Here is a 230,686-nt window from a genome sequence, read left to right on the forward strand (position 1 = left end):
CTTTACCATCACAAGCTCTGCCCTCGGTTCTGCGTTTTACACGCTTGTCGGTACACACGGCGCCCACGTGGCATTTGGGCTTATGTGGATCAGCACGCTTATGATCCGCAATGCCAAGAGAGGGCTGAACCTGTATACGGCGCCTAAGTTTTACGTTGCCAGCCTTTATTGGCACTTTATTGATGTCGTGTGGGTCTTCATCTTTACCGTTGTATATTTAATGGGGATGGTGGGATAAACATGGTCGATAAAAAAAGCAGAGGGCATATCAATAGCGACCTTGAATTTAAGAAAAAAAAGCATGCCCGGGAGATGAAATATCAAGTCCTGTCTTTTGGTTTAATGATCGGTCTTACGATTGTTGCATTTCTGACTGTGGCCACGGACGGTGTCGGCAGCTGGTTTACGATTCCTTTCATTATTTTGCTAGCTGCAATTCAAGTCATCTTTCAGCTGTATTATTTCATGCATATGAATCAGAAAGGGCATGAGGCGCCGGCACTGTTTTTGTATTCAGGGGTGTTTGTCGCGTTTATCACTGTGCTTGCGTTTGTGACAATTATATGGTGGTAATTTGAACAGCCGCCGGAGGTGAAGAAATGAATCAGTTGGAGATATTTGGGTTTCGCGCGATGTGGAGCCCTTATCTTTTTTGTATCCTGTTAGGCATTACGGCGCTTTATCTCTATTTTTACAGGCGAATGTCTTCAAAGCCGAATCGAATAACTGGTAAAGAGATGGTGTGCTTTCTGTCGGCGATGCTGTTTTTATATGCAGCCGAGGGAAGCCCGGTTGATCTGCTCGGACATATTATGTTCAGCGCGCATATGGTGCAGATGGCCGTCCTGTATTTGGTTGTCCCGCCGCTTTTGATCGCGGGAATTCCTGCATGGCTCTGGGAAAAAATCATTTTCAGGCCTTCAATCAAACCGGTTTTTTCCTTTTTTTCGACGCCTTTAATTGCTTTGCTTTTGTTTAACGGCATTTTTTCTTTATATCATGTACCGCTTATATTTGATACTGTCAAAACGGATCCATTTTACCATACATTAATCACTTGGCTTATCTTTGTGCTTTCGTTCTTCATGTGGTGGCCGCTTGTTCATAAGGTTGAGCGTCTACGGCAGCTCAGCGGCTTGATGAAGCTGGGTTATATTATGGCGGACGGTATGCTGCTCACACCTGCTTGCGCCTTGATCATGTTCAGCGGTGCACCGTTATACGCCACCTATACAGATCCGGCTGTATGGGCTGAGGCAATGAGGCTTTGTGTGCCAGCGGATATGATGGGGCAGGTCCCATTAACAGGGCCAGAGATGTTGAATACACTGCCTTTGTTAGAGGATCAGCAGCTCGGAGCCGTCATGATGAAAATCATTCAGGAAATTGTGTACGGTACTTTTTTGGCCATTATTTTTTTCCAATGGGTGAAGAAAGAAAGGGAAAAGGACGGGCAGGAGGAGCCGCCGTATATTCAGCAGACGATATCATAAAAGGTACAGCGAAATATGCTGTACCTTTTCGTTACATTTGAACTGTTTTTAACATGTTGGCTATGTCCTGAATCAGTGCCTTGCTTTTTGTCACAACCTGTACGGGAAACTCTTCCGTTTCTCCATATTCTACTCCATGAGGGTAGTAATGCTTTCCTAGGAGAGGGGACATTAATTGAATCACGGCGCGCCCGCTTCCGACATCGCCTTCTGCCGCAATACCTTGTATCCGCAGGTAAAACGTACCCTCAATCGTCGAAAACTTCTTGTCATAGGTGACTCTCTCGTAATCCCATTGACCCGCTCTGATGAGACCTTTGCTTTCCATTAAGTCGTCTAGCCAACTGAGCTCAGCCTTAACCCCTTCAAGTCCGCTTTCAGTAAACTTCAACACTGACCCCTCCTTATAAAAATTACCTTTCCTGACAATCATAGTATGAAAGCGTTAAACTTTCAATGAATCTTCTTCTTTTGAAAGTATGCAAAAATTAAATTTTGACGACAATAGCACTAGACTAAAGGAGGTTAAACGGATGACAAAAATAAAAGATCTGATGACAGCCGACTTGCAATATTGCACGGTATTAGATAATGTATATGAAGCTGCAGTAAAGATGAAGGACGCAAATGTAGGAGCGATTCCGGTAGTTGATGAGGACGGGGAAACATTGGTCGGCATCGTAACCGACCGCGATCTCGTATTAAGAGGAATCGCCATCAAAAAACCGAACTCGCAAAAAATCACTGACGCGATGACCGAAAAACCTGTCAGTGTGGAGGAAGATGCTTCAGTCGATGAGGTTCTTCATTTGATGGCATCGCATCAGCTCAGAAGGATACCAGTTACAAAAAATAAAAAACTGACTGGAATTGTCACGCTTGGTGATCTTTCTTTATCTGAGCAAACGAATGAACGTGCCGGCAGCGCCTTATCGGATATTTCCGAGGGTGATAATAGAGAAGAAGGCTTTTTTCATTAACACATAAATCTTTGACATGTTAAATAGGCTGTATTGTAATGGGATGTAAACAAGAGATTGTGAATCGCCACGGGGGTGATAGATTGAAAAATATATTGAGAGCAATGGTTATCCTTTTGATTATCTGCGGAACCTATGTTCTGTTTATTCAATATGGATCTGTTCCTGAAAAGAAATCAAATGACAGCGAGCCTCAGGTGTCGAATGAGGAAGCGCAAAGCGGCAAACGAATACATATGCCGACTTCAGGGTTATTGTCCTTCATGGGCAAGCCCGCCGATGAAGTAACGAAAAAGCTCGGGGAACCTGAACGTATTGACCCTTCGGCTTATGATTACGATTGGTGGGTATACAATCAAGGTAAGGATCAATATATCCAAATCGGGGTATTGAACAATAAAGTGGTCACATTATTCGCGGCTGGGAATGATATTAACGCCAAGCCTTTCAAAATTGGAGAATCAACTGGCGAAGTATTCAAGACCACCCAGGTGGCACCATTTGTGAATGTAGAGTATAAAGGAAATTCCTATCGGTTTGAATTTTCTGAAGAGGATATCAATACAAGACCGACTGTAAAGGTAGGAAAGATGTATGTCCAGCTGTATATGGACAAATTTGAGGGGAAGCTATCCAGCATCAGGGCGTTTGATGCGCAGACCTTTGTAAAACAAAGACCTTATGAGGTAGTGTACCGCGGGGAATTAATTAAACCGAAAGCCGTTTCAGATGAGAAATGGAAAAAGATCCAAACAACGAGCGAAAAGCAAATCCTTGATTTGACGAATGTCATACGCGTTAAACACGGACTTGCGAAGCTTGAGTGGGATCAGCCAACGGCGGAAGTGGCATTTGGACATAGTGAGGATATGAAGGAAAATAATTATTTCTCCCATGTCTCTAAAAAATACGGCTCGCTGAAAGACCGCCTAGAAGAAGGGCATGTTGACTTTCAGCAAGCGGGAGAAAATATCGCATACAATTATGTGGACGGTCCGGCCGCTGTAGAAGGCTGGCTGAATAGCGAAGGCCATCGAAAAGCGCTTCTGAATTCAGATTATACGCATCTTGGTGTCGGAGTAGACCGGAAATATTACACCCAAAATTTTATTAAGCGATGGTAATGAAAGCCGCGGAAGAATGGTTCCCGGCTTTTTCTATTTCCATACAAGCTGGTCTGAATGAATGTGCTGGTAGCTTACAGATAAGGCCGTTTCCCATCCCTTCAGTCAGGCTTTTTCACCAGTGTATAGGGATATCGCTAAAAATTCATTTGGGAATGAATATAGGCGAACACAATGCCCGACAAAACGATACATTGTAGTAGGTAACGATTTTCGGAGGGGGTGAGGATTGTGGCGAATCAACATGCCAATCATTCAATCAATGACTTTAAACAATTCGTCAAAAAGCATCCCAAGCTGATAAAAGAAGTGCGCAAAGAACAAAGAAGCTGGCAGGACGTATATGAAAATTGGGTCCTCTTCGGGGAGAGCGATCCGATTTGGGATCCGTATCGGGAACCGGAAGAAGCTGCTGAAGCTGTGCCTGAAACACCGCAAAAAAATGATTTTGTCTCGAAAATGGTGACAGCGGTGAAAAAGATGGATGTCAATCAAATGAACGAACAAATCAATAAAATGAGCCAGTCGATCTCATCGTTGCAAAGCCTTCTTAATACATTTTCCGGAAGCGGACAGAAGCATTCTCAGCCAGGCTCTGGACAGCATCCTTTTTCTTTTCGAAAGGATTAAAAAAGGGGAGCTCATATGCGCAAAGAGGTTCAGGAATATATTTTAGGAAACGAAGAACGGAAACGATTCATCAGAGAACAGCCGATATGGTACCGCAGGCTTTCAAGAAAACCGGATGATCTGTCCTCCTTTCAGCTTGAAATGATGAATTTTTATGAAAAAACCATTCCGCATCGGGTGAATCAGTTTACGAACGGGATTCAAATGGCGCAAATGATGATGCAAATGTTTCAAGCGATGCGGACAAAAGATTAAAAGGCCCCGAAAAAGGGTCTTTTTTTATGAGGACATAAGGTTTTGTATACGGCTGCGGTTAAGCATTTTCCAATTGGCTGGTTTCATGGTAAACTAACAACTGGAGGTGCATGTTATGTATGCGACGATGGAATCCGTGCGGCTTCAAAGTGAAGCTCAGCAGCTTGCCGAGATGATTCTGCAGTCGGAGACGGCTGAGAACTACCGCAATTGTTACAAGCGTCTCCAGGAAGATGAAGAGGCAGGTCGGATTATTCGTTCTTTTATCAAAATAAAAGAGCAGTATGAGGATGTACAGCGTTTTGGCAAATATCATCCTGACTATAGAGAAATATCCCGGAAAATGAGGGAGATCAAACGTGAGCTGGACCTGAACGACAAGGTGGCTGACTTCAAGAGAGCTGAAAATGAGCTCCAGTCCATTCTTGATGAGGTCAGCGTCGAGATTGGGACAGCTGTTTCGGAGCATGTGAAAGTTCCGACTGGGAACCCTTATTTTGACGGTTTGTCTTCATGCGGAGGCGGCTGCGGTTCAGGCGGAAGCTGCGGATGTAAAGTGTCCTGACGAGACTGGCCGTCTCGTCTTTTACATATAAGAGAAAACAGGCAGGTGATTGTATTGGAGAATAGGCGCCAGGGCATGGTTGTGTATCTGCACTCCCTGAAGCAAAGCAAAATGCTGAGGAAGTTCGGGAATGTGCACTATGTATCAAAACGATTAAAATATGTCGTACTGTACTGTGATATGGACCAAATTGAAAAAACAATGGACAAGATTGCGTCCTACTCATTTGTGAAAAAAGTGGAGCCTTCTTATAAACCGTTTTTAAAATTGGAATTCGAGTCAAAGCTTGATAAGGCAAAAGAATACGATTATAAAATCGGCATATAGCTATAAAAAAATCCCCGCAGGCATCTGCGGGGTCCTTCTATTCCTTAATATGTTAAGGAGAAGGCAAAGGGAGAGGAGAAACCGGAGGAAGAACTTATGGGGAAACGTAAGTCTTCTCCGCGGTTGGCAACAACATCCTCTAGATGCTGTTGCTTATAGTATGGACAAGGATCATGCTGCCTATACACCTATTTATCAAGATTAGCGTTCATTGTTTGGAAGAATGCTTTATGTTAAGATAGGATTGATTTTTTTCTATGTACATAGCGGCGTCCGGCCGAATAAAGAAACAAAATAGCTTTTAGAAAAAGTGGTGTGGAACATGAGAGTAATTTCTGGATCAAAAAAAGGCCGTTCACTAAAGGCTGTACCCGGAACATCAACAAGACCGACAACCGACAAAGTGAAGGAATCCATTTTCAATATGATCGGCCCTTATTTTGACGGGGGCAGGGGACTTGACTTATTCGCAGGGAGCGGAGGTCTTGGAATCGAAGCGCTTTCACGCGGGTTTGAGCATTGTATATTCGTTGACCGTGATTTTAAAGCGATTCAAACGGTAAAATCTAATTTGAAAACGCTGGAGCTTACAAAACAAGCACAGGTATACCGCAATGATGCGGAACGTGCTTTGCACGCTGCTGCTAAAAGAGAAACCGGCTTTCGCGGAATTTTTCTCGATCCGCCGTATAAGGAACAAAAGCTGAAAGCACTTTTAACGATGATTGATGAATATCAAATGCTGGAAGAAGACGGCTTTATCGTCGCTGAGCATGACAGAGAGGTCGAGCTTCCCGAAACCGTAGGAGATCTTGTGATGACAAGAAAAGAAACCTATGGGTTAACAGGTGTGGCGATTTATAAAAAGAGGGGGTAGTGAGGTGGCGAGTATAGCTGTCTGTCCCGGCAGTTTTGATCCGGTGACCTACGGGCATCTGGACATCATCAAACGCGGGGCGCATATTTTTGAACAAGTGTATGTATGTGTGCTGAATAATTCTTCAAAAAAGCCTTTGTTCAGTGTGGAAGAACGGTGTGAGCTTCTGAGAGAAGTGACAAAAGACATTCCGAACATAACAGTTGAAACATCGCAAGGCCTGTTAATTGATTATGCAAAAAGAAAAAATGCGAAAGCCATTTTAAGAGGCTTGAGAGCTGTATCTGATTTTGAATACGAGATGCAGGGGACATCAGTAAACCGGGTGCTTGATGAATCTATTGAGACGTTTTTTATGATGACAAACAATCAATATTCATTTCTAAGTTCAAGCATCGTAAAAGAAGTGGCGAGATACAACGGCTCGGTATCAGAGTTTGTACCGCCGGAAGTAGAGCTGGCGCTTCAGCAAAAATTCAGACAAGGATGAGGGTTTTGACTCATCCTTTTTTTGTTCCGTTTGTCAGTCTGTAAGAAAAAATGATAATGTACGTAAACAGCGCGCATAGTGTGACAGCAGGTCCGATCTGCACAAGCAGATTCCAGCCGTTTATAAAGGCAGTTGGCATGTCACTGCTGTTAAGAGATTTAAATACATACTGATACGGATCATGCCATGCCGTGTAAAGAGGTTTCCATAAAAGCATGACGAAGACAGCGGCATAAACGCCCTGCAGCAAACGTGCGATAAAGAATGGTTTAAATCTAATGTCGGTTTCCGATAAAATACCTGCCACCTGAGCTTGTACGGAAAAGCCGCTAAACCCGAGAATAAAGCTGACGATAATGGCTTTTTGCAGAAGAGAAACATCTGTCTCGCTGACAAGCTTGCTGCCTAATGTAATTTCAAACATCCCTGATAAAAGCGGAATGTCCAATTGAGTCGGAAGCTGAAACAAAGTCAGTGCTCCTTTTGTGAAAACAGACAAAACATCAGTCAGCTGGACCACTGACAACAGCCGATTGAAGACAGAAAATAAAATAATAAAGCCGCCTACCATAAGAAGCGTTTGAACAGAAGACGTTACGGCGTCGCCTAAAATTTTACCCAAGGGCCGTTTTTCTGCAAGTCTGGCGGTATGAAGAGCGTGTAAAGCATCTTTGACTGAAGGGAAAGGTATCGTTTTCTTTCTTCTGAGATGCTGCTCTTCCTTGCGGCCATAGGAACGCATTGTTAAACCGACAGCCAGATTCCCCAAATAGTGTGCAGAAGCTAATAAAATGCCTAGTGACGCGTTTTGAAAGAAACCGACGGCAACAGCGCCGAAAATAAAGAGCGGGTTTGAAGAATTGGTAAACGACGCGAGCCGTTCTGCCTCTACTCTTGAAATCTGATTTTCCTGCCGCAGACGGGCAGTGAGTTTTGCTCCTGCTGGGTTTCCTGATGCCATTCCCATAGCAAGAACGAAGCCGCCGACACCCGGCACGCGAAAGATCGGCCGCATAAAAGGCTCAAGCAAAACACCGACAAATCGCACAATGCCAAAGCCGATTAAGAGTTCAGACAGAATAAAAAATGGCAGCAATGACGGAAACACAACCTCCCACCACATAGACAGCCCGGTTTTAGAGGCTTCGAATGAGGCCTGTGGATGTGAGATGACAGTCGCTGTTAAAAAAAGAAAAAACGAGGCAATCAAAAGTGTATTAATCTTCGACAAGTTCATTCTTACCTCCCCGATGCTAAAAATGCCCAATGACATGTATATCATGATAAAATAATGTATGATGTAAAACGGCCAAGCAGTACCTGTCCTCTTGATTCTTTGTACTAATATACGAGCATAGGGGTTCAGTTTAGACCATAGAATTCGGTATACAGGGAATTCAGGCAGGAGGTTAACGCTTTGGCCAAACCTAAAATCGGGTTAGCGTTAGGATCGGGAGGGGCCAGAGGGCTTGCTCATCTCGGTGTGCTTTCCAGTTTACATAAGCACCAAATTGAAGTGGATATGATTGCAGGAAGCAGCATGGGCGCTTTGGTGGGCAGTTTTTATGCCGCCGGACATGACGTGGCAACGATGAAAAAAGTAGCCAAAGCCTTTAAACGAAGGCTTTATGCTGATTATACGGTGCCGAAGCTCGGTTTTTTAAAAGGTGACCGCGTCAGACAGCTTGTGCATGCTTATACATTCGGAAAACCGATTGAAGAGCTCCAAATCCCGCTGGGCATTGTTGCGTGTGATCTACAGACGGGAGAAAAGATTGTGTTCCGAAAAGGATCAGTGTCAGATGCAGTGAGGGCCAGCATCAGCATCCCGGGTATCTTTATTCCGCAGCGGCTGGACGGACGCCTTCTTGTAGACGGCGCGGTCGTCGATCGAATTCCGGTTTCTGTTGTGAAAGACATGGGAGCTGATATTATCATCGCTTCGGATGTTTCCAGGGTTCGAAAAACTGAAACAGCAGTGCATATTTTTGATGTGATTATGCAAAGTATGGATATACTGCAAAATGAATTAGTGCGGCATCAAACAATTGCCGCAGATATCATGATTCGCCCTTCCCTTGAAACATACAGCTCAAGCTCGTTTGCCAATATTGAAGAAATGATATCGGCAGGCGAAGAGGCGACAAACCGAATGATCAGCAAGATAAGAAAAGAAATAGAGAATTGGGAGGGCTCATAATTTGCTACGTAAAAAACATTTTAGCTGGATGCTCGTCATCCTCATACTGATCGCCGTTTTATCATTTATAAAACTTCCATACTATATTACAAAACCGGGAGAAGCGACAGAGCTTGCTTCATTGATAAAAGTGGAGGGAGGCTACCCGGAAAAAGGAAGCCTGTCCTTAATGACTGTTAAAGTGGGACCGGCTAATCCGTTTACATATGTGTGGGCAAAGATGCACCCTTATTATGAAATTGTTCCTGATGAGAGCATTAAGGAGGAAGGCGAGTCAGATAAGGAGTATATGAAAAGACAGCTCCAAATGATGAAAAGCTCGCAAGAAAATGCGGTTATAGCCGCCTATCAAAAGGCAGGAAAAAAAGTCAGCTATTCCTTTAACGGCATATACGCAAGCTCAGTTGTAGAAAACATGCCGGCAAAAGGGAAAATAGAAGTCGGTGATAAAATCATCAGCGCAGACGGCAAAAACTATCAGTCTGCTGAAAAGCTGATTGATTATATCAGCAGCAAAAAAGCGGGAGATAAAGTCACGTTAAAGATCGAAAGAGAAGAAAAAGAAAAGCGTGTCACCCTTACGTTAAAACAATTTCCTGATGAGCCGGATCGGGCAGGAATCGGAGTTTCGCTTTATACAGACAGAAACGTGAAGGTAGAGCCTGATATTGATTTTGAAATCGAAAATATTGGCGGCCCGTCAGCAGGGTTAATGATGTCCCTTGAAATTTATAATCAGCTGACAAAACCAGACGAAACAAAAGGCTACGATATTGCGGGAACAGGTACCATTGATGTTGATGGAAAAGTAGGCCCGATCGGCGGCATTGATCAAAAAGTCGTCGCCGCAGACAAAGCCGGAAAAGACATTTTCTTCGCGCCAAATCAAAACGGCGCCAGCAATTCTGATTATAAGAACGCAGTAAAAACAGCAAAAGATATTGATTCAGATATGAAGATTGTGCCTGTAGATACCATGCAGGATGCGATTGATTATTTGAATAAGCTGAAAGCGAAAAGCACCTGATTCTCAGGTGCTTTTTCTATACATTTAAAAAGTGTTGTTCATCTTCGTCATATCGAATCGGTGCATGTCCGTATTCCTTCAGGTCAAACTCAGTTCTCAGCGGCTCTTCTATCGGCAGGCTGTAAATCCTGCTTGCTTTTACGTCTAGATCGAGAGCTGGATGGGAGAAAGAGGACAGTTTGCTGACAAGCGGAACAGACAGTGCTTTTTTCTTTTCGGATAAATAAGCCTGTCCTTTTTTCGTCATGCCGAGAAGCCTGATATACGGCACCTTATCGTTGTCAAGCAGCTTTTGCATATCCAGTTTTTTTGTTCTGGTTAAAATGTGTGTATTCATCCGCTGGAGCCTTGTCCACGTATAGCGTTTTGTTTTCAGCAGCTCCATAAATTCCTGATAGGAGCTGGATTTTCTGATCGAACGAAGAATTCTGTGCTCTAAACCTTCCTCCACCTCGTATACTTGTTGTAATTCCTGTGCTGTTACAGTTGAAAGGCTGTATTTTAAGTAAGAAAAGTAGCTCTCAGGTGTATGCCACAATCCGAAAGATTTGCGGTAAGCTGCTAATTCACGTGCAGATGCAGCAGGGAGAAAACGAAGGCAAGCTTCGAGATTCTGGCCAGTCATCGCTTTTCTAATGCTTGTGGCGCTTGCGATATGGTTTTCGCCTTCAGGGAGATCGGCATCATGATAGTCCGAAGAGATTCGTGCCGTAGTATAAGGTTTCATAGGATATCCCCCGGTTAGAATCGAGGTCACATACTGGCATCCCAAAATGTTATTTGGTTTTGACAAGTCAAGTGCACTTTCAGTATGCAAAATGGAGCTGAAGGCGCTAGCCGCCGCTGCTGGGTAACTGGCCCCCTTTTTAAGTTCTTCTTTAATTCGGTCATTCAATATATGTTTATGCTCATCAATAAGCTGTGCTGTTTCTAAAAAAGGCTTGATATCCCCATTTTCACTCCCGAAAAACAGCGCCTCACATTCAAGTTCGTTCAGGATTGAAACACTGCCGCGTGCAAAAATGTCTGCTTTTTGCACGGCATAAAGATAAGGCAGCTCAATGACAAGATCAACTCCGCTTTGCAGCGCCATTTTTGTTCGGGCCCATTTTGATACAACAGCGGGCTCCCCGCGCTGTAAAAAATGCCCGCTCATGACCGCCACAGCCGTGTCACATCCGGTTTGCCGCTTTGCTGTTTGGGCATGATAAAGGTGACCGTTATGAAAGGGATTATATTCAACCACCAATCCGACAGCTTTCATATTTTTTCCGCCTTTCTTGCTATGTTTAAAAACGTATGGTACATTTGCAAATGAAAACTCTTACGCCTTATTTTTGTTTTAAGTGTATGCATAGCATATTCCGCTGTCAACGATACTTCAATGGCAGCATTATGCTGTAAAGAAAAAATATTGACAAAAACAATCTTAAAAGCTATAATCATGTTTGTTGCTTTCCTGAGGTGATACAAATGAAATGGACGATTTATCAGTTGCATCAAATGCCAAAACAAAGTTTTGAGTTTGATGAAACAGTTGAGTTAAATGAGCTGACAAAGCTGAATTCTGACATTCGCCGCATTTCTCCCGTCCGGGTGAAGGGCAGAGCGGATATCAAATCCAAACAGGTTTCGTTTGATTTTACAATTTCAGGCGAAATGATTTTGCCATGCTCAAGAACACTCGTTGATGTCCCGTATCCATTTGAAATTTCAACAAAAGAACTGTTTATATTTCATCACACGGATGATATAGAAGATGATGACGTTCACATTGTTGAGGACGATACTATCGACTTAACTCCGATCGTGAAAGAAGAAATTCTTTTAGAAATCCCTATGCAAATCTTTTGTGAATCTGAACAAGAAAAAGGAGCTGCTCCTCAAGAAGGAAAGGATTGGCAAGTTATTTCGGAAGAAGACAAGAAGAATCAAGTTGATCCGAGACTTGCAGCCCTTGAAAAGCTCTTAAAACAAGATGATGAATCTTAACTCTTTAAGGAGGTGGGAATAATGGCTGTACCTTTTAGAAGAACTTCTAAAATGAAGAAAAGATTGCGCCGTACACATTTCAAACTTAATGTACCTGGTATGACAGAATGTCCGTCATGCGGAGAGATGAAGTTGTCTCACCGTGTATGCAAAGCATGCGGATCATACAACGGCAAAGACATAAATGTAAAAAGTAACTAATGAGAAAAGCGCAGGGTGAAAGCCCTGCGCTTTTTCTTTTTCTCTTCCTGTCAGCTTGCGGAAAATTTGTGAGTGCAAATAGTCTATCTAATCTATTACCGGCATATGTATGAGATAAATAAGCTGACATGGAGGGAGATTGAATTTGACCATTACAAGACAAGATGCTTGGACTCAGGATGAGGATTTGCTGCTGGCAGAAGTGGTGCTTCGTCATATTCGAGAGGGAGGAACACAGCTTTCAGCCTTTGAGGAGGTTGGAAGGGCGCTGACCAGAACCGCGGCAGCCTGTGGGTTCAGGTGGAACTCGTATGTGAGAAAACAATACCAGTCAGGTATAGAGCTTGCAAAAAAGCAAAGGAAAGAACTGAGAAAGCAAATCGGCGTTCATTCGGTCAATATGCCGAATTCCATGAAGCAGACTGCCTCGGCATCGTCAGAAGGAAAACGAGATTTGTCCATTCAGGATGTCATTCAATTTCTCGAACAATTCAAAGAAGCACCGTCTGCACAAGAATTTCAGCTTGAAAGGGAAAAATTGAAGGAGCAAATCCAATCGCTGCAAAAAGAGCTTGAGGATTTGCGGAGTGAAAATCAGACATTGCGGAATCAGCTAGAGATGACAGAAGAGGATTACAAGGCACTGATCGATATCATGGATCGGGCCAGAAAAATGGTTGTTTCGAAGGAAGACGGAAGAATGAAAAAAGCGGCTCAAGAAACATAAAGAAACGCCTGAAATGAACCGGCCCTATAGTAAGAATAGGCCGGTTGTTTTTATTTCTATGCAGACTCTCCCGGTGTCATTTCGTGATCCATATCAGGATGCCAGATGAGCGGGTTTTCCCCTTTGTCCCGCGCCATATCATACTTAACAGTTTTAAAGTTCATTTTGTTCCAAAATTCCGCTGATTTCATTCTCGGATTTGTCCGGATCGGCATTTTGAATGATTTTGCAAATTCAACCAAGGCTCTCCCGTATCCCCTGTTCTGGTAGCCCGGAAGAACCTCAAGCTTCCACAGCTCCAAATAATCCTGGCGGTTGTCAAAATAGGGATTCGATTTGCCGTTAACTTGATACAGACTCATTCGTGCTACAAGTTTATCGCCAAAATAAATCCCGTAAAAAGGCGAAGTGCTGTCATTTTCAATAATATTATCCTGAAGTTCTTCAAGCATTGAAAGCTCCTGAATGCCGTATTCTTTGAATTTCTTGAATTCTTCCAGCGTTTTATAGTTGATAAGCAGACGTTCTACCTTTGTCAAACAAATCTCCCCCTTTGTTGTTTCTACATATATTGTAAACGCTTTATTTAAAAAATCCAAATATTTAAACTTTAATTTTAAGCACATGGGATCTTTGAGAAGTAATTTCTTCTTACTTCTGCTATGATAATACGTAAATGCTAAATTGGGTGTGACATCATGAAAATTGGAATTATCGGCGGAGGCTCCGTCGGTCTTTTATGCGCCTATTATTTGTCACTTTATCACGACGTGACTGTTGTGACGAGGCGGCAAGAACAGGCTGCGGCCATTCAGTCTGAAGGAATCCGGCTGTATAAAGGCGGGGAGGAATTCAGGGCTGATTGCAGTGCGGACACGAGTATCAATTCGGACTTTGACCTGCTTGTCGTGACAGTGAAGCAGCATCAGCTTCAGTCTGTTTATTCGTCGCTTGAACGGATCGGGAAGACGAATATATTATTTTTGCAAAATGGCATGGGGCATATCCACGACCTAAAAGACTGGCACGTTGGCCATTCCATTTATGTAGGAATTGTTGAGCACGGAGCTGTAAGAAAATCGGATACAGCTGTTGATCATACAGGCCTAGGTGCGATAAAATGGAGCGCGTTCGACGATGCTGAACCAGACCGGCTGAACATCTTGTTTCAGCATAACCATTCGGATTTTCCGATTTATTATGAGACGGATTGGTACCGTCTGCTGACGGGCAAGCTGATTGTAAATGCGTGTATTAATCCTTTAACTGCGTTATTGCAGGTGAAAAATGGAGAACTGCTGACAACGCCAGCTTATCTGGCTTTTATGAAGCTGGTATTTCAGGAGGCATGCCGCATTTTAAAACTTGAAAATGAAGAAAAGGCTTGGGAGCGGGTTCAGGCCGTTTGTGGGCAAACGAAAGAGAATCGTTCATCAATGCTGGTTGACGTCATTGGAGGCCGGCAGACGGAAGCTGACGCCATTATCGGATACTTATTGAAGGAAGCAAGTCTTCAAGGTCTTGATGCCGTCCACCTAGAGTTTTTATATGGCAGCATCAAAGCATTGGAGCGAAATACAAACAAAGTCTTTTGAGCTTTTTCGGTAACATGCTATACTCATTTCGGATCACTAACTATTTATTGGAGAAAGGAAGTTCTAGAAGATGCAGCTAACTGAACTTTCCATCAAAAATCAGAATGTGTTTGTACAGCACTATATAGATGGCAAAGAAGAAATGTCTTCTTTTTTTGATTACAGTATTCATCATAAGGACATGTGGCGCGAAAGACTGGAAGACTTATCTTCCCGGTTTTTCGCAAGAGAGGAATTGGCGGCGTACTTAACCTCTTACCATAATAAATTCGGTTCAAGTGCGATGCAGTCTGCTATTGAGAAGCTGAAGGACCCGTCAAGTGCCGCTGTAGTCGGCGGACAGCAGGCAGGACTTTTAACAGGACCGCTTTACACCATACATAAAATCATTTCAATCATTGTTTTAGCAAAGCAACAAGAAAAGGAACTGCAAGTGCCTGTCATACCAATCTTCTGGGTGGCTGGAGAAGACCACGATTTGGATGAGATTAATTTTGTTCACACATCTGAAGAGAATGGGCCTGTGAAAAAAAAGCTGCCTCAGTCTTATTGGAAGAAATCATCAGCAGCGAGTACATCGCTTGATCAGGAAAAGTGTGCCGCGTGGATAGATGATGTTTTTGCCGCTTTTGAAGAAACAGACCATACGAATACACTTCTCGACAATGTGAAACGATGTTTAAGGGAATCTGTTACGTTTACTGACTTCTTTGAACTGCTGATCGCGGATTTGTTCCAAGAAGAGGGCTTAGTTTTATTAAATTCTGGAGATCCGGGGATTAAAAAGCTGGAAACGGCCATGTTCCAAAAGATTCTTCGAGAAAATGATGAACTCGCCCGGGCTGTATCAGATCAGCAGGCCTTCATGCGTCAAGCAGGCTACAAACCGATTATCGAGTCCGGAAAAGAGCAGGCGAATCTGTTTTATGAATACGAAGATGAGCGTTTTTTAATTGAAAAAGATAACGGCCGATTTGTCATCAAAGAGCTTGATCTAGGATGGACGATGGATGAACTTCATACACATATGGAAGAACATCCAGAGCGTTTCAGCAACAATGTTGTAACGAGACCGTTAATGCAGGAATTTCTCATTCCGACTTTAGCATTTATTGCAGGGCCTGGAGAAATCAACTATTGGGGCGAGCTCAAACAGGCTTTTGCGGTGATGGGCTTCAAAATGCCTCCTGTCATGCCAAGGCTGAACATTACGATACTTGAGCGGCATATTGAGAAAAAACTGGCTGAACGGAATATCTCGTTACAAGACGCGATTGAGCGCGGAACGGAGAATCAAAGAGAGACATACTTCGAGCGCCAGATTCCGGAAGAGTTTACGGCGGTGATGGATCAGGCGAAAAGCCAAATTGAAGCGATTCACAAAACGGTCCGGCAGGAGGCGTTAAAGGTTGATCAAAGCATGGAACCTTTACTCCTGAAAAATGCCGCTTTTATTCAGGATCAGCTTCAATTCTTAGAGCGCACGGTGACGAAGCGAATTGAAGAAAAAGAAGGCTACGTTTTGAAGGATTATGAAAGAATTCAAAATAGCATTAAGCCGCTTCTTGCGCCGCAGGAACGGATTTGGAATATTATGTATTATTTGAACAGGTACGGTCCAAAATTCTTCACGACATTCAAGAATCTGCCATTTTCTTTTCAAAATCAACATCAAGTTGTCAAACTTTGAAATAAAGTTTTAAAGAACCCTGAATAGTTCAGGGTTTTTTTTTATGGGTAAACAGTGTAAAATGAAGTTGTGGAGCGAAGTGGTGAATAGTGGTGAGTTAAGGAGAGAAAGTGGGGCAAGAGATCATGTTTATGGGTGAATATCAGCATACCATCGATGCGAAAGGCCGCATGATCGTACCCGCTAAATTTAGAGAAGGCCTGGGTGAGCAATTTGTGCTGACTAGAGGACTTGACCAATGTCTCTTCGGCTACCCTATGCACGAATGGAAACAAATTGAAGAAAAACTAAAAGCTCTTCCTCTCACAAAGAAAGATGCCCGCGCGTTTACCCGTTTCTTCTTTTCAGGGGCGACTGAATGCGAACTGGACAAGCAAGGCAGGGTAAATATCGCATCATCTCTATTGAATTACGCCAAACTGGAAAAAGAATGTGTTGTTATCGGGGTTTCTAATCGAATTGAATTGTGGAGTAAAGTAATTTGGGAACAATACACAGAAGAGCAAGAAGATTCATTTGCTGAAATTGCTGAAAACATGATTGGGTTTGATATATAATGATTCTTCGTGTATAACACTCTAAAAACAATTTCAATTCATCCTGATAAAAGGTGGGACCAACACAATATGTTTCAACACAAGACAGTACTTCTTCGTGAAACCGTAGACGGACTTAATATTAAACCGGACGGTACATATGTAGACTGCACACTCGGCGGAGCTGGGCACAGTACATACTTATTGCAGCAGTTATCCGAGAAGGGGCGTTTAATCGCTTTTGACCAAGATGATACGGCATTACAGCATGCTAAAGAAGTGTTGTCCGATTATAAAGGACAGCTCATTCTGATTAAAAGCAATTTCAGGTATTTAAAAGAATGTTTGAATGAACAAGGCGTTACAGAAGTAGACGGCATTTTATTTGATTTAGGGGTGTCCTCTCCGCAGCTGGATACACCGGAGCGCGGATTCAGTTACCATCATGACGCACCGTTGGACATGAGGATGGACCAGTCGGCTACGCTTTCGGCGAAAGAAGTCGTTAATGAGTGGCGCTATGAGGATCTCGTCCGTATTTTCTTTAAATACGGAGAAGAGAAGTTCAGTAAACAGATCGCCAGAAAAATTGAGGAGGCAAGAATGAAGTCTCCTATTCAAACTACGGGCCAACTGGTCGATCTAATAAAAGACGCGATTCCCGCTCCAGCGAGAAGGAGCGGGGGACATCCCGCTAAACGCGTGTTTCAGGCAATCAGAATTGCCGTAAACGATGAACTTAGGGTGTTTGAAGAAGCTTTGGAGCAGGCAATTGAGGTTCTGAAGCCAGGGGGCAGGGTATCAGTCATTACCTTCCACTCGCTAGAAGACAGAATTTGCAAAACCACTTTTAAAGAAAAGTCGTCGCTTCCGGAACTTCCTCCGGGACTTCCTGTTATACCGGAAGAGTTTGAACCGGAGCTGAAGCTCATCACACGAAAACCGATTACGGCATCTCAAGAAGAGCTTGAAGAGAACAACCGGGCTCGTTCTGCCAAGCTTCGGATTGCTGAAAAAAGAAAATAACGAAACGCGAACGCAAAATTAAAAGGAGGTCATCAGCCTATGAGCAATTTAGCTTACCAACCAGAGAAACAGCAGCGGCATGCGATCAGTCCTGAGAAAAAAGTGATTGTCAAGAAAAGGGCTTCCATTACTCTCGGAGAAAAAGTGCTTCTTGTCCTCTTTGCTGCGGCGGTGCTCAGCGTATCGCTTTTGATCGTATCGAAGGCGTATGCGGCATATCAAACCAATATTGAGGTGCAAAAGCTTGAGGAGCAAATTTCATCCGAAAATAAGCAAATTGGTGACCTCGAAAAAAGCGTTGCTGATTTAAGCAAACCGCAGCGCATTATGGACATTGCGAAAAAGAACGGCTTGAATTTAAAAGATAAAAAAGTGAAAAACATACAGGAATGATTCAAATGCCAAAAAAGAATAAATTTATGAATAGAGGAGCAGCGATTCTAAGTATTTGTTTCGCTCTCTTTTTCTTTGTCATCCTGGGGAGAATGGCATATATTCAAATAACCGGAAAAGCGAACGGCGAAGTGCTTGCGACAAAAGCGACAGAGCAGCATGAAAAGAAACGGACCATCGAAGCGAGCCGAGGCTCGATTTTAGACCGAAAAGGAAAAGTCATTGCAGAGGACACAGCGACGTATAAACTGATTGCGATTCTCGATAAAAAAATGACCACTGATGTCAAGCATCCTCAGCATGTTGTAAACAAAGAAAAAACGGCGGAAGCATTGTCTAAAGTGATAAACTTGGACAAGGCCGACATCCTTGATATCTTAAATAAAGATGCAAAACAAGTCGAGTTTGGCTCAGCTGGCCGGGATATTACGTATTCACAAAAGCAAAAAATCGAAAAAATGAAACTCCCGGGCATTTCATTTTTACGGGATACAAAACGCTACTATCCAAACGGAGTATTTGCATCTAATCTAATCGGCTATGCCGAGGTTGATGAAGAAACAAATGAAATTTCCGGCGCGATGGGATTAGAAAAAGTGCTGGATAAGTATTTGAAGGAGCGCGACGGATATGTGACATATGAAAGCGATAAATCCGGCTGGGAGCTCCCGAACAGCAAAAATAAAATTACAGCGCCAAAAAATGGTGACAATGTATATTTAACCATTGACCAGAAAATTCAAACCTTTTTGGAAGACAGCATGACAAAAGTGGCGCAAAAGTATAATCCGAAAAAAATCATGGCCGCAGTCGTTGATCCGAAAACGGGCAAAGTCCTTGCCATGGGACAGCGCCCAAGCTTTGATCCGAACAAGCGCGATGTGACAAACTACTATAATGATTTGATTTCATATGCGTATGAGCCCGGATCCACGATGAAGATCTTTACACTTGCTGCTGCGATGCAGGAAAACGTGTTTAATGCGAATGAACAATATAAATCAGGGACCTATAAAGTTGGCGGCGGAAAAGTATATGACCATAACGGGGGTGTGGGCTGGGGTCCCATATCTTTCAAAGACGGGGTGCTTAGATCCTCTAACGTTGCTTTTGCCAAATTAGCAAATGAAAAATTAGGTTTTGATCGTTATAATGAGTATTTGCATAAATTTGGTTTTTATCAAAAGACAGGAATCGATCTGCCGGGAGAAGCATCAAGTAAAATGAACTTTAAGTATGATTACGATAAAGCTTCAACTGCATACGGCCAAGCATCTGCAGTCACCCCGATTCAGCAACTAGAAGCAGCGACTGCCGTCGCAAATGATGGCAAAATGATGAAGCCTTATGTCATTGATCATATTGTTGATCCTGATACGAAGAAAACCGTTTATCAAAATAAACCGGAATCTGCAGGAACACCGATCTCTGCCAGTACAGCTAAAAATGTGCGTGATATCCTGGGAGACGTCGTTTCATCAGACATTGGAACCGGACGCCCTTATAAAATTGAGGGCTTTGACGTGGCTGGGAAAACAGGTACAGCACAAATTGCAGGAACGAATGGTTATTTAAAGGGACGGGATAACTATATTTTCTCATTTATGGGAATGGCTCCTAAAGATAATCCTGAGTTGTTGATTTATGTTGCGGTACAGCAACCGCAATTAGAGGATGATGAAACTGGCTCTGATCCAGTATCTGAAATCTTCAACCCAACAATGAAAAACAGCCTGCACTACCTGAACATTGAACCAACTGAAAAATCTGACTCAGATAAGGAAGAAACAAAAGCGCAGACAATGCCTGATTTAACAGATCAAACGGTAGCTGCTGCTCAAAAGAAAGCAAAAGAGGAGAATCTCACACCAATTGTCATCGGCAGTGATGTCGCTGTAAAAGAACAGTATCCGAAAGCGGATGAGGAAGTTCTCACCAATCAAAAGGTCTTCCTGAAAACGGGCGGCAAAATCAAAATGCCTGATATGACAGGGTGGTCGAGAAGAGAGGTTCTTCAGTACGGCGAGCTCGCGGGAATTCATATTGAAGTAAACGGGCAAGGCTACGCGGTCAGCCAAAGTGTTAAGAAAGACAAAGAAATCAAAGACAAAACCGTAATCAAGGTTAAGTTTAAAAATCCTGATTAAAAAGAAAGCCTGCGTTATGCAGGCTTTCTTTTTTTATGCCTTCAGGGGAGCATCGTTCTACCTGTCCAATTTCAGGCATAAAATGAAACAAGCCTAAATAAGGAGTGAACGGTCTCTTGCGCGTCTCGAATGTAACGGTTAGAAAACGTTTATTATTTGTTTTGCTTTTTGGCGTGATCGTGTTTCTGATCATTGATACAAGGCTGGGGTATGTTCAGTTTGTGATGGGCGAAAAACTGACTTCGCTAGCGAAAGATTCCTGGAGCCGGAACTTGCCGTTTGAGCCGGAGAGAGGCGAGATTCTGGATCGGAATGGTGTGAAGCTCGCAACAAATAAAAGTGCGCCGACCGTATTCGTCGTGCCGCGCCAAGTTCAGAATCCGATGAAAACGAGCAAGCAGCTTGCGGCGGTGCTCAATATGTCAGAAGAAAAAGTATATAAACATGTGACAAAAAAAGCGTCAATCGAAAAGATCACTCCTGAAGGGAGAAAAATTTCAAATGAGAAGGCGAAAGAAATCAAAGCGCTTGATTTAAAAGGTGTGTATGTTGCGGAGGACAGTATCCGTCATTACCCGTTCGGCAGCTTTTTATCTCATGTGCTTGGATTTGCAGGAATTGACAACCAAGGGCTCCTTGGACTTGAAGCCTATTACGACGATGATTTAAAAGGGGAAAAAGGTTCTGTTAAGTTTTATACAGATGCCAAGGGGAAGAAGATGCCTGATGAAGCGGATGACTATACGCCGCCTAAGGATGGGCTTGACATGAAGCTGACGGTTGATTCAAAGGTCCAGACGATAATGGAAAGAGAGCTTGATAACGCTGAGGCCAAATATCATCCGGACGGCATGATTGCCGTAGCCATGAATCCGAAAAACGGAGAAATTTTGGGGATGTCTAGCAGGCCTGACTTCGATCCTGCTGATTACCAATCTGTTGATCCGTCCGTCTACAATCGAAATCTGCCAGTATGGAGCACGTATGAACCGGGATCTACCTTTAAAATTATTACACTTGCAGCAGCCCTTGAAGAGCAAAAAGTAAATTTGAAACGGGATCAATTTTATGATAAAGGGCATGCGGAAGTGGACGGAGCGAGACTGCGGTGCTGGAAAAGAGGCGGGCACGGGCTGCAGACGTATCTGGAAGTTGTGCAGAACTCCTGCAACCCGGGGTTTGTTGAATTAGGCGAGCGCTTAGGAAAGAAAAAGCTTTTCAAATATATCAAAGACTTTGGTTTTGGACAAAAAACGGGGATTGATCTCCAAGGCGAGGGAACAGGCATCTTATTCCCGCTTGAGAGAGTGGGCCCGGTGGAGCAAGCAACTACGGCTTTCGGACAGGGAGTATCCGTCACGCCGATTCAGCAGGTTGCAGCAGTATCCGCCGCTGTAAACGGAGGAACGCTCTACACACCTTATATTGCAAAGGAATGGATCGATCCTGTTACGAAGAAAACGGTCAAAAAACAATCACCAATCGCAAAGAAACAAGTCATTTCTGAGGAAACATCCAAACAAATCCGCTATGCTCTAGAAAGCGTCGTCGCAGAAGGCACTGGCCGCAATGCATTTGTAGAAGGATATCGTGTCGGAGGAAAAACGGGAACTGCACAAAAGGTTAAAGATGGAAAATATCTTGAAAACAACCATATTGTATCATTTATTGGTTTCGCGCCCGCCGATGATCCGAGTCTAGTCGTCTACGTTGCGGTGGATAACCCGAAAGGCACGATTCAGTTTGGCGGAACGGTTGCAGCGCCTATTGTCGGAAATATTATGAGAGACAGTCTGCCGGAACTTGGTGTGAAGCCCCGGAAAAATCAAATCGAGAAAAAATACCAATGGAACGACACAAAAACAATAGAAGTTCCGAATGTTGTAGGGATGTCTGTCTCAGATCTTGAGTCACTATTGGTGAATCTCAATGTGGATGCTTCCGGGAAAGGGAGCAAAATCGTTAAACAATCGCCAGCTGCCGGAACGAAAGTAAAAGAAGGCTCAAAGATACGCGTGTATTTGACTGAAGAAGATGAAAAGGAGGCAGCCGATTGATTCGGACTGCCTATTCTTTTATTGCAGAAAAAATGCTGATATCTTTCAAGATTAGCTGGATGTATCCTTTTATTTACGCTAAAATATGAACTGTATGCTTAAAATCATTACCACATCATTTGATGTGACTTCAATGATAAAAAGAACGAATTAGAATGTTGAGAGGTTTGATACGATGAAACTTACAAAGCTGCTTACATACTTAACAACCGAACCTTCTGTAAACGACTCACAAGACCCTGAAATAACTTCAATTGAGATGGACTCCAGGGAAGTAAAGAAAGGGAGTCTTTTTGTATGTGTAAAAGGGTATACGGTGGATGGCCACGATTTTGCGCAAAAAGCAGTAGAAAACGGTGCAGCGGCTATTGTGGCAGAAAGAGAGGTCGATGTGAATGTTCCTGTTATTATTGTCCGGCAGTCACTTCGCGCGCTCAGCGTTTTGTCTGATGCGTTTTACGGACAGCCGACGAAGAAGCTTCAGCTGATTGGGATAACAGGGACAAACGGCAAAACATCAACGACCCACATGGTCGATGAGATTCTGAAAAAAGCGGGAAAACGCACAGGCTTGATCGGTACAATGTACATGAAAATCGGAGACGAAACACTTCCTGTTAAAAACACGACTCCGGAAAGCGTCACGCTGCAGAAAACGTTTAAGAAAATGAATGACAAGCACGTTGACACTGCTATCATGGAGGTTTCTTCCCACGCTTTGTCTTTAGGACGCGTCCATGGCTGTGATTATGATATTGCCGTGTTTACGAATTTAACACAGGACCATCTGGACTATCATAAAACGATGGATGAGTACCGGCATGCAAAAAGCTTGCTCTTTTCCCAACTTGGCGGGGCTTTCAACCATGAACATCCAAAGCGTGCCGTACTGAATGCTGACGATGAGGCGAGCGCTTATTTTGAAAAGGTAACAGCTGCGCATATCTCTACATACGGAATTAAAAACGATGCTGATGTGATGGCGAAGAACATCAGTATCACTGCACAGGGCACAAGCTTTGATCTCGTGACAAACAAAGGCACGAAGCACATCACGATGTCTCTCGTCGGACAATTTAATGTGTATAACGTGCTGGCCGCTGTTGCAACATGTATTGCAGCAGGCATACCGTTTGAAATCATCACTGAGGCTGTTGAAGAATTGCATGGTGTAAGAGGACGTTTTGAATTGGTCAATCAGCAGCAGGAGTTTCCTGTCATTGTAGACTACGCGCACACACCGGACAGCCTTGAAAATGTGCTGGAGACATGCAGAGATATGACGGAAGGAAAGCTATTTGTCGTTGTCGGCTGCGGAGGAGACAGAGATAAGACGAAGCGCCCGAAAATGGCTCAAATTGCTGTGGAGCTGGCTGACGAGCCGATTTTCACGTCAGATAACCCGAGAAGCGAAGATCCTCGCGCGATTTTAAGAGATATGGAAGCCGGAGTAGAGAACGCATACTATCACAGTATTGCAAACCGCGAGCAGGCGATCTTTTTCGCAATTGCCAATGCCAAAAAAGGCGACGTTGTCCTCATTGCCGGAAAAGGACATGAAACCTATCAGCAGATCGGAAATGAAACTTTCGATTTTGATGATGCTGAAGTAGCGGCGAGAGCCATTGTTGAACTCAATAAGAATAAGACGAATTCATAGGAAAGAGATGTTACTGAATAATGGAGCTTGAAAAGATTTTTCATATGGAAAAAAATCATGAATATGATAACTACGTATGTCGTTTGAAAGAAACAGGAGGAGAAAAGGACAATGCTTGAGCAAGTCATTCTGTTTACAATTTTAATGGGGTTTTTAATTAGTGTTCTGCTCTCTCCGATTCTTATTCCGTTTTTAAGAAGATTAAAATTCGGCCAGAGTATTAGAGAAGAAGGACCGAAATCACATCAGAAAAAATCAGGGACACCGACAATGGGCGGGGTCATGATCATACTTTCTATCATAGTGACAACAATTGTGATGACACAGAAGTTTTCAGAAATAAGCCCCGAAATGGTGCTGCTTCTGTTTGTTACGCTAGGCTACGGTTTGCTTGGCTTTTTAGATGATTACATCAAGGTTGTCATGAAGCGCAATCTTGGGTTGACATCAAAGCAAAAGCTGATCGGACAAATTATTATTGCAGTTGTATTTTACGCTGTGTATCATTACTACAATTTTGCGACGGATATTCGCATTCCTGGAACTGACTTATCATTTGATCTTGGCTGGGCTTACTTTATCCTTGTGCTCTTTATGCTAGTCGGCGGATCAAACGCAGTTAACCTGACTGACGGCCTTGACGGGTTATTATCCGGTACTGCGGCGATTGCCTTTGGCGCCTTTGCCATTCTGGCATGGAATCAGTCTCAATATGACGTAGCGATTTTCTCAGTTGCCGTTGTCGGTGCAGTTCTGGGCTTCCTTGTATTTAATGCTCATCCGGCCAAAGTTTTTATGGGAGATACGGGATCGCTTGCATTGGGAGGAGCCATCGTTACCATTGCCATTTTAACGAAATTAGAGATCCTGCTGGTTATCATCGGCGGTGTATTCGTTATCGAGACATTATCCGTTATTTTGCAGGTCATCAGCTTTAAAACGACAGGTAAACGAATCTTTAAAATGAGTCCGCTTCATCACCATTATGAGCTTGTCGGCTGGTCTGAATGGAGAGTAGTCGTGACGTTTTGGGCTGCGGGACTTTTGCTTGCCGTTTTAGGAATTTACATCGAGGTGTGGTTATAAGTGGAAAATGATCAATTTTTACAGAAACAGCATTTTTTAATCCTTGGGCTTGCGAAAAGCGGATATGCGGCGGCCTCCATTCTTCATGAAAAAGGCATTTATGTTGCAGTCAATGATCAAAAGCCTTTTGAAGAAAATGAACCGGCACAAAAGCTTTCTGAAAATGGAATCGAAGTTGTTTGCGGAGAGCATCCAGTTTCTCTGTTCGATCAGCATCAAATCACGATTCTGATCAAAAACCCGGGAATTCCTTATGAAAATATTATGGTTCAGGAAGCGGAGAAACGAGGCATTCCGGTATGGACGGAAATTGAGCTCGCTTACTACCTGACCAGCGCCAAGTTTATCGGGATTACCGGATCGAACGGTAAAACGACCACGACAACGCTAATTTACGAAATGCTCAAAGCTGACTCGCAAAAAGCACTGATTGCCGGAAACATCGGCACAGTCGCAAGTGAGGTTGCCTATCATGCTGATGGAGATGAATGGATCGTTACCGAACTGTCTTCGTTTCAGCTGATGGGAACACACGCTTTCAGACCGGAAATCAGCTTGATTTTAAATGTATTTGACGCCCATCTGGATTATCACCATACGCGCGAAAACTATGAAAAAGCGAAACAGAAAGTGTACCTTCATCAGACTGCTTCAGATAAAGCCATTGTCAACCAGGATGATGAAACCGTCGTGCGTCTTGCTGAAGCCGGAAAAGCCGAAATCGTCCCATTTTCAGTCAGCAAAACGCTTGAACAGGGCGCATATGTAAAAGACAGTATGATTATGTTTAACGGCGAAGCCATTCTTCCTCTGGAAGAGGTTGTACTGCCCGGTGCTCATAACCTGGAGAACATTTTAGCAGCTATTGCAGTTGTGAAAACGGCAGGAGCATCCAATGAGGCGGTTAAAAAGGTGCTGACAAGCTTTACTGGTGTGAAGCACCGCCTCCAATATGTCACAACTGTGAATGGCCGCAAATTTTATAACGACAGTAAAGCAACAAACATTCTGGCGACAAGCAAGGCGCTTTCAGCTTTTGATAAGCCGGTCATTCTGCTTGCGGGCGGACTGGATCGCGGAAATGGTTTTGATGACTTGAAACCTTATATGAAGCATGTCAAAGCAGTGCTTACATTTGGCCAGACGGCGCCAAAACTCGAGAAACTCGGCAATGAACTGGGAATACAACATGTCAAACGTGTCGATAATGTTGAACAAGCAGTATCTGCGGCGTTTGCGCTCTCAAATGAAGGAGATGTCATCCTGCTGTCACCCGCGTGTGCGAGCTGGGATCAATTCAAAACATTTGAAGAACGCGGTGACATGTTTATAGATGCCGTGCATATGCTTAAGTAAGGGCTTGTCTTGAAGTAAATCGGCAGCCCTAATGACTTTAAGCTTGGGGTGTCGATTGCTTTGACTACTAAAAAAACATCGCCTGATTTGTTATTGGTCATCATTACGTTATTATTATTAACAATCGGATTAATTATGGTGTACAGTGCGAGTGCGGTATGGGCGGATTATAAATTTGACGACTCATTCTTTTTCGCGAAACGGCAGCTTTTGTTTGCGGGAATCGGCGTCATTGCTATGTTTTTTATCATGAATGTTGATTATTGGACTTGGAGGACATGGTCCAAATTGCTGATGGTTATCTGCTTTTTCCTTCTGGTGCTTGTTTTGATACCGGGCGTCGGAATGGTGCGGAACGGTTCAAGAAGCTGGATCGGAGTCGGAGCATTCAGCATACAGCCTTCAGAGTTTATGAAGCTTGCGATGATTGCATTCCTTGCTAAATTTCTCTCTGAAAAACAAAAAAACATCACATCGTTCAGACGGGGGTTCGCCCCTGCACTTGGCATCGTGTTTTCAGCATTTTTGATTATCATGTGCCAGCCTGACCTCGGAACGGGGACAGTTATGGTCGGAACTTGTATTGTCATGATTTTTGTAGCCGGCGCACGGATCGCCCATTTCGTCTTTCTCGGGCTGATCGGCCTCAGCGGATTTGTTGGGCTCGTACTATCGGCTCCATATCGGATTAAGCGGATTACCTCTTACTTAAATCCATGGGAAGATCCGCTCGGAAGCGGATTTCAGATCATTCAATCGCTTTATGCAGTGGGACCCGGCGGGTTGTTCGGAATGGGGCTCGGACAAAGCAGACAGAAATTCTTTTATCTGCCTGAGCCGCAAACAGACTTTATTTTCGCCATCTTGTCAGAGGAGCTGGGCTTTATCGGGGGAACACTTATTTTGCTCCTCTTCAGCGTCCTGCTGTGGAGAGGAATCAGAATTGCGCTTGGTGCCCCTGATCTGTACGGAAGCTTTGTCGCAGTCGGCATTATTTCAATGATTGCCATTCAAGTCATGATAAATATCGGCGTAGTCACGGGCCTGATTCCTGTAACAGGCATCACGCTCCCGTTTCTGAGCTACGGAGGCTCTTCATTGACTCTAATGCTGATGGCAGTTGGTGTGCTGCTGAATGTAAGCCGCTACTCGAGGTATTAACGAATGTATGTCCAAGCTTCCTGTCTAACATGAAGCTTGGAAACAATTGATGCGATAACCCTGTCCAACAAAACAGGGTTATCGTTATGTTATAGAGAAACTTAGACTGGGGGAAAAGAAATGCGAATTGCAATAAGCGGAGGCGGTACAGGGGGACATATTTATCCTGCGCTTGCTTTTATTAAAGAAGTGCAAAGACGTCATCCTAATGTGGAATTTTTATATATCGGAACAGAAAACGGGCTGGAGAAAAAAATTGTTGAGCGGGAGAATATACCGTTTCGTTCAATTGAAATTACAGGATTTAAAAGAAAATTGTCATTTGAAAATGTCAAGACTGTGATGCGTTTTCTGAAGGGCGTCAAAAAAAGTAAATCGTATTTAGCGGAATTTAAGCCCGATGCCGTAATTGGAACGGGCGGTTATGTATGCGGGCCGGTTGTTTATGCCGCTGCGAAAATGGGAATTCCGACTATTGTCCATGAACAAAACAGCCTTCCGGGCATCACGAATAAGTTTCTTTCAAAATATGTTAATAAAGTAGCGATTTGTTTTGAAGAAGCGAAATCACATTTTCCTAGCGAGAAAGTTGTATTTACGGGAAACCCGAGAGCCTCTGAAGTCGTCTCAATAAAGACGGGACGATCAATGGCTGAATTTGGGCTTTCTGAAGAGAAGAAAACGGTCTTAATTTTCGGCGGAAGCCGAGGCGCTGCACCGATTAACCGCGCTGTCATTGACATGCAGGATGCGCTGAAAACAAGAGACTATCAAGTGCTGTATATCACCGGTGAAGTTCACTATGAAAAAGTAATGAATGAGCTGAAAAGCAAAGGTGCCGCTGATAATATGGTCACAAAGCCGTTTCTTCATCAAATGCCTGAGTATTTAAAGGCCATTGATGTCATTGTGGCCAGAGCCGGTGCGACAACGATTGCCGAAATTACTGCTCTCGGAATCCCAAGTGTTCTGATCCCGAGTCCATATGTGACAGCGAATCACCAGGAGGTCAATGCGAGATCTCTCGGCCAGCATGATGCGGCGATTGTACTGAAAGAAACAGAGCTCAGCGGGGAGAAGCTGATTGAAGCGCTAGACCGGATTGTACTGAATGAGCAAACGTTAAAGGAAATGAGCGAACGAACAAAGTCACTTGGTGTTCCTGACGCGGCTGCCCGTTTATACAGCGTACTCGAGGAATTAAAAAAATAGTAGAAAAGCAAATGGAATGCGGAGGTTTACGATGGAGAAAGTGATACAGGAATTAAAAGAACGCGAAGTCGGCAAGGTTCTTGCAAATGAACCGCTCGCGAATCATACAACGATGAAAATCGGCGGACCTGCGGATGTATTGGTCATTCCAAGCAGTGTAGATGCTGTTAAAGACATCATGGACGTGATTAAAAAATATGATGTGAAGTGGACAGTCATCGGCCGCGGATCAAATCTTCTTGTTTTAGATGAAGGAATTAGAGGCGTAGTGATCAAGCTGGGTGCGGGTCTTGACCATTTGGAGCTTGAAGGGGAGCAAGTAACAGTCGGAGGCGGTTATTCAGTGGTCCGCCTTGCTACATCATTGAGCAAAAAAGGTCTGTCCGGTTTGGAATTTGCTGCCGGCATTCCAGGATCAGTCGGCGGAGCGGTTTATATGAATGCCGGCGCTCACGGTTCTGATATGAGCGAGATCCTCGTCAAAGCGCATATTTTATTTGAAGACGGAACGATTGAGTGGCTGACAAATGAGCAGATGGATTTCAGCTATAGGACATCTGTACTGCAAAAGAAACGCCCGGGCGTTTGCCTTGAAGCTGTTTTGCAGCTGGAGCAGAAGGATAAGGAATCAATCGTTCAGCAAATGCAAAGCAATAAAGACTATAGAAAAAATACACAGCCGTATTCAAGCCCTTGTGCGGGAAGCATATTCAGAAATCCGCTTCCGAATCATGCCGGGAACCTTGTAGAAAAAGCAGGCTTGAAAGGATATCAAATCGGCGGTGCAAAGATATCGGAGATGCACGGAAACTTCATCGTCAATGCGGGGGGAGCATCAGCAAAAGATGTGCTTGATCTCATTGACCATGTGAAAAAGACAATCCGTGAAAAATACGAGATTGATATGCACACAGAGGTTGAAATCATCGGTGGAAATCGCTGATTCAAGTTCTGACTGAAGCTGTTCATATGATATACTGTAAGCAAACGACAAACGGCATCATAGTATGCCGTTTGTTTTGGAATAGACAGACTTTTAACAGCTGTTTCATTTGAATGAGGTGAACAGGCAATGAACCCGGGTCAAGACCGAGAAAAAATCGTTAACATTGAAGAGCGTATCCCTAAAATTAAAGAGCAGAGGAAACAAAAGGCAAACCGCCGTCTCATTTCATTTATTATGCTCTTTTTTATTATGGTGCTGATCATTGTGTACCTGCAAACACCAATCAGTAAAGTGTCAACAATCTCTGTTACAGGGAATGAAAATGTATCAAAAAAGGAAATTATCGACCTTTCCGATATTAATAGCGGAGATACTGAGTTTTGGAGTTTGGACAAGCAAAAAACAGAAAAGAAGATTCAGCAAAATAAATTAGTGAAAAAAGCGGAGATCAGCAAATCGCTTCCTAATAAAATCAACATTGCAATCGAAGAATATAAAGCGATTGCTTATTTAGAAAAAGACGATGTGTACTATGAAGTGCTTGAAAACGGCTCAGTTCTGCCAAACGAAGTAACGCCGGATGATGCCGGACCGATTTTAGTGAATTGGACAAACGCGAAGAAGCGGTCTCAAATGGCCAAGCAGCTCGATGCGTTGTCAAATTCGTTAAAACAGTCGATTTCAGAAATTTATTATACGCCTGTAAAAATGGATGAAAACCGTATTAAGTTGTACATGAATGACGGTTATGTTGTTACTGCATCTATTAAAACGTTTGCAGACCGAATGAAGACGTATCCTTCTATCATTTCTCAGCTAAGCAGCAATAAAAAAGGAATCATTCATTTAGAAGTTGCCACCTATTTTGAAGAGTTTGGAAAAAATGATAAAGCTGCTAAAAAGGAAGATGAAAATTGAGAGGCAAATCAGCAGTCCTTCTTTCCTTGATTATGCTTATCGCAGGCTTTTTGATTTCATTTTCTTTTCAAATGACAAAAGAAAACAACAAAAGCGCGGCTGAGACGGAAGAGTGGAAAAAAGAATATGCGCTGAGAGATGAACTTCTGAAACAAGAGAAAGAAAATAAGAAGCTTGAAAAAGAATTATATCAAAAGCAAAACAAAGTCCGCCAGGCGGAAAATAAGCTGAAGAATGAGAAGACGGAATACTATAATGTCCTCGAAGATACAGAAAAATACAGGATGTATATTGGGGAAGTCGGTGTGCAGGGAGAAGGCGTTGAGGTGACATTGGAAGATGCGTCATACATACCGGAAGGGGAGAATGTGAATAGTTACATCGTTCACGAAAGCCATATCTTCCAAGTAGTAAACGAACTGTATATCTCAGGAGCGGCGGCTGTCGCCGTTAATGGCCAGCGTTTGACGCATGATTCGTATATCAAATGCAATGGTCCTGTGGTAACGGTAGACGGGGTGCAGCATCCCGCTCCGTTTACGGTATCCGCTATTGGAGATCCAGATGTCCTGCTGCCCTCGTTAAATATCGCAGGAGGCCTGATTGATCAGTTGTCAATGGATCATATTTCTGTTTCGGCAGAAAAAGAGAAAAACGTACAAATGAAACCGATTCTGAAAACGAAGGAATGACTGAAAAAGCGGGTGAAACAGATTGAAAATAAAGCGTTCCTTCATAAGCATCAGTGTGCTTATGGTCATCTTCGGCCTGATGATATCTGTTCAGTTTAATTCGTTAAAGCACCCTCAAGTCCGGGATACAAGAGATATGTGGGATATTAGGGAAGAGCTGACATCAGAGCAGAAGAAGCAGGAAAAGCTGCTGGCTGAAATAAACAAATATGACAAACTGCTGAATAGCTATTCGCAAACGAAAGAAATGACAAAAGAAACCGCGCTAAATAATACCTTGCAATCCTTAAAAAAAACAGCCGGCATGACCGATATAACAGGTAGCGGAATTGTCATTACGATTTCCCCGCTTTTTTCTGAAAGCTTAACAGGAGAGCCGATCGAAAATCCGCCTCCGGATTTGCTGAAAAAGCTGATTAATGAACTCAACTCCTACGGTGCAGAGCATATCTCAATTAACGAGCGAAGAGTTGTGAATCATACAGTCATCAGAGATATAAACGGCACTACAAAAATAGACGGATACGCCCTTGACGATTATCCTTTAACAGTAAAAGTGCTTGCCAAAGATCCGGACATGTTACACAGCAGAGTGAAGGGGTCAGGCCTTGAGGATCTTTTTGCATCTGAAAATTTAGCATTAAAAGCCGGTAAATCTGAAAGCAAACTAACATTAAAAGCATATGACAGACCACTGGACGTACAACAGCTGAAACTGCTTAAAGACTGAAAAGGAGGAGAATTGTCATGTGGCTGCCCGTGTTGGGACTGGTGCTCGGAATAGCGATTGGACTAATGACAAACTTAACGATACCGAGTGAATACTCAAACTATTTATCGCTTGCGGTGCTTGCCGCACTTGATACATTAATCGGCGGAATCAGAGCGCATTTACAAGGTACATATGATGAAATGGTATTTGTTTCCGGTTTCTTTTTTAATATTATATTGGCAATAAGTTTAGCTTTTCTGGGAGTCCATCTTGGTGTAGACTTGTATTTAGCAGGTATATTCGCATTTGGAGTCAGATTATTTCAGAATATAGCCGTTATCAGAAGAAATCTACTAACAAAGTGGACTCTTTCTAAAAAAAATAAAAAAAATGTGATATAAAAGAGGATATACATAGGATATAACGAATATTTTCAATAAACATAAAATGTGAATAGCACATAAAAATATTCTGTTGTTATTTTTTGTTACACACTTGTAAAGCCACATTCATTGTATTGTTGTTCCGCAAATAATAGAATAGAAATGATCGAAATGTGAGGAGGTGCCATAGAATGAACAACAATGAACTTTACGTCAGTCTTGACATCGGTACGTCCAATACAAAAGTGATCGTCGGAGAAATGACAGATGATTCCCTTAATATTATCGGTGTGGGAAATGTACCGTCTGAAGGGTTGAAAAAAGGCTCAATCGTTGATATAGATGAGACCGTTCATTCTATAAGAAAAGCGTTTGACCAAGCTGAAAGAATGGTAGGTTTTCCGCTTAGAAAAGCTATTGTCGGCGTTAATGGAAATTATATCAATATTCAAGATACAAACGGTGTTGTAGCAGTTTCCAGTGAAAATAAAGAAATTCAGGTTGAAGATGTACGCCGTGTCATGGAAGCGGCACAGGTTGTTTCAGTACCGCACGAACAGCTGATTGTTGACGTCATTCCTAAACAGTTTATCGTAGATGGAAGAGATGAAATCACCGACCCGAAAAAAATGCTGGGTGTGCGTTTAGAAGTAGAGGGCACCTTGATCACCGGTTCAAAAACAATCTTACATAACTTACTCCGCTGCGTTGAAAGAGCTGGTATTGAAATAACTGATATTTGCCTTCAGCCGCTGGCAGCCGGTTCTGCTGCATTATCAAGGGACGAGAAAAACCTTGGTGTGGCTCTCATTGATATAGGGGGAGGGTCAACAACCATTGCCGTATTCCAGAACGGACATCTCACTTCTACCCGTGTCATTCCTCTCGGAGGCGAAAATATCACCAAAGATATCTCCATCGGATTGAGAACGTCAACAGAAGAAGCAGAACGCGTGAAAAAGCAATTTGGACATGCCTACTATGACGAAGCCTCGGAAGATGAAATATTTGAGGTAACCGTTATAGGCACCAATCAAAAACAAACATTTACACAGCAAGAAGCAGCGAATATCATTGAAGCGAGAGTAGAAGAAATTCTTGAAATTGTTTCAGAAGAGCTTCGCAGTATGGGAATTACCGATCTGCCGGGAGGCTTCGTGCTGACAGGAGGACAAGCAGCTATGCCGGGTGTCATGTCTTTGGCACAGGATGTGCTGCAAAACAATGTCAGAGTGGCAAGCCCGAATTATATCGGTGTAAGAGATCCTCAATATATGACGGGAGTGGGCCTGATCCAATTCGCCTGCCGGAATGCAAGAATCCAAGGCAGAAAAATAGGCTTTAAGATGCCTGAAGAAGCGATACAGGAAATCGCAGTCTCATCATCTGAGGAACAAGAGCAGCATCATCACCAAAATGAGGTGCAGCAGCGGCCAAAAGGAAAACAAAAAACACAAGCCGAACATAATAAACAGAGCAAAATGAAAAAACTATTAAGCATGTTTTGGGAATAGATAGATAGTCATTCGGCAGATTAGGAGGATTTAGCATGTTGGAGTTCGAAACAAACATAGACGGCTTAGCATCAATTAAAGTAATCGGAGTAGGAGGCGGCGGAAACAACGCCGTTAACCGGATGATTGAAAATGAAGTGCAAGGAGTAGAGTATATCGCGGTAAACACGGACGCTCAAGCTCTTAACCTGTCAAAAGCAGAAGTGAAAATGCAAATCGGCGCAAAGCTGACTAGAGGATTGGGAGCAGGTGCGAATCCGGAAGTTGGGAAAAAAGCCGCTGAAGAAAGCAAAGAGCAGATTGAAGAAGCACTTAAAGGTGCTGACATGGTATTCGTGACAGCTGGTATGGGCGGCGGAACAGGAACAGGTGCCGCACCGGTTATCGCACAAATCGCGAAAGACTTAGGCGCATTAACAGTCGGCGTTGTGACAAGACCGTTTACCTTCGAAGGACGCAAAAGACAGCTTCAGGCTGCAGGCGGAATCTCGGCAATGAAAGAAGCGGTGGATACATTGATCGTGATCCCGAACGACCGTATCCTTGAAATTGTTGATAAAAACACACCGATGCTTGAAGCATTCCGTGAAGCGGATAACGTACTTCGCCAAGGGGTTCAAGGTATTTCTGACTTGATTGCTACACCTGGTCTTATCAACCTTGACTTTGCTGATGTGAAAACAATCATGTCAAACAAAGGATCTGCTTTGATGGGTATCGGTATTGCTACTGGGGAAAATCGCGCGGCAGAGGCAGCAAAAAAAGCAATTTCCAGCCCGCTTCTTGAAGCGGCCATTGACGGTGCGCAAGGTGTCCTCATGAACATCACTGGGGGAACTAACCTCAGCCTATATGAGGTTCAGGAAGCAGCAGACATTGTCGCTTCGGCATCTGATCAAGACGTAAACATGATTTTCGGTTCTGTTATTAATGAAAATCTAAAAGATGAGATTGTGGTGACAGTGATTGCAACCGGCTTTATCGAACAAGAGAAGGACGTGACGAAGCCTCAGCGTCCAAGCTTAAATCAAAGCATCAAAACACACAACCAAAGTGTTCCGAAGCGTGAGCCAAAACGTGAGGAGCCTCAGCAGCAGAACACAGTAAGCCGTCATACTTCACAGCCGGCTGATGATACGCTTGACATCCCGACATTCTTAAGAAACCGTAATAAACGCGGCTAATGTAAAGGACAAAATCGTTTTCGATTTTGTCCTTTTTTGTTTTTCTCTTCACACTTTCCTTCTTATAAAGTCTTTTTCCCTATTGCTTCCTTCGCTTAGTAACAAAACAGATAATTAGACCTATTTATTTTTGTGACATTTTTATCATTTTCATATATATGGAAATTGAATGACATGAAACGACAATATCTGTAATTCAGATTGTCTACAGTTAATATACAGCGATGTTCTGACAAACCATTCATTATTAAAAGGAGGGACGACACTTTTTTTAAAAAGCATGTTGAAAAAGGGGGATGAAAATGAAGAAAAAAACGAAAAACAGACTCATCAGCTCTGTTTTAAGTACAGTTGTCATCAGTTCACTGCTGTTTCCGGGAGCAGCCGGGGCAAGCAGTAAAGTCACCTCACCTTCTGTTAAAAAGGAGCTTCAATCTGCGGAATCCATTCAAAACAAGATTTCGAGTTCATTAAAGAAAAGCTTTAAAAAGAAAGAAAAAACGACTTTTCTGATTAAATTTAAAGATCAGGCTAACACAGAAAAAGCGGCAAAAGCGGCTGTTAAAAAAGCGAAATCGAAGAAGCTGTCTGCCGCTAAGGCGGAATATCAAAAGCGTTCTGCTGTTGTGTCATCTTTAAAAGTCACAGCCGATGAATCCCAGCAAGATGTCCTAAAATACTTGAACACCCAGAAAGATAAAGGAAATGCAGACCAAATTCATTCTTATTATGTGGTGAACGGGATTGCTGTTCATGCCTCAAAAGAGGTTATGGAAAAAGTGGCGCAGTTTCCCGAAGTGGAAAAGGTGCTTCCTAATGAGAAACGGCAGCTTTTTAAGTCATCCTCCCCATTTAATATGAAAAAAGCACAGAAAGCTGTTAAAGCAACTGACGGTGTGGAATGGAATGTAGACCAAATCGATGCCCCAAAAGCTTGGGCACTTGGATATGATGGAACTGGCACGGTTGTTGCGTCCATTGATACCGGGGTGGAATGGAATCATCCGGCATTAAAAGAGAAATATCGCGGATATAATCCGGAAAATCCTAATGAGCCTGAAAATGAAATGAACTGGTATGATGCCGTAGCAGGAGAGGCAAGCCCTTATGATGATTTGGCTCATGGAACCCATGTGACAGGCACGATGGTGGGCTCTGAACCTGATGGAACAAATCAAATCGGTGTAGCGCCTGGCGCAAAATGGATTGCTGTTAAAGCGTTCTCTGAAGATGGCGGCACTGATGCTGACATTTTGGAAGCTGGTGAATGGGTTTTAGCACCAAAGGACGCGGAAGGAAATCCCCACCCGGAAATGGCTCCTGATGTTGTCAATAACTCATGGGGAGGGGGCTCTGGACTTGATGAATGGTACAGAGACATGGTCAATGCCTGGCGTGCGGCCGATATTTTCCCAGAGTTTTCAGCGGGGAATACGGATCTCTTTATTCCCGGCGGGCCTGGTTCTATCGCAAATCCGGCAAACTATCCGGAATCGTTTGCAACTGGAGCGACTGATATCAATAAAAAGCTCGCTGACTTTTCTCTTCAAGGGCCATCTCCATATGATGAAATAAAGCCGGAAATATCTGCACCGGGCGTTAATATTCGTTCATCTGTTCCCGGTCAGACATATGAGGATGGTTGGGACGGCACATCAATGGCAGGGCCGCATGTATCCGCTGTTGCTGCACTGCTGAAACAGGCGAATGCCTCACTTTCTGTTGATGAGATGGAGGATATATTAACCAGCACGGCTGAACCGCTCACGGATTCAACATTTCCTGATTCACCGAATAACGGATATGGCCATGGTCTGGTGAATGCTTTTGATGCTGTATCCGCTGTTACAGATGGTTTAGGGAAAGCGGAAGGACAAGTTTCTGTAGAGGGGGATGACCAAGAGCCTCCTGTCTATCAGCATGAGAAAGTAACTGAAGCCTATGAAGGTGGCAGCCTGCCATTGACTTTGACAGCTGAAGACAATGTGAGTGTGACATCTGTAAAGCTGTCCTACAAGCTTGATCAAGGTGAATGGACAGAAATAACGGCTAAACGAATCAGCGGTGATCATCTAAAAGGAACGTATCAGACAGAGATCCCAGATATAAAAGGAACTAAACTAAGCTATAAGTGGATGATTCACGATTTTGGCGGTCATGTCGTTTCGTCTGACATATACGATGTAACAGTGAAACCAAGCATCACGGCGGGATATAAGCAGGACTTTGAAACTGCACCCGGCGGCTGGGTTGCGAGCGGAACAAATAATAACTGGGAATGGGGAGTTCCGTCAACTGGCCCAAATACAGCAGCATCCGGAGAAAAAGTATATGGAACGAATTTGACAGGAAATTATGCCAACTCAGCAAACATGAACCTTGTTATGCCTCCTGTTAAAGTACCTGATTCAGGAAGTTTGTTCCTTCAATTTAAAAGCTGGCACAATTTAGAGGATGATTTTGATTACGGCTACGTTTTTGTTCTTCCGGAAGGTGAAAAGAATTGGGAGCAGGCTGGTGTCTATAACGGAAAGACATCAAGCTGGACGGACGAAGAAATTGATTTATCGGCTTATAAAGGTCAAAACATTCAAGTGATGTTTAACCTTCAATCAGATGAAAGCATTGCAAAAGAGGGCTGGTACATTGATGATGTAGTGCTTTCTGACAAATCAGCCGGAAAAACAGTCAAAAAGAATAAGCTGGGCGTCGAAAAGCCGTCTGGAAAGCAAAAGAAAAAGCCAGTAAATCCGAAAAAGGCTAAGCCATCTGCAAACACAGCGGTAAAACATCAGAACAAGGCTATACAGCCTCAAGTTTTGCCGCTCAGGGCACAAGTCAGTGTAGTGGAAACAGGAAAATCAACATATTCAGATCAATCCACAGGGCAGTACACGCTGAAGCACAAAGCGGGAGACTATACGCTTATGGCAGAAGCATATGGTTATCAGTCGAAAACACAAAAAGTATCTTTAAAGACGGATCAGACGACACAAGCTAATTTTACGTTAGAAGAGATGAAGAAGGGCACATTAAAAGGCACGGTCATCAATAAAACGACAGGAGAGCCGGTAAAAGGCGCTTCCGTTTATGTTGTAGAGGATGCTGCGGTGGAACCGGCTATGACAAACGATAAAGGTGAATATACGCTGGAGGCCTATGAAGGCGCTTATACGATTAAAGTCGCTGCACCGGGTTATTACAGTGATGAATTTTCCGTTGAGTTAAAAGGTGATGTTACAAAAGAAACTGCATTGAAGCCTTTCGTCGGTTATCCGGGTGAAATTGCATATGATGACGGAACAGCGGAGAATGCCAATTCCTATTTTGCTGCCGGTAACGGATGGGCGGTAAAAATGACGCTCGCTGACGGCAAGGACAAAGGCATGCTTACAGGAGGGCTGTTCAGATTCTGGGATACAGAGTTCCCTGATCCCGGCGGCACAGAGTTTAAGGTTGAGGTATACGATGCCACAGGAAAAGACGGAGCACCGGGCAAGAAAATTGCCGGGCCATTTAACGCGGAAGCTCTTCGCAATGGCGAGTGGACTAAGGTAGATCTCAGTTCAAAAGGGATTATGGTCGATAAAGACTTTTATCTCGTATATATCCAGTCGAAACCTGACCCGTATTCACCTGGACTGGCAATGGATGAAACCGGCAAGAATTCCGGCCGCAACTGGCAGTATATAGGTGGACAATGGGAGCCGGGTGACGAAGCAGACGGCAACTATATGATTCGCGCATTAGTTAATTATGAAGCTGCTGTACCTGAGATTACTTCACCGACAGACAAATCATACACAAATAAGGATAGCGTCACTGTAAAAGGAAACGCTTCTCCTGGTACAACGGTACACATTTATAATGGAGAGAAAGAGGCAGGAGAAACGAAAGCTGCTGCGGATGGCACGTTCCATGCAGGCATCACACTCAACAAGGGTGAAAATGAGCTGACGGCAACTGCATCAACTGACAACGGAACAACAGATGCCTCCAGCCCAATCACGGTCACGCTTGATCAAGAAAAGCCTGAGTTAACGCTGGACACTCCAAAGGATGGCGGGAAAACAAATAAAGAAACGCTGACTGTCAAAGGGGCTGTATCCGATGACAATCTGAAAGACGTCAAGGTGAATGGCAAAAAAGCAACAATAACCGATGGTTCATACTCAGCCCGGATTCTTTTGGAGAATGGAAGCAATGAAATCAAGGTGATAGCTACAGACTTAGCAGGCAACAAAACGACGAAAAAGGCTGTCATTGATGTCAATTTTGACAAGCCTGTCATTTCCGGCTTAATTCCGGGAGAGGATAAAAACTTAAAAGCCGGTGAATCTGTGAAAATCGCTTTCTCAAGCGCTGAGGATTTAGATGCAACGTTTATCATTCGTATGCCGCTGACAAATGCAAGAGCGAGTGTGCAAAACGCCACCGAACTCCCGTTAAGAGAAATTTCTCCGGGAAGATATGAAGGCTATTGGACAGCCACTTCTTCTATTAAAGCAAAAGGAGCAAAAGTAGAAGTGATCGTACGAGATGATTATGGAAATGAAACAAGAAAAACTGCAAATGGAAAACTTAATATCAACACAGAAAATTAAGTGGAAAAAAGCTGCCGTCATTGGCAGCTTTTTTATATATCCTCTCATTACACTTCCTCGACAAATTAAGCAGATTTCCCTGAAAAATTGTATTTTCCTCTCAACATTAATTGACAGACTTTCCCACAGAGCTTGCTTTATACTTATGAAGCAAGCAGGGAACAGCGTGAGGCAAGAAAGAAAGGAGTCAGATGTGAAAATCTATTTAGATGTCATTTGGCTGTTAAACTTTTGTTTTGATGCACTTTTGCTTTTGCTCACGGCATTTATTTTAAAAAGGCATGTAAAAAAAAGAAGACTGGTAGGCGGAGCGTTCATCGGTTCCAGTATTGTCCTTTTGATGTTTACTCCTTTTTCGCCGATTGTTGAACATCCGGCTGGGAAGCTAGCTTTTTCAGTTGTGATTGTGGTGGTGACATTTGGCTTTAAAAGATTTCGGTTTTTCTTTCAAAATTTGTTTTCCTTTTATTTTGCCACTTTTTTAATGGGGGGAGGAATTATAGGAGCCCATTCTTTGCTGCAGTCAAATTCTATTGTTCAAAACGGTGTCATGATTACCAATCAAACAGGGTTTGGAGACCCAATCAGCTGGTTGTTTATTGTTGGTGGTTTTCCAGCATTATGGTTTTTTTCTAAAAGAAGAATTGAAGATATTGAAACAAAAAACATTCAATATGAGGAACGAGTCAGCGTGCAGGCAGATTTGGGCAGCCAAACACTTCATGTCAGAGGCCTGATTGATTCCGGTAATCAGCTGTACGATCCTCTTACAAAAACACCGGTAATGATCATTTACATTGATAAACTGGAGCCGATTTTCGGAACAGCCGAAACGATGATCATTCGAAACACAGACCCATTGGAAGCCATCGAACAGCTCGATGATTCCTTTCGCTTTTTAGATAAAATGAGGTTGATTCCATACAGGGGAGTTGGTCAGCAAAATCAATTTTTATTATGCGTTAAACCGGATCATGTAACGATTATGACAAAAGAAGAAATGATCTCTGCAGATAAATGTTTAATCGGCATCAGCACAACAAAGCTGTCGGCAGATGGAGAGTTTGACGCGATTATTCATCCGAAAATGCTTTCGGGCAAGGCTGTCAAACACGTTTCATAATGTTCGCAAATGTCCGTTACTTATCATACTCAAACGGCGTGACATTTAGAAGGGAGAGGAAGATGAAAAAACTGAAATTACGGTTGACGCACCTCTGGTATAAGCTGCTGATGAAACTTGGGCTGAAAAGTGATGAAGTCTATTACATAGGCGGGAGTGAAGCCCTGCCGCCTCCATTATCTAAAGATGAGGAGCAGGTTTTGTTAATGAAGCTCCCAAACGGCGATCAGGCGGCGCGCGCCATTCTAATTGAACGCAATTTGCGTCTGGTCGTATATATCGCCCGTAAATTTGAAAATACGGGAATTAATATAGAGGATTTAATCAGCATCGGTACCATCGGTCTAATCAAAGCTGTGAATACATTCAATCCAGAAAAGAAAATCAAGCTTGCTACCTATGCCTCCCGGTGTATAGAAAATGAAATCCTGATGTATTTAAGAAGAAATAACAAAATCCGTTCAGAGGTTTCCTTTGATGAACCGCTTAATATTGATTGGGACGGCAATGAGCTTTTGCTTTCTGATGTGCTCGGCACTGACGATGACATCATCACTAAAGACATAGAAGCTAACGTCGATAAAAAGCTTTTGAAAAAAGCGCTTGAACAGCTTAATGAGAGAGAAAAGCAAATCATGGAGCTGCGGTTTGGGCTTGTCGGTGAAGAAGAAAAAACCCAAAAGGATGTAGCGGATATGATGGGGATTTCTCAGTCTTATATTTCGCGGCTTGAGAAAAGAATTATAAAAAGATTGAGAAAAGAGTTCAACAAAATGGTGTAAAAAATTTTATGGTTAGAACCCCTTGATTTTACAGGGATTTCCTGATTTCGACAGTTTTTCGGTCTGAGTGCAGTGCATATTTTTCCCACCCAAGGAGATACTTAACGTTGTACAGCAGCTCCTGTAGGGAGGGAAAAAAGTGTCGAGAAATAAAGTCGAAATCTGCGGGGTGGATACCTCCAAATTACCAGTACTCAAGAATGAAGAGATGAGAAAGCTGTTTAGGCAGCTGCAGGATGAAGGCGATGATTCAGCAAGAGAAAAGCTTGTAAACGGGAACTTGCGTCTTGTCTTAAGTGTCATTCAACGATTTAATAACAGAGGGGAGTATGTTGATGACTTATTTCAAGTCGGCTGCATCGGACTAATGAAATCCATTGATAATTTTGACCTAAGCCACAATGTTAAGTTTTCAACATACGCTGTACCTATGATTATCGGAGAGATCCGCAGGTATTTACGCGATAATAACCCGATTCGTGTCTCAAGATCACTCCGGGACATCGCTTACAAGGCGCTTCAGGTAAGAGAGCGGTTAATCAGTGAGACAAGCAAGGAGCCGACTGCAGAAGACATCGCAAAAGTTCTTGAAGTACCGCATGAGGAAATTGTATTTGCGCTTGATGCCATCCAGGATCCGGTTTCTCTATTTGAACCGATCTATAACGACGGCGGAGATCCGATCTATGTGATGGACCAAATCAGTGATGAGCGTAATACAGATTCACAATGGATTGAAGAGCTGGCTTTAAAAGAGGGCATGAGAAGGCTGAACGATCGGGAAAAAATGATTTTGAGAAAGCGATTCTTCCAAGGGAAAACCCAAATGGAAGTCGCCGAGGAAATCGGAATTTCCCAGGCGCAGGTGTCCAGACTTGAAAAAGCGGCTATCAAACAAATGAATAAAAATATTCATCAATAATGAAAAGCCTTTAAAACGATGTTGTTTTAAAGGCTTTTCTATTGATTACGGATGGTTTACGTTTTGGAAAAAGTAAGGTATCCTAGTTCGTACAAAGTTTTATGAAAATTAAAACAATTATAAAAGGCAATAAAGAGGAGGACCACGATGATTTTGCAGCTTGACAATGTCTCACTAAAACGGAATGGGAAATGGATACTGAGAGATATTCATTGGAAGGTGGAAGAAAAGGAAAATTGGGTGCTTTACGGCCTAAATGGCGCCGGGAAGACAGCGCTGTTAAATATGCTTTGCTCTTATTATTTTCCAACATCAGGCGAGATGCAGGTGCTTGGCCATGAATTTGGCAAAACAGAGCTTGGGGAAAAGCTCAGACGTAAAATTGGCCTCGTCTCAGCAGCTCTTCAGCAAAAATTGTATCCGGCAGATTCAGCCTTTGAAATTGCTTTGAGCGGAGCTTACGCTTCGATTGGGTTATATGAAACGCCAAGTAAGGAAACCAGGGAAAAAGCGATTGGTTTGTTAGAGGACTTGGGAGCAATTGAATATGCCGATCGCCGCTATGAAACCCTTTCTCAAGGGGAAAAACAAAGAGCGTTGATTGCTAGAGCACTAATGGCCGATCCGGAGTTGCTGATACTGGATGAACCAGTCACAGGGCTGGATTTTATTGCCCGGGAAAAGTTGTTAGATACGATTACATACATTGCAAACAAAGAAAATGCACCATCTATCCTTTATGTGACTCATCATGCTGAAGAAATTTTGCCTGTCTTTGATAAAGCCCTTTTATTAAAACAGGGAGAGGTCTTTGGATCCGGAGAAATAAAGGAAATGCTTACTGATCAAGTACTTTCCGCTTTTTTTGATACGCCAATCCATGTATTATGGAATCAGGATCGGCCGTTTTTAACAAGAGCTGAGCCGATAACGAATGCCTGACAAACATATATAGATTCATCCTAGGGGTGCTTTGCGAAGCTGAGAGAGACTTTGTCTCAACCCTTTTGACCTGATCTGGATCATGCCAGCGGAGGGAAGCGGTGAAAAGCGGAGTACATCGGACTTCGTTTGTTTTTATTAAGCCGTTTCATCACATTTGAAACGGCTTTTTTGATTTTAAAGAATAGGAGCGGATTTACATTGGATCAACAAATAGACTCTTTGCAAAAAAAAGTGGAAGAACAAAAGGAGGAGCTTATTCAGCTTGCTAAAACACTGATTTCTTATCAAACACCCGCTCCGCCTGCAAGAAATACAGAGGGCATTCAGTCATGGATTGCGGGATTTTTAAATGAATTGGGATTCTCGATCGACAAATGGGATGTGTACCCTGGAGATCCCAATGTTGTCGGCAAGCTAAAGGGAACAGATTCAGCAGATTATTATAGCCTGATTATCAATGGTCATGTAGATGTGGCAGAGGTAAAAGAGGATGAAGAATGGAAGCACGATCCGTTTCATCCCATTGAAAAAAACGGTCTCTTAATCGGGCGAGGCGCTTCCGATATGAAGGGCGGAATGGCTTGTGTGCTGTTTGCTGTCAAATTAATTCGTGAAGCCGGCATTGAGCTTCCAGGTGATCTGATTCTGCAATCGGTTATTGGGGAGGAAGTTGGAGAGGCCGGCACACTTGAATGCTGCAAGAGGGGCTACCACGCTGATTTTGCAATTGTCGCGGATACGAGCGATATGCATATTCAAGGCCAAGGCGGTGTCATTACAGGCTGGATCGAAATCAAAAGCAGTCAAACATTTCATGATGGAACGAGACGGAATATGATTCATGCAGGCGGAGGAACATTCGGAGCAAGCGCAATTGAAAAAATGGCAAAAATCATTGCGGGGCTCGGTGAACTTGAGCGCCACTGGTCTATTATGAAAAGTTATCCCGGTTTTAAACCCGGCACAAATACGATTAACCCGGCAGTTATAGAAGGCGGCAGACATGCGGCTTTTATAGCGGACGAATGCCGGCTGTGGATCACAGTCCATTTTTATCCGAATGAAACCCATGACCAAGTGGCAGAGGAAATAGAAGATTACGTCAATCGGCTGAGTGACAGTGATATTTGGCTTAGGGAAAACCGCCCTGTATTCAAGTGGGGAGGCTCATCTATGATAGAAGACAGAGGAGAAATTTTTCCGGCATTGGAAGTTGACCCTGGCCACCCAGGCGTCTTAGCGCTAACTGCCTCTCATGAGAAAGTGAAACGGGAGTGTCCAATTATTGACGTTTCTCAATCAGTTACAGATGGCGGATGGCTGTATGATGCCGGTATTCCATGCGTAATATACGGTCCTGGAGATCTGCACAATGCACACTCTGTGAACGAGAAGGTATCGATTGAGCAGCTAGTAGAGTATACAAAAATTATACTCGATTTTATCATCAGCTGGTGCAGCCGGAAAAAAGAACAATGACATGAAAATTTCTTCTTGCTGACAAGGTTCAGCCTGCCCATTCATATACTTGAACAAAAGGACGGAAAAAGGACGTGATGGAATGATCAGCATTTCAGAATTTCAGGTAAAGGATGTCGTCAATGTCTCAAACGGAAAAAAGCTGGGGAGTATTGGTGATATTGATATCAATGTGACCACTGGAAAAATTCAGGCGATCATACTCGGAGGAAATGGGAAAGTTCTCGGATTTTTTGGAAAAGAAGAGGAATTGGTCATTCCATGGCGAAATATAGTAAAAATCGGGGAAGATGTAATCTTAGTCCGATTAAGTGAACCACATGCATAAACCTGCTTGTCTGCCGCAGATTGGCAAATGCCGGAAGTCTCGATTCTTCCGGCACATTTCATTTAGAAATATGCAAATCGGCGCTCAACGAATGCAGTAAGATGTGGTAAAATAAGTGGGAAATTCCGCTTTTTTAAATGTTTGTCGAAAGGTTGGATCATCATGAATACATATCACCCATTCAGTCTTACCACACCCTCGACACTCATGATACAAGACTGGGCTCAAACGAATCAAAACAACAAAGAGGTCATTGCCGGATTTACGACAAAAAACGGCGGTGTCAGCCAAAAGCCTTTTGAATCGTTAAATACAGGATTGCACGTTCATGACAAAGATGCAGATGTAGTTAAAAATCGTGAATATATTGCCGATATGTTTAATACTGATTTGCAGTCTTGGGTATTCGCTGATCAGACACATGATAATCGCGTTCAGAAAGTGACGCAGAGGGATAGGGGAAAAGGCGCCCGTGAGTATCACACGGCTCTAAAAGCAACGGACGGGCTCTATACAAATGAAAAAAATGTATTTTTAGCATTATGCTTTGCTGATTGTGTGCCTCTTTTCCTTTATGATCCGGTTAAGTCGCTTGTCGGAGTCGCCCATGCCGGGTGGAAAGGCACCGTCAAACAGATTGGCAGAGAAATGGTGAAGCAATGGACTGAGAAGGAAGGTTCAAATCCCTCAGATATTTACGCTGTTATTGGCCCGTCTATCAGCGGAGCATGCTATACGGTAGACGACCGCGTCATGGATGCTGTTCGTGCATTGCCGGTTTCAGCAGACCTTGCCGCCAATCAGACGGCAAAGGCACAATATCAGCTTGATCTGAAAGAGCTGAACCGTCTTATACTGATGGACAGCGGTTTGGCAAGTGAACAAATTTCTGTCAGCGGTTTATGCACGGAAAGCGAGCCGTCTCTTTTCTATTCTCATCGCCGCGATCAGGGGAAAACTGGACGGATGATGTCCTTTATCGGAATGAAGGAGGCATAAAAGATCTTGCGTGTTGTTGATAATTTACGACATATAAACGAACGAATAAACGAAGCATGTAACAGATCGGGCCGCAGCTCCGATGAAGTTACGGTTATTGCAGTCACAAAATATGTATCACCTGAAAGAGCACAGGAGGCAGTAGATGCTGGCATCACCTGCCTCGGAGAGAATCGGGATGCGGAACTGCTCCGCAAACAGGAATTGATGAAAGGTAATCCGGAATGGCATTTTATCGGCAGTTTGCAATCAAGAAAAGCAAAATCTGTCGTCAATGCGGTTTCCTATATCCATTCCCTAGACCGGCTCTCATTAGCGAAAGAAATTGAAAAACGGGCTGAAGGTACTGTACGATGCTTTGTGCAGGTCAATACCTCTCTTGAGCCTTCTAAACACGGCATGAAAAAAGAAGAAGTCATTCCATTCATACAGGAGCTTTCCGGTTTCGAACATATCCTTGTTGCCGGGCTGATGACAATGGCTCCGCTGACTGATGATCAAGATCAGATCAGAAGCTGTTTCAGGTCGCTGAGAGAACTCCGTGACCAGGTTCAGAAACTGAACCAGCCGAACGCTCCGTGTACTGAACTGTCGATGGGCATGTCAAATGATTTTGAAATTGCAATTGAAGAAGGAGCTACTTATATTAGAATCGGCTCATCGTTAGTCGGAAATGAAACAGGGGGTGTACAGCAATGAGTATGAAAAATAAACTGAAAAACTTTTTCTCAATGGAAGATGAAGAATACGAATATGAATATATTGAGACAGAGCGGGAATCTCATGAGGAGCATGAGCAAAAAGAAAAGCCGGCTTATACGGGGAATAAACCTGCAGGCAAACAGAATGTAGTGAGCTTGCAAAGTGTTCAGAAATCCTCTAAAGTGGTGTTGAGTGAGCCGCGCGTTTATGCGGAGGCGCAGGAAATAGCCGACCATTTGAAGAACCGGCGGGCAGTTGTCGTCAATCTTCAGCGGATACAGCATGACCAGGCGAAGCGGATTGTTGACTTTTTAAGCGGAACCGTTTATGCCATCGGCGGCGATATTCAAAGAATCGGCTCAGATATTTTCCTCTGCACGCCTGACAACGTAGATGTATCAGGCACAATTTCTGAGCTCATATCTGAAGACGAACATCAGAGGTGGTAAAGCGAGATGATCCTTTATCAAGTTTTTTCGGTTTTAAGCTTATTAATCACAATATACTCATTTGCCCTGATCATATATATTTTTATGTCATGGGTGCCGAGTACGAGGGAAACAGGAGTCGGGCGGTTTTTGGCTTCGATTTGTGAACCATATCTCGAACCATTCAGAAAAATCATCCCTCCGATTGCAATGCTGGATATTTCACCAATCGTAGCAATACTTGTGCTTCGGTTTGCGACAACCGGCTTGTGGGGACTTTATCGCATGATTGCGTTTTAATGTGACAGTTTGATAGGGGCTTGGCAGCAGCCAAGCCTCTTTACATAGAAGGGAAAGACGATGAGCGATATATATCAGCACTTCAGAAAAGACGAGCGGGCCTTTATTGATCAGGCGCTCGAATGGAAAAGAATTGTCCAGGAGCAGTACCGGATGAAGCTGACCGACTTTTTAGATCCCCGAGAGCAGGTCATCCTCTCTGCTGTTACGGGACAGGCTGACGTCGGGCTTGCTTTTTCCGGCGGCTATGACAGAGCGGAGCGAAAACGGGCGATTCTGTATCCAGAGTACATTACTCCGGAAGAATCGGATTTTGAATTGCAGGCGTTTAACGTCCGTTATGCTGACAAGTTTGTCTCAGTAGATCATCGTTCTCTGCTTGGTGCATTAATGGGCATAGGATTAAAGCGGCAAAAATTCGGTGACATCGTGTTTTCTGAGACAGCAGTGCAATTGATTGTCTCAGCCGATACCGCTGATTTTGTGGCTGCACAGCTGACCCAAGCAGGCAAAGCGGCGGTCAGCCTAGAGAAAATTGACTTGTCAGACCTTAACATTCCAGCAGTTGATGTCGAAATAAGAGATGACACGGTTTCTTCTTTAAGGCTTGACGCCGTCTGCGCCTCTATGAGCAGGCAATCCCGCCAGAAATCACAGACGCTTGTGAAAAACGGCCTTGTGAAAGTGAACTGGAAGGTGGTTGAAGATCCTTCATACATAGTCGCGGAAGGGGACATGCTGTCAATCAGAGGTTTTGGCCGGTGCAGCTTAACAAAAATCGAAGGAAAAACCAAAAAAGACAAATGGAGAGTTACGTTTGAACGACAAAAATAGTCGGTTTTTCAGTTTTTTTCTCCATCTGTGCGAAATTTGTTTTATAATGTGAACTAGATAACCGTACTGAAATGTAAAAATGGAGGTGGCATCATGCCATTAACGCCAAATGATATTCACAACAAGACGTTTACAAAAAGTTTTCGCGGATATGATGAAGATGAAGTAAATGAATTCCTAGCCCAAGTCAGAAAAGATTACGAAATTGTTCTCCGCAAGAAAACTGAGCTTGAAGCGAAAGTCAATGAGCTTGATGAAAGAATCGGACACTTTGCCAATATTGAGGAAACATTGAATAAATCAATTTTAGTTGCTCAAGAAGCGGCTGAAGACGTAAAACGCAATTCTCAAAAAGAGGCAAAGCTGATCGTTCGGGAAGCGGAGAAAAACGCTGATCGCATTATCAACGAATCGTTATCAAAATCAAGAAAAATTGCAATGGAAATTGAAGAGCTGAAAAAACAGTCTAAAGTGTTCAGAACACGTTTCCAAATGCTGATTGAAGCTCAGCTTGATCTTCTGAAAAATGACGATTGGGATCATCTCCTTGAGTATGAAGTCGACGCTGTATTTGAGGAAAAGGAATAAATTCTCTGATTATCTTGACATTTTCTTAGCTTGTCGAATATAATACGTTCATAAATTCAGATGAAAAAACGGTTGAAAGGGACAGTCATGTTTCCTTCAGGCCTTCATAGCGACCCGGAGATGGTGAGAGTCCGGGATGGCCGGAATCATGTAGATCAGCCCTTTAGTTTCCTTGCTGAACTCACAGTAGGTTAGGACGTTCATCACGTTACGATGCTCAAGAGGAAAAAGTGTATGCTTGCTTTTTCTAAAAGGGTGGTACCGCGAGATAAGCTTTCTCGTCCCTTATGGGATGAGAGGGCTTTTTTTATTTTCTGAAAAAATGCAGTGGAGGAATGAAAATGGATTTTAAAGACACGCTCTTAATGCCGAAAACAGATTTCCCGATGCGTGGAAATTTGCCAAACCGTGAGCCTGACATTCAAAAAAAATGGGAGGAAGAAGATATCTACCGTCTTGTTCAGGAACGGACGAAAGACCGCCCAAAATTTGTTTTACATGACGGACCTCCGTATGCAAACGGCGACATCCATATGGGCCATGCACTTAACAAGATTTTGAAAGACTTCATTGTCCGCTATAAATCAATGAGCGGCTACAACGCACCGTATGTGCCGGGCTGGGATACACACGGATTGCCAATTGAAACAGCTCTGACAAAAAACAAAAAGGTCAACCGTAAAGAAATGTCAGTAGCGGAATTCCGCAAACTATGCGAAGAGTACGCTTGGAAGCAAATCGAGGGACAGCGTGAGCAATTCAAACGTCTTGGTGTCCGCGGTGACTGGGAAAACCCATACGTGACATTAAAACCGGAATACGAAGCGCAGCAAATCCGCGTATTTGGTGAAATGGCAAAACGAGGCTACATTTACAAAGGCCTTAAACCGGTTAACTGGTCACCTTCAAGTGAGTCTGCTCTGGCTGAAGCCGAGATCGAATATCAAGACAAACGTTCAGCATCTATTTACGTCGCTTTTGGTGTAAAAGACGGAAAAGGCGTTCTTGAAAACGGCGAGCGCATCATTATTTGGACAACAACGCCTTGGACAATTCCGGCGAACCTCGGAATTTCAGTGCACCCTGATCTTGAGTACAGCGTGATTGCAGTAGGTGAAGACCGCTTTGTCGTAGCAAGTGCCTTAGTCGAAAATGTTGCATCGGCATGCGGATTTGATCAGTATGAAGTGACAAGAACGGTCAAAGGGAAAGACCTTGAGAACATTATCGCTGAACACCCGCTATATGGCAGAGACTCTCTCGTTATGCTTGGTGAACACGTAACAACTGATGCCGGAACAGGCTGTGTTCATACAGCGCCAGGACATGGGGAAGATGACTTTATCATCGGCCAAAAATACGGTTTAGATGTGCTTTGCCCGGTCGATGAAAAAGGTGTAATGACAAGCGAAGCCCCTGGCTTTGAAGGCATGTTCTATGATGATGCAAACAAAGCGATCACACAGCAGCTTGATGAAAAAGGCGCACTTGTGAAGCTTGAATTCATTACTCACTCTTATCCGCATGATTGGAGAACAAAAAAACCAACCATTTTCAGAGCGACAGCGCAATGGTTTGCGTCTATTAAAGATTTCAGATCAGACCTGCTGGATGCCATTAAAGAAACCAAATGGGTTCCTGAATGGGGCGAGCAGCGTTTGCACAACATGGTTCGGGACCGCGGAGACTGGTGTATTTCCAGACAGCGTGCGTGGGGTGTGCCGATTCCGGTATTTTATGCTGAAAACGGAGAACCGATTATTACAGATGAAACCATTGAACATGTTTCTGAATTGTTCAGACAGCACGGATCAAACATTTGGTTTGAAAAAGAAGCAAAGGATCTTCTTCCGGAAGGCTTTACGCATCCTGGCAGCCCGAACGGCACATTTACAAAAGAACAGGATATCATGGATGTTTGGTTTGATTCAGGCTCTTCACATCAAGCAGTGCTTGAAGAACGTGATGACCTCGTTCGCCCGGCTGATTTATACCTAGAGGGATCTGACCAATATCGCGGCTGGTTTAACTCTTCTCTTTCTACAGCAGTAGCCGTAACAGGGAAAGCGCCGTATAAAGGTGTGCTCAGCCATGGGTTCGCACTGGATGGAGAAGGACGCAAGATGAGTAAATCAATCGGTAACGTTGTTGTTCCGGCTAAAGTCATGAAACAGCTTGGTGCCGACATCTTAAGATTATGGGTATCTTCAGTGGATTATCAGGCGGACGTTCGCGTGTCTGACGCCATTCTGAAGCAGGTTGCGGAAGTATATCGTAAAATCCGCAACACGTTCCGTTTCCTTCACGGCAACCTTTTCGATTTTGATCCAAAAACAAATGCGGTGGCTGTCGAAGATCTTCGCGAAGTGGATCAGTATATGCTGATTAAGCTGAACAAGCTGATTGATAAAGTGAAAAAAGCGTATGATGAGTACGAATTTGCGGTTGTGTATCACAGCATTCATAATTTCTGCACAATCGAATTGAGCTCATTCTACCTTGATTTTGCAAAAGATATTGTCTACATCGAGCATGCGGATCATCCGGATAGACGCAGCATGCAGACAGTATTCTACGAAACGCTTCTTGCATTAGTGAAGCTTTCAGCGCCTATCCTTCCACATACGGCAGACGAATTGTGGTCTCATTTAACATTTGTTGAAGAGCAGAGCGTTCAGCTGACCGATATGCCGGAAACAATCGCGGTTCCAAACAGTGAAGCGACTGAAGAAAAATTTGACCGCTTTATGGCTCTTCGTGATGACGTGTTAAAAGCATTAGAAACTGCGCGAAATGAAAAAATTATCGGTAAATCTTTGGAAGCAAACCTGAAATTGTATCCAAACAAAGAAAACAAGGAGCTCTTGGCTTCCATAAAAGAAAACCTTTCTCAGCTGTTTATTGTGTCTGAACTGACAATCAGCGAAGAAAATGAAGCGCCGAACGATGCGCAAAGCTTTGCGACAGGTAAAATCGCTGTCGAGAAAGCTGAAGGCGAAATGTGTGAGAGATCTCGTGTGATTTCAAAAGATGTAGGGGCAAATCCGAAATATCCTACACTTTCATTACGCAACGCTGAAATCGTTGAAAAATACTATCAAAAATAATGCAAAAGAGCCCGGCTTAAAAGCCGGGCTTTTTTTGTGCCAAGAGTGACATCCTTTAGAACGACAGGAAAAATCTTATGGGCTTTAGATCATCATTCACAGGCAACAATAAAGATACTACGTTAAGAGCAGGAGTTGTGAAGAATGAATGATCAACTGACCGCAATTTATACGGAACTTCTTCTGATGAAAGAAGAATTACAGTCCAGATTATTTGAGTATTCTTGCTTTCAGGTTTCTACAAGCCCGCAAGCAGCAATCAATCAAAAACAAAAAGCAACTCTGATCTATCATATTAAAGAAGAACTTCAAGACGTTCTCCTTGCATTGTCCAAAATCGAAAACGGCACATTCGGATACTGTGAAGAAACCGGGGCTCCCATTCCTCTTGCAAAGCTGGCAGTGCTGCCGACGGCCCGAACAGCAAACGATTTTCTTTATTCTGTCCAATTTGAGAAAAAAACGCTTCCGATATGGAAATCAACGGATATCGAATATGGTCAGGCACTGTATGAATAACAGTGTCTGGCCGGTTAATATGCCTGATATTTCTTTACTCCAGTGCTTTTTATTGATAAAATGCATAATGGATTAAAGTAACCGTAAACTGGAGGAACGTTTGTGCTGTATTATATGATTGCACTACTTATTATTGCAGCCGATCAATTGACAAAATGGCTAGTTGTTAAGAACATGGAACTTGGCCAAAGCATTCCGATCATTGATCAGGTATTCTATATCACCTCCCATCGCAATACGGGTGCTGCATGGGGGATATTAGCGGGTCAGATGTGGTTTTTCTACCTCATAACAACCGCTGTTATTATTGGTATTGTTTATTACATACAGCGTTATACAAAAGGACAAAGGCTTCTTGGCGTTGCCCTCGGACTTATGCTTGGCGGTGCCATCGGCAACTTTATCGATCGGGCTGTCAGACAGGAAGTTGTGGATTTTATCCATGTTATTATTGTCAATTACAATTACCCGATATTTAACATCGCGGACTCTTCACTATGTGTCGGCGTAATGCTTTTATTTATACAAATGCTGTTGGACAGCGGGAAAAAGAAAAAGGAGCAATAGCATGAATCAAATTGATATAACCGCTTCAGAAGAACAAAAAAGTGAGCGGATTGATAAATTTTTGGCATCGACTGAGAATGATTGGTCAAGAACCCAGGTTCAGCAATGGGTAAAAGACGGACAGGTTGTCGTGAATGGAAGCGCGGTGAAAGCGAATTATAAAATTCAGCCGGGTGATCAGGTGACCGTCACTGTACCCGAACCGGAAGCGCTCGACGTCCTAGCAGAGCCTATGGATCTGGATATTTATTATGAGGACCAGGATGTGCTGGTCGTCAACAAACCTCGCGGAATGGTTGTTCACCCAGCACCCGGGCATCTTACGGGCACACTTGTAAACGGCCTTATGGCTCATTGCACAGACCTTTCCGGTATAAATGGCGTGATGCGTCCGGGTATTGTTCACAGAATCGATAAGGACACGTCCGGTTTATTAATGGTGGCGAAAAATGATATGGCGCACGAGTCACTCGTAAACCAATTGGTCAACAAAACGGTCACGCGGAAATATACGGCAGTTGTCCACGGGCTTATTTCTCACGATGATGGCACAATTGACGCGCCGATCGGACGAGATAAGAAAGACCGTCAAAGCATGACTGTGACACGTGATGGCAAAAACGCTGTCACTCATTTTCATGTACTAGAGCGTTTTCAGAATTTTACGTTAGTGGAATGCCAGCTTGAAACAGGGAGAACCCATCAAATTCGTGTTCATATGAAATATATCGGATTCCCATTAGCAGGCGATCCGAAATACGGCCCAAGAAAAACAATCGACTTTAATGGCCAAGCGCTTCACGCGGGAGTTTTAGGTTTTGACCATCCACGAACAGGAGAATATGTCGAATTTGAAGCGCCGCTTCCCGAGGATATGGCAGAATTAATCGAAAACCTCAGAAAAAACGGTTGACAGAGGGTTTCTTTTCTGAAATAATAAACGAAGCTGAATAGATTCTTTAAAACAGTCCAGAGAGGCTGAGAAGGATAACGGATAGACGGGATGCGTGTATAGGCGCGCACCTTGTCCTAAAACCCCTCTATGCTCTGGCAGGAGGGGTTTTTTCTTCTATATGAACTGTGAGGTGTCACACATTGAATCAAAAAGCTGTCATTCTCGACGAACAGGCAATCAGACGGGCGCTGACCAGGATTGCTCACGAAATGATCGAACGCAATAAAGGAATGAATAACTGCATTCTTGTCGGCATTAAGACAAGAGGGATTTACCTGGCAAAACGCCTTGCGGAACGCATTGAACAGATTGAGGGAAATCCTGTTACAGTCGGTGAAATTGATATTACTCTTTACAGAGATGATCTTTCTAAAAAAACAAGCAACGATGAACCGCTTGTAAAAGGTGCAGATATTCCGGTAGATATTACAGATCAAAAAGTCATTCTCGTTGATGATGTTCTGTATACCGGAAGAACAGTCAGAGCAGGAATGGATGCGCTTGTTGATGTAGGCAGACCTTCCTCTATTCAGCTTGCAGTGCTTGTGGACAGAGGACACCGGGAGCTGCCGATCCGAGCGGATTATATCGGGAAAAACATCCCGACATCAAAGTCTGAAAAGGTTATGGTTCAGCTTGATGAGGTAGACCAAAACGATCTCGTCGCCATTTATGAAAACGAATAATAGATCACCTTTTTAAGGGCAATCCAGAGAGGTTGCAAAGAGGTGCACAACAAAGGCCCAAAAAGTATTCGGCAGGTCTTTGTATGCCTCTTTGCGTAAAAAAGCAAAGAGGTTTTTTTATACAGTCATTGAGTCATCCTAAAATGAAAGTCAACAATCAGGGGGAAATCATCATGAGTAAGAAAAAAGTAAATTTAGGGGTCAGGGATGTCCCGACACCTTTCTCTTGGGTTTCATTCAGCCTTCAGCATTTGTTTGCCATGTTTGGCTCAACCATTTTGGTTCCGAAGCTCGTCGGAATGAGTCCTGCTGTGGCGTTGGTGACAAGCGGCATCGGAACACTGGCGTACCTTCTTATTACGAAAGGGCAAATTCCGGCGTATCTCGGTTCGTCCTTCGCCTTTATTTCTCCGATCATTCTGGTAAAAGCGACCGGCGGGCCAGGAGCGGCAATGGTTGGAGCGTTTCTTGCAGGGCTGGTGTACGGGCTGATTGCCTTATTGATCAGGCAGCTTGGAACAGGATGGCTGATGAAGATTCTCCCGCCTGTAGTCGTAGGGCCTGTTATTATCGTCATCGGGCTGGGACTGGCAAGCACTGCGGTAAACATGGCGATGTATGCTGATCCAAACGCGAGTGAGTTGGTCTACAGCTTAAAGCACTTTGGTGTCGCAGGAGTTACGCTGGCAATTACGATTATTTGTGCGATTTTCTTACGAGGATTTTTAAGCCTGATTCCGGTTCTGATCGGAATCATCGGCGGATACTTGTTCGCCCTTACTCAAGGGATTGTCAACTTCCAGCCGGTGCTTGACGCGAAATGGTTTGCAGTGCCTGAATTTATCATTCCGTTCAAAGATTATTCACCGTCAGTTACACTCGGCATCGCAGCCGCAATGGTTCCTGTCGCATTTGTCACCATGTCAGAGCATATCGGCCACCAAATGGTGCTGAGCAAGGTTGTCGGACAAGATTTCATTAAAAAGCCAGGTCTTCATCGCTCTATTATGGGTGACAGTGTGGCGACAATCCTCGCTTCCCTGATCGGCGGTCCGCCGACAACGACTTACGGAGAAAACATTGGCGTGCTGGCCATCACAAGAGTATTCAGCGTCTTTGTCATCGGAGGAGCGGCAGTGATTGCTTGTTGCTTCGGCTTTATCGGCAAAATTTCAGCGCTGATCAGTTCAGTGCCGTCAGCGGTCATGGGAGGCGTCTCCTTCCTGCTGTTCGGAATCATTGCTTCAAGCGGCCTGAGAATGCTGATTGACAACAAAATTGATTATGAAAACAACAGAAACCTCATTATTACATCAGTTATCCTTGTCATCGGTGTAGGAGGAGCTTTTATCCAAGTGTCTCAAGGCGGATTCCAAGTGTCAGGAATGGCGCTTGCCGCAATTGTCGGTGTCATCTTAAACCTGATTCTTCCGCAGGCGAAGGAAGAACAGACAGACACATCTGAACATCATATCTAAAACCTTTTAATGAAAGTCCAGAGAGGCTTGGAAGGGTTATGAAGAGAAGGAAGCTTCAATGCTGCCCTCTATTTAACCATACCCCGAGTCTATCTTAGACCGGGGTTTTTTTCAGCCTTAAGTTGAAAAGAGAGGGGAAAGAACATGAAGCATTTAACGACGATGAGTGAACTCAGCACTGAGGAAATCAAAGATTTGCTTCAAAAAGCACAAGATCTCAAAAGCGGAAAAACAGACAATCAGCTTACAGGAAAGTTTGCCGCAAACCTGTTTTTCGAACCGAGCACGAGAACGCGGTTCAGCTTTGAGGTCGCAGAAAAAAAGCTGGGCATGAATGTGCTCAACCTTGATGGAACAAGCACAAGCGTGCAAAAAGGCGAAACCTTATATGACACGATCCGGACGCTCGAATCAATCGGTGTGGACGTCTGCGTCATCAGGCACAGTGAGGATGAGTATTATGAAGAGCTTGTCAGCCAGGTGAATATTCCGATTCTGAATGCGGGAGACGGATGCGGCCAGCATCCAACACAATCACTGCTTGATTTAATGACGATTTATGAAGAGTTCAATACGTTCAAAGGGCTTACTGTCTCCATTCACGGCGACATCAAGCATAGCAGAGTGGCAAGGTCAAATGCGGAAGTGTTGACAAGATTGGGTGCCCGGGTCCTATTTTCCGGCCCTTCGGAATGGCAGGATGAAGAAAATACATTCGGCACGTATGTCTCAATGGATGAAGCAGTTGAGTCTTCCGATGTCGTCATGCTGCTGCGCATTCAAAATGAACGACATCAGTCCGCTGTCAGCCAGGAAGGCTATTTAAACAAATACGGCTTGACCGTAGAACGGGCTGAGCGTATGAAGCGGCATGCGATCATCATGCATCCTGCTCCGGTAAACAGAGGAGTGGAGATTGATGACAGCTTAGTAGAAAGCGAAAAATCAAGAATCTTCAAGCAAATGCAAAATGGCGTATTTATCAGAATGGCAGTGATACAGCGTGCCTTACAAACCAATGTGAAAAGAGGAGAAGCAGCGTATGTCATATCTCATTAAAAACGGCTGGATACTAAACGAAAATGGTGAAAAAACAGAAGCGGATATCCGAGTGACTGGAGAAACCATCACCGCAATCGGCAAGCTTGATGCAACGGATAATGAAACGGTAATTGATGCAAAAGGTTTGCTCGTTTCACCTGGGTTTGTTGATCTCCACGTGCATTTCAGAGAGCCGGGCGGAGAGAAAAAAGAAACTATTGAAACCGGGGCCAAAGCGGCGGCACGCGGCGGCTATACTACAGTAGCAGCAATGCCGAATACGCGGCCGGTTCCTGATACAAAGGAGCAGATGGAATGGGTGCAAAACAGAATTAAAGAAACATCATGCGTCAGAGTTCTTCCATATGCATCCATTACGATCAGACAAATCGGCGATGAAATGACAAACTTTGAAGCGTTAAAAGAAGCCGGGGCATTTGCTTTTACAGATGACGGTGTTGGTATACAGACAGCAGGAATGATGTATGAAGCGATGAAACGGGCAGCCGCAATTGACAAAGCGATTGTTGCACATTGCGAGGACAATTCCTTAATTTACGGAGGAAGCGTACATGAGGGGACATTCTCCAAAGCGAACGGGCTCAATGGCATACCTTCTGTGTGTGAATCAGTTCATATTGCCCGCGATGTGCTGCTGGCTGAGGCGGCAAACTGCCATTATCATGTATGCCATATCAGCACGAAAGAATCTGTCAGAGTTGTACGCGATGCGAAAAAAGCGGGAATCAGAGTGACAGCAGAAGTGTCGCCGCATCATTTGCTGCTTTGTGATGAGGACATCCCGGGGCTGGACACAAACTATAAAATGAATCCTCCGCTCCGCAGCGCAGAAGACAGAGCTGCTTTAATTGAAGGTCTTTTAGACGGAACAATTGATTTTATCGCAACAGACCATGCACCGCATACGGAAGAAGAGAAAAACACAGAAATGAAACTGGCGCCATTCGGAATTGTCGGCTTAGAAACAGCATTTCCGCTTCTTTACACACACTTTGTCAAAAATGGCAGCTGGTCGCTGAAGCAGCTGATTGACTACATGACAATCAAGCCATGCGAAGCGTTCGGTCTCCCATATGGAACATTACAAACGGGGCAAGCTGCGGACATTACGTTAATCGATTTAGAAAAAGAAGCAGTTATAGACAAAGACACATTTTTATCAAAAGGAAAAAATACACCATTCAACGGCATCAGCTGCACCGGCTGGCCGGTCGCTACAATTGCGGCAGGGAAGCTTGCTTATGAAGAGGGGAGACTTGTCAAATGAAGAGACGATTAGTACTGGAAAACGGAGCGGTATTCGAGGGAGAAGCCTTCGGAAGCTTAGAACACAACATGGGAGAAGTCGTTTTTAATACTGGGATGACAGGCTATCAGGAAATTTTATCTGACCCTTCTTACTGCGGACAGATCGTAACATTAACATACCCGCTTATCGGAAATTACGGCATTAACCGTGATGATTTTGAATCCATTACCCCTTTTGTGAAAGGGCTGATCATCAAAGAATTATGTGAGCTGCCTTCCAACTGGCGTTCAGCATACACCTTAGACGAGTATTTAAAAATGAAAAACATTCCCGGACTCCAGGGGATTGATACAAGGAAGCTGACAAGAATGATCCGCACGGCAGGCGCGCTAAAAGGAACATTCGCTTCATCTGATGAAGATATCGAAGCAGTGCTGAAAAGACTGAACGAAACGGAATTGCCAAGAAATCAAGTATCCCAAGTATCAGCAAAAACAGCATATCCGAGCCCGGGAAGAGGCAAACGCATCGTCTTGGTTGACTTCGGCATGAAACACGGGATTCTAAGAGAGCTGAACAAACGGAAATGTGACGTCATCGTTGTGCCTTACAACATTACAGCGGAAGAGGTGCTTCAGCTGAAACCGGACGGTATCATGCTTTCTAACGGACCTGGAGACCCGAAGGATGTGCCTGAAGCGATTGAAATGATTAAAGGTGTTCTTGGAAAAGTGCCATTATTCGGAATATGTCTTGGCCACCAATTATTCGCGCTGGCGTGCGGGGCGAATACTGAAAAAATGAAATTCGGCCACAGGGGCTCAAACCACCCGGTAAAAGAGCTGGCTACAGGAAAAGTTGCCTTAACATCTCAAAACCATGGATATACAGTTTCGTCTATCAGTAAAACAGAACTGGAAGTGACGCATATCGCAATTAACGACGATACGATTGAAGGGCTGAAGCATAAAACATTGCCGGCATTTACGGTTCAATATCATCCCGAAGCCTCACCTGGTCCTGAGGATGCCAACCATCTATTTGACAGATTCATCGAATTGATCGAAACAACAGAGAAAGAAGGGGAAGCGGTATGCCAAAACGCGTAGACATTAACAAAATTTTAGTAATCGGATCTGGACCGATCATCATCGGCCAAGCAGCAGAATTTGACTATGCGGGAACACAAGCCTGTCTTGCTTTGAAAGAAGAAGGTTATGAAGTCATCCTTGTCAACTCAAACCCTGCCACGATCATGACAGATACAGAAATGGCTGACCGGGTTTATATCGAACCGCTCACACCTGAATTCCTGACAAGAATCATCAGAAAAGAGCGACCAGATGCCATTCTTCCTACACTCGGAGGCCAAACCGGTTTGAATCTTGCGGTTGAGCTTTCTGAAAGAGGTGTTCTGGCAGAATGCGGCGTCGAAGTGCTTGGCACAAAACTGTCTGCGATTCAGCAAGCTGAAGACCGTGACTTGTTCAGAACATTAATGAATGAACTGAATGAACCGGTGCCTGAAAGTGAGATTATTCACTCCCTCGAAGAAGCGGAAAAATTCGTCAGTCACATTGGATTCCCTGTCATTGTCCGCCCGGCATATACATTAGGCGGAACAGGCGGAGGCATCTGCTCGAATGAGACAGAGTTAAAAGAAATCGTTGAGAACGGCTTGAAATTAAGCCCGGTACACCAATGTCTGCTTGAAAAAAGCATCGCCGGCTATAAAGAAATCGAGTATGAAGTCATGAGAGACAGCCAGGATCACGCCATTGTCGTTTGTAACATGGAAAACATTGATCCAGTTGGAATCCATACTGGAGACAGTATTGTTGTCGCGCCGAGCCAAACGCTCAGCGATCGCGAATATCAGCTCTTGCGGAATGTATCGTTAAAACTGATTCGCGCGCTTGGGATCGAAGGCGGATGTAACGTGCAGCTCGCTTTAGACCCAGACAGCTTCCAATATTACATTATTGAAGTAAATCCGCGTGTCAGCCGTTCATCTGCCCTTGCATCAAAAGCAACGGGGTACCCGATTGCAAAGCTCGCTGCTAAAATTGCAGTCGGACTTTCATTAGATGAAATGATGAATCCGGTGACAGGAAAAACATATGCAGCATTTGAACCTGCTCTTGACTATGTCGTATCCAAAATTCCGCGCTGGCCGTTTGATAAGTTTGAATCAGCAAACAGAAAGCTTGGCACGCAAATGAAAGCGACAGGTGAGGTCATGGCGATCGGCCGCACGCTTGAAGAGTCATTGCTGAAGGCAGTGCGATCACTGGAAGCGGATGTGTATCATCTTGAATTGAAGGATGCCGCTGACATTTCAGATGAGCTTCTTGAAAAGCGAATTAAAAAGGCCGGTGATGAACGCTTATTCTACTTAGCTGAAGCGTATAGAAGAGGCTACACGGTAGAAGACCTCCATGAATTTTCCGCTATCGATGTCTTCTTCTTGCATAAGCTGTTCGGAATCGTACAGTTTGAAAAAGAATTGAAGGCGAATGCGGGCGATACAGATGTGCTGAGACAGGCAAAAGAACTCGGCTTCTCTGATCAGTACATCAGCCGCGAGTGGAAAATGAAAGAATCTGAGCTTTACAGCTTGAGAAAACAAGCGGGGATTGCGCCGGTATTCAAAATGGTAGATACATGTGCGGCGGAATTTGAGTCAGAAACGCCATACTTCTATAGCACATATGAAGAAGAAAATGAATCTGTCGTTACAGATAAGAAAAGTGTGATGGTGCTTGGTTCGGGTCCGATTCGAATCGGTCAGGGTGTCGAGTTCGACTATGCGACGGTTCACTCTGTATGGGCAATTAAACAAGCAGGCTATGAAGCCATTATTGTCAATAACAACCCGGAAACCGTTTCAACAGACTTCAGCATCTCAGACAAGCTGTATTTTGAACCGCTTACGATTGAAGATGTTATGCACATCATTGACCTCGAACAGCCAATGGGCGTTGTCGTACAATTTGGCGGACAAACTGCGATTAACCTTGCTGACGAGCTTTCTGCACGCGGAGTGAAAATCCTTGGAACTTCATTAGAAGATTTAGACCGTGCGGAAGACCGGGATAAATTTGAACAAGCGCTTGGAGAACTTGGTGTTCCTCAGCCGCTTGGCAAAACAGCGACATCAGTTGATCAGGCGGTAAGCATCGCGAGTGATATCGGTTATCCGGTACTGGTGCGTCCTTCCTATGTACTTGGCGGCCGGGCGATGGAGATTGTGTACCATGAAGAGGAGCTGCTTCATTACATGAAAAATGCAGTCAAAATCAATCCGCAGCACCCTGTATTAATTGATAGATACTTGACTGGAAAAGAAATTGAAGTCGATGCAGTATCCGACGGTGAAACAGTCGTCATTCCGGGAATTATGGAGCACATTGAACGTGCGGGCGTTCACTCCGGAGACTCAATCGCTGTTTATCCGCCTCAGTCTCTCACAGAGGACATTAAGAAAAAAATTGAACAATACACGATCGCATTGGCTAAAGGGCTGAATATTGTCGGTTTGCTCAATATTCAATTCGTCTTGTCGCAAGGTGAGGTGTACGTGCTAGAAGTGAATCCGAGATCAAGCAGAACCGTACCGTTTTTAAGCAAAATTACGGGTATCCCAATGGCGAATCTCGCAACAAAAATCATTCTTGGTCAAAAGCTGGCTGCGTTTGGCTATACAGAGGGCCTTCAGCCTGAACAGCAAGGTGTATTTGTAAAAGCGCCGGTCTTCTCCTTTGCCAAGCTGAGAAGAGTGGACATTACGTTAGGGCCTGAAATGAAATCAACAGGTGAAGTCATGGGGAAAGATTCGACACTTGAAAAGGCGCTCTACAAAGCCTTGATTGCTTCAGGTATTCAAATCCCGAACTACGGTTCCGTGCTTTTAACAGTAGCTGATAAGGACAAAGAAGAAGGGCTTGCCATTGCTAAGCGGTTCCACGCGATCGGCTACAACATTTTAGCGACGGAAGGAACGGCAGGCTACCTGAAAGAAGCTTCCATTCCAGCGAAGGTCGTCGGAAAAATCGGTCAGGATGGCCCGAACTTGCTTGACGTCATCAGAAACGGAGAAGCGCAGTTTGTCATCAATACGCTGACAAAAGGAAAGCAGCCGGCAAGAGACGGTTTTAGAATCAGACGTGAATCAGTAGAAAATGGTGTTGCCTGCCTAACATCTTTAGATACGGCAGAGGCGATATTACGAGTGCTGGAAAGCATGACATTCCGTGCTGATCAAATGCCGGCAGTCAACACAAATCAGGAGGCGGCAGTCACTATATGAAAAAAGCGTATTTGACAGTATGTTCTAACCAGCAAATTGCAGACCGGGTGTATCAAATGGTTCTGAAAGGGGAGCTTGTCCAAGGGTTTACAACCCCGGGACAGTTCCTTCATCTTAAAGTGAGCGAAGCGGTTACGCCTCTTTTGAGAAGGCCGATCAGCATCGCAGATGTCAACCTTGAAAAAAATGAAGTCACCATCATTTATCGGGTAGATGGGGAAGGGACAAGACTCTTGTCACTGAAGCAGCAGGGAGAACTTGTGGATGTCCTCGGGCCTTTGGGAAATGGCTTTCCTGTTAATGAAGTTCAACCCGGAAAGACGGCTTTGCTGGTAGGAGGCGGAGTAGGTGTGCCGCCTCTCCAAGAGCTGTCGAAACGCTTGAATGAAAAAGGGGTTAATGTCATCCACGTTTTAGGATTCCAATCGGCAAAGGATGTTTTTTACGAGGAAGAATGCAGGCAGTACGGAGACACGTATGTGGCAACAGCTGACGGAAGCTACGGGGAAACCGGATTTGTCACAGATGTGATTAAACGGAAAAATCTAGAGTTTGATATCCTCCTCAGCTGCGGGCCGACACCGATGCTCAAGGCGTTAAAACAGGAATATGCCCATAAAGAAGTATATCTGTCCATGGAGGAACGAATGGGCTGCGGAATCGGCGCATGCTTCGCGTGTGTGTGCCATACAAACGAAAGTGAGACATCCTATGTAAAAGTATGTCTCGACGGGCCTGTATTTAAAGCTCAGGAGGTGGCGCTGTAATGCTAGAGGTGAAATTGCCGGGACTTGATTTGAAAAATCCAATCATTCCTGCATCAGGCTGCTTCGGGTTTGGAAAAGAGTTTTCACGTTTTTATGATTTGTCTTGTCTTGGAGCTATCATGATTAAGGCTACGACAAAGGAGCCGCGCTTCGGGAATCCGACGCCGCGGGTAGCTGAGACTGGTGCTGGAATGCTCAATGCGATCGGTCTCCAAAATCCGGGGCTGGATAGCGTGTTGCATAATGAGCTGCCGTGGCTTGAGCAGTTTGATACGCCGATCATTGCCAATGTCGCAGGTTCTCAAGTCGAGGATTATGTTGAAGTCGCAGAGCATATCAGCAAAGCGCCTAATGTTCATGCTCTTGAATTGAATATTTCCTGCCCGAATGTGAAAACAGGCGGAATCGCTTTTGGCACGAATCCTGAAATGGCTGCCGATTTGACAAAAGCGGTGAAAGAGGTTTCGGATGTACCCGTTTATGTGAAGCTTTCCCCGAACGTGGCTAATATCACAGAAATTGCCTTAGCGATCGAGGAAGCGGGAGCGGACGGTCTTACGATGATCAACACACTAATCGGCATGAGACTCGATTTAAAAACCGGCAAACCGATATTAGCGAATAAAACAGGGGGACTTTCAGGCCCTGCTGTGAAGCCGGTTGCCATTCGCATGGTGTATGAAGTCAGCCAGGCGGTCAACATCCCGATTATCGGAATGGGAGGCGTGCAAACGGCTGAAGATGCCCTGGAATTTCTTCTCGCGGGAGCAAGCGCAGTCGCTGTCGGAACAGCAAACTTTGTGAATCCTTTTGCATGTCCAGAGATTATTGAACAGCTCCCATCTGTTTTGCTCCAATACGGCTATCAATCAATTGAAGAATGCATCGGAAGGAGCTGGAATCATGAAAAACAACCTGCCCATCATCGCGCTTGATTTTGCGTCAGCTGAAGAAACACTTGCGTTCTTAGCGCCTTTTCAGCAAGAACCGTTATTTGTAAAGGTTGGGATGGAGCTTTTTTATCAAGAAGGGCCATCTATCGTGAAACAACTAAAAGAAAGAAACTGCGAGCTATTTTTAGATCTAAAGCTTCATGACATCCCGACTACTGTAAACAAAGCGATGAAGCGCCTTGCCAGTCTTGGAGTAGACCTCGTCAATGTTCATGCTGCCGGGGGCAAAAAAATGATGCAGGCAGCTCTCGAAGGCTTAGAAGAAGGTACGCCGGCTGGAAAAAAACGTCCGTCACTTATCGCGGTAACCCAGCTGACAAGCACATCTGAACAAATCATGAAAGATGAACTGCTGATCGAAAAGTCTCTGATTGATACGGTTGTGCACTACAGCAAACAGGCGGAAGAAAGCGGACTGGATGGAGTGGTGTGCTCTGTTCATGAAGCAAAAGCCATTTACCAAGCGGTGTCGCCTTCATTTCTGACTGTCACTCCGGGGATCAGAATGTCAGAGGACGCTGCGAATGACCAAGTCCGCGTAGCGACGCCTGCCATTGCAAGAGAGAAAGGTTCATCAGCGATTGTAGTAGGACGCTCGATTACAAAAGCGGAAGACCCGGTAAAAGCCTATAAGGCTGTCAGACTTGAATGGGAGGGAATCAAATCTTGAAACAAATCATCGCAAAACATCTATTAGACATCCAAGCTGTATTTTTACGCCCGAACGAGCCGTTCACATGGGCAAGCGGCATTTTATCACCGATCTACTGTGACAACCGCCTTACGCTATCTTTCCCAGAGGTCAGAAACGATGTTGCTTCAGGTATCAGCAAGCTTGTCAAAGAGCATTTTCCTGAAGCTGAAATGATTGGGGGAACAGCAACTGCCGGTATTCCTCATGCTGCTCTTGCGGCTGACCGTTTGAATCTTCCGATGTGTTATGTGAGGAGCAAGCCGAAGGCGCACGGAAAAGGCAATCAGATTGAGGGAGCTGTGCAAGAGGGGCAAAAAACAGTTGTCATTGAAGACTTAATTTCCACAGGAGGCAGTGTGCTTGAAGCTTGTGCAGCTTTACAAGCGGCCGGCTGTGAAGTGCTTGGTGTCGTCTCAATCTTTACGTACGGACTTCCTAAAGCGGAGGAAGCCTTCGCAAAGGCAGAACTGCCATACTACTCATTAACTGATTATGATACGCTCACAGAGGTCGCGCTTGAAAACGGAAATATTCATTCAGATGATCTAAAAAAGCTGCAAACATGGAAACGAAATCCCGAGTCAAAAGATTGGTTTAAAAAATAAAAAATAAATTCAAATGATGTAAAGAGGCTTCAAAGCCTTGATGTACTTGAAAACAGGCTGTGAGGCCTGTTTTTTTATTAATCCTATAAAAAAAGTCGGGTTGACTTATGTTAGAATTGTGCTAAAATTTACTACAAATCTAAAAACTTATCAAGAGCGGCTGAGGGACTGGACCTATGAAGCCCGGCAACCTGCATAGTTTGTAAGGTGCTACTTCCAGCAAAATGAATTCCATTTTGAAAGATAAGGGCTACATGCTGTTCCTGTCTTTCTTTCCGCCGGATTGAAAGTTTTTTATTTTAAGAGGTAAAAAGGCTATCTGTATATCAGCAGCCGCGAATCACATTACATGGGAAAAGACAACCGGCAGAAAGCTACTGTTTGTTTGTCTCCGAAAGGAGGAAAGAAGAAATGTTAACGTATGATAATTGGGAAGAACCAACGATTACATTTCCGGAAGACGATCCTTATAAAGGAGCGCTGTCAGTTTTAAAATGGGCATACGGCCATTACGGCGATCAGCTTGTTTATGCTTGCAGTTTCGGAATTGAGGGAATCGTTCTGATTGACTTAATTTATAAAGTGAAAAAAGACGCAGAGATTGTGTTTCTTGATACAGGACTTCATTTTAAAGAAACCTATGAAACAATTGAACGAGTGAAAGAGCGTTATCCGGGTCTTAATATCATCCTGAAAAAACCAGATCTCACCCTTGAGGAACAAGCCGAAGAACATGGTGACAAACTGTGGGAAAGAGAGCCGAATCAGTGCTGCTATCTTAGAAAGGTTGTTCCTTTAAGAGAGACGCTTTCAGGACATCCAGCCTGGCTTTCCGGCCTGCGCCGTGATCAAGGGCCAAGCCGTGCCAATACGAATTTCTTAAACAAAGATGAAAAATTCAAGTCAGTAAAAGTTTGCCCGCTTATCCATTGGACTTGGAAAGACATTTGGAGATACACATCCCGGAATGAACTGGACTACAATCCGCTTCATGACCAAGGATATCCAAGTATTGGCTGTGCGCCTTGCACTGCTCCCGCTTTTACGGCAGAGGATTTGCGCTCAGGCAGATGGAATGGTATGGCGAAAACAGAATGCGGACTGCATGAATAAGGAGCTGCAAAATGGAATTAGCCGCTATTTTATTTAGCTTGTTTTTCGCGATGAATATTGGTGCAAGCGGCGCTGCAGCTTCGATGGGAGTTGCTTACGGCTCCGGAGCCATCAAAAAGAAAACCTACGCTTTGACCCTATGCGCAGTCGGTGTCTTTGCCGGGGCGGTCATTGGCGGAGGCGAGGTTGTAAAAACAATCAGCTCCGGCATTATTCCTGAGCAGACGATTACACTGACGATTGTTTGCATCATTATTGGAGCTGCTGCCCTGTCGCTCTTTACTGCTAATCTGCTCGGCATTCCTTTGTCGACAAGTGAAGTAACAGTCGGCGCGGTTGTCGGCGTGGGAGTGGCTTATAAAGTATTGTTTGTGAACAATCTTCTGATCATTGTGTCATTTTGGGTTTTTGTCCCGCTGTTTGCTTTCGGCTTCACCTATTTCGTATCTAAGCTGTTTCGTTATTTTAAGATTGAAGTAAAATCTTCTAAAAAGCAAAAAATCCTCGGCATTGTTTTGTTAGTTGCCGGATTTTTCGAAGCATTCTCTGCCGGCATGAATAACGTGGCGAATGCTGTTGGCCCGTTAGTAGCTGCCGGTGTGCTTGATGTCGGAAAAGGAACCTTGTATGGAGGAGCTTTTGTTGCTCTTGGCGCACTGTTATTAGGCCGGCGAGTGCTAGAAACAAACGGGAAGAAAATTACGAGATTCTCCAAAGGGGAAGGCATTCTCTTATCCGGTACAGGAGCGGGACTGGTGATCATCAGTTCTGTATTTGGGATGCCGGTGCCCTTGGCGCAAGTCACGTCATCGTCTATTATCGGAATAGGCATGGCAAAAAACGGTCCGAACGTGTTCCATAAACAAGTTGTTCAAACGATGCTGAAGGTATGGATCGTATCGCCGTTTTTATCTTTATCGATTTCTTATCTGCTTGTATCCTTGTTTTTAAAAGCAGATTATTATTCGATCTTTATCATGGTAAGTGTGCTTTTAGCGGCGGGCGGTGCCATCAGCCTGACAAAGGCCATTCGTAAAGAGAGACGCTCAGTCCACGAACAAGGCGGGGGAATCTGATCATTAATCTGAGTAATTTTATAAGTTAACTAGGAGGAGATGGATATTATGAGCTTAGCACCACACGGAGGAACATTAGTAAACAGAGTAGATGAATCATATGATGTGAGCGGCATTCAAAAAGAAATTGAACTTGATTTAATTTCTTTCGCGGATTTGGAATTGATCGGTATCGGTGCATACAGCCCGATTGAAGGTTTCTTTAATGAAAAAGATTACGTATCTGTGGTCGAAAACATGCGTCTTTCTTCCGGCGTTGTCTGGTCTCTTCCAATCACGCTTCCGGTCGATGCGCAAAAAGCAGCGGAACTGTCACTTGGTGAAACGGTAAAGTTAACGTATGAAGGAGAAACATACGGCGTTATCCAAATCGAAGACCTGTACGTGCCTGACAAACAAAAAGAAGCTGTCAATGTGTACAAAACAGATGAACAGGAGCATCCTGGTGTTAAAAAGCTGTTCAGCCGCGGCAATACATATGTCGGCGGGCCGATTACGTTGATTAAAAAAGCTTCAAAACAGTTCCCTGAATTTACATTTGAACCGTTAGAAACGAGACGCCAGTTTGCGGAAAAAGGCTGGGAAACCATTGTCGGTTTCCAAACAAGAAACCCTGTTCACAGAGCGCATGAATACATTCAAAAAACGGCTCTTGAAACAGTAGACGGCTTGTTCTTGAATCCGTTAGTAGGTGAAACAAAATCTGATGACATTCCAGCTGATGTACGGATGGAAAGCTACCAAGTGCTTCTTGATCATTATTACCCGAAAGATCGCGTTTTCCTTGGTGTCTTTTTAGCGGCGATGCGTTATGCAGGCCCGAGAGAAGCAATTTTCCACGCGCTTGTCAGAAAGAACTACGGCTGCACACATTTCATCGTCGGCCGTGATCATGCAGGTGTAGGTGACTATTACGGAACATACGAAGCACAGGAGCTGTTTGACACATTTAAACCTGAAGAACTCGGGATTACGCCGCTGAAATTTGAGCACAGCTTCTTCTGTAAAAAATGCGGAAATATGGGAACAGCGAAAACATGCCCTCATGGCAGAGAGCATCACGTCATTTTATCAGGCACTAAGGTAAGAGGTATGCTGAGAGACGGTGTGCTGCCGCCTGCTGAATTCAGTCGAAAAGAAGTCGTAGAAGTGTTAATCAAAGGGATGAAGAAAAAAGAAGAAGTAGGCGTATCTTAAGGAGGACTGGCAGTGACAAATCGCGATATTGTATGGCATGAAGCCTCTATCACAAAAGAAGAGTACCAGCAAAAAAACAAGCATAAAAGCTCCATTCTCTGGCTGACAGGGTTAAGCGGCTCAGGCAAATCAACCATTGCCAACGCCGCTGCGAGAGAATTGTTTGAGCAAGGCTACCAAGTGATTGTGCTGGACGGGGATAATATCCGTCACGGCTTAAATAAGGATCTTGGTTTTTCTGATGAAGACCGAAAAGAAAACATCCGCCGAATCGGAGAGGTGGCAAAGCTTTTTGTTCAGCAGGGAACCATTGTGATTACTGCTTTTATCTCTCCTTTCCGCGAGGACAGACAACAGGTTCGCGAGCTTGTGGAAGCGGGCGAATTTAATGAAGTCTACATTAAATGCGACCTTGATATTTGTGAACAAAGAGATCCGAAAGGGCTTTACAAAAAAGCAAGAAACGGCGAGATTCCGTTTTTTACAGGAATTGATTCTCCTTATGAAGAACCGGAAGCTCCAGAGCTCGTTCTTGATTCAGGACAACATGACCGTGAAGCGTGTAAAAATCAGCTGATCGAGTTTGTTAAACAAAAATTGAGCTGAATATGATCTGCTGCGTTCTTCTCAGGTGCCGGAATGCGAGCGAGAACATCATCACAGCGAATGCTCTGGAAGAACTCGAATAGATCGGGGGAAATACGATGGGGAAAGTATATATTGTAGGAGCGGGTCCCGGTGACCCTGATCTGCTGACAATTAAAGCGCTGAAAGCCATTGAAAAAGCTGATGTCATCTTATATGACAGATTAGTAAATAAAGAGATTTTACAATATGCCAAAGAGCAAGCAGACCTGATCTACTGCGGGAAGCTTCCGGATTTTCATACGATGAAGCAGGAAACCATCAATCGATTTCTTGTGAAGTATGCGCAAAAAGGGAAAATGGTTGTCAGACTGAAAGGCGGAGACCCTTTTGTGTTCGGCAGAGGAGGGGAAGAAGCGGAATGCCTCTCTGAAAATGGAATTCCGTTTGAAATCATTCCCGGCATTACGTCTGGAATCGCGGCAGCCGCTTATGCCGGGATTCCTGTTACTCATCGGGAGGCGGGCTCTAACGTCGCTTTTGTAACGGGTCATTATAAAAAAGAAGAAGATTTTGAGGAAAAGTGGAAAGCGCTGGCTACAGGAATTGATACACTTGTCATCTATATGGGTATCAAAAACGTGCAGCAGATTGAAAGAAAACTCCTTGAAAACGGCAGGGACGGTTCTACGCCGGCAGCCTTTATTCATTGGGGAACAACGGACAAGCAAAAATCTGTTTTTTGTACAGTTGACACCCTTTCAGAAACGGTGATAAAAGAAAACATTACAAATCCGAGTTTAATTGTCATTGGAAATGTTGTAAATTATCACTATAAGCTGGAATGGTTTGAATCTGAACTGAAAAAACAAGATTTAAGCGAGGCGTTGTAAAAATGAAACAAGCAATTTTATATGTCGGCCACGGCAGCCGGGTCAAAAAAGCGCAGCAAGAAGCCGCAGCCTTTTTGGAAGGATGCAAGGCCCACATCTCTGTGCCAGTACAAGAAATCAGCTTTTTAGAGCTTCAGGAGCCGACAATTGAGACAGGATTTGAAGCATGTGTGAAGCAAGGCGCCACTCATATCGCAGTGGTGCCTCTGCTTCTTTTAACAGCTGCGCATGCAAAACATGATATTCCGGAAGAAATTGCCCGTGCTGCATCTCGATATCCGTCAGTCCGCATTTCATACGGAAAGCCGATCGGGATTGACGAAGAAGTAGTCAAGGCTGTATATCACCGAATGAAAGACATAGGTGTTCCATATGAAAATGCCAGAGTGGTACTCATCGGAAGGGGAAGTTCAGATCCAGATGTCAAAAGAGACGTAACCGGTATTGCTAATCTTCTTCAGGAAATGATTCCAGTCAAGGAAGTCATTCCGTGCTTTTTGACAGCATGCGGCCCTAATTACAAAGAGGTTTTTTCAGAACTTAAAAAAGATGACGGCATAACAACCTTTATCGTTCCATATTTGCTCTTTACGGGTATGCTGATGAATGAAATCGAACGAGAGGTTCAGAAATTAAAAGCTCATAATCCGAACGTCTACCTCTCTTCCTATATCGGTTTTCATCCTCATGTAAAAAACGCGTTTTTGAACCGTGTGAGAGAAACTGCGGCAAATCCTGAGGGACAATTTGATTTTGATGGAGGTTCATATGCTTCCGCTGCACATTAGCCTGGAAAAGAAGAATGTTGTCATTGCGGGGGGCGGAAGCATCGCTCTCAGAAGGCTGAAAACGGTGATTTCTGAGGGAGCTGATATAACGCTCGTCAGTCCGGATGTTGAACCGGAAATCAAGCAAATGGCAGAAGAGCGATGTATCAAATGGGAAAAACGGACAATTGAAAAAGAAGATTATCTCAATGCTTTCTTAATTATTGCCGCGACGGATAATGCGGCAGTGAACAAAGAAATTGCCCAATCCGCTTCGCCTTTTCAGCTTGTCAATTGTGTCAGTGACGCTGAGCTTGGCAATGTATATATGCCGAAAATCGTAAAAAGAGGGCATGTCACTGTGTCTGTTTCTACAAGCGGAGCCAGTCCAAAGCACACGAAAGAGCTTGCTGAAAACGTGGATAAGCTGATTGACGGCGATTTTATTGCTGAAGTGAACAGGCTTTATCAGGTGAGAAGAAAGAAATAAGCCAGAGCATACAAATGCTCTGGCTTTTCTTTATGCGGCTCAGCTTTTTTTGAGCTTGATGACAGTATCAGCATCAGGCGTGACAAAGACGGTATGCTGGCTGTCATAGGTGACGAAACCGGGTTTCGCGCCGTTTGGTTTTTTGACATGTCTGATTTTTGTATAATCTACAGGCACTGAACTTGAATCTTTAGCTTTTGAAAAATAAGCTGCAATTGTCGCGGCTTCCATGATTGTTTGCTCATCCGGTTCGCTGCTTCTGATCACAACGTGGGAGCCTGGAATGTCCTTCGTGTGAAGCCAGATATCGTCTCTGGCCGCCACTCTTGTCGTTAAATATTCATTTTGACGATTGTTCTTACCCACTAAAATTGTCAGCCCTGAGGTGGATTCATATGTTTCTAACACCGGATTGTGCGGTTTTTGCTTTTTCTGGCCTTTTTGCTGCTTAGGGCGTAAATATTTGCCCTCTACAAGCTCTTCCCTGATTTCGCTGATATCCCGGGGAGAAGCGGACGAAAGCTGCTGAATCAGCTGATCAAAATATTCGATCTCTTCCTGTGCCAGCCTGATTTGCTCCTCGACAACTGCGACCGAATTTTTCGCTTTCTGATACTTCGTGAAATAGGCCTGTGCGTTTTCAGAAGGCGTTTTGTTCGGGTTTAAAGGAATCGTGATTGTCGGGCTTTCTTCATCATAATAATTGATGACCTCAGCCTGTTTATCACCTTTTTTCAGCATATATAAATTAGCGGTTAAAAGCTCCCCGTAAAGCTGAAATTCCTTCGCGTTTTCCGAATACTCCAAGGTTTTCTCTAATTTTTTAATTTTGTTGGCATTCTTCTTCCGTTCGTTCACAACAAAACGCTCAAGATCCTGAGCCTGCTGTTTGACCCGGTCTCGTTCAGCTTTTCCGAAATAAAAACGGTCGAGCAGTTCGCTTAATGAATCAAAACGGCGCGCTTCGCCCTTTAGATGAGTCAGCTCCAGCAGATAAAAATATTCCTTTCCGTTTACAGTCGTAATGTTGGGAATGAAACGGTGCTCTTTCACTTCGGCAAACAGTGCCAGCAACGCTTTTGGCAGTGTGACTTTGTTGGCAAGGCCTGCTCTGTGAACTGCTTCTTTGGCGAAAAGCGGAGACACGCCTGAAAAGTGGTCGACAATTTGTTTATCAAGCCTTCCTTCTTGAAAGCTGAGGTGACGCAAAATATCATCTTCTGACACCTCAAGAGGCGATATTTTGTCCTGAGCAGGCGGAAGCTTATAATCTTGGCCGGGCAGTACTGTACGGTAGCTGTTCATTGACGGTGATAAATGCTTAAGTCCGTCGATAATCACATTTTCTGCTGCGTCAGTCAAAATGATATTGCTGTGGCGGCCCATAATTTCTACATAAAGCTTTCGTACGGTTTCATCGCCAATTTCGTTTCGGCTTTTGATATGAAAAATCATAATGCGGTCTAAGTCCGCTTGTTCAATTTTCTCAATGAATCCGCCTTCGATATGCTTTCTCAGCAACATGCAAAACATTGGCGGTTCGCTTGGATTTTCATAAGCTTGTGCCGTGATATGCACCCGTGAATAGCTCGGATGTGCCGATAATAATAGTTTTTGGTTTTTTCCCTTGGCACGGATGTGGAAAATCACATCGTGCTTATATGGCTGATGGACTTTTGTAATTCGTCCGCCCATTATTTTCTCGTTAAGTTCGTGTGTCATTCCGTATGTAAACATGCCATCAAACGACATATGCAATACACCCTCTCATTCTTCCTGCATTCGATAATTATAGCATGAAATGGGACGAGTCAGAATAAGCATGCTTATAGAGTGATATCTCTATAAGAGAGCAGGGGAGTGGACGAGCGGAATGAAGTTTCATGAAATGGGACAAACAGATTTACTAGAGGCAACCAATACGTCCATGAAACAAGGATTAACTGAAAAAGAGGTAAAAAAACGTCTTGACAAGCATGGACCAAACGAGCTGCAAGAAGGGAAAAAAACTTCAGCGCTTCTCTTGTTTTTCGCGCAGTTCAAAGATTTTATGGTGCTTGTGCTTCTGGCGGCAACGTTAATCTCAGGATTTCTTGGTGAATATGTAGATGCGGTTGCGATTATTGCGATTGTGTTTGTGAATGGCATACTCGGTTTCTTTCAAGAAAGGCGTGCTGAGCAATCTCTTCAGGCTTTAAAAGAGCTTTCAACACCGCATGTCATGGCACTCAGGGAAGGAAGCTGGACAAAGATTCCTTCTAAGGAACTTGTGCCGGGGGATATTGTGAAATTTACGAGCGGGGACAGAATTGGCGCAGACGTTCGAATTGTTGAAGCGAGAAGCCTTGAAATAGAAGAATCAGCGCTGACCGGGGAATCAATCCCGGTTGTGAAGCATGCTGATAAATTGAAAAAACCTGATGTTTCACTTGGCGATATTACCAATATGGCATTTATGGGAACGATTGTGACCCGCGGCAGCGGTGTCGGGGTTGTCGTCGGGACAGGAATGAATACGGCTATGGGGAAAATTGCCGACATGCTTGAATCGGCAGGGACATTGTCAACCCCGCTGCAAAGAAGACTGGAGCAGCTCGGGAAGATTTTGATTGTTGTTGCATTGCTTCTGACCGTACTTGTCGTTGCTGTCGGTGTTATTCAGGGTCATGATCTATACAGTATGTTTTTAGCAGGTGTCTCGTTAGCGGTAGCCGCTATTCCGGAGGGGCTGCCGGCGATTGTGACAGTGGCGCTTTCGCTTGGTGTACAGAGGATGATTAAACAAAAATCCATTGTTAGAAAGCTTCCTGCTGTTGAAACGCTTGGGTGTGCGTCTATCATTTGCTCAGATAAAACAGGGACAATGACCCAAAACAAAATGACAGTGACGCATGTCTGGTCCGGAGGGAAAACATGGAGAGTGGCAGGGGCCGGCTATGAACCGAAAGGAAGCTTCACACTAAACGAAAAAGAGATCAGTGTCAATGAACATAAGCCGCTTCAGCAGATGCTTCTGTTCGGAGCGCTTTGTAACAACTCCAATATTGAGAAAAGAGACGGCGAATATGTGCTTGACGGAGATCCGACAGAGGGAGCGCTGCTCACCGCGGCAAGAAAAGGCGGTTTTTCAAAGGAGTTTGTTGAATCAAACTACCGGGTGATCGAAGAATTTCCGTTTGATTCTGCACGGAAAATGATGACTGTCATCGTAGAGGATCAAGACAGAAAGCGTTATATCATTACAAAAGGTGCACCGGATGTACTGATGCAGCGATCTTCCCGTATTTATTATGACGGCTCAGCGGCTCTTTTTTCAAATGAAAGAAAAGCAGAAACAGAGGCGGTATTAAGACATTTGGCATCACAGGCGCTCAGAACGATAGCGGTCGCCTACAGGCCAATAAAAGCAGGCGAAACACCGTCAATGGAACAGGCGGAAAAAGATCTGACCATGCTTGGCCTTTCAGGTATCATTGATCCCCCGCGGCCGGAAGTCAGACAGGCGATAAAAGAATGCCGTGAAGCAGGAATTAAGACCGTTATGATAACAGGTGATCATGTAGAAACCGCTAAAGCGATAGCGAAAGACTTGCGCCTCCTTCCGAAAAGCGGCAAAATCATGGACGGCAAGATGCTGAATGAACTTTCTCAAGAAGAGCTTTCTCATGTGGTGGAGGATGTATATGTATTTGCCCGCGTTTCCCCTGAACATAAACTAAAAATCGTAAAAGCCTATCAGGAGAACGGGCATATTGTGGCGATGACGGGAGACGGCGTCAATGATGCTCCTGCCATTAAACAAGCTGATATCGGCGTCTCTATGGGTATTACCGGGACAGATGTGGCCAAAGAAGCATCATCTCTTGTTCTCGTAGATGATAATTTTGCGACGATTAAATCAGCGATAAAAGAAGGCAGGAACATCTACGAAAATATCAGGAAGTTTATCAGATACCTGTTGGCGTCTAACGTCGGAGAAATCCTTGTCATGCTGTTTGCGATGCTGCTTGCCCTTCCTTTACCGCTGGTTCCGATTCAGATTTTGTGGGTCAACTTGGTGACGGACGGATTGCCGGCAATGGCGCTCGGCATGGATCAGCCGGAAGGAGACGTCATGAAGCGCAAGCCCCGTCATCCGAAAGAAGGGGTATTTGCCCGCAAGCTAGGATGGAAGGTCGTTTCCAGAGGATTTTTAATCGGAGTTGCCACTATTTTAGCGTTTATCATTGTGTACCACCGCAATCCGGAAAACTTGGCTTATGCCCAGACGATCGCGTTTGCCACATTGGTGCTCGCTCAGCTTATTCACGTGTTTGACTGCCGCAGCGAAACTTCTGTTTTCTCTAGAAATCCGTTTCAAAACCTGTATTTAATCGGCGCGGTATTGTCATCCATTTTGCTGATGCTTGTAGTAATCTACTATCCGCCGCTTCAGCCGATTTTCCATACTGTAGCCATCACGCCGGGGGACTGGATGCTCGTCATCGGTATGTCCGCCATCCCTACTTTTTTGCTGGCGGGGTCACTTTTAACAAGAAAAAAATAAATTCATATGATATAATCTTAGGGGTAATAGCGTGTCTATTGCCCTTTTATTATGAGAACAGGGAAGAATTGGGTGTTTTAAAATGATACGAAGTATGACAGGCTTCGGCAGTGCAAGCAAAACACAAGACGATCTCTCTGTAAGCGTTGAACTTAAATCTGTGAACTACAGATTTAAAGAAGTGAACGCTCGTTTGCCAAGGCCTTTGCTATATTTTGAAGATAAGCTGAAACAGACCATTCTGCAGCATATTCAGCGCGGAAGAATTGAGCTTTTCGTATCCGTTGACAGCGATATGCTTGTTGAGAAAAGGCTTGAAATTGATTGGCCGCTGCTCGATGAGTTTGTCGCAGCCGCGAGAGATATGAAGAAGCGGTATCAATTGTCTGCAGAGCCCGATGTAATGGATTTCTTTAAGCTTGATCATGTCGTCCAGGTTCATGAAGAACAGACGCAAAATGACAAGCTGGAGGCGTTGATCATCGATGCTGCAGAAGAAGCGGTAAAAGGTCTCTGTGAAATGCGTGAAAAAGAGGGGCTGCTCTTAGCGAAAGACTGCCTGATGCATATTGATCAGCTTGAAGAGCTGGTGAGAGAAACTGAATTGCTGGCTGCAGATGTCGTATCTCGTTACCGGGAACGGCTGTACGCCAGAATCAAAGAATGGACTGAAGACGTATTAGACGAGAGCCGGCTTGTAACAGAATGCGCTATTTTTGCAGACCGCTCTGATATCACTGAAGAGATTACAAGACTGAAGAGCCACTTCGCCCAGTTTCGTGATATATTAGCTAGTGGCGGAGCTGTCGGGCGCAAACTCGACTTTCTTGTTCAGGAGCTCAATCGGGAAGCAAATACGATCGGCTCAAAAGCAAATGATCATCAGATCACAAAGCTTGTCGTTGAAATGAAAAGTTCTATTGAAAAAATAAAAGAACAAGTGCAAAATATAGAATAGTGACTGTGCGTATTGTTTACAGACGGTCTTACTAGGCTAAACTAGAGACGTCTATTTTACAGGGGGAACGTAGAAGATGACGATTAAACTGATTAATATCGGATTTGGCAATATCATCTCCGCCAATCGGATGATTTCGATTGTCAGCCCGGAGTCTGCGCCAATCAAACGGATGATTCAGGATGCAAGAGACCGCGGAATGCTAATTGACGCTACATACGGACGAAGAACCCGTGCAGTTGTCGTCATGGATAGTGATCACATTATCTTATCTGCCGTCCAGCCTGAGACAGTTGCACACAGACTTTCTGTTAAAGAAGAAATTATGGATGAAGGGCAGGGGTAATTGCCGCATGAAAGAAAGAGGGTTATTAATCGTTCTCTCAGGTCCCTCAGGAGTTGGTAAAGGAACGGTTCGACAAGCGATCTTTTCGCAGGAAGACACAAAATTTGAATATTCGATTTCAGTAACCACAAGAAGTCCAAGAGAGGGCGAAGTGAACGGAGTCGATTATTTTTTCAAAACAAGAGACGAATTCGAGCAAATGATTGCGGACAACAAGCTGCTTGAATGGGCAGAGTATGTCGGCAATTATTACGGCACGCCAGTCGATTATGTTGAACAGACGCTTCAAGATGGAAAAGACGTCTTTTTAGAAATTGAAGTTCAAGGGGCTCTTCAAGTGAGAAATGCTTTCCCGGAAGGCCTGTTTATTTTCCTTGCGCCTCCAAGCCTTTCTGAACTGAAAAACAGAATCGTGACACGAGGCACAGAAACAGACGCTCTGATTGAAAATCGAATGAAAGCTGCAAAAGCTGAGATCGAAATGATGGATGCTTATGACTATGTCGTTGAAAACGATAATGTCGAAACGGCTTGCGATAAAATCAAAGCAATCGTTCTTGCTGAACATTTGAAGCGTGAACGCGTTGCACCAAGATATAAGAAAATGCTGGAGGTTGAATAATCAATGTTAGATCCGTCAATTGATTCTTTAATGAATAAATTAGATTCAAAATATACGCTCGTGACTGTTTCTGCGAGACGCGCCCGTGAAATGCAAATCAAAAAAGACCAAATGATTGAACATACGATTTCACACAAATATGTAGGCAAAGCTTTAGAAGAAATTGATGCAGGCCTGCTTTCGTTTGAAAAGGAAGACCGCGAATAGTAGCACAAGTAGCAACCTATATCATGTAGGTTGTTATTTTTTTCCGTGCGGTTTTGTAAAGTGCAGAGGGGGAGAATTCATTGCTAAACAATCGAAATGTGTTACTTTGCGTGAGCGGAGGCATCGCTGTTTATAAAGCCTGTGCGTTAACGAGCAAGCTGGTTCAGGCAGGAGCAAATGTCAAAGTGATTATGACTGAATCCGCTTGCCGATTCGTTTCACCGCTGACATTTCAGGCATTGAGCCGCCACGAAGTCTATACAGATACATTTAAAGAACAAAATCCAAGCGTTATTTCTCATATTGATGCCGCAGACTGGGCCGACTTGATTATCGTAGCGCCGGCTACGGCTAATGTGATTGGAAAACTGGCAAACGGCATCGCTGATGATATGCTGACGACAACATTGTTGGCAGCAACGGCTCCCGTTTGGATCGCGCCGGCAATGAACGTTCATATGTATGACCACCCGGCAGTCAAACGAAACATTTCTGTTCTTTATCAGGACGGTTATCGTTTTATTGAGCCAAGTGAGGGCTATTTAGCATGCGGTTACGTAGGAAAAGGCAGATTGGAAGAGCCGGAAAACATCGTAAAGCTGGCCGAAAAACATTTTGCTAAAGAAACATCCGCTCCTTTAGAAGGCAAGCATGTGGTCATTACAGCCGGCCCAACGCGGGAAGCGGTTGATCCTGTCCGGTTTTTTACCAATAAATCGACGGGCAAAATGGGCTACGCATTAGCGGAGGCTGCTGTTCAGCTCGGCGCACGGGTAACCTTAATTTCTGGGCCTGTTTCACTTGATCAGCCTAAAGGCCTTGCTGAGTTTATCCCTGTTCAATCGGCTGCGGATATGCGCGAAGCTGTGCTCTCTGTGTATGACGCAAGCGATATAGTCATTAAAACAGCTGCGGTAGCCGATTTTACGCCGAAAACAGTATTTGACCATAAAATGAAAAAACAAGACGGCGGCATGACCTTAGAACTGAAAAGAACAGTCGATATTTTGAAAGAATTGGGCGAGAAAAAGAAAGAGCAGATTTTGGTCGGATTTGCCGCCGAAACACAAGACATTGAACACTATGCACGTAAAAAGCTCGCCGCTAAAAACCTTGATTTGATTGTGGCAAATGATGTGAAAGCAAATGGGGCCGGTTTTGGTGCTGATACGAATATCGTGACAATCTTTTTCAAAGACGGGCATAAACGCGAACTCCCGATCATGTCTAAGCTCGATGTTTCTTTTGAAATCCTTCAGGAGATCGCAGCCCTCTCAAAACAAACCGGAGAGCGCTCATGAATTTTGCAGAAGTCATCGTTGATGTCAGCACCAAAAATATAGACAGGCCTTTTGATTATAAAATCCCAGACCATCTCAAGGGCATGATCAAAACGGGGATGCGGGTCATTGTTCCATTTGGCCCCCGTAAGATTCAAGGGTTTGTGACAGCAGTCAAAGAAACATCTGACCTATCGGGGAAATCTGTCAAGGAAGTAGAGGATTTATTAGATCTTACACCTGTTCTGACAGAAGAGCTTATGGATCTGTCATCATGGCTGTCAGACAAAACGCTGTCTTTTAAAATAACGGCGCTTCAAGCAATGCTGCCTGCCGCCTTAAAGGCGAAATATGAAAAAGAATTAAAAATTGCACACGGCGCCGATCTTCCGCCGCAAGTGGAACGGCTGTTTTCTGAAACAAAGACGCTGCTGTATTCAGATATACCCGATCATGATACGCTGAAACTGATTCAAAGGCATGTTCAAAAAGGGGACATTGACGTGACGTATAAAGTCGCGCAAAAAACCAATAAAAAAATGGTCAGGCATATTCAGGCAAATGCGAGTAAAGAAGAGCTTGCTAAGCAGGCTGAGGGATTGTCCCGCCAAGCAGCAAAACAGCAGGCGATTCTTCACTTTCTCATCTCTGAGCCGGAAGGTGTGAAAATTCCTGCGGCGCAATTGTGCAAAAAAACGGACACGAGCTCTGCAACCATCAAAACCCTTATCCAAAAAGGGCTTTTGAAGGAAAGCTATGAAGAGGTTTATAGAGATCCCTATCAGGACAAAATGTTCAAAAAAACAGAGCCCCTGCCGCTGACAGACGAACAGAGGGCTGCCTTCGAGCCCATACGCGAGACATTGGACAGCGATGAGCATAAAGTGTTCCTCCTTCACGGCGTGACAGGAAGCGGAAAAACGGAAATTTATCTGCAATCAATTGAAAAAGTACTGGCGAAAGGAAAAGAAGCCATCGTCCTCGTACCCGAAATATCGCTGACGCCGCAAATGGTCAACCGCTTCAAGGGCCGCTTCGGCTCCCAGGTGGCAGTCATGCACAGCGGTTTATCCACAGGAGAAAAATATGACGAGTGGCGTAAAATCCACCGGAAGGAAGTACGGCTTGTCGTCGGTGCCAGATCCGCCATTTTTGCTCCGTTTGAAAATCTCGGAATGATAATCATCGATGAAGAACACGAGTCTTCCTATAAACAGGAAGAAATGCCGCGCTATCATGCGAAAGAGGTGGCAATCAAGCGGGCTGAGCATCACAGCTGCCCGGTTGTATTAGGGAGTGCTACGCCGACATTAGAATCATATGCAAGAGCGCAAAAGGGCGTATACGAGCTTCTTTCACTGAAGCACCGTGTTAACCATCGGGTGATGCCCGAGGTTTCGCTTGTCGATATGAGAGAGGAGCTTAGAAACGGCAATCGCTCGATGTTTTCGGTTGAATTGATGGAAAAGCTTGAAGAAACGATTGCAAAGGGTGAGCAGGCGGTGCTGTTTTTAAATAAGAGGGGCTATTCTTCCTTTGTGATGTGCAGGGATTGCGGCTATGTCCCGCAATGCCCGCACTGCGACATTTCCATGACGTATCATCGTTACGGCCAAAGGCTGAAATGCCATTATTGCGGACATGAAGAGCCTGTTCCGCACACTTGTCCTGAATGCGCAAGCGAGCATATCCGCTTTTTCGGAACGGGAACACAGCGAGTGGAGGAAGAGCTGACAAAAGTGCTGCCAAGTGCGAGAGTGATTCGGATGGATGTTGACACGACATCACGGAAAGGCGCCCATGAAAAATTACTGTCAGCTTTCGGAGAAGGAAAAGCGGATATTCTTCTCGGAACGCAAATGATCGCGAAAGGGCTTGATTTTCCGAATGTCACGCTTGTCGGAGTGTTAAGTGCTGATACAACACTTCATATTCCTGATTTCAGATCGGCTGAAAAAACATTTCAGCTGTTAACGCAAGTCAGCGGCCGGGCAGGCAGGCATGAAAAGCCCGGCCATGTCATCATTCAAACGTATACACCGTCTCATTACAGTATCCAGCTGACGAAAACACACGATTATGAAACGTTCTATCAGCATGAAATGGCGCACAGGAGAGAGCAATCCTATCCGCCATACTACTATTTGGCTCTTGTGACTGTTTCTCATGAGGAAGTGGCGAAAGCAGCGGTTACAGCTGAAAAAATCGCTCATTTTTTGAAAGCAAACTGCGGAGCTGACACGAAAATTCTCGGACCAAGCGCGTCGCCGATAGCCAGGATCAAAGATAGATATCGCTATCAATGCGTGATAAAATACAAACAGGAAACCCAGTTATCCGCTCTATTGAAGAAGATACTGGAACATTATAAACGCGAAATTGAACAAAAACATGTAATGATTTCAATTGATATGAATCCTTATATGATGATGTAAGATCTCACGTCTTGGAGGGTAACAAATTGGCAGTAAAAAAGGTCGTCACACATCCTGCGGAGGTTTTGGAAACACCTGCGGAAACCGTGACTGTTTTTGATAAAAAGCTAAAAAAGCTGCTTGATGATATGTACGACACCATGCTTGAAATGGATGGTGTCGGACTGGCAGCGCCGCAAATCGGCATTTTAAAAAGAGCGGCCGTTGTAGACATCGGGGATGACAGAGGGAGAATTGATCTGGTTAATCCTGAAATTTTAGAAAAAAGCGGCGAGCAAACCGGAATTGAAGGATGCTTGAGCTTTCCTGGCGTCTATGGTGATGTCACACGTGCCGATTATGTCAAAGTGCGTGCGTTTAACCGTCAGGGAAAACCGTTCATTCTGGAAGCGCGAGGCTTTTTAGCAAGAGCCGTGCAGCATGAAATGGACCACTTAGACGGTGTGTTGTTTACATCTAAAATAAGTAAATACTATACAGAAGATGAACTAGCGGATATGGAAGGATGATTTGATGACGAGAATCATATTTATGGGAACGCCGGATTTTTCAGTTCCTGTTTTAAGAACCCTGATTGAGGACGGGTATGAAGTAGTGGGGGTCGTCACACAGCCGGACCGTCCGAAGGGCAGAAAAAAAGTACTGACACCTCCTCCGGTCAAGGAAGAGGCATTGCGCCACGGCATCCCGGTTCTTCAGCCGGAAAAAGTCAGATTGACAGAAGAAATTGAGAAAGTGCTGGCATTAAAGCCTGACCTGATTGTAACGGCGGCATTCGGACAAATTTTGCCTAAAGAGCTTCTCGACAGTCCAAAATACGGCTGCATTAACGTTCACGCATCCCTTTTGCCGGAACTGCGTGGCGGTGCTCCGATCCATTATTCCATTCTGCAGGGAAAGAAGAAAACCGGGGTTACCATTATGTATATGGTAGAAAAATTGGATGCGGGCGATATGATCTCAAAAGTGGAAGTGGACATTGAAGAAACCGACAATGTCGGAACACTGCACGATAAATTAAGCGTTGCTGGCGCGAAGCTATTGTCTGAAACGGTTCCAAACGTTATTGCCGGCAGCATTTCACCTGAAAAGCAGGATGAAGAGAAAGCGACATACGCGCCTAATATCAAAAGAGAGCAAGAGCTTCTCGACTGGTCCAGAACGGGCGAAGAGCTTTACAACCAGATCCGCGGCTTAAATCCTTGGCCTGTTGCTTATACGACTCTAAACGGACAAAACTTGAAAGTATGGGCGTCGAAAAAAACACCCGCACCAACCAAAGCTGAGCCCGGCACAGTCGTTGCGGTGGAAAAGGAAGGGATTATCGTTGCCACAGGTAACGAGACGGCTCTGTTATTAACCGAACTTCAGCCGGCCGGCAAAAAACGCATGAAAGGCGAGGACTTTGTGCGAGGCGCTCATGTTGAAGCCGGTGATGTGTTAGGAGTAAACAATGAAAAAAACTAGTGTTCGTGACATCGCCCTTGAGGCGCTGATCAAATTAGAACAAAACCAGGCATACAGCAACCTGCTGCTGAAATCGGTCATTAAATCAAATGAACTGAGTGATCAGGACAGAGGGCTTTTGACTGAACTTGTCTATGGTACATTACAAAATAAGATCGCGCTTGATTATATGCTTAAACTGTTTATCAATAAGCCTCAAAAGGTAAAGGCGTGGGTGATTCAGCTACTTCGCCTATCCTTATATCAAATGGAGTATTTAGAGAAGATTCCAGACAGGGCAGCCATCCATGAAGCGGTTGAGATTGCTAAAATCCGCGGACACAAAGGCATTGCTTCATTTGTCAACGGCGTGCTCCGTTCTATTCAGCGCGAGGGTGTTCCATCCTTTGACGCGATCGAAGATCCTGTACGCCGGCTGGCGACAGAAACAAGCCATCCGGAATGGCTTGTGAAAGAGTGGGCGGATGCGTATGGATTTGAAGCTGCGGAAAAGATTTGCCGCATCCATCTCATTCCGCCGAAGCAGACGCTGCGTGTCAATCAAATGAAAGCAGACAGAGCTGAGCTGCTTGACCAAATGGCTGCTGAGGGAATCGAAGTTGAAAAAGGCGACCTCGCTGAAGATGCTGTGAAGCTCTTAAAGGGAACAATTGCCGGAACTCATTTCTTCCAAAACGGCGAAGTTTCCATCCAGGATGAGAGCTCCATGCTCGTCGCCCGCGCCCTTGACCCTAAGCCTGATGAAACAGTGCTTGACGCGTGTGCGGCGCCTGGCGGAAAGTCGGCTCATATCGCAGAATTAATGAAGAACAAGGGGAGCGTTACGTCGCTTGATCTTCACAAACATAAAGTGAAGCTAATCAAAGAAGCGGCAGATCGGCTTGGCCTGACAATCATTCATGCGGAAACAATGGATGCAAGAAAAGCAGGGGAAACGTTTGAAAACGAACAGTTTGACCGAATATTGGTCGATGCCCCGTGCTCAGGTTTCGGTGTTATCAGAAGAAAGCCGGACATGAAATACACGAAAAAGCCTGACGACAGCGCTCGTCTAGCTGAAATCCAGCTGTCGATCTTGAGGGAAATCGCACCATTAGTAAAAAAAGGTGGCACTCTTGTCTACAGTACGTGTACAATGGACCGGACAGAAAATGATGAAGTAATACATGCGTTTATACAAGAACATCCTGATTTTGAACCCGATTTGTCTCTTGAAAAGCGGCTGCCTGAAAAGGTGAGACCCTTTGTTCGGGATGGAAGGCTTCAAATCCTTCCTCATTATTTCGGAACAGATGGTTTCTTTATTTGCAGCATGAGAAAGAAGGGATAAGCAATGGCAGAACTTAATAAAACAAAAGTAAGAAAAGAATTGCGGACAGAGCGTCCGTCTATTTATTCTTTTGAATTAGATGAAATTAAACAATGGCTGACAGACAACGGAGAGAAACCGTTCCGTGCGGCTCAGATCTTTGAATGGCTATATGAAAAACGCGTATCTTCTTTTGAAGAAATGACAAACCTCTCAAAGGATCTGCGTGAGAAATTAAACACTCACTTTGTGTTAACAACACTGAAAACGGCTGTTAAACAAACCTCTCAAGACGGTACGATGAAATTTTTGTTTGAGCTTCATGACGGTTATACCATCGAAACCGTTTTAATGAGACACGAGTATGGCAATTCTGTATGTGTAACGACACAAGTCGGCTGCCGTATTGGCTGCACATTCTGCGCGTCAACGCTTGGAGGCTTAAAACGAAACCTTGAAGCAGGGGAAATTGTCGCTCAAGTAGTCAAAGTGCAAAAAGCTCTTGATGAAACGGATGAACGTGTCAGCTCTGTAGTGATCATGGGAATCGGCGAACCTTTTGATAACTTTAACGAAATGCTCGCTTTCTTGAAAATCATTAACCATGACAAGGGCCTGAATATCGGTGCTCGCCATATTACGGTCTCTACGAGTGGAATCATCCCGAAAATTTACGAATTTGCTGATCAGCAAATGCAGATTAACTTTGCAATTTCTCTGCACGCGCCGAACACAGAAATCAGAAGCCGTTTGATGCCGATTAACAGAGCATATAAACTGCCTGATCTAATGGAAGCCGTTAAATATTATATTAATAAAACAGGACGCCGTATCAGCTTTGAATACGGGCTGTTCGGAGGCGTAAACGACCAGGTGGAACACGCCGAAGAGCTTGCCGACTTGCTGGAAGGAGTCAAATGCCACGTGAACTTGATTCCGGTAAACTACGTGCCTGAACGGGACTATGTGCGCACACCGCGTGATCAGATTTTTGCTTTTGAAAAAACGCTGAAATCCCGCGGAGTAAATGTCACAATCCGAAGAGAGCAAGGACATGACATTGACGCAGCCTGCGGTCAGCTTCGCGCGAAGGAGCGTCAAGACGAGACGAGGTGATGAGGGTTGTTAACAGCCTTAAAAACAGATACAGGAAAAATCCGCCAGCATAATGAAGATGATGCGGGGATATTCAAGGGGAAAGATGAATTTATATTAGCGGTTGTCGCTGATGGCATGGGCGGCCATCTTGCTGGAGATGTTGCGAGCAAGATGGCTGTGAAAGCCATGGGGGAGAAATGGAATGAAGCAGAGACGATTCCAACTGCGCCCTCGGAATGTGAAAAATGGCTCATTGAACAGATTCTTTCGGTAAACAGCAAAATATACGATCACGCTCAAGCCCACGAAGAATGCCAAGGCATGGGGACGACGATTGTATGTGCACTTTTTACGGGGAAAACGGTTTCTGTTGCCCATATCGGAGACAGCAGATGCTATTTGCTTCAGGACGATGATTTCGTTCAAGTGACAGAAGACCATTCGCTTGTAAATGAACTGGTTCGCACTGGAGAGATCTCCAGAGAAGACGCTGAACATCATCCTCGAAAAAATGTGTTGACGAAGGCGCTTGGAACAGACCAGTCAGTCAGCATTGACACCCGTTCCTTTGATATAGAACCCGGAGACAAACTGCTTCTATGTTCTGACGGACTGACGAATAAAGTGGAAGGCACTGAATTAAAAGACATCCTGCAAAGCGATTCAGCTCCTCAGGAAAAAGTAAACCTGCTTGTGGACAAAGCCAATCAGAATGGCGGGGAAGACAACATTACAGCAGTTTTGCTTGAGCTTGCTTTACAAGTTGAAGAGGGTGAAGATCAGTGCTAATCGGCAAGCGGATCAGCGGGCGTTACCAAATTCTCCGCGTTATAGGCGGCGGGGGAATGGCCAACGTGTATTTAGCTGAGGATATCATTCTAGACCGTGAAGTCGCAATTAAAATCCTGCGGTTTGACTATGCAAATGACAATGAATTTATCAGGCGTTTCCGCAGAGAAGCCCAATCCGCATCAAGCCTCGATCACCCGAATATTGTCAGCATTTATGATTTGGGCGAGGAAGATGATATTTATTATATTGTCATGGAATACGTTGAAGGCATGACGCTTAAAGAATACATAACAGCAAATGGGCCGCTTCACCCTAAAGAAGCGCTGAACATCATGGAGCAAATTGTCTCAGCCATCGCTCATGCCCATCAAAACCAGATTGTTCACAGAGACATCAAGCCGCATAACATTTTGATTGATCATATGGGAAATATCAAAGTAACGGATTTTGGAATTGCGACGGCACTAAGTTCGACCACAATCACCCATACCAATTCAGTTCTGGGCTCGGTCCATTACTTATCACCTGAACAGGCCCGGGGCGGCTTAGCCACAAAGAAATCGGATATTTATGCGCTTGGAATCGTTCTATTTGAGCTTTTAACCGGCCGTATTCCGTTTGATGGAGAGTCAGCAGTCAGCATCGCCTTGAAGCATCTTCAAGCGGAAACTCCTTCGGCAAAAAGGTGGAATCCATCGGTCCCCCAAAGCGTTGAAAACATCATACTCAAGGCAACTGCCAAAGATCCTTTTCATCGCTACGAAACGGCTGAAGACATGGAAGCAGACATAAAAACAGCTTTTGATGCCGACAGACTCAATGAAAAGAGATTTACGATTCAAGAAGATGAAGAAATGACAAAAGCGATACCTATCATTAAAGATGAAGAACTCGCTAAAGCTGCTGGCGAAAAAGAAGCTGAAGTGACAACCGCACAAGAAAACAAAACAAAGAAGAACGGCAAAAGAAAAAAGTGGCCGTGGGTTTTGCTCACGATATGCCTCGTTTTTATCACAGCTGGAATTCTTGCTGTCACTGTTTTTCCGTCGCTTTTCATGCCTAAGGATGTCAAATTACCTGATGTCTCCGGAATGGAATACGAAAAAGCCGCAGGGCTCTTGGAAAAAGAAGGTTTACAGGTTGATTCCGAGGTGTTGGAAATCTCAGATGAAAAAATTGAAGAGGGCCTGATGGTAAAAACGGATCCTAAAGCGGATACCACAGTCAAAGAAGGCGCCACGGTCACCCTTTATAAGAGCACCGGAAAAGCAAAAACGGAGATCGGTGATGTGACAGGCCAAACGGTCGACCAGGCAAAAAAAGCGTTGAAGGACCAAGGGTTTAAACATGTAACGGTAAATGAAGTGAATGACGAGAAAAACGCGGGCACTGTCATTGACCAAAATCCTTCAGCAGGGACTGAGCTTGTCCCAAGTGAAGATCAAGTCAAACTTACAGTCAGTATCGGACCCGAAGACATTACGCTTAGAGACTTGAAAACCTACAGTAAAGAAGCAGCGTCTGGATATCTGGAAGACAACGGATTAAAGCTTGTAGAAAAAGAAGCATACTCAGATGATGTTCCAGAAGGACAGGTTGTCAAACAAAAACCAGCAGCAGGTACGGCAGTAAAGCCGGGAAACGAAGTTGAAGTGACGTTCTCTCTCGGACCAGAGAAAAAACCTGCGAAAACAGTGAAAGAAAAGGTCAAGATCCCCTACGAACCAGAAAATGAAGGGGACGAGCTTCAAGTGCAAATCGCGGTTGACGATGCGGATCACAGCATCTCTGACACTTACGAAGAATTTAAGATAAAAGAGCCGACTGAACGAACGATCGAACTAAAGATTGAACCCGGCCAAAAAGGGTACTATCAAGTAATGGTAAACAATAAAGTTGTCAGCTACAAAACCATTGAGTATCCGAAAGATGAATAACAAGGAGGGAAAATATGCCTGAGGGCAAAATTATTAAGGCGCTAAGCGGCTTTTACTATGTACTGGATGAATCAGAGGATTCAGATAAAGTAATACAATGCAGAGGAAGAGGCATTTTCAGAAAAAACAAAATTACCCCTCTTGTCGGTGATTACGTTGTGTATCAAGCTGAAAATGACAAAGAAGGGTATCTAATGGAAATTAAAGAAAGAACCAACGAGCTTATCAGGCCGCCAATTTGCAACGTTGATCAAGCGGTCCTTGTTTTCTCAGCGGTTCAGCCTTCTTTCAGCACGGCATTGCTCGACCGCTTCCTGGTTCTCGTTGAGGCCAATGATATTCAGCCGATTATATGCATTACTAAAATGGATCTGATTGAAGATCAAGATACAGAAGATACGATACAAGCCTATGCAGAAGACTATCGGAATATTGGTTATGACGTATACCTTACCTCCTCTAAGGACCAAGACAGTTTAGCGGACATCATCCCGCATTTTCAGGATAAAACAACGGTATTTGCCGGTCAGTCCGGTGTTGGGAAATCTTCGCTTCTCAACGCGATCAGTCCGGAGCTCGGATTAAGAACAAACGAGATTTCCGAGCATTTGGGCCGCGGGAAACACACAACCCGCCACGTAGAGCTGATTCACACGTCCGGAGGTTTGGTTGCAGATACACCGGGATTCAGCTCGCTTGAATTTACAGACATTGAGGAAGAAGAGCTGGGCTATACCTTCCCTGATATCAGAGAAAAAAGCTCTTCATGCAAATTTAGAGGCTGTTTACATCTGAAAGAGCCGAAATGTGCGGTGAAACAAGCTGTTGAAGACGGGGAATTAAAGCAGTATCGCTATGACCATTATGTTGAATTTATGACGGAGATTAAAGACAGAAAGCCGAGGTATTAGCATAATGATAAAGGTTGCACCATCTATTCTTTCCGCTGATTTTGCCGCTTTAGGCAATGAGATTAAAGATGTAGAAAAAGGCGGAGCCGATTGTATTCATATTGATGTTATGGACGGCCATTTTGTCCCGAATATCACAATCGGTCCGCTGATTGTAGAAGCGGTCCGGCCGGTAACGGATCTGCCGCTTGATGTCCATTTAATGATAGAAGAGCCGGATCGTTATATCCCGGCTTTTGCGAAAGCAGGCGCAGATATCCTGTCTGTGCATGCTGAGGCATGTCCACACCTGCACCGTACCATCCAGCTCATTAAAGAGCAAGGAGTGAAGGCCGGAGTAGTTCTAAACCCGCATACTCCTGTACAAGTCATCGAGCATGTTTTCGACGATCTTGATCTTGTTCTTTTAATGACGGTGAACCCGGGCTTCGGCGGGCAGAAATTTATTCATTCAGTCCTTCCTAAAATAAAAGAGGTTAAGCGAATGGCGGATGAAAAAGGAAAAAAAGACCTGTTAATTGAAGTAGACGGCGGCGTCAACAAAGAAACCGCTCCGCTCGTCATTGAAGCGGGCGCAAATTTACTCGTTGCCGGTTCAGCTGTTTATGGCCAGTCTGACCGCAAAAAAGCAATTTCTGAAATCAGAGGAAGTAAATAAGCAGCTTTAGAAAAGAGCTGGGCATACAATAGCCTAAGCTCTTTTTCCTGTATGCAGAGAAAGGAATCAGAGATGAAAACAATTAATATCGTTGCGGGAGGCCCGAAAAATCTCATTCCCGATCTAACCGGCTATACGGATGAACACACGCTTTGGATCGGTGTTGACAAAGGCACCGTCACTCTCTTAGATGCCGGGATCATTCCTGTTGAAGCCTTCGGAGATTTTGACAGCATAACAGAGCAAGAACGCCGGCGAATAGAAAAAGCCGCTCCCGCCCTTCATGTGTATCAAGCAGAAAAAGATCAAACAGATTTAGACCTCGCCCTTGATTGGGCGCTGGAAAAGCAGCCGGATATTATTCAGATTTTCGGCATTACAGGCGGCAGAGCTGATCATTTTTTAGGAAACATTCAGCTTCTGTATAGAGGTGTAAAAACGGACATAAAAATTAGGCTGATAGACAAACAAAATCATATTCAAATGTTCCCTCCTGGTGAATATGATATTGAGAAGGATGAAAATAAGCGATATATCTCCTTCATACCGTTTTCCGAAGACATACATGGGCTGACCCTGACCGGTTTTAAATATCCTCTAAATAATTGTCATATTACGCTCGGTTCAACACTATGTATTAGTAACGAACTCATTCATTCACGAGGTACTTTTTCGTTTGCAAAAGGCATATTAATAATGATAAGAAGCACGGATTAAGCATGTGCTTTCATTCAATTGCTGAAAACAATGAACAAGGCGGTTACGGGACGTTATAGGAGGGGACAAAAATGAAATTTTACACCATTAAATTGCCGAAGTTTTTAGGAGGAATTGTCCGGGCGATGCTGGGCTCATTTAGAAAAGATTAATGCCCAGGGGTTCAAAGCCCTCTTTCACCACATAAAAACGCCTGCCACATATCGGGGCAGGCGTTCATTTTGTTATACACGCTCAACTTTACCGGATTTCAAAGCTCGAGCAGATACATATACTTTTTTAGGTTTTCCGTTCACAAGGATACGAACCTTTTGAAGATTCGCGCCCCAAGTGCGCTTAGAAGCGTTCATTGCGTGAGAACGGTTATTCCCAGCTGTTGTTTTTTTACCTGTGATAACGCATTTACGTGCCATTTGTTTCCCTCCTCACTTGCACAAAACATCTACTTTTTAACATTCATATAATCTTAGATGCTTTCGATATGGATACTTTAAATAATTTACCACAGCTAAAAAACGTTTGCAACTATTGTTTCATCATCTTTCAAGAAAATTCACTTGACATCTTGCGGAAACAGCAGCGCTATAGTATATGTAGAGGTACGGCCAGCGATTATTGCCTGGTCTTTTCATAATGGAAACCATATAGTAGAATAGCTGTAACTCTATGCATTCGAAGGAGGAACTAGTGTGTCCATTGAATTAAGAACGAAGTACGGACAGATTGATATATCTAATGAAGTCATCGCGATGGTTGCAGGAGGCGCGGCGGTTGACTGTTACGGCATTGTCGGCATGGCCTCTAAAAACCAGATTAAAGACGGACTGACTGAAATCCTTCGGAAAGAGAATTTCAGCAGGGGTGTCCAAGTTCGCCAAGAAGGAGAACAGATACATATCGACATGTATATCATTGTCAGCTACGGCACGAAAATTTCTGAAGTGGCACATAATGTCCAAACAAAAGTAAAGTACACAGTAAATCAAACCATCGGACTGGCAGTGGACTCTGTCAATATTTATGTCCAAGGCGTACGAGTGACGAACCCGTAGTTAGGAGGAGTAGGATTGTCTATCAGAACATTAGACGGCAGAACCTTTGCCGAGATGATTCTTGCGGGAGCGCAGAATCTGTCTCAAAACGCCAGTGCAGTTGATGCACTGAACGTGTTTCCGGTGCCGGACGGTGATACGGGAACAAATATGAACCTGTCGATGACTTCCGGAGCAAGAGAAGTTGAACAAATGGATACGGATGATATCGGGAAGGTGGGCTCCGCGTTATCTAAAGGGCTGCTCATGGGAGCACGCGGAAATTCAGGAGTTATCCTATCCCAATTGTTCCGCGGATTTAGCAAAAGCATTGAAACGAAAAAAGAAATTAATGCACTTGAGTTTGCCGCTGCGCTGCAAGCAGGTGTAGACATGGCGTATAAAGCTGTCATGAAACCTGTAGAGGGCACCATTTTAACAGTTGCAAAAGACGCTGCAAAAAAAGCGATGATCTTAGCAGAAAAAGAAACCGATATCACTGCGCTGATGATTGCAGTGACAGAAGAAGCAGAGGCGTCTTTAAACCGCACCCCTGAATTGCTACCTGTCCTAAAGGAAGTAGGAGTTGTCGATAGCGGGGGCAAAGGCCTGCTCTGTGTGTATGAAGGTTTCCTTGCTTCATTAAAAGGTGAAACTGTACCTCAGAAAGCAGTTCTTCCGTCACTTGACGACATGGTCAGCGCAGAGCATCACAAGAGCGCGCAAAGCATGATGAATACCGAAGATATTGAATTTGGATTCTGTACTGAAGTGATGGTTAGGCTTGATCAGACAAAAAGAGAGTTCGACGAAGGTACGTTCAGGCAAGACCTCAGCCAGTTTGGAGATTCTCTGCTTGTGATTGCGGATGAATCGCTGGCGAAGGTTCATATTCATGCTGAAGAGCCGGGAAACGTGTTAAACTACGCCCAGCATTACGGTGAATTGATCAAAATAAAAATAGAAAATATGAGAGAACAGCATACCTCTATCATCAGTCAAGAAAGCAAACCTGCAGACAACGAAACACCGCCGGCAAAACAGCCGTATGGCATTGTGACTGTGGCGATGGGAGAAGGAATTTCAGACCTATTCAAAAGCATTGGCGCTTCTGTTGTGATCGAAGGCGGCCAGACCATGAACCCAAGCACTGAGGATATTGTTGATGCCGTGAAGTCTGTAAATGCAGATACGGTATTTATCCTGCCTAACAACTCCAACATTATCATGGCTGCTAACCAAGCGGCCAGCGTAGTGGATGAACAGGTTTTTGTCATTCCTGCTAAAACGGTTCCGCAAGGGATGTCAGCCCTGCTGGCTTTTAACCCGGATCAAGCAGCTGAAGCGAACGAGGCCAATATGCTAAGCGCCATTCAGCAAGTAAAAAGCGGACAGGTGACGTTCTCAGTCAGAGATACTCATATTGACGGTAAAGATATTAAAAAAGGCGACTTTATGGGCATTCTGAATGGAACGATTATCGGCACTTCTGAAAATCAGCTGTCAGCCGCGAAAATGCTGCTGTCAGAAATGATCGGAGAAGATGATGAAATCGTGACCATTCTATATGGTGAGGATGCGTCTCAGGAAGAAGCTGAGCAGCTTGAAGCGTTTCTCAGTGAAAAGTACGAGGAGATTGAGGTTGAGATCCACAATGGGAAACAGCCTCTGTATTCGTATATAGTTTCTGCAGAATAGAAGGGCAAATTGCCCTTCTATTCTTATGTCTGCTTTTAAGTGCGGCAGCGCTGTAACGCGTCCGCTTGCCATTTTATATCTGATCAATTAGTCTAGAAGCAAAGCGCTAATAAGCTCTGGTTCATAAGGAGGAATAGCATGAAATACAGAAGCGTTTTTGATATTATCGGCCCGGTTATGATCGGTCCGTCCAGCTCTCATACAGCGGGAGCTGCTAGAATCGGGAGAGTGGCCAGAAGTTTATTTGGCAGAGAGCCTGAGCGCATCATTGTATCTTTTTACGGCTCGTTTGCGGAAACGTATAAGGGCCACGGCACAGATGTCGCGATTATCGGCGGATTGCTTGATTTTGATACATTCGACGAACGGATTAAAACCGCTATACAAATTGCAGAAGCTAAAGGAATTGATATAGAGTTTCGGGTAGAAGACGCAGTCCCGGTCCATCCGAACACAGCAAAAATCACCATTTCTGATGAAAAAGGTGAGCTGGAACTGACGGGTATTTCGATTGGCGGAGGAAAGATTGAAATCACAGAATTGAATGGTTTTGAGCTCCGGCTGTCAGGAAATCATCCGGCCATATTAGTTGTTCATAATGACAAATTTGGCACAATTGCCGGTGTTGCCAATGTTCTGGCGAAATTTTCAATCAACGTAGGACATATGGAAGTAGCCCGGAAAGATATCGGCCAGCTTGCGCTGATGACAATAGAGGTCGATCAAAATATTGACGACCACATTCTCGACGAGCTGTCGAAGCTGCCGAATATTATTCAAGTGACAAAGATTGCTGACTAGCGAAAGGGTCAGGAGGAGCCAGTTATGTTTCGTAATGTAAAAGAATTAATTGAGATTACTAAAGAAAAACAAATATTGATCTCTGATGTGATGATAGCGCAAGAGATGGAAGTAACAGAAAAAACAAAAGAGGACATTTTTCAGCAGATGGATCATAACCTGTCTGTTATGGAAGCGGCGGTTCAGAAAGGACTCGAGGGAGTTACGAGCCAAACGGGCTTAACAGGCGGAGATGCCGTTAAATTGCAGGCCTATATTCAATCAGGAAAAAGCCTGTCTGGCCCGCTGATTTTAGATGCTGTATCGAAAGCCGTTGCAACTAATGAAGTAAATGCAGCAATGGGAACCATCTGTGCGACACCGACTGCAGGTTCTGCCGGTGTGGTGCCCGGTACGTTATTTGCTGTAAAAGAAAAGCTGAATCCAACAAGAGAACAAATGATCCGCTTTTTGTTTACAGCCGGGGCTTTCGGATTTGTCGTGGCTAATAACGCAAGTATTTCCGGCGCCGCCGGAGGATGTCAGGCAGAGGTTGGATCAGCTTCAGGCATGGCGGCTGCGGCCATTGTTGAAATGGCAGGAGGAACACCCGAACAAAGCGCGGAGGCCATGGCCATTACATTAAAAAATATGCTAGGCCTCGTGTGCGACCCTGTTGCAGGGCTTGTTGAGGTGCCTTGCGTGAAACGGAATGCGATGGGCGCGTCAAATGCAATGATTGCCGCTGATATGGCATTGGCGGGCATTACAAGCCGTATTCCATGTGATGAGGTTATCGATGCCATGTATAAAATAGGCCAAACGATGCCAACTGCACTTAGAGAAACAGGCCAAGGCGGTTTAGCGGCAACACCGACAGGAAGAGAATTAGAGAAAAAAATTTTCGGAGGAGCGCTAGGTTCACGTGAAACAACATCAGCAAACTAGTATAGCTAACATTAAGGGTATTGGGCCGGAAACAGAAAAAACATTACACGAACTCGGTATTTATGACATTTCTGATCTTCTGAATTATTTCCCTTATCGCTATGATGACTACGAGCTGAGGGATTTAGAAGAAGTAAAGCATGATGAAAGAGTCACAGTCGAAGGGAAGGTTCATTCAGAGCCTTCTCTTACCTATTACGGAAAAAAACGAAACAGGCTGACATTCAGGCTTCTGGTCGGCCACTATTTAATCACAGCCGTATGTTTTAACCGGCCTTATTTGAAGAAGAAGCTTTCGCTCGGCTCTGTGGTGACGGTTTCAGGTAAATGGGACAAGCACCGCCAAACCATCTCTGTTCAGGAGTTGAAAAACGGGCCGCATCAAGAAGACAAAAGCATTGAACCAGTGTATTCTGTGAAAGAAAATGTTACCGTCAAAATGATGAGGCGCTTTATTCAGCAGGCGCTGACCCAATATGCAGACTCACTTCCTGATCCTCTTCCGGAAAAGCTAAGAAAAAGCTATAAACTGCCTGACTATTATCAAGCGTTAAAAGCAATGCACCAGCCTGAAACAAGGGAAGCATTAAAGCTTGCCAGACGGCGGTTTGTTTATGAAGAATTTTTGTTGTTTCAGTTGAAAATGCAGGCGTTCCGAAAGGCGGAAAGAGAGCAGACACAAGGGATACGGCAGCGTTTTTCAAACGAAGAACTCATGAGATTTATCAAAAGCCTCCCGTTTCCCCTCACAAACGCCCAGTCACGCGTTCTTCGCGAAATAACAGCAGACATGTCTTCTCCATACAGAATGAACCGTCTTCTTCAAGGGGACGTTGGATCAGGAAAAACGGCAGTCGCCGCCATTGCACTGTATGCCGCGATCCTATCCGGATACCAAGGAGCGCTCATGGTGCCGACAGAAATTCTGGCCGAGCAGCATGCTGATTCGCTCGTTTCGCTATTTGAAAAATGGGACGTCAACGTTGCTCTTTTGACAAGCTCTGTTAAAGGGAAGCGGCGAAAAGAACTGCTTGAGCGTCTTGCGGCGGGTGAGATTGATATTCTTGTAGGAACCCACGCTTTAATCCAAGACGAGGTGGAGTTTAAGGCGCTGAGTCTCGTTATTACTGATGAACAGCACAGATTTGGAGTTGAGCAGCGCAAAAAGCTTCGGAACAAAGGGCAGGATCCCGATGTTCTCTTTATGACAGCCACTCCAATCCCAAGAACATTAGCGATCACAGTGTTCGGTGAAATGGATGTATCTGTCATCGATGAGATGCCGGCTGGACGAAAGAGAATTGAAACCTATTGGGTAAAACATGACATGCTGGATCGTATTTTGGCATTTGTCGAAAAAGAATTAAAGCAAGGCAGGCAGGCTTATATCATCTGTCCGCTGATTGAAGAATCAGACAAGCTTGATGTGCAAAACGCCATTGACGTGTACAATATGCTTTCTGATATTTTTCGGGGAAAATGGAATGTCGGCCTTATGCATGGAAAGCTGCATTCCGATGAAAAAGACCAGGTCATGAGAGAATTCAGCGCAAATCACTGTCAAATTCTCGTATCAACCACTGTTGTGGAGGTTGGCGTGAATGTTCCGAATGCAACGATTATGGTGATTTATGACGCCGACCGTTTCGGGCTATCACAGCTTCACCAGCTGCGCGGCCGTGTTGGACGGGGTGAGCATCAATCTTTCTGTATTCTGATGGCTGATCCAAAATCAGAAACAGGGAAAGAACGGATGAGGATCATGTCGGAGACCAATGACGGTTTCGAGCTGTCTGAAAAGGATCTGGAACTGAGAGGTCCCGGTGATTTCTTCGGGAAAAAACAAAGCGGAATGCCGGAATTTAAAGTGGCGGACATGGTTCATGATTACAGAGCGCTTGAAACGGCAAGGCAGGATGCTGCGAATCTTGTGGCTTCTGACGCGTTCTGGAAGGAGCCGGAATACGCTGTGTTAAGAGATGAATTGCTGAAGAGCGGAGTAATGGACGGGGAAAAATTAAGCTGAGTATCAGAAGTTTTTGGTGTTCAGCCAGAAACAATCGTTGCATTCCAATCTATGAAATTATATACTACTATTAGTACCTAGTCTTAATTGTCCGGATGGTGTTTAGATATGAGAAGAAATAAGAGAGAACGCCAGGAATTACTTCAGCAGACGATTCAAGCAACCCCCTTTATTACAGATGAAGAATTAGCGGGTAAATTCGGGGTGAGCATCCAGACGATACGTTTGGACCGCTTAGAGCTTTCCATACCTGAACTGAGAGAAAGAATTAAGAACGTCGCAGAGAAAACACTTGAGGACGAAGTGAAGTCTCTGTCACTTGATGAAGTTATCGGAGAAATTATTGACCTTGAGCTGGATGATCAGGCGATATCCATTTTAGAAATAAAACAGGAGCACGTATTCAGCCGGAATCAGATTGCGAGAGGACACCATTTATTTGCACAGGCGAATTCTTTGGCCGTTGCAGTCATTGATGACGAGCTGGCGCTGACTGCAAGTGCAGACATCCGCTTTACAAGACAGGTAAAGCAGGGTGAACGTGTCGTAGCAAAAGCGAAAGTGACGGCTGTCGAAAAAGAAAAAGGAAGAACGGTTGTCGAAGTGAACAGCTACGTTGGCGAAGAAATTGTTTTTTCTGGACGCTTTGACATGTATCGTTCAAAACATTCATAAAGGTGGAGCATGCATGAGAATAGCTGTAGATGCAATGGGAGGAGACCACGCTCCCAAAGCTGTTATTGACGGAGTTATAAAAGGTATAGAGGCATTTGATGATCTCCATATCACACTTGTCGGTGACAAAACAACGATAGAATCACATTTAACAACTACATCAGATCGCATCACGGTGCTGCACGCAGATGAAGTGATTGAGCCTACGGATGAACCTGTCCGTGCCGTGCGAAGAAAAAAGAACTCATCTATGGTTCTTATGGCGCAGGAGGTTGCGGAAAACAGAGCTGACGCCTGCATTTCAGCAGGAAATACCGGTGCATTAATGACAGCCGGTCTCTTTATTGTCGGAAGAATTAAAGGAATTGACCGTCCGGCGCTTGCCCCGACACTTCCGACTGTTTCGGGAGACGGATTTCTTCTCCTTGATGTCGGCGCCAATGTCGATGCCAAACCGGAGCACCTCGTTCAATATGCCATCATGGGTTCTGTTTATTCTCAGCAAGTGCGCGGTGTCACTTCACCGAGAGTCGGACTTTTAAATGTCGGAACAGAAGATAAAAAAGGAAACGAACTGACGAAGCAGACGTTTCAAATTTTAAAAGAAACAGCAAACATCAATTTTATCGGAAACGTGGAAGCGCGAGACCTTTTAGATGATGTGGCGGATGTTGTAGTAACAGACGGTTTTACCGGGAATGTTACACTCAAAACGCTGGAAGGCTCTGCGTTGTCAATTTTTAAAATGATGAGAGACGTAATGACGTCTACTTTGACATCCAAGCTTGCAGCAGCTGTGCTGAAACCAAAATTGAAAGAAATGAAAATGAAAATGGAGTATTCGAATTATGGCGGAGCAAGTCTTTTTGGCTTAAAAGCGCCTGTGATCAAGGCGCACGGCTCTTCAGATTCAAATGCTGTATTCCATGCGATTCGGCAAGCAAGAGAGATGGTCAGCCAAAATGTGGCTGCGCTCATTCAGGAAGAAGTGAAAGAAGAAAAAACAGATGAGTAGTCTGGAGGTTTTTACATCATGAGTAAGATTGCATTTTTGTTCCCGGGTCAGGGATCACAATTTATCGGCATGGGAAAAGAGCTTTATGAGCAGGTGCCTGCTGCAAAGCGTCTGTTTGATGAAGCCGATGAAACATTAGAAACAAAACTCAGCTCGCTTATTTTTGAGGGTGCTGCTGAAGAATTAACACTTACATACAATGCGCAGCCTGCTTTGCTTACGACAAGCATCGCTGTTCTTGAGAAATTTAAAGAATCTGGCATTACACCTGATTTCACAGCAGGACACAGCCTTGGTGAATATTCTGCACTGGTTGCGGCTGGCGCTCTGTCTTTCAAAGATGCTGTTTATACCGTCAGAAAGCGCGGAGAGTTTATGAATGAAGCGGTGCCGGCTGGCGAAGGAGCAATGGCAGCGATTCTCGGCATGGATGCTGAAGCGTTAAAGCAAGTAACCGATAAAGTCACAGAGGAAGGCAACCTTGTACAGCTTGCGAATCTCAACTGTCCTGGCCAAATCGTCATTTCCGGAACAGCTAAAGGGGTCGAGCTTGCATCTGAACTGGCAAAAGAGAACGGCGCAAAACGCGCAATTCCGCTTGAAGTAAGCGGTCCGTTCCATTCTGAACTGATGAAACCGGCTGCTGAAAAGCTGAAAGAGGTATTGGACGCCTGTGACATAAAAGACGCTGACGTTCCGGTCATCTCAAATGTTTCTGCTGACGTGATGACTGAAAAAGCAGATATCAAAGAAAAACTTATTGAGCAGCTTTACTCTCCGGTTCGTTTTGAGGAAAGCATTAACAAGCTGATCGCAGAGGGTGTTACGACTTTTATTGAAATCGGTCCCGGAAAAGTGCTTTCAGGCCTTGTGAAAAAAGTAAATAGACGGTTAAAAACAATTGCTGTATCAGATCCGGAAACGATCGAGCTGGCAATTCAAACGCTTAAGGAGGAGAATGATAATGCTTAATGATAAAACGGCTATTGTCACTGGCGCATCCCGCGGAATCGGCCGCTCAATCGCCCTTGATCTGGCAAAAAGCGGCGCCAATGTTGTCGTGAACTACTCCGGCAATGAAGCGAAAGCAAATGAAGTGGTAGATGAAATCAAATCTATGGGCAGAAACGCAATTGCTGTCAAAGCGGATGTATCAAATCCCGAAGATGTACAAAACATGATAAAAGAAACGCTATCAGTTTTTTCTACGATTGACATTCTGGTTAATAATGCCGGGATTACAAGAGACAATCTCATCATGAGAATGAAAGAAGACGAATGGGATGACGTTATTAACATTAACCTGAAGGGTGTTTTCAACTGCACGAAAGCTGTTACAAGACAAATGATGAAACAGCGTTCAGGCCGCATTATTAACGTATCGTCTATCGTCGGCGTCAGCGGAAACCCTGGACAAGCCAACTATGTGGCTGCAAAAGCCGGCGTCATCGGTTTAACCAAGTCTTCTGCTAAAGAACTCGCCAGCCGAAATATTACGGTAAACGCAATAGCGCCAGGATTTATCTCAACTGATATGACAGATAAACTTGCAAAAGACGTTCAAGACGAAATGCTGAAACAAATTCCGCTCGCGCGCTTTGGTGAACCTAGCGATGTCAGCAGTGTTGTCACGTTCCTAGCTTCAGAGGGAGCCCGTTATATGACAGGCCAAACGCTTCATATTGACGGCGGAATGGTGATGTAAGTTTTTTCTCGAAAATTTCATCGTAGTTTCTCTAGTTTTTTAAAAACGAATCCACTATAATACTTGAGGGGAGGTGAATTGCTATGGCAGACACATTAGAGCGTGTAACGAAAATCATCGTAGATCGCCTTGGCGTTGATGAAGCAGACGTCAAACTTGAAGCTTCTTTCAAGGAAGACTTAGGTGCTGATTCCCTAGATGTAGTTGAGCTTGTTATGGAACTTGAAGACGAGTTTGATATGGAGATTTCTGACGAAGATGCTGAAAAGATTGCAACAGTCGGCGACGCTGTGAACTACATACAAAACCAGCAATAAGCTGATGCTAAAAGTCCCGCCGAAACGCGGGGCTTTAGCCCTTTATTCGTGCAGTTATTACAGCATGCCGCTTTTACGCGCGCTGTATCCGGTTTAGTCAGAGAAGCGCGGTGAACCTGATGTGCCTATGGAGGTTACTATGTCAAAACACTCACATTATAAAGATAAAAAAAAGTTCTATAAAAAAGTAGAACAATTTAAAGAGTTTCAAGAACGGATTTCGGTTCACTTTCAAAATGAAAAGCTTTTGTATCAAGCATTTACACATTCATCTTATGTGAATGAGCATCGGAAAAAGCCGTATGAAGATAATGAAAGGCTTGAATTTTTAGGTGACGCTGTTTTGGAACTGACGATCTCCAGATTCTTATTTGCCAAATACCCGGCTATGAGTGAAGGAGATTTGACGAAATTGAGAGCCGCAATTGTTTGCGAACCGTCTCTCGTTTCATTGGCTCACGAGCTGTCATTCGGCGATCTTGTCCTGTTGGGTAAAGGCGAGGAAATGACAGGCGGAAGAAAGCGTCCTGCTCTATTGGCGGATGTTTTTGAGGCATTTATCGGAGCCTTGTATCTTGACCAAGGATTAGAGCCGGTCGAAAGTTTCTTAAAAGTTTATGTGTTCCCTAAAATTAACGATGGTGCTTTTTCTCATGTGATGGATTTCAAAAGCCAGCTGCAGGAATACGTGCAGCGGGACGGCAAAGGCTCTCTGGAGTACAAAATCTCCAACGAAAAAGGACCTGCGCACAACCGTGAATTTGAAGCCATCGTATCTCTAAAAGGTGAACCACTCGGAATCGGAAACGGCCGTTCAAAGAAAGAAGCCGAACAGCACGCTGCTCAGGAAGCTTTAGCTAAATTGCAAAAACACCATACGAAACAATAAAATCCCCCTTATGACTCAGGGGGATTTCAGTATGTATGCCGTCTTATTTCACCAATGTTTATGATAGAATTGAAATACTTATTACATAAGGAGGATCGCTATGTTCCTCAAACGTTTAGACGTTATAGGATTTAAATCATTTGCAGAACGGATTTCCGTAGACTTCGTTAAAGGCGTGACAGCGGTTGTCGGGCCGAACGGAAGCGGAAAAAGCAACATCACGGATGCCATTCGCTGGGTTCTCGGCGAACAATCGGCACGCTCTCTTCGCGGCGGAAAAATGGAAGACATCATTTTTGCCGGGAGTGATTCAAGAAAGCGATTAAATCTAGCTGAAGTTACGCTTACTCTTGATAATGATGATCATTTCTTGCCAATTGACTTCCACGAGGTGAGTGTCACAAGACGTGTGTACAGATCAGGTGAGAGTGAGTTTCTGATTAACAATCAGCCGTGCCGGTTGAAGGATATTATTGATTTATTTATGGACTCTGGCCTTGGTAAAGAAGCATTTTCTATTATCAGCCAAGGGAAAGTGGAAGAGATCCTGAGCAGCAAAGCGGAGGATCGCCGCAGTATCTTTGAAGAAGCGGCCGGGGTGCTTAAATATAAAACGAGAAAGAAAAAAGCAGAAAATAAACTGTTTGAGACACAGGACAATCTAAATCGGGTAGAAGATATATTACATGAGCTTGAAGGACAGGTTGAACCTCTTAAAATTCAAGCTTCAATAGCGAAAGACTACCTTGAGAAAAAGAAAGAGCTGGAGCATGTTGAAATTGCGCTGACTGCCTATGATATCGAAGAGCTGCATGGTAAATGGTCGACTCTTAAAGAGAAAGTGCAGATGGCAAAAGAAGAAGAGCTTGCTGAATCGTCTGCTATTTCTGCGAAAGAAGCAAAGATTGAGGATACAAGGGACAAAATACAAGCGCTTGATGAGTCAGTAGATGAGCTCCAGCAAGTTTTACTGGTAACAAGTGAAGAGCTGGAAAAGCTTGAAGGGCGTAAAGAAGTCCTGAAAGAACGAAAGAAAAACGCTGTGCAAAACCAAGAACAGCTTGAAGAAGCCATCGTTCAGTTCCAGCAAAAAGAAATGGTTCTGAAAGAAGAGCTTTCGAAGCAGGAAGCTGTCTTCGAAACGCTTCAGGCTGAGGTGAAGCAGTTAAGGGCGCAAGTAAAAGAAAAACAGCAGGCTCTCAGTCTTCACAATGAAAATGTCGAAGAGAAAATCGAGCAGCTGAAAAGTGATTATTTTGAGCTGTTAAACAGCCAGGCTTCGATACGCAACGAACTCCAGCTTCTTGATGACCAGATGTCCCAATCCGCTGTCACATTGCAGAGACTCGCGGACAACAATGAAAAGCACCTGCAGGAACGGCGTGATATTTCTGCGCGTAAAGCCGCATGTGAAACGGAATTTGCCCGAATTGAGCAGGAGATTCACAGTCAAGTCGGTGCATATCGTGATATGCAGACAAAATATGAGCAGAAAAAGCGCCAATACGAAAAAAATGAATCCGCTCTGTATCAGGCATACCAATACGTACAGCAAGCGAGAGCAAAAAAGGACATGCTTGAGACGATGCAGGGAGATTTCTCCGGCTTTTATCAAGGTGTTAAAGAAGTGCTGAAAGCGAAAGAGCGCCTTGGCGGAATTCGCGGAGCGGTTCTTGAGCTGATTTCTACAGAACAGAAGTATGAAACGGCCATTGAAATAGCGCTCGGCGCTTCTGCTCAACACGTCGTGACCGACGATGAACAGTCTGCCCGCAAAGCGATTCAATATTTAAAGCAGAATTCCTTCGGCCGGGCGACGTTTCTGCCTCTTTCTGTTATTAGAGACCGCCAGCTTCAAAGCCGTGACGCGGAAACAGCCGCCCGGCATTCATCATTTCTCGGGGTTGCCAGTGAACTTGTCACATTTGATCCTGCATATCGAAGCGTCATCCAGAACCTTCTTGGGACCGTGCTGATCACAGAGGATTTAAAGGGTGCAAACGAGCTTGCAAAGCTTCTCGGGCACCGGTACCGCATCGTAACCCTTGAAGGAGATGTTGTGAACCCCGGTGGTTCAATGACGGGCGGCGCGGTTAAAAAGAAAAATAACTCCCTCCTTGGAAGAAGCCGGGAGCTAGAAGATGTGACGAAACGGCTCGCTGAAATGGAAGAGAAAACGGCACTGCTTGAACAAGAGGTCAAAACCCTTAAGCACTCCATTCAGGATATGGAGAAAAAACTGGCTGACTTAAGAGAAGCCGGGGAAGGCTTAAGGTTAAAGCAGCAGGATGTGAAAGGCCAGCTGTACGAACTTCAAGTTGCCGAGAAAAATATCAATACCCATTTAGAGCTCTATGATCAAGAAAAATCTGCTCTGTCAGAAAGCGATGAAGAGAGAAAAGTGCGCAAACGCAAGCTTGAAGAAGAGCTCTCTGCCGTATCTGAAAAGATGAAACAGCTTGAAGAGGACATAGACAGACTGACAAAACAAAAACAAACGCAATCCTCAACGAAAGAGTCTCTCTCCAACGAGCTGACTGAGCTGAAGATCGCAGCGGCCAAAAAAGAGCAGGCTTGCAAGGGGGAAGAGGACAACCTTGCCAGATTAAAGAAAGAGCTCACTGAAACAGAGCTTGCGTTAAAAGAAGCAAAAGAAGACTTAAGCTTCTTAACGTCAGAGATGTCATCTAGCACCAGCGGCGAAGAAAAGCTGGAAGAAGCAGCAAAACATAAATTGAATGACAAAACGAAAACGATCGAACTGATTGCATTAAGGCGCGATCAGCGCATCAAGCTTCAGCATGGGCTTGATACGTATGAGCGTGAGCTGAAAGAAATGAAACGCCTGTATAAACAAAAAACAACGCTCTTAAAAGACGAAGAAGTCAAACTTGGACGAATGGAAGTCGAGCTTGATAATTTACTCCAATACTTACGGGAGGAATACAGCTTGTCCTTTGAGGGGGCAAAAGAGAAATATCAGCTTGAAACTGATCCAGAGGAAGCCAGAAAGCGCGTGAAGCTGATTAAACTCGCAATTGAAGAGCTGGGTACCGTGAACCTCGGAAGCATAGATGAGTTTGAGAGGGTCAACGAACGGTACAAGTTTCTGTCGGAACAAAAAGAAGATTTAACAGAAGCGAAAAATACCTTGTTCCAAGTGATTGAAGAAATGGATGAAGAAATGACGAAACGCTTTAATGACACATTCGTCCAAATCCGCTCACACTTTGATCAAGTTTTCCGCTCCTTATTCGGAGGAGGGCGAGCTGAACTGAGGCTCACTGATCCTAACGATCTGCTTCATTCAGGAGTCGAGATTATCGCTCAGCCGCCGGGGAAAAAGCTGCAAAACTTAAACCTCCTGTCAGGCGGAGAGCGTGCGCTTACTGCTATAGCGCTCTTATTCTCAATCCTAAAGGTTCGTCCTGTGCCGTTTTGCGTCCTTGACGAAGTAGAGGCTGCGCTCGACGAAGCGAATGTGTTCCGTTTTGCGCAGTATTTAAAAAAATACAGCAGTGATACCCAGTTTATTGTGATTACCCACAGAAAAGGAACGATGGAGGAAGCGGATGTGCTATATGGCGTAACCATGCAGGAATCCGGTGTTTCCAAGGTAATCTCAGTTAAGCTGGAAGAAACAAAAGAATTCGTTCAGTAACGAGGAAAGAGGTTAAAAGATGAGCTTTTTTAAAAAATTAAAAGAGAAAATCACAAAACAGACAGATTCCGTATCTGAAAAGTTTAAGGACGGCCTTGAAAAAACAAGAAACTCCTTTCAAAACAAAGTGAATGATCTTGTATCCCGTTACCGTAAAGTGGATGAGGATTTCTTCGAAGAGCTTGAAGAGGTTCTTATCAGCGCTGATGTCGGTTTTACAACCGTTATGGAATTAATAGATGAGCTGAAAAAAGAAGTCAAACGCAGAAATATTCAAGATCCAAAGGAAGTCCAGTCAGTGATTTCTGAGAAACTGGTCGAGATTTATAACAGTGGAGATGAGCAAATTTCAGAACTGAACATCCAGGATGGGCGTTTAAACGTAATCCTTCTGGTAGGTGTAAACGGCGTCGGGAAAACAACAACGATCGGAAAGCTTGCTCATAAAATGAAACAAGAAGGAAAATCTGTCGTACTTGCCGCCGGAGACACTTTTAGAGCGGGGGCCATTGAACAGCTGGAAGTGTGGGGAGAGCGTACAGGAGTGCCTGTCATTAAGCAGACGGCCGGAAGCGATCCGGCGGCTGTCATCTACGATGCTGTTCATGCTGCGAAAGCAAGAAATGCCGATGTATTAATTTGTGATACGGCAGGTCGTCTCCAAAACAAAGTAAATCTCATGAAAGAGCTTGAAAAAGTGAAACGTGTTATCGAAAGAGAAGTTCCTGAAGCTCCGCATGAGGTGCTGCTTGCCCTTGATGCCACGACCGGCCAAAATGCAATGGCTCAGGCAAAAGAGTTCTCTAAAGCAACAAATGTTACCGGCATTGCTTTAACGAAGCTTGACGGTACGGCAAAAGGCGGTATCGTCCTTGCGATTCGCAACGAGCTTCACATCCCGGTTAAACTAGTCGGTTTAGGAGAAAAAGTTGATGATCTTCAGGAATTTGATCCAGAATCCTATGTGTACGGACTCTTTTCAGATTTAGTGGAAAAAGCCGACGATTAAGAAAAAGGCCCCAACATCTTGGGGCCTTTTCTTTTTTATCTTCTTACTTGATAGGCGAAATGATAAAGGCTGTTATCAGTGGATACCAGTCTTGATTCACCAGAAAAAACTCTGAATGGGATGATGTCATAGTAATGAACGGAAACAGATGTGTAATACGTATAGTAACCAGCAGCTGGCCCCAAATACATTGGAACCTCAAATGTTCCGTTTGCATCAGTGGTTCCTGAAGCAGTTTGTGTTGTGTTTCCGACCTTCGTGTCCGCTTCAAATCTTACGGGCGCGTTTGGCACTGGCTGTCCGTTTTGGTCGAGTAATTTGCCGCTTACTGTAATATTGTACTTGACTCGCCAATATTGACCTTGTCCATAATTGATTTTACCGTAAACCCCTCCATCTGTGCTGATATTTGTGATCGAAGCCTTATAAGGTGCCTCAGCAGCGTCTGCTTGCTGTGCCGGAAAACCTATTGTAAACAGGGCTGCCAGACATAACATAAACAATAAACCGATTTTTTTCATAAAAATCCTCCTTTAAATAGGGTTCATATACAATATCGGAATAAATCGGATGATATTTAGCGTATTTTGGAAAAAGTTAATCGCCGCTTTGACAAGATAAAAACTTGACAGTGTCAATAAAACCGTGTAAACTAAGTTATCGTAAAGGGATTTGACTTAACAAAGGGGAGAGCTCAAATGTCACTCGAAAAGACAACGAGAATGAATTATCTGTTTGATTTTTATCAGTCGTTGTTGACGTCAAAACAGAAGAGCTATATGTCGCTTTATTATTTGGACGATTTCTCCCTAGGCGAAATAGCCGAAGAATATGAGGTTTCAAGACAAGCTGTTTATGATAACATCAAACGAACAGAAGCAATGCTTGAACAATATGAAGAAAAGCTGCTCCTTTTGAAAAAGTTTCAGGAGCGTAAAGAGATGTTTAATAAGCTGAAGGAGCTTGCTTCCGGTTCAAAAGAAGAGGAAGAAATTACAGCTCTGATTGAAGCGCTTGAGAAATTAGATTAGGAGGCGGCAAACTATGGCATTTGAAGGATTAGCCGACCGACTGCAGCAGACGATTTCTAAAATCCGCGGAAAAGGGAAAGTCAGCGAACAAGATGTAAAAGATATGATGCGTGAGGTTCGCCTTGCGCTGCTTGAGGCTGACGTTAACTTTAAAGTAGTCAAAGATTTTGTCAAAAAAGTAAGTGAACGCGCTGTAGGCCAAGACGTCATGAAAAGTCTGACGCCCGGCCAGCAGGTCATTAAAGTTGTTCAAGAGGAACTGACTGAGCTGATGGGCGGCGAAGAGAGCAAAATCGCCGTCGCAAAAAGGCCGCCGACTGTTATTATGATGGTCGGTCTCCAAGGTGCCGGTAAAACGACAACAAGCGGTAAGCTTGCGAATCTGCTGCGCAAAAAGCATAATCGCAAACCGATGCTGGTTGCTGCCGATATTTACCGCCCAGCCGCAATTAAGCAGCTGGAAACACTCGGCAAACAGCTTGATATGCCTGTTTTCTCTCTTGGCGATCAGGTCAGTCCTGTAGAAATAGCTAAACAGGCTATTGAGAAAGCCAAGGAAGAACATTATGACTACGTCATTTTGGATACGGCAGGGCGCTTGCATATCGACCATGAACTGATGGATGAACTGACCAAAGTCAAAGAAATCGCGAATCCGGAAGAAATTTTCCTGGTTGTCGATTCAATGACCGGTCAGGACGCTGTGAATGTTGCCAAAAGCTTTAATGAACAGCTCGGTTTAACCGGTGTTGTGTTAACTAAGCTGGATGGAGACACACGCGGCGGGGCTGCGCTTTCTATTCGCGCTGTTACAAACACGCCAATTAAGTTCGCAGGTTTGGGCGAAAAGCTTGATGCGTTAGAGCCGTTCCATCCTGAACGCATGGCATCAAGGATTCTCGGCATGGGCGACGTGCTGACATTGATTGAAAAAGCACAGGCCAGCGTTGATGAAGACAAAGCCAAAGAGCTGGAACAAAAAATGAGAACGATGAGCTTCACATTGGACGATTTTCTGGAGCAGCTCGGGCAAGTCAGAAACATGGGGCCGCTTGATGAGCTTCTGCAAATGATGCCGGGTGCAGGTAAAATGAAAGGTCTGAAAAACATCCAAGTTGATGAAAAACAGCTGAATCATGTGGAAGCAATCATCAAATCAATGACTGTTCTTGAAAAAGAACAGCCGGATATTATCAATGCCAGCCGGCGGAAGCGGATTGCAAAAGGAAGCGGGACATCCGTACAGGAAGTCAACCGTTTGCTTAAGCAGTTTGATGAAATGAAAAAAATGATGAAGCAGATGACAAACATGTCAAAAGGCAAGAAAAAAGGGTTTAAGCTACCTTTTATGTAATCGGTTATACATGATAAAACCGTTGTTAAGAAAAAACACTTTACAAACACTTTTATCATTGTTAATATACTATCTTGTTGAAATATTTTCGGAGGTGCTAGTAAAATGGCAGTAAAAATTCGTTTAAAACGTATGGGAGCAAAAAAATCTCCTTTCTATCGTATTGTTGTAGCAGATTCTCGTTCACCACGTGACGGCCGTTTCATCGAAACAGTCGGAACTTACAACCCGGTTGCAAAACCAGCGGAAGTAAAAATTGACGAAGAGCTTGCTCTTAAATGGCTTCAAACTGGAGCGAAACCATCTGATACAGTTCGCAACTTGTTCTCTAGCCAAGGAATCATGGAAAAATTCCACAACGCTAAACAAGGCAAGTAATGACTGATCAACACTTGGAAGATTTGATTGTCCACATTGTGACGCCGCTTGTTGATCATCCAGATGACATTCGCGTCATAAGAGAAGAAACCGATCAAAAGATTGCGCTGCGCTTATCTGTCCATAAGTCAGATACCGGTAAAGTTATCGGAAAGCAAGGCCGGACTGCAAAAGCGATTCGAACAGCTGTATTTGCAGCTGGCGCACAGTCTTCTAAGAAAGTTCAATTTGAAATATTTGACTAAAAGGGAGAGGGCCGGCACCTCCCCTTTTTTTACACGCAAAAAAAGGGTAAACTGATAGAAGCTTAGGCAAAATAGAAAAGCCTGGGCGAGAAAAAGTTTTAAAAGCGGGGAGCTTGGTGCGATGCAAATTATTCACCGTGTAGCCGTTATGCAAGTCTTAACCGAGCGCAGTAAAGAAAAGCTTTTAGCTTCTTTTGCCGAAAAGAAACAAATGCTTGAACGAGAATGCAGCCAGCTCTATTTTCAGCTTAGAAAACATGAGAAAGAACAGCAAAACCCTGATATGATTGAACAATTTAAAAAGGCAATAGGAAAGCGAAAAGATGATATAAAAATCATTGATTTTCAAATTGCTCAAGTACATACATTGCCGCTTGGCAGTGAGTTGAAAGAAAAGGAAGTCGATGCGCTGCTGACGATTGAAGCCGGGGATGACTGGCATGAGAAAACAGCAGCGAACACCATCGTCATAAAAGACGGAAAAGTAATTGAAATTCGCCAGAGGTGATCATATGACAAAGCGATGGTTTAATGTAGGCAAAATCGTAAATACCCACGGAATCAAAGGCGAAGTGCGGGTGATTTCAAAAACAGATTTTGCCGAAGAACGATACAAGCCGGGAAACACGCTGTATTTGTTTATGGACGGCCGTAACGAACCAGTGGAGGTAACGGTAAACACACATAGACTGCATAAGCAATTTCATCTCCTGCAGTTTAAAGAAAGACAAAACCTAAATGAAGTAGAAGAGCTGAAAAACGCAATCATTAAAGTTCCTGAAGAAGAATTAGGAGAGCTGAATGAGGGTGAATTTTATTTCCACGAAATTATTGGGTGTGAAGTATTTACTGAAGAAGGCGAACTCATCGGAAAGGTCAAAGAAATTTTGACGCCTGGAGCCAATGACGTTTGGGTCATCGGAAGAAAAGGAAAAAAAGACGCACTCATTCCTTACATTGAATCAGTGGTCAAACATATCGATGTCAAGGAAAAGAAAATTGAGATTGAACTCATGGAAGGGTTAATAGACGAATGAAAATCGACTTTTTGACGCTGTTTCCCGAAATGTTTGAAGGCGTGCTCGGCTCATCGATTCTTCAAAAAGCCCAGGAAAAAAATGCGGTGCAGTTTCAAGTCGTAAATTTCCGGGAGTACTCTGATAACAAGCACAATACTGTTGATGATTATCCTTATGGCGGCGGGGCAGGCATGGTTCTCAAGCCCCAGCCTGTTTTTGACGCGGTCGAGGACCTGACATCAAAGGCAGCCGCTGCTCCGCGTATTATCCTCGTATGCCCGCAAGGTGAGCGTTTTACCCAAAAAAAAGCTGAACAATTAGCAAAGGAAGAGCATTTGCTGTTCATTTGCGGCCATTATGAAGGCTATGATGAACGCATTCGCGAGCACTTGGTAACGGATGAAATATCAATTGGCGACTTTGTTCTGACGGGCGGTGAGCTCCCTGCAATGATGATCGCAGACAGTGTGGTCAGACTGCTTCCGGGTGTACTTGGTAAAGAGGCTTCCCATATTGAGGATTCATTCAGCACCGGACTCTTAGAGCACCCGCATTATACAAGACCGGCAGATTACAAAGGTTTAAAAGTGCCTGAAACACTCTTGTCAGGAAACCATGCAAAAATTGAAGAATGGCGGAATAAAGAATCGATCAGAAGGACCTACCTAAGACGTCCGGATCTGTTGAAAGACTACCCGCTTACAGAGCAGCAAAGAAAGTGGATTTCTGAATGGGAAAAAGAATAGATTTTATTGCATAGGCTATGAAATTGTGATAAGATACTACTTGTGGCTTAAGCGGGCTTATCCGCTGCAAGCTTGAAAACGATGTTCCGCTGTGCCGGTTTTTGTGGCCAAGAGCATCTGTTGGAAGGAGTTGAAAACGATGCAAAAACTAATTGAAGATATCACAAAAGAACAGCTTCGTACTGATCTTCCTGCGTTCCGTCCTGGTGACACTTTACGTGTACACGTTAAAGTTGTTGAGGGTAACCGTGAGCGTATCCAGATCTTTGAAGGTGTTGTGATTAAGCGTCGTGGTGGTGGAATCAGCGAAACGTTCACAGTTCGTAAGATTTCTTACGGTGTTGGCGTTGAACGTACTTTCCCAGTACACACACCAAAAATCGCGAAAATCGAAGTTGTACGTTACGGTAAAGTACGCCGTGCTAAACTTTACTACCTGCGTGAACTTCGCGGAAAAGCGGCTCGTATTAAAGAGATCAGACGATAATGATAACGAACGAAAAGAGCTTGTTACCTATAACAAGCTCTTTTTTTATACAGAATTTGAAAATGCCGGACAGGCATCGTAAAATACATAAAGGACAACAATGAATCATGCATACTGAAGATAAAGGCGGTGTTCGTGTCACATGACAATTCAATGGTTCCCGGGCCATATGGCAAAAGCAAGAAGGGAAGTAACCGAAAAATTAAAATTAATCGATATCGTATATGAATTGGTAGATGCCAGAATTCCAATGTCATCAAGAAACCCAATGATTGAAGATATTCTAAAAAACAAGCCGCGAATTATGCTGTTAAACAAGGCTGACAAAGCAGATGCGGCAGTTACACAGCGGTGGAAAGAGCACTTTGAGAAGCAGGGGATCCGCTCTCTGTCTATTAATTCTGTAAATGGACAAGGGTTAAATCAAATTGTGCCTGCATCAAAAGAGATCCTCCAAGAAAAATTTGACCGGATGCGTGCGAAAGGTGTGAAGCCGAGAGCGATTCGCGCTTTGATTATCGGCATTCCAAACGTCGGAAAATCAACGCTCATCAACCGGCTTGCAAAGAAAAACATAGCAAAAACGGGAGACAGACCTGGCATTACGACTTCTCAACAGTGGGTCAAAGTTGGGAAAGAATTAGAGCTATTAGATACACCGGGAATTTTGTGGCCTAAATTTGAGGATGAACTTGTCGGTTTGAGACTGGCAGTCACCGGGGCTATTAAAGACTCGATTATCAATTTGCAGGACGTGGCCGTGTTTGGTCTTCGTTTTCTCGAAGAACATTACCCAGAACGGCTTAAAGAGCGTTATGGCCTTGATGAGATCCCAGAGGACATTGCTGAGCTGTTTGATGCAATAGGTGAAAAGCGGGGCTGTCTCATGAGCGGTGGGCTCATTAACTACGATAAGACGACTGAAGTCATCATTCGCGATATTCGCACTGAAAAGTTCGGCAGGCTGTCATTTGAACAGCCGACGATGTAAAGGCGCGCAGAAATGCGGGTCTTTATTTTTTCTTGGCTGAACCGATACATACAGTAAGGGAGAAGAGAAAGTGAATACATTAACCGTAAAGGACATTAAAGACCGTTTGCAGGAAGTGAAGGATGCACAAGACCCATTCATTGCCCAATGCGAAAACGACCCGAGAAAAAGCGTTCAAACGCTTGTAGAGCAATGGCTTAAAAAGCAAGCGAAAGAAAAAGCGCTGAAAGAACAATGGGTGAATATGACTTCCTATGAAAGGCTGGCAAGAAACAAGGGATTTCGCTTGATTGCAGGTGTTGACGAGGTCGGCCGGGGGCCATTGGCAGGACCAGTTGTCGCCAGCGCAGTCATCCTTCCAGAGGAATGTGAAATACTTGGACTGACAGACTCCAAAAAGCTTTCAGAGAAAAAACGCGAGGAATATTACGAGCTTATTATGAAGGAAGCACTGGCGGTCGGGATAGGAATTGTAGAAGCTACTGTGATTGATGAGATCAATATATATGAAGCTTCAAAAATGGCAATGGTGAAAGCGATACAGGATTTGTCGGATACACCTGATTATTTGCTTGTTGACGCAATGACACTTCCGCTCGACACGGCTCAGGCGTCAATTATAAAAGGCGATGCCAAAAGCGTGTCTATTGCGGCAGGTGCGTGTATCGCAAAAGTGACGAGGGACCGAATGATGAGCGCTTATGCCGAAACGTACCCCATGTACGGCTTTGAAAAAAATAAAGGCTATGGGACAAAAGAACATTTGGAAGCTCTCGCTGCATACGGCCCAACTGAATTGCACCGCAAAACTTTCGCTCCTGTTCAATCTTTCAGATAAATCACATGGACAAGGAGGCACCTTTTTAAAATGAACATACGAAATGATGTGCAAAAGGCGCTGCAGCACCTTTTCGGGCGTACAGCCGTCCCGCAGGAAACATCAAAAGTAAACGAAGCGCTAAACGGGGAGAAGCGTCTCCTCTTAGGAAAAGTGCTTCGTTTACTAGGAGATCAGCATGCCCTGATCCAAGTCGGCAATCAAACTGTTCAGGGAAAACTTGAAGCCCAGCTTCGTCCTCAGGCATACTATTGGTTTTCCTACGAAAAAAAAACGGCAGAACAAACAGGCCGTCTTCAGGTCGTTCAAAGCTTTGATCAAAATCCTAAAACCATTCAGGATGCAGCTGGCAAGCTTTTAAATGCCATGTCAGTGAAGACGTCAAACGCAGCTCTCATGATGACAGGAGCGATGCTGAAAAGCAAAACACCCGTAACAGAAAATGATATCAAAACAGCCGTCCGCTGGATGGACACGCTGCCTTCGCAAGACACAAAAAAAGCAGTTGAAACGGTGCTCTTCGCTTTAAAGCGTAATCTTCCCATTCACTCCGAGGTTTTGAATGGTGTTCACGCGGTGAAATCACCTGTTCCGTTGCATCAGCACGTATCCCAGCTGCTTCAGGCAATCGACCAAAACCCTCAGCAGAGCCAAATGATGTCAAAGCTAAAGGAAGCAATTACGTCGCTTTTAAATAGTGAAATCGATGTCCATGCAGAACGGCTGATTGATAAGCTTATTTCTTTAACCGACAATACGAAAGCACCTTCTCCGGCCAATACTGCTGGAAGCAGGGAGCTTAGCACACCAGCTGGCTCCCCCGGAAAAGCCAGCCAGCCGATTGCAAATCACACAGCAGAACAGAGAAGCATACAAGAAGAGCCTGTTAAAATAGCAGCAGACATTCCAATTAAAGAAGCCCGCCAGCTGCTGATGAAGCTGACGGAATCTGCTGAAAAAAACAGTCTCCAAATTGTGAAAGAAGCAGCAAATTGGATTAAAGCGGCTGCTTCATCGGGTGATAGTAAGTCACTTGCAGCTTCAGCTGTTTTACAGGCAGCACAAGTCACAGACCAGGAAGCCGAAGTCTTTTTAAAGGCTGTTCAGCAGACAGCACCCCATTTGGCGGATAAGGCAGATGTTCTTTCTTTCTTATCCAAAGTGAAAACGGCAATCGGTGCAAGGGACGAGGTTGCGTTCATTAAAGCGTTTGAACAAGGAAGCGCAGTCACATCTAGCGAAATGCAATCCATCAAGCTGGCTCTTTCTGCCTTAAGAGCATCGCATGAGGTAGCCGAACCAGTCAAACAAGAAGCCGATCAGCTTTTTCATAAATTAAATGGCCAGCTTTTCATGCAGCAGGACCATCCATCATACAGCCAAATTGTAATGTCATTTCCAATGTTTTCGAAGTCAGGGGTTCAGGACATGACTGTTCTGTTTAAAGGAAAGAAAGAAGCGGATGGAAAGCTTGATCCTTCCCATTGCCGCCTTTTGTTTTTGCTGCAGCTTGATACACTAAAAGAAACCGTCGTTGATTGCTTGGTACAGCAAAAAGTCATGACCATTACAATAGAGACTGATTTCGAGCTGCAGGCTGCGATCGATCCGATGGTGCCCGCGCTTAAACAGGGGCTAAAGGAAATGGGGTACAGCCTTTCAGGGGTAAACGCTAAAAAAAGGGTTCACACCGAAGAAAAGGCTTCAATCGATCAATATATAACAAGTATCACTGATCAGGAAGTGGATGTGAAAATATGAAAGAGCAGACACCGATCAGAAAAGCTGTTGCTCTCCATTATGACGAACAAAAAGACAAGGCGCCGAGAGTGATTGCCACAGGGAAGGGCCATGTAGCCGACAACATTATCAAAGAAGCGAAAAAAGCAGGGGTCCCGATTCAAGAAGATCGGACCCTTGTCGAATTAATGCGCCATTTGACGGTAGATGATCAAATCCCTGAAGCTCTTTATGAAACGGTAGCCGAGATTTTTTCATTCATTTACAAATTGGACGAAAGCGTAAAAAACAAAAAATAGCTAAAATATTCCCCATCCTCCTTTGAAATTTATGTTTTTAATAAAGTAAAAGTTTGAATGTTTAGAAGGATTAAAAGATTTTGCAACGAACTGTAGACAATTCTTCCAGTATTATTATAGAATGAAAGCGCAGTCTATTTTAGTTTTGTTACATAAGTTAGGAGGATGGGAAATGAATATCCATGAGTACCAGGGAAAAGAAGTCCTCAGAAAATATGGGGTATCTGTTCCTGAAGGTAAAGTGGCTTTTACAGCAGAAGAAGCAGTTGAGAGTGCAAAGAGCTTATCCAGCTCGGTTTATGTCGTAAAGGCTCAAATTCATGCTGGCGGTCGAGGCAAAGCTGGTGGGGTAAAAATAGCAAAATCATTAGATGAAGTAAAAGCGTATGCCGAAGAACTATTAGGGAAGACCCTAGTTACACATCAGACGGGTCCGGACGGCCAAGTAATAAAACGCTTACTTATTGAAGAAGGCTGCGATATTAAAAAAGAATATTACATCGGTCTAGTGCTTGACCGCGCCACTTCAAGAATCGTTTTAATGGCTTCTGAAGAAGGCGGAACGGAAATTGAAGAAGTTGCGGAGAAAACACCGGAAAAAATCAAAAAAGCTGTCATTGATCCGGCTGTTGGCCTTCAAGGCTATCAAGCCAGAGAAATTGCATTCGCTATTAATATTCCAAAAGAGCTCGTGGGAAAAGCTGCTAAATTTATGCTTGGACTATATAAAGCGTTTGTTGAGAAAGACTGCTCAATCGCCGAAATCAATCCGCTTGTTGTTACCGGCGACGGAAATGTGATGGCGCTTGATGCAAAATTGAATTTTGACAGCAATGCGTTGTACCGACAAAAGGACATTATGGAATATAGAGATTTGGATGAAGAAGATCCGAAAGAAATTGAAGCGTCCAAATATGATCTAAGCTACATTTCCCTTGATGGAAATATCGGCTGTATGGTAAACGGCGCGGGGCTTGCAATGTCTACGATGGATATTATCAAGCATTATGGGGGAGAACCGGCCAACTTCCTTGATGTGGGCGGCGGTGCAACCGCGGAAAAAGTCACGGAAGCATTTAAAATCATTCTTTCTGATCAAAACGTTAAAGGGATTTTTGTCAACATTTTCGGCGGCATTATGAAATGTGATGTCATCGCAGAAGGGGTTGTTGAAGCGACTAGACAAGTTGGTTTGACATTGCCGCTTGTCGTCCGTCTTGAAGGCACAAACGTGGATCTAGGGAAGAAAATCCTTAGTGAATCAGGATTAAACATTACATCTGCGGAATCAATGGCTGACGGCGCGCAGAAAATCGTATCCTTAGTTTAAGAAAGAATGAAAGGCAGGGGACCAAATAATGAGTGTTTTCATTAATAAAGATACAAGAGTTATTGTGCAAGGGATTACAGGTTCTACCGCTTTATTTCATACGAAGCAGATGCTCGAATACGGCACAAATATCGTTGGCGGTGTAACACCTGGAAAAGGCGGAACAGAAGTGGAAGGTGTTCCTGTATTTAATACAGTGGCTGAAGCAGTTCAAACGACCGGCGCTAACGCGTCTGTTATATATGTGCCCGCACCGTTTGCAGCTGATGCGATTATGGAAGCGGTAGATGCGGAGCTTGATCTCGTGATTTGTATCACAGAACATATCCCGGTTTTGGATATGGTGAAGGTCAAACGCTTCATGGAAGGCAAGAAAACGAGACTGATAGGGCCGAACTGTCCTGGTGTCATTACGCCTGAAGAATGTAAAATCGGCATTATGCCCGGATACATCCATAAAAAGGGTCATGTAGGCGTTGTATCACGTTCAGGAACATTAACATACGAAGCGGTGCACCAGCTCTCAGAAGCGGGTGTAGGGCAATCTACAGCTGTTGGAATCGGCGGCGACCCTGTAAATGGAACAAACTTTATTGACGTTTTAAAAGCGTTTAACGAAGATCCTGACACTCACGCAGTCATCATGATTGGCGAAATCGGCGGTACTGCCGAAGAGGAAGCGGCAGAGTGGGTAAAAGCCAACATGACAAAACCGGTAGTCGGTTTTATCGGCGGTAAAACAGCACCTCCTGGGAAGCGCATGGGGCATGCAGGCGCCATTATTTCCGGCGGAAAAGGGACAGCTGATGAAAAAATCAAAACCCTTAATGCATGCGGAATCGAAGTTGCAGAGACACCTTCTGTCATGGGTGAAACCTTAATCAAGGTGCTGAAAGAGAAGAACTTGTTCGAAACTTGCAAAACGCATTAATAAAAAAGGGACAGCCGTCAAGGCTGTTCCTGCTTTTTCTAACAAAAGGAGGTCAATCTATTGGATCAGGCCGCTGCCTGCCTAACGATTTGCAGAATCAATCAATTATTATCCCCATCCCTTCTATTAAAATGGTGGAAAGCCGATCCGTCTATGTCGCTGACATCACCCGTGTTACAAACGGTTACTCGTGATCAAATAAAAGCAGCTGCATTAAAAAACGAAATAGAACAACTTTATCCAAAGCTCCAGCGTGTACTTGCTGCTTATCGTGAGCAAGGCATTAACACCATCCCTATTTCTTCAAAGCAATATCCTTTCTGGCTTAAAAGCATTTATGATCCCCCCGCCGTACTGTTTGCAAAAGGTGATATGACTCTTCTTTCGAAAGGGAGAAAAATTGGAATTGTAGGGACAAGAAATCCAACAGCTTATGGGAAACAAGTTGTCAATCATCTTACAAAAGTGATCTGTCGTAAAGGTTGGGTGATTGTCAGCGGACTGGCGTCTGGGATAGACGGAATGTCCCATGCTGCAAGTATTAAGGCGAAGGGGCGGACAATTGGCGTCATTGCAGGCGGATTTCAACACATTTATCCCCGAGAAAACCTTCAGTTAGCAGATCACATGGCTAAACACCATATCCTGCTGTCAGAGCACCCACCTGAAACTAAACCCCAAAAATGGCATTTCCCTATGAGAAACCGCATTATCAGCGGACTGAGTGAAGGCGTTATTGTCGTTCAGGGCAAAGAAAAAAGCGGTTCGCTGATTACTGCCTATCAAGCATTGGAACAAGGGAGAGAGGTATTTGCCGTACCCGGTTCATTGTTTGACCCTTACGCCGGAGGTCCTATAAAACTGATCCAGCAGGGGGCTAAAGCCATATGGTCAGCAGAGGATATTTTCGAGGAACTTCCTGAGAGAAACGTTCAATATACGGAACCCTTTTGAATTATCGTTTGACAAACGGTATTGTAATATTTAATAATAGTGAGGATTTAAAGTTGCATATTGTTTTCTATTTAATTAATGACGTTCATGATAAAGAATGAAATGTTGAAAGCCAAATAAAGACAGCTGCAAAAATAAAATTGAAATATCTTGAAAAGAGAGAGAACACCTCTTGAGGGGGATGAAAATGTCTGATTATCTAGTCATCGTGGAATCGCCCGCTAAGGCGAAAACGATTGAACGTTACTTAGGTAAAAAATATAAAGTAAAAGCATCAATGGGACATGTCCGGGATCTTCCAAAAAGTCAAATGGGAGTTGACATAGAACAGAATTTCGAACCGAAATATATTACCATTCGAGGTAAAGGCCCGGTATTAAAAGAGCTGAAAACGGCTGCGAAAAAAGCTAAAAAAGTGTATCTCGCAGCCGACCCCGACAGAGAAGGGGAAGCGATTGCATGGCATTTGGCACACAGTCTTGATTTAGATCTCAACTCAGACTGCCGTGTGGTGTTTAACGAAATTACAAAAGACGCTATTAAGGAATCGTTTAAGCATCCCCGCATGATCAATATGGATTTAGTGGATGCACAGCAAGCGAGACGTATTTTAGACAGGCTTGTCGGATATAAAATCAGTCCTATCTTATGGAAAAAAGTCAAAAAAGGGCTTAGCGCAGGACGCGTGCAATCCGTTGCCCTCCGTTTGATTATTGACCGTGAAAAAGAGATTAACGACTTTAAGCCTGAGGAATATTGGACAATTGACGGTACGTTCTTAAAAGGTCAAGAAACCTTTGAAGCGAGCTTTTTCGGGAAAAACGGCAAAAAACTTCCTTTAAATAGTGAAGCTGATGTAAAAGAGATTCTTTCTCAGCTCAAAGGGAATCAATATACAGTTGAAAAAGTAACCAAAAAGGAACGCAAACGTAATCCTGCTTTGCCTTTTACCACTTCTACCCTGCAGCAGGAAGCAGCTCGCAAGCTCAATTTCAGAGCGAAGAAAACGATGATGATTGCACAGCAATTATATGAAGGAATTGATCTAGGAAGAGAAGGGACGGTTGGTCTGATCACGTATATGAGAACGGATTCAACCCGTATTTCAAATACGGCTGTTGATGAAGCTGCTGCATTTATTGATCAGACATATGGAAAAGAGTTCCTAGGCGGAAAACGGAAGCCTGCGAAAAAGAATGAAAATGCCCAGGATGCCCACGAAGCAATTCGGCCGACATCAGTTCTTAGAAAACCAAGTGAATTAAAAGCAGTCCTCGGCAGAGACCAAATGAGACTGTATAAATTAATCTGGGAGCGTTTTGTTGCCAGCCAAATGGCACCGGCTGTTCTCGATACAATGAGTGTCGACCTGACAAACAATGGTTTGACATTTCGTGCAAATGGAAGTAAAGTCAAGTTTTCCGGGTTTATGAAGGTTTATGTTGAAGGAAAAGACGACCAAATGGAAGAAAAAGACCGGATGCTGCCTGACTTACAAGAAGGCGACACGGTATTATCAAAAGATATAGAACCTGAGCAGCATTTTACCCAGCCGCCTCCGCGATATACTGAGGCCCGGCTTGTTAAAACCCTTGAAGAACGCGGTATCGGCCGTCCATCCACATATGCTCCGACACTTGATACTATTCAGCGGCGCGGCTACGTGGCATTGGATAATAAACGTTTCGTTCCGACTGAATTAGGTCAGATCGTTCTTGACTTGATCATGGAGTTTTTCCCTGAGATCATTAACGTTGAGTTTACAGCTAAAATGGAGAGAGATCTTGATCATGTTGAAGAAGGAAATACCGAATGGGTCAAGATTATCGATAATTTCTACACCGATTTTGAAAAACGCGTCAAAAAAGCCGAATCGGAAATGAAGGAAGTTGAGATTGAACCAGAGTATGCTGGAGAGGATTGTGAATTGTGCAGTTCTCCAATGGTATATAAAATGGGACGGTACGGTAAATTCTTAGCTTGCTCCAACTTCCCTGACTGCCGGAACACGAAACCGATTGTGAAACAAATCGGTGTGAAGTGCCCGAGCTGCGGAGAAGGAAACATTGTTGAGCGAAAATCGAAAAAGAAACGGGTGTTTTACGGCTGTGACCGTTATCCGGACTGTGAATTCGTATCATGGGACAAACCAATTGAACGAAAATGCCCGAAATGCGGAAAAATGCTCGTCGAGAAAAAACTCAAAAAAGGCATACAAGTCCAATGCGTGGAATGCGATTATAAGGAAGAACCACAGAAGTAGCGGTGAGCAGGGTCTTGCTCACCTTCTTTGTGTGTTAAAAGAAGGCCTTGAATAATAAACTAGGAGATGTGAAAGATGAACCAACAAACAGTGAATGTAATCGGAGCCGGACTCGCAGGAAGTGAAGCAGCATGGCAGCTTGCCAAACGGGGGATTCAAGTCAAATTGTATGAAATGCGGCCAGTTAAACAAACGCCTGCGCACCATACAGATAAATTTGCCGAGCTTGTCTGCAGCAACTCTCTTCGCTCTAATACGCTTGCTAACGCTGTCGGTGTATTAAAGGAAGAAATGCGTGCGCTTGATTCAGCCATTATCGCGGCGGCTGACGAATGTTCGGTGCCTGCCGGGGGCGCTCTTGCAGTAGACCGTCATGAATTTGCCGCAAGTGTGACAAATCGGGTGAAAAATCATCCAAACGTAACCGTTATTAATGAAGAAGTGACTGAAATTCCTGAAGGCCCCACTATCATCGCAACGGGTCCGTTAACATCAGAATCGCTGTCTGCCCAGCTGAAGGAGCTGACTGGAGAGGACTATTTATATTTTTATGACGCAGCGGCGCCGATTGTAGAAAAAGACAGCCTTGATATGGATAAAGTGTATCTGAAATCCCGTTATGATAAAGGTGAAGCAGCATATTTGAACTGCCCGATGACAGAAGAAGAGTTTGACCGTTTTCATGAAGCATTAACATCAGCAGAAACAGTGCCGTTAAAAGAATTTGAAAAAGAGATTTTCTTTGAAGGCTGCATGCCGATTGAAGTCATGGCAAAACGGGGTAAGAAAACAATGCTTTTCGGTCCGATGAAACCGGTTGGTCTAGAGCATCCTGTTACAGGAAAACGCCCTTATGCCGTCGTTCAGCTCAGACAGGATGATGCTGCGGGAACACTTTATAATATTGTAGGATTCCAGACTCATTTAAAATGGGGAGACCAAAAGGAAGTTCTCAAGTTGATTCCAGGACTTGAAAATGTAGAAATCGTCAGATATGGCGTGATGCACAGAAACACATTTATTAACTCTCCAAGCCTGTTAAAGCCGACTTATCAATTTAAAAACCGCAGTGATCTGTTCTTTGCAGGCCAAATGACGGGAGTAGAAGGATATGTGGAATCAGCTGCCTCAGGACTTGTAGCAGGCATTAATGCGGCGAAGCTTGTATTGGGAGAAGAGCTTGTGATCTTCCCTCAGGAAACAGCAATTGGCAGTATGGCACATTATATTACAACAACAAACCAGAAGAACTTCCAGCCGATGAATGCAAACTTTGGGCTTTTAAAAGAATTGCCAGTTAAAATTAAAAATAAAAAAGAACGAAATGAACAATACGCGAACCGTGCGATTGAAACAATTCAAACAATTTCGAAAACAATATAGGTATTGATTGCAACCTGAGCGCGATTTGTGATACCATTTAAAAGCCCTTCCTGGGGAGGTATTAGGCATGGAGAATGTTAAGAATTTCGTAAAGTTATTCGTTGAATATTTACAAATTGAAAAAAATTATTCACAATATACTATTGTGAATTATGTGGATTCAATTGAAGAATTCGAGACTTTCCTGCGCGTTCAAGGTATAAATGGATTTGAAGAAGCTGCATATCAAGATACTAGGATTTTTTTGACAGAAGCCTATGAAAAAGGTTTATCGAGAAGAACAATAAGCAAAAAGATATCTGCATTAAGAAGCTTTTATAAGTTTCTGATGCGGGAAAAGCTTATTGAAGAAAATCCGTTTCAGCTTGTTCATCTGCCAAAACAGGAGAAACGGATACCGAAGTTTCTATATCAAAAAGAGCTTGAGGAGCTGTTTGAAGTTTCAGATATAAGCCAGCCGGCCGGAATGAGGGATCAAGCGCTGTTAGAGCTGCTCTATGCCACCGGAATGAGGGTCAGTGAATGCTGTTCCATAACTATTAACGACGTTGATTTATTTATGGACACTGTGCTTGTTCACGGTAAAGGCAAGAAGCAGCGCTATATCCCCTTTGGGTCTTATGCCCGCGAAGCGTTGAAGGTATACATGAATAGCGGAAGACAGTGCTTGCTGATGAAGGCAAAAGAACCTCATGATCTATTATTCGTAAATCAAAGAGGCGGACCGCTTACAGCCCGTGGCATCAGACATATTTTAAGCGGGCTTGTTCAAAAAGCGTCAAGCACTTTACATATCCATCCGCATATGCTTCGACATACGTTCGCCACGCATCTGTTAAATGAAGGAGCGGATTTGAGAAGCGTTCAAGAACTGCTCGGGCATTCCAATCTGTCTTCTACACAGATATACACGCACGTTTCGAAGGAAATGTTGAGAAACACATATATGTCTCACCATCCAAGAGCATTTAAGAAAAATTAAAGGAGGCCCTTTATGTCATCTTTTCATGCGACCACAATATTTGCCGTACAGCATAAAGGACGAAGCGCTATGTCCGGAGACGGCCAAGTAACATTTGGTCAGGCTGTTGTCATGAAACACACGGCACGGAAAGTGAGAAAACTGTTTAACGGCAAAGTTCTTGCTGGCTTTGCGGGATCTGTTGCAGACGCTTTCACTTTATTCGAAAAGTTTGAAGCTAAGCTTGAAGAATATAACGGCAACTTAAAACGTGCGGCTGTTGAGCTTGCGAAGGAATGGCGCAGCGATAAAGTGCTAAGAAAGCTCGAAGCCATGCTGATTGTTATGAATCAGGATACTTTGCTTCTCGTATCGGGAACAGGCGAGGTGATCGAACCAGATGACGGCATTCTCGCGATTGGATCAGGAGGCAATTACGCTTTGGCAGCGGGAAGAGCATTGAAAAAGCATGCCGGTGAAAGCATGTCTGCAAGTGAGATTGCCAGAGCCGCGTTAGAAACAGCAGGCGAAATTTGTGTTTACACGAACGATCAAATCATACTGGAAGAGCTTGAATAGAAAGGACTTGAGGCGCATGGAAAAAAAACCGTTAACTCCTAGACAGATTGTAGATCGGTTAGACCAATATATTGTCGGTCAGCAAAATGCGAAAAAAGCTGTCGCCGTGGCATTAAGAAACCGCTATAGAAGAAGTCTTCTGGATGAAAAGCTGAAGGACGAGGTCGTTCCGAAAAACATTTTAATGATGGGTCCTACCGGCGTCGGGAAAACTGAAATTGCCAGACGAATCGCTAAGCTTTCAGGTGCGCCATTTATCAAAATTGAAGCTACTAAATTTACCGAAGTCGGCTATGTAGGCAGAGATGTTGAATCAATGGTCAGAGATCTTGTGGAGACTTCTGTTCGGCTTATAAAAGAAGAGAAAATGAATGAAGTAAAGGAACAGGCAGAAGAAAATGCAAACAAACGCATTGTTCGTCTGTTAGTTCCCGGGAAGAAAAAACAATCTGGCGTTAAAAATCCGTTTGAAATGTTTTTTGGAGGCAGCCAGCCGAATGGTGAAGATGAGGCGGAGAGCCAGGAAGAAGCAAACATCGAAGAAAAAAGAAAACGAATGGCGCATCAGCTGGCTTTAGGAGAGCTCGAAGACTACTATGTAACAGTAGAAGTCGAAGAGCAGCAGCCTTCTATGTTTGACATGCTGCAGGGCTCGGGTATGGAGCAGATGGGTATGAACATGCAGGATGCGCTGAGCGGATTAATGCCAAAGAAAAAGAAGCGGCGCAAAATGACAGTCAGAGAAGCCAGAAAAGTCCTGACGAATGAAGAAGCAAGCAAACTCATCGATATGGATGAAGTCGGCCAGGAAGCTGTTCAGAGAGCAGAAGAGAGCGGGATTATCTTTATTGATGAGATTGATAAAATCGCAAAGAACGGCGGTGCATCTTCTTCTGCCGATGTTTCAAGAGAAGGCGTTCAGCGGGATATCCTGCCGATTGTTGAGGGTTCAACCGTTGTCACTAAATATGGTTCTGTAAAAACAGACCATGTATTATTTATTGCAGCAGGAGCGTTTCATATGGCCAAACCGTCTGATTTGATTCCTGAGCTGCAGGGGCGTTTCCCAATTCGTGTAGAACTGAACAAACTCACGGTAGACGACTTCGTGAGAATTTTGGTTGAGCCGGATAATGCGCTGCTGAAACAATATCAGGCATTATTGCAGACAGAAGGTATATCTCTTGAATTTTCTGACGAAGCTATTCATAAGATTGCTGAAGTTGCTTATCATGTGAACCAGGACACAGATAATATCGGTGCGAGACGCCTTCATACAATACTTGAACGCCTATTAGAAGATTTGTCGTTTGAAGCTCCAGATGTAACGATGGAGAAAATAACGATTACACCACAGTATGTCGAAGAAAAGCTCGGAACGATAGCCAAAAACAAAGATTTAAGTCAATTTATATTGTGAAAAATTTAATATGAGGAATGTTTAGGAGGATTATTTATCATGGCTTTATTACAAAAAACAAGAATTATTAACTCCATGCTGCAAGCTGCGGCAGGGAAACCGGTAAACTTCAAGGAAATGGCGGAGACGCTGCGGGATGTAATTGATTCCAATATTTTCGTTGTAAGCCGCAGAGGGAAACTCCTTGGGTATTCTATTAACCAGCAAATTGAAAATGATCGTATGAAAAAAATGCTTGAGGATCGTCAATTCCCTGAAGAATATACGAAAAATCTGTTTAATGTCCCTGAAACATCTTCTAACTTGGATATTAATAGTGAATATACTGCTTTCCCTGTTGAGAACAGAGACCTGTTTCAAGCTGGTTTAACAACAATTGTGCCGATCATCGGAGGCGGGGAAAGATTAGGAACACTTATTCTTTCACGTTTACAAGATCAATTCAATGACGATGACTTAATTCTAGCTGAATACGGCGCAACAGTTGTCGGAATGGAAATCCTAAGAGAAAAAGCAGAAGAAATTGAAGAGGAAGCAAGAAGCAAAGCTGTCGTACAAATGGCTATCAGCTCGCTTTCTTACAGTGAGCTTGAAGCAATTGAGCACATTTTTGAGGAGCTTGACGGAAATGAAGGTCTTCTTGTTGCAAGTAAAATTGCTGACCGTGTCGGCATTACCCGTTCTGTTATTGTGAACGCACTCAGAAAGCTGGAGAGCGCCGGTGTTATCGAGTCTAGATCATTAGGAATGAAAGGTACTTATATCAAGGTACTAAACAACAAATTCCTAATTGAATTAGAAAATCTAAAATCTCATTAATCACAAAAAGAACCCTTTTTGAGGGTTCTTTTTTTATTTCAAATAAAGGAAATCAATAAGCTTTATTTCCTGGGTTGAAAGTCTTTCTATGTAATAATTTTAATAAATTTTGCATTTTTCTTCAAAAAGTTTTAAAAATGCCGAAAAGAAAGGAGAAAAAACAGAAATTCTGCTATTTTCAGGCTTATATCAAGGTGAGAAATGTAGTTCTAACAATCTAGGACTTTATACCTAGTTACAAAATAGATAATTGTGAGGACATTTTTTTACACGAACTTCATAGACTTTATGCCTGTTATTTCTTACAATAAGCATATAGTTTTACAATTCTCGACAAGGATATTGAGGGTGAAAAAAACTGAAATGGAGGTAAGTGGATTTGAGCTTATTTTCTGGAACGATACAAAATCTTGAAAATGCCTTGAGCAGAGCGGATATTAAGCAAAAAGTCATAACTAATAATATCGCCAATATAGATACACCGAACTATAAGGCAAAAAAAGTCTCTTTCCAAAATTTATTAGATCAAGAATCCTCGCGTCTTGAAGCGATAAAAACAGACTATCGTCATGTTGATTTTTCTGATACTGATTCGAATTATTCAATTGTTGCGAGCGGAGATACATCGTATCAGCAAAACGGAAACAATGTTGATGTTGACAAAGAGATGACAGAATTGGCGCAAAATCAAATCAACTATCAAGCTTTGGTTGAAAGAATGAACGGTAAATTTAATTCGCTGAAGACCGTATTAACAGGAGGAAAATGATGACAGCTTTTCATAGCTTAAATGTTTCAGCATCGGCTTTAACAGCTCAGCGAGTCAGAATGGACGTTGTATCATCTAACTTAGCAAATATGGATACGACAAGAGCTAAGCAGGTGAATGGAGAGTGGGTGCCTTACAGAAGAAAAATGGTCTCCCTTCAGTCAAAAGGTGAATCGTTCTCTTCCATTCTCAATTCTCAAATGAGCGGAAGCGGTAGTGCTGGAAACGGTGTGAAGGTTTCAAAAATTACAGAGGATGATTCGGATTTTAATCTTGTCTATGATCCGACAGACCCTGATGCAAACGCTGATGGATATGTACAAAAGCCTAATGTTGATCCATTAAAGGAAATGGTTGATCTTGTCAGCAGCACCAGATCATATGAGGCGAATGTCACGGCGATGAATGCCACAAAGGGAATGCTGATGAAGGCGTTAGAAATCGGAAAGTAGGTGAATGAATGTGATTAATGCAATTTCTCCTTTTCAGGTTCAAAATACTCAAAACACTCAAAATGCAACAAATCAAGTAAACAATAGCCAAAAAACAGATTCTTCAAATCAAACAAGCTTTTCGGAGCTTTTAAAAAACTCTATTAGTTCGTTAAATGAGTCCCAAGTAGCTTCTGACAACATGACTAATGCCTTGGCTGCAGGAAAAGATGTAAATCTTGATGAGGTCATGATCGCTGCTCAAAAAGCTAGCATCTCTCTAACTGCAGCAACAGAGTTCCGCAATAAAGCTGTGGAAGCTTATCAGGAGATTATGAGAATGCAAATGTAGGGGGTCTGACGATTTAGAGAAAGAGTGGAATGACCGGGGGTTAACATGAATCGTACTCTAATGCAAATGAAAAACAAAACGAGTGAGTTTTGGAAAAATAGATCTAAATTACAAAAGATTTTAATGGTTAGTGCTTTAGCGGCAATTATTATTATTGGAATTATTATTAGTGTTTTTGCTTCAAATTCTAAAATGGCGCCGCTGTACAAAGATTTGTCTGCCGAAGAAGCAGGACAAATCAAAGAAGAATTGGATGCAAAAAAAGTGCCAAACGAACTTTCGAATGGCGGTACAGTGATTAGTGTTCCGGAGGATCAGGTTGATTCTTTGAAAGTGCAGATGGCTGCAGAAGGACTTCCTAAAACCGGATCAATTGATTATTCATTTTTTGGACAGAATGCCGGCTTTGGTTTGACAGACAATGAGTTTGATATGGTGAAAGTAAAAGCTACACAGACAGAACTGTCAAACTTGATCAATGAAATGGACGGTATTAAAAGTTCAAAAGTAATGATTAATCTCCCGAAAGACGCGGTGTTTGTCGGTGAAGAGCAATCTGCAGCATCTGCATCAATCGTTTTGCAGATTCAACCGGGTTATACACTTGATCAAAGCCAGATCAACGGATTATATCATCTGGTATCTAAAAGCGTGCCGAACCTAAAAGAAGATAACATCGTCATCATGGATCAAAATTCTACATACTACGACAAATCAGACAGTGATGCAGGGTCCTACGCGGATAGTTATTCTTCTCAGCAAGGAATTAAGTCTCAAGTTGAAAAAGACATTCAAAAACATGTACAGTCACTTCTTGGTACGATGATGGGCCAAGATAAAGTCGTTGTCTCCGTTACAGCAGACATTGATTTCACAAAAGAAAATCGGACAGAAGACATTGTCGAACCTGTGGATAAAGAAAACATGGAAGGCATTGCAGTCAGCGCTGAAAAGGTATCTGAAACATATCAGGGCGACGGTGCAGCCAACGGAGGAACTGCCGGAACCGGCGAGGAAGATGTAACAAATTATAAGGCTGACGGTGAAAATACCGAAAGCGGAAACTACGAAAAAAACAGCAACAAAATCAATTACGAGGTTAACCGAATTCATAAAGAAATCGCTGAAAGTCCTTATAAGGTCAGAGATTTAGGGATTCAAGTAATGGTAGAGCCGCCTGATGCCAAAAACACAGCGTCGCTATCAACTGAAAGACAGGATGATATACAAAAAATCCTTTCAACTGTAGTCAGAACATCTTTGGATAAAGATGAAACGCAAAACCAGAATTTATCTGATGCTGATATCAATAATAAGATTGTTGTCTCCGTTCAGCCATTCGACGGCAAAGTCAATTTGGATACAAATACGGAAAAATCCTCAGGTATCCCGCTGTGGGCATATATTGTAGGCGGTGTTTTAATCGCAGCGATCATTGTTCTGATCATTATGCTTATCAGAAAGAAACGGGCGCAAGAGGATGAATTTGAGGAATATGAGTATGAGTATGAGGTTCCTCAAGAACCAATCAATTTGCCTGATATCAACGAAGAGGAAAATGAAACAGCGGAATCAGTCAGACGAAAACAGCTTGAAAAGATGGCGAAAGACAAGCCGGAAGATTTTGCAAAACTGCTGAGAAGCTGGCTGGCCGAGGATTAGGAGGAATTAGAAATGGCGAGACGTGATCAAGATAAGCTTACAGGAAAACAAAAAGCAGCCATTCTCATGATTTCCTTGGGGTTAGATGTGTCAGCTTCTGTCTATAAGCACTTAACCGATGAAGAAATTGAAAGGCTTACTCTGGAAATATCAGGTGTTCGAAGCGTCGATCATCAAAAAAAGGATGAAATCATAGAAGAATTTCATAATATAGCCATTGCGCAAGATTATATTTCTCAAGGCGGTTTAAGCTATGCAAGACAAGTTCTGGAAAAGGCGCTTGGAGAGGATAAGGCGGAGAACATTCTAAACAGGCTGACTTCTTCTTTGCAGGTTAAACCATTTGATTTTGCCAGAAAAGCGGAGCCAGAACAAATTTTGAATTTTATCCAGCAAGAGCATCCGCAGACGATGGCGTTAATCTTGTCTTATTTAGATCCAGTGCAGGCCGGGCAAATTTTATCCGAGCTGAACCCTGAAGTGCAGGCTGAGGTTGCGAGAAGAATCGCGGTCATGGATAGAACGTCTCCAGAAATAATTAACGAGGTAGAACGGATTCTGGAACAAAAATTATCTTCTGCATTTACTCAGGATTATACACAAACAGGCGGAATTGAAGCTGTTGTGGAAGTGTTAAACGGGGTAGACAGAGGGACAGAGAAGACGATCTTGGATTCATTGGAAATTCAGGATCCCGATCTTGCTGAAGAGATTAAAAAGCGGATGTTTGTCTTCGAAGATATTGTCACACTTGATAACCGTGCCATTCAGAGAGTCATTCGCGATGTTGAGAACGACGATTTGCTCCTTTCATTAAAGGTTGCAAGCGAGGAAGTCAAAGAAATTGTGTTCAACAATATGTCACAGCGTATGGTTGAAACCTTCAAAGAAGAAATGGAATTTATGGGCCCTGTACGCTTGAAAGATGTAGAAGAAGCACAATCGAGAATTGTAAGCATCGTCAGAAAGCTTGAAGAAGCCGGTGAAATTGTGATAGCAAGAGGCGGAGGGGATGATATTATTGTCTAATATCATTAAACAAGAATCATCTATTTCTCCACAAAAGGAAAAAAGAAAACTTTCTATACAAGAGGTGCGTATTGATCATTCTCACCTTTTGCAGGCTGAAGAGAACCCGGAGGCGCTTATGGCCCGAGTGAAAGAGGAAGCTGACCGGATTTCTGAGCAGGCAAACAGTCATATAGAAAATATTCGCCGTCAAATTGAGCAGGAGAAAAACGATTGGGCGGCTGAAAAACAGAAGCTTATTGAAGAAGCAAAAACCGAGGGCTTTGAACAAGGAGTAGCGTTGGGCAAAGCTGAGGCAATGCAACAGTATGCCGAACTGATCGGCCAAGCGAACAGTATAACTGAAATGTCCAGAAAAGCTGTTGAGGACAAGCTTGAAGACGCTAATGAAGAAATCGTAGAGCTTGCCGTTGCCTTAGCAAAAAAAGTTTGGCAGCAAAAGGCTGATGATAAAGAGGCTTTCCTCCTGCTTGTACAACAGGTTATAAACGAAGTGAAGGAATATGACGATATATCAATTTATGTTGATCCATATTACTATGAGACAATCTTTCAGCAAAAAGATGAAATCCAGCAGCTTCTTTATAAAGAATGCCGGCTTGGCATATATGCTGATGAAAAAGCTCAAAAAGGAACCTGTTATATTGAAACTCCTTTTGGCAGGGTAGATGCGAGTGTTGACACACAATTGATGCAATTGAAAGATAAACTTCTGACAGCGCTGGAAGCAGGTGCAGCTGAATGAAGACACAGAGTCTGATAGATTGTATAGAAATGACAGACTCGTATAAACGGTACGGAAAAGTCAAGCGGGTAATCGGCTTGATGATTGAATCAAAAGGGCCAGCAAGCTCAATTGGCGACGTGTGCCTGATTTATGCAAAAGGACAATCTGGGAAAGTCATTAAAGCTGAGGTAGTCGGCTTCCAGGAAGAAAATATTTTGCTTATGCCTTATTTAGAGGCTGCGAGCATTGCACCTGGCAGCATTGTAGAAGCTACTGGGGAATCACTTCGGGTTAAAGTTGGAACCGGACTGATTGGACAAGTCATCGATGCTTTTGGAGAACCGCTTGACGGAAAACTTCTGCCGAAAGGGCTTTCGCCTGTATCAACGGAGCAATCACCGCCCAACCCGATGAAACGGCCGCCTATCCGTGAAAAGATGGGTGTTGGAGTCAGATCAATTGACAGCTTGCTGACAGTCGGTAAAGGCCAGCGGATTGGAATTTTTGCAGGAAGCGGTGTCGGAAAAAGCACCTTAATGGGGATGATCGCCAAGCAGACAGAGGCTGACTTAAACGTCATTGCACTTGTCGGAGAACGCGGACGAGAGGTTCGGGAGTTTATTGAAAAAGATCTGGGGAAAGAGGGGCTGAAACGATCGATTGTAGTCGTTGCCACCTCAGACCAGCCAGCATTAATGAGATTGAAAGCGGCATATACAGCGACTGCCATTGCCGAGTATTTCCGAGATAAAGGCCAAAATGTCATGTTTATGATGGATTCTGTTACAAGGGTGGCAATGGCGCAGCGAGAGATTGGACTGGCTGCAGGGGAGCCTCCGACGACAAAAGGTTATACACCTTCAGTGTTCGCTATTTTACCTCGTTTACTAGAACGAACAGGTGCAAACGAGCATGGAACCATTACGGCATTTTATACAGTGTTGGTAGACGGGGATGACATGAATGAGCCGATTGCCGATACTGTACGCGGAATTTTAGACGGACATATTGTGTTGGACAGGGCGCTTGCCAATAAAGGCCAGTTTCCTGCAGTTAACGTACTAAAAAGCATCAGCAGGGTGATGTCAAACATTTCAACAAAACAGCATCTGGATGCGGCAAATAAATTCCGTGAACTTTTATCGACATATCAAAATTCGGAAGATCTCATTAATATCGGAGCTTACAAAAGAGGATCATCCAGAGAAATTGATGAAGCGATACAATTTTATCCGCAGCTTATTCAATTTTTAAAGCAGGGAACAGACGAACCGGCTTTATTGGAAGAAAGCGTTGCTGCATTAACTAGTTTGACAGGAAATGAGGAATAAACGTGGCTTATCAATTTAGATTCCAAAAGCTGCTGGAACTAAAAGAAAATGAAAAAGACCAATCCTTATCCGAGTATCAGCAATCAGTTTCTGAATTTGAAAACGTTGCTGAAAAATTATATGAGAATATGAGCAAAAAAGAATTGCTGGAACAAAATAAGGAAAAGAAATTAAAAAGCGGCATGAGTGTACAAGAAATGAGGCACTACCAACAATTTGTTTCAAATCTTGATAATACGATCTATCACTATCAAAAGCTTGTCATTATGAAAAGAAATCAAATGAATCAAAAACAAGAAATTTTGACAGAGAAAAACATTGAAGTGAAAAAGTTTGAAAAAATGCGTGAAAAACAGTTTAAAATGTTTGCTCTTGAAGATAAAGCTGCAGAAATGAAAGAAATGGACGATATTTCGATTAAGCAGTTTATGATTCAAGGCCATTAGGAGCGAATGTAATGTCCGGCAAAAAGAAAGAATCAGGTAAGTTCCGTTCGGTTTTGCTTATCATTATCCTCCCGCTGATGTTTCTATTAATCGCAGGGGGGATTGTTCTTTGGGCTGCTGGTATCAATGTCTTAAAGCCGATACAGGATGCTGCGGCAAAAACGCCGGTTCTTAAAGAATTGGTCCCTGAAACCGAAAATAAAAAAGGCACAGCATCAAGTAAGGATAGCAGTAATACGGCAGCTCTGGAAAAGACCATTAAGGATCAAAAAAGTGAAATCAGTATATTGAATAAAGATTTAGAAACAAGCAAATCAGAAATCGATAGGCTCAATCAAAAGATCCGTTCACTTGAAAAGACGGCTGAGGATCAAAAAAAGTCATCAGAAGATCATACTGAAGGATCAGCAGACTCGAAAGCTTCTTCTGAAAATGACAAAGTGATCAGTGTGTACAAAAGCATGGACAGCGGAAAGGCTGCTAAAATTATTGCCCAATTAAAGGAGCAAGAAGCACTGAAAATATTGAATGGCCTAAGCAAAAAGCAGCTTGCTGACATATTGGCGAAAATGACTCCTGAGCAAGCAGCAACCTATACAGAAAAAATTGCTGCCAGCCAAGAATAGGGGGAATGAAAGGTGAAGCTGCTTGAATTAGCCGGACCTTTACTGCAAACCACAACGGGTTCTGCCGCTAAAAACATGAAAAGTAGCCAGGGAGTTTTTCAAAACTGGCTTATGTCTGAGACTGGATTGAAGGAACTTTCAGAACAAGGAAAGGGAACTTCTAATTCCGAAGATCAGCTTTTAGCAGATGCGCTTAAAAAGATCGGTGAATGGCTAAATGCAAGTCCTGAAGTTCAAGACAAACAAAATGCGGATCTTTTGCAAACATTAAGCAAACTGACAGGGAAGCAATTGGATGCGAATGCTCTGCAAATGTTGCAAAATCTTTTGCAAGCAGTTGAATCAAAAATGTCAGGCGGGACGGATCAATTGCTCACAGAAACGGAGAAAATTTTTTCAGAAGCTAAAACGGCTCTGAGTGCCAATGATTCTGCTTCTGACATTAATGGAGCACTGAAGTCTGATACAGAGCAATCAAATCAGGAAAATGAAGTATCCGAGGCTGCTAAAGAGCTCATCTATATCCAGATGTTCATTAGCCAGCTCGTAGAAGGGAATAAGCTGACTGATCGCGGGAATGGCAATGAAGCTCATGCCATTTACCAAAATGGAGATCAATTCCTTTCTGCATTAGAAAAGAAGGGTGTATCTCAACAACTAATTCAGGATCTTAAACAGCAAATATTCACTAAAGCTGAGTCAAGTTCAAAACTTCACTCGATGACAGCGTCAGAGCTGAAAAGCTTTCAAAGCTTAATGGATCAAATGTCTATGCTTCCTCAAAAAGGGACCAAAGAATGGAGTTTAGCTGAAAGCCAGCTGAAAGCCTTCTTGTTATCGAAATCATCCGAATCATCACAAGACTTTGGGAAGCGTGTTCTCACACCGCTCTCGCAGAGTTCATCCAGCACAAATGCATCGGATGTTTCTGGAAGTATTCAGCCTATAGATAGTAAATCAGGACTCCAAATGCTGTTTTCGGGGTATCGGAGCATAGGAGGAGTTCAAACACTTGATCTGCAGCAGATGTCATCTGATATACCAAATGCCGAAACAAAAACGGTGGCTGATCAAGTGATTAATGCGTGGAAGCAGATGAAATATACGCCTTTCGGCAGATCGACGGGAAGTTTCACTATTCGGCTGAACCCTGAACATTTAGGATTTGTCACAATCAAGCTGACAAATGAAAATGGAATGTTTCAGAGTAAAATCATAGCATCTAGCCAATCAGCAAAAGAATTGCTTGAACAGCATCTTCCTCAGCTGAAGCAATCATTGCCGAATATGGCCGTCCAAATTGACCGTTTTACTCTTCCGGTCCAAAGCGGGGATCAGCCGATATACGGCCAGCTTGCTGATGAACAGAAACAGCAGCAAGAGGGGCAGAGACAGCAAAGACAGAAAAAGCAATCAAATGATTTTGGCGATCTGCTCGATGAAGTGTCGATGGTTGAAATGGAGGAAGAAGAATGACTTCTATAAGTTCAGAATATAAACTGCCCGAAAAAACGAACACTGTGTCGACGAACAACAGCAGCTTGGGGAAAGATGAGTTTTTAAAAATATTAATGACTCAAGTCCAAAACCAAGATCCGCTCAATCCGGTTGACGATAAAGAATTTATCAGCCAGATGGCGACTTTTTCAAGTTTGGAGCAAATGATGAATCTGAATACGACAATGACTCAATTTGTCGAAAACCAAGATCCGTTTACAACGTATGTTGATTGGATGGGAAAAGAAGTATCTTGGACTGATGGTAAAAGTGCAACAGATAAAACAGGCACAGTAAGCTCTGTTAAACATTTTAAAGGAAATTATTATCTCGTTCTTGATGATGGGACCGAGATCAGTCCTGCGAATGTCATGTCTGTGGGACAATCATCTAAATAAAAACATCTGGGGGAATATATTATGTTACGTTCACTTTATTCTGGAATCAGCGGTATGAAAAACTTTCAAACAAAGCTTGACGTAATCGGTAACAACATTGCCAACGTAAATACAGTAGGATTCAAAAAGAGCCGTGTGACCTTTAAAGATATGGTAAGCCAAACGATTGCCGGCGGTTCTGCGGCCGGTGCAACTATCGGCGGTACGAACTCTAAGCAGATCGGTTTAGGTTCATCATCTGGCACAATTGATACAATTCATTCAACAAGCGCGACACAAAGTACAGGAAGAACACTTGATTTAGCAATTGACGGCGACGGTTACTTCCGAATTGATACAGGTGACGGGACAGCTTATACAAGAGCAGGGAACTTCTATTTAGATAATACCGGAACACTGGTTACAGGTGATGGCTACCATGTACTAAATATGAATGGCGGAACAATTAAAATTCCTACTGATGCACAAAGTTTCACTATCGGTTCTGATGGCAAGGTATCGATCGTTGATGCCGGTGGTCAATCACAAGACGGCGGACAAATCGGGATTGTGACTTTTGCCAACAGTGACGGCTTAGATAAAATCGGGAGCAACTTATACCGTGAATCTTTAAACTCTGGTACGGCCAGTGCAGCGAACCAGCCCGGTGATGGCGGAACAGGTTCCCTTAAAGTAGGATTTCTCGAAATGTCTAACGTCGATTTAACTGACGAATTTACTGAAATGATCGTAGCCCAGCGCGGATTCCAATCAAACTCAAAAATTATTACAACATCTGATGAAATCCTTCAAGAACTGGTTAACCTTAAACGTTAAGGAGGGAGGGGAGGCGAGTAATCGCTTCTCCGCTGTTTTATGATTAAAGTAACCCGTTTGAACGGGCAGCCCTTTACACTGAATGCGCTATTTATTGAACAGATTGAATGTTTTCCGGATACTACAATTACTCTATCAAATGGTAAGAAGTTTGTAGTAAAAGAAGATGAAGAAGCTGTTCTGGAAAAGATCGCAGCTTTCTACCGAAAAATACAAATATTTGCAATGGATCAAGGAATAGAGGAACCGGAATGAAGAAAAAGTTAATGATCATATTACTAATTATTCTTATCGTAATTGGTGCTCTCGGGGCGGCGGCTTATTTTGTTTTAGGCGGAAAGTCCGAAAAAAGTGAAGCGAAAAAAAGTATTGATGAAATCGTTGCGTCTTCTGTTGATGTAGAAGAGATCACAACAAATTTAAAGTCTGATAACATTATCCGTCTTGCTATTAAACTTGAAACCGATTCTGATAAATCAAAAGAAGAACTTGAGAAACGTGATTTCCAAGTGAAAGACGCTGTTATATCACTGCTGGCTGATACGAATGCTGATCAGATTGAGGGAGACAAGGGAAAAGAAACCTTTAAGAAGGAACTAAAAGATAAAATAAATAGCTACCTCCAAGAAGGAAAAGTAGAAAAAGTGTATATTACCTCCTTTAATCTGCAATAAAGCATAATTTGACAGAATACGGAGGTGAGGAAAATGTCAGGAGAAGTTCTCTCCCAAAATGAAATAGATGCACTGCTTTCTGCAATATCAACTGGTGAAATGGACGCTGAAGAGCTGAAAAAAGAAGAAAAAGAGAAGAAAGTCAAGGTTTATGATTTCAAACGTGCGCTGCGGTTTTCTAAGGATCAGATTCGCAGTTTAACGAGAATTCATGACAATTTTGCAAGACTTCTTACCACTCATTTTTCTGCTCAGCTCAGAACCTATATTCACATATCTGTCAGTTCTGTTGATCAGGTTCCGTATGAGGAATTTATCAGATCGATTCCAAACATGACGATTCTAAATCTATTTGATGTTCATCCGATGGAAGGAAGAATTATGATGGAGGTCAACCCCACGATAGCTTATACGATGATGGATCGAGTCATGGGCGGGATTGGAATCAGTCATAACAAGGTTGACAGTTTGACAGAAATTGAAACAAAAATCATTTCTAATTTATTTGAAAATGCACTGGGTAATTATAAAGAAGCTTGGCAGTCAATTGCTGATATTGAACCGGAAATGACTGAGTTTGAAGTGAATCCGCAATTTGTTCAGATGGTATCTCCTAATGAAACAGTCGTGGTGATCTCGCTCAATACTCAAATTGGTGAAATCAGCGGTGTCATTAATCTCTGTATCCCGCATATCGTACTCGAGCCGCTCATACCGAAGCTTTCAGTCCACTATTGGATGCAATCAGACCGAAATGAGCCAAAGCCTGAGGAAACAAAGTCGCTTGAAAAACGTATCATGACAGCACACATACCTGTCGTGGCCGAGCTCGGCACATCTGAACTGACGATAGAAGAGTTTTTAAGTTTAGAAGTCGGAGACTGCATAACTTTGGACAAATCAGTCACGGATCCTCTTACTGTATTGGTCGGAGATAAGCCGAAATTTTTAGGACAAGCCGGCCGGGTGAATCGAAAACAGGCAGTGCAAATTTTAGATCACGACATAAGAGGTGAACAAGATGGAGAATAATAGATTATCTCAAGATGAGATTGACGCGCTTCTTAACGGTACTGGCAGCACGCTTGATGAGCCAGAGGTTCCGGAAGTAGATGACTTATCGGAAATGGAGCGTGATGCGATCGGTGAAATCGGTAATATTTCATTCGGCAGTTCTGCGACAGCACTGTCAACGCTTTTAAATCAAAAGGTCGATATTACGACTCCAAGCGTAACGGTCATTCCAAGAAGTAAAATCAGCGATGCGTTTCCTGAACCGTATGTAGCGATTGAAGTGAATTATACGGAGGGCTTCAGCGGAAGCAACCTGTTAGTCGTGGAACAAAGTGACGCGGCGATCATTGCTGACTTAATGATCGGGGGAGACGGAAAAGGTGCGGACCCTTCACTGGGTGAAATCCATTTAAGTGCGGTTCAAGAAGCAATGAACCAAATGATGGGATCGGCTGCCACATCAATGTCTACTGTATTCAGTAAAAAAATTGATATTTCACCTCCTCGGGTTGAATTGCTGGATGTTACTGAAGAAAAGGGTACAGACCGTATTCCTGATGATGAAATGCTGGTGAAAGTTTCTTTCAACTTAAAGGTAGGAGAATTAATAGACTCCAGCATTATGCAGCTTTACCCATTGACATTTGCGAAAGATTTAATTTCAAGCCTTATGAACTCAGAAAGTGCAGAGGAAGAAGAAACGGTGCAGCCTGAAGTTACATACGAACAGCCGAAAGAGCCTGTGACGCCAGAGCCGCGTATTGAACCGAAGCAACAGCAGCAGCCGCCAAAAAGGCAGGGAACAGCAAAAAAAGCAGCGCCAGTTCAGGTTTCACCGGTGGAATTTTCAGCGTTTGATCCAAACGAAGCTGTACAAGCCCCTATTCATAATCTGGATATGCTTTTGGATATCCCGCTTTCGATTACTGTTGAGCTTGGCAGAACGAAGAGAAGCGTAAAAGAGATTTTAGAGCTTTCTGCCGGAAGTATTATCGAGCTTGATAAATTAGCCGGTGAGCCTGTAGATATTTTAGTTAATCAGCGTATCGTTGCCAAAGGCGAGGTCGTTGTCATTGAAGAAAACTTCGGAGTAAGAGTCACTGACATTTTAAGCCAGGCAGAGCGCATTAATAATTTAAAATAACGAAACACAAGGAGAGAGATAGATTATGGCACATAGAATTTTAATTGTAGATGACGCAGCATTTATGCGAATGATGATTAAAGATATTTTGGTTAAAAATGGTTTTGAAGTTGTGGCGGAAGCTGAAAATGGAGCACAAGCGGTAGAGAAATATAAAGAGCATTCACCTGACCTTGTTACTATGGATATCACGATGCCAGAAATGGATGGTATTACAGCATTAAAAGAAATTAAACAAATTGATGCGCAGGCAAGAATCATCATGTGTTCTGCTATGGGACAGCAATCAATGGTTATTGATGCCATTCAGGCCGGCGCTAAGGATTTCATTGTGAAACCTTTCCAGGCTGACCGTGTGCTTGAAGCAATCAACAAAACATTAAGTTAAAGGGTGTACGACTGTTGAAAAAGAGTCAATATTTTATCGTTTTTATTTGTTTTTTCGTTTTATTCAGTGTACATCCGATTGCTGCTGCCGCGGCAGACTCTGATAATTCAACTGTAAACGAATGGTTTCAAAAAAAAGATGAAAAAAATGCAGATAAGTCAGAGCAAAAGAAAGAAAAAACAACAAAAACTGCTGATGAGACGGAGGGAGCGGCTGCTCCTTCTGTCTCAGCTTTTGATTTTGTAAAGATGATTTTCGCTTTACTGTTTGTTATCGTGCTGATTTACGGGCTGGTTAAGCTCATGAACAAAAGAAATCGGCTCCTAAAGCCTTTTCAATATGTTGAAAATATTGGCGGCACATCGGTCGGCCAGAACAGATCCATACAATTGATCAAGGTCGGGAAAAGTGTGCTCGTCGTCGGTGTAGGAGAGACGATCCAGCTGCTGAAAGAAATTGAGGATGAAAAAGAGATTGAAGTCATTCTCAGTCAGCATGAAGAGGCAATGTCAAGCAAAATAGAGTGGCAAAAGTTTGTGAAGCCGCATAAGAGTTCTGAACATCAGCCGCAGCAAAAACTGCCTTCATTTTCAAAAGCATTAAAAGAGCAACTTGAAGAGTTAAAACAAAACCGTTCTGAAGGAAAGAAGAAAGGCCCACGTCATCATGAATGAGTTTATTAATATTTTCAGTTCAAGCGATCCGGAAAACGTAAGTTCAACTGTTAAATTACTATTATTGTTAACTGTATTTTCAGTGGCGCCTGGAATATTGATTCTTATGACTTGTTTTACTCGCATCGTCATTGTTCTGTCATTTGTCAGAACTTCACTTGCGACGCAATCTATGCCCCCAAACCAGGTTCTTATCGGGCTTGCGCTGTTTTTAACATTTTTTATTATGGCTCCTACTTTTTCAGAAATTAATAAAGAAGCGCTGACCCCATTAATGGACAACAAAATCAGCTTGGATGAAGCGTATACGAAAGCTGAGGAACCGATTAAAGAATTTATGAGTAAACACACAAGGCAGAAGGATCTGGCGCTGTTTATGAATTACGCGAAAATGGATAAACCTGAATCATTAAAGGATATTCCGTTAACAACAATGGTTCCGGCTTTTGCCATATCGGAGCTTAAAACAGCATTTCAAATAGGTTTTATGATTTTTATCCCTTTTTTAATTATAGATATGGTAGTGGCGAGCGTCTTGATGTCAATGGGAATGATGATGCTGCCTCCAGTTATGATTTCTCTGCCCTTTAAAATATTACTTTTTGTTTTGGTAGACGGCTGGTATTTAATTGTGAAATCTTTGCTTCAGAGCTTTTAGGGTAGGTGCTAAACGTGAGTTCAGAATTTGTAATTTCTATGGCGGAAAAAGCCGTATACGTAACGCTGATGATCAGCGGGCCATTATTGGCTATTGCTTTACTGGTCGGTTTAATTGTCAGCATATTTCAGGCGACAACTCAAATCCAGGAACAGACTTTGGCGTTTATTCCGAAAATCGTGGCGGTTCTCCTGGCTCTCATTTTTTTTGGTCCTTGGATGCTGTCGACGATTCTTTCATTTACAACAGAGCTGTTTTCTAATTTAAATCGTTTTGCAGGGTAATGTAGAGATGAATTCAATTATTGACTTATTTCCTGCTTTTTTATTGGTTTTTATTAGAATCTCTGCTTTTTTTGTAACGATTCCGCTATTTGGACATCGAAATGTGCCAGCTGTTCATCGCATAGGTTTTGCTTTTTTTCTTGCGGTCATTTGTTTCAGCACCATTGATAAACCGCCCTCTTTGGAGATAGATGAGCACTATATGCTCTTGGCGTTTAAAGAAGCTTTGGTCGGCCTATGTCTGGGTTTAATTGCTTATATGATGATTGCCGCAGTGCAGATTGCCGGCTCGTTTATTGATTTTCAAATGGGATTTTCAATAGCAAACGTTATTGATCCGCAAACCGGTGCACAAAGTCCGTTGATTGGCCAGTTTATCTATACGATGGCACTTTTGTTTATGCTGAGTGTCAATGCCCACCATTTGCTGCTGGACGGTATTTACTACAGCTTTCAGTATATTTCAGTTGATCAGGCATTTCCGAATTTCGGCGATGAAAAGTTTGCCTATTTTATCGCGAAAAGCTTTAATGCAATGTTTATTATCGCTTTTCAAATGTCAGCGCCGGTTGTGGCCAGCTTGTTTTTAGTTGATTTAGCATTAGGTATCGTGGCTCGAACTGTTCCGCAGTTAAATGTATTTGTGGTCGGTCTGCCTTTAAAGATCGCTGTCAGTTTCATCATGCTCATTGTATGTATGTCCGTTATCTTCGTCGTTGTCCGGAATGTTTTCAGCTTAACGATTGAAACGATGCGGAATCTTTTAGCATTGGTCGGTGTTTCTTAATGAAGCTTAGAGTTGACCTGCAGTTTTTTGCGGGAGAGAAGACAGAAAAAGCCACTCCGAAAAAACGGAAGGATACGCGAAAAAAAGGGCAAGTAGCCAAAAGCTCGGATGTCAATACCGCCGTTTCTTTACTGGTAATATTCCTTTCGCTTATTGCAATTGGTCCGTATATGAGAGACAGGCTGCTGTCATTCATAGAAACATTTTATACCGAATCGCTCACAATGAAGCTCTCAGAATCAAATGTGCATACATTGTTTGTCAGCTTATTAAAGGATATGGGCATGATACTCGCGCCGATCTTGCTTGTTGCTCTTGTTGCAGGAGTCGTAAGCAACTATATGCAGGTTGGGTTCTTATTTTCTGCTGAAGTGATACAGCCTAAGCTTGAAAAACTGGATCCGATCAAAGGCTTTAAACGAATATACAGTATGAGGGCGATTGTAGAGCTGATTAAATCAATTTTGAAAATCGTAGTCGTCGGTTTTGCGGCTTTTGCTGTGCTTTGGCTGCATTATGGAGAAATTCTCCGGCTTCCTCTCCTGACACCCGAAGAGGCACTTTCTTTCGTTTCAAAACTCACTTTGTGGATGGGACTAAGCGGTGCAGGTGCATTGTTGATTCTTGCGGGTCTCGACTATTTATATCAGAGATTTGACTATGAGAAAAATATCAAAATGTCAAAACAAGATATAAAAGATGAGTACAAAAAATCTGAAGGAGACCCGATTATCAAGTCTAAAATTAAACAAAGACAGCGGGAAATGGCGATGAGGCGGATGATGCAGGAAGTTCCAAAAGCAGATGTCATTATCACAAACCCGACTCACTATGCGATTGCTTTGAAATATGATGAAGAAAAAATGGACGCACCTTATATTGTTGCAAAAGGCGTCGATCACCTTGCGTTAAAAATTAGGAAAATTGCTAAAGAGCATGATGTCATGATGGTAGAAAACAGACCGCTTGCCCGTGCGTTATATGATCAGGTGGAAATTGACCAGGCAGTGCCGGAAGAATTTTTTAAAGCTTTAGCAGAAATTCTGGCTTACGTATATAAAACAAAACAAAAAGTATATTGAATTTTTCGATTTAAAAGGAGAGAAAAAACAGCATGTCAACAAGAGATTTATCCGTTTTAATAAGTGTTGTCCTCATTGTGGCGATGCTGGTGATTCCATTTCCTCCATGGCTGTTAAGTATTTTGATCATTATTAATATTTCTCTTGCGTTGATCGTGCTTCTCACCACAATGAATATGCAGGAAGCGCTTCAGTTTTCGATTTTTCCGTCACTGTTGCTGCTTTTGACCCTATTTCGTTTGGGCTTGAACGTCTCAACTACCCGTTCAATTCTTTCACACGGTGAAGGAGGGAAAGTCGTCGAGACTTTCGGAAATTTCGTTGTCGGCGGAAATGTATTAGTTGGACTCGTTGTATTTATCATCCTTATTATTATTCAGTTTATCGTCATTACAAAAGGTGCTGAACGTGTTTCCGAGGTTGCAGCAAGGTTTACGCTGGACGCAATGCCGGGGAAGCAGATGAGCATTGATGCTGATTTAAACGCAGGGATGATTACCGAACAGGAAGCGAAGCATCGCCGCGAAAAAGTGGCAAGAGAAGCAGACTTTTATGGAGCAATGGACGGTGCCAGTAAATTTGTAAAAGGTGACGCCATTGCCGGAATCATCATTGTGATGATCAATATTATTTTCGGAATCGTGATCGGAATGCTTCAGCAGGGCATGTCCATTCAAGAAGCTGCTTCACACTTTACGATGCTGACTGTAGGGGATGGAATTGTTTCGCAAATCCCGGCACTGTTAATTTCTACGGCTACGGGTATTGTGGTCACAAGAGCTGCCTCTGAAGGAAACTTAGGGCATGACATTACAGGCCAGCTGTTTGCGTATCCAAAGCTTTTATACGTCGCAGCAGCTACGATCATGCTTTTAGGTATTTTCACTCCGATCGGCATCCTTCTGACGGGGCCGCTTGCGGGATTGCTTGCTTTTGGCGCATATACACTATCTAAATCAGGTAAGGAAAAAGAAGAAGTGGATGAGATTCTTGAGGAAGAGGCTGAGGTGGACGAGCTTAAAAGCCCTGAAAGTGTTGTTCAGCTTCTGCATATAGATCCGATAGAATTTGAGTTTGGATATGGCCTGATACCGCTTGCTGATGCCAATCAAGGCGGTGATTTATTAGACCGAATTGTTATGATACGCCGTCAGTTGGCTTTGGAACTCGGGCTTGTCATTCCTGTCGTGCGAATCAGAGATAATATAGCGTTACAGCCTAATGAATACCGATTGAAAATTAAAGGAAACGAGGTAGCAAAAGGCGAGCTGTTGCTTGATCATTATTTAGCGATGTCGCCTACTCCTGAGGACGATCTCATTGAAGGGATTGAAACAGTGGAGCCTTCATTCGGACTGCCGGCTAAATGGATTAGCGAAGCGGTAAAGGATGAAGCCGATATGCTTGGTTATACAGTAGTTGATCCTGCATCAGTCGTTTCAACGCATATTACGGAGAAAATTAAGCAGCATGCCCACGAATTGATCGGAAGGCAGGAGACAAAACAGCTGATCGATCACTTGAAAGAATCGTATCCAGTCCTGGTTGAAGAGGTTACGCCGAATCCATTGTCTGTCGGTGATATTCAGAAAGTGCTTGCTAAGCTTTTAAAAGAAAAAGTTTCAATTCGAAACTTAGTAACGATTTTTGAAACACTTGCTGACTATGGGAAATTAACAACAGATTCTGATCTCTTAACAGAGTATACAAGACAAGCGCTTGCTAAACAAATTACAGCCCAGTTTGCCAAAGAAAATGAAGTGTTGAAGGTTGTTACTTGTTCCGGCCGTGTAGAAAAAGCAATAGCAGACGGTGTGCAGCAGACGGAACACGGGAACTATTTATCACTTGAACCAGATATTTCAGAAAGTATAGTGCGCTCTGTCGCCAAAGAAGCTGAACAGCTCTCATTACGTCAGGAAACCGCGATTCTTCTTTGCTCGCCGCCTGTCAGAATGTATGTGAAGCAGCTTCTGGAACGGTACTTCCCTGATCTTCCGGTACTCTCTTATAACGAACTTGAGGCGAATGTTGAGGTACAAAGCATTGGAGTGGTGGATATTTAATGAAAATAAAAAAATTTACTGCTGCTTCAATGCAAGAAGCGGCACTTCTCATCAGAAAAGAGTTAGGTAATGAAGCGGTCATATTAAATTCGAAAAAAATTAAAAAGCGAAAATGGTTTGGCCTCGTCAACAAGCCTGCTGTTGAAGTAATCGCCGTATTGGATCAGGACTTTCTTGAGAAAAAAACGCCTCAGAAGGCAGCTGAACCGAAACAAACATTAAAAACTCCGGTCAGCAGTCCGAAAATAGAGGAGAGAACATATCCCCCTCAAATTCCGGCGCAACAGGAGCTAGGTGATTTTTCAGCATATCAATCTGTACTTCCTGAGCCGCTGCGAAAAGCAGAAAAGCTTTTGCAAGAAACAGGGATCAAAGAGTCTACGAAAACGAACACTCTGAAAAAATTGCTTCGCTTCTCTGTTGAAGCAGGCGGCTTGACTGAAGAAAATGTTGTCGGCAAACTTCAGGAAATACTATGCGATATGCTGCCCGCAGCAGACAAGTGGCAGGAGCCAATTCATTCAAAATATATCGTTCTCTTTGGTTCAACAGGGGCTGGTAAAACAACTACACTGGCTAAACTCGCAGCCATATCTATGCTTGAAAAACATAAAAAAATCGCTTTTATTACAACAGATACGTATCGTATTGCAGCTGTTGAACAGTTGAAAACATACGCTGAACTGCTGCAGGCTCCTCTGGAAGTTTGCTATACAAAAGAAGAATTTCAGCAGGCGAAGGAGCTATTTTCTGAGTATGATCATGTGTTTGTTGATACAGCTGGAAGAAACTTCAAGGACCCGCAATACATTGATGAACTGAAAGAGACGATTCCTTTTGAGAGCAGCATTCAGTCATTTCTTGTTTTATCCGCGACTGCAAAATATGAAGATATGAAGCATATTGTCAAACGGTTTTCATCCGTCCCTGTCAATCAGTATATTTTTACGAAAATAGATGAAACGACTTCCTTAGGTTCTGTATTTAATATACTGGCAGAATCAAAAATAGGTGTCGGGTTTATGACAAACGGACAGAATGTGCCTGAGGATATACAGACTGTATCTCCACTTGGTTTTGTGAGGATGCTGTGCAGATGAACAGATATGACCAAGCAGCAACTTTACGGGCGAAAATGGAAAAACGTGAGCGCGTTCTGCCGATGATTTATTCACAAAAAGCGAAGACACTTGCTGTCATTAGCGGCAAGGGCGGTGTCGGAAAATCCAATATTACCTTAAATATGGCACTTGCGCTGCAGGATAAAGGTAAGAAGGTGCTGCTCATCGACCTTGATATCGGGATGGGAAACATTGATATATTAATGGGAAATTCATCGTCTGCCACGATAATCGATGTTTTAACCGATCGTAAGCCTTTGCTGCAGTCATTATCCGTTGGCCCAAAGGGTTTGCGGTATATATCAGGGGGAACCGGTCTTGATGTGATGTTTCAGCTCGATCAGAGAAAATGGACGTTTTTTGCCAATGAACTTTCTCATGCATTAAGCCAGTTCGATTATGTGCTGTTTGATATGGGAGCGGGCTTATCAAAAGATCAACTGCCTTTTATTTTATCAGCAGAAGATATTTTGATTATAACAACTCCCGAGCCGACGGCCATTATGGACGCATACAGCGCTGTCAAGCACTTGGTTTTGACAGAAAATAAGCTTTCAATGAAGGTGGCTGTCAATCGATGCCGTGACCAAAAGGAAGGGCTTGACGCTTTTGCCCGCCTCTCCCGTACAATTCATATGTTTTTGGATGTTCAGGTTCAGTTTGCCGGTTCCGTTTCTGACGATGTGATCGTGAGCAAAGCGGTTGTCGAACAGGTTCCTTTTTTCATAAAAAGCCCTCAGGCAAAAGCCAGCCGGTCAGTCCGTATTTTAGCGGACGCCTTGTTTGAAAGAGAAGAAACGAGACACAAAGAAGACAAACCGACATTTATTGAGAAATTATCTTCTTTTTTAATGAGGAGGGCTTAATTTGATTCGTGTGCTTGTAGTTGATGATTCAGCTTTTATGAGAAAAATGATAAGTGATTTTCTGACCGAGGAAAAGCAGATAGAAGTAATCGGAACTGCGAGAAACGGAGAAGAAGCGCTTAAGAAGATTGAATTATTAAAACCGGATGTTATTACTCTTGATGTTGAAATGCCGGTCATGAATGGGACAGATACGCTCCGCAAAATTATTGAGATTTATAACTTGCCGGTCATTATGGTGTCTAGCCAGACCGAGAAAGGTAAAGAATGCACAATTAATTGTTTGGAGATCGGTGCCTTTGACTTTATCACAAAGCCATCAGGCTCAATATCTCTGGATCTATACAAAATTAAAGAACAATTAGTTGAGCGAGTCGTCGCGGCAGGACTTTCCGGCAAGCAGAAACGTCCTGTTTCCCAGACAGTTCGGCCCGAACCTATTGTGCGTGCTGTCGTTAAGCCTGAATTAAGCAAACCGAAACCTGGCACGGGCAGACAAATTGTGTGTATCGGCACATCAACAGGCGGTCCACGGGCGTTACAAAAGGTGATACCGAAGCTCCCTAAGGATTTGAACGCACCAGTGGTTGTCGTTCAGCACATGCCTGAAGGGTTTACTGCTTCTTTGGCTGATCGGCTGAATCATTTATCTGACATTCAGGTAAAAGAAGCAAAAGATGGTGAAGCAGCACTTAATGGCTGTGTTTACATAGCACCGGGCGGAAAAAACATATCTGTTATTAAAAACAGCGGAGGTCTCCAGATTGTGCTTGATAACCTCGACACACCAAGCCGTCATAAACCATCTGCTGATTATTTATTCCGTTCTGTCGGGAAACTGTCAGACTATGAAAAAGTAGCGGTTATCATGACCGGAATGGGCAGTGACGGCACTGCAGGGCTAAAGGACATGCTAACAGCCGGCAATGTGAAAGCCATTGCGGAGTCTGAAGAATCATGTGTCGTATATGGGATGCCAAAAGCTGCTGTTAAAGCGGGTCTCATTCATGAAATTAAACATGTGGAAGATATCGCAGCATCCATCACAAGCTGTGTGAAAAAAGAGAGGGTGTGATTCAAATGGATATGAATCAGTATTTAGATGTCTTTATTGATGAGAGTAAAGAACATTTACAAACATGTAATGAAAAGCTTCTCCTTTTAGAGAAAGACCCGACTGACCTTCAGCTCGTACATGATATATTTCGGGCTGCCCATACATTAAAAGGAATGAGCGCAACGATGGGCTACACGGATTTAGCACATCTAACCCATCTGCTTGAAAACGTGCTGGATGCAATCCGAAACGGAGACATGGCAGTCACCTCAGACTGGCTGGATATTTTGTTTGAAGCTCTGGATCACCTGGAAGCAATGGTTCAGTCTATTATTGATGGCGGGGATGGTAAAAGAGATATCTCAGAAGTGAGTGCCAAGCTTGATGTGAATGGTGCGCACGCTGAATCCGCTGCCTCCGCGGAACCTGCAGAAGCACAGAGTTCAGCATCTGATTGGGAATATGATGAATTTGAACGTACAGTTATACAAGAAGCGGAGGAGCAAGGCTTCAAACGATATGAAATCAAGATTTCTCTGAACGAAAACTGTATGTTAAAAGCAGTTCGTGTCTATATGGTGTTTGAAAAACTAAATGAAGTCGGAGAAGTAGCCAAAACAATTCCAAGTGCTGAAGTGCTTGAAACAGAAGACTTTGGAACTGACTTTCAAGTTTGTTTCTTAACACATCAATCAGCGGAAGACATTGAACAATTAATCAATGGCGTGTCGGAAATTGAGCATGTTGAAGTCATTCAAGGGGCTCCTTTAACATCAGCCGAAAAGCCTGAAGAATCTAAGCAAGAAGATTCACCAGCAGCAGCTGTACCTGCGAAGCAGGAGAAACAAAAACAGCCTGCTAAAAACGATGAACAGGCGAAGCATTCAGCCGGCGGATCTAAAACAATTCGTGTCAACATTGACAGGCTTGATTCTTTAATGAACTTATTTGAAGAGCTTGTCATTGACCGCGGGCGTCTCGAGCAGATTGCGAAAGAGCTTGAGCACAATGAACTGACTGAAACGGTTGAACGAATGACGAGAATTTCCGGAGATTTGCAATCGATTATTCTGAATATGAGAATGGTCCCGGTTGAAACCGTTTTTAACAGATTCCCGAGAATGATTCGCCAGCTTCAGAAAGAGCTGAATAAAAAAATTGAACTCTCGATCATCGGTGCGGAAACTGAACTGGATCGTACAGTAATTGATGAAATCGGAGATCCACTCGTTCACTTGATCAGAAACAGTATTGACCATGGTATCGAGGCGCCGGAAACACGTTTGCAAAAGGGAAAACCGGAATCAGGAAAAGTTGTGCTTAAAGCTTATCACAGCGGCAACCATGTCTTTATCGAAGTAGAGGATGACGGCGCAGGCCTTAATCGCAAAAAAATTCTGGAAAAAGCGCTTGAGCGCGGAGTCATAACGGAAAAAGAAGCTGAAACCTTAGAAGACAACCAAATTTACGAATTGATTTTTGCTCCGGGGTTCTCAACTGCTGACCAAATTTCTGATATTTCCGGCCGCGGTGTCGGACTTGACGTTGTAAAAAACAAACTGGAATCTCTTGGCGGTTCAGTAAGTGTGAAATCAGCCGAGGGCCAAGGCTCTCTATTCAGCATCCAGCTGCCGCTTACCTTGTCTATTATTTCAGTTCTGCTGATTAAGTTGGAAGAAGAGACATTTGCCATTCCGATTTCTTCAATCATTGAGACAGCAGTTATTGACAGAAAAGACATTTTGCAAACGCATGACCGTGAAGTGATTGACTTTAGAGGGCATATTGTCCCTGTCGTTTATTTAAAAGAAGAGTTTAAAATAGAAGATACAAGAAAAGATGCGGAACAGCTCCATATCATTGTCGTGAAAAAAGGCGACAAACCTACTGCATTTGTGGTGGACTCCTTTATTGGCCAGCAGGAAGTTGTGCTGAAATCACTCGGAGATTATTTAACAAACGTCTTTGCAATTTCCGGAGCTACTATTTTAGGAGACGGAGAAGTAGCGCTCATTATTGATTGTAATGCACTGATTATTTAACCATTCGAGGAGGTGTCTCACATGACTGCAGAAATTAAAACAGGCGAAAAAATGATAGTCTTTATGGTAAATGGCAAAGAATATGCCATTTCCGTCACTCAGGTGAAATCAATTGAAAAATGGCAAAAGCCAACGAGGGTACCTGGCGTCGAACCATATATTTGCGGGGTAATCAATTTACGCGGGGTGGTGACTCCGGTTATTGATTTAAGAAAACGCCTGAATTTGCCAGAGTATGAAATTACCGATGAAACACGAATTATCATTATTGCTTATCGTGATATTGAAGTCGGCTGGATTGTGGATGAAGCGAATGATGTGATTACCGTACACGAAAGTGAAATAGAATCTGCTCCAGAAGGCGTTCAGAAAGATACGGATGTGTCGATCGAACAGATTGTGAAACAAGAGAACAGACTCTTAAATATTATTGATGCGAACGCGGTTTTGGATAAAGAATCATCTCAGTCCGCTGTGCCCGATCAAGCTTAATCTTAAAGGGGTTATGACATGAGTATTTTTAATGGAATCAAAGAAGAGCAGATGGACATTTTGCGGGAAGTCGGCAATATAGGCGCCGGCCACTCCGCCTCTGCAATGGCCCAGCTGTTAAATAGAAAGATAGATATGGAAGTCCCATTTGCAAAGCTGCTGTCTTTTGATGAGCTTGTTGATTTTTTCGGCGGCGCCGATGTCCCGGTTGCCAGCATCTTTTTAAGAATGGAAGGCGATTTAACGGGTTCAATGTTCTTTATAATGCCTTTTTTTCAGGCGGAGCAGTTTATCAGAGAACTGATTGGAAACCCCGACTTTGACATAGAGGACTTAGGTGAAGACCACATGAGCTCATCCGCTTTGCATGAACTGGGCAATATTTTAGCGGGGTCATATTTAACAGCTTTGGCGGATTTGACGAAACTCCAGCTCTATCCAAGTGTTCCTGAAGTCTCATTGGACATGTTCGGAGCTGTGATCAGCGAAGGGCTGATGGAGCTCAGTCAGGTTGGAGAACACGCCATTGTTGTCGACACGTCAATTTTTGACCAAAGCCATCAGCAGGAGCTGAAAGCGCATATGTTTATGCTGCCGGACTATGATTCATTTGAAAAGCTCTTTGTCGCCTTAGGTGCATCATTATGAGTACAACTGAGGCTGTTGTTATAAAGGTTGGGATTGCTGACGTGAAGATCGCCCGCTTCCCGGATACCATCCGGACCTCTGGTTTGGGCTCATGTGTGGGGCTGGTGCTTTATGATAAAGAAAAGCAAACGGCGGGTCTTGTTCATGTCATGCTTCCGGATTCGACGTTATCGAAAACTGCCGAGCTCAACCGGGCTAAGTACGCTGACACCGCCGTACAGACCACGATTGATATGCTGATAGAAGCGGGATGCCGGAAATTTGCATTAAAAGCAAAGCTGGCCGGCGGATCAGAGATGTTTAAATTTAAATCGACAAATGATTTGATGAAGATCGGACCGAGAAATGTATTAGCGATAAAAGAACAGCTGTCTTTATTTAATATTCCTATTATTAGTGAAGATACGGGCGGCTCAAGCGGCCGGACGATAGAATTTGAACCGAAGTCCTGCATGCTGCATATTCGAACTGTTAAACAAGGTGAAAAAACGATTTAATTAAGGTATTAGGGGGATAACAATGCAATCCTTGAATTATGAAGATCAGGTGCTTTGGACGCGCTGGAAAGAGTGGAAAGATCCTAAAGCCGGTGACGACTTAATGCGCCGTTACATGCCGCTTGTCACATATCATGTAGGCAGAATTTCTGTCGGGCTGCCGAAATCAGTGCATAAAGACGATCTTATGAGCCTTGGTATGCTTGGTTTATATGATGCCCTTGAAAAATTTGACCCCAGCCGGGACTTAAAATTTGATACCTACGCCTCGTTTAGAATTCGCGGCGCAATCATAGACGGGCTTCGTAAAGAAGATTGGCTGCCCAGAACCTCACGCGAAAAAACAAAGAAGGTTGAAGCGGCAATTGAAAAGCTTGAACAGCGGTATCTTCGGAATGTATCGCCCGCGGAAATTGCAGAGGAACTCGGAATGACGGTACAGGATGTCGTGTCAACAATGAATGAAGGTTTTTTTGCAAATCTGCTGTCAATTGATGAAAAGCTCCATGATCAAGATGACGGGGAAAACATTCAAGTCATGATCAGAGATGACAAAAATGTTCCGCCTGAAGAAAAGATTATGAAGGATGAACTGATTGCACAGCTTGCGGAAAAAATTCACGAACTCTCTGAAAAAGAACAGCTGGTTGTCAGTTTGTTCTACAAAGAGGAGTTGACACTGACAGAAATCGGACAAGTATTAAATCTCTCTACGTCCCGCATATCTCAGATCCATTCAAAGGCATTATTTAAATTAAAGAATCTGCTGGAAAAAGTGATACAATAATGAATTTCATGGTTAGCGAGTGAAAAACATGTCAACACTATTATGGCTTTTAAGCTTTACGCTCCACGGCGTTCTTCTGTACGCTGTCATTATCCTGTATACGAGGCTCGCTGCAGTGAAAGAAACAGAAAAACAGCAAAAACAGATACTTGAAGAGACGGAAAACACCTTGGCGGCATTTCTGCTTGAATTAAAAGAAGAAAATGAGAAACTGATAGAAAATAAAGCTTCATCTGCAAGTCAATCAGATGAAGAATCCCAAAAACCAGGCATTCAGCACTCTGAAACATATCAAGAGCGGGATCCAGTTCAAGAGGCAGAGAATCTTCCTGAACATATTGAAGGTCTGATTACAGAGGTTGACCGTCGGGAAGAGATCGTAAACAGTGAGGTCCAATCATTTGAAGACCAGGTCATAGAATTATATGAACAGGGATATTCGGCAAGTCAGATTGCCCAGAAAATGAAGAGCGGAAAGACAGAAATCGAGCTATTTTTAAAATTTCGCTCCAAAGGTGTAAAGGATTCTTGATTGTCGGATAAAGCTGTGTTATATTATGTCTTGGTGTTAAATACACACGCTTAACGATTTATGCAGAGGGTGCTGCAGGCGGCAGTTCTGCACAAAAATGACCTAAGCGGAGGAAAAAAACCATTATATTAGGAGGAAATAACATGTCAGTCATTTCTATGAAGCAATTGCTTGAAGCTGGTGTTCACTTCGGTCACCAAACACGCCGTTGGAACCCAAAAATGAAGCGTTACATTTTCACGGAGCGTAACGGAATCTACATCATTGACCTTCAAAAAACAGTCAAAAAAGTAGAGGAAGCTTACAACTTCACTAAAAATCTTGCTGCTGAAGGCGGAAAAATCCTTTTCGTCGGAACAAAAAAACAAGCTCAAGATTCTGTTAAAGAAGAAGCTCAACGCTCTGGCATGTACTATGTCAACCAACGCTGGTTGGGCGGTACATTAACAAACTTCGAAACAATCCAAAAACGTATTAAACGTCTTAAAGACATTGAAAAAATGCAAGAAAACGGTACGTTTGATGTACTTCCTAAAAAAGAAGTCGTTCAATTGAAAAAAGAATTAGAGCGTCTTGAAAAATTCCTAGGCGGAATTAAAGATATGAAGGATCTTCCTGATGCATTATTCATCATCGATCCTCGCAAAGAGCGCATCGCTGTTGCGGAAGCTCGCAAATTAAACATCCCTATCATCGGTATCGTAGATACTAACTGTGATCCAGATGAAATCGATGTTGTTATCCCAGCGAACGATGACGCTATCCGCGCTGTTAAACTTCTAACTTCTAAAATGGCAGATGCAATCTTAGAAGCGAAGCAAGGCGAAGAAGAAGCGGAAGTTGCTGAAGAAACTGCACCAGAAACAGAAACAACAACTGCGTAACCTATTCAAAAGGTGATAAGAGGGACTGCCTTTTATCACCTTTTTTCAAGAAAAATGTGTAATATACATACTCTTGTTTAAACATATAAGGAGGAATACAAATGGCAATTACTGCACAGCAAGTAAAAGAACTGCGTGAAAAAACTGGCGCGGGCATGATGGATTGTAAAAAAGCGTTAACTGAAACTGACGGAGATATGGACAAAGCCATTGACCTTTTAAGAGAAAAAGGGATTGCAAAAGCAGCGAAAAAAGCTGACCGTATCGCAGCAGAAGGTTCTACCCTTATTAAAACTGACGGTAACAAAGGCGTTATCCTAGAAGTAAACTCTGAAACTGATTTCGTTGCGAAAAACGAAGGCTTCAAAGAGCTTCTTAACACTTTAGCTGACCACCTTCTTGCAAACACGCCAGCAGATGTTGAAGAAGCAATGGGTCAAAAAATGGAAAATGGCTCAACTGTTGAAGAGTACATCACAAGCGCAGTTGCTAAAATCGGTGAGAAAATCACTCTTCGTCGCTTTACAGTTCTTACAAAAGACGACAGCTCTGCATTCGGTGCGTACCTTCACATGGGCGGCCGCATCGGTGTATTAACTGTTCTCAACGGTACAACTGATGAAGAAACTGCGAAAGATATCGCAATGCACGTTGCTGCAGTTAACCCTCGTTACATTTCTCGTGATCAAGTATCTGAAGAAGAAACAAATCATGAGCGTCAAATCTTAACTCAGCAAGCCCTCCAAGAAGGCAAACCTGAAAACATCGTAGCGAAAATGGTTGAAGGCCGTCTGAACAAATTCTTCGAAGAAATTTGTCTATTAGACCAAGCGTTCGTTAAAAACCCAGATGAAAAAGTGAAACAAGTTATTGCAGCGAAAAACGCTACTGTTCAAACTTTTGTCCGCTATGAAGTTGGAGAAGGCATCGAAAAACGTCAAGAAAACTTTGCTGAAGAAGTAATGAACCAAGTGAAAAAATAATGGTGAAAAGATTTCGCGGCTAAGTCGCGTCTTTTCAGGCAGTATAGGGGACACATTTTGTGTTCCCTATTTTTAAAACTATATTTACAAACCTTTTTTTCTCTTGCATAATAGAAAACGGCAATGTTTACACTTGGAGGTTATCATGGAAAAACCAAAATACAAACGTATCGTATTAAAGCTTAGCGGGGAAGCATTGGCAGGAGAACAGGGAAATGGAATTAACCCGACTGTCATTCAATCCATTGCAAAGCAAGTGAAAGAAATCGCTGAGCTTGAAGTCGAAGTGGCTGTTGTAGTAGGCGGCGGCAACTTATGGCGCGGAAAAACAGGAAGTGACCTGGGCATGGACCGCGCGACTGCTGACTATATGGGAATGCTGGCGACAGTAATGAATTCGCTTGCTCTTCAAGACAGCTTGGAAACACTCGGAATCCAGTCCAGAGTGCAAACATCCATTGAAATGAGACAAGTTGCTGAACCGTACATAAGAAGAAAAGCGATACGCCACTTAGAGAAAAAACGTGTCGTTATTTTCGCTGCGGGCACAGGAAACCCATATTTCTCAACTGATACGACAGCTGCACTGCGGGCTGCTGAAATTGAGGCAGACGTTATTTTAATGGCTAAAAATAACGTTGACGGTGTGTATAATGCTGATCCTAGAAAAGATGAATCAGCTGTTAAGTATGAATCACTTTCTTATCTTGACGTTCTTAAAGACGGCCTGGAAGTCATGGATTCAACAGCTTCCTCTTTATGCATGGACAATGACATTCCGCTTATCGTCTTTTCTATTATGGAAGAAGGAAATATCAAACGTGCCGTTATCGGTGAATCAATCGGAACGATCGTGAGGGGGAAATAACGTGTCAAAAGAAGTATTAACTCAAACAAAAGAAAAAATGGAAAAAGCAATTGCTGCTTATCAGCGCGAATTGGCTACTGTACGCGCAGGGCGTGCAAATCCATCATTATTAGATAAAGTAACGGTTGAATATTACGGAGCGCAGACACCTTTAAATCAGTTGTCTTCTATTAACGTGCCTGAAGCTCGTATGCTCGTTATCACACCATACGACAAAACAGCAATCGGCGATATCGAAAAAGCGATTTTAAAAGCTGATTTAGGTCTTACACCAACAAGTGACGGCAATATGATTCGAATTGCAATTCCGGCACTAACAGAAGAGAGACGGAAAGAATTAGTGAAAGTTGTAAAAAAATATGCTGAAGAAGCAAAAGTAGCTGTTCGTAACGTTCGCCGTGATGCTAACGATGATCTCAAAAAACTTGAGAAAAACGGAGACATTACTGAGGATGAACTGCGTGCTTCCACTGAAGACGTTCAAAAACTGACAGATGAATATGTGTCAAAAATTGACAGTGTCACAAAAGACAAAGAAAAAGAAATCATGGAAGTTTAATGAAAAACTATGTACAATAGATAATAGTGAAAAGACCCTCTCATGTTTACAGGGGGTTTTTTTGTTAATACTGTTGATTACATTGATTATCAGCAGGGAATGTAACCTTTTTGGGTGACGGAGGAATCTCATGCTCAACATACTCAAAAATTGGAAGAATCAGCAAACTGCGGCTTCCAACTTAGAACGTTATACAAAAGAAGACATACTTAAGGGAGAAATTCCCGAACACATCGCCATTATCATGGATGGAAATGGCCGTTGGGCTAAAAAACGCTCTCTTCCCAGAATTGCAGGCCACCATGAAGGGATGAAGGTGGTAAAAAGGACCACGAAGCTCGCAAACGAATTAGGTGTCAAAGTACTGACATTGTATGCATTTTCAACAGAAAACTGGAAAAGACCGAAAATGGAAGTCGATTTTTTAATGAAGCTTCCGGAAGAATTTTTGAATACGTATCTTCCAGAGCTTGTTGAGGAAAATGTACAGGTTCGGATCATTGGGGATGAAACGGCTTTGCCGGCGCACACATTACGTGCGATTGAAAAAGCTGTACAGGACACGGCGCAAAACGACGGAATGATCCTTAATTTTGCTCTTAACTATGGAGGCCGTACTGAAATTGTCAGTGCTGCAAAATCACTCGCGGAAAAAGTGAAGGAAGGCTCTTTGAATATTGAAGACATTGATGAATCGCTTTTTTCTACTTATTTGATGACTGAATCTTTGCAGGATCCTGAACTTTTAATTCGAACGAGCGGCGAGATAAGGCTGAGTAATTTTATGCTATGGCAGGTTGCCTACAGTGAATTTGTCTTTACTGACGTCTTGTGGCCTGACTTTAAAGAAGATCACTTCTTGCAGGCGTTAGGAGAGTTTCAGCAGAGAGGCCGGAGGTTTGGCGGAATTTAGAGGATGGTGGACATGAAACAAAGAATTTTGACAGGTGTTCTGGCAGCAATTGTATTTTTATTTTTGGTTATTGTCGGGAAATTGCCGTTCACCATATTAATTTATGCTATGGGCAGTGTGGCGCTTTTTGAACTTTTACGGATGAAAAAGCTGAAGCTGGTTTCACTGCCTGGTTTGATCGGTCTTTTATTATTGTGGATGTTCTTATTGCCAAGCCAGTATTCGTTTTTTGAAGCGGACGGAATTTCCAAAATGGAAATCGCTTTATTTGCGGTATTGCTATTGCTGACTTACACAGTGTTGGTCAAGAACACCTTTACTTTTGATGAAGTCGGATTTATTACGCTTGCAGCAATTTACATCGGAATGTGTTTTCATTATTTTATCGAAATCAGAAATCTTGACCAATACGGATTAACATACATTTTTTATGCGTGTGTTGTCATTTGGTCCACCGATTCCGGTGCCTATTTTGTCGGTAAATCGCTTGGGAAGCGGAAACTGTGGCCTGAAATCAGTCCGAATAAAACAGTGGAAGGGTTTGCAGGCGGAATTGTCATCGCACTTGTATTGGCGACGATTTTTCAGCTTGTTGCACAACTTCCGATCCCGTATATCTATCTGCTGTTGATCACGCTGTTTTTGTCTGTTTTTGGACAACTGGGAGATTTAGTGGAATCCGCGTTGAAAAGACATTACGATGTAAAGGATTCTGGGAATATTCTTCCTGGGCATGGCGGTATATTAGACCGTTTTGACAGTTTCTTGTTTGTCATGCCTTTCTTGTACTTTCTGCTTGCCCTTTTTTCATAAAAAAGTCTAATATGAATATGAGACTGATCATGCAGCAATAAGAATAGGAGTAGTGGCAACTTTGAAAAATATTTGTCTTTTAGGAGCAACAGGATCAATCGGCGAACAGACTCTTGATGTACTGCGTGCACATCAAGATCAATTTCAGCTGGTATCTATGTCGTTTGGCAGAAATATTGATAAGGCCGTTCCAATGATTGAGGTCTTTCAGCCGAAGTTTGTCTCTGTCGGTGATCTGGATACATATCATAAATTAAAACAAATGTCTTTTTCTTTTGAATGCCAAATCGGGCTGGGAGAAGAAGGGCTGATAGAAGCAGCAGTGATGGAGGAGGTTGACATTGTTGTCAACGCTTTGCTTGGAAGCGTCGGTCTTATCCCGACATTAAAGGCAATTGAACAGAAAAAAACAATTGCGCTTGCAAATAAGGAAACTCTTGTCACTGCAGGGCATATAGTAAAAGAACATGCTAAGAAATATGAGGTTCCGCTGCTGCCTGTTGACAGTGAGCATTCAGCCATTTTTCAAGCTCTTCAAGGCGAACAGGCTAAAAACATTGAACGCCTCATCATTACGGCATCCGGCGGAAGTTTTCGGGACAAGACGCGGGAGGAGCTCGAATCAGTAACAGTTGAAGATGCATTAAAACATCCAAACTGGTCAATGGGTGCAAAAATTACAATTGATTCGGCTACAATGATGAATAAGGGATTAGAGGTGATCGAGGCACACTGGCTTTTCGATATACCTTATGAACAAATTGATGTGGTTTTACATAAGGAGAGCATCATCCATTCAATGGTTGAGTTCCATGATAAAAGTGTGATCGCACAGCTCGGAACTCCGGATATGAGAGTCCCCATTCAATATGCGCTCACTTATCCTGACCGATTGCCATTACCAGATGCGAAAAGGCTTGAATTATGGGAAATCGGCAGCCTTCATTTTGAGAAAGCTGATTTTGACAGGTTCCGATGCTTACAATTTGCTTTTGAATCAGGTAAAATAGGAGGAACAATGCCGACAGTGCTAAATGCGGCAAACGAAGTAGCTGTCGCTGCCTTTTTAGCTGGCAAGATACCGTTTTTGGCTATTGAAGACTGTATCGAAAAGGCACTAACCCGCCATCAATTACTGAAAAAACCGAGCCTGGCGGACATTCAAGAAGTGGACAAAGATACCCGGGGATACGTCAATTCAATACTCACATAAGGTGGTATGTTCGTGAATACAGTTATAGCGTTTATCATTATTTTCGGAACGCTCGTTTTCTTCCATGAACTGGGCCATTTATTGCTAGCCCAAAGAGCGGGAATTCTCTGCCGTGAATTTGCGATCGGCTTCGGTCCAAAGATTTTTTCTTTCAAAAAAAATGAAACAGTCTATACGATCAGGCTGCTTCCGGTCGGCGGATTTGTTCGTATGGCCGGCGAAGATCCGGAAATGATTGAGGTGAAACCCGGATACACGGTCGGGCTTCTGTTTAATAAAGAAGATCAAGTTGAGAAAGTCATCATCAATCAAAAGGAAAAATATCCGGATGCTTTAGTCATTGAAGTGGAAACAGCGGATCTAGAGCATGACATGAAGATCACCGGTTATGAACAGGGGAAAGAGGACGAACTTTCCAGCTTTACTGTCAGCGAAACATCCTTTTTTATTGTAGACGGAGAAGAAGTGCAGATTGCGCCGTATAATCGCCAATTTGGTTCCAAACCTGTGTGGCAGCGGATTAAAGCAATTGCTGCAGGGCCGATTATGAACTTTATTTTAGCTTACGTCATTTTAGTGATGCTTGGGCTGATTCAAGGCGTACCGTCAAATGAACCTATGCTCGGGCAGCTGACAGACAATGGACGGGCGGCTGAAGCAGGGCTAAAAGAAGGGGATTATATCCAAAGCATAAACGGAGAGAAAATGAGGTCTTGGACTGACATTGTCTCCGCTGTAAAAGAAAACCCGGATAAAGAAATGGACGTTGCAGTAAAAAGAGATAACAAAACGCTTCATATTTCGGTGACTCCGGAAGCTGTTAAAGATGAGAACAAAAAAACAATCGGACGTTTCGGTTCCTATGCGCCGACTGAAAAAGGCGTACTCTCAGCGGTTGCTTACGGCGCGACATCAACAGTTGATGTCACCAAAGCCATTTTAACCAATCTGAGCAAATTAGTAACAGGCCAATTTAAACTCGATATGCTGTCAGGTCCTGTCGGCATATATGACATGACAGACCAAGTGGCGAAAACAGGGATAGTGAACTTATTTCAGTTTGCGGCGTTTTTAAGCATTAACCTTGGGATTGTCAACCTGCTTCCGATTCCGGCACTTGACGGAGGAAGACTGTTGTTTCTATTTATTGAAGCGATTCGGGGCAAACCGATTAACAGGGAAAAAGAAGCATTTGTTGTGTTTATCGGAGTAGCTTTCTTAATGCTTCTTATGCTGGTTGTCACATGGAACGATATCCAGCGGCTGTTTTTGTAAACGAAAAGTAAATCAATCAGAGGTGCGAAGAAATGAGACAAAGCTTGACGCTTATTCCTACGCTCCGTGAAGTTCCAGCTGATGCCGAAGCAAAAAGTCATCAGCTTCTTCTGAGAGCAGGATTTATCAGACAGAATACGAGCGGGGTATACAGCTATATGCCTCTTGCGTATAAGGTGATTCAAAACATTCAGCAGATTGTTCGAGAGGAAATGGAGAAAATTGATGCCGTAGAAATGCTCATGCCCGCATTGCAGCAGGCAGAGACATGGCAGGAATCAGGCAGATGGTATACGTATGGTCCCGAACTAATGAGACTAAAAGACCGTCATGGCCGTGAATTTGCTTTAGGGGCAACGCATGAAGAGGTTATCACTTCGCTTGTTCGCGATGAGGTTAAATCTTATAAGCGTCTCCCTCTGACTCTTTATCAAATTCAGTCTAAGTTCAGAGATGAAAAACGTCCTCGCTTCGGTTTGTTAAGAGGCCGCGAATTTATTATGAAAGATGCGTACTCTTTCCATGCATCTGCAGAGAGCCTGGATGAAACGTATCAAAAAATGTACGAGGCCTATTCTAATATTTTTGCACGCTGCGGCATTAATGTAAGACCTGTTATCGCTGATTCAGGCGCAATGGGAGGAAAGGATACGCACGAATTTATGGCACTTTCTGCGATCGGAGAGGATACGATTGCATATTCTGATGAATCACAGTACGCGGCTAATATCGAGATGGCAGAAGTTCTTCACCAGGAAGTTCCTTCAGATGAAGAGCCTAAAGCTCTAGAGAAGGTTCATACGCCTAACGTGAAAACAATCGAAGAACTGACTGCGTTCTTGCAGGTTTCGGCTGAAGCGTGCATTAAGTCAGTATTGTTTAAAGCTGATGACCGTTTTGTCTTAGTGCTTGTAAGAGGGGATCATGAAGTTAACGATATTAAAGTGAAAAACTTGCTTCATGCAGAAGTTGTAGAGCTTGCCACACATGAAGAGGTCATTCAGCAGCTCGGAACAGAGCCAGGCTTTGTAGGCCCTGTCGGTATTCATCAGGATGTGGAAGTATATGCCGATCAAGCTGTGAAAGCAATGGTTAATGCTGTTGCCGGGGCAAATGAAGGAGATCATCATTATAAAAATGTCAATGTGAATCGTGACGCGCAAATTAAAGAATTTGCTGATCTTCGTTTTATTAAAGAAGGTGATCCTTCACCAGACGGCAAGGGAACGATCCGTTTTGCTGAGGGAATCGAAGTCGGACAAGTCTTTAAGCTCGGAACACGCTATTCAGAAGCGATGAATGCGACATATTTAGATGAAAACGGACGCGCGCAGCCAATGCTGATGGGCTGTTACGGAATCGGTGTGTCAAGAACGCTTTCTGCTATTGCTGAACAGCATCACGACGAAAAAGGCTTAATATGGCCAAAAAGCGTTGCGCCGTACGATCTTCATATTCTTGCTTTGAACATGAAAAACGATGGGCAAAGAGAGCTTGCTGAAAAGCTGTATGCCGATTTAAAAGCGGAAGGCTATGAAGTGCTCTATGATGACCGTGCTGAGCGTGCCGGCGTAAAATTCGCTGATTCAGATCTAATCGGCCTTCCAATCCGTATCACTGTCGGAAAACGGGCTGACGAAGGAATCGTCGAAGTGAAAATTCGTCAAACTGGTGAGTCAACTGAGATCTCAGTAGACGAATTATCTGCGTTTATCAGCAAGCAGTAATCACCATAACGATTTATCAAAAAACATGTTAAAATAGAAATAATAGAAGGTACCTCATTGCCTGAGGTACCTTCACTTATGATGTTTTTAGGGAGGGATACTGTCTTAATGGAACAGTTATCAGTAAACAGAAGGCAGTTTCAAATTCTTCTGCAGCAGATTAATATGACAGATGATACCTTCATGACATACTTTGAACATGGCGAGATTAAAAAGCTGACAATTCACAAAGCTTCTAAGTCTTGGCATTTTCATTTTCAATTTAAATCTTTGCTGCCTTTTCAAATATATGACACATTAACAACGAGGCTGACGCAATCGTTCGCCCACATAGCAAAAGTAACATCTTCAATTGAAGTTCAGGATGCCGAGGTCAGTGAAAGTATCATTCAAGACTACTGGTCACGCTGCATTGAAGAACTGCAGGGCATTTCGCCGCCGATTATCAATCTTTTAAACCAGCAAAAACCGAAGCTGAAGGGCAATAAACTGATTGTCAAAACCAAAACCGATACAGAAGCGGCTGCTTTAAAGAACAAATACAGTTCCATGATACAAGCAGGCTACCGTCAATTTGGCTTTCCGGATCTTCAGCTTGATGCTGAAATATTTGTATCCGAGCAGGAAGTTCAAAAGTTTCGGGAGCAAAAGCTTGCGGAAGACCAAGAGCGTGCTATGCAGGCCTTGATTGAAATGGAGAAGAAAGATAAAGAAAGTGATGAAGACCAAGCACCATCTGGTCCTCTTGTTATCGGTTATCAAATTAAAGATAACGAGGAAATCCGGACACTTGACAGCATCATGGACGAAGAACGGAGAATTACGGTCCAAGGTTATGTGTTTGATGTGGAGACGCGCGAGCTGAAGAGCGGGCGCACGCTGTGTATCTTCAAAATTACAGACTATACAAATAGTATTTTGATCAAAATGTTTGCACGTGAAAAAGAAGATGCGGCACTGATGAAGTCTCTGAAAAAAGGAATGTGGGTAAAAGCACGCGGAAGCATTCAAAATGATACATTTGTCAGAGACCTTGTCATGATCGCAAATGACGTAAACGAAATAAAAGCAAAAACCCGTGAAGATTCAGCACCTGAAGGAGAAAAAAGAGTGGAATTGCATCTTCATTCCCCAATGAGCCAAATGGATGCTGTTACGGGTATCGGAAAGCTTGTCGAACAAGCGAAAAAATGGGGGCATGAGGCCATCGCTTTGACCGACCATGCTGTCGTTCAATCCTTCCCTGATGCGTATTCTGCGGCCAAAAAGCATGGAATTAAAATGATTTACGGGATGGAAGCGAATCTCGTGGATGATGGCGTGCCAATTGCTTATAATGCCGCACATCGTCTGCTCGAAGAAGAAACATATGTTGTTTTTGACGTTGAGACGACAGGATTGTCTGCTGTATACGATACCATTATTGAGCTGGCTGCAGTAAAAGTAAAAGGCGGAGAAATTATTGATAAATTTGAGGCGTTTGCGAACCCGCATCGTCCGCTTTCCGCCACAATCATAGAGCTGACAGGGATCACAGATGATATGCTACAAGACGCTCCGGATGTCGTAGATGTAATAAGAGATTTCAGAGAATGGATTGGCGATGATATTCTTGTCGCTCATAATGCAAGCTTTGATATGGGATTCTTAAATGTAGCCTATAAAAAGCTTCTTGAAGTCGAAAAAGCTAAAAACCCAGTCATTGATACGCTTGAACTTGGACGTTTTCTCTATCCGGAATTTAAGAACCACCGGTTGAACACACTTTGTAAAAAGTTTGATATCGAACTCACACAGCATCACCGTGCGATCTATGATACTGAGGCAACCGCTTATTTGCTTCTGAAAATGCTGAAAGACGCAGCTGAAAAAGGCATTCAGTACCATGATGAGTTGAATGAAAATATGGGTCAGTCCAATGCTTATCAAAGATCAAGACCGTATCATGCAACATTACTTGCCGTGAACAGCACGGGACTTAAAAATTTATTTAAGCTTGTGTCACTTTCTCATATTCATTATTTTTACAGAGTGCCGCGTATTCCGAGATCTCAGCTTGAGAAATACAGGGAAGGGTTGCTGATCGGTTCTGCCTGTGACAGGGGAGAGGTTTTTGAGGGAATGATGCAAAAATCGCCTGAAGAGGTGGAAGATATCGCGTCATTCTATGATTACCTTGAGGTTCAGCCGCCTGAAGTGTATCGTCACTTGCTGGAGCTTGAACTGGTCCGTGATGAAAAAGCGCTGAAAGAAATTATTGCGAATATCACGAAGCTGGGGGAAAAGCTTAATAAACCGGTTGTTGCTACGGGAAATGTTCATTACTTGAATGATGAGGATAAAATCTACAGAAAGATTTTAATATCCTCACAAGGCGGGGCAAATCCGCTGAATAGGCATGAACTGCCGAAAGTGCATTTCAGAACGACAGACGAAATGCTTGAAGCTTTTTCTTTCTTAGGTGAAGAAAAAGCGAAGGAGATCGTAGTCACCAATACCCAAAAGGTTGCTTCTTTAGTTGATGACATCAAGCCGATTAAAGATGATTTATATACGCCGAAAATCGAAGGCGCTGATGAAGAGATCAGAGAAATGAGCTATCAGCGTGCAAGAAGCATTTACGGGGAAGAGCTGCCTGAAATTGTCGAAGCGCGGATTGAAAAAGAGTTAAAGAGTATTATTGGCCACGGATTTGCTGTTATTTACTTGATCTCTCACAAACTTGTAAAACGTTCACTAGATGACGGGTATCTCGTTGGTTCCCGTGGTTCCGTAGGATCTTCATTAGTTGCGACACTTACTGAGATTACTGAGGTAAACCCGCTGCCGCCGCACTATGTTTGTCCTGAGTGTCAGCATTCTGAGTTCTTTAATGACGGTTCTGTCGGTTCTGGTTTTGACCTGCCTGACAAGACATGTCCTCATTGCGGAACGCCTTTGAAAAAAGACGGCCATGATATTCCATTTGAAACGTTCTTAGGATTTAAAGGGGACAAAGTACCTGATATCGATTTGAACTTCTCAGGGGAATATCAGCCGCAAGCACACAATTACACAAAAGTATTGTTCGGGGAAGACAATGTATATCGTGCGGGAACAATAGGCACAGTGGCAGAAAAAACAGCCTACGGTTATGTAAAAGGCTATGCCGGAGACAACAATCTTCATATGCGCGGTGCCGAAATAGATCGGCTCGTACAGGGATGCACAGGTGTAAAACGTACAACTGGACAACACCCTGGCGGTATTATCGTAGTTCCGGATTATATGGATATTTATGATTTTTCACCGATCCAGTTCCCGGCAGATGCCACAGGTTCAGAGTGGAAAACGACTCATTTTGATTTCCACTCCATCCATGACAACCTGTTAAAACTTGATATTCTCGGACACGATGACCCGACTGTTATTCGGATGCTTCAAGACTTAAGCGGAATAGATCCGAAAACAATTCCGACGGATGATCCTGAAGTGATGAAGATCTTCCAGGGAACCGAATCACTCGGTGTGACTGAAGAACAGATTGGCTGTAAAACGGGCACTCTTGGAATTCCTGAATTCGGAACCCGATTTGTCCGGCAGATGCTTGAAGATACAAAGCCGACCACTTTTTCTGAGCTCGTTCAGATTTCAGGCTTGTCTCACGGAACTGATGTATGGCTTGGCAATGCACAGGAGCTCATCCACAATAATATTTGTGAGCTGAGTGAGGTTATCGGCTGCCGTGATGACATTATGGTTTATTTAATCTATCAAGGCCTTGAACCGTCCCTTGCCTTTAAAATCATGGAATTCGTGCGTAAAGGAAAAGGATTAACGCCTGAATGGGAAGAAGAAATGAAAAATAACAATGTCCCAGACTGGTATATTGATTCCTGTAAAAAGATTAAATACATGTTCCCGAAAGCCCACGCCGCGGCATATGTCTTAATGGCAGTCCGCATTGCTTACTTTAAAGTGCATCATGCTCTTTTGTATTATGCGGCTTATTTTACCGTTCGTGCAGATGACTTTGATATCGATACAATGATCAAGGGCTCTACAGCAATCAGAGCGGTAATGGAGGATATAAACGCTAAAGGACTTGATGCTTCACCGAAGGAAAAGAACCTTCTGACTGTTTTAGAATTAGCGCTTGAGATGTGTGAGAGAGGCTATTCATTCCAAAAAGTCGATTTATATCGCTCCAGCGCTACAGAGTTTATTATTGACGGCAACAGTCTTATTCCGCCGTTTAACTCTATTCCAGGATTAGGGACGAACGCTGCTTTGAACATTGTAAAAGCTCGCGAAGAAGGCGAATTCCTCTCAAAAGAAGATTTGCAAAAGAGAGGGAAAGTATCAAAAACGATTTTAGAGTACTTAGATCGCCATGGCTGTCTGGAATCACTGCCTGATCAAAACCAATTGTCACTGTTCTAATATGGAAAGCAGAATTTCTCAGAAATTCTGCTTCTATGCATACATAAGCGCAAAAAGTGCCATCGTAATATTAGAGTTTCTGTCACTTGCTTAGGTATGAAGGTAAGCGTATATCCATTTGCAATAAAAATATGGTTATGGTATAGTTTTATTGGAAATGCTAACGATTACCGAGGCAAAGAGTGGGGAAACCCGCTCTTTTGTATTGAACAGGAGAATTTTGTCTCGACATGTTCATCGTTTACTTTTTAGCCCCTGCTCTTTAAAAGCAGGGTTTTTATGCAGAGTGACGAGACGAATATGAGATCGACAGCACAAGGAGGAAGAAGAACATGAGCAAAAAAGTGACTGACACCGTTCAAGAAATGGCTCAGCCAATCGTAGACAGCCTTCAGCTGGAACTCGTTGACATTGAATTTGTCAAAGAGGGCCAAAGCTGGTTCCTTCGCGTGTTTATTGATTCCGATGACGGTGTGGATATTGAGGAATGTGCCAAAGTAAGCGAAGCTTTAAGCGAAAAGCTTGATGAGGCAGACCCAATCAGCCAAAATTACTTTCTTGAAGTCTCATCTCCAGGAGCTGAGCGTCCGCTAAAGAAAAAAGCCGATTTCGAAAAATCACTAGGAAAAAACGTATACATTAAGACGTATGAGCCTATTGACGGCGTAAAAGTGTTTGAAGGTGAACTGGCTGAATTTGATGGACAAACAGTGACAGTTGAGATCACGATCAAAACAAGAAAGAAACGGATCAATATTCCGTATGAAAAGATAGCTAATGCAAGATTAGCTGTTACATTCTAATGAATACAAATGTTTTAAGGGGGGAGACCGTTAAATGAGCAGTGAATTATTAGATGCTCTCACGATTCTTGAAAAAGAAAAAGGCATCAGTAAAGAAATTATCATCGAAGCAATCGAAGCTGCGTTAATTTCTGCTTATAAGCGGAATTTTAATCAAGCGCAAAATGTACGGGTGGATCTAAACCGTGAAACTGGCTCCATCCGTGTATTTGCAAGAAAAGATGTCGTTGACGAAGTATACGACCAGAGATTAGAGATCTCAATTGAAGAGGCGCAGGGCATCCATCCGGAATATATGGTCGGCGATGTCGTCGAAATCGAAGTTACACCTAAGGATTTCGGGCGCATAGCTGCTCAAACAGCGAAGCAGGTCGTCACACAGCGTGTGCGCGAAGCTGAGCGCGGTGTGATTTATTCTGAATTTATCGACCGTGAAGAAGACATCATGACAGGGATCGTTCAGCGTCTGGACAATAAATTTATCTACGTGTCTTTAGGCAAAATAGAAGCCTTGCTGCCGGTTAATGAGCAAATGCCGAATGAAAGCTACAAGCCCCATGACCGCATTAAGGTATATATCACAAAAGTAGAAAAAACAACGAAGGGCCCGCAGATTTATGTGTCAAGAACACATCCAGGCCTGTTAAAGCGTTTGTTTGAAATTGAAGTGCCTGAAATTTATGATGGAACTGTCGAGCTAAAATCTGTTGCCAGAGAAGCCGGCGACCGTTCAAAAATTTCTGTTCGCACAGATGATCCTGACGTGGATCCTGTCGGTTCATGCGTAGGGCCTAAAGGCCAGCGTGTGCAAGCAATCGTCAATGAATTAAAAGGTGAAAAAATTGACATTGTCAACTGGTCCAGTGATCCTGTAGAATTTGTCGCGAATGCGCTCAGCCCTTCCAAAGTGCTTGATGTCATTGTTAATGAAGAAGAAAAAGCGACAACTGTTATTGTTCCTGATTACCAGCTGTCTCTGGCAATTGGCAAAAGAGGACAAAACGCACGCTTAGCTGCTAAACTGACAGGCTGGAAGATTGATATTAAGAGCGAAACGGACGCAAGAGAACTTGGAATCTATCCGAGAGAACTTGAAGAAGATGATGAGCCGCTCTTTACGGAGCCTGAAACTGCTGAATCGGATGAATAAGAGGTGACTTTAGGTGAATAAACACAAAAAGATCCCATTACGCAAATGTGTAGTGACTGGTGAAATGAAGCCTAAAAAGGAACTGATCCGAGTTGTACGGTCGAAAGAAGGCGAAATCTCAGTAGACCCGACCGGAAAAAAGAATGGGCGGGGTGCTTATTTAACGCTGGATAAAGAGTGCATCTTAGCAGCAAAAAAGAAAAACACTTTGCAAAATCAATTTCAATCACAAATCGATTACCAGATTTTCGATGAATTGCTGGAACTGGCGGAAAAGGTGAAAAAATAAAATGTCTGGAATGGAATGGTTTCCCTTGCTGGGTCTGGCCAATCGAGCTCGTAAGGTCGTGTCAGGCGAAGACTTGGTAATAAAAGAAATCAGGAATGCGCGTGCAAAGCTTGTCCTGCTTACAGAGGATGCATCATCTAACACAGCAAAAAAAGTAACTGACAAGTGCAATTATTATAAAGTCCCTTATAAAAAAGTCGAGAGTCGCGCGGTTCTTGGACGCTCTATCGGTAAAGAAGCCCGTGTCGTTGTCGCCGTCACTGACCAAGGTTTTGCGAATAAGCTGATCAGCTTGCTCGATTAATATTTTTGGGGGTGAACGAATGGCTAAAATGAGAGTATACGAATATGCAAAAGCGTTAAATGTTTCAAGTAAGGAAATTTTGACCGCACTGAAGAACATGGATTTAGAAGTGAATAATCACATGGCCATGCTTGAAGAAAAGGCCATTAAAAAGCTTGATGCCAAATATAAAAAAGGCGGCGCAGCTGCTAAATCTCAAAAGCCAGCAGAAACGAACAAAAACAAACAGCCACAAGGGGTTAATCAGCAATCAGCTGGAAATCAACCAAATAAAATTCGAGACGGAAAGAAGAATGACGTGCAGAATAATCAATTTAACAAAAACAAGAAGAATAACAACAACAAAAAAAATAAACGCAACAACAACAACAACAATAAAAACCAACATCAGCAAAAGCCTGTAAAGCCGAAAAAAGAGCTTCCTGAGAAAATTACATTCTCTGGCACTTTAACAGTTGGCGCACTTGCTGAAGAGCTTGGCAAAGAGCCTTCAGAACTCATTAAAAAGCTGATGCTTCTTGGCGTAATGGCAACCATTAACCAAGAGCTTGATAAAGACACAATCGAACTCATTGCATCAGAATATGGTGTTGAAACAGAAGAGGTCATTGTGCTTGAAGAAACAGAGCTGGAAAAATACGAAGAGCCTGATAATGAAGAGGATCTTGAAATTCGTCCTCCTGTCGTGACAATCATGGGCCACGTTGACCATGGGAAAACAACGCTTCTTGACAGCATCCGTAAAACAAAGGTTGTTGAAGGAGAAGCAGGCGGAATCACTCAGCATATCGGCGCTTATCAAATTGAAGAGAACGGCAAGAAAATCACGTTCTTGGATACACCGGGCCACGCCGCATTTACAACAATGCGTGCACGCGGTGCAGAAGTAACTGATATTACGATTCTTGTCGTAGCTGCCGATGACGGTGTCATGCCGCAAACAGTTGAAGCGATTAACCATGCAAAAGCAGCAGAGGTTCCAATCATCGTAGCTGTGAATAAAATAGATAAAGAATCCGCAAACCCTGACCGTGTGATGCAAGAACTGACGGAATACGGACTTGTCCCTGAAGCTTGGGGCGGAGAAACCATTTTTGTGCCGCTTTCTGCTTTAACTGGAAAAGGCATTGATGAGCTCGTTGAAATGATTTTGCTTGTCAGTGAGGTAGAGGAACTGAAAGCGAATCCGAACCGTCAGGCAAAAGGAACGGTTATTGAAGCTGAACTCGATAAAGGCAGAGGGTCAGTTGCGACGTTGCTCGTACAGACTGGAACACTGCATGTCGGTGATCCGATCGTAGTCGGCAATACATTTGGCCGTGTCCGTGCAATGGTCAACGACATTGGCCGCCGTGTGAAAACTGCCGGCCCGTCAACTCCGGTTGAAATTACCGGTTTGAATGATGTCCCTCAAGCGGGAGACCAATTCCTTGTCTTTAAGGATGAAAAAACAGCTCGTTCTGTCGGTGAAGCCCGTGCTTCGAAACAGCTTGAAGAGCAGCGCAGCGATAAAGCGAAGCTCAGTCTTGATGACTTATTCGAGCAAATTAAGCAAGGTGATGTAAAAGACATCAACCTCATCGTAAAAGCTGACGTTCAAGGATCTGCTGAAGCTTTAACGGCTGCACTTCAAAAAATTGAAGTAGAAGGCGTTAAAGTGAAAATCATCCATACAGGCGTTGGTGCGATTACTGAATCAGACATTATCTTGGCATCTGCTTCCAATGCAATTGTTATCGGGTTTAATGTGAGACCGGACGGAAATGCTAAGAGTACGGCTGAAGCTGAAAATGTAGATATTCGACTTCACCGTATCATTTACAAAGTAATCGACGAGATTGAAGCTGCCATGAAAGGTATGCTTGATCCTGAATATGAAGAAAAAGTAATTGGTCAAGTAGAAGTACGCCAAACATTCAAAGTATCTAAAATCGGTACAATTGCCGGCGGATATGTTACTGAAGGAACCATTACGCGCGACAGCGGCCTCCGTTTAATTCGTGACGGCGTCGTCATCTTTGAAGGCGAAGTAGATGTTCTGAAACGCTTTAAAGACGATGTGAAAGAAGTTTCACAAGGCTATGAATGTGGTATTACAATTAAGAAATACAATGACATTCGTGAAGGTGACATCCTTGAAGCGTTTGTCATGCAAGAAATTGAAAGAACGTGATCGGATTTGCGGAGTGTGAATGCATCATTTATGATGCAGGATCGCTAAAAGAAAAGCGTGCCGTTCTTAAGCGGGTTTTAACCAGGGTTCAAAACAAGTTCAATGTTTCGATTTCGGAGATTGGCTATCAGGACACCTGGCAAAGAACCAGCTTCGGAATCGCCGCTGTTTCTTCCTCTCGCGTTCAAACAGAAAAAGAACTGCAGCGCGTCCTAGCGTTTATCGATTCTTTTCCTGAAATTGAACGGACGATCACTAGGACAGAGTGGTTTTAACTTAGAGGTGATTGAATTGAGTATGAGAGCAAACCGTGTCGGCGAGCAGATGAAAAAAGAACTCGGTGATATTATCAGCCGCAAGCTGAAAGACCCGAGAATTGGTTTTCTGACAGTAACGGATGTACGTGTATCAGGTGATTTGCAAATTGCAAAGGTGTATATCTCGGTTCTCGGTGACGAGAAAAAACGGGAAGAAGCGCTGAAAGGACTGGCAAAAGCGAAAGGATTTATCCGATCCGAAATCGGCAGCCGCATCAGACTTCGAAAAACGCCTGAAATTGAATTTGAGTTCGATGAATCAATCGATTACGGGAATCGGATCGAAACACTGATTCACGAATTACATTCAGAGAAACCATCTGAATAAAAAATGAGAGGATAGGCGTATATCGTCTGTCCTCTTTCTTCGTTTAAAAGAAAAAAGTTAAAAAAGAAGGAGTGAAAGGCAAATGGTTAACGGAGTTCTCCTTTTACATAAACCTGTTGGCATGACATCGCACGACTGTGTCATGAAGATCCGAAAGTTGTTAAAAACAAAAAAAGTAGGACATACAGGAACGCTCGATCCGGAAGTGTCAGGCGTGCTTCCGATTTGTGTAGGAAGAGCGACAAAAATAGTCGAATACTTAACTGAAAAATCTAAAACGTATGATGCAGAAATAACGCTTGGCTTTTCAACCACAACAGAGGATCAAACCGGAGAAACGGTGGAAACAAAGCCTGTCAATCACGACATTGATAAAGCGAATGTAGAAAAGGTTTTAAACAGTTTAAAGGGGAAACAAGAACAAATTCCGCCCATGTATTCCGCTGTAAAAGTAAACGGCAAAAAATTATACGAATACGCAAGAGCAGGGATTGAAGTAGAACGTCCGAAACGTATGATAACCATTGAAGACATTGCCCTGACGACAGAGATTAAACATCATGGAGAAACCGCAAGCTTCCGGTTTACAGTGACTTGCTCCAAAGGGACCTATGTAAGGACGCTGGCGGTCATGATCGGTGAAAAGCTCGGATATCCGGCTCATATGTCTCATTTAATCCGTACGGCATCCGGAGATTTTTCTCTCGACGAATGCTTTACTTTTGATGAGCTCGAAGCACAGGCCCAATCCGGAACCGTGGAAGAGCATACAGTTCCTATTGAACGTGCGCTCAATCATTTGCCGAAATGGATCATAAGTGATACATTAGCTAAGAAAGTAGAAAATGGGGCTTTGCTTGAGACGCCCGAGCAGTTTTCTGAAATGACAAGTGAAGACCGTATTGCCGTCTTTACTGAATCCGGAACCTGTTTGGCGATCTATTTCCCTCATCCTGCAAAAAAAGGGCTGTTAAAGCCGGCAAAAGTATTGATGCAAAAAAGCGAACAATAGAAAAAAGGTGACCGTTCTGTGAAGACGATACATATTACACATCCTCATCATTTAATAAAAGAGGAGCAGGCAAAATCAGTGATGGCGTTAGGTTATTTTGACGGCGTTCATCTCGGGCATCAAAAGGTAATCGGCACAGCGAAGCAAATAGCCGAAGAAAAAGGTCTGACATTAGCTGTGATGACCTTTCATCCCCACCCTTCTCACGTGTTGGGCAGAGATAAGGAACCAAAGGATCTGATTACGCCTCTTGAAGACAAAATAAACCAAATTGAACAATTAGGCACAGAAGTTTTGTATGTCGTTAAATTTAATGAAGTGTTTGCTTCTCTTTCTCCTAAGCAGTTTATAGACCAGTATATTATCGGTCTTAATGTGCAGCACGCAGTGGCAGGCTTTGACTTTACGTACGGCAAATACGGCAAGGGAACAATGGAGACCATGCCGGATGATTTAGACGGAAAAGCTGGGTGCACAATGGTAGAAAAATTGACGGAGCAGGATAAAAAAATCAGTTCTTCGTATATCCGTACCGCGCTTCAAAACGGAGATGTTGAATTGGCGAATGTCTTGCTTGGACAGCCTTATTTTATTAAAGGAATTGTCATTCATGGTGATAAAAGAGGGCGGACCATCGGGTTTCCGACAGCAAATGTCGGTTTAAATAACAGCTATATCGTTCCGCCCACAGGTGTATATGCCGTAAAAGCGGAAGTGAACGGCGAAGTTTACAATGGCGTTTGCAATATTGGCTATAAGCCGACGTTTTATGAAAAGCGCCCTGAGCAGCCTTCCATCGAGGTCAATCTGTTTGATTTCGATCAGGAGGTATATGGAGCCGCTATAAAAATCGAATGGTATAAACGGATTCGGAGCGAGCGGAAATTCAATGGCATCAAAGAATTAACTGAGCAAATTGAGAAAGATAAGCAGGAAGCCATCCGTTATTTCAGCAATTTGCGGAAATAACTTGCAACGCACACAAATTTTATTCTAAAATATTTGCATATAGGCGCGATTTTTAGTATGATAGTTTTCGTAGTCTTAAAACCATTGCTTGGCAATCCGAAGTCACCGACGGTTGCTAGGTAACTGGGGCTAAATATGATTTGGAGGTGAAACAGGATGGCAATTACTCAAGAGCGTAAAAACCAACTCATCAATGAGTTCAAAACACACGAATCTGATACTGGATCTCCAGAAGTTCAGATCGCTATCCTAACTGACTCAATTAACAACTTGAACGAGCATTTACGTACTCACAAGAAAGACCACCACTCACGTCGCGGTCTTCTTAAAATGGTAGGTAAGCGTCGTAATCTTCTTACGTATCTGCGTAATAAAGACGTAACTCGTTACCGTGAGTTAATTAACAAACTAGGCTTACGTCGATAATCGTAAAAAGCGGGAGGATTCCCGCTTTTTTATCGTATTAAAGCGAAATTTCTTATAACAAATCATTGAAATCCTTTTACATACTACTTTGACATTGATATGTTCAATTCATTTCGTTCATAATAGGAGTAATTGATTATTTCACACAACGAAGAGAGGAGTTCGTAATTGTATGGGACAAGAAAAACATGTCTTTACCATAGATTGGGCCGGAAGAACGCTTACTGTTGAAACCGGCCAGCTTGCCAAACAGGCAAATGGTGCTGTGATGATCCGCTACGGTGATACAGCAGTACTTAGTACAGCAACCGCTTCAAAAGAACCTAAACCGCTTGATTTCTTCCCTCTTACTGTAAACTATGAAGAAAGATTATATGCGGTAGGGAAAATTCCGGGCGGATTTATTAAAAGAGAAGGACGTCCAAGTGAAAAAGCAGTTCTTGCCAGCCGTTTAATTGACCGTCCGATCCGTCCTTTGTTTGCCGATGGATTCCGTAATGAAGTTCAAGTCATCAGCATTGTCATGAGTGTTGACCAAAACTGCTCTTCAGAAATGGCTGCCATGTTCGGTTCATCTCTTGCACTTTCTGTATCGGATATTCCGTTTGAAGGACCGATTGCAGGGGTTACTGTCGGACGCATTGATGATCAATTTATCATTAACCCGACAGTCGATCAGCTTGAAAAAAGCGACATCAATCTTGTCGTTGCCGGCACGAAAGATGCGATTAACATGGTAGAAGCGGGAGCGGACGAAGTTCCTGAGGAAATCATGCTTGAAGCCATTATGTTCGGCCATGAAGAAATTAAACGCCTGATTGCATTCCAAGAAGAAATTGTTGCAGCAGTCGGCAAAGAGAAATCTGAAATTAAGCTCTTTGAAATTGATGAAGAGCTTAATGAAAAAGTAAAAGCTTTGGCAGAAGAGGATCTGCTGAAAGCCATCCAAGTTCATGAAAAGCATGCCCGTGAAGATGCCATTAACGAAGTGAAGAACGCAGTTGTGGCAAAATTCGAGGATGAAGAACATGATGAAGACACAATCAAGCAAGTGAAGCAGATTTTATCCAAGCTGGTGAAAAATGAAGTTCGCCGCCTGATTACTGAAGAGAAAGTAAGACCGGACGGCCGCGGTGTCGATCAAATCCGCCCGCTCTCTTCAGAGGTTGGCCTCTTGCCAAGAACGCACGGTTCAGGTCTCTTTACAAGGGGACAAACTCAGGCCCTCAGCGTATGTACGCTAGGTGCTCTGGGAGATGTGCAAATCCTTGACGGCTTAGGTGTCGAAGAGTCGAAACGGTTTATGCATCATTACAACTTCCCGCAATTCAGCGTTGGGGAAACAGGACCGATGCGCGGACCGGGACGTCGTGAAATCGGACACGGAGCACTGGGTGAGCGTGCGCTTGAGCCAGTTATTCCGTCTGAAAAAGACTTCCCTTATACTGTCCGTCTTGTTTCAGAAGTGCTTGAATCAAACGGTTCTACATCTCAAGCAAGCATTTGCGCAAGCACACTTGCAATGATGGATGCCGGTGTACCGATTAAAGCGCCAGTTGCTGGTATTGCGATGGGTCTTGTCAAATCAGGCGAACATTACACTGTCTTGACTGACATCCAAGGCATGGAAGACGCGCTCGGAGATATGGACTTTAAAGTAGCGGGAACTGAAAAAGGCGTAACGGCCCTGCAAATGGACATTAAAATTGAAGGCCTTTCCAGAGAGATTCTTGAAGAAGCGCTTCAGCAGGCGAAAAAGGGCAGAATGGAAATCCTCAACAGCATGCTTGCAACATTAAGCGAATCAAGAAAAGAGCTTTCTCGATATGCGCCTAAGATCTTAACAATGACCATTAATCCTGATAAAATCCGCGATGTCATCGGACCAAGCGGGAAACAAATCAATAAGATCATCGAAGAAACCGGTGTTAAAATTGATATTGAGCAGGACGGCACAATCTTTATTTCCTCTACAGATGAAAGCGGCAACCAAAAAGCGAAAAAAATCATCGAAGACCTTGTTAGAGAGGTTGAAGTCGGCCAACTTTACCTAGGTAAAGTGAAACGGATTGAAAAATTCGGGGCTTTCGTTGAAATTTTCAGCGGAAAAGACGGTTTGGTGCACATTTCAGAGCTTGCGCTTGAACGCGTAGGGAAAGTTGAAGATGTTGTGAAAATCGGAGACGAGATTCTTGTCAAAGTCACTGAAATTGATAAACAAGGACGAGTGAATTTATCCCGCAAAGCGGTGCTCCGTGAAGAGAAAGAAAAAGAAGAACAACAATCTTAAATGAAAACATAAAAGGAGCCTGGGAGACCCGGCTTCTTTATTTTGAAGCTTTTCAAAAGCAGGCGGGTTCTACCTTGTCCTTCTCCTTCATAATGTGAGGTGAGGGGGGACAGAACATGTACAAAAAATTTGTACCGTTTGCCGTTTTTTTATTTCTTTTTTTTGTCTCATTTGAGATGATGGAAAATCCGCATGCACTTGATTATATAGGGGCAATGAAAAAAGATACGGTGACTGTCACGGCGTCAAAAGACCCGTTATATGAAGAATTGCTTCAAAAAGCGCCGGAGTACGAAGTTAAGCCCCAGAATGCAAGAATTGATAAAGTGTGGAAAAGCATTCCCGGCTACAATGGATTAAAGGTCAATATTGAACAATCATATAAAAAAATGAAAAAGAATGGCGAGTTTCGGGAAAAAGACCTGGTGTACAGCCAAGTAAAACCAAGTGTTCATCTTGAGTCACTTCAGCCTGAGCCTATTTATAAAGGAAATCCTGACAAGCCGATGGTTGCTTTCTTAATCAATGTGGCATGGGGAAATGAGTATTTGGAAAAAATGCTCCCTATTCTGCAAAAGCACCAGGTTAAAGCTACGTTCTTTTTAGAAGGCAATTGGGTGAGAAAAAATGAACAGCTCGCTAAGAAGATTGCAAAAGACGGACATGAAATCGGAAATCATTCATACAATCATCCGGATATGAGCAAACTGACTACAGGAAGAATTTCCGAGCAGCTCGACAAGACTAATGAACAAATAGAACAAACGATCGGTGTTAAGCCAAAGTGGTTCGCTCCGCCGAGCGGAAGTTTCAGAAAAGCGGTTATCGACATTGCAGCTGAGAAACAGATGGGAACAGTCATGTGGACAGTTGATACAATCGATTGGCAAAAGCCGGCTCCGTCTGTACTTCAGACGAGAGTGTTAAGCAAGATACATAATGGTGCCATGATTTTAATGCATCCGACTGACCCTACGGCGGAAAGTCTTGAAGCGCTGATTACAAAGATAAAAGACAAAGGATATGCGCTTGGAACAGTCACTGAACTAATGGATGAAACAAGACTATTGAAGTAACAGATGAAGGCAGCTTGTCTTTGAATAGGAGGAACAAATTTGATTAAACGATATACGTGTCAAAATGGTGTAAAAATTGTGCTGGAAAATAATCCGACAGTCCGTTCTGTTGCGATCGGCGTATGGATCGGCACAGGGTCGAGACATGAAACGCCGGAGATAAACGGAATTTCTCACTTTTTAGAGCACATGTTCTTTAAAGGGACGAGCACAAAATCTGCACGCGAGATAGCAGAATCTTTTGATCGTATTGGCGGCCAGGTCAATGCGTTTACTTCAAAGGAATATACCTGCTACTATGCAAAGGTGCTTGACGAGCATGCGAATTACGCGCTGGACGTATTAGCAGATATGTTCTTTCATTCAACGTTTGATGAAAACGAGCTGAAAAAAGAGAAGAATGTAGTATATGAAGAAATTAAAATGTATGAAGATGCGCCGGACGACATTGTACATGATTTATTGAGCAAAGCCACTTACGGCAATCATTCTTTAGGCTACCCAATTCTAGGCACGGAAGAAACGCTTGCTTCCTTTAACGGTGACTCTCTTAGACAATACATGCATGATTATTATACGCCGGACCGAGTGGTGATTTCGGTAGCGGGCAATATATCTGACAGTTTTATCAAAGATGTAGAAAAATGGTTCGGGTCATACGAGGCGAAAGGTAAAGCGACAGGCCTTGAGAAGCCTGAGTTCCACACGGAAAAACTGACGAGAAAAAAAGAAACAGAGCAGGCTCATTTGTGCCTTGGATTTAAAGGCTTAGAGGTTGGCCATGAACGTATTTATGATTTAATCGTCCTCAACAATGTGCTCGGAGGCAGCATGAGCAGCCGGCTGTTCCAAGATGTGCGTGAAGATAAAGGACTTGCTTATTCTGTTTACAGCTATCACAGCTCATATGAGGACAGCGGAATGCTAACGATTTACGGCGGAACGGGTGCAAATCAGCTTCAGCAGCTGTCGGAAACAATTCAAGAAACCCTTGCCACATTAAAACGTGACGGCATTACCTCGAAAGAACTGGAAAACAGCAAAGAGCAAATGAAGGGAAGCTTAATGCTGAGCTTAGAAAGCACAAACAGCAAAATGAGCCGAAACGGAAAAAATGAACTGCTGCTCGGCAAACATAAAACATTAGATGAAATCATCAATGAATTAAACGCCGTGAACTTAGAGCGTGTTAACGGCCTTGCCAGACAATTGTTTACTGAAGACTATGCATTAGCACTTATCAGCCCTTCCGGCAATATGCCGTCTTAAAATGGAAAGCCTGCTCCATAATGGAGCAGGCATTTTTTAATCCCTTTCATCATACATAGTACAAGGGGGTGACAGACATGCGGCTCAGTGAATTATCGGGAAAGGAAATTGTAGACATCAAAAGAGCTGAACGGCTCGGAGTGCTCGGCCAGACCGATTTGGAAATCAATGAACAGGATGGACAAATTACAGCACTCCTCATTCCCACAGTTAAGTGGTTTGGTTTGAGAAAGCAAGGTCATGACATTCGTGTCCCATGGCATCATATTCAAAAGATCGGTTCAGATATGATTATATTAGATGTACCTGAGGAAATGCCTCCCCGACAAGAGTAAATAGCCCAATTGACTGTGAAGCGGGCAATAAAGAAAACATCTGAAACATCGGCTGCCGGAGCCGATGTTTTTTTATATGGAAAAAGCGCATCTTTTATATTCACCGGTATTTCCTTTTGATCATAAGATGAAGGGGAGCTTAACAACTAGAGATCCAGTATATACAAAGAAGGTGAACGTTTAGAATGTTAACCGGATTGAAAATTGCAGTTATTGGCGGTGACGCAAGACAGCTCGAAATTATAAGAAAGCTCACTGAACAGCAGGCTGACATCTATCTTGTCGGTTTTGACCAATTGGATCACGGTTTTACCGGGGCAGTAAAATGCAATATTGATGAAATTCCTTTTCAGCAAATAGACAGCATCATTCTTCCAGTATCCGCGACAACAGGAGAAGGTGTCGTATCGACTGTATTTTCGAATGAAGAAGTTGTGTTAAAACAGGACCATCTTGACAGAACGCCTGCACATTGTGTCATTTTCTCAGGAATTTCTAACGCCTATTTAGAAAACATTGCAGCTCAGGCAAAAAGAAAACTTGTTAAGCTGTTTGAGCGGGATGACATTGCGATATACAACTCTATTCCGACAGTAGAAGGAACGATCATGCTGGCTATTCAGCACACGGATTATACGATACACGGATCACAGGTGGCCGTTCTCGGTCTGGGGCGCACCGGGATGACGATTGCCCGTACATTTGCCGCGCTCGGGGCGAATGTAAAAGTGGGGGCAAGAAGTTCAGCGCATCTGGCACGTATCACTGAAATGGGGCTCGTTCCTTTTCATACCGATGAGTTGAAAGAGCATGTAAAAGATATAGATATTTGCATTAATACCATACCGAGTATGATTTTAAATCAAACGGTACTTTCTAGCATGACACCAAAAACCTTAATATTGGATCTGGCCTCACGTCCCGGGGGAACGGATTTTAAATATGCCGAGAAACAAGGGATTAAAGCACTTCTTGCTCCCGGGCTTCCAGGGATTGTCGCTCCTAAAACAGCTGGGCAAATCCTTGCAAACGTCTTGAGCAAGCTTTTGGCTGAAATACAAGCTGAGGAGGGGAAATAAGGATGCCGTCATTAAAAGGAAAAAGAATCGGGTTTGGGCTGACCGGGTCGCATTGCACATATGAAGCGGTTTTCCCGCAAATTGAGGCGTTGGTCAACGAAGGAGCTGAAGTCCGTCCGGTTGTCACATTTAATGTAAAATCCACAAATACCCGATTTGGAGAGGGCGCAGAATGGGTTAAAAAAATTGAAGACCTGACTGGATATGAGGCCATTGATTCGATTGTAAAGGCAGAACCTCTTGGGCCGAAGCTGCCCCTTGACTGCATGGTCATTGCGCCTTTAACAGGCAATTCAATGAGCAAGCTGGCAAATGCCATGACGGATAGCCCGGTGCTGATGGCGGCAAAAGCGACAATCCGAAACAATCGGCCTGTCGTTCTGGGTATCTCGACAAATGATGCTCTCGGTTTAAACGGAACAAATTTAATGAGGCTCATGTCAACAAAAAATATCTTTTTTATTCCATTCGGGCAAGATGATCCATTTAAAAAACCGAATTCAATGGTAGCCAAAATGGATCTGCTTCCGCAAACGATTGAAAAGGCACTTATGCACCAGCAGCTTCAGCCGATTCTAGTTGAGAATTATCAGGGAAATGACTAAATTTACAGAAAATCTTTCCCAAACTAAAAAATTCGGTCATCACCTGCATATTCTATGGTAAAATAAAACGTAAAATCATAGTCAAATCAATTCAATGAAGCTGATTGGCGGAAGGAGTTTTACAGATGGGAAGAGGTTTACACGTAGCTGTTGTCGGAGCGACAGGGGCTGTGGGACAACAAATGCTTAAAACACTTGAAGACAGAAACTTTGAAATGGACACACTTACATTGCTATCTTCAAAACGCTCTGCGGGGACAAAAGTCACGTTTAAAGGCCAAGAGCTGACTGTTCAGGAAGCTTCTCCTGAGAGCTTTGAAGGGGTAAATATTGCTTTGTTCAGCGCCGGCGGAAGCGTATCACAAGCATTGGCACCAGAAGCTGTAAAACGCGGCGCTATTGTTATAGATAATACGAGCGCGTTCCGCATGGACGAAAATACACCGCTTGTTGTGCCAGAAGTGAATGAGGCAGACTTGCATGAACACAACGGCATTATTGCCAATCCAAACTGCTCTACAATCCAAATGGTTGCGGCACTTGAACCGATCCGCAAAGCATATGGCTTAAACAAGGTCATCGTATCAACTTACCAGGCAGTATCAGGAGCGGGTAATGAAGCTGTAAAAGAGCTTTACAGCCAAACACAGGCGATTTTAAATAAAGAAGAAATAGAGCCTGAGATCATGCCTGTAAAAGGTGACAAAAAACACTATCAAATCGCCTTCAACGCGATTCCGCAAATCGATAAATTCCAAGATAACGGCTATACGTTTGAGGAAATGAAAATGATAAATGAAACGAAAAAAATCATGCACATGCCTGACCTTCAAGTAGCGGCTACATGTGTGAGACTGCCAATCCAAACTGGGCACTCAGAGTCCGTCTACATCGAAATAGACCGTGATGACGCTACAGTTGAAGATATTAAAAATCTATTGCAAGAAGCTCCGGGCGTGACACTTCAGGATGATCCAAGCCAGCAGCTTTATCCGATGCCTGCTGATGCTGTCGGCAAAAACGATGTGTTTGTAGGCCGCATCCGCAAAGACTTGGACAGAGCAAACGGTTTTCATTTATGGGTTGTTTCTGATAACCTATTAAAAGGCGCGGCATGGAACTCTGTTCAAATTGCAGAAAGCCTGAAAAAATTAAACCTCGTATAAAAGAGAGAATTTTCTAAAGACGAATAGAAGAGAGTAAGGCGCTATCAGCCTGCTCTCTTCTGTTACGTCCGAATAATTTGGAGTGAAAACAGTGAAGATAATTGTTCAAAAGTTCGGCGGAACATCAGTAAAAGATGATAAAGGCCGCAAACTGGCTTTAGGGCATATTAAAGAAGCAATCAGTGAAGGGTATAAGGTTGTCGTTGTCGTTTCAGCGATGGGCCGAAAAGGAGACCCGTATGCAACAGATTCTTTGCTCGGGCTGCTTTACGGCGATCAGTCAGCGATTTCTCCTAGGGAGCAGGATTTGCTTTTATCTTGCGGAGAGACTATTTCCTCTGTCGTCTTTACAAGTATGCTGCTTGATAACGGTGTGAAAGCAGCTGCGCTGACAGGGGCTCAGGCTGGCTTTTTAACGAATGATCAGCATACCAATGCGAAAATCATTGAAATGAAACCGGAGCGTTTATTCAGTGTGCTCGCCAATCATGATGCGGTAGTCGTCGCAGGCTTCCAGGGCGCAACTGAAAAGGGTGATACAACAACAATCGGCAGAGGGGGCAGCGATACGTCTGCAGCCGCACTCGGAGCAGCTGTTGATGCGGAATACATCGATATTTTCACCGATGTAGAAGGCGTGATGACTGCTGACCCAAGAGTGGTGGAAAATGCAAAACCGCTTCCTGTTGTGACGTATACAGAAATCTGCAACCTGGCGTATCAGGGGGCCAAGGTCATTCATCCGCGTGCTGTGGAAATCGCAATGCAGGCCAAGGTTCCGATCCGCGTCCGTTCGACTTATTCGAATGATAAAGGTACATTGGTGACATCACATCACTCTTCCAAGGTCGGCAGTGATGTTTTTGAAAGGCTGATTACGGGAATCGCCCATGTCAAAGATGTCACGCAGTTCAAAGTGCCTGCGAAAATCGGCCAGTATAACGTTCAGACTGAAGTGTTCAAGGCTATGGCAAACGCTGGAATCAGTGTCGATTTCTTTAACATTACACCTAGTGAAATCGTCTATACGGTAGCCGGAAATAAAACAGAAACAGCTCAGCGTATTTTAATGGATATGGGCTATGATCCAATGGTGACGAGAAACTGCGCGAAGGTATCGGCGGTCGGCGCGGGCATTATGGGTGTTCCCGGTGTTACGTCAAAAATTGTATCGGCTCTTTCAGAAAAAGAAATTCCGATCCTTCAGTCGGCTGACAGCCATACGACGATATGGGTGCTCGTCCATGAAGCGGATATGGTTCCTGCTGTAAACGCTTTGCATGAAGTGTTTGAACTTTCGAAGTAAATGTGATTGAATCATGATGAGGTGAATAAAATGAATTTCGGAAATGTGTCTACAGCGATGATTACACCCTTTGACAATAAAGGGAACGTAGACTTTCAAAAACTGTCTACACTGATTGATTACTTGTTGAAAAACGGAACGGATTCTTTAGTAGTAGCGGGAACAACTGGAGAATCTCCGACCCTTTCAACTGAAGAAAAAATTGCGCTTTTTGAATATACGGTAAAAGAAGTAAACGGACGGGTGCCCGTTATCGCTGGTACTGGAAGCAACAACACGAAGGATTCCATTAAGCTGACAAAAAAAGCTGAGGAAGCGGGCGTGGACGCTGTTATGCTTGTTACCCCGTATTACAATAAACCTTCTCAAGAAGGAATGTACCAGCATTTTAAAGCAATTGCGGCAGAGACATCTCTTCCGGTTATGCTTTATAATGTTCCTGGCCGTACGGTTGCTTCTCTTGCTCCTGAAACGACGATCCGTTTGGCGGCAGACATTCCGAATGTGGTTGCGATTAAAGAAGCGAGCGGAGACCTCGAAGCGATTACAAAAATTATTGCTGAAACACCGGTAGACTTCTATGTCTATTCAGGGGATGATGCTCTGACGCTTCCAATTCTTTCAGTTGGAGGAAGAGGAGTTGTGTCAGTGGCGAGCCATATTGCAGGCTCTGATATGCAGCAAATGATCAAAAATTATACGAATGGGCAAACAGCTAATGCGGCACTGATCCATCAGAAACTGCTGCCGATTATGAAGGAACTGTTTAAAGCGCCTAATCCTGCTCCAGTCAAAACAGCGCTTCAGCTGAGAGGTCTTGATGTCGGTTCTGTGCGTCTGCCTCTAGTCCCGTTAACTGAGGATGAACGTCTGAGCTTAAGCAGCACGATCAGCGAACTGTAAGAAAATTTCATACAGTGAAACAAACGCGGTCATTCTCACATTCAGCTGAGTTTGACCGTTTCTTTTACATATTGGTTTTCCCTAAACCTTCTGCTTTATCTTGTTTTCTAAATTTACTTTCAGTTATAATAGGAACAAGTGATGATGGACGGGTATGAGACTAGGAGGATATAGATTTTGAAAAAGAAAAATACAGAAAACGTTAGAATTATCGCCCTTGGCGGTGTCGGAGAGATTGGGAAGAACCTTTATGTCATTGAAATTGACTCAGACATATTTGTCGTTGATGCCGGCCTTATGCATCCAGAAAACGAAATGCTCGGTATTGATGTAGTGATTCCTGACATATCATATTTGATTGAACGGGCTGACCGCGTCAAGGCAATCTTTTTAACGCACGGGCACGATGAAAATATCGGCGGCGTTTTTTACTTATTAAACAAGCTGTCCGTTCCAGTGTACGGAACAAAATTGACGCTTGCACTGTTAAGAGAGAAATTAAAACAATACGGACATAACCGAAAAACTGATTTAAGAGAAATTCACTCCAAATCTGTCATTACATTTGAATCAACAAAAGTATCGTTCTTTAGAACGATTCACAGCATTCCTGATTCTGTAGGTGTGAGCTTTAAAACATCACTTGGATCTATTGTATGCACGGGAGACTTCAAATTTGACCAAACACCTGCACTTAATCAGACGTGCGACATTGGCGAGATCGCCAAGATCGGCAATAGCGGCGTGCTCGCTCTGCTTTCTGACAGTGCAAATGCGGAACGGCCGGGTTACACCCCTTCGGAAGCGGCTGTCAGCGGAGAAATTTCGGATGCGCTGTATAATTCACAGAACCGGGTGATTATTGCTGTTTTCGCATCCAATATTAACCGGATTCAGCAAGTCATTCATGCAGCGGCTCAAAATGGCAGAAAGATTGCCGTAGCCGGAAAAAATCTTCAATCTGTCCTGCAGCTGGCGAGAAAGTTAGGATACATTGAAGCAGATGATGAATTGTTTATTTCTGTACAGGATGTCAAAAAATATCCGAAGCGCGAAGTGGCTATTATTACAGCCGGAAGCCAAGGTGAACCATTAGCTGCTTTGACAAGAATGGCAAACAAAGCTCACAAACAGCTGAACATTGAAGAAGGGGATACGGTGGTCATTGCGTCAACTCCGATTCCCGGGCAGGAACTCATTTACTCTAAAACAGTAGATCTTCTTGCGAGAGCCGGTGCACAAGTCATCTTTGCCCAAAAGCGTGTTCATGTATCAGGCCACGGCTCACAAGAAGAGTTAAAGCTGATGATCAACCTGCTTAAACCAAAATATTTGATTCCTGTAAACGGCGAATACAGAATGCAAAAAGCTCATTCAAAAATCGCTGAAGAAACCGGCATGAAGCGCAGTGACATCTTCTTAATTGAAAAAGGCGACGTCGTTGAATTCCGCGGCCAAAACGTAAAAATTGGGGATAAAGTTCCTTACGGCAATATTTTAATTGATGGTTTAGGTGTCGGTGATATCGGCAATATCGTATTGAGAGACCGTCGCTTGCTTTCACAGGACGGAATTTTAATCGTTGTCATTACACTTGATAAACAAAAGAAACATCTTGTATCAGGACCAGAAATTATCACTCGCGGCTTTGTTTATGTAAGAGAGTCTGAAGGTCTTATCGTACAGGCTACTGAGCTTGTACGGTCCATCGTGACAGAAGCGACTGAAACATCAAATGTCGAATGGTCAACGCTGAAGCAGGCAATGCGGGATGCTTTGAACCAATTCCTTTATGAAAAAACGAAACGTAAACCGATGATCATCCCAATTATTATGGAAGTATAATGACTGACTAAAGACCGGAGCTGCTCCGGTCTTTATTTTTTGTCCTTCAAGCCGGGATTGAATGAAGTATCTTTGTTCATAATACAAAGAGAAACTCGGAAAGGATGAAAGCGAGATGGATCATCGTATGGAAAACACAGAAGAAGAGCGTCCTGAAAAAAATGATGCGAAGGACAGCATTATGAATAAAATACAGCAGCTTGGTGAAACGACGCTTCCGCAGCTGCCCCAAGATACAAATATTCATTGTCTGACCATTATCGGACAAATTGAAGGCCATGTTCAGCTTCCTCCGCAAAACAAAACAACAAAATATGAACATGTCATCCCGCAGATTGTGGCAATTGAACAAAATCCTAAAATTGAAGGCTTGCTGATCATATTAAATACTGTCGGAGGAGATGTTGAAGCTGGTCTTGCAATAGCGGAAATGCTTGCATCTTTATCGAAACCGACCGTTTCTATCGTGCTTGGCGGGGGACATTCCATCGGCGTTCCGATTGCTGTATCCTGTGATTACAGCTATATCGCCGAAACAGCAACGATGACGATTCATCCAGTTAGGCTCACCGGGCTGGTCATCGGGGTGCCGCAAACGTTTGAATACCTGGATAAGATGCAAGAAAGAGTTGTTAAATTTGTGACAAGCCACTCCAATATAACCGAAGAGAAGTTTAAAGAGCTAATGTTTTCAAAAGGAAACTTAACACGCGATATCGGAACAAATGTGGTCGGTAAGGATGCAGTTAAATACGGATTGATCGATCACGCAGGCGGTGTCGGACAGGCAATCAATAAACTGAATGAGCTCATCGATGAAGCAAGGAAAGAAGAAGGACGGATGATTCAATGATTCTTTATACCGTGATGCCGCAGGAAATTGTGTTTGCAGAACAGAACCAAGAGAAAAGCGCACATGAGCAAATTGAATATAAAGGTGTACCGCTTCTAGTCGAAATGAAAGGGAATGAAGCGGAAGTCATTCAAATCATGAGCACCAATCCAATGCATTTTCTGCATCCGGACATTTCACCGGGACAAAAGCTGAAATTAAACGTATAAGAATCCAACCCTTTTTTAAGGGCAAAATATGCTATAATAGGGGAATCCTACAGAAAAAACGCAGCCTGTAAACGGCTGCTTTCTTCATTATGTATGAACTTACATTTTTTAACGCAGTAAGGTGATGAGTGTGGCAAAGAAAAAACGAAAATCAAGAAAAAAACAGGCGAAACAGCTCAATATAAAATACGAGCTCAACGGATTGCTGTGTATAGCCATTTCAATTATCGCAATCTTGCAGCTGGGGGTAGTCGGGCAAACGTTTATCTATTTGTTCCGCTTTTTTGCTGGAGAGTGGTTTATTTTATGCTTGTTAGGTTTATTGGTGTTAGGAGTCTCACTGTTTTGGAAGAAAAAAACCCCAAGCCTTTTAACGAGACGAAAGGCCGGGTTGTACTGTATCATCGCAAGCATATTGCTGCTTTCTCACGTGCAGCTATTTAAAAATTTGACGCATAAAGGGTCTATTGAGTCTGCAAGCGTGGTGCGCAATACGTGGGAATTGTTTTTAATGGACATGAATGGCAGCTCTGCTTCACCTGATTTAGGCGGAGGGATGATCGGTGCGCTGCTGTTTGCGGCTTCACACTTTTTGTTTGCGTCGACTGGTTCTCAGATCATGGCAATTGTCATGATTTTGATTGGAATGATTTTAGTAACAGGACGCTCGCTACAAGAAACGCTAAAAAAGTGGATGAGCCCGATTGGACGTTTTATAAAAGAACAATGGTTAGCATTTATTGATGATATGAAATCCTTCAAATCAAATATGCAGTCATCGAAAAAAACGAAAGCGCCGAGCAAAAAACAAAAACCGGCCCGCAAAAAACAGCAAATGGAACCGGAGCCTCCTGATGAAGAGGGGGATTATGAAACAGTATCGCCTCTTATTCATTCAGAGCCGATTATCTCAAGCTTTTCTGATCGTAATGAAGAGGAAGAGTCTCCAGTTATAGAAAAGCGCGCCGAACCTGTGTCGAAGCCGCTTCAGGACATCCAACCGGAGGCAGGTGACAAGGAAATTGTTTCTGCTCCTCCTATGACCTTTACAGAGCTCGAAAATAAGGATTACGAGATGCCGTCACTGGATTTGCTGGCAGATCCGAAGCATACCGGCCAGCAGGCTGATAAAAAGAATATTTATGAAAATGCGAGAAAGCTTGAACGCACATTCCAAAGCTTTGGCGTAAAGGCGAAAGTCACACAGGTTCATCTCGGACCGGCCGTAACAAAATATGAAGTATATCCTGATGTCGGAGTGAAGGTTAGCAAAATTGTCAATTTAAGCGATGATTTAGCGCTTGCGCTTGCTGCGAAGGATATCAGGATCGAAGCGCCTATACCAGGCAAATCAGCAATCGGAATTGAAGTTCCAAACGCAGAAGTGGCAATGGTTTCGCTGAAGGAAGTGCTGGAGTCTAAATTGAATGACAGACCGGATGCGAAGCTGTTAATTGGACTCGGCCGCAATATTTCAGGTGAAGCTGTATTGGCTGAGTTAAACAAGATGCCCCACCTTTTGGTCGCAGGCGCAACCGGTAGCGGGAAAAGTGTCTGTGTCAACGGCATTATTACAAGTATTTTAATGCGCGCGAAACCGCATGAAGTGAAAATGATGATGATCGATCCTAAAATGGTAGAGCTCAATGTCTACAATGGGATTCCGCATTTGCTTGCTCCGGTTGTAACCGATCCGAAAAAAGCGTCGCAGGCTTTGAAAAAGGTTGTCAATGAAATGGAGCGGCGGTACGAATTATTTTCTCATACGGGTACAAGAAATATTGAAGGATACAATGATTATATAAAACGCGCCAACAATGAAGAAGGAGCGAAACAGCCAGAGCTGCCCTATATTGTTGTCATTGTGGACGAGCTTGCCGATCTCATGATGGTCGCTTCATCAGATGTGGAAGATTCGATTACGAGATTGTCCCAAATGGCGCGGGCTGCCGGCATCCATCTTATTATTGCGACACAGCGGCCATCGGTGGATGTTATCACAGGGGTGATCAAAGCGAACATTCCGTCACGAATCGCGTTCAGCGTATCTTCACAGACGGATTCAAGGACCATTCTTGACATGGGTGGCGCTGAGAAGCTTCTTGGCCGCGGCGATATGCTGTTTTTACCTGTAGGGGCTAACAAACCTGTCCGTGTGCAGGGAGCATTTTTGTCGGATGACGAAGTGGAGAAGGTCGTCGACCATGTGATTACGCAGCAGAAAGCGCAATATCAAGAAGAAATGATTCCTGAGGAGACAACTGAAACTCATTCCGAGGTTACTGATGAACTTTATGATGAAGCTGTTGAATTAATTGTCGGCATGCAGACGGCATCTGTTTCAATGCTGCAAAGAAGATTCAGAATCGGCTATACGAGAGCGGCGCGCCTGATTGACGCAATGGAGGAACGCGGCGTTGTCGGACCGTATGAAGGCAGCAAACCTAGGGAAGTATTATTATCAAAAGAGAAATATGATGAGCTCTCTTCTTAATGAAGGGAGTTCCGCTTTCTATAGTTGCCAATAATAACATTATGTAAACTGATCACCTTTCTATTTATTTTTTCGACAAAACATGATATAGTTGTCCCAATTGTTCAATAATTTTTATCGAAAGTGGTTTACGGAGGGGAAACATGTCTACAAAAGCTGATAATCGGCACTTGTATTTGAAAGTAATTGAACGAATTAAAGAGGATATAAAAAATGGGATCTACACTGAGAAGGAAAAGCTGCCTTCTGAATTTGAGCTTTCCAAAAAGCTTGGTGTCAGCAGAGCGACGCTAAGAGAAGCCTTGCGGATACTGGAAGAAGAGCATGTGATTATCAGAAGGCATGGTGTAGGCACTTTTGTCCATTCTAAGCCGTTATTTCTTTCGGGCATTGAACAGCTGAACAGTGTAACCAAGATGATAGAACAGGCGAATATGACCCCTGGCACGATTTTTCTATCATCACAAGTGCTTATGCCGTCTGAAGATGATACGAAGAGATTTCATTTGGCAGAAGGGCAAGAACTTTTTTACCTTGAACGAGTCAGGACAGCTGACGGACAGCCGATTGTGTATTGTATAGACAAAATTCCAATGAATATTTTGCCGAATTCTTTTTCTCATCAGCAAGAATCTATGTTTGACCTGCTTGAGAAAAATTCAGGCTCCGTAATCAGCTATGCAGTAACTGATATAGAACCGATCGGCTATCACGATACCATTTCTCCAGTACTTGAATGCGATCCGGAAACAGCTCTTTTGCTGTTAAAACAAACCCATTACGATCAGCACGATAAACCGGTGCTTTATTCTTTAAATTATTTTAGAGCAGATAAATTCAGATTTCATGTTTTGCGTAAACGATTCTAAAAACGGACGCCTGTATGTGTCTGTTTTTTTATTTGCACTGATTCATGTTTCTTTGTACATACTTTCATTCCGGTTAACGCAATATATAAGAGATGACAAGAAAGTGAATGGGTGAAAATGTTGAGAGAGAAAAATGGAATGAAAAATATTATTGCATTGTCTTCCGTCCCGCTTGTGATGACACTCGGGAACTCCATGCTGATTCCTGTTCTTCCGATGATGGAGAAAAAGCTGTCTGTGACTTCATTTCAAGTGTCTTTAATCATTACTGTATACTCAGTAGTAGCAATTATTTGCATTCCGATTGCCGGATATTTGTCGGATCGTTTCGGGAGGAAAAAAATATTGCTTCCATGCCTCCTCATTGCAGGATTGGGGGGAGCCGTAGCTGCTTTTGCCTCGACCTATATGAAAAATCCTTATGCTATGATCTTGGCGGGGCGGGTTCTTCAAGGCATTGGTTCTGCAGGTGCCGCTCCGATCGTCATGCCGTTTATCGGCGACCTGTTTAAAGGAGACGATGAAAAGGTCAGCGCCGGTCTTGGCGATATTGAAACCGCCAACACGTCAGGGAAGGTACTGAGTCCCATACTTGGAGCCTTACTGGCTTCTTGGTATTGGTTTGTACCGTTTTGGTTTATTCCGTTTTTCTGTTTGATCAGCTTTTTGCTCGTATTGTTTTTGGTGGCCAAGCCTGAAGAAGATGAAGATGCGCCTGCTGTTTCCGAGTTTATTAAGAGTGTGAAGAAAATCTTTAAACAAGATGGTCGCTGGCTTTATACGGTCTTCATTATCGGGTGTGTCATTATGTTTTTGTTATTTGGCGTATTATTTTATTTATCAGATACGCTGGAGAACAAGTATGCCATTGACGGAGTAGCTAAAGGCGGATTACTGGCAATCCCACTTTTGTTTTTGTCAACCAGTTCTTTTATAGCTGGCAAAAAGATCGGTAAAGATAAAGGTCGAATGAAATTTTGCGTTGTTACAGGAATGATTCTGTTAACCCTTTCGTTTATTGCCTTGTGGTGGAACCACAGTTTTTATTTTTTATTTGTCTTTTTAAGCTTTGGCGGGATTGGGATTGGAATGGCTCTTCCTGCTTTAGATGCATTGATAACCGAAGGGATTGAAAGTGAACAATGCGGAACCATTTCCTCCTTCTACAATAGCATGCGCTTTATAGGAGTAGCTCTCGGTCCACCTGTTTTTGCTGCATTAATGTCTAATGCAAACTGGATTATTTTCATACTCTCGGCGTTTTGCAGCATCGTTTCTTTATTTTTAGTGCTCTTTACTGTAGATGCTAAAAAAAGTGAAGAAGAAAAAAACTTAGGGACGGTCTAGCCAGCCGTCTTTTTTTGCGCTTTCTTGCACAGTTTACAACTGTACCTATACAGCATGCGGAGGTTATTGTTTCCTTATAAATCCTACAGTTGCTATAATTACATGAAAGAGTGTTTCTGCGAATGCTGAAAATTGGTCATAATACATACTAATTTAGAAATGAACGAAGGAGGTTCCATATGTCATATGTTAATGAACTCAAATCAAAGCACGGCGGTTTAACCGCACACATTGTAGAAACAGAAAAATTCAAAACCGTCTCGCTTATTTTTAAGATGCTGGCACCGCTGACAAAGGATCAAGTCACCAAAAGAGCGCTGCTTCCGCATGTGCTTCTTCGCGGAACGAAAAGCCATCCGAAAACCGCAGAATTGCGTTCATACCTGGATGAGCTGTACGGCACGTCAGTATCGGCTGATCTTACGAAAAAAGGAGAGCGGCACGTCATTACGTTCAGGCTTGAAATCCCGAATGAAAAATATTTAAAAGACCAAACGCCGCTACTTGAGAAAGGGCTCCAGCTTCTTGCAGAAATCGTCTTTTCACCTGCTTTAGAGGGAGACGCTTTTCAGTCACAATATGTGGCTCAAGAAAAACGGACGCTTAAGCAAAGAATCCAAGCCGTCTATGATGATAAAATGCGCTATTCGAATTTAAGGCTGATACAGGAAATGTGCAAAAATGAGCCTTACGCGCTTCATGTCAATGGTGAAATCGACGATGTCGATGACATTACGGCAGAGCAATTATACGAAACATACCAAAGCGCTATCCAAAAAGACCAGCTTGATCTATATGTTGTTGGCGATGTGGACAGTAACCAGGTACAATCGGCAATCGATAAGTATTTCAAAACAGAAGAGCGCACTCTTGGCACGATTGAAAACAATCACGCTGATGAAAAAGTTCAGCCAAAAGAAGTAATTGATGAAGAGGATGTCAAGCAAGGAAAGCTGAATATCGGCTACCGCACCAGTATCACTTATACAGATCAGGATTATCCTGCTTTACAAGTGTTTAACGGATTGTTCGGCGGATTCTCTCATTCTAAACTTTTCATTAATGTTCGGGAAAAAGCCAGTCTTGCTTACTACGCGGCTTCCCGTATAGAAAGTTTTAAAGGCTTGTTAATGGTGATGTCAGGCATTGAAGTGAAAAATTTTGAACAGGCTGTTTCGATTATTGCTGAGCAATTCCAGGCAATGAAAAACGGCGATTTCAGTGAGCAGGATATAGCACAGACAAAGGCCGTCATTCGAAATCAAGTGCTGGAAACGATTGATACAGCATACGGTTTATCTGAATTTTTATATCAGCAGGCCGCTGCTCAAGTCGAGATTCCTATCGAAGACTTTCTTGCCAATATTGAGAATGTCACAAAAGAGGATATCATTAAAGCCGGCGAAAAGATTCAGCTTGATACGACTTATTTCTTAAAAGGGACGGAGGGTGCATCTTGATCAAACCAATCGAATATGAACAGCTTCAGGAGACGCTGTATCATGAAAAAATGTCCAACGGCCTTGATGTTTACGTTTTGCCGAAAAAAGGCTTCAACAAGACATATGCGGTCTTTACAACAAAGTACGGCTCGATAGATAACCGGTTTGTCCCTTTAGGTAAAAACGAGATGGTTCACGTGCCGGACGGGATTGCTCACTTTCTTGAGCACAAGCTGTTTGAAAAAGCGGACGGAGACGTTTTTCAAGATTTCAGCAAACAGGGGGCTTCTGCCAATGCGTTTACGTCATTTACAAGAACAGCTTACCTTTTCTCAAGCACATCAAATGTTGAACGCAATTTAGAGACGCTTATCGATTTCGTACAGGACCCATATTTTACTGAAAAAACGGTTGAAAAGGAAAAAGGGATTATCGGGCAGGAGATTAATATGTACGACGATAACCCTGATTGGAGGCTTTACTTCGGGGTCATTGAAAACATGTACAAAGAGCATCCTGTCAGAATTGACATAGCGGGAACAGTGGAAAGCATTTCACATATTACAAAAGACCTTCTTTATGAATGCTATGAAACGTTTTATCACCCGAGTAACATGCTCCTTTTCATTGTCGGCCCTGTAGATCCTGAAGCGATTATTACTCAGGTAAGAGAAAACCAGGAGAAAAAGCCGTATACTGATCAGCCGGAGATCAAACGGGAAGAAGTGAAAGAGCAAGAAGCGGTTTTCCGAAAAGAAAAAGAGATCAAAATGAACGTGCAGGGACCGAAATGCCTTGTCGGGCTGAAATCCAAAAAGCCGTTTAAATTAGGCAAAGAGCTCTTAAAGCATGAACTTTCAATGAACTTATTGCTTGAAGCTCTTTTTGGCAAAAGCTCTGCCCAGTATGAATCACTTTATGAAAAAGGATATATTGACGAAACGTTCAGCTTTGATTTTACTGCTGAATATGGGTTCGGTTTTGCGGCGATCGGCGGAGATACGCCTGAGCCTGATCAATTGGCTGAAGACATTTCAAGCATGCTTTTGCGCGCCGGTGAACTGATTACTGCTGAAAAGATTGAACTTGCTAGAAAGAAAAAGATCGGCACATTCTTAAAAGCGCTGAATTCCCCTGAATACATCGCCAATCAATTTACCCGTTATGCGTTCTTGGATATGAGCCTGTTTGACGTTGTAACCGTACTCGAGCAGATTACCCTCGAGGATGTCCAGAACGTAATACAAGAGGAAATTTCTGCAGACAGACTGACTGTCTGCAAGGTTGTTCCTAAATCATAAACAAAACATCCCTCCAGTGTGAGGGGTGTTTTTCTGCGGAAAGAAGGAAAGAGGATGAACAAAACAGCACTAATCACCGGAGCAAGCGGCGGCATTGGCAAAAGCATCAGCGAAACCCTTGCAGCTAGAGGGTACAATCTGCTGCTGCATTACAATACAAATCAAAACGCGGCAGCGGAGCTTGCTGAAAAACTAAGTCAGAGGTTTGGCGTAAATGCGGAGATATTACAAGCTGACCTGTCCGCGCAAGATGGAGCAGATAAGCTGACAAGTTCAATTGTTCAGCATATTGATGCGATTGTTTTAAACAGCGGAAGAAGCCATTTTGGGCTGATTACGGATGTAGATAACGCAACGGTCCAGGAAATGGTTCAGCTTCATGTGGCGAGTCCGTATATTCTGACGAGAAACCTTCTGCCAGGCATGATTCGGAATAAATCGGGAGCAATTGTGGCTGTCAGCTCGATTTGGGGAGAGACTGGGGCATCCTGTGAAGTGCTGTACAGCATGGCAAAAGGAGCTCAGCATTCATTTGTAAAAGGATTGGCTAAGGAGCTGGCGCCAAGCGGAATCAGAGTAAACGCCGTAGCGCCGGGCGCAGTTGATACAAATATGATGAATCAATTTACCCCGGCTGAAAAAGAAGAGATCGCTGATGAGATTCCGATCGGCCGGCTGGCCAGGCCGCAAGAAATTGCGGAGGCAACAGCTTTTCTCCTGTCTGAAAAAGCGTCATATATCACCGGCCAAATTCTGTCGGTGAATGGCGGCTGGCACTGCTGATCCGAAAATATTCGGTGTATAGTTTCTTTTGCGAAGGACACAATAATCTTGTAACTTCACATGAAATGGAGGAAACAAGCATGTCAGTATTAGAAAACTGGGATAGCTGGAAAAACTTCCTTGGCGACCGTCTGAACTATGCGCAAGATAAAGGTATGAGCCAGGATACGATTACAGATCTTGCGACAGAAATCGGCAGCTACTTGGCTAATGAAGTGGAATCTAAGAACGAGCAGGAAAAAGTGCTGGCAGATCTTTGGAGTGTAGCATCAAAAGATGAACAGCACGCCATTGCCAATATGATGGTTAAGCTTGTTGAAAATAACAGCACTCACTAGGAAGAGAGGGGATTTTTCCTCTCTTTTTTATGTTTTCCTCATCACAGCAACATTCTTCTTTCTAATTAGAGAAAAATGCTTTATGATAAAGGAAGGTAAAATTTTGCCACAATGAAGGGGGTATATCATTTGGCAAAGCTCGAATGGTATTTTGAATATGAAATTCAAGTGAACCGCCCCGGACTGCTCGGGGATATTTCATCTCTTCTTGGGATGCTTTCTATCAACATCGTAACGATAAACGGCGTCGATCTTTCCAGAAGGGGAATGCTCCTCAGGTGCCGCCATATAGATCAAATTAAACGATTAGAATCAATCTTAAAAACGATGGAAACAATTAAAGTAACGAAGCTTAGAGAACCGAGGCTTCGCGACCGTCTTGCCGTACGCCACGGCCGTTATATTCAACGGGATGCCGATGACAAGAAAACGTTCCGCTTTGAACGGGACGAGCTTGGCTTATTAGTCGATTTTATGGCCGAATTGTTCAAAAAAGAAGGCCATAAATTAATCGGAATCAGAGGTATGCCGCGTGTCGGGAAAACGGAATCGATTGTAGCCTCTAGTGTGTGTGCAAGCAAAAGGTGGCTGTTTGTGTCATCAACCTTGCTGAAGCAGACGATAAGAAGCCAGCTGATTGCCGATGAATACAGCACTGAAAATGTCTTTATCGTTGACGGAATTGTGTCAACACGAAGAGGATCGGAACGCCATCTCCAGCTGGTCCGAGAAATCATGCGGCTTCCGGCAACAAAAGTGGTGGAGCATCCGGACATATTCGTTCAAAATACAGAGTATACACTAGATGACTTTGATTATATTATTGAACTGAGAAATGACCCTGATGAGGTTATTACATATGAACATGCCGAGGAACCCCAAATGTTTGATCAATCCGGGTTTTCAAGCTTTGATTTTTAAAATTGGAAGGTGTTTGTTGTGACTGAACTAGGAATCCGGCTCAAAGAAGCCAGAGAGGAAAAAGCAATGTCATTGGATGATCTCCAAGCGGCAACAAAGATTCAAAAAAGGTATTTAACCGCCTTGGAGGAAGGAAACTATGACATTATTCCGGGGAAGTTTTATGTTCGGGCATTCATCAAGCAATATGCAGAAGCCGTTGGGCTTGATGCGGATCAGCTGTTTGAGGAGCATAAAAAAGATATCCCTAATACGTATCATGATGATGTGTCTGAAAAGATCTCCGGCATGAATCTTCAAAAGGAAATGCCAAAGCCAGCATCTAAGGCGCTGGAGCTGCTGCCAACGATACTTGTTATTCTCGGCGTGATTGTCGTGATTGCCATTGTGTACGCGATCATTCAATTTGCCAATCACAAAAACAGTGATGATCACAATGCGGCATCAGAAAAAGCAATTACGCAAAGTGAGAGCAAGTACGAAATCCCTAAAGATTCAACGCTGAAAGAGAATCAAAATAACAGCTCTGAAAAAGAGACAGACACTAAAAAAGAAACGAAAGAAAACGAAGATAAGAAAAAAGAAAATGACAGTGATAAGCTGGAGATTAAAGCTGCTGGCACTGAAGGATCGTTAACGACTTATGAAGTGTCCGGCGCTGATAAAATCGAGCTGGAACTGAAGGCATCAGACAGCTCCTGGATTCGAGTGCGCGATGAAAACAGCAGCTCTTTAAAAGAAGGAACTCTGAAAAAAGACGAAACCTATAAAAAAGACATAACTGATCAGAAACAAGTTGATATCCGCACTGGATATGCACCTAATCTGAAAATAAAAATCAACGGTAAGGTTCTTTCATATGAACTTGATCCGAAAAAAGTGATGGCACAAACCATAAAGATTGTAAATAAAAAGGAAGAAAAGTCATCTTAATTACCAGATGACTTTTCTTCACGTCCGAGTATGAAATTGGAGGGGCTTTATGTTTAACTTACCAAATAAAATCACACTAGCTAGAATCGCATTAATCCCAATCTTCATGATTATCATGCTGGCGCCGTTTGACTGGGGCAGGCTCGAAGTTGGAGACGAATCGATCCCGGTCGCACATTTGGCGGGGGCCATTCTATTTATTATTGCATCTACAACAGACTGGGTGGACGGGTATTATGCCCGAAAATTAAATCTCGTAACAAACTTCGGGAAATTTCTTGATCCGCTTGCGGACAAACTGCTCGTATCCGCAGCGTTAATTATCCTTGTTCAATTTGATCTCGCTCCAGCTTGGATGGTCATTGTGATTATCAGCAGGGAGTTTGCCGTGACAGGTTTAAGGCTTGTCTTAGCCGGAACAGGAGAAGTCGTAGCTGCTAACATGCTTGGTAAAATCAAAACCTGGGCACAGATTATTGCGGTATCCGCATTGCTTCTTCATAATCTTCCATTTGAACTTGTGTCATTCCCGTTTGCAGACTTGGCGCTGTGGGTAGCCGTCTTCTTTACTGTCGTCTCAGGTTGGGAATATTTCTCTAAAAACTGGGAAGCGTTAAAAACATCTAACTAAGAAAGAAGGACTTCGTCATGGAATTTCCAAAAAAAGCAGAAATAATTGCCGTCGGTTCAGAGCTGCTGCTTGGCCAAATCGCCAATACAAATGCTCAATTTATCAGCAAACAGCTCGCTGAAATCGGGGTCAACGTATTTTATCATACAGCGGTCGGAGATAACCCGGAGCGGCTGAAGCAGGTCATCCGCATTGCTGAAGAACGCTCTGACTTCATTATTTTTTCAGGAGGGCTTGGACCCACAAAAGATGATCTGACGAAAGAAACGATTGCAAATACGCTGGGACGTCCGCTTGTGTTAAATGATGAGGCATTCCAATCCATTGAGGACTATTTCAAACGAACAAAACGCACGATGTCACCTAATAACCGAAAACAGGCGCTTGTGATCGAAGGCTCTGACGTGCTGGCGAATCACTTTGGAATGGCCCCGGGAATGCTCACAGAGCATGAATCGCGCTATTATATGCTTCTTCCTGGACCGCCGAGCGAATTGCGTCCAATGTTTGAAAACGAGGCAAAGCCTCTTCTGCTGAAAAAGATGGGTTCAAATGAAAAAATTGTGTCAACTGTTCTTCGCTTTTTCGGTATCGGTGAATCTCAGCTTGAAGCCGATTTGGAAGATATTATTGATGCACAAACCAATCCGACAATTGCGCCTTTGGCGGCTGATGGAGAGGTGACGCTGCGTCTGACAGCCAAACACGCCGATGAAAAGGAAACAGAGCGTCTGTTAAAAGAAACAGAGGCCGTTATCTTAGAGCGTGTCGGTGAATTTTTCTATGGTTACGATGATACTTCTCTTGTAAAAGAGCTATCTATAGCGTGTAAGGAAAAAGGCATAACAATTTCTGCGGCAGAAAGCTTTACCGGAGGGCTGTTTTCTGAATGGCTGACGGATCATAGCGGTGCCTCAAAATTATTTGCCGGGGGCGTTGTTTGCTATACAAACGACGTGAAGCAGAATGTGCTTGGTGTCAAGAAGGAAACATTAGATCGTTTTGGGGCGGTCAGCAAGGAGTGCGCATCCGAACTGGCTAAGGGTGTTCAAAAACTCACTGGCAGCGATATCGGCATTAGCTTTACTGGTGTAGCAGGACCTGATGCTCAAGAAGGGCATGAGCCTGGGCATGTGTTTATCGGCATTTCCGCAAATGGTAAAGAAGAGGTTCACGAGTTTCACTTTGCGGGCTCCAGAACGGGGATCAGAAAACGCGGCGCTAAATACGGCTGCCATTTAATCTTAAAGCTTTTAGAGCAAAAATAATATTTTCAGCACATTATCCTCCTAAGAAAACATGATTTCTCTGATACATTATGATATTTTGATAGGAATCACGCCAAGAAAAAATCCGAATATGCGTTCGCTTTTTTCTTGGCAAATCCCTTCAAACAGGGTATAGTATATGTAGTGGTAACATAAAGGAGGAAAAAATAGAATGAGTGATCGTCAGGCAGCCTTAGATATGGCTCTTAAACAAATAGAAAAACAGTTCGGCAAAGGTTCCATTATGAAACTGGGAGAAAAGACAGATACAAGAATTTCTACTGTACCAAGCGGCTCCCTCGCTCTTGATACAGCACTGGGAATTGGCGGATATCCTCGCGGACGGATTATTGAAGTATACGGTCCTGAAAGCTCAGGTAAAACAACTGTGGCGCTTCATGCGATTGCTGAAGTTCAGCAGCAGGGCGGACAAGCCGCGTTTATCGATGCGGAGCATGCGTTAGATCCGGTATACGCGCAAAAGCTCGGTGTTAACATCGAAGAGCTTTTACTGTCTCAGCCTGACACAGGCGAGCAGGCGCTTGAAATTGCGGAAGCATTGGTTCGAAGCGGGGCAGTTGACATTGTCGTTGTCGACTCTGTAGCCGCTCTCGTTCCGAAAGCGGAAATTGAAGGCGACATGGGAGATTCGCATGTCGGTTTACAAGCACGCTTAATGTCTCAAGCGCTTCGTAAGCTTTCAGGGGCCATTAACAAATCGAAGACAATCGCGATTTTCATTAACCAAATTCGTGAAAAAGTCGGTGTTATGTTCGGGAACCCGGAAACAACTCCTGGCGGCCGTGCGTTGAAATTCTATTCTTCCGTGCGTCTTGAAGTGCGCCGTGCTGAACAGCTGAAACAAGGCAACGACGTAATGGGGAACAAAACGAAAATCAAAGTCGTGAAAAACAAGGTGGCTCCGCCGTTCCGTACAGCCGAGGTTGATATTATGTACGGAGAAGGCATTTCAAAAGAAGGCGAAATCATTGATTTAGGAACTGAACTTGATATCGTGCAAAAAAGCGGTTCATGGTACTCTTATGAAGAAGAGCGTCTTGGCCAGGGCCGTGAAAATGCAAAACAATTCCTGAAAGAAAATAAAGATATCATGCTGATGATCCAGGAGCAAATTCGCGAACATTACGGCTTGGATAATAACGGAGTAGTGCAGCAGCAAGCTGAAGAGACACAAGAAGAACTCGAATTTGAAGAATAAAAATAAAATAAGTTTCAAATGATACAAAAGGCTGAGTGAAAAACTCAGCTTTTTTGTATTTTGCAAAAAAATGATAAAAATATTGCTTTTTTTGACAACTTTTTTAGGGCTTTATTCGTCTAACAAAACGTGTGCAAAATGGAATTTATTTTGGGAGGAAAAAATGAATGACAAGCCCAACCCGCAGAAGAACTGCGAAACGCAGACGGAGAAAACTAAATAAAAGAGGAAAACTGTTGCTTGGTCTTTTAGCAGTGATGGTTTGCATTACGATTTGGAATGCTCTTCATCGAAATAGTGAAGAAAACGAACCATCTCAAGAAACTGCAGCGGTTTCAAATACCGATCAGAAAAAAGAGGTCAAAAAGAAAACTGCCAAAAAATCAGAGGAACAAATCAAAACAGTGGATCGAAACCAAAAAATCAGCAATTATTTAAAAGAGATCGGTTTCAGCGGAACAGCCATGATTGTCAGAAATGGAGAAATCGTAACAAATAAAGGTTTTGGCTATGCTGACCGTAAACACTACATTCAAAATAATCCATTGACATCTTTTTATGTCGGTTCATCACAAAAAGCGCTGATTGCAACTGCTATTTTGCAGCTTGAGGAAAAGGGGAAACTTCAGACAAGTGATCCGGTAAGTACGTATTTACCTCATTTTCCTAACGGACAAACGATTACTTTGAAGAATCTGCTTACACATACATCGGGGATAAACGGACATATTGAAGGAAACGGCGCCATTAATCCGGACGATTTAATAAAAGATATAGAACTTCAGGGAATCAAACGTCAGCCGGGCGTATGGGACTACAAGGATTCCAACTATTCTGTTCTTGCTTATATTATTGCTGAAGTAAGCGGTGAGCCCTATGAACAGTACATAAAGAATCATATTTTTAAACCTGCGGGAATGACGCATGCAGGCTTTTACAAAACATATGAAAAAGAACCTTATCCTGCCGTCGGGTATAAGATGGAGGGCAGCAAAACAGTTACACCGTATATACCTGATCTATCCCAGCTGTATGGAGCGGGTGATATTTATATGAGCGCTATAGATATGTACAAATTTGACCAAGCGCTGATAGACGGAAAACTGTATTCGCAAAAAAGCTATGAAAAGATGTTTACGCCAGGAAGCAGCTCCACATACGGCATGGGATTTTATGTTGCTCCCGGAAGCTATTCAAACCATGGTGTTATGCCGGGCTTCAATATCTTGAACAGCTTTAGCAAATCTGGGCAAACCATTGTTATTTTGTTCTCAAACATTCAAAATAATGCTAAATTGGGCCAAGTGAACAATAAAATATACCAGCTTCTAAATCAAGAATGATTGGCGATCTTCTTTTGGATGAATTGCATTCGGCACGTGAAAAGACGACTGGCCTGCAAACGTTAAGATGGCAAGCTTGACAAGTATTTCCGACACATTTACAATGAAGTTGTAACATTTGTTTTTTTAACATGATTGTTAAACCATTTAAACTTGACAAGGGCGATGAACACACTCATTCCCTGTGAAGGTTCTGTATGTTGAGAAAACTAGACAATGTACATGCCGACACTTTTTAAGCAACAACCAAGTTCATAGCAAGAGGAGGTGAAAGTATGACCCCAATTATGATGGTTCTCATCTCCATTTTGCTGATTCTACTCGGTTTAGTTGTTGGCTACTTTGTTCGTAAAACCATTGCCGAAGCGAAAATTGCGGGCGCACGCGGTGCAGCCGAGCAAATTCTTGAAGATGCGAAGCGTGATGCTGAAGCACTGAAAAAAGAAGCTCTGCTTGAAGCAAAGGATGAAATCCACAAACTTCGAATAGATGCTGAACAGGAAGTTCGTGAAAGACGAAATGAGCTTCAAAAACAAGAAAACCGTTTACTCCAAAAGGAGGAAAACCTTGATCGCAAACATGAGGGAATTGATAAACGGGAAGCGATGTTGGAGAAGAAAGATCATTCTCTGAATGAACGACAACAACATATTGAAGAGATGGAAAGCAAAGTGGATGAGATGATTCGTATGCAGCAGTCTGAGTTGGAACGAATTTCGAGTCTAACTCGTGACGAAGCGAAACAAATCATTCTTGAGCGGGTTGAAAACGAGCTTTCACATGACATCGCCATCATGACAAAAGAAACTGAAAACCGTGCGAAAGAAGAGGCGGATAAGAAAGCGAAAAACATTCTTTCACTCGCCTTACAGCGCTGCGCAGCGGACCACGTTGCCGAAACAACGGTATCAGTTGTCAATCTTCCAAATGATGAGATGAAAGGACGTATCATCGGACGGGAAGGGCGTAACATTCGTACGCTTGAAACGCTGACAGGAATTGACCTGATTATTGATGATACGCCTGAAGCTGTCATTCTTTCCGGATTTGATCCGATCAGACGTGAGACAGCCAGAATTGCTCTTGATAAACTCGTTCAGGATGGCCGTATTCATCCGGCACGGATTGAAGAAATGGTTGAAAAATCTCGCCGCGAGGTCGATGACTATATTCGTGAGATGGGTGAGCAAACGACATTTGAGGTTGGCGTTCATGGCCTCCACCCAGATCTCATCAAGATCCTCGGCCGCTTAAAGTTCCGTACAAGCTACGGTCAAAATGTGCTTAAGCATTCCATGGAAGTCGCATTCTTGGCCGGTCTAATGGCATCGGAGCTTGGTGAAGACGCAAAGCTTGCTAAACGTGCGGGTCTTCTTCACGACATCGGGAAAGCAATTGACCATGAAGTAGAAGGAAGCCACGTTGAGATCGGGGTAGAGCTTGCGACCAAATATAAAGAGCACCCAGTCGTGATTAACAGTATTGCATCACACCACGGGGATGAGGAGCCGACTTCCATTATCGCTGTGCTGGTAGCTGCAGCAGATGCGCTTTCCGCTGCAAGACCTGGCGCAAGAAGTGAGACGCTCGAGAATTATATTCGAAGACTTGAAAAACTCGAAGAAATTTCTGAGTCCTACGAAGGTGTTGAAAAATCATTTGCCATTCAGGCTGGACGCGAAGTGCGTATTATGGTGAAGCCGGATTCAATTAATGATCTTGAGGCTCATCGACTGGCGCGAGATATCCGCAAGCGAATTGAGGACGAGCTCGATTATCCAGGTCATATTAAGGTGACAGTAATCAGAGAGACTCGAGCCGTAGAGTATGCAAAATAAAGTGATGCGCTAAGCATCACTTTATTTTTTTGACGGCAAGGAATTTTCAAGAAGAAAGGATTTACAAAATGAGAATTTTATTTATCGGAGATGTTGTCGGTTCACCGGGCCGTGACATGGTCAAAGAATATGTACCAAAGCTAAAAACAAAATATAAGCCTCACTTTACCATTATTAATGGTGAAAACGCCGCACATGGAAAAGGCCTGACGGAAAAAATTTATCACAGCTTAATCCAGTCCGGCGCAGATGCAATCACAATGGGGAACCACACATGGGACAAAAAAGAAATATTTGATTTTATAGATGACGTTCCGAACTTGGTTCGCCCGGCAAACTTTCCTGAAGGAACACCGGGGAAAGGGATCACATATGTGAAAGCAAACGGCAAAGAACTAGCAGTTATTAATTTGCAGGGACGTACGTTTTTGCCGCCGCTTGATGACCCGTTTTTAAAAGCGGATGAATTGATCGCAGAAGCTGCGAAAAGAACACCGTACATTTTTATCGACTTTCATGCCGAAGCGACAAGTGAAAAGCTCGCACTTGGCTGGTACACGGATGGACGGGCATCGGCTGTAGTAGGAACTCATACACACGTGCAAACAGCGGATAACCGCATTTTGCCGAAGGGAACGGCATATATTACTGATGTGGGAATGACTGGCCCGTATGACGGTATACTGGGGATGGACAGAGAGACGATTATTAAGCGATTCAAAACGAACCTTCCAGTCCGGTTTACTGTCGCTGAAGGAAAAACAACGCTCAGCGGAGTTGTCATTGACATTGACGATCAAACGAAAAAAGCCGTGAAAATTGAGCGTATTTTAATCAACGATGATCACATGTTCTTTGAATAGTTGAACATATGGTTATTTTATAAAAATATTAAAAAGAAAAGCAGGAATATAGCAACTCCTTAGTGAATATAGTAAAAATGGAAGGTAGCCCGCTATTTTTGAAAAGCATTGTGGGGATGGCTTTTTGGATAGCAACATCTAATAATGATTGTTCTAATGAACACTCACTTATCCATTGTAAAACTAAGGGGGAGCAGAAATGGAAATCTTAAAAGTTTCAGCAAAATCGAGTCCAAATTCAGTGGCAGGTGCGCTTGCAGGCGTGTTGAGAGAGCGAGGAGCCGCCGAGATTCAAGCGATCGGAGCGGGTGCATTAAACCAGGCTGTAAAAGCTGTGGCGATTGCCAGGGGATTTGTGGCGCCAAGCGGCGTTGATTTGATTTGTATTCCGGCTTTTACAGATATTCAAATCGATGGGGAAGAAAGAACAGCGATTAAATTAATCGTGGAGCCTCGCTAAAAACAAATAAAGCATTCTCAACCTGTTTGCGTAATGCAAACAGGTTGTTTTTCATTTATTGTGATATTTTCTCCCGATAGTATTTTTAGCACATAAATGAGCGAATATACAAAATCAGAAATGAGCTAAAACGTTTCAAAAAAAATTTCCGCCCATTTTTCAAGACAGATACTTTTGTCCTTCTGGAAAAGACAGTGCTGTTTACGCTTATTCCATATCATGGTACAATCCGAATATAACAAGAATTTTTCAAGGAGGATTGTACATGCAGAGTGGAAAGATGAAAGCTCTAATGAAAAAGGACGGGGCGTTCGGTGCTGTGCTTACTGAAGTTCCCATTCCTGAGATTGATAAACATGAAGTCCTCATAAAAGTGAAAGCCGCTTCCATATGCGGCACGGATGTCCACATTTATAATTGGGATCAATGGGCACGTCAGAGAATCAAAACACCCTATGTTTTCGGCCATGAGTTCAGCGGCATCGTAGAGGACGTGGGAGAGAATGTCAGCAGTGTAAAAGTGGGAGAGTATGTGTCTGCGGAAACACACATTGTTTGTGGTGAATGTGTCCCTTGCCTAACAGGAAAATCTCATGTGTGTACCAATACTGCTATAATCGGAGTGGACACGGCAGGCTGTTTTGCGGAGTATGTAAAAGTTCCAGCTGATAACATTTGGAGAAATCCCGCTGATATGGACCCGTCAATTGCTTCCATTCAAGAGCCTTTAGGAAATGCAGTTCATACCGTACTCGAGAGCCAGCCTGCAGGAGGAACGACTGCAGTCTTTGGATGTGGGCCGATTGGTCTTATGGCTGTTGCGGTTGCAAAAGCAGCAGGAGCTTCTCAGGTGATAGCGATTGATAAGAATGAATACAGGCTGAGGCTTGCAAAACAAATGGGAGCGACTTGTACTGTTGCTATTGAAAAAGAAGACCCGCTCAAAATTGTAAGCGCTTTAACGAGTGGGGAAGGAGCAGATCTTGTTTGTGAGATGTCGGGCCATCCCTCAGCGATTGCCCAAGGTCTTGCGATGGCTGCGAATGGCGGAAGATTTCATATTCTCAGCTTGCCGGAACATCCGGTGACAATTGATTTGACGAATAAAGTGGTATTTAAAGGGCTTACCATCCAAGGAATCACAGGAAGAAAAATGTTTTCAACATGGCGCCAAGTGTCTCAGTTGATCAGTTCAAACGTGATCGATCTTGCACCTGTTATTACCCATCAGTTTCCGTTAGAGGAGTTTGAAAAAGGTTTCGAACTGATGAGAAGCGGGCAGTGCGGAAAAGTAATTTTAATTCCATAAAGGGGGATAAACATGACGAAGGAATTTGAGTTTTTAAAAGCAGAGCTTGATAGTATGAAAGAAAACCATACATGGCAAGACATAAAACAGCTTGAATCTATGCAGGGCCCATCTGTCACAGTGAATCACCAAAAAGTCATTCAGCTATCTTCTAATAATTACCTCGGATTCACTTCACATCCTAGACTCATCAACGCCGCACAGGAGGCCGTTCAGCAGTATGGAGCCGGCACCGGATCAGTGAGAACGATTGCGGGTACATTTACAATGCATCAAGAGCTTGAGAAAAAGCTGGCAGCCTTTAAAAAAACGGAGGCGGCACTTGTATTCCAATCAGGCTTCACAACAAACCAAGGCGTACTTTCAAGTATTCTATCAAAAGAGGACATTGTCATCTCAGATGAATTGAACCATGCCTCTATTATTGACGGAATTCGACTGACAAAGGCGGATAAAAAGGTGTATCAGCACGTCAATATGAGTGATTTAGAGCGGGTGCTGAGAAAGTCAATGAATTATCGGATGCGTCTGATTGTGACAGACGGCGTATTTTCCATGGATGGAAACATAGCCCCTCTGCCTGATATTGTAGAGCTCGCTGAGAAATATGACGCATTTGTGATGGTGGATGACGCCCATGCATCCGGAGTACTTGGCGAAAACGGCAGGGGAACGGTGAATCACTTCGGTCTTGACGGCAGAGTTCATATTCAGGTCGGAACATTAAGCAAGGCAATCGGAGTGCTCGGCGGCTACGCTGCAGGTTCAAAGGTGCTGATCGATTATTTGCGCCATAAAGGCCGTCCATTTTTATTCAGCACATCTCATCCGCCGGCAGTCACTGCAGCTTGTATGGAAGCGATTGATGTCTTGCTTGAAGAGCCGGAGCATATGGAGCGCTTGTGGGAGAATACTGCCTATTTTAAAGCAATGCTTGTGAAAATGGGTTTGACTCTCACAGAGAGTCAAACGCCGATTCTTCCTATTTTAATAGGTGATGAAGGTGTGGCAAAGCAATTTTCAGATCAGCTCCTTTCTCACGGTGTTTTTGCCCAAAGTATCGTTTTCCCGACTGTAGCAAAGGGAAAAGCCAGAATTCGCACGATTATAACAGCAGAGCACACCAAAGATGAACTGGATCAGGCGCTTGATGTCATCGAAAAGACGGCAAAGGAGCTCCAGCTATTGTAACAAGAGGAAGAGTTTACTCTTCCTCTTTTGATTCCTTATTGATTATTATTCTCAATGAGTGTACAATGATAGGTTGCCAGTTGTGCAGAGCTTCGATAACCTTTATACTGAAGGGTGGAAGTTTGGTTTGAAAGGAGAAAATATGACATGAATGAAAAACAAAAATTAGAGAGCGGACAAGTTAATCCATCGGACAAAAAATCCGAGAAGGATTACAGCAAGTACTTTGAAGCTGTTTACATTCCGCCTTCTTTAAAAGACGCGAAAAAACGAGGCAAGGAAGCCGTTACTTATCATAATGACTTTAAAATTTCTGAACAATTTAAAGGATTGGGAGACGGAAGAAAGTTCTATATCCGTACGTACGGCTGCCAAATGAATGAACACGATACAGAGGTTATGGCAGGGATCTTTATGGCGCTAGGTTATGAAGCGACAAACTCTGTTGACGATGCCAATGTCATTTTGTTAAACACATGCGCAATCCGTGAAAATGCTGAGAACAAGGTGTTTGGTGAGCTTGGGCACTTAAAAGCACTGAAAAAAAACAATCCCGATCTGATTTTAGGCGTGTGCGGCTGTATGTCCCAAGAGGAATCAGTCGTGAACCGTATTTTGAAAAAACATCCGTTTGTCGATATGATTTTCGGAACGCATAACATTCATCGCCTGCCGGAGCTTTTGTCAGAAGCATACCTTTCAAAAGAAATGGTTGTAGAAGTTTGGTCTAAGGAAGGGGACGTTATTGAAAACCTTCCGAAAGTCCGAAATGGAAAAATTAAGGGCTGGGTCAATATCATGTACGGCTGTGACAAATTCTGTACGTATTGCATTGTGCCTTACACACGCGGAAAAGAAAGAAGCCGCCGCCCTGAGGATATCATTCAGGAAGTGAGAAGGCTCGCAAGTGAAGGCTATAAGGAAATTACTCTGTTAGGCCAAAACGTAAACGCGTATGGAAAAGACTTTGAAGATATGACGTACGGACTTGGTGATTTGATGGATGAACTGAGAAAAATCGATATCCCGAGAATCCGTTTTACAACGAGTCATCCGCGCGACTTTGACGACCGCCTCATTGAAGTGCTGGCAAAAGGCGGAAATCTGCTTGATCACATTCATCTTCCGGTTCAATCAGGAAGCTCAGAAGTTCTCAAGCTGATGGCCCGCAAATATGACAGAGAGCGTTACATGGAGCTGGTGCGAAAAATTAAAGAAGCAATGCCAAACGCTTCTTTGACAACGGACATTATCGTCGGATTTCCAAATGAAACGGACGAACAGTTTGAAGAAACGCTTTCTCTATACCGTGAAGTGGAGTTTGACAGCGCCTATACGTTCATTTACTCTCCGCGTGAAGGCACTCCGGCTGCTAAGATGAAAGATAATGTACCGATGCGTGTGAAAAAAGAACGCCTGCAGCGTCTAAACGCACTGGTGAATGAAATTTCTGCTAAAAAAATGAAGGAATACGAAGGCAAGGTTGTCGAAGTATTAGTTGAAGGTGAAAGCAAAAATAACCCTGATATTCTTGCGGGCTATACTGAAAAAAGCAAGCTTGTTAATTTCAAAGGGCCGAAGGAAGCCATCGGCAAAATCGTCCGCGTGAAAATCCAGCAAGCGAAAACATGGTCGCTTGACGGAGAAATGGTAGGAGAAGCAATCGAGGTGAAATAAGATGACGCTCTACTCAAAAAAAGACATTGTGCAGCAGGCACGAAACCTTGCAAAAATGATCTCTGAAACAGAAGAGGTTGATTTTTTCAAACGGGCTGAAGCGCAAATCAATGAGAATGACAAAGTGTCCACAATCGTTAATCAGATTAAAGCCCTGCAAAAGCAGGCTGTCAATCTGAAGCATTATGAAAAGCATGAAGCGCTCAAACAAGTAGAAGCAAAAATTGACGCGCTGCAAGAAGAGCTTGAAGAGATTCCTGTTATCCAGGAATTCAGAGACTCGCAAATGGAAGTAAATGACCTACTGCAGCTCGTTGCACACACCATTTCCAACCAAGTCACAAATGAAATCATCACATCAACCGGAGGCGACCTGCTGAAAGGGGAAACCGGTTCAAAGGTGAAGCATTCAAATAACAGCTGTTCTCTCTAAACACGGTGCCTTTACAGGCCCGTGTTTTTTTATGTGCGGGTTATGAACTAAATAATCTATGTACCAAATGTTCAATTGGTTTTTCTGTGCGCACCGCGTGTAAACTTTATCGCACTTATAAGTAAAGTTTCTAGGCACACCTGCATACAATGGAACAGAAACTTTGTATTTTTATATTTTATTTATAAAAATGCACACTAGACAAATGCCCAGCATAAGATAACACGAAGAAGAACAAGGAGGCATGCCGGAATGTCTGAATACAGGGAAATTATTACGAAGGCAGTAGTAGCGAAAGGCCGAAAATTCACCCAATGCACCAACACCATCTCGCCTGAGAAAAAACCGAGCAGCATTTTGGGTGGTTGGATTATTAACCACAAGTATGACGCTGAAAAAATTGGAAAAACGGTAGAAATTGAAGGGTATTATGATATAAACGTATGGTACTCTTACGCGGACAACACAAAGACAGAGGTTGTCACAGAACGGGTAAAATATGTAGATGTCATTAAACTCAGATACAGAGACAATAATTACTTAGATGATGAGCATGAAGTGATTGCCAAAGTGCTTCAGCAGCCAAACTGCCTTGAAGTGACCATTTCGCCGAATGGAAATAAAATCGTTGTGCAGGCAGAAAGAGAATTTTTGGCGGAAGTGGTAGGGGAAACAAAGGTAGTTGTTGAGGTCAATCCTGACTGGGAAGAGGATGACGAGGAAGATTGGGAAGATGAGCTTGATGAAGAGCTTGAAGACATCAACCCGGAGTTTTTAGTGGGAGATCCTGAAGAATAAAAAAGGGACTAGGGGAGACAGTACCCCCAAGTCTCTTTTTTATATTGATATATCATTCTTTTATCACTTTTTGTTTATGTTATAATGAAGGTTGGAAAATAGAAACGTTGATACATAGTGAGGGATTAAACAATGGCCGGTTATACGCCTATGATACAGCAATATTTAAAAATAAAGGCAGAGCACCAGGATGCCTTTTTATTTTTTCGCCTGGGTGATTTTTACGAAATGTTTTTTGAGGACGCCAAAAAAGCGTCACAAGAGCTGGAAATTACGTTAACGAGCAGAGATGGCGGTGCGGCTGAAAAAATACCGATGTGCGGTGTGCCGTATCATTCTGCTTCCGCGTATATCGAACAGCTTATTAAAAAAGGCTACAAAGTGGCGATCTGTGAACAGACGGAAGATCCGAAAGCCGCAAAGGGCGTTGTGAAAAGAGAAGTGGTTCAGCTTATTACGCCCGGAACTGTAATGGACGGCAAAGGCATCCATGAATCGGAAAATAACTTTATCGCATCTGTTTCAGCCTGCTCGAACGGATACGGACTTGCGCTGTCTGATTTAACAACGGGAGAAAATTTGGCTGTTTTGATTGAACGGCTTGAAGACGTCATATCAGAAATTTATTCAGTTGGCGCACGGGAAATCGTGGTTTCAGGAAGCTTGGATGCAGATACTGTGGCACAGCTGAGAGAGCGGTGCGGTGCAACGATCTCAATTGAAGACGGAGAAACAGACGAACACGTAACGATCATTGAGCACTTAAATAATGAAGATATAACAAAAACATTTATGCGCTTATATACGTATTTGAAAAGAACCCAAAAGCGCAGCCTTGATCATCTTCAGCCCGTACAGGTGTATGAGCTTGAGGAAGCGATGAAAATTGACTTGTACTCAAAGCGTAATCTGGAGCTGACCGAAACGATCCGTTCGAAAAATAAAAAAGGCTCCCTTTTGTGGCTGCTGGATGAAACAAAAACGGCAATGGGAGGCCGGCTGCTTAAACAGTGGATTGACCGGCCGCTTATCAGAGTCAATCAAATCGAAGAGCGCCAAGAAATGGTGGAAACATTGATGTCCCATTTCTTTGAACGGGAAGATCTGCGTGAACGTTTAAAAGAAGTATATGACTTAGAACGCCTTGCCGGCCGCGTTGCATTCGGAAATGTCAATGCCCGGGATTTGATTCAGCTGAAGGAATCGTTAAAGCAAGTGCCTGGCATCAAACAGCTGGTTGCTTCACTGGCTCATGACAAGGCCAAGGAACGTGCAGAGCGCATTGACCCTTGCGGGGATGTACTTGAACTGCTGGAAGAAGCGCTGTACGAAAATCCTCCTTTATCGGTAAAAGAAGGGAACCTGATTAAAGATGGTTATAATCAAAAGCTTGATGAATATCGTGATGCAAGCAGAAACGGAAAAGACTGGATTGCCCGCCTGGAACAGCAGGAGCGGGAATACACAGGCATTCGCTCTTTAAAGGTCGGCTTTAATAAAGTTTTCGGTTATTACATTGAAGTGACTAAAGCAAACTTGCATTTGCTTGAGGAAGGGCGTTATGAGCGGAAGCAGACGTTAACCAATGCAGAGCGCTACATTACCCCTGAATTAAAAGAAAAAGAAGCGCTCATTTTAGAGGCGGAAAATAACATCTGTGAGCTGGAGTACGAGCTGTTTACCGAGCTGCGCGAGAAAGTGAAGCAGTATATTCCGCGGCTACAGCAGCTTGCAAAACAGATGAGCGAGCTGGACGCACTGCAATGCTTTGCGACAATCAGTGAAAATCGTCACTACACGAAACCGGAGTTCTCTAAAGATGAAGTCGAAGTGATTGAAGGCAGACACCCGGTTGTTGAAAAAGTCATGGACAGCCAGGAATATGTCCCGAACAACTGTATGATGGGCGATAACAGACAAATGCTTCTCATTACAGGTCCAAACATGTCAGGGAAAAGCACGTATATGAGACAAATCGCGCTCATTTCCATTATGGCGCAAATCGGCTGCTTTGTACCCGCGAAAAAAGCGGTGCTTCCGATTTTTGATCAAATTTTTACGCGAATCGGGGCTGCAGATGATTTGATTTCCGGACAAAGTACATTTATGGTAGAAATGCTTGAAGCGAAAAATGCGATTGTCAACGCGACGAAAAACAGCCTCATTCTGTTTGATGAAATCGGGCGGGGAACGTCCACTTATGACGGCATGGCGCTGGCACAGGCGATTATTGAATATGTTCACGATCATATCGGCGCCAAGACGCTGTTCAGCACACACTATCACGAGCTGACCGTTCTTGAGGACAAGCTGCCCCAGCTGAAAAACGTTCATGTTCGCGCTGAAGAGTATAACGGAACGGTTGTCTTTCTTCATCAAATTAAAGAAGGTGCCGCTGATAAAAGCTATGGTATCCATGTAGCTCAGCTTGCCGAACTGCCGGGAGATCTGATTGCGCGCGCTCAAGATATTTTAAAAGAGCTTGAGCATTCAGGAAACAAACCGGAAGTGCAGGTGCAGAAACCTCAGGTGAAAGAAGAGCCGGCACAGCTGTCCTTTTTTGGCGAAGCGGAAAAGCCGGCTGAAACACCAAAGCTTTCAAAAAAAGAAAAGCAAGTGATCGATGCTTTCAAATCACTTAATATACTGGATATGACACCGCTTGAAGCGATGAATGAAATGTACAAGCTGCAAAAGAAATTACATTAAAACGGGGTGATGAATGTGGCAAAAGTCATCCAGCTGTCAGATGAGCTTTCAAATAAAATAGCGGCGGGCGAGGTTGTGGAACGGCCCGCCTCAGTCGTCAAAGAATTGGTGGAAAATGCGATCGACGCTGACAGCACAGTCATTGAAATCGATATTGAGGAAGCAGGCCTTGCATCCATTCGGGTCTTGGATAACGGCGAAGGAATGGAGAATGAAGATTGCAAGCGAGCTTTCCGCCGCCACGCAACGAGTAAAATAAAAGATGAAAATGATTTATTCAGGGTGAGAACGCTCGGTTTCAGGGGAGAAGCCCTGCCGAGTATCGCGTCAGTCTCTCATCTGGAGATTACAACAAGCACTGGTGAAGGAGCTGGGACGAAGCTCGTCCTCCAAGGAGGAAACATCATTTCCGAATCGCGTTCCTCAAGCAGGAAGGGAACTGAAATTGTCGTTTCCAACCTGTTTTTTAACACACCGGCCCGTTTGAAATATATGAAAACCGTTCATACAGAGCTTGGAAACATTACAGATGTGGTTAACCGTATTGCTCTGGCGCATCCAGAGGTATCGATCCGCCTGCGCCATCATGGGAAAAACCTGCTTCAAACGAACGGAAACGGAGATGTGCGCCATGTACTGGCAGCGATTTACGGCACGGCTGTCGCCAAAAAAATGCTTCCGCTGCATGTGAGCTCCTTGGATTTTGAAGTAAAGGGATATATCGCCCTCCCAGAGATTACACGGGCGTCGAGAAACTATATGTCGTCTGTGGTCAATGGCCGTTACATTAAAAATTTCCCGCTCGTCAAAGCGGTTCATGAAGGCTATCATACGCTTCTGCCGATCGGACGCCATCCGATTACTTTTATAGAAATTACGATGGACCCGATTTTAGTCGATGTCAACGTGCATCCATCGAAGCTTGAGGTCCGGCTCAGCAAGGAAACAGAGCTTCATGACTTAATTCGTGACGGAATTAAAGATGTATTTAAACAGCAGCAGCTGATTCCGAGTGCCCAGCTCCCGAAAAAATCAGCACCTGCCATCAAAAATGAGCAGCAGTTTATAACCTTTGATGAAAAGCCTGCGGAAAAAAAAGTTCCGGAAAAATCGACTGCGCCATCTTATTCACCAATGAAGCTCAGCTCAGTCGTGAAAGAGCCGGTTGATGTGGAGGAAGAATTGCCTCCTCTCCAATTTGATGCTCCACCTATCGTTGATCAGGAACAAACCCTTGAGGTGTCCGATGTTTCAGAAGAACAGCCTGAAACATTTGAGCAGGAATGCCATGAGGAACAGCAGCAGCCAGCGTCTGAGCGGGTTCCAATTATGTACCCGATCGGCCAGATGCACGGGACTTATATATTGGCACAAAACGAAAACGGCCTATATATTATCGACCAGCACGCCGCCCAAGAACGTATTAAATATGAGTACTTCCGTGAAAAGGTGGGGGAGGTTGAGCCTGAGGTGCAGGAGATGATTGTACCGCTGACGGTCCACTACTCCACAAATGAGGCTTTGATTATTGAACAGCACAAACAAGAGCTCGAAAGCGTCGGTGTCTTTTTAGAGTCATTCGGCTCTAACAGTTACATCGTCCGCTGCCACCCAGCCTGGTTTCCAAAGGGAGAAGAAGCAGAGCTTATAGAAGAAATCATTCAGCAGGTGCTCGATTCCAAAAATATAGATATTAAAAAACTCCGCGAGGAAGCGGCGATTATGATGAGCTGCAAAGGCTCCATCAAAGCAAATCGCCACCTCAGAAACGATGAAATCAAAGCGCTTCTGGACGACCTCCGAAGCACATCAGACCCATTTACATGCCCGCACGGCCGCCCGATCATCATTCACCACTCGACATATGAGATGGAAAAGATGTTCAAACGCGTGATGTAGCGGGGGTGGTAGGCATTGATCCATTCTCTGAATGGATCAATGCTTTTTTGTACTCCTTCGAGTGTCAGATTATAAGAAACGGTTGTAAACGTGTGAGCAGTGTTAACGCATTATACTTCATGGTTCCTCCGTATAACAAAATTTCCATTTACAGGCAATTGAGATTAATGTATATTTTGGGTGAGGGGGTGGAAACATATGGCATGTGGTCCGAAGATCATTATCTTTTTGGATGAACTTGATGATCCGAATGTGAGAATCATTTTAGAATGCAGAATTTAAATTACAACATTGTGTTTTGCTCCCTGTTCGTGTGAACAGGGAGTTTTTTCGTTTATTTAACTGGTGATGTCCAAATATAAGGTGTTATGAATTCTCCATATCTGCCATCAGCATTTTAAGCTGCTTCTCTATTAGGCTGGTTATCAAAAGCAAGTTCAGTGAAAGCCATGAAAGCTGATATCACAACAAGCAAGACATCTGGAATATAAATAGACTGCATAAAGTAATCTGCAAAACAGATCGTTATAAGATTGCTGATAAAATACAGTATAAAAGCAAAAAGTGCAGTCTTTTTCAATGAAAGTGATTTTGCCAAAATGATAGAGATAATCTTTGTGAGTGGGTCTATGATTAAACCTACAGCAAAGCAGGCTAAAATAAATAAAGCTAATGTTTGATTGGAAGCGTATGTGATGCCCAGTATGGAGAATAAGCCTTTCATCCCGAAGAAAAAGCCGCCGAAGATGACTGCAAGCGCAATGGCCGCGATAAAAGTGATAGATACAATTCCGATTAATTTTGATCTGAGGTTAAAATCTTTAGAGTGCTCGTTCTGTTCTTTATGGTTCAAGTATGACACTCCCTTCACCTGCTTACTCAAACAAACAGCACCCTTGAATCAGCCCAAAATATCTATAAGTCTGTTTTCTGACGAAAATAGTATAGCATATTTTAACAAAACCAAAAAAGGCCCTTTCCACTGGGGAAGGGCCTTTTTTGGTTTTGTTAACTCCTGAGATTCGCCGAAGCTTTCTCTTTTTTTGGCCAAATAAAATAGCTGGCTGTAATGAGAAAGTCAATTCCTATAATGACAGTCCACAGTTTAAGAATGCCGCTCAATGCTTCGGTTCGGGCAGAGTCATTGATAAAATAGATCATCCCTGCCAATAGTCCCGCACCAATTAAGTAGGCCAGCACATGTCTTAGCCAGCCTTTCGCACCGTGCTTGGCATGGTCCATTCCAAAACGTTTCAGCGGTTTTGTTCCTTTTTTTGTCACATAATATTGAAACTTTTCATCTGCCCATTGAATCATTTGTTTCCCATAAGCGATCGATATACCGATGTAAACAGCTGCAATCCCATGGGCTGCGGTCGCTGAGGCTCCGCGGTAAAGGTCCACACCAGTTGCCGCTAACAAGATCAAATCGATAACTGGAGTTAAGGCAAGTAATAGCAGTCCTAATGTATGTCGTTTGAATACGTAGCGTACAGCAAGCCCCAAAACAATGACAACCCAAAACGCAATTTCACAGAAAACAATCATCCATGCGATACCGTTCAATCCATTCCCCTCTTTTCAATACAGTTGTATTATTTAAATAATATGTTACCATCTTTGTTTTTGTAACACAACTGTATTATAAAAATTGCTCTCTCATTTTTTTCTTGTTACAATAAAGCTATGCCAAAACAAATTGACCATGAGAAAAGAAGAAAACAAATTGCAGAAGCAACGTGGCGCGTCATTTTAGAACGAGGGATGGAGGGAGCATCAGCCAGGAACATTGCAAAGGAAGCAGGATTGTCATTAGGTGCGCTGCGCCATTATTTCTCTACACAGGATGAATTGCTTGCTTTTGCAATGAAACTTGTCCAAGAAAAGGTAACGGATCGAATTAAGGACATTGCAGTGAGGGATTTGCTCCCTAAGGAAAAAGTGTTGCAAATTTTGCTTGAAATGGTCCCAACGAATGAAGAAACGATTAGAGAGATGGAGGTTTGGTTTGCTTTTACTGCTTACGCCAGACATAAAAAGGATATGTTTGATGCGAGTCATGACGGGATTTTCAGCGGCATGCGGAATCTGATTGCCTATTTAGATGAATCCGATTTACTGAAGCAGAATGCTGATAAAGACATTGAAGCTGAGAGACTTTACGCGCTTGTTGACGGCTTGGCTTTACATGCCATGCTTGACCCTGTGCGCGTGAATAAAGACCGAATCAAGCGGGTCATTATGCAGCATGTAGAGTCAATTTGCGTGGAAGATACACGTGAGACACAAAAACGACATCCTTAAGGCACTAGTGCGAAAAGCGATTCTTGTTGGGCATGCGTCCAAAAGAGTCGCTTTTTTATTTTCAAAGAACAAGGATCTCTGAAAAAAATGGAAAACAATCATGCTGTTTGGTAAAGTGGAATGAAAGACGGACTGAGGGGTGAACACTGGTCCATCGTTTAAGAACTTTACATGATAGGGATGGTATAAATGAATCTTACTTACAAGGTGCATCCAATTAAAACAAGGTATCAGGGCTGGACGAATTATTGCTATATCATTGAAGATATTGTAAGCAGATCTGCAATTGTTGTTGATCCCTCATGGGAATTGAGTAAGATAACCACTACGCTTTCCGAACTCGAAGTGGAATTAAAGGCAGTCGCATTGACACACTCTCATTATGATCATGTAAATCTGGTAGACCCGCTGACGAAGATGTTTAACGCTCAAGTTTATATGTCGAAAAAAGAAATTGATTATTATCAATTCCGATGCAGAAATTTAATTAGCCTAGATGATCATCAGACAATCAGCATAGGAAACACAAGAGCACAATGCCTTCTCACACCGGGGCATACAGCCGGCGGAATGTGTTATTTGTTTTCTGAGAGTATTTTTACCGGAGATACGGTGTTTACAGAAGGGTGCGGCATATGTGAGGATGATGGCAGCTCTGCGGAAGAGATGTTTGATAGTATTCAAAGAATAAAGTCGGAGGTTTCACCCCATGTACGGGTGTATCCTGGTCACTCATTTGGCAAATCGCCCGGCCATTCGATAAAGGATCTTTATCAGCATAATATTTACTTTCAAATTGATAAAAAAGAATATTTTGTGAAATTTCGCACTCGTAAAAACCAAAAAGGTATTTTTGATTTTAAATAATCCTTCTGAATCTATTATCCTATTTTTCTTCGAATATCTAAATGATTTTTATTTTCGAAAATGATTACATAGAAGGTGTTATTTATTTTGAAAACTCATTTGAAAGAAAATGAAGCGCATTATCATGATATGGCGCCCTATATGTAATCCGGGTCTTTTTTCTTATGTTCTGTTATATCTCCTGATCCTTTATTCCTCAATGGAAAAAAGCAGAAAAACAATGGAGCAAACTGTAGGAAAAATTAACTTGACGGATAATATTTACAGAGGTTACCATCAACATGAACATGCTACTATTTATCCGGTCATCACTATTATAAAATCATACAGAAGTGAAACACATCTACTAATCGGAAGGGTGGCTTTGAGAGAATGATCACATATGTTTTTCCAGGTCAGGGTTCACAGAAACAGGGAATGGGCAGCGGCCTATTCGATGAATTTAAAGAACTGACGGATCAGGCAGATGAGATCTTAGGATATTCTATCAAACGTCTTTGCCTGGAAAATCCTTATTCCAATTTAAACAAAACGCAATTTACTCAGCCGGCGTTATATGTGGTAAACGCACTAAGCTATCTGAAAAAAATCAAGGATGAAGAAGTTAAGCCTGACTTTGTCGCCGGGCACAGCTTGGGTGAATACAATGCGTTATTTGCAGCTGAAGCCTTTGATTTTGAGACAGGTTTACAGCTTGTCAGAAAAAGAGGCGAGCTGATGAGTCTGATAAGCAACGGCGGTATGGCAGCTGTTATGGGACTAAATGAAGAGCAGGTTGCAAAGGCTCTGAAAAAATATCATTTACATGATGTTGATATCGCTAATGTGAATGCCCCATATCAAATTGTAATTTCAGGAAAAAAAGATGAGATTGAAAAAGCCGCATCTCTTTTTGAAACGATGACTGAAGTTACAATGGTACTCCCCTTAAACGTAAGCGGCGCGTTTCATTCCAGATACATGAATAAAGCAAAAGAAGAATTCGAGGAGTTCCTTCATGCCTTTTATTTTTCGCCTCCGTCTATCCCGGTTATTTCTAATGTGTATGCCAAACCGTATACATACGAATTCATGAAACAGACGCTGGCTGATCAAATTAATCATTCAGTGAAATGGACTGACAGCATAAGCTACTTAATGAAAAAAGGCCATATGGAGTTTGAGGAGGTAGGGCCTGGAAATGTTTTAACTGGGTTAATTCATCGCATAAAGAAAGATGCGGAAGCAATGCCCCGCTAAAGCATTTGCCCCTATGGCCATGTATCTCATCAATCAGGTCTAAACACAGATTTCCTTTCATTTAAGGTATAAAGTTTTAAAGATTCAATCGTTCGATTGACACTGTTTCTAATTGAATAACTTTATATACTGTTACATAAAGAGGCTGATAAATTAAGTTAGACATTTGAACTATGTCAGCCGGTCTGTCAAACCATCGCTCCCACATCTAGATGGTCCATTTTTTAACCGCACCCACCAATCATAGAGTCGATGTTCTTTGCTGATCCTGTTATCATGTTACATCAATTTTGAGATATCAACATACATCTACGATCACGTCATAAATGAACCGCATCCAGAGCACCAATAGCAATCCTTCCAAGTTGAATCTCCTTTACTTTTTCACATATGTCTTTTCCATTTATTAATTTCATTTCAATCGCTGCTATGTGCTTTAACAACATGCATGGAAATGAGAAATCCAATAGCCGTCATAAATATAAAAAAAGAAGGTTATACACATGAATGAACCGCTTGTTTTTATGTTTTCCGGGCAAGGTTCCCAATACTATCACATGGGGAAAGAACTATTTAAGGAAAATACCGTGTTTCGCCAATCAATGCTTGAAATGGATGCCATTGCAGCACGGCGAATCGGCACATCCATTGTTGAAGAAATCTACCATCCAGGTAAACGTGTGTCAGATCCGTTTGACAGTATTCTTTTTTCCCACCCCGCCATTTTTATGATTGAGTATTCCTTATATAAGGTTTTGGAAGACAGGGGAATTTATCCTGATTACGTATTGGGATCAAGTCTGGGAGAATTCGCAGCAGCGGCAGTTTCTGGTGTGTCAGACGCAGAGGATATACTGGATTGCATACTTGAACAGGCTATTATCATCCAAAATTCCTGCGATAAAGGAAAAATGATGGCCATTCTGGACAAACCGCAATTGCTGAATGATTATCCGCAACTGTTTGGAAATAGTGAACTCATTTCTATCAATTATGATTCGCACTTCGTCATTTCTGGTGAAGAAGATCATATAAGGAAGATTATGGAGGATTTAAAGGGGAAGCAGATTCTTTGCCAGCTGCTTCCTGTGTCCTATGCCTTTCATTCTTCGCTTATTGATCCGGCAGAGAGTGCCTATGCAGAATTTTTAAGATCAAAATCTTTTCAAAAACCGTCAATACCGATTGTATCGAGCTTAACGGGAAGCTGCCTTCACGTAATGGACGAGAATTTCTTTTGGAATGCGGTCAGAAAGCCAATGATGTTTCGTGAAGCGATTCGATATTTGGAAAGCCAGCATACATGCAAGTTTATCGATTTAGGGCCATCCGGCACCTTAGCTGCTTTTGTGAAACAGCTGATTCCGGGTGATTCAGCTGACCGTTGCTGCTCAATCATAACACCATTTCATCAGGAGCTGAAAAATCTGAATACGGTTGAGTATTTCCGTACACCAGAAAGGAAGTTTACAAGATGATTACATATGTCTTTCCAGGGCAAGGCTCCCAGCAAAAGGGGATGGGACAAGGGCTATTTGAACAGTATCAGTATTTGACAGATCAAGCAGATCAAATATTGGGCTATTCAATAGAGAAGCTATGTACCGAAAAATCATATCTGGATTTAAATCATACTGAATACACGCAGCCGGCTTTGTATGTTGTTAATGCACTCAGTTACTTGAAGAGAGTGGAGGAGACCGGCAGAAAACCTGATTTTGCGGCAGGACACAGCTTAGGAGAATACAATGCGCTGATGGCAGCCGGTGCATTTGATTTTGAAACCGGATTAAGGCTCGTCAAAAAAAGAGGAGAATTGATGGGACGAATTACAGGGGGCGGAATGGCTGCTGTGATCGGCCTGAGTAAGGAACAAGTTACAGCCGTTTTAGAAGAGCACCGTCTTTATGACATTGATGTGGCAAATGAAAATACGCCCCGGCAAATTGTGATTTCTGGCCCGAAAAAAGAGATTGAAAAAGCTCGGGCTGTTTTTGAAAACACCAAGGATGTAAAGCTGTTTCATCCATTAAATGTGAGCGGAGCTTTTCATTCCAGATATATGAATGAAGCCAAACAGGTATTTAAGCAATATATTGACTCATTCCAGTTTGCACCTTTGGCGATCCCGGTTATCTCCAATGTCTACGCAGAGCCATACCATCAAGACAGATTAAAAGATACATTATCTGAACAAATGGACAACACAGTGAAATGGACGGACAGCATTCGTTTTCTGATGGGAAGAGGAGAAATGGAGTTTGCAGAGATTGGGCCTGGAACTGTTTTAACCGGTCTCATTCATCGGATTAAAAATGAAGCTGAACCATTGACATATATACCGAAAAAGAACTCCGCGATCAGTGCGCATCTAAAGGAGCAACGTAATGTTCAAGCTGGGATTACGGCAGAATCTTTAGGAAGTGCTGAATTTAAACAAGATTATCATCTTACATATGCTTATCTTGCAGGAGGAATGTACCGCGGCATTGCTTCGAAAGAAATGGTAGTAAAGCTGTCAAGAGCGGGAATGATGGGGTTCTTTGGCACAGGAGGTCTGAGCCTGAATGAGGTTGAAGATGCGATACATGCTATACAAGGTGAATTAGGGAAAGGACAAGCCTATGGCATCAATCTGGTCCACAATATGAAACATACTGAATCAGAAGAAAAAATGATCGATCTTTTATTGAGGAATCAAGTGAGCATAGTGGAAGCTTCAGCATTTTTAAGTGTCACTCCCGCATTAGTAAGGTACCGCGCAAAAGGAGTGAAACGAAATCAAAATGGTGACGTTATATGCTCAAATCGTCTTATAGCAAAAATATCACGGCCGGAAGTTGCAGAATCATTTCTGAGTCCTGCGCCTGAGAATATGCTGCAAAAGCTTTTAGGAGAAAATAAAATCACTATGAACGAAGCTGAGTTGTTGCGGTGCATTCCGATGGCTGACGATATTTGTGTAGAAGCTGATTCAGGCGGTCATACAGATGGCGGTGTGGCATACAGCCTGATGCCGGCGATGACATCTTTAAGAGATGAAATGATGAAAAAATATCAATACCGGAAAAAAATAAGAGTTGGTGCAGCTGGAGGAATTGGAACACCTGAGGCAGCGATGGCGGCTTTTATGCTAGGGGCTGATTTTATTCTAACAGGCTCAATCAATCAATGTACGGTTGAGGCGGCAACAAGTGATAAAGTAAAGGATTTGCTTCAGCAGATGAATGTACAAGATACAGCCTATGCGCCTGCAGGTGATATGTTTGAATCGGGCAGTAAAGTGCAGGTGCTAAAGAAAGGCGTGTTCTTTCCCGCGCGGGCAAACAAGTTATATGAACTGTACCAGCGGTATGGGTCTATACGTGAGCTGGATGCAAAGATGCTGGCCCAGCTTGAGGAGAAATACTTTAAACGCAGTATAGAAGACATATATAAAGATATTGCATTGCATTATCCCGCGGCAGACATTGAGAAGGCTGAACAAAACCCGAAGCATAAAATGGCTTTGATTTTCCGATGGTACTTCAGATACAGTTCAAAATTGGCAATCAGCGGAAGCGAACATTCGAAGGTCGATTATCAAATTCACTGCGGTCCCGCGCTGGGAGCCTTTAATCAATGGGTTAAAGGGTCGCAATTAGAAAATTGGCGAAACCGCCACGTGGATGAAATCGGGAAAAAATTAATGACAGAAACGGCAGTATTGCTTCATGAACGGATGCAATCGATGTATCAGCCGTCGCATGAAACAGACAACATAAAAATAAAAGTTTGAATATTATGAAAATATACCTATAAAAATCATTAAAATAATCCCTTGAAGGAGAGAGCGCATTATGGATAAACAGAGAATCTTTGAAGTACTAATCACCAATATTTGCGAGGTGCTTCCTGAATTAGACGGACACAGATTTGAGCCTGAAGATCAGTTAGTTGAGTTAGGAGCTGACTCTGTAGACAGAGCTGAAATTATCACGATGGTGCTAGAGGATTTATCGTTAAAAATCCCTCGCATTGAGCTATCCGGGGTGAAAAACATCGGTGAATTAGCTGAGGTGCTTTATGACAAAGTGCAATCTGCCTGAGGTGGTGGTGACCGGTGTAGGCGTCACGGCCTCTATCGGTCAAGGGAAAGAGGACTTTGCTTCCTCGCTGCTGTCCGGCAGACATGCCTTTGATGTCATGAAGCGTTCAGGCAGACAAAAAGACAGCCGGTTTATCGGAGCCGAAATTGCGTCATTGTCTTATCCTGAACGACTCTCCAAAAAAATGTTGCGAAAAGCATCATTCTCCAGCCGCGCTGCATTGGTAACTCTCACAGAGGCTTGGGAGGAGGCTGAATTGGACGATGCAGATTCCTCACGTATCGGACTGGTTGTTGGCGGATCAAATTTTCAGCAGAGAGAAACCTTTGAAGTTTATGAAAGGTATCAAGACCGCTCCGGTTTTATTTCGCCGGCGTATGGTCTGTCTTTCATGGACAGCGATCTTTGCGGGATATGTACAGATCAGTTTGGCATCACGGGATTAGCATATACGGTGGGAGGAGCCTCGGCCAGCGGCCAGTTAGCAGTCATTCATGCGATTCAGCAAGTCCTGTCAGGCGAAGTTGATACTTGCATTGCACTTGGTGCTTTAATGGATCTTTCTTATATGGAATGCGAGGCGCTAAGGGCTTTAGGCGCTATGGGGACGGACAAATATGCTGATGAACCTGAAAAAGCGTGCCGTCCCTTCGATCAAAACAGAGACGGGTTTATCTATGGAGAATCGTGCGGTGCATTGGTAATAGAACGAAAGGAGACGGCTTTACGAAGAGGTCTTAAACCTTATGCAGCATTGTCTGGCTGGTCAATCAAACTGGATGGAAACCGGAATCCTGATCCTTCATTAGAAGGAGAGATTCATGTCATCCAGAAGGCACTGGAGCGTGCCAGGCTTTTACCAGAAGATATTGATTATATTAATCCTCATGGAACAGGCTCTTTTATTGGAGATGAAATAGAATTAAAGGCGCTCCGTGCATGCCGACTTTCCCATGCTTATATCAATGCAACAAAATCGATAACCGGACACGGGCTTAGTGCGGCGGGCATCGTAGAGATTATTTCTGTTTTGCTGCAAATGAAAAAATCTGCCCTGCATCCGAGCCGGAATTTGGATCATCCAATCGATGATTCCTTTCATTGGGTAAATGGGAAATCGATTTCATACCGCATCAAAAATGCGCTGAGCTTAAGCATGGGGTTTGGCGGAATGAACACCGCGGTTTGTATACAAAACATTGAGAAATGTGGAGGCGAATCATAAATGGTTTCAGCCGGAATAGAAGCGATGAATGTCTTTGGCGGAACGGCATACCTTGATGTCATGGAGCTGGCCAAATATAGACATTTAGATACTGCGAGATTTGAAAACTTATTAATGAAAGAAAAAGCGGTAGCACTGCCTTATGAAGATCCCGTGACCTTCGGAGTCAATGCAGCTAAGCCGATTATTGATGCTTTATCTGAAGCAGAGAAGGACCGGATTGAATTGCTGATCACTTGCTCTGAATCCGGGATCGACTTTGGGAAATCGTTAAGTACATATATCCATGAATATTTAGGTCTCAACCGCAACTGCCGTTTGTTTGAGGTTAAACAGGCGTGTTATTCAGGGACAGCGGGATTTCAGATGGCGGTGAATTTTATATTATCCCAGACTTCTCCGGGTGCCAAAGCACTGGTTATCGCCAGTGATATTTCACGTTTTTTAATCGCTGAGGGCGGAGACGCTTTAAGCGAAGATTGGTCTTATGCGGAACCGAGCGCCGGAGCGGGAGCGGTGGCCGTTTTAGTTGGCGAAAATCCCGAGGTGTTTCAAATAGATCCCGGAGCAAATGGTTATTACGGCTATGAAGTGATGGACACGTGCCGCCCCATTCCCGACAGTGAAGCGGGAGATTCTGATCTGTCTTTAATGTCATATTTGGATTGCTGCGAACAGACCTTTCTGGAATATCAAAAGCGTGTACCGGGTGCCAATTATCAGGACACGTTTCAATATCTTGCTTACCATACGCCCTTTGGCGGGATGGTGAAAGGTGCGCACCGGACAATGATGCGTAAGGTGGCGAAGGTGAAAACATCCGGGATTGAGACGGATTTTTTAACTCGGGTAAAACCAGGTTTAAACTACTGTCAACGGGTTGGAAATATTATGGGGGCAGCCTTGTTTCTGGCATTGGCCAGCACGATAGACCAAGGGAGGTTTGATTCGCCTAAACGAATTGGCTGTTTTTCCTACGGATCCGGCTGCTGTTCTGAATTTTACAGCGGAATTACAACTCCGCAAGGCCAGGAGCGTCAGCGAACATTTGGTATTGAGAAGCATTTGGATCGCCGGTATCAGCTCTCCATGGAAGAGTATGAGCTATTGTTTAAGGGGAGCGGGATGGTGCGGTTTGGGACGCGCAATGTAAAGCTGGACTTTGAGATGATACCGGGCATCATGCAGTCCACTCAAGAGAAGCCGCGCTTGTTTTTAGAAGAAATTTCTGAGTTTCATCGGAAGTACAGGTGGATCTCGTGACCTATCAAACGATAAAGGTCCGCTTTCAAGCGTCGGTTTGCTATATTACCTTTCACCGTCCTGAAGCGAATAATACGATTAATGACACGCTGATAGAAGAATGCTTGCAAGTGTTAAACCAATGTGAAACATCAACGGTGACGGTTGTGGTTTTAGAAGGGCTTCCCGAGGTGTTTTGTTTCGGAGCTGATTTTCAAGAAATCTATCAGGAAATGAAAAGGGGCAGAGAACAGGCAAGCTCCCAAGAGCCTCTCTATGATTTGTGGCTGAAATTGCAGACCGGCCCTTACGTCACGATATCTCATGTCAGGGGAAAAGTGAATGCAGGCGGTCTTGGATTCGTATCTGCCACAGATATTGCCATTGCTGATCAGACGGCGTCATTCAGTCTCTCTGAGCTGCTATTCGGCCTGTACCCTGCTTGTGTTTTACCGTTTCTGATCCGCCGTATCGGCTGGCAGAAAGCGCATTATATGACGCTTATGACAAAGCCGATTTCCGTTCAGGAAGCCAGTGAATGGGGGTTAATAGATGCTTTTGATGCTGAAAGTGACGTGCTGCTGAGAAAGCATTTATTGCGTTTGCGGAGGCTGAATAAAAAAGGAATCGCACATTATAAACAGTTTATGAGCTCACTTGATCATCAAGTCAGTCGTGCGAAAGCCACCGCTTTAACTGCAAATCAAAACATGTTTTCTGATCCTCAAAACCAAATGGGAATCATCAGGTATGTTGAAACAGGACAATTCCCATGGGAGGATCAGTAACCGTTTAAAAATGACAATCAGAACCGTTAGGAGGACATCATGACGCATTCTGTTGTAGAGCTTATCGAAATTGAATCCGCCATTATTCAGGTAAAGATGCAAGATCGCATTCATAAAAACGCGTTTTCACAAGAACTTACAGACGGTTTAATTCAAGCGTTTGAATACATACGGCAGAACCCAAAATACAAAGCGGTCATTTTGACAGGATATGATAATTATTTTGCTTCAGGAGGAACGCAAGAAGGACTGCTTCGAATTCAACAGGGATTGACCAAGTTCACTGATGACAATCTTTATTCTCTGGCGCTGGATTGTGAGATTCCAGTTATTGCGGCAATGCAGGGCCATGGAATTGGAGGCGGCTTTGTCATGGGGCTCTTTGCTGACATAGTCATTCTGAGCAGAGAAAGCGTGTATACGGCTAATTTTATGAAATACGGATTTACGCCTGGAATGGGCGCTACCTTTATCGTTCCTAAAAAACTGGGTTTCAGCCTGTCCCAGGAAATATTATTGAATGCGGGCAGCTACCGCGGAGCTGATCTTGAAAAAAGAGGGGTTCCTTTTAAGGTGCTGCCCCGTGCAGAAGTGTTAGATTATGCAGTGGAGCTGGCGCAAGAACTGGCGGAAAAGCCGAGAAACTCACTGGTTACACTGAAAGATCATTTGGTTGCCCCGCTTCGCGATCAGCTGCCGCGCGTCATTGAACAGGAATTGATGATGCATGAGAAAACATTTCATCATGAAGAAGTCAAAAGTAGAATCAAAGGTTTATATGGTAATTAACTGAAAATATATATATAAATTTTGCAGGTGAAATGGAGGCAGCGTGATGAGAAATAATAATAATATCCGCATATTGGCTAATCCTTCTGTCAGTCATGGGGAGCCTTTACATATATCTGAAAAGCAGCCGTCAACAATACCTGAAGTTTTATACAGAACGGCGGCGGAGCTTGGGGATACAAAGGGAATCATTTATTTGCAGCCGGATGGAACTGAAGTTTATCAATCATACAGACGATTATGGGATAATGGATTGCGCATTATGAATGGGCTTCGCCAATCAGGCCTAAAAGCAAAACAAAACGTGATTTTGCAGCTTGGTGACAATTCACAGCTTCTCCCTGCGTTCTGGGGGTGTGTGTTAACAGGGATTGTTCCGGCTCCATTAGCCGTTCCGCCAACGTATGCTGAATCGAGCAGCGGCACTCAAAAGCTGAAAGACGCATGGACGCTTCTTGACAAGCCAGCGGTGATTACGGATCGGGGGATGCACCAGGAAATGCTCGATTGGGCAAAAGAACAAGAGCTTGAAGGGTTCAGGGCAATTGCTTTAGAGGATCTGCTCAGCGCTGAAGCGGACACAGATTGGCATCAATCCAGTCCTGAAGACTTAGCGCTTTTATTGCTGACTTCAGGCAGTACGGGAACGCCCAAAGCAGTTATGCTTAATCATCGTAACATTATGAGCATGGTGAAAGGGATTATTCAAATGCAAGGCTTCACCAGAGAGGATATTACGTTTAACTGGATGCCGTTTGACCATGTCGGAGGGATCGGAATGCTGCATTTGCGGGATGTTTATCTTGGCTGTCAGGAAATTAACGTCTCAAGCGAAACGATCTTAATGGAGCCGTTGAAATGGCTGGATTGGATTGATCATTACCGAGCTTCTGTTACGTGGGCGCCGAATTTTGCGTTTGGTCTGGTTACTGATTTTGCAGAAGAAATAAAAGATAAGAAATGGGATCTGTCTTCAATGCGATACATGCTCAATGGCGGTGAAGCAATGGTAGCCAAGGTAGGGCGCAGAATACTTGAGCTTTTAGAACCACATGGACTGCCTGCTGACGCCATCCGACCTGCATGGGGAATGTCCGAAACTTCATCGGGCGTTATTTTTTCTCATGAATTTACCCGGGCTGGAACAAGTGATGATGATCATTTTGTTGAAATAGGCTCTCCAATCCCCGGCTTCTCTATGAGAATTGTGAATGACCATAATGAATTGGTTGAAGAGGGCGAGATCGGCCGTTTTCAAGTCTCGGGTCTTTCTGTTACTAGCGGTTATTACCAGCGGCCTGATTTGAATGAGAGTGTGTTTACAGAAGACGGCTGGTTTGAAACCGGAGATCTTGGCTTTTTGCGAAACGGGCGCTTAACCATAACAGGCCGTACGAAAGATGCAATTATCATTAACGGCATTAATTATTACAGTCATGCAATTGAGTCTGCAGTTGAAGAATTATCTGAAATTGAAACTTCTTATACTGCTGCTTGCGCTGTCCGTCTGGGCCAGAATTCAACAGATCAGCTGGCTATCTTCTTTGTTACTTCCGCAAAATTAAATGATGAGCAAATGTCTCAGCTTCTTAGAAACATACAATCCCATGTCTCACAGGTGATCGGAGTCACCCCGGAATATTTGCTGCCTGTACAAAAAGAAGAGATTCCAAAAACGGCTATCGGAAAGATCCAGCGCACCCAGCTAAAAACTTCATTTGAAAATGGAGAGTTCGACCACTTGCTACAT

At 43.4% G+C, this 230,686-nt stretch carries 229 protein-coding genes, 2 riboswitches and 1 other annotated feature (2 of these 232 cut by a window edge); of the genes, 219 read left to right on the top strand and 10 right to left on the bottom strand.

What is annotated here, in order from left to right; translation table 11 throughout:
- The 3 genes in view from ctaE to ctaG are tightly spaced (at most 26 nt apart) and all read left to right on the top strand, a layout consistent with a single transcriptional unit that may run on beyond the window.
- Positions 1-238 carry the 3' end of a cytochrome c oxidase subunit III gene (gene ctaE / locus AC07VD_RS08635; RefSeq protein WP_003232244.1) on the top strand. The gene continues 386 nt to the left of window position 1, outside the view, so the window shows 238 of its 624 coding nt (coding positions 387-624); its start codon lies beyond the left edge, outside the window; its stop codon occupies positions 236-238.
- 2 nt (positions 239-240) lie between these two features.
- Positions 241-573, top strand: a complete 333-nt coding sequence (gene ctaF / locus AC07VD_RS08640; RefSeq protein ID WP_003232242.1) for a cytochrome c oxidase subunit IVB — start codon at positions 241-243, stop codon at positions 571-573.
- Positions 574-599: 26 nt separating this feature from the next.
- Positions 600-1,493 carry a cytochrome c oxidase assembly factor CtaG gene (gene ctaG, locus AC07VD_RS08645; RefSeq protein WP_024573214.1) on the top strand — a complete coding sequence of 298 codons (894 nt, stop codon included), beginning with the start codon at positions 600-602 and terminating at the stop codon, positions 1,491-1,493.
- Positions 1,494-1,524: 31 nt separating this feature from the next.
- On the opposite strand, the gene AC07VD_RS08650 is transcribed toward ctaG, so the two are convergent.
- Positions 1,525-1,887 (bottom strand): YugN family protein, encoded by a 363-nt coding sequence (locus AC07VD_RS08650; protein WP_003232238.1) that lies wholly within the window; start codon positions 1,885-1,887, stop codon positions 1,525-1,527.
- Positions 1,888-2,026: 139 nt separating this feature from the next.
- Between AC07VD_RS08650 and AC07VD_RS08655 the strand changes: the two genes are divergently transcribed.
- The 8 genes from AC07VD_RS08655 to coaD all read left to right on the top strand — a co-directional run bounded on the left by AC07VD_RS08655 (position 2,027) and on the right by coaD (position 6,741).
- Positions 2,027-2,473 (top strand): CBS domain-containing protein, encoded by a 447-nt coding sequence (locus AC07VD_RS08655; RefSeq protein WP_003221362.1) that lies wholly within the window; start codon positions 2,027-2,029, stop codon positions 2,471-2,473.
- An 83-nt stretch (positions 2,474-2,556) separates the two neighbouring features.
- Positions 2,557-3,597, top strand: coding sequence for a CAP domain-containing protein (locus AC07VD_RS08660; RefSeq protein WP_015483195.1), 1,041 nt, complete (start codon positions 2,557-2,559; stop codon positions 3,595-3,597).
- A 231-nt stretch (positions 3,598-3,828) separates the two neighbouring features.
- The gene (locus AC07VD_RS08665; protein ID WP_014476725.1) at positions 3,829-4,227 is read left to right on the top strand and encodes a YlbD family protein; all 399 of its coding nucleotides are present in this window, start codon (positions 3,829-3,831) and stop codon (positions 4,225-4,227) included.
- Between the two features lie 15 nt (positions 4,228-4,242).
- Complete coding sequence (locus AC07VD_RS08670; RefSeq protein ID WP_124059825.1) at positions 4,243-4,482, top strand: YlbE-like family protein; 240 nt, start codon at positions 4,243-4,245, stop codon at positions 4,480-4,482.
- A 115-nt stretch (positions 4,483-4,597) separates the two neighbouring features.
- Positions 4,598-5,047, top strand: coding sequence for a regulatory iron-sulfur-containing complex subunit RicF (gene ricF / locus AC07VD_RS08675; protein WP_003221370.1), 450 nt, complete (start codon positions 4,598-4,600; stop codon positions 5,045-5,047).
- 54 nt (positions 5,048-5,101) lie between these two features.
- Positions 5,102-5,374: a YlbG family protein gene (locus AC07VD_RS08680; protein WP_009967171.1), complete on the top strand. Its 273-nt coding sequence runs from the start codon at positions 5,102-5,104 to the stop codon at positions 5,372-5,374.
- A gap of 322 nt (positions 5,375-5,696) precedes the next feature.
- Positions 5,697-6,251 (top strand): 16S rRNA (guanine(966)-N(2))-methyltransferase RsmD, encoded by a 555-nt coding sequence (rsmD, locus tag AC07VD_RS08685; RefSeq protein ID WP_024573210.1) that lies wholly within the window; start codon positions 5,697-5,699, stop codon positions 6,249-6,251.
- A 4-nt stretch (positions 6,252-6,255) separates the two neighbouring features.
- Positions 6,256-6,741: a pantetheine-phosphate adenylyltransferase gene (coaD, locus tag AC07VD_RS08690; protein ID WP_003245283.1), complete on the top strand. Its 486-nt coding sequence runs from the start codon at positions 6,256-6,258 to the stop codon at positions 6,739-6,741.
- A 10-nt stretch (positions 6,742-6,751) separates the two neighbouring features.
- Here coaD and spoVV read toward each other — a convergent pair whose 3' ends face one another.
- The gene (spoVV, locus tag AC07VD_RS08695; RefSeq protein ID WP_015252149.1) at positions 6,752-7,978 is read right to left on the bottom strand and encodes a dipicolinic acid transporter SpoVV; all 1,227 of its coding nucleotides are present in this window, start codon (positions 7,976-7,978) and stop codon (positions 6,752-6,754) included.
- A 180-nt stretch (positions 7,979-8,158) separates the two neighbouring features.
- Between spoVV and AC07VD_RS08700 the strand changes: the two genes are divergently transcribed.
- Positions 8,159-8,941, top strand: coding sequence for a patatin family protein (locus AC07VD_RS08700; RefSeq protein WP_003232221.1), 783 nt, complete (start codon positions 8,159-8,161; stop codon positions 8,939-8,941).
- A gap of 1 nt (position 8,942) precedes the next feature.
- Positions 8,943-9,968 (top strand): protease DdcP, encoded by a 1,026-nt coding sequence (gene ddcP, locus AC07VD_RS08705; protein ID WP_014476730.1) that lies wholly within the window; start codon positions 8,943-8,945, stop codon positions 9,966-9,968.
- Between the two features lie 16 nt (positions 9,969-9,984).
- On the opposite strand, the gene AC07VD_RS08710 is transcribed toward ddcP, so the two are convergent.
- Together AC07VD_RS08710 and AC07VD_RS08715 are read right to left on the bottom strand one after the other, a co-directional pair.
- Entirely contained in the window at positions 9,985-11,232 is a 1,248-nt protein-coding gene (locus AC07VD_RS08710; protein WP_350416071.1) for a nucleotidyltransferase, read from the bottom strand.
- Positions 11,229-11,414: a hypothetical protein gene (locus AC07VD_RS08715; RefSeq protein ID WP_003232215.1), complete on the bottom strand. Its 186-nt coding sequence runs from the start codon at positions 11,412-11,414 to the stop codon at positions 11,229-11,231. Before AC07VD_RS08715 ends, AC07VD_RS08710 begins: the two co-directional genes overlap by 4 nt.
- Before the next feature lie 27 nt (positions 11,415-11,441).
- Here AC07VD_RS08715 and AC07VD_RS08720 point away from each other — a divergent pair, with 27 nt between their 5' ends.
- From AC07VD_RS08720 to gerR, 3 genes are all read left to right on the top strand, one after another.
- Entirely contained in the window at positions 11,442-11,960 is a 519-nt protein-coding gene (locus AC07VD_RS08720; RefSeq protein ID WP_014479718.1) for a YceD family protein, read from the top strand.
- A gap of 21 nt (positions 11,961-11,981) precedes the next feature.
- Entirely contained in the window at positions 11,982-12,161 is a 180-nt protein-coding gene (rpmF, locus tag AC07VD_RS08725) for a 50S ribosomal protein L32 (RefSeq protein WP_003154457.1), read from the top strand.
- A 145-nt stretch (positions 12,162-12,306) separates the two neighbouring features.
- On the top strand, positions 12,307-12,888 hold the full coding sequence (gene gerR, locus AC07VD_RS08730; RefSeq protein ID WP_015383592.1) for a sporulation-specific transcriptional regulator GerR: 582 nt from the start codon (positions 12,307-12,309) through the stop codon (positions 12,886-12,888).
- 56 nt (positions 12,889-12,944) lie between these two features.
- On the opposite strand, the gene AC07VD_RS08735 is transcribed toward gerR, so the two are convergent.
- Entirely contained in the window at positions 12,945-13,427 is a 483-nt protein-coding gene (locus AC07VD_RS08735) for an N-acetyltransferase (RefSeq protein ID WP_014476736.1), read from the bottom strand.
- Between the two features lie 159 nt (positions 13,428-13,586).
- On the opposite strand from AC07VD_RS08735, the gene AC07VD_RS08740 reads away from it, so the two are divergent.
- From AC07VD_RS08740 to sirC, 53 genes are all read left to right on the top strand, one after another.
- A complete protein-coding gene (locus AC07VD_RS08740) occupies positions 13,587-14,483 on the top strand; it encodes a 2-dehydropantoate 2-reductase (protein WP_129137635.1) in 897 nt (298 codons plus the stop codon).
- Between the two features lie 70 nt (positions 14,484-14,553).
- Positions 14,554-16,173 carry a bacillithiol biosynthesis cysteine-adding enzyme BshC gene (gene bshC, locus AC07VD_RS08745; protein WP_017694820.1) on the top strand — a complete coding sequence of 540 codons (1,620 nt, stop codon included), beginning with the start codon at positions 14,554-14,556 and terminating at the stop codon, positions 16,171-16,173.
- Positions 16,174-16,298: 125 nt separating this feature from the next.
- Positions 16,299-16,730, top strand: a complete 432-nt coding sequence (mraZ, locus tag AC07VD_RS08750; protein WP_003221402.1) for a division/cell wall cluster transcriptional repressor MraZ — start codon at positions 16,299-16,301, stop codon at positions 16,728-16,730.
- Positions 16,731-16,799: 69 nt separating this feature from the next.
- Positions 16,800-17,735 carry a 16S rRNA (cytosine(1402)-N(4))-methyltransferase RsmH gene (rsmH, locus tag AC07VD_RS08755; RefSeq protein WP_326248408.1) on the top strand — a complete coding sequence of 312 codons (936 nt, stop codon included), beginning with the start codon at positions 16,800-16,802 and terminating at the stop codon, positions 17,733-17,735.
- Positions 17,736-17,774: 39 nt separating this feature from the next.
- A complete protein-coding gene (gene ftsL / locus AC07VD_RS08760; RefSeq protein WP_003232200.1) occupies positions 17,775-18,128 on the top strand; it encodes a cell division protein FtsL in 354 nt (117 codons plus the stop codon).
- A gap of 5 nt (positions 18,129-18,133) precedes the next feature.
- A complete protein-coding gene (gene pbpB / locus AC07VD_RS08765; RefSeq protein ID WP_494721696.1) occupies positions 18,134-20,275 on the top strand; it encodes a penicillin-binding protein 2B in 2,142 nt (713 codons plus the stop codon).
- 116 nt (positions 20,276-20,391) lie between these two features.
- Positions 20,392-22,332 carry a stage V sporulation protein D gene (locus AC07VD_RS08770; RefSeq protein WP_086343816.1) on the top strand — a complete coding sequence of 647 codons (1,941 nt, stop codon included), beginning with the start codon at positions 20,392-20,394 and terminating at the stop codon, positions 22,330-22,332.
- Between the two features lie 175 nt (positions 22,333-22,507).
- Positions 22,508-23,992: a UDP-N-acetylmuramoyl-L-alanyl-D-glutamate--2,6-diaminopimelate ligase gene (locus tag AC07VD_RS08775; RefSeq protein WP_015252140.1), complete on the top strand. Its 1,485-nt coding sequence runs from the start codon at positions 22,508-22,510 to the stop codon at positions 23,990-23,992.
- Between the two features lie 111 nt (positions 23,993-24,103).
- On the top strand, positions 24,104-25,078 hold the full coding sequence (mraY, locus tag AC07VD_RS08780) for a phospho-N-acetylmuramoyl-pentapeptide-transferase (protein ID WP_003232192.1): 975 nt from the start codon (positions 24,104-24,106) through the stop codon (positions 25,076-25,078).
- Positions 25,079-26,434 carry a UDP-N-acetylmuramoyl-L-alanine--D-glutamate ligase gene (murD, locus tag AC07VD_RS08785; protein ID WP_326353848.1) on the top strand — a complete coding sequence of 452 codons (1,356 nt, stop codon included), beginning with the start codon at positions 25,079-25,081 and terminating at the stop codon, positions 26,432-26,434. It abuts the gene before it with no gap.
- A gap of 60 nt (positions 26,435-26,494) precedes the next feature.
- A complete protein-coding gene (gene spoVE / locus AC07VD_RS08790) occupies positions 26,495-27,595 on the top strand; it encodes a stage V sporulation protein E (RefSeq protein WP_494721697.1) in 1,101 nt (366 codons plus the stop codon).
- 120 nt (positions 27,596-27,715) lie between these two features.
- Positions 27,716-28,807: an undecaprenyldiphospho-muramoylpentapeptide beta-N-acetylglucosaminyltransferase gene (gene murG, locus AC07VD_RS08795; RefSeq protein ID WP_014479726.1), complete on the top strand. Its 1,092-nt coding sequence runs from the start codon at positions 27,716-27,718 to the stop codon at positions 28,805-28,807.
- Between the two features lie 31 nt (positions 28,808-28,838).
- A complete protein-coding gene (gene murB / locus AC07VD_RS08800) occupies positions 28,839-29,750 on the top strand; it encodes a UDP-N-acetylmuramate dehydrogenase (protein ID WP_003232182.1) in 912 nt (303 codons plus the stop codon).
- A gap of 129 nt (positions 29,751-29,879) precedes the next feature.
- Positions 29,880-30,671 carry a cell division protein DivIB gene (divIB, locus tag AC07VD_RS08805; RefSeq protein WP_003232178.1) on the top strand — a complete coding sequence of 264 codons (792 nt, stop codon included), beginning with the start codon at positions 29,880-29,882 and terminating at the stop codon, positions 30,669-30,671.
- On the top strand, positions 30,668-31,363 hold the full coding sequence (locus AC07VD_RS08810) for a DUF881 domain-containing protein (protein ID WP_124059832.1): 696 nt from the start codon (positions 30,668-30,670) through the stop codon (positions 31,361-31,363). Before divIB ends, AC07VD_RS08810 begins: the two co-directional genes overlap by 4 nt.
- A gap of 22 nt (positions 31,364-31,385) precedes the next feature.
- Complete coding sequence (locus AC07VD_RS08815; RefSeq protein ID WP_017694825.1) at positions 31,386-32,093, top strand: DUF881 domain-containing protein; 708 nt, start codon at positions 31,386-31,388, stop codon at positions 32,091-32,093.
- Between the two features lie 17 nt (positions 32,094-32,110).
- Complete coding sequence (locus tag AC07VD_RS08820) at positions 32,111-32,476, top strand: small basic family protein (protein WP_003238683.1); 366 nt, start codon at positions 32,111-32,113, stop codon at positions 32,474-32,476.
- Between the two features lie 173 nt (positions 32,477-32,649).
- Positions 32,650-33,972: a cell division protein FtsA gene (ftsA, locus tag AC07VD_RS08825; protein WP_217017710.1), complete on the top strand. Its 1,323-nt coding sequence runs from the start codon at positions 32,650-32,652 to the stop codon at positions 33,970-33,972.
- Positions 33,973-34,007: 35 nt separating this feature from the next.
- Entirely contained in the window at positions 34,008-35,156 is a 1,149-nt protein-coding gene (gene ftsZ, locus AC07VD_RS08830; RefSeq protein ID WP_003232167.1) for a cell division protein FtsZ, read from the top strand.
- Positions 35,157-35,458: 302 nt separating this feature from the next.
- Positions 35,459-39,760, top strand: coding sequence for a bacillopeptidase F (locus AC07VD_RS08835; protein ID WP_494721698.1), 4,302 nt, complete (start codon positions 35,459-35,461; stop codon positions 39,758-39,760).
- A gap of 193 nt (positions 39,761-39,953) precedes the next feature.
- Positions 39,954-40,883 (top strand): sigma-E processing peptidase SpoIIGA, encoded by a 930-nt coding sequence (spoIIGA, locus tag AC07VD_RS08840; protein ID WP_003232163.1) that lies wholly within the window; start codon positions 39,954-39,956, stop codon positions 40,881-40,883.
- Positions 40,884-40,945: 62 nt separating this feature from the next.
- Positions 40,946-41,665 carry an RNA polymerase sporulation sigma factor SigE gene (gene sigE, locus AC07VD_RS08845; RefSeq protein ID WP_003221446.1) on the top strand — a complete coding sequence of 240 codons (720 nt, stop codon included), beginning with the start codon at positions 40,946-40,948 and terminating at the stop codon, positions 41,663-41,665.
- Between the two features lie 139 nt (positions 41,666-41,804).
- Positions 41,805-42,587 (top strand): RNA polymerase sporulation sigma factor SigG, encoded by a 783-nt coding sequence (gene sigG / locus AC07VD_RS08850; protein WP_009967190.1) that lies wholly within the window; start codon positions 41,805-41,807, stop codon positions 42,585-42,587.
- Between the two features lie 147 nt (positions 42,588-42,734).
- On the top strand, positions 42,735-43,529 hold the full coding sequence (locus AC07VD_RS08855) for an ABC transporter ATP-binding protein (RefSeq protein WP_014479731.1): 795 nt from the start codon (positions 42,735-42,737) through the stop codon (positions 43,527-43,529).
- A gap of 12 nt (positions 43,530-43,541) precedes the next feature.
- Positions 43,542-43,643: riboswitch (TPP riboswitch) on the top strand.
- Between the two features lie 87 nt (positions 43,644-43,730).
- Complete coding sequence (gene ylmB / locus AC07VD_RS08860) at positions 43,731-45,011, top strand: N-formyl-4-amino-5-aminomethyl-2-methylpyrimidine deformylase (RefSeq protein WP_100506610.1); 1,281 nt, start codon at positions 43,731-43,733, stop codon at positions 45,009-45,011.
- Positions 45,012-45,093: 82 nt separating this feature from the next.
- Complete coding sequence (locus tag AC07VD_RS08865) at positions 45,094-45,339, top strand: YlmC/YmxH family sporulation protein (RefSeq protein ID WP_003232153.1); 246 nt, start codon at positions 45,094-45,096, stop codon at positions 45,337-45,339.
- A 162-nt stretch (positions 45,340-45,501) separates the two neighbouring features.
- Entirely contained in the window at positions 45,502-46,338 is an 837-nt protein-coding gene (pgeF, locus tag AC07VD_RS08870; protein ID WP_327826693.1) for a peptidoglycan editing factor PgeF, read from the top strand.
- A 6-nt stretch (positions 46,339-46,344) separates the two neighbouring features.
- Positions 46,345-47,037, top strand: coding sequence for a YggS family pyridoxal phosphate-dependent enzyme (locus AC07VD_RS08875; protein WP_014479734.1), 693 nt, complete (start codon positions 46,345-46,347; stop codon positions 47,035-47,037).
- Positions 47,034-47,489: a cell division protein SepF gene (gene sepF, locus AC07VD_RS08880; RefSeq protein ID WP_014476753.1), complete on the top strand. Its 456-nt coding sequence runs from the start codon at positions 47,034-47,036 to the stop codon at positions 47,487-47,489. Before AC07VD_RS08875 ends, sepF begins: the two co-directional genes overlap by 4 nt.
- A 6-nt stretch (positions 47,490-47,495) precedes the next feature.
- Positions 47,496-47,768: a YggT family protein gene (locus AC07VD_RS08885; protein WP_010334177.1), complete on the top strand. Its 273-nt coding sequence runs from the start codon at positions 47,496-47,498 to the stop codon at positions 47,766-47,768.
- 60 nt (positions 47,769-47,828) lie between these two features.
- On the top strand, positions 47,829-48,602 hold the full coding sequence (locus AC07VD_RS08890) for a YlmH family RNA-binding protein (RefSeq protein ID WP_015383612.1): 774 nt from the start codon (positions 47,829-47,831) through the stop codon (positions 48,600-48,602).
- A 93-nt stretch (positions 48,603-48,695) separates the two neighbouring features.
- On the top strand, positions 48,696-49,190 hold the full coding sequence (gene divIVA / locus AC07VD_RS08895; protein WP_003221468.1) for a septum site-determining protein DivIVA: 495 nt from the start codon (positions 48,696-48,698) through the stop codon (positions 49,188-49,190).
- 62 nt (positions 49,191-49,252) lie between these two features.
- Positions 49,253-49,479 (top strand) — a binding site (T-box leader).
- Positions 49,480-49,531: 52 nt separating this feature from the next.
- Positions 49,532-52,297 (top strand): isoleucine--tRNA ligase, encoded by a 2,766-nt coding sequence (gene ileS, locus AC07VD_RS08900; RefSeq protein WP_029946171.1) that lies wholly within the window; start codon positions 49,532-49,534, stop codon positions 52,295-52,297.
- Between the two features lie 144 nt (positions 52,298-52,441).
- On the top strand, positions 52,442-52,816 hold the full coding sequence (ylyA, locus tag AC07VD_RS08905) for a sporulation-related RNA polymerase-binding protein YlyA (protein ID WP_003245479.1): 375 nt from the start codon (positions 52,442-52,444) through the stop codon (positions 52,814-52,816).
- A 102-nt stretch (positions 52,817-52,918) separates the two neighbouring features.
- Positions 52,919-53,383: a signal peptidase II gene (gene lspA / locus AC07VD_RS08910; protein ID WP_003245047.1), complete on the top strand. Its 465-nt coding sequence runs from the start codon at positions 52,919-52,921 to the stop codon at positions 53,381-53,383.
- A gap of 1 nt (position 53,384) precedes the next feature.
- Positions 53,385-54,296: an RluA family pseudouridine synthase gene (locus tag AC07VD_RS08915; RefSeq protein WP_494721699.1), complete on the top strand. Its 912-nt coding sequence runs from the start codon at positions 53,385-53,387 to the stop codon at positions 54,294-54,296.
- 182 nt (positions 54,297-54,478) lie between these two features.
- Positions 54,479-55,024, top strand: coding sequence for a bifunctional pyrimidine operon transcriptional regulator/uracil phosphoribosyltransferase (gene pyrR, locus AC07VD_RS08920; RefSeq protein ID WP_003232127.1), 546 nt, complete (start codon positions 54,479-54,481; stop codon positions 55,022-55,024).
- Between the two features lie 173 nt (positions 55,025-55,197).
- Entirely contained in the window at positions 55,198-56,502 is a 1,305-nt protein-coding gene (gene pyrP, locus AC07VD_RS08925) for a uracil permease PyrP (RefSeq protein ID WP_494721700.1), read from the top strand.
- A gap of 144 nt (positions 56,503-56,646) precedes the next feature.
- The gene (locus AC07VD_RS08930) at positions 56,647-57,561 is read left to right on the top strand and encodes an aspartate carbamoyltransferase catalytic subunit (protein WP_014479744.1); all 915 of its coding nucleotides are present in this window, start codon (positions 56,647-56,649) and stop codon (positions 57,559-57,561) included.
- Entirely contained in the window at positions 57,545-58,831 is a 1,287-nt protein-coding gene (gene pyrC / locus AC07VD_RS08935) for a dihydroorotase (RefSeq protein WP_120028074.1), read from the top strand. Before AC07VD_RS08930 ends, pyrC begins: the two co-directional genes overlap by 17 nt.
- Entirely contained in the window at positions 58,828-59,922 is a 1,095-nt protein-coding gene (locus AC07VD_RS08940; RefSeq protein ID WP_212129464.1) for a carbamoyl phosphate synthase small subunit, read from the top strand. Before pyrC ends, AC07VD_RS08940 begins: the two co-directional genes overlap by 4 nt.
- Positions 59,907-63,122 carry a carbamoyl-phosphate synthase (glutamine-hydrolyzing) large subunit gene (gene carB, locus AC07VD_RS08945; protein ID WP_494721701.1) on the top strand — a complete coding sequence of 1,072 codons (3,216 nt, stop codon included), beginning with the start codon at positions 59,907-59,909 and terminating at the stop codon, positions 63,120-63,122. The genes AC07VD_RS08940 and carB overlap by 16 nt, the downstream gene beginning before the upstream one ends.
- Positions 63,119-63,889: a dihydroorotate oxidase B electron transfer subunit gene (pyrK, locus tag AC07VD_RS08950; RefSeq protein WP_124059838.1), complete on the top strand. Its 771-nt coding sequence runs from the start codon at positions 63,119-63,121 to the stop codon at positions 63,887-63,889. Before carB ends, pyrK begins: the two co-directional genes overlap by 4 nt.
- Positions 63,889-64,824: a dihydroorotate dehydrogenase gene (locus tag AC07VD_RS08955; RefSeq protein ID WP_029317780.1), complete on the top strand. Its 936-nt coding sequence runs from the start codon at positions 63,889-63,891 to the stop codon at positions 64,822-64,824. The genes pyrK and AC07VD_RS08955 overlap by 1 nt, the downstream gene beginning before the upstream one ends.
- Entirely contained in the window at positions 64,793-65,512 is a 720-nt protein-coding gene (gene pyrF, locus AC07VD_RS08960) for an orotidine-5'-phosphate decarboxylase (protein ID WP_003232107.1), read from the top strand. Before AC07VD_RS08955 ends, pyrF begins: the two co-directional genes overlap by 32 nt.
- Positions 65,509-66,141: an orotate phosphoribosyltransferase gene (pyrE, locus tag AC07VD_RS08965; RefSeq protein WP_284690837.1), complete on the top strand. Its 633-nt coding sequence runs from the start codon at positions 65,509-65,511 to the stop codon at positions 66,139-66,141. Before pyrF ends, pyrE begins: the two co-directional genes overlap by 4 nt.
- A gap of 144 nt (positions 66,142-66,285) precedes the next feature.
- Positions 66,286-66,391: riboswitch (SAM riboswitch) on the top strand.
- 161 nt (positions 66,392-66,552) lie between these two features.
- Complete coding sequence (locus AC07VD_RS08970; RefSeq protein WP_042975738.1) at positions 66,553-67,254, top strand: phosphoadenylyl-sulfate reductase; 702 nt, start codon at positions 66,553-66,555, stop codon at positions 67,252-67,254.
- A gap of 11 nt (positions 67,255-67,265) precedes the next feature.
- The gene (cysP, locus tag AC07VD_RS08975; RefSeq protein ID WP_494721702.1) at positions 67,266-68,330 is read left to right on the top strand and encodes a sulfate permease; all 1,065 of its coding nucleotides are present in this window, start codon (positions 67,266-67,268) and stop codon (positions 68,328-68,330) included.
- Between the two features lie 48 nt (positions 68,331-68,378).
- Positions 68,379-69,527 carry a sulfate adenylyltransferase gene (gene sat, locus AC07VD_RS08980; RefSeq protein WP_014479751.1) on the top strand — a complete coding sequence of 383 codons (1,149 nt, stop codon included), beginning with the start codon at positions 68,379-68,381 and terminating at the stop codon, positions 69,525-69,527.
- A 12-nt stretch (positions 69,528-69,539) separates the two neighbouring features.
- A complete protein-coding gene (cysC, locus tag AC07VD_RS08985) occupies positions 69,540-70,133 on the top strand; it encodes an adenylyl-sulfate kinase (RefSeq protein WP_015252120.1) in 594 nt (197 codons plus the stop codon).
- A 98-nt stretch (positions 70,134-70,231) separates the two neighbouring features.
- Entirely contained in the window at positions 70,232-71,005 is a 774-nt protein-coding gene (gene cobA, locus AC07VD_RS08990) for a uroporphyrinogen-III C-methyltransferase (RefSeq protein WP_029946173.1), read from the top strand.
- 2 nt (positions 71,006-71,007) lie between these two features.
- Positions 71,008-71,793, top strand: a complete 786-nt coding sequence (gene sirB / locus AC07VD_RS08995) for a sirohydrochlorin chelatase (protein ID WP_041337938.1) — start codon at positions 71,008-71,010, stop codon at positions 71,791-71,793.
- Positions 71,774-72,262, top strand: a complete 489-nt coding sequence (gene sirC, locus AC07VD_RS09000; RefSeq protein WP_494721703.1) for a precorrin-2 dehydrogenase — start codon at positions 71,774-71,776, stop codon at positions 72,260-72,262. Before sirB ends, sirC begins: the two co-directional genes overlap by 20 nt.
- A 39-nt stretch (positions 72,263-72,301) precedes the next feature.
- Here the strand turns inward: sirC and rqcH are convergent, their stop codons facing one another.
- Positions 72,302-74,014, bottom strand: coding sequence for an Rqc2 family fibronectin-binding protein (rqcH, locus tag AC07VD_RS09005; protein ID WP_212129458.1), 1,713 nt, complete (start codon positions 74,012-74,014; stop codon positions 72,302-72,304).
- Positions 74,015-74,135: 121 nt separating this feature from the next.
- Here rqcH and AC07VD_RS09010 point away from each other — a divergent pair, with 121 nt between their 5' ends.
- The 17 genes from AC07VD_RS09010 to spoVM all read left to right on the top strand — a co-directional run bounded on the left by AC07VD_RS09010 (position 74,136) and on the right by spoVM (position 91,697).
- A complete protein-coding gene (locus AC07VD_RS09010) occupies positions 74,136-76,808 on the top strand; it encodes a calcium-translocating P-type ATPase, SERCA-type (protein ID WP_014476772.1) in 2,673 nt (890 codons plus the stop codon).
- Positions 76,809-76,890: 82 nt separating this feature from the next.
- On the top strand, positions 76,891-77,766 hold the full coding sequence (locus AC07VD_RS09015; protein WP_009967215.1) for a YicC/YloC family endoribonuclease: 876 nt from the start codon (positions 76,891-76,893) through the stop codon (positions 77,764-77,766).
- A gap of 76 nt (positions 77,767-77,842) precedes the next feature.
- Complete coding sequence (gene remA, locus AC07VD_RS09020) at positions 77,843-78,112, top strand: extracellular matrix/biofilm regulator RemA (RefSeq protein WP_003154355.1); 270 nt, start codon at positions 77,843-77,845, stop codon at positions 78,110-78,112.
- A 7-nt stretch (positions 78,113-78,119) separates the two neighbouring features.
- A complete protein-coding gene (gene gmk / locus AC07VD_RS09025) occupies positions 78,120-78,734 on the top strand; it encodes a guanylate kinase (RefSeq protein ID WP_003232083.1) in 615 nt (204 codons plus the stop codon).
- Between the two features lie 3 nt (positions 78,735-78,737).
- Positions 78,738-78,941 (top strand): DNA-directed RNA polymerase subunit omega, encoded by a 204-nt coding sequence (rpoZ, locus tag AC07VD_RS09030; protein WP_003221520.1) that lies wholly within the window; start codon positions 78,738-78,740, stop codon positions 78,939-78,941.
- Between the two features lie 80 nt (positions 78,942-79,021).
- Positions 79,022-80,242, top strand: a complete 1,221-nt coding sequence (gene coaBC, locus AC07VD_RS09035; RefSeq protein WP_151870247.1) for a bifunctional phosphopantothenoylcysteine decarboxylase/phosphopantothenate--cysteine ligase CoaBC — start codon at positions 79,022-79,024, stop codon at positions 80,240-80,242.
- Positions 80,239-82,656 (top strand): primosomal protein N', encoded by a 2,418-nt coding sequence (priA, locus tag AC07VD_RS09040; RefSeq protein ID WP_024573069.1) that lies wholly within the window; start codon positions 80,239-80,241, stop codon positions 82,654-82,656. Before coaBC ends, priA begins: the two co-directional genes overlap by 4 nt.
- Before the next feature lie 26 nt (positions 82,657-82,682).
- Positions 82,683-83,165: a peptide deformylase gene (gene def, locus AC07VD_RS09045; protein ID WP_015383630.1), complete on the top strand. Its 483-nt coding sequence runs from the start codon at positions 82,683-82,685 to the stop codon at positions 83,163-83,165.
- A gap of 4 nt (positions 83,166-83,169) precedes the next feature.
- Complete coding sequence (gene fmt / locus AC07VD_RS09050) at positions 83,170-84,123, top strand: methionyl-tRNA formyltransferase (protein ID WP_124059843.1); 954 nt, start codon at positions 83,170-83,172, stop codon at positions 84,121-84,123.
- Positions 84,110-85,453 (top strand): 16S rRNA (cytosine(967)-C(5))-methyltransferase RsmB, encoded by a 1,344-nt coding sequence (gene rsmB / locus AC07VD_RS09055; protein WP_124059844.1) that lies wholly within the window; start codon positions 84,110-84,112, stop codon positions 85,451-85,453. Before fmt ends, rsmB begins: the two co-directional genes overlap by 14 nt.
- 3 nt (positions 85,454-85,456) lie before the next feature.
- Positions 85,457-86,548, top strand: a complete 1,092-nt coding sequence (gene rlmN, locus AC07VD_RS09060) for a dual-specificity RNA methyltransferase RlmN (protein ID WP_014476780.1) — start codon at positions 85,457-85,459, stop codon at positions 86,546-86,548.
- Positions 86,549-86,554: 6 nt separating this feature from the next.
- Positions 86,555-87,319, top strand: a complete 765-nt coding sequence (prpC, locus tag AC07VD_RS09065; protein WP_014479762.1) for a protein-serine/threonine phosphatase PrpC — start codon at positions 86,555-86,557, stop codon at positions 87,317-87,319.
- Positions 87,313-89,259 carry a serine/threonine protein kinase PrkC gene (gene prkC, locus AC07VD_RS09070; protein ID WP_124059845.1) on the top strand — a complete coding sequence of 649 codons (1,947 nt, stop codon included), beginning with the start codon at positions 87,313-87,315 and terminating at the stop codon, positions 89,257-89,259. Before prpC ends, prkC begins: the two co-directional genes overlap by 7 nt.
- Positions 89,260-89,273: 14 nt before the next feature.
- Positions 89,274-90,170 (top strand): ribosome small subunit-dependent GTPase A, encoded by an 897-nt coding sequence (rsgA, locus tag AC07VD_RS09075; RefSeq protein ID WP_003232060.1) that lies wholly within the window; start codon positions 89,274-89,276, stop codon positions 90,168-90,170.
- A gap of 4 nt (positions 90,171-90,174) precedes the next feature.
- A complete protein-coding gene (rpe, locus tag AC07VD_RS09080; RefSeq protein WP_003232058.1) occupies positions 90,175-90,828 on the top strand; it encodes a ribulose-phosphate 3-epimerase in 654 nt (217 codons plus the stop codon).
- A 72-nt stretch (positions 90,829-90,900) separates the two neighbouring features.
- Positions 90,901-91,545 carry a thiamine diphosphokinase gene (locus AC07VD_RS09085; protein ID WP_124059846.1) on the top strand — a complete coding sequence of 215 codons (645 nt, stop codon included), beginning with the start codon at positions 90,901-90,903 and terminating at the stop codon, positions 91,543-91,545.
- A 71-nt stretch (positions 91,546-91,616) separates the two neighbouring features.
- Positions 91,617-91,697: a stage V sporulation protein SpoVM gene (gene spoVM, locus AC07VD_RS09090; RefSeq protein ID WP_003221545.1), complete on the top strand. Its 81-nt coding sequence runs from the start codon at positions 91,617-91,619 to the stop codon at positions 91,695-91,697.
- 72 nt (positions 91,698-91,769) lie between these two features.
- Here the strand turns inward: spoVM and rpmB are convergent, their stop codons facing one another.
- Entirely contained in the window at positions 91,770-91,958 is a 189-nt protein-coding gene (gene rpmB, locus AC07VD_RS09095) for a 50S ribosomal protein L28 (protein ID WP_003221548.1), read from the bottom strand.
- 276 nt (positions 91,959-92,234) lie between these two features.
- Here rpmB and AC07VD_RS09100 point away from each other — a divergent pair, with 276 nt between their 5' ends.
- The 13 genes from AC07VD_RS09100 (at position 92,235) to ftsY (ending at position 107,299) form a co-directional block, all read left to right on the top strand.
- The gene (locus AC07VD_RS09100) at positions 92,235-92,597 is read left to right on the top strand and encodes an Asp23/Gls24 family envelope stress response protein (protein WP_003232054.1); all 363 of its coding nucleotides are present in this window, start codon (positions 92,235-92,237) and stop codon (positions 92,595-92,597) included.
- A gap of 15 nt (positions 92,598-92,612) precedes the next feature.
- Positions 92,613-94,274, top strand: coding sequence for a DAK2 domain-containing protein (locus AC07VD_RS09105; protein WP_024572633.1), 1,662 nt, complete (start codon positions 92,613-92,615; stop codon positions 94,272-94,274).
- A 138-nt stretch (positions 94,275-94,412) separates the two neighbouring features.
- Positions 94,413-95,075, top strand: coding sequence for an L-serine ammonia-lyase, iron-sulfur-dependent subunit beta (gene sdaAB, locus AC07VD_RS09110; RefSeq protein ID WP_003232050.1), 663 nt, complete (start codon positions 94,413-94,415; stop codon positions 95,073-95,075).
- A gap of 24 nt (positions 95,076-95,099) precedes the next feature.
- A complete protein-coding gene (gene sdaAA / locus AC07VD_RS09115; RefSeq protein ID WP_119899314.1) occupies positions 95,100-96,002 on the top strand; it encodes an L-serine ammonia-lyase, iron-sulfur-dependent, subunit alpha in 903 nt (300 codons plus the stop codon).
- Entirely contained in the window at positions 95,980-98,028 is a 2,049-nt protein-coding gene (gene recG, locus AC07VD_RS09120) for an ATP-dependent DNA helicase RecG (RefSeq protein WP_024572417.1), read from the top strand. Before sdaAA ends, recG begins: the two co-directional genes overlap by 23 nt.
- 108 nt (positions 98,029-98,136) lie before the next feature.
- Positions 98,137-98,703, top strand: a complete 567-nt coding sequence (gene fapR, locus AC07VD_RS09125; RefSeq protein ID WP_003232044.1) for a transcription factor FapR — start codon at positions 98,137-98,139, stop codon at positions 98,701-98,703.
- A gap of 13 nt (positions 98,704-98,716) precedes the next feature.
- The gene (plsX, locus tag AC07VD_RS09130; RefSeq protein ID WP_003232041.1) at positions 98,717-99,718 is read left to right on the top strand and encodes a phosphate acyltransferase PlsX; all 1,002 of its coding nucleotides are present in this window, start codon (positions 98,717-98,719) and stop codon (positions 99,716-99,718) included.
- 18 nt (positions 99,719-99,736) lie between these two features.
- Positions 99,737-100,690: an ACP S-malonyltransferase gene (gene fabD / locus AC07VD_RS09135; protein WP_015383644.1), complete on the top strand. Its 954-nt coding sequence runs from the start codon at positions 99,737-99,739 to the stop codon at positions 100,688-100,690.
- Entirely contained in the window at positions 100,683-101,423 is a 741-nt protein-coding gene (gene fabG / locus AC07VD_RS09140; RefSeq protein WP_014476789.1) for a 3-oxoacyl-[acyl-carrier-protein] reductase, read from the top strand. Before fabD (AC07VD_RS09135) ends, fabG begins: the two co-directional genes overlap by 8 nt.
- An 83-nt stretch (positions 101,424-101,506) precedes the next feature.
- Positions 101,507-101,740, top strand: a complete 234-nt coding sequence (gene acpP / locus AC07VD_RS09145) for an acyl carrier protein (protein ID WP_003154310.1) — start codon at positions 101,507-101,509, stop codon at positions 101,738-101,740.
- Positions 101,741-101,879: 139 nt separating this feature from the next.
- Positions 101,880-102,629 carry a ribonuclease III gene (gene rncS, locus AC07VD_RS09150; RefSeq protein WP_494721704.1) on the top strand — a complete coding sequence of 250 codons (750 nt, stop codon included), beginning with the start codon at positions 101,880-101,882 and terminating at the stop codon, positions 102,627-102,629.
- 100 nt (positions 102,630-102,729) lie between these two features.
- A complete protein-coding gene (smc, locus tag AC07VD_RS09155) occupies positions 102,730-106,290 on the top strand; it encodes a chromosome segregation protein SMC (protein WP_494721705.1) in 3,561 nt (1,186 codons plus the stop codon).
- Between the two features lie 19 nt (positions 106,291-106,309).
- Positions 106,310-107,299, top strand: a complete 990-nt coding sequence (ftsY, locus tag AC07VD_RS09160) for a signal recognition particle-docking protein FtsY (protein WP_003232026.1) — start codon at positions 106,310-106,312, stop codon at positions 107,297-107,299.
- 35 nt (positions 107,300-107,334) lie between these two features.
- Here ftsY and AC07VD_RS09165 read toward each other — a convergent pair whose 3' ends face one another.
- Entirely contained in the window at positions 107,335-107,820 is a 486-nt protein-coding gene (locus AC07VD_RS09165; protein ID WP_003245834.1) for an Ig-like domain-containing protein, read from the bottom strand.
- Positions 107,821-107,997: 177 nt separating this feature from the next.
- On the opposite strand from AC07VD_RS09165, the gene AC07VD_RS09170 reads away from it, so the two are divergent.
- The 108 genes from AC07VD_RS09170 to mutL all read left to right on the top strand — a co-directional run bounded on the left by AC07VD_RS09170 (position 107,998) and on the right by mutL (position 216,394).
- Entirely contained in the window at positions 107,998-108,330 is a 333-nt protein-coding gene (locus tag AC07VD_RS09170; RefSeq protein ID WP_003238590.1) for a putative DNA-binding protein, read from the top strand.
- 13 nt (positions 108,331-108,343) lie between these two features.
- On the top strand, positions 108,344-109,684 hold the full coding sequence (ffh, locus tag AC07VD_RS09175; protein ID WP_494721706.1) for a signal recognition particle protein: 1,341 nt from the start codon (positions 108,344-108,346) through the stop codon (positions 109,682-109,684).
- A 105-nt stretch (positions 109,685-109,789) separates the two neighbouring features.
- Entirely contained in the window at positions 109,790-110,062 is a 273-nt protein-coding gene (rpsP, locus tag AC07VD_RS09180) for a 30S ribosomal protein S16 (protein ID WP_003220815.1), read from the top strand.
- Complete coding sequence (locus AC07VD_RS09185) at positions 110,062-110,307, top strand: KH domain-containing protein (protein ID WP_014476792.1); 246 nt, start codon at positions 110,062-110,064, stop codon at positions 110,305-110,307. Before rpsP ends, AC07VD_RS09185 begins: the two co-directional genes overlap by 1 nt.
- 121 nt (positions 110,308-110,428) lie before the next feature.
- Complete coding sequence (locus AC07VD_RS09190) at positions 110,429-110,815, top strand: YlqD family protein (RefSeq protein ID WP_015383649.1); 387 nt, start codon at positions 110,429-110,431, stop codon at positions 110,813-110,815.
- A gap of 4 nt (positions 110,816-110,819) precedes the next feature.
- Positions 110,820-111,344, top strand: a complete 525-nt coding sequence (gene rimM, locus AC07VD_RS09195; RefSeq protein WP_024572420.1) for a ribosome maturation factor RimM — start codon at positions 110,820-110,822, stop codon at positions 111,342-111,344.
- The gene (gene trmD / locus AC07VD_RS09200) at positions 111,341-112,072 is read left to right on the top strand and encodes a tRNA (guanosine(37)-N1)-methyltransferase TrmD (protein WP_014663952.1); all 732 of its coding nucleotides are present in this window, start codon (positions 111,341-111,343) and stop codon (positions 112,070-112,072) included. The genes rimM and trmD overlap by 4 nt, the downstream gene beginning before the upstream one ends.
- Before the next feature lie 139 nt (positions 112,073-112,211).
- Positions 112,212-112,559 (top strand): 50S ribosomal protein L19, encoded by a 348-nt coding sequence (gene rplS, locus AC07VD_RS09205; RefSeq protein ID WP_003220825.1) that lies wholly within the window; start codon positions 112,212-112,214, stop codon positions 112,557-112,559.
- A gap of 142 nt (positions 112,560-112,701) precedes the next feature.
- Positions 112,702-113,550, top strand: a complete 849-nt coding sequence (ylqF, locus tag AC07VD_RS09210) for a ribosome biogenesis GTPase YlqF (RefSeq protein WP_014479772.1) — start codon at positions 112,702-112,704, stop codon at positions 113,548-113,550.
- 70 nt (positions 113,551-113,620) lie between these two features.
- The gene (gene rnhB, locus AC07VD_RS09215; RefSeq protein WP_003245658.1) at positions 113,621-114,388 is read left to right on the top strand and encodes a ribonuclease HII; all 768 of its coding nucleotides are present in this window, start codon (positions 113,621-113,623) and stop codon (positions 114,386-114,388) included.
- A 30-nt stretch (positions 114,389-114,418) separates the two neighbouring features.
- The gene (locus AC07VD_RS09220; RefSeq protein ID WP_494721707.1) at positions 114,419-116,149 is read left to right on the top strand and encodes a hypothetical protein; all 1,731 of its coding nucleotides are present in this window, start codon (positions 114,419-114,421) and stop codon (positions 116,147-116,149) included.
- The gene (locus AC07VD_RS09225; RefSeq protein WP_003232001.1) at positions 116,146-116,427 is read left to right on the top strand and encodes a FlhB-like flagellar biosynthesis protein; all 282 of its coding nucleotides are present in this window, start codon (positions 116,146-116,148) and stop codon (positions 116,425-116,427) included. Before AC07VD_RS09220 ends, AC07VD_RS09225 begins: the two co-directional genes overlap by 4 nt.
- Before the next feature lie 172 nt (positions 116,428-116,599).
- The gene (gene sucC, locus AC07VD_RS09230) at positions 116,600-117,757 is read left to right on the top strand and encodes an ADP-forming succinate--CoA ligase subunit beta (protein ID WP_003244732.1); all 1,158 of its coding nucleotides are present in this window, start codon (positions 116,600-116,602) and stop codon (positions 117,755-117,757) included.
- 28 nt (positions 117,758-117,785) lie between these two features.
- Positions 117,786-118,688 (top strand): succinate--CoA ligase subunit alpha, encoded by a 903-nt coding sequence (gene sucD, locus AC07VD_RS09235; RefSeq protein ID WP_024572248.1) that lies wholly within the window; start codon positions 117,786-117,788, stop codon positions 118,686-118,688.
- Positions 118,689-118,748: 60 nt separating this feature from the next.
- Entirely contained in the window at positions 118,749-119,642 is an 894-nt protein-coding gene (dprA, locus tag AC07VD_RS09240) for a DNA-processing protein DprA (RefSeq protein WP_086343834.1), read from the top strand.
- Between the two features lie 187 nt (positions 119,643-119,829).
- A complete protein-coding gene (topA, locus tag AC07VD_RS09245) occupies positions 119,830-121,905 on the top strand; it encodes a type I DNA topoisomerase (RefSeq protein WP_003245599.1) in 2,076 nt (691 codons plus the stop codon).
- 75 nt (positions 121,906-121,980) lie between these two features.
- Complete coding sequence (gene trmFO, locus AC07VD_RS09250; protein ID WP_003244725.1) at positions 121,981-123,288, top strand: FADH(2)-oxidizing methylenetetrahydrofolate--tRNA-(uracil(54)-C(5))-methyltransferase TrmFO; 1,308 nt, start codon at positions 121,981-121,983, stop codon at positions 123,286-123,288.
- A 67-nt stretch (positions 123,289-123,355) separates the two neighbouring features.
- Positions 123,356-124,270, top strand: a complete 915-nt coding sequence (gene xerC / locus AC07VD_RS09255; protein WP_003231988.1) for a tyrosine recombinase XerC — start codon at positions 123,356-123,358, stop codon at positions 124,268-124,270.
- Positions 124,271-124,282: 12 nt separating this feature from the next.
- Positions 124,283-124,828, top strand: a complete 546-nt coding sequence (gene clpQ / locus AC07VD_RS09260; protein ID WP_003238555.1) for an ATP-dependent protease subunit ClpQ — start codon at positions 124,283-124,285, stop codon at positions 124,826-124,828.
- Between the two features lie 16 nt (positions 124,829-124,844).
- Complete coding sequence (gene hslU / locus AC07VD_RS09265; protein WP_003245556.1) at positions 124,845-126,248, top strand: ATP-dependent protease ATPase subunit HslU; 1,404 nt, start codon at positions 124,845-124,847, stop codon at positions 126,246-126,248.
- Positions 126,249-126,287: 39 nt separating this feature from the next.
- Positions 126,288-127,067, top strand: a complete 780-nt coding sequence (codY, locus tag AC07VD_RS09270; RefSeq protein ID WP_003220850.1) for a GTP-sensing pleiotropic transcriptional regulator CodY — start codon at positions 126,288-126,290, stop codon at positions 127,065-127,067.
- Between the two features lie 379 nt (positions 127,068-127,446).
- Positions 127,447-127,836, top strand: coding sequence for a flagellar basal body rod protein FlgB (gene flgB / locus AC07VD_RS09275; RefSeq protein WP_003245656.1), 390 nt, complete (start codon positions 127,447-127,449; stop codon positions 127,834-127,836).
- Positions 127,836-128,288, top strand: a complete 453-nt coding sequence (gene flgC, locus AC07VD_RS09280; RefSeq protein WP_024572493.1) for a flagellar basal body rod protein FlgC — start codon at positions 127,836-127,838, stop codon at positions 128,286-128,288. The genes flgB and flgC overlap by 1 nt, the downstream gene beginning before the upstream one ends.
- 10 nt (positions 128,289-128,298) lie before the next feature.
- On the top strand, positions 128,299-128,619 hold the full coding sequence (gene fliE, locus AC07VD_RS09285; protein WP_003238544.1) for a flagellar hook-basal body complex protein FliE: 321 nt from the start codon (positions 128,299-128,301) through the stop codon (positions 128,617-128,619).
- Between the two features lie 45 nt (positions 128,620-128,664).
- Entirely contained in the window at positions 128,665-130,281 is a 1,617-nt protein-coding gene (gene fliF, locus AC07VD_RS09290; RefSeq protein ID WP_217017793.1) for a flagellar basal-body MS-ring/collar protein FliF, read from the top strand.
- A 12-nt stretch (positions 130,282-130,293) separates the two neighbouring features.
- Positions 130,294-131,310 carry a flagellar motor switch protein FliG gene (gene fliG / locus AC07VD_RS09295; protein WP_003231981.1) on the top strand — a complete coding sequence of 339 codons (1,017 nt, stop codon included), beginning with the start codon at positions 130,294-130,296 and terminating at the stop codon, positions 131,308-131,310.
- The gene (gene fliH, locus AC07VD_RS09300; protein WP_042976146.1) at positions 131,303-132,055 is read left to right on the top strand and encodes a flagellar assembly protein FliH; all 753 of its coding nucleotides are present in this window, start codon (positions 131,303-131,305) and stop codon (positions 132,053-132,055) included. The genes fliG and fliH overlap by 8 nt, the downstream gene beginning before the upstream one ends.
- The gene (gene fliI / locus AC07VD_RS09305; protein WP_033883348.1) at positions 132,052-133,368 is read left to right on the top strand and encodes a flagellar protein export ATPase FliI; all 1,317 of its coding nucleotides are present in this window, start codon (positions 132,052-132,054) and stop codon (positions 133,366-133,368) included. Before fliH ends, fliI begins: the two co-directional genes overlap by 4 nt.
- Positions 133,369-133,370: 2 nt before the next feature.
- Positions 133,371-133,814: a flagellar export protein FliJ gene (fliJ, locus tag AC07VD_RS09310; RefSeq protein WP_003231977.1), complete on the top strand. Its 444-nt coding sequence runs from the start codon at positions 133,371-133,373 to the stop codon at positions 133,812-133,814.
- A gap of 11 nt (positions 133,815-133,825) precedes the next feature.
- Entirely contained in the window at positions 133,826-134,440 is a 615-nt protein-coding gene (locus AC07VD_RS09315; RefSeq protein WP_069704105.1) for a MotE family protein, read from the top strand.
- Between the two features lie 12 nt (positions 134,441-134,452).
- A complete protein-coding gene (locus tag AC07VD_RS09320; RefSeq protein ID WP_086343836.1) occupies positions 134,453-135,916 on the top strand; it encodes a flagellar hook-length control protein FliK in 1,464 nt (487 codons plus the stop codon).
- Positions 135,913-136,335, top strand: coding sequence for a flagellar hook assembly protein FlgD (flgD, locus tag AC07VD_RS09325; protein WP_014479786.1), 423 nt, complete (start codon positions 135,913-135,915; stop codon positions 136,333-136,335). Before AC07VD_RS09320 ends, flgD begins: the two co-directional genes overlap by 4 nt.
- A gap of 21 nt (positions 136,336-136,356) precedes the next feature.
- Positions 136,357-137,151 (top strand): flagellar basal body rod protein FlgG, encoded by a 795-nt coding sequence (gene flgG, locus AC07VD_RS09330; protein WP_024572497.1) that lies wholly within the window; start codon positions 136,357-136,359, stop codon positions 137,149-137,151.
- A 39-nt stretch (positions 137,152-137,190) separates the two neighbouring features.
- On the top strand, positions 137,191-137,406 hold the full coding sequence (gene swrD, locus AC07VD_RS09335; protein ID WP_003231966.1) for a swarming motility protein SwrD: 216 nt from the start codon (positions 137,191-137,193) through the stop codon (positions 137,404-137,406).
- Positions 137,403-137,825: a flagellar basal body-associated protein FliL gene (gene fliL / locus AC07VD_RS09340; RefSeq protein ID WP_003231964.1), complete on the top strand. Its 423-nt coding sequence runs from the start codon at positions 137,403-137,405 to the stop codon at positions 137,823-137,825. The genes swrD and fliL overlap by 4 nt, the downstream gene beginning before the upstream one ends.
- Before the next feature lie 33 nt (positions 137,826-137,858).
- On the top strand, positions 137,859-138,857 hold the full coding sequence (gene fliM / locus AC07VD_RS09345; RefSeq protein WP_494721708.1) for a flagellar motor switch protein FliM: 999 nt from the start codon (positions 137,859-137,861) through the stop codon (positions 138,855-138,857).
- On the top strand, positions 138,847-139,983 hold the full coding sequence (gene fliY, locus AC07VD_RS09350; RefSeq protein ID WP_014479788.1) for a flagellar motor switch phosphatase FliY: 1,137 nt from the start codon (positions 138,847-138,849) through the stop codon (positions 139,981-139,983). Before fliM ends, fliY begins: the two co-directional genes overlap by 11 nt.
- A 25-nt stretch (positions 139,984-140,008) precedes the next feature.
- Positions 140,009-140,371 carry a chemotaxis protein CheY gene (gene cheY, locus AC07VD_RS09355; RefSeq protein WP_014476812.1) on the top strand — a complete coding sequence of 121 codons (363 nt, stop codon included), beginning with the start codon at positions 140,009-140,011 and terminating at the stop codon, positions 140,369-140,371.
- A 14-nt stretch (positions 140,372-140,385) separates the two neighbouring features.
- Positions 140,386-141,045 (top strand): flagella biosynthesis regulatory protein FliZ, encoded by a 660-nt coding sequence (fliZ, locus tag AC07VD_RS09360; protein WP_024571383.1) that lies wholly within the window; start codon positions 140,386-140,388, stop codon positions 141,043-141,045.
- Entirely contained in the window at positions 141,038-141,703 is a 666-nt protein-coding gene (gene fliP, locus AC07VD_RS09365; protein ID WP_003245692.1) for a flagellar type III secretion system pore protein FliP, read from the top strand. Before fliZ ends, fliP begins: the two co-directional genes overlap by 8 nt.
- A gap of 14 nt (positions 141,704-141,717) precedes the next feature.
- Positions 141,718-141,987 (top strand): flagellar biosynthesis protein FliQ, encoded by a 270-nt coding sequence (fliQ, locus tag AC07VD_RS09370; protein ID WP_003220888.1) that lies wholly within the window; start codon positions 141,718-141,720, stop codon positions 141,985-141,987.
- A 7-nt stretch (positions 141,988-141,994) separates the two neighbouring features.
- Complete coding sequence (fliR, locus tag AC07VD_RS09375; RefSeq protein WP_003245510.1) at positions 141,995-142,774, top strand: flagellar biosynthetic protein FliR; 780 nt, start codon at positions 141,995-141,997, stop codon at positions 142,772-142,774.
- Positions 142,774-143,856, top strand: a complete 1,083-nt coding sequence (gene flhB, locus AC07VD_RS09380) for a flagellar biosynthesis protein FlhB (RefSeq protein ID WP_024571384.1) — start codon at positions 142,774-142,776, stop codon at positions 143,854-143,856. Before fliR ends, flhB begins: the two co-directional genes overlap by 1 nt.
- 32 nt (positions 143,857-143,888) lie before the next feature.
- Positions 143,889-145,922 (top strand): flagellar biosynthesis protein FlhA, encoded by a 2,034-nt coding sequence (gene flhA / locus AC07VD_RS09385; protein WP_003231947.1) that lies wholly within the window; start codon positions 143,889-143,891, stop codon positions 145,920-145,922.
- The gene (gene flhF / locus AC07VD_RS09390) at positions 145,922-147,022 is read left to right on the top strand and encodes a flagellar biosynthesis GTPase FlhF (RefSeq protein ID WP_017694879.1); all 1,101 of its coding nucleotides are present in this window, start codon (positions 145,922-145,924) and stop codon (positions 147,020-147,022) included. The genes flhA and flhF overlap by 1 nt, the downstream gene beginning before the upstream one ends.
- Entirely contained in the window at positions 147,013-147,909 is an 897-nt protein-coding gene (gene flhG / locus AC07VD_RS09395) for a flagellum location/number ATPase FlhG (RefSeq protein WP_494721709.1), read from the top strand. Before flhF ends, flhG begins: the two co-directional genes overlap by 10 nt.
- 1 nt (position 147,910) lies before the next feature.
- On the top strand, positions 147,911-148,984 hold the full coding sequence (cheB, locus tag AC07VD_RS09400; protein ID WP_350416092.1) for a protein-glutamate O-methylesterase CheB: 1,074 nt from the start codon (positions 147,911-147,913) through the stop codon (positions 148,982-148,984).
- 5 nt (positions 148,985-148,989) lie between these two features.
- A complete protein-coding gene (cheA, locus tag AC07VD_RS09405; protein ID WP_015483230.1) occupies positions 148,990-151,008 on the top strand; it encodes a chemotaxis protein CheA in 2,019 nt (672 codons plus the stop codon).
- A 21-nt stretch (positions 151,009-151,029) separates the two neighbouring features.
- A complete protein-coding gene (cheW, locus tag AC07VD_RS09410; RefSeq protein ID WP_003231938.1) occupies positions 151,030-151,500 on the top strand; it encodes a chemotaxis protein CheW in 471 nt (156 codons plus the stop codon).
- A gap of 18 nt (positions 151,501-151,518) precedes the next feature.
- Positions 151,519-152,148, top strand: coding sequence for a CheY-P phosphatase CheC (gene cheC, locus AC07VD_RS09415; RefSeq protein ID WP_003231935.1), 630 nt, complete (start codon positions 151,519-151,521; stop codon positions 152,146-152,148).
- Positions 152,145-152,645 (top strand): chemoreceptor glutamine deamidase CheD, encoded by a 501-nt coding sequence (gene cheD, locus AC07VD_RS09420; RefSeq protein ID WP_003244852.1) that lies wholly within the window; start codon positions 152,145-152,147, stop codon positions 152,643-152,645. The genes cheC and cheD overlap by 4 nt, the downstream gene beginning before the upstream one ends.
- 22 nt (positions 152,646-152,667) lie before the next feature.
- Positions 152,668-153,432, top strand: coding sequence for an RNA polymerase sigma-28 factor SigD (gene sigD / locus AC07VD_RS09425; RefSeq protein ID WP_003220911.1), 765 nt, complete (start codon positions 152,668-152,670; stop codon positions 153,430-153,432).
- Between the two features lie 28 nt (positions 153,433-153,460).
- Complete coding sequence (gene swrB / locus AC07VD_RS09430; RefSeq protein WP_046160407.1) at positions 153,461-153,964, top strand: swarming motility protein SwrB; 504 nt, start codon at positions 153,461-153,463, stop codon at positions 153,962-153,964.
- 143 nt (positions 153,965-154,107) lie between these two features.
- A complete protein-coding gene (gene rpsB, locus AC07VD_RS09435; protein WP_003220918.1) occupies positions 154,108-154,848 on the top strand; it encodes a 30S ribosomal protein S2 in 741 nt (246 codons plus the stop codon).
- Between the two features lie 101 nt (positions 154,849-154,949).
- Positions 154,950-155,831, top strand: coding sequence for a translation elongation factor Ts (tsf, locus tag AC07VD_RS09440; protein ID WP_003231929.1), 882 nt, complete (start codon positions 154,950-154,952; stop codon positions 155,829-155,831).
- 145 nt (positions 155,832-155,976) lie between these two features.
- A complete protein-coding gene (gene pyrH / locus AC07VD_RS09445) occupies positions 155,977-156,699 on the top strand; it encodes a UMP kinase (RefSeq protein ID WP_003220923.1) in 723 nt (240 codons plus the stop codon).
- A gap of 1 nt (position 156,700) precedes the next feature.
- On the top strand, positions 156,701-157,258 hold the full coding sequence (gene frr, locus AC07VD_RS09450; protein ID WP_003231927.1) for a ribosome recycling factor: 558 nt from the start codon (positions 156,701-156,703) through the stop codon (positions 157,256-157,258).
- A gap of 130 nt (positions 157,259-157,388) precedes the next feature.
- Positions 157,389-158,171, top strand: coding sequence for an undecaprenyl pyrophosphate synthase (gene uppS / locus AC07VD_RS09455; RefSeq protein WP_003231925.1), 783 nt, complete (start codon positions 157,389-157,391; stop codon positions 158,169-158,171).
- Positions 158,172-158,174: 3 nt separating this feature from the next.
- Positions 158,175-158,984: a phosphatidate cytidylyltransferase gene (gene cdsA, locus AC07VD_RS09460; protein ID WP_003231924.1), complete on the top strand. Its 810-nt coding sequence runs from the start codon at positions 158,175-158,177 to the stop codon at positions 158,982-158,984.
- A gap of 61 nt (positions 158,985-159,045) precedes the next feature.
- Positions 159,046-160,197 (top strand): 1-deoxy-D-xylulose-5-phosphate reductoisomerase, encoded by a 1,152-nt coding sequence (dxr, locus tag AC07VD_RS09465; protein ID WP_217017798.1) that lies wholly within the window; start codon positions 159,046-159,048, stop codon positions 160,195-160,197.
- Positions 160,198-160,203: 6 nt separating this feature from the next.
- Complete coding sequence (gene rseP / locus AC07VD_RS09470) at positions 160,204-161,472, top strand: RIP metalloprotease RseP (RefSeq protein ID WP_080332235.1); 1,269 nt, start codon at positions 160,204-160,206, stop codon at positions 161,470-161,472.
- A 32-nt stretch (positions 161,473-161,504) separates the two neighbouring features.
- The gene (gene proS, locus AC07VD_RS09475; RefSeq protein WP_003231918.1) at positions 161,505-163,199 is read left to right on the top strand and encodes a proline--tRNA ligase; all 1,695 of its coding nucleotides are present in this window, start codon (positions 161,505-161,507) and stop codon (positions 163,197-163,199) included.
- Between the two features lie 108 nt (positions 163,200-163,307).
- Entirely contained in the window at positions 163,308-167,621 is a 4,314-nt protein-coding gene (locus tag AC07VD_RS09480) for a PolC-type DNA polymerase III (protein WP_124059856.1), read from the top strand.
- A gap of 332 nt (positions 167,622-167,953) precedes the next feature.
- Complete coding sequence (rimP, locus tag AC07VD_RS09485; RefSeq protein WP_003231915.1) at positions 167,954-168,424, top strand: ribosome maturation factor RimP; 471 nt, start codon at positions 167,954-167,956, stop codon at positions 168,422-168,424.
- 34 nt (positions 168,425-168,458) lie between these two features.
- Entirely contained in the window at positions 168,459-169,574 is a 1,116-nt protein-coding gene (gene nusA, locus AC07VD_RS09490) for a transcription termination factor NusA (RefSeq protein ID WP_003231912.1), read from the top strand.
- A 13-nt stretch (positions 169,575-169,587) separates the two neighbouring features.
- On the top strand, positions 169,588-169,863 hold the full coding sequence (rnpM, locus tag AC07VD_RS09495; protein ID WP_494721710.1) for an RNase P modulator RnpM: 276 nt from the start codon (positions 169,588-169,590) through the stop codon (positions 169,861-169,863).
- A 1-nt stretch (position 169,864) separates the two neighbouring features.
- On the top strand, positions 169,865-170,167 hold the full coding sequence (locus tag AC07VD_RS09500; protein WP_003220946.1) for a YlxQ family RNA-binding protein: 303 nt from the start codon (positions 169,865-169,867) through the stop codon (positions 170,165-170,167).
- 19 nt (positions 170,168-170,186) lie between these two features.
- A complete protein-coding gene (infB, locus tag AC07VD_RS09505; protein ID WP_124059857.1) occupies positions 170,187-172,340 on the top strand; it encodes a translation initiation factor IF-2 in 2,154 nt (717 codons plus the stop codon).
- Positions 172,337-172,615 (top strand): DUF503 domain-containing protein, encoded by a 279-nt coding sequence (locus AC07VD_RS09510; RefSeq protein ID WP_003231905.1) that lies wholly within the window; start codon positions 172,337-172,339, stop codon positions 172,613-172,615. The genes infB and AC07VD_RS09510 overlap by 4 nt, the downstream gene beginning before the upstream one ends.
- A gap of 16 nt (positions 172,616-172,631) precedes the next feature.
- The gene (rbfA, locus tag AC07VD_RS09515; RefSeq protein WP_009967251.1) at positions 172,632-172,985 is read left to right on the top strand and encodes a 30S ribosome-binding factor RbfA; all 354 of its coding nucleotides are present in this window, start codon (positions 172,632-172,634) and stop codon (positions 172,983-172,985) included.
- Between the two features lie 82 nt (positions 172,986-173,067).
- Positions 173,068-173,997: a tRNA pseudouridine(55) synthase TruB gene (gene truB, locus AC07VD_RS09520; RefSeq protein ID WP_024571392.1), complete on the top strand. Its 930-nt coding sequence runs from the start codon at positions 173,068-173,070 to the stop codon at positions 173,995-173,997.
- Between the two features lie 18 nt (positions 173,998-174,015).
- On the top strand, positions 174,016-174,966 hold the full coding sequence (ribF, locus tag AC07VD_RS09525) for a bifunctional riboflavin kinase/FAD synthetase (protein ID WP_014476827.1): 951 nt from the start codon (positions 174,016-174,018) through the stop codon (positions 174,964-174,966).
- Between the two features lie 156 nt (positions 174,967-175,122).
- Positions 175,123-175,392, top strand: a complete 270-nt coding sequence (gene rpsO / locus AC07VD_RS09530) for a 30S ribosomal protein S15 (protein ID WP_003220957.1) — start codon at positions 175,123-175,125, stop codon at positions 175,390-175,392.
- A 172-nt stretch (positions 175,393-175,564) separates the two neighbouring features.
- Positions 175,565-177,682: a polyribonucleotide nucleotidyltransferase gene (gene pnp / locus AC07VD_RS09535; RefSeq protein WP_003231897.1), complete on the top strand. Its 2,118-nt coding sequence runs from the start codon at positions 175,565-175,567 to the stop codon at positions 177,680-177,682.
- Positions 177,683-177,798: 116 nt separating this feature from the next.
- Entirely contained in the window at positions 177,799-178,758 is a 960-nt protein-coding gene (locus tag AC07VD_RS09540) for a polysaccharide deacetylase family protein (RefSeq protein WP_032721565.1), read from the top strand.
- Positions 178,759-178,797: 39 nt separating this feature from the next.
- Positions 178,798-180,027 carry a M16 family metallopeptidase gene (locus AC07VD_RS09545; protein WP_494721711.1) on the top strand — a complete coding sequence of 410 codons (1,230 nt, stop codon included), beginning with the start codon at positions 178,798-178,800 and terminating at the stop codon, positions 180,025-180,027.
- Between the two features lie 77 nt (positions 180,028-180,104).
- A complete protein-coding gene (locus tag AC07VD_RS09550; RefSeq protein ID WP_003231890.1) occupies positions 180,105-180,362 on the top strand; it encodes a YlmC/YmxH family sporulation protein in 258 nt (85 codons plus the stop codon).
- A gap of 185 nt (positions 180,363-180,547) precedes the next feature.
- The gene (gene dpaA / locus AC07VD_RS09555) at positions 180,548-181,441 is read left to right on the top strand and encodes a dipicolinic acid synthetase subunit A (protein ID WP_003231888.1); all 894 of its coding nucleotides are present in this window, start codon (positions 180,548-180,550) and stop codon (positions 181,439-181,441) included.
- A gap of 2 nt (positions 181,442-181,443) precedes the next feature.
- A complete protein-coding gene (gene dpaB / locus AC07VD_RS09560; RefSeq protein ID WP_024571394.1) occupies positions 181,444-182,046 on the top strand; it encodes a dipicolinate synthase subunit B in 603 nt (200 codons plus the stop codon).
- 125 nt (positions 182,047-182,171) lie between these two features.
- Positions 182,172-183,212, top strand: coding sequence for an aspartate-semialdehyde dehydrogenase (asd, locus tag AC07VD_RS09565; RefSeq protein ID WP_049140028.1), 1,041 nt, complete (start codon positions 182,172-182,174; stop codon positions 183,210-183,212).
- A gap of 91 nt (positions 183,213-183,303) precedes the next feature.
- Positions 183,304-184,518, top strand: coding sequence for an aspartate kinase (gene dapG, locus AC07VD_RS09570; protein WP_015483233.1), 1,215 nt, complete (start codon positions 183,304-183,306; stop codon positions 184,516-184,518).
- A gap of 30 nt (positions 184,519-184,548) precedes the next feature.
- Positions 184,549-185,421, top strand: a complete 873-nt coding sequence (gene dapA, locus AC07VD_RS09575; RefSeq protein ID WP_124059858.1) for a 4-hydroxy-tetrahydrodipicolinate synthase — start codon at positions 184,549-184,551, stop codon at positions 185,419-185,421.
- Positions 185,422-185,598: 177 nt separating this feature from the next.
- Positions 185,599-187,266, top strand: a complete 1,668-nt coding sequence (rnjB, locus tag AC07VD_RS09580) for a ribonuclease J2 (protein ID WP_003231875.1) — start codon at positions 185,599-185,601, stop codon at positions 187,264-187,266.
- Between the two features lie 115 nt (positions 187,267-187,381).
- Positions 187,382-188,119, top strand: coding sequence for a translocation-enhancing protein TepA (gene tepA, locus AC07VD_RS09585; protein WP_003245712.1), 738 nt, complete (start codon positions 187,382-187,384; stop codon positions 188,117-188,119).
- The gene (locus AC07VD_RS09590) at positions 188,116-188,328 is read left to right on the top strand and encodes a YlzJ-like family protein (RefSeq protein ID WP_047182622.1); all 213 of its coding nucleotides are present in this window, start codon (positions 188,116-188,118) and stop codon (positions 188,326-188,328) included. The genes tepA and AC07VD_RS09590 overlap by 4 nt, the downstream gene beginning before the upstream one ends.
- 130 nt (positions 188,329-188,458) lie before the next feature.
- Positions 188,459-190,822 carry a DNA translocase SpoIIIE gene (spoIIIE, locus tag AC07VD_RS09595; RefSeq protein ID WP_134155486.1) on the top strand — a complete coding sequence of 788 codons (2,364 nt, stop codon included), beginning with the start codon at positions 188,459-188,461 and terminating at the stop codon, positions 190,820-190,822.
- Positions 190,823-190,965: 143 nt separating this feature from the next.
- The gene (locus AC07VD_RS09600; RefSeq protein WP_003245732.1) at positions 190,966-191,691 is read left to right on the top strand and encodes a GntR family transcriptional regulator; all 726 of its coding nucleotides are present in this window, start codon (positions 190,966-190,968) and stop codon (positions 191,689-191,691) included.
- Positions 191,692-191,829: 138 nt separating this feature from the next.
- The gene (bcbE, locus tag AC07VD_RS09605) at positions 191,830-193,038 is read left to right on the top strand and encodes a bacillibactin exporter BcbE (protein ID WP_010886509.1); all 1,209 of its coding nucleotides are present in this window, start codon (positions 191,830-191,832) and stop codon (positions 193,036-193,038) included.
- A gap of 179 nt (positions 193,039-193,217) precedes the next feature.
- Positions 193,218-194,498: an EF-P 5-aminopentanol modification-associated protein YfmF gene (yfmF, locus tag AC07VD_RS09610; RefSeq protein WP_086343845.1), complete on the top strand. Its 1,281-nt coding sequence runs from the start codon at positions 193,218-193,220 to the stop codon at positions 194,496-194,498.
- A complete protein-coding gene (gene yfmH, locus AC07VD_RS09615; RefSeq protein ID WP_086343846.1) occupies positions 194,495-195,781 on the top strand; it encodes an EF-P 5-aminopentanol modification-associated protein YfmH in 1,287 nt (428 codons plus the stop codon). The genes yfmF and yfmH overlap by 4 nt, the downstream gene beginning before the upstream one ends.
- A 54-nt stretch (positions 195,782-195,835) precedes the next feature.
- The gene (ymfI, locus tag AC07VD_RS09620) at positions 195,836-196,564 is read left to right on the top strand and encodes an elongation factor P 5-aminopentanone reductase (RefSeq protein ID WP_445214358.1); all 729 of its coding nucleotides are present in this window, start codon (positions 195,836-195,838) and stop codon (positions 196,562-196,564) included.
- 80 nt (positions 196,565-196,644) lie between these two features.
- A complete protein-coding gene (locus AC07VD_RS09625; RefSeq protein ID WP_003245199.1) occupies positions 196,645-196,902 on the top strand; it encodes a DUF3243 domain-containing protein in 258 nt (85 codons plus the stop codon).
- 129 nt (positions 196,903-197,031) lie between these two features.
- Entirely contained in the window at positions 197,032-197,823 is a 792-nt protein-coding gene (locus AC07VD_RS09630) for a DUF3388 domain-containing protein (protein ID WP_003220998.1), read from the top strand.
- A gap of 18 nt (positions 197,824-197,841) precedes the next feature.
- Positions 197,842-198,756 (top strand): cell shape determination protein RodZ, encoded by a 915-nt coding sequence (rodZ, locus tag AC07VD_RS09635; RefSeq protein ID WP_021479276.1) that lies wholly within the window; start codon positions 197,842-197,844, stop codon positions 198,754-198,756.
- A gap of 49 nt (positions 198,757-198,805) precedes the next feature.
- Entirely contained in the window at positions 198,806-199,387 is a 582-nt protein-coding gene (gene pgsA, locus AC07VD_RS09640; protein ID WP_003244753.1) for a CDP-diacylglycerol--glycerol-3-phosphate 3-phosphatidyltransferase, read from the top strand.
- 17 nt (positions 199,388-199,404) lie between these two features.
- On the top strand, positions 199,405-200,655 hold the full coding sequence (locus AC07VD_RS09645; protein ID WP_003231847.1) for a competence/damage-inducible protein A: 1,251 nt from the start codon (positions 199,405-199,407) through the stop codon (positions 200,653-200,655).
- 172 nt (positions 200,656-200,827) lie between these two features.
- Positions 200,828-201,874, top strand: coding sequence for a recombinase RecA (gene recA, locus AC07VD_RS09650; RefSeq protein ID WP_003245789.1), 1,047 nt, complete (start codon positions 200,828-200,830; stop codon positions 201,872-201,874).
- Between the two features lie 167 nt (positions 201,875-202,041).
- Positions 202,042-203,217: a serine hydrolase domain-containing protein gene (locus AC07VD_RS09655; RefSeq protein WP_494721712.1), complete on the top strand. Its 1,176-nt coding sequence runs from the start codon at positions 202,042-202,044 to the stop codon at positions 203,215-203,217.
- A gap of 275 nt (positions 203,218-203,492) precedes the next feature.
- Positions 203,493-205,055, top strand: coding sequence for a ribonuclease Y (rny, locus tag AC07VD_RS09660; protein ID WP_003221010.1), 1,563 nt, complete (start codon positions 203,493-203,495; stop codon positions 205,053-205,055).
- A gap of 68 nt (positions 205,056-205,123) precedes the next feature.
- On the top strand, positions 205,124-205,918 hold the full coding sequence (gene ymdB, locus AC07VD_RS09665) for a 2',3'-cyclic-nucleotide 2'-phosphodiesterase (RefSeq protein ID WP_003245138.1): 795 nt from the start codon (positions 205,124-205,126) through the stop codon (positions 205,916-205,918).
- 199 nt (positions 205,919-206,117) lie between these two features.
- Positions 206,118-206,378, top strand: coding sequence for a stage V sporulation protein SpoVS (gene spoVS, locus AC07VD_RS09670; protein ID WP_003154135.1), 261 nt, complete (start codon positions 206,118-206,120; stop codon positions 206,376-206,378).
- A 265-nt stretch (positions 206,379-206,643) separates the two neighbouring features.
- On the top strand, positions 206,644-207,687 hold the full coding sequence (tdh, locus tag AC07VD_RS09675) for an L-threonine 3-dehydrogenase (protein ID WP_494721713.1): 1,044 nt from the start codon (positions 206,644-206,646) through the stop codon (positions 207,685-207,687).
- Between the two features lie 12 nt (positions 207,688-207,699).
- Positions 207,700-208,878: a glycine C-acetyltransferase gene (locus AC07VD_RS09680; RefSeq protein ID WP_106073925.1), complete on the top strand. Its 1,179-nt coding sequence runs from the start codon at positions 207,700-207,702 to the stop codon at positions 208,876-208,878.
- Between the two features lie 147 nt (positions 208,879-209,025).
- Positions 209,026-210,555: a tRNA (N6-isopentenyl adenosine(37)-C2)-methylthiotransferase MiaB gene (miaB, locus tag AC07VD_RS09685; protein ID WP_014664026.1), complete on the top strand. Its 1,530-nt coding sequence runs from the start codon at positions 209,026-209,028 to the stop codon at positions 210,553-210,555.
- 1 nt (position 210,556) lies between these two features.
- Complete coding sequence (gene ricA / locus AC07VD_RS09690; protein WP_003231834.1) at positions 210,557-210,988, top strand: regulatory iron-sulfur-containing complex subunit RicA; 432 nt, start codon at positions 210,557-210,559, stop codon at positions 210,986-210,988.
- Positions 210,989-211,240: 252 nt separating this feature from the next.
- Complete coding sequence (gene cotE / locus AC07VD_RS09695) at positions 211,241-211,786, top strand: outer spore coat protein CotE (RefSeq protein WP_003231833.1); 546 nt, start codon at positions 211,241-211,243, stop codon at positions 211,784-211,786.
- A 132-nt stretch (positions 211,787-211,918) separates the two neighbouring features.
- Positions 211,919-214,495: a DNA mismatch repair protein MutS gene (mutS, locus tag AC07VD_RS09700; protein ID WP_494721714.1), complete on the top strand. Its 2,577-nt coding sequence runs from the start codon at positions 211,919-211,921 to the stop codon at positions 214,493-214,495.
- Positions 214,496-214,510: 15 nt separating this feature from the next.
- The gene (gene mutL, locus AC07VD_RS09705; RefSeq protein WP_494721715.1) at positions 214,511-216,394 is read left to right on the top strand and encodes a DNA mismatch repair endonuclease MutL; all 1,884 of its coding nucleotides are present in this window, start codon (positions 214,511-214,513) and stop codon (positions 216,392-216,394) included.
- A 397-nt stretch (positions 216,395-216,791) separates the two neighbouring features.
- Here the strand turns inward: mutL and AC07VD_RS09710 are convergent, their stop codons facing one another.
- On the bottom strand, positions 216,792-217,247 hold the full coding sequence (locus AC07VD_RS09710; protein WP_494721716.1) for a regulatory YrvL family protein: 456 nt from the start codon (positions 217,245-217,247) through the stop codon (positions 216,792-216,794).
- Between the two features lie 155 nt (positions 217,248-217,402).
- Complete coding sequence (locus tag AC07VD_RS09715) at positions 217,403-217,960, bottom strand: hypothetical protein (protein ID WP_217017806.1); 558 nt, start codon at positions 217,958-217,960, stop codon at positions 217,403-217,405.
- Between the two features lie 120 nt (positions 217,961-218,080).
- Here AC07VD_RS09715 and AC07VD_RS09720 point away from each other — a divergent pair, with 120 nt between their 5' ends.
- The 12 genes from AC07VD_RS09720 to pksJ all read left to right on the top strand — a co-directional run.
- Positions 218,081-218,698, top strand: coding sequence for a TetR/AcrR family transcriptional regulator (locus AC07VD_RS09720; RefSeq protein WP_003231827.1), 618 nt, complete (start codon positions 218,081-218,083; stop codon positions 218,696-218,698).
- A gap of 189 nt (positions 218,699-218,887) precedes the next feature.
- Positions 218,888-219,565: an MBL fold metallo-hydrolase gene (locus AC07VD_RS09725; RefSeq protein ID WP_217017808.1), complete on the top strand. Its 678-nt coding sequence runs from the start codon at positions 218,888-218,890 to the stop codon at positions 219,563-219,565.
- 109 nt (positions 219,566-219,674) lie between these two features.
- Positions 219,675-219,941, top strand: a complete 267-nt coding sequence (locus AC07VD_RS09730; protein ID WP_019712693.1) for a hypothetical protein — start codon at positions 219,675-219,677, stop codon at positions 219,939-219,941.
- A complete protein-coding gene (fabD, locus tag AC07VD_RS09735; protein WP_080529333.1) occupies positions 219,938-220,804 on the top strand; it encodes an ACP S-malonyltransferase in 867 nt (288 codons plus the stop codon). The genes AC07VD_RS09730 and fabD (AC07VD_RS09735) overlap by 4 nt, the downstream gene beginning before the upstream one ends.
- Before the next feature lie 503 nt (positions 220,805-221,307).
- Positions 221,308-222,282, top strand: coding sequence for an acyltransferase domain-containing protein (locus tag AC07VD_RS09740; RefSeq protein WP_124073229.1), 975 nt, complete (start codon positions 221,308-221,310; stop codon positions 222,280-222,282).
- Complete coding sequence (gene fabD, locus AC07VD_RS09745; RefSeq protein ID WP_217017812.1) at positions 222,279-224,582, top strand: ACP S-malonyltransferase; 2,304 nt, start codon at positions 222,279-222,281, stop codon at positions 224,580-224,582. Before AC07VD_RS09740 ends, fabD (AC07VD_RS09745) begins: the two co-directional genes overlap by 4 nt.
- 61 nt (positions 224,583-224,643) lie before the next feature.
- Positions 224,644-224,892 (top strand): acyl carrier protein, encoded by a 249-nt coding sequence (locus tag AC07VD_RS09750; RefSeq protein WP_003231809.1) that lies wholly within the window; start codon positions 224,644-224,646, stop codon positions 224,890-224,892.
- Positions 224,870-226,117 (top strand): polyketide biosynthesis malonyl-ACP decarboxylase PksF, encoded by a 1,248-nt coding sequence (gene pksF, locus AC07VD_RS09755; protein ID WP_217017821.1) that lies wholly within the window; start codon positions 224,870-224,872, stop codon positions 226,115-226,117. Before AC07VD_RS09750 ends, pksF begins: the two co-directional genes overlap by 23 nt.
- The gene (gene pksG, locus AC07VD_RS09760; protein ID WP_024573082.1) at positions 226,118-227,380 is read left to right on the top strand and encodes a polyketide biosynthesis 3-hydroxy-3-methylglutaryl-ACP synthase PksG; all 1,263 of its coding nucleotides are present in this window, start codon (positions 226,118-226,120) and stop codon (positions 227,378-227,380) included.
- Positions 227,368-228,147: an enoyl-CoA hydratase/isomerase gene (locus AC07VD_RS09765; RefSeq protein WP_128737867.1), complete on the top strand. Its 780-nt coding sequence runs from the start codon at positions 227,368-227,370 to the stop codon at positions 228,145-228,147. The genes pksG and AC07VD_RS09765 overlap by 13 nt, the downstream gene beginning before the upstream one ends.
- Before the next feature lie 39 nt (positions 228,148-228,186).
- Complete coding sequence (locus tag AC07VD_RS09770) at positions 228,187-228,936, top strand: polyketide synthase (protein WP_134981727.1); 750 nt, start codon at positions 228,187-228,189, stop codon at positions 228,934-228,936.
- A 46-nt stretch (positions 228,937-228,982) separates the two neighbouring features.
- Positions 228,983-230,686, top strand: the 5' end (the start) of a protein-coding gene (gene pksJ / locus AC07VD_RS09775; RefSeq protein WP_494721717.1) for a polyketide synthase PksJ. 13,428 nt of this gene lie beyond the right edge of the window; only the first 1,704 of its 15,132 coding nucleotides appear in the window; its start codon is at positions 228,983-228,985; the stop codon falls past the right edge of the window.

This window comes from Bacillus sp. GW821-FHT01G09 (assembly GCF_059422205.1).

Excerpts from the sequence above, each read along its gene's own strand:
- ctaF (WP_003232242.1), top strand. The coding sequence starts at position 241 with ATGGTCGATAAAAAAAGCAGAGGGCATATCAATAGCGACCTTGAATTT.
- ctaG (WP_024573214.1), top strand. The coding sequence starts at position 600 with ATGAATCAGTTGGAGATATTTGGGTTTCGCGCGATGTGGAGCCCTTAT.
- AC07VD_RS08655 (WP_003221362.1), top strand. The coding sequence starts at position 2,027 with ATGACAAAAATAAAAGATCTGATGACAGCCGACTTGCAATATTGCACG.
- AC07VD_RS08670 (WP_124059825.1), top strand. The coding sequence starts at position 4,243 with ATGCGCAAAGAGGTTCAGGAATATATTTTAGGAAACGAAGAACGGAAA.
- ricF (WP_003221370.1), top strand. The coding sequence starts at position 4,598 with ATGTATGCGACGATGGAATCCGTGCGGCTTCAAAGTGAAGCTCAGCAG.
- rsmD (WP_024573210.1), top strand. The coding sequence starts at position 5,697 with ATGAGAGTAATTTCTGGATCAAAAAAAGGCCGTTCACTAAAGGCTGTA.
- spoVV (WP_015252149.1), bottom strand. The coding sequence starts at position 7,978 with ATGAACTTGTCGAAGATTAATACACTTTTGATTGCCTCGTTTTTTCTT.
- AC07VD_RS08710 (WP_350416071.1), bottom strand. The coding sequence starts at position 11,232 with ATGAAAGCTGTCGGATTGGTGGTTGAATATAATCCCTTTCATAACGGT.
- AC07VD_RS08715 (WP_003232215.1), bottom strand. The coding sequence starts at position 11,414 with ATGATTATAGCTTTTAAGATTGTTTTTGTCAATATTTTTTCTTTACAG.
- AC07VD_RS08720 (WP_014479718.1), top strand. The coding sequence starts at position 11,442 with ATGAAATGGACGATTTATCAGTTGCATCAAATGCCAAAACAAAGTTTT.
- rpmF (WP_003154457.1), top strand. The coding sequence starts at position 11,982 with ATGGCTGTACCTTTTAGAAGAACTTCTAAAATGAAGAAAAGATTGCGC.
- AC07VD_RS08740 (WP_129137635.1), top strand. The coding sequence starts at position 13,587 with ATGAAAATTGGAATTATCGGCGGAGGCTCCGTCGGTCTTTTATGCGCC.
- bshC (WP_017694820.1), top strand. The coding sequence starts at position 14,554 with ATGCAGCTAACTGAACTTTCCATCAAAAATCAGAATGTGTTTGTACAG.
- mraZ (WP_003221402.1), top strand. The coding sequence starts at position 16,299 with ATGTTTATGGGTGAATATCAGCATACCATCGATGCGAAAGGCCGCATG.
- rsmH (WP_326248408.1), top strand. The coding sequence starts at position 16,800 with ATGTTTCAACACAAGACAGTACTTCTTCGTGAAACCGTAGACGGACTT.
- ftsL (WP_003232200.1), top strand. The coding sequence starts at position 17,775 with ATGAGCAATTTAGCTTACCAACCAGAGAAACAGCAGCGGCATGCGATC.
- pbpB (WP_494721696.1), top strand. The coding sequence starts at position 18,134 with ATGCCAAAAAAGAATAAATTTATGAATAGAGGAGCAGCGATTCTAAGT.
- AC07VD_RS08775 (WP_015252140.1), top strand. The coding sequence starts at position 22,508 with ATGAAACTTACAAAGCTGCTTACATACTTAACAACCGAACCTTCTGTA.
- mraY (WP_003232192.1), top strand. The coding sequence starts at position 24,104 with ATGCTTGAGCAAGTCATTCTGTTTACAATTTTAATGGGGTTTTTAATT.
- murG (WP_014479726.1), top strand. The coding sequence starts at position 27,716 with ATGCGAATTGCAATAAGCGGAGGCGGTACAGGGGGACATATTTATCCT.
- murB (WP_003232182.1), top strand. The coding sequence starts at position 28,839 with ATGGAGAAAGTGATACAGGAATTAAAAGAACGCGAAGTCGGCAAGGTT.
- divIB (WP_003232178.1), top strand. The coding sequence starts at position 29,880 with ATGAACCCGGGTCAAGACCGAGAAAAAATCGTTAACATTGAAGAGCGT.
- AC07VD_RS08820 (WP_003238683.1), top strand. The coding sequence starts at position 32,111 with ATGTGGCTGCCCGTGTTGGGACTGGTGCTCGGAATAGCGATTGGACTA.
- ftsA (WP_217017710.1), top strand. The coding sequence starts at position 32,650 with ATGAACAACAATGAACTTTACGTCAGTCTTGACATCGGTACGTCCAAT.
- ftsZ (WP_003232167.1), top strand. The coding sequence starts at position 34,008 with ATGTTGGAGTTCGAAACAAACATAGACGGCTTAGCATCAATTAAAGTA.
- AC07VD_RS08835 (WP_494721698.1), top strand. The coding sequence starts at position 35,459 with ATGAAGAAAAAAACGAAAAACAGACTCATCAGCTCTGTTTTAAGTACA.
- sigE (WP_003221446.1), top strand. The coding sequence starts at position 40,946 with ATGAAAAAACTGAAATTACGGTTGACGCACCTCTGGTATAAGCTGCTG.
- AC07VD_RS08855 (WP_014479731.1), top strand. The coding sequence starts at position 42,735 with ATGATTTTGCAGCTTGACAATGTCTCACTAAAACGGAATGGGAAATGG.
- AC07VD_RS08865 (WP_003232153.1), top strand. The coding sequence starts at position 45,094 with ATGATCAGCATTTCAGAATTTCAGGTAAAGGATGTCGTCAATGTCTCA.
- pgeF (WP_327826693.1), top strand. The coding sequence starts at position 45,502 with ATGAATACATATCACCCATTCAGTCTTACCACACCCTCGACACTCATG.
- sepF (WP_014476753.1), top strand. The coding sequence starts at position 47,034 with ATGAGTATGAAAAATAAACTGAAAAACTTTTTCTCAATGGAAGATGAA.
- AC07VD_RS08885 (WP_010334177.1), top strand. The coding sequence starts at position 47,496 with ATGATCCTTTATCAAGTTTTTTCGGTTTTAAGCTTATTAATCACAATA.
- AC07VD_RS08890 (WP_015383612.1), top strand. The coding sequence starts at position 47,829 with ATGAGCGATATATATCAGCACTTCAGAAAAGACGAGCGGGCCTTTATT.
- divIVA (WP_003221468.1), top strand. The coding sequence starts at position 48,696 with ATGCCATTAACGCCAAATGATATTCACAACAAGACGTTTACAAAAAGT.
- ileS (WP_029946171.1), top strand. The coding sequence starts at position 49,532 with ATGGATTTTAAAGACACGCTCTTAATGCCGAAAACAGATTTCCCGATG.
- ylyA (WP_003245479.1), top strand. The coding sequence starts at position 52,442 with ATGAATGATCAACTGACCGCAATTTATACGGAACTTCTTCTGATGAAA.
- AC07VD_RS08915 (WP_494721699.1), top strand. The coding sequence starts at position 53,385 with ATGAATCAAATTGATATAACCGCTTCAGAAGAACAAAAAAGTGAGCGG.
- pyrP (WP_494721700.1), top strand. The coding sequence starts at position 55,198 with ATGAGTAAGAAAAAAGTAAATTTAGGGGTCAGGGATGTCCCGACACCT.
- AC07VD_RS08930 (WP_014479744.1), top strand. The coding sequence starts at position 56,647 with ATGAAGCATTTAACGACGATGAGTGAACTCAGCACTGAGGAAATCAAA.
- pyrC (WP_120028074.1), top strand. The coding sequence starts at position 57,545 with ATGTCATATCTCATTAAAAACGGCTGGATACTAAACGAAAATGGTGAA.
- AC07VD_RS08940 (WP_212129464.1), top strand. The coding sequence starts at position 58,828 with ATGAAGAGACGATTAGTACTGGAAAACGGAGCGGTATTCGAGGGAGAA.
- carB (WP_494721701.1), top strand. The coding sequence starts at position 59,907 with ATGCCAAAACGCGTAGACATTAACAAAATTTTAGTAATCGGATCTGGA.
- pyrK (WP_124059838.1), top strand. The coding sequence starts at position 63,119 with ATGAAAAAAGCGTATTTGACAGTATGTTCTAACCAGCAAATTGCAGAC.
- AC07VD_RS08955 (WP_029317780.1), top strand. The coding sequence starts at position 63,889 with ATGCTAGAGGTGAAATTGCCGGGACTTGATTTGAAAAATCCAATCATT.
- pyrF (WP_003232107.1), top strand. The coding sequence starts at position 64,793 with ATGAAAAACAACCTGCCCATCATCGCGCTTGATTTTGCGTCAGCTGAA.
- AC07VD_RS08970 (WP_042975738.1), top strand. The coding sequence starts at position 66,553 with ATGTTAACGTATGATAATTGGGAAGAACCAACGATTACATTTCCGGAA.
- cysP (WP_494721702.1), top strand. The coding sequence starts at position 67,266 with ATGGAATTAGCCGCTATTTTATTTAGCTTGTTTTTCGCGATGAATATT.
- sat (WP_014479751.1), top strand. The coding sequence starts at position 68,379 with ATGAGCTTAGCACCACACGGAGGAACATTAGTAAACAGAGTAGATGAA.
- cobA (WP_029946173.1), top strand. The coding sequence starts at position 70,232 with ATGGGGAAAGTATATATTGTAGGAGCGGGTCCCGGTGACCCTGATCTG.
- sirB (WP_041337938.1), top strand. The coding sequence starts at position 71,008 with ATGAAACAAGCAATTTTATATGTCGGCCACGGCAGCCGGGTCAAAAAA.
- sirC (WP_494721703.1), top strand. The coding sequence starts at position 71,774 with ATGCTTCCGCTGCACATTAGCCTGGAAAAGAAGAATGTTGTCATTGCG.
- rqcH (WP_212129458.1), bottom strand. The coding sequence starts at position 74,014 with ATGTCGTTTGATGGCATGTTTACATACGGAATGACACACGAACTTAAC.
- AC07VD_RS09010 (WP_014476772.1), top strand. The coding sequence starts at position 74,136 with ATGAAGTTTCATGAAATGGGACAAACAGATTTACTAGAGGCAACCAAT.
- AC07VD_RS09015 (WP_009967215.1), top strand. The coding sequence starts at position 76,891 with ATGATACGAAGTATGACAGGCTTCGGCAGTGCAAGCAAAACACAAGAC.
- remA (WP_003154355.1), top strand. The coding sequence starts at position 77,843 with ATGACGATTAAACTGATTAATATCGGATTTGGCAATATCATCTCCGCC.
- gmk (WP_003232083.1), top strand. The coding sequence starts at position 78,120 with ATGAAAGAAAGAGGGTTATTAATCGTTCTCTCAGGTCCCTCAGGAGTT.
- rpoZ (WP_003221520.1), top strand. The coding sequence starts at position 78,738 with ATGTTAGATCCGTCAATTGATTCTTTAATGAATAAATTAGATTCAAAA.
- priA (WP_024573069.1), top strand. The coding sequence starts at position 80,239 with ATGAATTTTGCAGAAGTCATCGTTGATGTCAGCACCAAAAATATAGAC.
- fmt (WP_124059843.1), top strand. The coding sequence starts at position 83,170 with ATGACGAGAATCATATTTATGGGAACGCCGGATTTTTCAGTTCCTGTT.
- rsmB (WP_124059844.1), top strand. The coding sequence starts at position 84,110 with ATGAAAAAAACTAGTGTTCGTGACATCGCCCTTGAGGCGCTGATCAAA.
- rlmN (WP_014476780.1), top strand. The coding sequence starts at position 85,457 with ATGGCAGAACTTAATAAAACAAAAGTAAGAAAAGAATTGCGGACAGAG.
- rsgA (WP_003232060.1), top strand. The coding sequence starts at position 89,274 with ATGCCTGAGGGCAAAATTATTAAGGCGCTAAGCGGCTTTTACTATGTA.
- rpe (WP_003232058.1), top strand. The coding sequence starts at position 90,175 with ATGATAAAGGTTGCACCATCTATTCTTTCCGCTGATTTTGCCGCTTTA.
- AC07VD_RS09085 (WP_124059846.1), top strand. The coding sequence starts at position 90,901 with ATGAAAACAATTAATATCGTTGCGGGAGGCCCGAAAAATCTCATTCCC.
- spoVM (WP_003221545.1), top strand. The coding sequence starts at position 91,617 with ATGAAATTTTACACCATTAAATTGCCGAAGTTTTTAGGAGGAATTGTC.
- rpmB (WP_003221548.1), bottom strand. The coding sequence starts at position 91,958 with ATGGCACGTAAATGCGTTATCACAGGTAAAAAAACAACAGCTGGGAAT.
- sdaAB (WP_003232050.1), top strand. The coding sequence starts at position 94,413 with ATGAAATACAGAAGCGTTTTTGATATTATCGGCCCGGTTATGATCGGT.
- sdaAA (WP_119899314.1), top strand. The coding sequence starts at position 95,100 with ATGTTTCGTAATGTAAAAGAATTAATTGAGATTACTAAAGAAAAACAA.
- fapR (WP_003232044.1), top strand. The coding sequence starts at position 98,137 with ATGAGAAGAAATAAGAGAGAACGCCAGGAATTACTTCAGCAGACGATT.
- plsX (WP_003232041.1), top strand. The coding sequence starts at position 98,717 with ATGAGAATAGCTGTAGATGCAATGGGAGGAGACCACGCTCCCAAAGCT.
- fabD (WP_015383644.1), top strand. The coding sequence starts at position 99,737 with ATGAGTAAGATTGCATTTTTGTTCCCGGGTCAGGGATCACAATTTATC.
- fabG (WP_014476789.1), top strand. The coding sequence starts at position 100,683 with ATGCTTAATGATAAAACGGCTATTGTCACTGGCGCATCCCGCGGAATC.
- acpP (WP_003154310.1), top strand. The coding sequence starts at position 101,507 with ATGGCAGACACATTAGAGCGTGTAACGAAAATCATCGTAGATCGCCTT.
- rncS (WP_494721704.1), top strand. The coding sequence starts at position 101,880 with ATGTCAAAACACTCACATTATAAAGATAAAAAAAAGTTCTATAAAAAA.
- smc (WP_494721705.1), top strand. The coding sequence starts at position 102,730 with ATGTTCCTCAAACGTTTAGACGTTATAGGATTTAAATCATTTGCAGAA.
- ftsY (WP_003232026.1), top strand. The coding sequence starts at position 106,310 with ATGAGCTTTTTTAAAAAATTAAAAGAGAAAATCACAAAACAGACAGAT.
- AC07VD_RS09165 (WP_003245834.1), bottom strand. The coding sequence starts at position 107,820 with ATGAAAAAAATCGGTTTATTGTTTATGTTATGTCTGGCAGCCCTGTTT.
- AC07VD_RS09170 (WP_003238590.1), top strand. The coding sequence starts at position 107,998 with ATGTCACTCGAAAAGACAACGAGAATGAATTATCTGTTTGATTTTTAT.
- ffh (WP_494721706.1), top strand. The coding sequence starts at position 108,344 with ATGGCATTTGAAGGATTAGCCGACCGACTGCAGCAGACGATTTCTAAA.
- rpsP (WP_003220815.1), top strand. The coding sequence starts at position 109,790 with ATGGCAGTAAAAATTCGTTTAAAACGTATGGGAGCAAAAAAATCTCCT.
- AC07VD_RS09185 (WP_014476792.1), top strand. The coding sequence starts at position 110,062 with ATGACTGATCAACACTTGGAAGATTTGATTGTCCACATTGTGACGCCG.
- AC07VD_RS09190 (WP_015383649.1), top strand. The coding sequence starts at position 110,429 with ATGCAAATTATTCACCGTGTAGCCGTTATGCAAGTCTTAACCGAGCGC.
- rimM (WP_024572420.1), top strand. The coding sequence starts at position 110,820 with ATGACAAAGCGATGGTTTAATGTAGGCAAAATCGTAAATACCCACGGA.
- trmD (WP_014663952.1), top strand. The coding sequence starts at position 111,341 with ATGAAAATCGACTTTTTGACGCTGTTTCCCGAAATGTTTGAAGGCGTG.
- rplS (WP_003220825.1), top strand. The coding sequence starts at position 112,212 with ATGCAAAAACTAATTGAAGATATCACAAAAGAACAGCTTCGTACTGAT.
- ylqF (WP_014479772.1), top strand. The coding sequence starts at position 112,702 with ATGACAATTCAATGGTTCCCGGGCCATATGGCAAAAGCAAGAAGGGAA.
- AC07VD_RS09220 (WP_494721707.1), top strand. The coding sequence starts at position 114,419 with ATGAACATACGAAATGATGTGCAAAAGGCGCTGCAGCACCTTTTCGGG.
- AC07VD_RS09225 (WP_003232001.1), top strand. The coding sequence starts at position 116,146 with ATGAAAGAGCAGACACCGATCAGAAAAGCTGTTGCTCTCCATTATGAC.
- sucC (WP_003244732.1), top strand. The coding sequence starts at position 116,600 with ATGAATATCCATGAGTACCAGGGAAAAGAAGTCCTCAGAAAATATGGG.
- sucD (WP_024572248.1), top strand. The coding sequence starts at position 117,786 with ATGAGTGTTTTCATTAATAAAGATACAAGAGTTATTGTGCAAGGGATT.
- topA (WP_003245599.1), top strand. The coding sequence starts at position 119,830 with ATGTCTGATTATCTAGTCATCGTGGAATCGCCCGCTAAGGCGAAAACG.
- trmFO (WP_003244725.1), top strand. The coding sequence starts at position 121,981 with ATGAACCAACAAACAGTGAATGTAATCGGAGCCGGACTCGCAGGAAGT.
- xerC (WP_003231988.1), top strand. The coding sequence starts at position 123,356 with ATGGAGAATGTTAAGAATTTCGTAAAGTTATTCGTTGAATATTTACAA.
- clpQ (WP_003238555.1), top strand. The coding sequence starts at position 124,283 with ATGTCATCTTTTCATGCGACCACAATATTTGCCGTACAGCATAAAGGA.
- hslU (WP_003245556.1), top strand. The coding sequence starts at position 124,845 with ATGGAAAAAAAACCGTTAACTCCTAGACAGATTGTAGATCGGTTAGAC.
- codY (WP_003220850.1), top strand. The coding sequence starts at position 126,288 with ATGGCTTTATTACAAAAAACAAGAATTATTAACTCCATGCTGCAAGCT.
- flgC (WP_024572493.1), top strand. The coding sequence starts at position 127,836 with ATGACAGCTTTTCATAGCTTAAATGTTTCAGCATCGGCTTTAACAGCT.
- fliF (WP_217017793.1), top strand. The coding sequence starts at position 128,665 with ATGAATCGTACTCTAATGCAAATGAAAAACAAAACGAGTGAGTTTTGG.
- fliG (WP_003231981.1), top strand. The coding sequence starts at position 130,294 with ATGGCGAGACGTGATCAAGATAAGCTTACAGGAAAACAAAAAGCAGCC.
- fliI (WP_033883348.1), top strand. The coding sequence starts at position 132,052 with ATGAAGACACAGAGTCTGATAGATTGTATAGAAATGACAGACTCGTAT.
- AC07VD_RS09315 (WP_069704105.1), top strand. The coding sequence starts at position 133,826 with ATGTCCGGCAAAAAGAAAGAATCAGGTAAGTTCCGTTCGGTTTTGCTT.
- flgD (WP_014479786.1), top strand. The coding sequence starts at position 135,913 with ATGACTTCTATAAGTTCAGAATATAAACTGCCCGAAAAAACGAACACT.
- flgG (WP_024572497.1), top strand. The coding sequence starts at position 136,357 with ATGTTACGTTCACTTTATTCTGGAATCAGCGGTATGAAAAACTTTCAA.
- swrD (WP_003231966.1), top strand. The coding sequence starts at position 137,191 with ATGATTAAAGTAACCCGTTTGAACGGGCAGCCCTTTACACTGAATGCG.
- fliL (WP_003231964.1), top strand. The coding sequence starts at position 137,403 with ATGAAGAAAAAGTTAATGATCATATTACTAATTATTCTTATCGTAATT.
- fliM (WP_494721708.1), top strand. The coding sequence starts at position 137,859 with ATGTCAGGAGAAGTTCTCTCCCAAAATGAAATAGATGCACTGCTTTCT.
- fliY (WP_014479788.1), top strand. The coding sequence starts at position 138,847 with ATGGAGAATAATAGATTATCTCAAGATGAGATTGACGCGCTTCTTAAC.
- cheY (WP_014476812.1), top strand. The coding sequence starts at position 140,009 with ATGGCACATAGAATTTTAATTGTAGATGACGCAGCATTTATGCGAATG.
- fliP (WP_003245692.1), top strand. The coding sequence starts at position 141,038 with ATGAATGAGTTTATTAATATTTTCAGTTCAAGCGATCCGGAAAACGTA.
- fliR (WP_003245510.1), top strand. The coding sequence starts at position 141,995 with ATGAATTCAATTATTGACTTATTTCCTGCTTTTTTATTGGTTTTTATT.
- flhB (WP_024571384.1), top strand. The coding sequence starts at position 142,774 with ATGAAGCTTAGAGTTGACCTGCAGTTTTTTGCGGGAGAGAAGACAGAA.
- flhA (WP_003231947.1), top strand. The coding sequence starts at position 143,889 with ATGTCAACAAGAGATTTATCCGTTTTAATAAGTGTTGTCCTCATTGTG.
- flhF (WP_017694879.1), top strand. The coding sequence starts at position 145,922 with ATGAAAATAAAAAAATTTACTGCTGCTTCAATGCAAGAAGCGGCACTT.
- cheA (WP_015483230.1), top strand. The coding sequence starts at position 148,990 with ATGGATATGAATCAGTATTTAGATGTCTTTATTGATGAGAGTAAAGAA.
- cheW (WP_003231938.1), top strand. The coding sequence starts at position 151,030 with ATGACTGCAGAAATTAAAACAGGCGAAAAAATGATAGTCTTTATGGTA.
- cheC (WP_003231935.1), top strand. The coding sequence starts at position 151,519 with ATGAGTATTTTTAATGGAATCAAAGAAGAGCAGATGGACATTTTGCGG.
- cheD (WP_003244852.1), top strand. The coding sequence starts at position 152,145 with ATGAGTACAACTGAGGCTGTTGTTATAAAGGTTGGGATTGCTGACGTG.
- sigD (WP_003220911.1), top strand. The coding sequence starts at position 152,668 with ATGCAATCCTTGAATTATGAAGATCAGGTGCTTTGGACGCGCTGGAAA.
- swrB (WP_046160407.1), top strand. The coding sequence starts at position 153,461 with ATGTCAACACTATTATGGCTTTTAAGCTTTACGCTCCACGGCGTTCTT.
- rpsB (WP_003220918.1), top strand. The coding sequence starts at position 154,108 with ATGTCAGTCATTTCTATGAAGCAATTGCTTGAAGCTGGTGTTCACTTC.
- tsf (WP_003231929.1), top strand. The coding sequence starts at position 154,950 with ATGGCAATTACTGCACAGCAAGTAAAAGAACTGCGTGAAAAAACTGGC.
- pyrH (WP_003220923.1), top strand. The coding sequence starts at position 155,977 with ATGGAAAAACCAAAATACAAACGTATCGTATTAAAGCTTAGCGGGGAA.
- uppS (WP_003231925.1), top strand. The coding sequence starts at position 157,389 with ATGCTCAACATACTCAAAAATTGGAAGAATCAGCAAACTGCGGCTTCC.
- cdsA (WP_003231924.1), top strand. The coding sequence starts at position 158,175 with ATGGTGGACATGAAACAAAGAATTTTGACAGGTGTTCTGGCAGCAATT.
- rseP (WP_080332235.1), top strand. The coding sequence starts at position 160,204 with ATGTTCGTGAATACAGTTATAGCGTTTATCATTATTTTCGGAACGCTC.
- proS (WP_003231918.1), top strand. The coding sequence starts at position 161,505 with ATGAGACAAAGCTTGACGCTTATTCCTACGCTCCGTGAAGTTCCAGCT.
- AC07VD_RS09480 (WP_124059856.1), top strand. The coding sequence starts at position 163,308 with ATGGAACAGTTATCAGTAAACAGAAGGCAGTTTCAAATTCTTCTGCAG.
- rimP (WP_003231915.1), top strand. The coding sequence starts at position 167,954 with ATGAGCAAAAAAGTGACTGACACCGTTCAAGAAATGGCTCAGCCAATC.
- nusA (WP_003231912.1), top strand. The coding sequence starts at position 168,459 with ATGAGCAGTGAATTATTAGATGCTCTCACGATTCTTGAAAAAGAAAAA.
- AC07VD_RS09500 (WP_003220946.1), top strand. The coding sequence starts at position 169,865 with ATGTCTGGAATGGAATGGTTTCCCTTGCTGGGTCTGGCCAATCGAGCT.
- infB (WP_124059857.1), top strand. The coding sequence starts at position 170,187 with ATGGCTAAAATGAGAGTATACGAATATGCAAAAGCGTTAAATGTTTCA.
- truB (WP_024571392.1), top strand. The coding sequence starts at position 173,068 with ATGGTTAACGGAGTTCTCCTTTTACATAAACCTGTTGGCATGACATCG.
- rpsO (WP_003220957.1), top strand. The coding sequence starts at position 175,123 with ATGGCAATTACTCAAGAGCGTAAAAACCAACTCATCAATGAGTTCAAA.
- pnp (WP_003231897.1), top strand. The coding sequence starts at position 175,565 with ATGGGACAAGAAAAACATGTCTTTACCATAGATTGGGCCGGAAGAACG.
- AC07VD_RS09540 (WP_032721565.1), top strand. The coding sequence starts at position 177,799 with ATGTACAAAAAATTTGTACCGTTTGCCGTTTTTTTATTTCTTTTTTTT.
- AC07VD_RS09550 (WP_003231890.1), top strand. The coding sequence starts at position 180,105 with ATGCGGCTCAGTGAATTATCGGGAAAGGAAATTGTAGACATCAAAAGA.
- dpaA (WP_003231888.1), top strand. The coding sequence starts at position 180,548 with ATGTTAACCGGATTGAAAATTGCAGTTATTGGCGGTGACGCAAGACAG.
- dpaB (WP_024571394.1), top strand. The coding sequence starts at position 181,444 with ATGCCGTCATTAAAAGGAAAAAGAATCGGGTTTGGGCTGACCGGGTCG.
- asd (WP_049140028.1), top strand. The coding sequence starts at position 182,172 with ATGGGAAGAGGTTTACACGTAGCTGTTGTCGGAGCGACAGGGGCTGTG.
- dapA (WP_124059858.1), top strand. The coding sequence starts at position 184,549 with ATGAATTTCGGAAATGTGTCTACAGCGATGATTACACCCTTTGACAAT.
- tepA (WP_003245712.1), top strand. The coding sequence starts at position 187,382 with ATGGATCATCGTATGGAAAACACAGAAGAAGAGCGTCCTGAAAAAAAT.
- AC07VD_RS09590 (WP_047182622.1), top strand. The coding sequence starts at position 188,116 with ATGATTCTTTATACCGTGATGCCGCAGGAAATTGTGTTTGCAGAACAG.
- AC07VD_RS09600 (WP_003245732.1), top strand. The coding sequence starts at position 190,966 with ATGTCTACAAAAGCTGATAATCGGCACTTGTATTTGAAAGTAATTGAA.
- bcbE (WP_010886509.1), top strand. The coding sequence starts at position 191,830 with ATGAAAAATATTATTGCATTGTCTTCCGTCCCGCTTGTGATGACACTC.
- yfmF (WP_086343845.1), top strand. The coding sequence starts at position 193,218 with ATGTCATATGTTAATGAACTCAAATCAAAGCACGGCGGTTTAACCGCA.
- ymfI (WP_445214358.1), top strand. The coding sequence starts at position 195,836 with ATGAACAAAACAGCACTAATCACCGGAGCAAGCGGCGGCATTGGCAAA.
- AC07VD_RS09625 (WP_003245199.1), top strand. The coding sequence starts at position 196,645 with ATGTCAGTATTAGAAAACTGGGATAGCTGGAAAAACTTCCTTGGCGAC.
- pgsA (WP_003244753.1), top strand. The coding sequence starts at position 198,806 with ATGTTTAACTTACCAAATAAAATCACACTAGCTAGAATCGCATTAATC.
- AC07VD_RS09645 (WP_003231847.1), top strand. The coding sequence starts at position 199,405 with ATGGAATTTCCAAAAAAAGCAGAAATAATTGCCGTCGGTTCAGAGCTG.
- recA (WP_003245789.1), top strand. The coding sequence starts at position 200,828 with ATGAGTGATCGTCAGGCAGCCTTAGATATGGCTCTTAAACAAATAGAA.
- AC07VD_RS09655 (WP_494721712.1), top strand. The coding sequence starts at position 202,042 with ATGACAAGCCCAACCCGCAGAAGAACTGCGAAACGCAGACGGAGAAAA.
- rny (WP_003221010.1), top strand. The coding sequence starts at position 203,493 with ATGACCCCAATTATGATGGTTCTCATCTCCATTTTGCTGATTCTACTC.
- ymdB (WP_003245138.1), top strand. The coding sequence starts at position 205,124 with ATGAGAATTTTATTTATCGGAGATGTTGTCGGTTCACCGGGCCGTGAC.
- spoVS (WP_003154135.1), top strand. The coding sequence starts at position 206,118 with ATGGAAATCTTAAAAGTTTCAGCAAAATCGAGTCCAAATTCAGTGGCA.
- tdh (WP_494721713.1), top strand. The coding sequence starts at position 206,644 with ATGCAGAGTGGAAAGATGAAAGCTCTAATGAAAAAGGACGGGGCGTTC.
- AC07VD_RS09680 (WP_106073925.1), top strand. The coding sequence starts at position 207,700 with ATGACGAAGGAATTTGAGTTTTTAAAAGCAGAGCTTGATAGTATGAAA.
- miaB (WP_014664026.1), top strand. The coding sequence starts at position 209,026 with ATGAATGAAAAACAAAAATTAGAGAGCGGACAAGTTAATCCATCGGAC.
- ricA (WP_003231834.1), top strand. The coding sequence starts at position 210,557 with ATGACGCTCTACTCAAAAAAAGACATTGTGCAGCAGGCACGAAACCTT.
- cotE (WP_003231833.1), top strand. The coding sequence starts at position 211,241 with ATGTCTGAATACAGGGAAATTATTACGAAGGCAGTAGTAGCGAAAGGC.
- mutS (WP_494721714.1), top strand. The coding sequence starts at position 211,919 with ATGGCCGGTTATACGCCTATGATACAGCAATATTTAAAAATAAAGGCA.
- AC07VD_RS09720 (WP_003231827.1), top strand. The coding sequence starts at position 218,081 with ATGCCAAAACAAATTGACCATGAGAAAAGAAGAAAACAAATTGCAGAA.
- AC07VD_RS09725 (WP_217017808.1), top strand. The coding sequence starts at position 218,888 with ATGAATCTTACTTACAAGGTGCATCCAATTAAAACAAGGTATCAGGGC.
- AC07VD_RS09730 (WP_019712693.1), top strand. The coding sequence starts at position 219,675 with ATGAAGCGCATTATCATGATATGGCGCCCTATATGTAATCCGGGTCTT.
- fabD (WP_080529333.1), top strand. The coding sequence starts at position 219,938 with ATGATCACATATGTTTTTCCAGGTCAGGGTTCACAGAAACAGGGAATG.
- AC07VD_RS09740 (WP_124073229.1), top strand. The coding sequence starts at position 221,308 with ATGAATGAACCGCTTGTTTTTATGTTTTCCGGGCAAGGTTCCCAATAC.
- fabD (WP_217017812.1), top strand. The coding sequence starts at position 222,279 with ATGATTACATATGTCTTTCCAGGGCAAGGCTCCCAGCAAAAGGGGATG.
- AC07VD_RS09750 (WP_003231809.1), top strand. The coding sequence starts at position 224,644 with ATGGATAAACAGAGAATCTTTGAAGTACTAATCACCAATATTTGCGAG.
- pksF (WP_217017821.1), top strand. The coding sequence starts at position 224,870 with ATGACAAAGTGCAATCTGCCTGAGGTGGTGGTGACCGGTGTAGGCGTC.
- pksG (WP_024573082.1), top strand. The coding sequence starts at position 226,118 with ATGGTTTCAGCCGGAATAGAAGCGATGAATGTCTTTGGCGGAACGGCA.
- AC07VD_RS09770 (WP_134981727.1), top strand. The coding sequence starts at position 228,187 with ATGACGCATTCTGTTGTAGAGCTTATCGAAATTGAATCCGCCATTATT.